Annotated in this window: 195 protein-coding genes and 9 pseudogenes (1 of these 204 running past the window's edge); 104 read left to right on the top strand and 100 right to left on the bottom strand. The window is 43.8% G+C overall.

Translation table 11 applies throughout. The features are described from left to right. The 3 genes from MAS10914_RS0119390 to MAS10914_RS0119380 all read left to right on the top strand — a co-directional run. Nucleotides 1-195: the 3' end of a DUF429 domain-containing protein gene (locus tag MAS10914_RS0119390; protein ID WP_017317612.1), read on the top strand. The gene continues 480 nt to the left of window position 1, outside the view; only the last 195 of its 675 coding nucleotides appear in the window; the start codon falls outside the window, past its left edge; the stop codon is at nucleotides 193-195. Nucleotides 196-354: 159 nt separating this feature from the next. Further along, complete coding sequence (locus MAS10914_RS0119385; protein ID WP_017313974.1) at nucleotides 355-2,007, top strand: IS1182 family transposase; 1,653 nt, start codon at nucleotides 355-357, stop codon at nucleotides 2,005-2,007. A gap of 96 nt (nucleotides 2,008-2,103) precedes the next feature. Further along, nucleotides 2,104-2,544, top strand: a complete 441-nt coding sequence (locus tag MAS10914_RS0119380) for a hypothetical protein (protein ID WP_017313973.1) — start codon at nucleotides 2,104-2,106, stop codon at nucleotides 2,542-2,544. A gap of 117 nt (nucleotides 2,545-2,661) precedes the next feature. On the opposite strand, the gene glgP is transcribed toward MAS10914_RS0119380, so the two are convergent. The 16 genes from glgP to MAS10914_RS30530 all read right to left on the bottom strand — a co-directional run bounded on the left by glgP (nucleotide 2,662) and on the right by MAS10914_RS30530 (nucleotide 25,416). Beyond that, nucleotides 2,662-5,316 (bottom strand): alpha-glucan family phosphorylase, encoded by a 2,655-nt coding sequence (glgP, locus tag MAS10914_RS0119375; protein WP_017317611.1) that lies wholly within the window; start codon nucleotides 5,314-5,316, stop codon nucleotides 2,662-2,664. A 492-nt stretch (nucleotides 5,317-5,808) separates the two neighbouring features. After that, nucleotides 5,809-6,876 (bottom strand): 3-deoxy-7-phosphoheptulonate synthase, encoded by a 1,068-nt coding sequence (aroF, locus tag MAS10914_RS0119365; RefSeq protein WP_017317609.1) that lies wholly within the window; start codon nucleotides 6,874-6,876, stop codon nucleotides 5,809-5,811. 109 nt (nucleotides 6,877-6,985) lie between these two features. Then, nucleotides 6,986-8,083 carry an anthranilate phosphoribosyltransferase gene (gene trpD / locus MAS10914_RS0119360; protein ID WP_017317608.1) on the bottom strand — a complete coding sequence of 366 codons (1,098 nt, stop codon included), beginning with the start codon at nucleotides 8,081-8,083 and terminating at the stop codon, nucleotides 6,986-6,988. A 104-nt stretch (nucleotides 8,084-8,187) separates the two neighbouring features. Beyond that, a complete protein-coding gene (gene trpB / locus MAS10914_RS0119355) occupies nucleotides 8,188-9,429 on the bottom strand; it encodes a tryptophan synthase subunit beta (RefSeq protein WP_017317607.1) in 1,242 nt (413 codons plus the stop codon). A gap of 440 nt (nucleotides 9,430-9,869) precedes the next feature. Next, nucleotides 9,870-10,694 (bottom strand): tryptophan synthase subunit alpha, encoded by an 825-nt coding sequence (gene trpA / locus MAS10914_RS0119350; protein ID WP_017317606.1) that lies wholly within the window; start codon nucleotides 10,692-10,694, stop codon nucleotides 9,870-9,872. Nucleotides 10,695-10,967: 273 nt separating this feature from the next. After that, complete coding sequence (gene trpC / locus MAS10914_RS0119345) at nucleotides 10,968-11,867, bottom strand: indole-3-glycerol phosphate synthase TrpC (RefSeq protein WP_269635091.1); 900 nt, start codon at nucleotides 11,865-11,867, stop codon at nucleotides 10,968-10,970. A 26-nt stretch (nucleotides 11,868-11,893) separates the two neighbouring features. Then, nucleotides 11,894-14,095 carry an anthranilate synthase gene (locus MAS10914_RS0119340; protein WP_017317604.1) on the bottom strand — a complete coding sequence of 734 codons (2,202 nt, stop codon included), beginning with the start codon at nucleotides 14,093-14,095 and terminating at the stop codon, nucleotides 11,894-11,896. 965 nt (nucleotides 14,096-15,060) lie between these two features. Next, on the bottom strand, nucleotides 15,061-16,431 hold the full coding sequence (locus MAS10914_RS0119335; protein ID WP_017317603.1) for an alkaline phosphatase family protein: 1,371 nt from the start codon (nucleotides 16,429-16,431) through the stop codon (nucleotides 15,061-15,063). A 76-nt stretch (nucleotides 16,432-16,507) separates the two neighbouring features. Beyond that, the gene (eboE, locus tag MAS10914_RS0119330) at nucleotides 16,508-17,761 is read right to left on the bottom strand and encodes a metabolite traffic protein EboE (RefSeq protein WP_033366203.1); all 1,254 of its coding nucleotides are present in this window, start codon (nucleotides 17,759-17,761) and stop codon (nucleotides 16,508-16,510) included. Nucleotides 17,762-17,929: 168 nt separating this feature from the next. Beyond that, nucleotides 17,930-19,171: a 3-dehydroquinate synthase gene (locus tag MAS10914_RS0119325; RefSeq protein WP_017317601.1), complete on the bottom strand. Its 1,242-nt coding sequence runs from the start codon at nucleotides 19,169-19,171 to the stop codon at nucleotides 17,930-17,932. After that, on the bottom strand, nucleotides 19,165-19,809 hold the full coding sequence (locus tag MAS10914_RS0119320) for a DsbA family oxidoreductase (protein WP_026082674.1): 645 nt from the start codon (nucleotides 19,807-19,809) through the stop codon (nucleotides 19,165-19,167). The genes MAS10914_RS0119325 and MAS10914_RS0119320 overlap by 7 nt, the downstream gene beginning before the upstream one ends. Next, nucleotides 19,754-20,839, bottom strand: coding sequence for a bifunctional chorismate mutase/prephenate dehydrogenase (gene tyrA, locus MAS10914_RS30535; RefSeq protein WP_017317599.1), 1,086 nt, complete (start codon nucleotides 20,837-20,839; stop codon nucleotides 19,754-19,756). The genes MAS10914_RS0119320 and tyrA overlap by 56 nt, the downstream gene beginning before the upstream one ends. A 184-nt stretch (nucleotides 20,840-21,023) precedes the next feature. Continuing rightward, complete coding sequence (locus MAS10914_RS0119310) at nucleotides 21,024-22,319, bottom strand: glycosyltransferase family 4 protein (RefSeq protein WP_017317598.1); 1,296 nt, start codon at nucleotides 22,317-22,319, stop codon at nucleotides 21,024-21,026. Nucleotides 22,320-22,475: 156 nt separating this feature from the next. Next, nucleotides 22,476-23,384, bottom strand: a complete 909-nt coding sequence (gene eboC, locus MAS10914_RS0119305; protein ID WP_017317597.1) for a UbiA-like protein EboC — start codon at nucleotides 23,382-23,384, stop codon at nucleotides 22,476-22,478. Between the two features lie 165 nt (nucleotides 23,385-23,549). Then, entirely contained in the window at nucleotides 23,550-24,461 is a 912-nt protein-coding gene (locus MAS10914_RS0119300; RefSeq protein WP_156818193.1) for a TatD family hydrolase, read from the bottom strand. A gap of 58 nt (nucleotides 24,462-24,519) precedes the next feature. Further along, nucleotides 24,520-25,416, bottom strand: a complete 897-nt coding sequence (locus tag MAS10914_RS30530; RefSeq protein WP_017317595.1) for an EboA family metabolite traffic protein — start codon at nucleotides 25,414-25,416, stop codon at nucleotides 24,520-24,522. Between the two features lie 139 nt (nucleotides 25,417-25,555). On the opposite strand from MAS10914_RS30530, the gene MAS10914_RS0119290 reads away from it, so the two are divergent. Beyond that, on the top strand, nucleotides 25,556-25,852 hold the full coding sequence (locus MAS10914_RS0119290; RefSeq protein ID WP_017314682.1) for a transposase: 297 nt from the start codon (nucleotides 25,556-25,558) through the stop codon (nucleotides 25,850-25,852). Beyond that, entirely contained in the window at nucleotides 25,849-26,394 is a 546-nt protein-coding gene (locus tag MAS10914_RS0119285) for a transposase (protein WP_026082314.1), read from the top strand. The genes MAS10914_RS0119290 and MAS10914_RS0119285 overlap by 4 nt, the downstream gene beginning before the upstream one ends. 132 nt (nucleotides 26,395-26,526) lie before the next feature. On the opposite strand, the gene scyF is transcribed toward MAS10914_RS0119285, so the two are convergent. The 6 genes from scyF to scyA all read right to left on the bottom strand — a co-directional run bounded on the left by scyF (nucleotide 26,527) and on the right by scyA (nucleotide 34,557). Further along, nucleotides 26,527-27,690 carry a scytonemin biosynthesis PEP-CTERM protein ScyF gene (gene scyF / locus MAS10914_RS0119280; RefSeq protein WP_017317594.1) on the bottom strand — a complete coding sequence of 388 codons (1,164 nt, stop codon included), beginning with the start codon at nucleotides 27,688-27,690 and terminating at the stop codon, nucleotides 26,527-26,529. 172 nt (nucleotides 27,691-27,862) lie between these two features. Beyond that, nucleotides 27,863-29,164 (bottom strand): ScyD/ScyE family protein, encoded by a 1,302-nt coding sequence (locus MAS10914_RS0119275; RefSeq protein WP_026082673.1) that lies wholly within the window; start codon nucleotides 29,162-29,164, stop codon nucleotides 27,863-27,865. 210 nt (nucleotides 29,165-29,374) lie between these two features. Next, nucleotides 29,375-30,517: a ScyD/ScyE family protein gene (locus MAS10914_RS0119270; protein WP_017317591.1), complete on the bottom strand. Its 1,143-nt coding sequence runs from the start codon at nucleotides 30,515-30,517 to the stop codon at nucleotides 29,375-29,377. A gap of 47 nt (nucleotides 30,518-30,564) precedes the next feature. Then, nucleotides 30,565-31,521, bottom strand: coding sequence for a scytonemin biosynthesis cyclase/decarboxylase ScyC (gene scyC / locus MAS10914_RS0119265; protein ID WP_017317590.1), 957 nt, complete (start codon nucleotides 31,519-31,521; stop codon nucleotides 30,565-30,567). 11 nt (nucleotides 31,522-31,532) lie between these two features. After that, the gene (gene scyB, locus MAS10914_RS0119260; protein ID WP_017317589.1) at nucleotides 31,533-32,591 is read right to left on the bottom strand and encodes a tryptophan dehydrogenase ScyB; all 1,059 of its coding nucleotides are present in this window, start codon (nucleotides 32,589-32,591) and stop codon (nucleotides 31,533-31,535) included. A 61-nt stretch (nucleotides 32,592-32,652) separates the two neighbouring features. Then, nucleotides 32,653-34,557 (bottom strand): scytonemin biosynthesis protein ScyA, encoded by a 1,905-nt coding sequence (scyA, locus tag MAS10914_RS0119255; RefSeq protein WP_017317588.1) that lies wholly within the window; start codon nucleotides 34,555-34,557, stop codon nucleotides 32,653-32,655. A 1,249-nt stretch (nucleotides 34,558-35,806) separates the two neighbouring features. On the opposite strand from scyA, the gene MAS10914_RS0119240 reads away from it, so the two are divergent. Together MAS10914_RS0119240 and MAS10914_RS0119235 are read left to right on the top strand one after the other, a co-directional pair. After that, nucleotides 35,807-37,780, top strand: a complete 1,974-nt coding sequence (locus MAS10914_RS0119240) for a scytonemin biosynthesis sensor histidine kinase (protein WP_017317585.1) — start codon at nucleotides 35,807-35,809, stop codon at nucleotides 37,778-37,780. Between the two features lie 65 nt (nucleotides 37,781-37,845). Then, nucleotides 37,846-38,676, top strand: coding sequence for a response regulator transcription factor (locus MAS10914_RS0119235; protein ID WP_017317584.1), 831 nt, complete (start codon nucleotides 37,846-37,848; stop codon nucleotides 38,674-38,676). A 457-nt stretch (nucleotides 38,677-39,133) separates the two neighbouring features. Here MAS10914_RS0119235 and MAS10914_RS33580 read toward each other — a convergent pair. Further along, nucleotides 39,134-40,010, bottom strand: a protein-coding gene (locus MAS10914_RS33580; protein WP_198014941.1) for an IS630 family transposase whose coding sequence is annotated in 2 segments (ribosomal slippage) — nucleotides 39,134-39,679 and nucleotides 39,681-40,010 — 876 coding nt in all. Because the reading frame shifts where the segments join, the coding sequence is not laid out codon by codon here. 1,332 nt (nucleotides 40,011-41,342) lie between these two features. On the opposite strand from MAS10914_RS33580, the gene MAS10914_RS0119215 reads away from it, so the two are divergent. Next, the gene (locus MAS10914_RS0119215; protein ID WP_017317580.1) at nucleotides 41,343-42,038 is read left to right on the top strand and encodes an acyltransferase; all 696 of its coding nucleotides are present in this window, start codon (nucleotides 41,343-41,345) and stop codon (nucleotides 42,036-42,038) included. Nucleotides 42,039-42,136: 98 nt separating this feature from the next. Continuing rightward, a complete protein-coding gene (locus MAS10914_RS0119210) occupies nucleotides 42,137-42,829 on the top strand; it encodes an acyltransferase (protein ID WP_026082672.1) in 693 nt (230 codons plus the stop codon). 42 nt (nucleotides 42,830-42,871) lie between these two features. Here MAS10914_RS0119210 and MAS10914_RS32975 read toward each other — a convergent pair. After that, nucleotides 42,872-43,742, bottom strand: a pseudogene (locus MAS10914_RS32975) (IS5 family transposase). Then, nucleotides 43,739-44,065 carry a hypothetical protein gene (locus MAS10914_RS35715; RefSeq protein WP_017317575.1) on the bottom strand — a complete coding sequence of 109 codons (327 nt, stop codon included), beginning with the start codon at nucleotides 44,063-44,065 and terminating at the stop codon, nucleotides 43,739-43,741. The pseudogene MAS10914_RS32975 and the gene MAS10914_RS35715 overlap by 4 nt, the downstream one beginning before the upstream one ends. 270 nt (nucleotides 44,066-44,335) lie before the next feature. On the opposite strand from MAS10914_RS35715, the gene mtnA reads away from it, so the two are divergent. Beyond that, on the top strand, nucleotides 44,336-45,397 hold the full coding sequence (mtnA, locus tag MAS10914_RS0119190) for an S-methyl-5-thioribose-1-phosphate isomerase (protein WP_017317574.1): 1,062 nt from the start codon (nucleotides 44,336-44,338) through the stop codon (nucleotides 45,395-45,397). 139 nt (nucleotides 45,398-45,536) lie between these two features. Here mtnA and MAS10914_RS0119185 read toward each other — a convergent pair whose 3' ends face one another. Next, nucleotides 45,537-46,673 carry an ABC transporter ATP-binding protein gene (locus tag MAS10914_RS0119185; RefSeq protein ID WP_017317573.1) on the bottom strand — a complete coding sequence of 379 codons (1,137 nt, stop codon included), beginning with the start codon at nucleotides 46,671-46,673 and terminating at the stop codon, nucleotides 45,537-45,539. 55 nt (nucleotides 46,674-46,728) lie between these two features. Beyond that, nucleotides 46,729-47,448, bottom strand: coding sequence for a GUN4 domain-containing protein (locus MAS10914_RS0119180; RefSeq protein WP_017317572.1), 720 nt, complete (start codon nucleotides 47,446-47,448; stop codon nucleotides 46,729-46,731). 526 nt (nucleotides 47,449-47,974) lie between these two features. On the opposite strand from MAS10914_RS0119180, the gene MAS10914_RS0119175 reads away from it, so the two are divergent. Next, nucleotides 47,975-49,396, top strand: a complete 1,422-nt coding sequence (locus MAS10914_RS0119175) for an NADP-dependent isocitrate dehydrogenase (protein ID WP_017317571.1) — start codon at nucleotides 47,975-47,977, stop codon at nucleotides 49,394-49,396. 279 nt (nucleotides 49,397-49,675) lie between these two features. On the opposite strand, the gene MAS10914_RS0119170 is transcribed toward MAS10914_RS0119175, so the two are convergent. Beyond that, nucleotides 49,676-49,864 (bottom strand): hypothetical protein, encoded by a 189-nt coding sequence (locus MAS10914_RS0119170; RefSeq protein ID WP_017317570.1) that lies wholly within the window; start codon nucleotides 49,862-49,864, stop codon nucleotides 49,676-49,678. 463 nt (nucleotides 49,865-50,327) lie between these two features. Here MAS10914_RS0119170 and MAS10914_RS0119165 point away from each other — a divergent pair, with 463 nt between their 5' ends. Then, nucleotides 50,328-52,856 carry a mannose-1-phosphate guanyltransferase gene (locus tag MAS10914_RS0119165; protein ID WP_017317569.1) on the top strand — a complete coding sequence of 843 codons (2,529 nt, stop codon included), beginning with the start codon at nucleotides 50,328-50,330 and terminating at the stop codon, nucleotides 52,854-52,856. Nucleotides 52,857-52,991: 135 nt separating this feature from the next. Here the strand turns inward: MAS10914_RS0119165 and MAS10914_RS0119160 are convergent, their stop codons facing one another. Continuing rightward, nucleotides 52,992-53,681: a hypothetical protein gene (locus MAS10914_RS0119160; protein ID WP_017317568.1), complete on the bottom strand. Its 690-nt coding sequence runs from the start codon at nucleotides 53,679-53,681 to the stop codon at nucleotides 52,992-52,994. A 136-nt stretch (nucleotides 53,682-53,817) separates the two neighbouring features. After that, the gene (gene acsF, locus MAS10914_RS0119155; protein ID WP_017317567.1) at nucleotides 53,818-54,894 is read right to left on the bottom strand and encodes a magnesium-protoporphyrin IX monomethyl ester (oxidative) cyclase; all 1,077 of its coding nucleotides are present in this window, start codon (nucleotides 54,892-54,894) and stop codon (nucleotides 53,818-53,820) included. Nucleotides 54,895-55,507: 613 nt separating this feature from the next. Between acsF and MAS10914_RS0119150 the strand changes: the two genes are divergently transcribed. Then, nucleotides 55,508-56,014: a TM2 domain-containing protein gene (locus tag MAS10914_RS0119150; protein WP_017317566.1), complete on the top strand. Its 507-nt coding sequence runs from the start codon at nucleotides 55,508-55,510 to the stop codon at nucleotides 56,012-56,014. On the opposite strand, the gene MAS10914_RS0119145 is transcribed toward MAS10914_RS0119150, so the two are convergent. The 7 genes from MAS10914_RS0119145 to MAS10914_RS0119115 form a co-directional block, all read right to left on the bottom strand. After that, complete coding sequence (locus MAS10914_RS0119145; protein WP_017317565.1) at nucleotides 56,011-56,676, bottom strand: DUF2996 domain-containing protein; 666 nt, start codon at nucleotides 56,674-56,676, stop codon at nucleotides 56,011-56,013. The two genes, MAS10914_RS0119150 and MAS10914_RS0119145, sit on opposite strands and share 4 nt — an antisense overlap. 202 nt (nucleotides 56,677-56,878) lie before the next feature. Then, entirely contained in the window at nucleotides 56,879-57,154 is a 276-nt protein-coding gene (locus MAS10914_RS0119140) for a MoaD/ThiS family protein (protein WP_017317564.1), read from the bottom strand. Between the two features lie 68 nt (nucleotides 57,155-57,222). Beyond that, nucleotides 57,223-58,527, bottom strand: a complete 1,305-nt coding sequence (gene thrC, locus MAS10914_RS0119135; RefSeq protein WP_017317563.1) for a threonine synthase — start codon at nucleotides 58,525-58,527, stop codon at nucleotides 57,223-57,225. Nucleotides 58,528-58,669: 142 nt separating this feature from the next. Then, on the bottom strand, nucleotides 58,670-58,924 hold the full coding sequence (gene moaD / locus MAS10914_RS0119130) for a molybdopterin converting factor subunit 1 (RefSeq protein ID WP_017317562.1): 255 nt from the start codon (nucleotides 58,922-58,924) through the stop codon (nucleotides 58,670-58,672). A 172-nt stretch (nucleotides 58,925-59,096) separates the two neighbouring features. Then, the gene (locus tag MAS10914_RS0119125) at nucleotides 59,097-59,711 is read right to left on the bottom strand and encodes a J domain-containing protein (RefSeq protein WP_017317561.1); all 615 of its coding nucleotides are present in this window, start codon (nucleotides 59,709-59,711) and stop codon (nucleotides 59,097-59,099) included. 228 nt (nucleotides 59,712-59,939) lie between these two features. Then, complete coding sequence (locus MAS10914_RS0119120) at nucleotides 59,940-60,530, bottom strand: ATP-dependent Clp protease proteolytic subunit (RefSeq protein WP_017317560.1); 591 nt, start codon at nucleotides 60,528-60,530, stop codon at nucleotides 59,940-59,942. Nucleotides 60,531-60,563: 33 nt separating this feature from the next. Next, on the bottom strand, nucleotides 60,564-61,259 hold the full coding sequence (locus tag MAS10914_RS0119115) for an ATP-dependent Clp protease proteolytic subunit (RefSeq protein WP_017317559.1): 696 nt from the start codon (nucleotides 61,257-61,259) through the stop codon (nucleotides 60,564-60,566). Between the two features lie 273 nt (nucleotides 61,260-61,532). Between MAS10914_RS0119115 and MAS10914_RS0119110 the strand changes: the two genes are divergently transcribed. Both MAS10914_RS0119110 and gloA2 read left to right on the top strand, forming a co-directional pair. Further along, on the top strand, nucleotides 61,533-62,780 hold the full coding sequence (locus tag MAS10914_RS0119110) for a vWA domain-containing protein (protein WP_017317558.1): 1,248 nt from the start codon (nucleotides 61,533-61,535) through the stop codon (nucleotides 62,778-62,780). 75 nt (nucleotides 62,781-62,855) lie between these two features. Next, complete coding sequence (gene gloA2 / locus MAS10914_RS0119105; protein ID WP_017317557.1) at nucleotides 62,856-63,242, top strand: SMU1112c/YaeR family gloxylase I-like metalloprotein; 387 nt, start codon at nucleotides 62,856-62,858, stop codon at nucleotides 63,240-63,242. A 117-nt stretch (nucleotides 63,243-63,359) separates the two neighbouring features. Here the strand turns inward: gloA2 and MAS10914_RS0119100 are convergent, their stop codons facing one another. Continuing rightward, a complete protein-coding gene (locus MAS10914_RS0119100; protein WP_017317556.1) occupies nucleotides 63,360-64,436 on the bottom strand; it encodes a PIN/TRAM domain-containing protein in 1,077 nt (358 codons plus the stop codon). Between the two features lie 255 nt (nucleotides 64,437-64,691). On the opposite strand from MAS10914_RS0119100, the gene hemW reads away from it, so the two are divergent. Next, on the top strand, nucleotides 64,692-65,876 hold the full coding sequence (gene hemW / locus MAS10914_RS0119095) for a radical SAM family heme chaperone HemW (protein ID WP_017317555.1): 1,185 nt from the start codon (nucleotides 64,692-64,694) through the stop codon (nucleotides 65,874-65,876). Nucleotides 65,877-66,102: 226 nt separating this feature from the next. Here the strand turns inward: hemW and MAS10914_RS0119090 are convergent, their stop codons facing one another. Continuing rightward, nucleotides 66,103-66,270, bottom strand: a complete 168-nt coding sequence (locus MAS10914_RS0119090; protein WP_232224190.1) for a synaptotagmin — start codon at nucleotides 66,268-66,270, stop codon at nucleotides 66,103-66,105. Between the two features lie 245 nt (nucleotides 66,271-66,515). Here MAS10914_RS0119090 and MAS10914_RS0119085 point away from each other — a divergent pair, with 245 nt between their 5' ends. From MAS10914_RS0119085 to MAS10914_RS0119075, 3 genes are all read left to right on the top strand, one after another. Beyond that, entirely contained in the window at nucleotides 66,516-68,864 is a 2,349-nt protein-coding gene (locus MAS10914_RS0119085) for an NACHT domain-containing protein (protein WP_232224189.1), read from the top strand. A 94-nt stretch (nucleotides 68,865-68,958) separates the two neighbouring features. Continuing rightward, entirely contained in the window at nucleotides 68,959-69,219 is a 261-nt protein-coding gene (locus tag MAS10914_RS0119080) for a hypothetical protein (protein ID WP_017317552.1), read from the top strand. Beyond that, nucleotides 69,216-69,671, top strand: a complete 456-nt coding sequence (locus MAS10914_RS0119075) for a type II toxin-antitoxin system VapC family toxin (RefSeq protein WP_017317551.1) — start codon at nucleotides 69,216-69,218, stop codon at nucleotides 69,669-69,671. Before MAS10914_RS0119080 ends, MAS10914_RS0119075 begins: the two co-directional genes overlap by 4 nt. 78 nt (nucleotides 69,672-69,749) lie before the next feature. On the opposite strand, the gene MAS10914_RS0119070 is transcribed toward MAS10914_RS0119075, so the two are convergent. Next, nucleotides 69,750-70,157, bottom strand: coding sequence for a universal stress protein (locus MAS10914_RS0119070; protein ID WP_017317550.1), 408 nt, complete (start codon nucleotides 70,155-70,157; stop codon nucleotides 69,750-69,752). 89 nt (nucleotides 70,158-70,246) lie between these two features. Here MAS10914_RS0119070 and MAS10914_RS0119065 point away from each other — a divergent pair, with 89 nt between their 5' ends. Next, complete coding sequence (locus MAS10914_RS0119065; RefSeq protein ID WP_017317549.1) at nucleotides 70,247-71,449, top strand: phosphoglycerate kinase; 1,203 nt, start codon at nucleotides 70,247-70,249, stop codon at nucleotides 71,447-71,449. 67 nt (nucleotides 71,450-71,516) lie between these two features. After that, nucleotides 71,517-72,184, top strand: a pseudogene (locus MAS10914_RS31670) (NUDIX hydrolase). A 184-nt stretch (nucleotides 72,185-72,368) separates the two neighbouring features. On the opposite strand, the gene speB reads toward MAS10914_RS31670, so the two are convergent. The 5 genes from speB to MAS10914_RS0119035 all read right to left on the bottom strand — a co-directional run bounded on the left by speB (nucleotide 72,369) and on the right by MAS10914_RS0119035 (nucleotide 79,056). Next, nucleotides 72,369-73,280, bottom strand: a complete 912-nt coding sequence (gene speB, locus MAS10914_RS0119055) for an agmatinase (protein WP_017317548.1) — start codon at nucleotides 73,278-73,280, stop codon at nucleotides 72,369-72,371. 73 nt (nucleotides 73,281-73,353) lie between these two features. Next, nucleotides 73,354-74,298: a fused MFS/spermidine synthase gene (locus MAS10914_RS0119050; RefSeq protein WP_017317547.1), complete on the bottom strand. Its 945-nt coding sequence runs from the start codon at nucleotides 74,296-74,298 to the stop codon at nucleotides 73,354-73,356. A gap of 20 nt (nucleotides 74,299-74,318) precedes the next feature. Continuing rightward, nucleotides 74,319-74,753, bottom strand: a complete 435-nt coding sequence (gene speD / locus MAS10914_RS0119045; RefSeq protein ID WP_017317546.1) for an adenosylmethionine decarboxylase — start codon at nucleotides 74,751-74,753, stop codon at nucleotides 74,319-74,321. Nucleotides 74,754-75,075: 322 nt separating this feature from the next. Beyond that, the gene (locus MAS10914_RS0119040) at nucleotides 75,076-77,265 is read right to left on the bottom strand and encodes a serine/threonine-protein kinase (protein WP_017317545.1); all 2,190 of its coding nucleotides are present in this window, start codon (nucleotides 77,263-77,265) and stop codon (nucleotides 75,076-75,078) included. Between the two features lie 90 nt (nucleotides 77,266-77,355). Further along, nucleotides 77,356-79,056 carry a serine/threonine-protein kinase gene (locus MAS10914_RS0119035; protein ID WP_017317544.1) on the bottom strand — a complete coding sequence of 567 codons (1,701 nt, stop codon included), beginning with the start codon at nucleotides 79,054-79,056 and terminating at the stop codon, nucleotides 77,356-77,358. Nucleotides 79,057-79,280: 224 nt separating this feature from the next. Here MAS10914_RS0119035 and MAS10914_RS0119030 point away from each other — a divergent pair, with 224 nt between their 5' ends. The 3 genes from MAS10914_RS0119030 to MAS10914_RS0119020 all read left to right on the top strand — a co-directional run bounded on the left by MAS10914_RS0119030 (nucleotide 79,281) and on the right by MAS10914_RS0119020 (nucleotide 82,391). Further along, on the top strand, nucleotides 79,281-80,786 hold the full coding sequence (locus tag MAS10914_RS0119030; protein ID WP_017317543.1) for a phenylacetate--CoA ligase family protein: 1,506 nt from the start codon (nucleotides 79,281-79,283) through the stop codon (nucleotides 80,784-80,786). Between the two features lie 129 nt (nucleotides 80,787-80,915). After that, nucleotides 80,916-81,140 carry a hypothetical protein gene (locus tag MAS10914_RS0119025; protein ID WP_017317542.1) on the top strand — a complete coding sequence of 75 codons (225 nt, stop codon included), beginning with the start codon at nucleotides 80,916-80,918 and terminating at the stop codon, nucleotides 81,138-81,140. A 285-nt stretch (nucleotides 81,141-81,425) separates the two neighbouring features. After that, nucleotides 81,426-82,391, top strand: a complete 966-nt coding sequence (locus MAS10914_RS0119020) for a TolB family protein (protein ID WP_017317541.1) — start codon at nucleotides 81,426-81,428, stop codon at nucleotides 82,389-82,391. Nucleotides 82,392-82,591: 200 nt separating this feature from the next. On the opposite strand, the gene MAS10914_RS0119015 is transcribed toward MAS10914_RS0119020, so the two are convergent. Next, a complete protein-coding gene (locus tag MAS10914_RS0119015; RefSeq protein WP_017317540.1) occupies nucleotides 82,592-83,434 on the bottom strand; it encodes a fasciclin domain-containing protein in 843 nt (280 codons plus the stop codon). Nucleotides 83,435-83,924: 490 nt separating this feature from the next. Here MAS10914_RS0119015 and MAS10914_RS0119010 point away from each other — a divergent pair, with 490 nt between their 5' ends. From MAS10914_RS0119010 to mutL, 5 genes are all read left to right on the top strand, one after another. Further along, entirely contained in the window at nucleotides 83,925-84,722 is a 798-nt protein-coding gene (locus MAS10914_RS0119010; protein ID WP_017317539.1) for a glutathione S-transferase family protein, read from the top strand. Between the two features lie 139 nt (nucleotides 84,723-84,861). Further along, complete coding sequence (locus MAS10914_RS0119005) at nucleotides 84,862-86,592, top strand: helicase HerA domain-containing protein (protein ID WP_017317538.1); 1,731 nt, start codon at nucleotides 84,862-84,864, stop codon at nucleotides 86,590-86,592. Nucleotides 86,593-86,738: 146 nt separating this feature from the next. Continuing rightward, nucleotides 86,739-86,978: a hypothetical protein gene (locus tag MAS10914_RS0119000; RefSeq protein WP_017317537.1), complete on the top strand. Its 240-nt coding sequence runs from the start codon at nucleotides 86,739-86,741 to the stop codon at nucleotides 86,976-86,978. Between the two features lie 795 nt (nucleotides 86,979-87,773). Then, nucleotides 87,774-88,757 carry an RNA polymerase sigma factor, RpoD/SigA family gene (locus MAS10914_RS0118995; protein WP_017317536.1) on the top strand — a complete coding sequence of 328 codons (984 nt, stop codon included), beginning with the start codon at nucleotides 87,774-87,776 and terminating at the stop codon, nucleotides 88,755-88,757. A gap of 282 nt (nucleotides 88,758-89,039) precedes the next feature. Beyond that, on the top strand, nucleotides 89,040-90,788 hold the full coding sequence (mutL, locus tag MAS10914_RS0118990; RefSeq protein WP_026082668.1) for a DNA mismatch repair endonuclease MutL: 1,749 nt from the start codon (nucleotides 89,040-89,042) through the stop codon (nucleotides 90,786-90,788). 71 nt (nucleotides 90,789-90,859) lie between these two features. On the opposite strand, the gene MAS10914_RS0118985 is transcribed toward mutL, so the two are convergent. After that, the gene (locus tag MAS10914_RS0118985) at nucleotides 90,860-91,459 is read right to left on the bottom strand and encodes an arsinothricin resistance N-acetyltransferase ArsN1 family B (protein WP_017317534.1); all 600 of its coding nucleotides are present in this window, start codon (nucleotides 91,457-91,459) and stop codon (nucleotides 90,860-90,862) included. Nucleotides 91,460-91,748: 289 nt separating this feature from the next. Between MAS10914_RS0118985 and MAS10914_RS0118980 the strand changes: the two genes are divergently transcribed. The 7 genes and pseudogenes from MAS10914_RS0118980 to MAS10914_RS0118950 all read left to right on the top strand — a co-directional run bounded on the left by MAS10914_RS0118980 (nucleotide 91,749) and on the right by MAS10914_RS0118950 (nucleotide 101,174). Then, nucleotides 91,749-95,660, top strand: coding sequence for a hypothetical protein (locus MAS10914_RS0118980; RefSeq protein ID WP_017317533.1), 3,912 nt, complete (start codon nucleotides 91,749-91,751; stop codon nucleotides 95,658-95,660). A 214-nt stretch (nucleotides 95,661-95,874) separates the two neighbouring features. Beyond that, the gene (locus MAS10914_RS0118975) at nucleotides 95,875-96,570 is read left to right on the top strand and encodes a nucleotide exchange factor GrpE (protein ID WP_017317532.1); all 696 of its coding nucleotides are present in this window, start codon (nucleotides 95,875-95,877) and stop codon (nucleotides 96,568-96,570) included. A 147-nt stretch (nucleotides 96,571-96,717) separates the two neighbouring features. After that, entirely contained in the window at nucleotides 96,718-98,469 is a 1,752-nt protein-coding gene (locus tag MAS10914_RS0118970) for an Hsp70 family protein (protein WP_017317531.1), read from the top strand. A gap of 3 nt (nucleotides 98,470-98,472) precedes the next feature. After that, nucleotides 98,473-99,696 (top strand): J domain-containing protein, encoded by a 1,224-nt coding sequence (locus MAS10914_RS32970; protein ID WP_017317530.1) that lies wholly within the window; start codon nucleotides 98,473-98,475, stop codon nucleotides 99,694-99,696. A 395-nt stretch (nucleotides 99,697-100,091) separates the two neighbouring features. Further along, complete coding sequence (locus MAS10914_RS0118960; RefSeq protein WP_017317529.1) at nucleotides 100,092-100,400, top strand: RNA recognition motif domain-containing protein; 309 nt, start codon at nucleotides 100,092-100,094, stop codon at nucleotides 100,398-100,400. 133 nt (nucleotides 100,401-100,533) lie between these two features. Further along, nucleotides 100,534-100,632: pseudogene (gene rpsU, locus MAS10914_RS30510) on the top strand (30S ribosomal protein S21); the annotation flags it as partial. Nucleotides 100,633-100,688: 56 nt separating this feature from the next. After that, entirely contained in the window at nucleotides 100,689-101,174 is a 486-nt protein-coding gene (locus MAS10914_RS0118950; protein ID WP_017317527.1) for a hypothetical protein, read from the top strand. Between the two features lie 38 nt (nucleotides 101,175-101,212). On the opposite strand, the gene MAS10914_RS0118945 is transcribed toward MAS10914_RS0118950, so the two are convergent. Further along, complete coding sequence (locus tag MAS10914_RS0118945) at nucleotides 101,213-104,956, bottom strand: tetratricopeptide repeat protein (protein WP_017317526.1); 3,744 nt, start codon at nucleotides 104,954-104,956, stop codon at nucleotides 101,213-101,215. A 343-nt stretch (nucleotides 104,957-105,299) separates the two neighbouring features. After that, nucleotides 105,300-105,983, bottom strand: a complete 684-nt coding sequence (locus MAS10914_RS0118940) for a hypothetical protein (protein WP_017317525.1) — start codon at nucleotides 105,981-105,983, stop codon at nucleotides 105,300-105,302. 328 nt (nucleotides 105,984-106,311) lie between these two features. Between MAS10914_RS0118940 and MAS10914_RS0118935 the strand changes: the two genes are divergently transcribed. Next, complete coding sequence (locus MAS10914_RS0118935) at nucleotides 106,312-108,267, top strand: DNA polymerase III subunit gamma/tau (protein ID WP_017317524.1); 1,956 nt, start codon at nucleotides 106,312-106,314, stop codon at nucleotides 108,265-108,267. Between the two features lie 44 nt (nucleotides 108,268-108,311). Here MAS10914_RS0118935 and MAS10914_RS0118930 read toward each other — a convergent pair whose 3' ends face one another. Both MAS10914_RS0118930 and MAS10914_RS0118925 read right to left on the bottom strand, forming a co-directional pair. After that, nucleotides 108,312-109,721 carry a glycosyltransferase gene (locus tag MAS10914_RS0118930; protein ID WP_026082665.1) on the bottom strand — a complete coding sequence of 470 codons (1,410 nt, stop codon included), beginning with the start codon at nucleotides 109,719-109,721 and terminating at the stop codon, nucleotides 108,312-108,314. Then, nucleotides 109,675-110,649, bottom strand: a complete 975-nt coding sequence (locus MAS10914_RS0118925; RefSeq protein ID WP_017317522.1) for a radical SAM protein — start codon at nucleotides 110,647-110,649, stop codon at nucleotides 109,675-109,677. The genes MAS10914_RS0118930 and MAS10914_RS0118925 overlap by 47 nt, the downstream gene beginning before the upstream one ends. A gap of 199 nt (nucleotides 110,650-110,848) precedes the next feature. Between MAS10914_RS0118925 and ebsA the strand changes: the two genes are divergently transcribed. Both ebsA and MAS10914_RS0118915 read left to right on the top strand, forming a co-directional pair. Then, nucleotides 110,849-111,223, top strand: coding sequence for a type IV pilus biogenesis protein EbsA (ebsA, locus tag MAS10914_RS0118920; RefSeq protein WP_017317521.1), 375 nt, complete (start codon nucleotides 110,849-110,851; stop codon nucleotides 111,221-111,223). Between the two features lie 301 nt (nucleotides 111,224-111,524). Beyond that, complete coding sequence (locus MAS10914_RS0118915; protein ID WP_017317520.1) at nucleotides 111,525-112,619, top strand: phosphotransacetylase family protein; 1,095 nt, start codon at nucleotides 111,525-111,527, stop codon at nucleotides 112,617-112,619. Nucleotides 112,620-112,845: 226 nt separating this feature from the next. Here the strand turns inward: MAS10914_RS0118915 and MAS10914_RS0118910 are convergent, their stop codons facing one another. Together MAS10914_RS0118910 and MAS10914_RS0118905 are read right to left on the bottom strand one after the other, a co-directional pair. Further along, nucleotides 112,846-114,033 carry a homospermidine biosynthesis protein gene (locus tag MAS10914_RS0118910; RefSeq protein ID WP_017317519.1) on the bottom strand — a complete coding sequence of 396 codons (1,188 nt, stop codon included), beginning with the start codon at nucleotides 114,031-114,033 and terminating at the stop codon, nucleotides 112,846-112,848. A 95-nt stretch (nucleotides 114,034-114,128) separates the two neighbouring features. Further along, nucleotides 114,129-114,650, bottom strand: a complete 522-nt coding sequence (locus MAS10914_RS0118905) for an O-acetyl-ADP-ribose deacetylase (protein ID WP_017317518.1) — start codon at nucleotides 114,648-114,650, stop codon at nucleotides 114,129-114,131. Between the two features lie 77 nt (nucleotides 114,651-114,727). On the opposite strand from MAS10914_RS0118905, the gene cobO reads away from it, so the two are divergent. Beyond that, complete coding sequence (cobO, locus tag MAS10914_RS0118900) at nucleotides 114,728-115,390, top strand: cob(I)yrinic acid a,c-diamide adenosyltransferase (protein ID WP_026082664.1); 663 nt, start codon at nucleotides 114,728-114,730, stop codon at nucleotides 115,388-115,390. Nucleotides 115,391-115,435: 45 nt separating this feature from the next. Here the strand turns inward: cobO and MAS10914_RS0118895 are convergent, their stop codons facing one another. Then, on the bottom strand, nucleotides 115,436-116,188 hold the full coding sequence (locus MAS10914_RS0118895; RefSeq protein ID WP_017317516.1) for a hypothetical protein: 753 nt from the start codon (nucleotides 116,186-116,188) through the stop codon (nucleotides 115,436-115,438). Nucleotides 116,189-116,813: 625 nt separating this feature from the next. Then, on the bottom strand, nucleotides 116,814-117,857 hold the full coding sequence (locus MAS10914_RS0118890) for an adenosine deaminase (RefSeq protein WP_017317515.1): 1,044 nt from the start codon (nucleotides 117,855-117,857) through the stop codon (nucleotides 116,814-116,816). Between the two features lie 470 nt (nucleotides 117,858-118,327). On the opposite strand from MAS10914_RS0118890, the gene MAS10914_RS0118885 reads away from it, so the two are divergent. The 9 genes and pseudogenes from MAS10914_RS0118885 (at nucleotide 118,328) to MAS10914_RS0118850 (ending at nucleotide 127,041) form a co-directional block, all read left to right on the top strand. Beyond that, nucleotides 118,328-119,671 carry an adenylosuccinate synthase gene (locus MAS10914_RS0118885; protein ID WP_017317514.1) on the top strand — a complete coding sequence of 448 codons (1,344 nt, stop codon included), beginning with the start codon at nucleotides 118,328-118,330 and terminating at the stop codon, nucleotides 119,669-119,671. A 77-nt stretch (nucleotides 119,672-119,748) separates the two neighbouring features. Then, entirely contained in the window at nucleotides 119,749-120,339 is a 591-nt protein-coding gene (locus tag MAS10914_RS0118880) for a 50S ribosomal protein L25/general stress protein Ctc (protein WP_017317513.1), read from the top strand. Between the two features lie 89 nt (nucleotides 120,340-120,428). Beyond that, nucleotides 120,429-121,973: a bifunctional aminoglycoside phosphotransferase/ATP-binding protein gene (locus tag MAS10914_RS0118875; protein ID WP_017317512.1), complete on the top strand. Its 1,545-nt coding sequence runs from the start codon at nucleotides 120,429-120,431 to the stop codon at nucleotides 121,971-121,973. 10 nt (nucleotides 121,974-121,983) lie between these two features. Continuing rightward, on the top strand, nucleotides 121,984-122,475 hold the full coding sequence (locus tag MAS10914_RS0118870) for a hypothetical protein (protein ID WP_017317511.1): 492 nt from the start codon (nucleotides 121,984-121,986) through the stop codon (nucleotides 122,473-122,475). Between the two features lie 125 nt (nucleotides 122,476-122,600). Further along, nucleotides 122,601-123,392 carry a YdcF family protein gene (locus tag MAS10914_RS0118865; protein WP_026082663.1) on the top strand — a complete coding sequence of 264 codons (792 nt, stop codon included), beginning with the start codon at nucleotides 122,601-122,603 and terminating at the stop codon, nucleotides 123,390-123,392. Between the two features lie 103 nt (nucleotides 123,393-123,495). Next, the gene (locus tag MAS10914_RS0118860; protein WP_017317509.1) at nucleotides 123,496-123,717 is read left to right on the top strand and encodes a hypothetical protein; all 222 of its coding nucleotides are present in this window, start codon (nucleotides 123,496-123,498) and stop codon (nucleotides 123,715-123,717) included. Between the two features lie 125 nt (nucleotides 123,718-123,842). Beyond that, nucleotides 123,843-125,819 (top strand): PatA/PatG family cyanobactin maturation protease, encoded by a 1,977-nt coding sequence (locus MAS10914_RS0118855; protein WP_017317508.1) that lies wholly within the window; start codon nucleotides 123,843-123,845, stop codon nucleotides 125,817-125,819. Nucleotides 125,820-126,155: 336 nt separating this feature from the next. Next, a pseudogene (locus MAS10914_RS36670) lies at nucleotides 126,156-126,281 on the top strand (cyanobactin maturation protease PatG family protein); the annotation flags it as partial. A 448-nt stretch (nucleotides 126,282-126,729) separates the two neighbouring features. Continuing rightward, entirely contained in the window at nucleotides 126,730-127,041 is a 312-nt protein-coding gene (locus MAS10914_RS0118850) for a carbon dioxide-concentrating mechanism protein CcmK (RefSeq protein ID WP_017317507.1), read from the top strand. A 54-nt stretch (nucleotides 127,042-127,095) separates the two neighbouring features. On the opposite strand, the gene MAS10914_RS35710 is transcribed toward MAS10914_RS0118850, so the two are convergent. Next, nucleotides 127,096-127,281 (bottom strand): hypothetical protein, encoded by a 186-nt coding sequence (locus tag MAS10914_RS35710; protein WP_017317506.1) that lies wholly within the window; start codon nucleotides 127,279-127,281, stop codon nucleotides 127,096-127,098. 36 nt (nucleotides 127,282-127,317) lie between these two features. On the opposite strand from MAS10914_RS35710, the gene MAS10914_RS0118840 reads away from it, so the two are divergent. The 6 genes from MAS10914_RS0118840 (at nucleotide 127,318) to rd (ending at nucleotide 134,394) form a co-directional block, all read left to right on the top strand. After that, nucleotides 127,318-127,656, top strand: coding sequence for a carbon dioxide-concentrating mechanism protein CcmK (locus MAS10914_RS0118840; protein ID WP_017317505.1), 339 nt, complete (start codon nucleotides 127,318-127,320; stop codon nucleotides 127,654-127,656). An 86-nt stretch (nucleotides 127,657-127,742) separates the two neighbouring features. Continuing rightward, complete coding sequence (locus tag MAS10914_RS0118835; RefSeq protein ID WP_017317504.1) at nucleotides 127,743-128,474, top strand: TIGR04283 family arsenosugar biosynthesis glycosyltransferase; 732 nt, start codon at nucleotides 127,743-127,745, stop codon at nucleotides 128,472-128,474. A gap of 869 nt (nucleotides 128,475-129,343) precedes the next feature. Then, nucleotides 129,344-130,519, top strand: a complete 1,176-nt coding sequence (locus MAS10914_RS0118830; protein WP_017317503.1) for a HetZ-related protein 2 — start codon at nucleotides 129,344-129,346, stop codon at nucleotides 130,517-130,519. Nucleotides 130,520-130,761: 242 nt separating this feature from the next. Next, nucleotides 130,762-132,003, top strand: a complete 1,242-nt coding sequence (locus MAS10914_RS0118825) for a hypothetical protein (RefSeq protein WP_017317502.1) — start codon at nucleotides 130,762-130,764, stop codon at nucleotides 132,001-132,003. A gap of 324 nt (nucleotides 132,004-132,327) precedes the next feature. Beyond that, entirely contained in the window at nucleotides 132,328-134,112 is a 1,785-nt protein-coding gene (locus MAS10914_RS0118820) for a M61 family metallopeptidase (RefSeq protein WP_017317501.1), read from the top strand. Nucleotides 134,113-134,232: 120 nt separating this feature from the next. After that, nucleotides 134,233-134,394, top strand: a complete 162-nt coding sequence (gene rd / locus MAS10914_RS0118815; RefSeq protein ID WP_017317500.1) for a rubredoxin — start codon at nucleotides 134,233-134,235, stop codon at nucleotides 134,392-134,394. A gap of 1 nt (nucleotide 134,395) precedes the next feature. Here rd and MAS10914_RS0118810 read toward each other — a convergent pair whose 3' ends face one another. From MAS10914_RS0118810 to MAS10914_RS0118785, 6 genes are all read right to left on the bottom strand, one after another. After that, nucleotides 134,396-134,686, bottom strand: coding sequence for an antibiotic biosynthesis monooxygenase family protein (locus tag MAS10914_RS0118810; RefSeq protein ID WP_017317499.1), 291 nt, complete (start codon nucleotides 134,684-134,686; stop codon nucleotides 134,396-134,398). Between the two features lie 30 nt (nucleotides 134,687-134,716). Further along, nucleotides 134,717-135,760, bottom strand: coding sequence for a S66 peptidase family protein (locus MAS10914_RS0118805; protein ID WP_017317498.1), 1,044 nt, complete (start codon nucleotides 135,758-135,760; stop codon nucleotides 134,717-134,719). A gap of 160 nt (nucleotides 135,761-135,920) precedes the next feature. Then, nucleotides 135,921-138,254, bottom strand: coding sequence for a peptidoglycan DD-metalloendopeptidase family protein (locus MAS10914_RS0118800; protein WP_026082661.1), 2,334 nt, complete (start codon nucleotides 138,252-138,254; stop codon nucleotides 135,921-135,923). Nucleotides 138,255-139,119: 865 nt separating this feature from the next. Then, nucleotides 139,120-139,575: a tRNA (cytidine(34)-2'-O)-methyltransferase gene (locus MAS10914_RS0118795; protein WP_017317496.1), complete on the bottom strand. Its 456-nt coding sequence runs from the start codon at nucleotides 139,573-139,575 to the stop codon at nucleotides 139,120-139,122. Between the two features lie 266 nt (nucleotides 139,576-139,841). Beyond that, nucleotides 139,842-140,978 (bottom strand): glutamate--cysteine ligase, encoded by a 1,137-nt coding sequence (gshA, locus tag MAS10914_RS0118790; protein ID WP_017317495.1) that lies wholly within the window; start codon nucleotides 140,976-140,978, stop codon nucleotides 139,842-139,844. A 154-nt stretch (nucleotides 140,979-141,132) separates the two neighbouring features. Next, the gene (locus MAS10914_RS0118785) at nucleotides 141,133-142,050 is read right to left on the bottom strand and encodes a histone deacetylase family protein (RefSeq protein WP_017317494.1); all 918 of its coding nucleotides are present in this window, start codon (nucleotides 142,048-142,050) and stop codon (nucleotides 141,133-141,135) included. Nucleotides 142,051-142,401: 351 nt separating this feature from the next. Here MAS10914_RS0118785 and MAS10914_RS0118780 point away from each other — a divergent pair, with 351 nt between their 5' ends. Continuing rightward, the gene (locus MAS10914_RS0118780) at nucleotides 142,402-143,463 is read left to right on the top strand and encodes a mechanosensitive ion channel family protein (protein WP_017317493.1); all 1,062 of its coding nucleotides are present in this window, start codon (nucleotides 142,402-142,404) and stop codon (nucleotides 143,461-143,463) included. 275 nt (nucleotides 143,464-143,738) lie between these two features. On the opposite strand, the gene MAS10914_RS0118770 is transcribed toward MAS10914_RS0118780, so the two are convergent. Further along, on the bottom strand, nucleotides 143,739-145,331 hold the full coding sequence (locus MAS10914_RS0118770; protein WP_017317491.1) for a B12-binding domain-containing radical SAM protein: 1,593 nt from the start codon (nucleotides 145,329-145,331) through the stop codon (nucleotides 143,739-143,741). A 415-nt stretch (nucleotides 145,332-145,746) separates the two neighbouring features. On the opposite strand from MAS10914_RS0118770, the gene modA reads away from it, so the two are divergent. From modA to modB, 3 genes are all read left to right on the top strand, one after another. Then, nucleotides 145,747-146,568: a molybdate ABC transporter substrate-binding protein gene (gene modA / locus MAS10914_RS0118765; RefSeq protein WP_017317490.1), complete on the top strand. Its 822-nt coding sequence runs from the start codon at nucleotides 145,747-145,749 to the stop codon at nucleotides 146,566-146,568. 142 nt (nucleotides 146,569-146,710) lie between these two features. Continuing rightward, nucleotides 146,711-146,854: a substrate-binding domain-containing protein gene (locus tag MAS10914_RS34375; RefSeq protein ID WP_198014986.1), complete on the top strand. Its 144-nt coding sequence runs from the start codon at nucleotides 146,711-146,713 to the stop codon at nucleotides 146,852-146,854. A gap of 249 nt (nucleotides 146,855-147,103) precedes the next feature. Continuing rightward, nucleotides 147,104-148,960 carry a molybdate ABC transporter permease subunit gene (gene modB / locus MAS10914_RS0118760; RefSeq protein WP_017317489.1) on the top strand — a complete coding sequence of 619 codons (1,857 nt, stop codon included), beginning with the start codon at nucleotides 147,104-147,106 and terminating at the stop codon, nucleotides 148,958-148,960. Between the two features lie 300 nt (nucleotides 148,961-149,260). On the opposite strand, the gene MAS10914_RS0118755 is transcribed toward modB, so the two are convergent. Then, nucleotides 149,261-149,611 carry a hypothetical protein gene (locus MAS10914_RS0118755; protein WP_017317488.1) on the bottom strand — a complete coding sequence of 117 codons (351 nt, stop codon included), beginning with the start codon at nucleotides 149,609-149,611 and terminating at the stop codon, nucleotides 149,261-149,263. Between the two features lie 307 nt (nucleotides 149,612-149,918). On the opposite strand from MAS10914_RS0118755, the gene MAS10914_RS0118750 reads away from it, so the two are divergent. Together MAS10914_RS0118750 and MAS10914_RS30505 are read left to right on the top strand one after the other, a co-directional pair. Continuing rightward, complete coding sequence (locus tag MAS10914_RS0118750; RefSeq protein ID WP_017317487.1) at nucleotides 149,919-150,854, top strand: DMT family transporter; 936 nt, start codon at nucleotides 149,919-149,921, stop codon at nucleotides 150,852-150,854. A gap of 34 nt (nucleotides 150,855-150,888) precedes the next feature. Further along, a pseudogene (locus MAS10914_RS30505) lies at nucleotides 150,889-151,329 on the top strand (GNAT family N-acetyltransferase); the annotation flags it as partial. Between the two features lie 56 nt (nucleotides 151,330-151,385). On the opposite strand, the gene MAS10914_RS0118740 reads toward MAS10914_RS30505, so the two are convergent. Further along, nucleotides 151,386-152,276: a hypothetical protein gene (locus tag MAS10914_RS0118740; protein WP_017317485.1), complete on the bottom strand. Its 891-nt coding sequence runs from the start codon at nucleotides 152,274-152,276 to the stop codon at nucleotides 151,386-151,388. 426 nt (nucleotides 152,277-152,702) lie between these two features. Here MAS10914_RS0118740 and MAS10914_RS0118735 point away from each other — a divergent pair, with 426 nt between their 5' ends. Both MAS10914_RS0118735 and MAS10914_RS30500 read left to right on the top strand, forming a co-directional pair. Then, nucleotides 152,703-153,110: a hypothetical protein gene (locus tag MAS10914_RS0118735; RefSeq protein ID WP_017317484.1), complete on the top strand. Its 408-nt coding sequence runs from the start codon at nucleotides 152,703-152,705 to the stop codon at nucleotides 153,108-153,110. A 190-nt stretch (nucleotides 153,111-153,300) separates the two neighbouring features. Beyond that, nucleotides 153,301-153,612, top strand: a pseudogene (locus MAS10914_RS30500) (hypothetical protein); the annotation flags it as partial. Here MAS10914_RS30500 and MAS10914_RS30495 read toward each other — a convergent pair. Together MAS10914_RS30495 and MAS10914_RS0118725 are read right to left on the bottom strand one after the other, a co-directional pair. Then, the gene (locus MAS10914_RS30495) at nucleotides 153,608-154,132 is read right to left on the bottom strand and encodes an IS630 family transposase (protein WP_033364704.1); all 525 of its coding nucleotides are present in this window, start codon (nucleotides 154,130-154,132) and stop codon (nucleotides 153,608-153,610) included. The pseudogene MAS10914_RS30500 and the gene MAS10914_RS30495 sit on opposite strands and share 5 nt — an antisense overlap. 47 nt (nucleotides 154,133-154,179) lie before the next feature. Beyond that, complete coding sequence (locus tag MAS10914_RS0118725; protein WP_017314015.1) at nucleotides 154,180-154,680, bottom strand: helix-turn-helix domain-containing protein; 501 nt, start codon at nucleotides 154,678-154,680, stop codon at nucleotides 154,180-154,182. A 52-nt stretch (nucleotides 154,681-154,732) separates the two neighbouring features. Here MAS10914_RS0118725 and MAS10914_RS30490 point away from each other — a divergent pair. Together MAS10914_RS30490 and MAS10914_RS0118715 are read left to right on the top strand one after the other, a co-directional pair. After that, nucleotides 154,733-155,215, top strand: a pseudogene (locus tag MAS10914_RS30490) (hypothetical protein); the annotation flags it as partial. Between the two features lie 110 nt (nucleotides 155,216-155,325). Continuing rightward, nucleotides 155,326-156,180 carry an HIT family protein gene (locus tag MAS10914_RS0118715; protein ID WP_017317481.1) on the top strand — a complete coding sequence of 285 codons (855 nt, stop codon included), beginning with the start codon at nucleotides 155,326-155,328 and terminating at the stop codon, nucleotides 156,178-156,180. A gap of 235 nt (nucleotides 156,181-156,415) precedes the next feature. On the opposite strand, the gene tftA is transcribed toward MAS10914_RS0118715, so the two are convergent. Continuing rightward, entirely contained in the window at nucleotides 156,416-157,768 is a 1,353-nt protein-coding gene (gene tftA / locus MAS10914_RS0118710) for a hormogonium tapered terminus morphoprotein TftA (protein ID WP_017317480.1), read from the bottom strand. Nucleotides 157,769-157,800: 32 nt separating this feature from the next. Beyond that, nucleotides 157,801-157,950 carry a hypothetical protein gene (locus MAS10914_RS35705; protein WP_232224188.1) on the bottom strand — a complete coding sequence of 50 codons (150 nt, stop codon included), beginning with the start codon at nucleotides 157,948-157,950 and terminating at the stop codon, nucleotides 157,801-157,803. Between the two features lie 57 nt (nucleotides 157,951-158,007). On the opposite strand from MAS10914_RS35705, the gene dnaG reads away from it, so the two are divergent. The 3 genes from dnaG to MAS10914_RS0118695 all read left to right on the top strand — a co-directional run bounded on the left by dnaG (nucleotide 158,008) and on the right by MAS10914_RS0118695 (nucleotide 161,773). Next, nucleotides 158,008-159,921, top strand: coding sequence for a DNA primase (gene dnaG, locus MAS10914_RS0118705; protein WP_017317479.1), 1,914 nt, complete (start codon nucleotides 158,008-158,010; stop codon nucleotides 159,919-159,921). 156 nt (nucleotides 159,922-160,077) lie between these two features. Continuing rightward, complete coding sequence (locus MAS10914_RS0118700; protein ID WP_017317478.1) at nucleotides 160,078-161,007, top strand: ABC transporter ATP-binding protein; 930 nt, start codon at nucleotides 160,078-160,080, stop codon at nucleotides 161,005-161,007. Continuing rightward, nucleotides 161,000-161,773, top strand: a complete 774-nt coding sequence (locus MAS10914_RS0118695) for an ABC transporter permease (protein WP_017317477.1) — start codon at nucleotides 161,000-161,002, stop codon at nucleotides 161,771-161,773. Before MAS10914_RS0118700 ends, MAS10914_RS0118695 begins: the two co-directional genes overlap by 8 nt. Before the next feature lie 290 nt (nucleotides 161,774-162,063). On the opposite strand, the gene MAS10914_RS0118690 is transcribed toward MAS10914_RS0118695, so the two are convergent. Then, nucleotides 162,064-162,498: a hypothetical protein gene (locus tag MAS10914_RS0118690; protein WP_017317476.1), complete on the bottom strand. Its 435-nt coding sequence runs from the start codon at nucleotides 162,496-162,498 to the stop codon at nucleotides 162,064-162,066. Between the two features lie 250 nt (nucleotides 162,499-162,748). Between MAS10914_RS0118690 and MAS10914_RS0118685 the strand changes: the two genes are divergently transcribed. Beyond that, entirely contained in the window at nucleotides 162,749-163,270 is a 522-nt protein-coding gene (locus MAS10914_RS0118685) for a hypothetical protein (RefSeq protein WP_156818190.1), read from the top strand. Nucleotides 163,271-163,375: 105 nt separating this feature from the next. Here MAS10914_RS0118685 and MAS10914_RS0118680 read toward each other — a convergent pair whose 3' ends face one another. Next, nucleotides 163,376-164,158 (bottom strand): glucosamine-6-phosphate deaminase, encoded by a 783-nt coding sequence (locus tag MAS10914_RS0118680; RefSeq protein WP_017317474.1) that lies wholly within the window; start codon nucleotides 164,156-164,158, stop codon nucleotides 163,376-163,378. Between the two features lie 210 nt (nucleotides 164,159-164,368). Here MAS10914_RS0118680 and MAS10914_RS0118675 point away from each other — a divergent pair, with 210 nt between their 5' ends. Then, on the top strand, nucleotides 164,369-165,049 hold the full coding sequence (locus tag MAS10914_RS0118675) for an HAD family hydrolase (RefSeq protein WP_017317473.1): 681 nt from the start codon (nucleotides 164,369-164,371) through the stop codon (nucleotides 165,047-165,049). Nucleotides 165,050-165,577: 528 nt separating this feature from the next. Here MAS10914_RS0118675 and MAS10914_RS0118670 read toward each other — a convergent pair. From MAS10914_RS0118670 to MAS10914_RS0118640, 7 genes are all read right to left on the bottom strand, one after another. Further along, the gene (locus MAS10914_RS0118670) at nucleotides 165,578-167,788 is read right to left on the bottom strand and encodes a tetratricopeptide repeat protein (protein WP_026082658.1); all 2,211 of its coding nucleotides are present in this window, start codon (nucleotides 167,786-167,788) and stop codon (nucleotides 165,578-165,580) included. A 201-nt stretch (nucleotides 167,789-167,989) separates the two neighbouring features. After that, a complete protein-coding gene (locus tag MAS10914_RS0118665; RefSeq protein WP_051151127.1) occupies nucleotides 167,990-168,883 on the bottom strand; it encodes a toll/interleukin-1 receptor domain-containing protein in 894 nt (297 codons plus the stop codon). A 45-nt stretch (nucleotides 168,884-168,928) separates the two neighbouring features. After that, entirely contained in the window at nucleotides 168,929-169,165 is a 237-nt protein-coding gene (locus tag MAS10914_RS0118660; RefSeq protein ID WP_017317470.1) for a hypothetical protein, read from the bottom strand. A gap of 126 nt (nucleotides 169,166-169,291) precedes the next feature. After that, the gene (locus tag MAS10914_RS0118655) at nucleotides 169,292-170,788 is read right to left on the bottom strand and encodes an ABC transporter substrate-binding protein (protein WP_017317469.1); all 1,497 of its coding nucleotides are present in this window, start codon (nucleotides 170,786-170,788) and stop codon (nucleotides 169,292-169,294) included. Between the two features lie 40 nt (nucleotides 170,789-170,828). Next, on the bottom strand, nucleotides 170,829-172,187 hold the full coding sequence (locus MAS10914_RS36450) for a protein kinase domain-containing protein (protein ID WP_017317468.1): 1,359 nt from the start codon (nucleotides 172,185-172,187) through the stop codon (nucleotides 170,829-170,831). 383 nt (nucleotides 172,188-172,570) lie between these two features. Next, complete coding sequence (locus tag MAS10914_RS0118645) at nucleotides 172,571-173,653, bottom strand: helix-turn-helix domain-containing protein (RefSeq protein WP_017317467.1); 1,083 nt, start codon at nucleotides 173,651-173,653, stop codon at nucleotides 172,571-172,573. A 422-nt stretch (nucleotides 173,654-174,075) separates the two neighbouring features. Next, nucleotides 174,076-174,957, bottom strand: coding sequence for an alpha/beta hydrolase (locus MAS10914_RS0118640; RefSeq protein WP_017317466.1), 882 nt, complete (start codon nucleotides 174,955-174,957; stop codon nucleotides 174,076-174,078). Between the two features lie 182 nt (nucleotides 174,958-175,139). Here MAS10914_RS0118640 and MAS10914_RS0118635 point away from each other — a divergent pair, with 182 nt between their 5' ends. Continuing rightward, nucleotides 175,140-176,012, top strand: a complete 873-nt coding sequence (locus tag MAS10914_RS0118635) for a RodZ domain-containing protein (protein ID WP_017317465.1) — start codon at nucleotides 175,140-175,142, stop codon at nucleotides 176,010-176,012. Nucleotides 176,013-176,102: 90 nt separating this feature from the next. Here MAS10914_RS0118635 and gatA read toward each other — a convergent pair whose 3' ends face one another. Continuing rightward, on the bottom strand, nucleotides 176,103-177,557 hold the full coding sequence (gene gatA / locus MAS10914_RS0118630) for an Asp-tRNA(Asn)/Glu-tRNA(Gln) amidotransferase subunit GatA (protein WP_017317464.1): 1,455 nt from the start codon (nucleotides 177,555-177,557) through the stop codon (nucleotides 176,103-176,105). 378 nt (nucleotides 177,558-177,935) lie between these two features. Here gatA and MAS10914_RS0118625 point away from each other — a divergent pair, with 378 nt between their 5' ends. The 3 genes from MAS10914_RS0118625 to MAS10914_RS32960 all read left to right on the top strand — a co-directional run bounded on the left by MAS10914_RS0118625 (nucleotide 177,936) and on the right by MAS10914_RS32960 (nucleotide 180,979). Then, nucleotides 177,936-179,285: a trans-splicing intein-formed DNA polymerase III subunit alpha C-terminal partner DnaE-C gene (locus MAS10914_RS0118625; protein WP_017317463.1), complete on the top strand. Its 1,350-nt coding sequence runs from the start codon at nucleotides 177,936-177,938 to the stop codon at nucleotides 179,283-179,285. 245 nt (nucleotides 179,286-179,530) lie between these two features. Next, nucleotides 179,531-180,079 carry a hypothetical protein gene (locus MAS10914_RS0118620; protein WP_017317462.1) on the top strand — a complete coding sequence of 183 codons (549 nt, stop codon included), beginning with the start codon at nucleotides 179,531-179,533 and terminating at the stop codon, nucleotides 180,077-180,079. Between the two features lie 558 nt (nucleotides 180,080-180,637). Beyond that, nucleotides 180,638-180,979 (top strand): DUF6464 family protein, encoded by a 342-nt coding sequence (locus tag MAS10914_RS32960; RefSeq protein ID WP_269635062.1) that lies wholly within the window; start codon nucleotides 180,638-180,640, stop codon nucleotides 180,977-180,979. Between the two features lie 53 nt (nucleotides 180,980-181,032). Here MAS10914_RS32960 and MAS10914_RS0118615 read toward each other — a convergent pair whose 3' ends face one another. The 4 genes from MAS10914_RS0118615 to MAS10914_RS0118600 form a co-directional block, all read right to left on the bottom strand. Then, entirely contained in the window at nucleotides 181,033-181,695 is a 663-nt protein-coding gene (locus tag MAS10914_RS0118615; RefSeq protein WP_017317461.1) for a class I SAM-dependent methyltransferase, read from the bottom strand. A 360-nt stretch (nucleotides 181,696-182,055) separates the two neighbouring features. Then, nucleotides 182,056-182,736 carry a phosphoribosyltransferase gene (locus MAS10914_RS0118610; protein ID WP_017317460.1) on the bottom strand — a complete coding sequence of 227 codons (681 nt, stop codon included), beginning with the start codon at nucleotides 182,734-182,736 and terminating at the stop codon, nucleotides 182,056-182,058. A 92-nt stretch (nucleotides 182,737-182,828) separates the two neighbouring features. Then, nucleotides 182,829-183,518 carry a response regulator transcription factor gene (locus MAS10914_RS0118605; protein ID WP_017317459.1) on the bottom strand — a complete coding sequence of 230 codons (690 nt, stop codon included), beginning with the start codon at nucleotides 183,516-183,518 and terminating at the stop codon, nucleotides 182,829-182,831. 93 nt (nucleotides 183,519-183,611) lie between these two features. Next, entirely contained in the window at nucleotides 183,612-184,712 is a 1,101-nt protein-coding gene (locus MAS10914_RS0118600) for a sensor histidine kinase (protein ID WP_017317458.1), read from the bottom strand. Between the two features lie 613 nt (nucleotides 184,713-185,325). Here MAS10914_RS0118600 and kdpA point away from each other — a divergent pair. From kdpA to glgB, 8 genes are all read left to right on the top strand, one after another. After that, a complete protein-coding gene (kdpA, locus tag MAS10914_RS0118595) occupies nucleotides 185,326-187,035 on the top strand; it encodes a potassium-transporting ATPase subunit KdpA (protein ID WP_017317457.1) in 1,710 nt (569 codons plus the stop codon). 112 nt (nucleotides 187,036-187,147) lie between these two features. Continuing rightward, nucleotides 187,148-189,238, top strand: a complete 2,091-nt coding sequence (gene kdpB / locus MAS10914_RS0118590) for a potassium-transporting ATPase subunit KdpB (RefSeq protein WP_017317456.1) — start codon at nucleotides 187,148-187,150, stop codon at nucleotides 189,236-189,238. Between the two features lie 221 nt (nucleotides 189,239-189,459). After that, a complete protein-coding gene (kdpF, locus tag MAS10914_RS0118585) occupies nucleotides 189,460-189,729 on the top strand; it encodes a K(+)-transporting ATPase subunit F (protein WP_033366176.1) in 270 nt (89 codons plus the stop codon). A 234-nt stretch (nucleotides 189,730-189,963) separates the two neighbouring features. Continuing rightward, on the top strand, nucleotides 189,964-190,569 hold the full coding sequence (gene kdpC, locus MAS10914_RS0118580; protein WP_017317454.1) for a K(+)-transporting ATPase subunit C: 606 nt from the start codon (nucleotides 189,964-189,966) through the stop codon (nucleotides 190,567-190,569). A 66-nt stretch (nucleotides 190,570-190,635) separates the two neighbouring features. After that, the gene (locus MAS10914_RS0118575; protein WP_017317453.1) at nucleotides 190,636-191,814 is read left to right on the top strand and encodes a universal stress protein; all 1,179 of its coding nucleotides are present in this window, start codon (nucleotides 190,636-190,638) and stop codon (nucleotides 191,812-191,814) included. Nucleotides 191,815-191,916: 102 nt separating this feature from the next. Further along, entirely contained in the window at nucleotides 191,917-193,089 is a 1,173-nt protein-coding gene (locus MAS10914_RS0118570; RefSeq protein WP_017317452.1) for an anhydro-N-acetylmuramic acid kinase, read from the top strand. Nucleotides 193,090-193,145: 56 nt separating this feature from the next. Next, a complete protein-coding gene (locus tag MAS10914_RS0118565) occupies nucleotides 193,146-193,463 on the top strand; it encodes a hypothetical protein (protein WP_026082655.1) in 318 nt (105 codons plus the stop codon). 163 nt (nucleotides 193,464-193,626) lie between these two features. Beyond that, on the top strand, nucleotides 193,627-195,915 hold the full coding sequence (glgB, locus tag MAS10914_RS0118560; RefSeq protein ID WP_017317450.1) for a 1,4-alpha-glucan branching enzyme: 2,289 nt from the start codon (nucleotides 193,627-193,629) through the stop codon (nucleotides 195,913-195,915). A gap of 73 nt (nucleotides 195,916-195,988) precedes the next feature. Here glgB and MAS10914_RS33575 read toward each other — a convergent pair whose 3' ends face one another. Beyond that, nucleotides 195,989-197,527, bottom strand: coding sequence for a type 2 periplasmic-binding domain-containing protein (locus MAS10914_RS33575; RefSeq protein WP_017317449.1), 1,539 nt, complete (start codon nucleotides 197,525-197,527; stop codon nucleotides 195,989-195,991). Nucleotides 197,528-198,150: 623 nt separating this feature from the next. Between MAS10914_RS33575 and MAS10914_RS0118550 the strand changes: the two genes are divergently transcribed. Then, nucleotides 198,151-199,038 carry a class I SAM-dependent methyltransferase gene (locus MAS10914_RS0118550; protein WP_017317448.1) on the top strand — a complete coding sequence of 296 codons (888 nt, stop codon included), beginning with the start codon at nucleotides 198,151-198,153 and terminating at the stop codon, nucleotides 199,036-199,038. A 3-nt stretch (nucleotides 199,039-199,041) separates the two neighbouring features. Here MAS10914_RS0118550 and sfsA read toward each other — a convergent pair whose 3' ends face one another. Continuing rightward, nucleotides 199,042-199,824, bottom strand: a complete 783-nt coding sequence (gene sfsA, locus MAS10914_RS0118545) for a DNA/RNA nuclease SfsA (protein WP_017317447.1) — start codon at nucleotides 199,822-199,824, stop codon at nucleotides 199,042-199,044. Nucleotides 199,825-199,927: 103 nt separating this feature from the next. Here sfsA and MAS10914_RS0118540 point away from each other — a divergent pair, with 103 nt between their 5' ends. The 6 genes from MAS10914_RS0118540 (at nucleotide 199,928) to MAS10914_RS32945 (ending at nucleotide 207,310) form a co-directional block, all read left to right on the top strand. Beyond that, nucleotides 199,928-201,196, top strand: coding sequence for a tetratricopeptide repeat protein (locus MAS10914_RS0118540; protein ID WP_017317446.1), 1,269 nt, complete (start codon nucleotides 199,928-199,930; stop codon nucleotides 201,194-201,196). 80 nt (nucleotides 201,197-201,276) lie between these two features. Then, on the top strand, nucleotides 201,277-202,197 hold the full coding sequence (locus MAS10914_RS32205; protein WP_017317445.1) for a TIR domain-containing protein: 921 nt from the start codon (nucleotides 201,277-201,279) through the stop codon (nucleotides 202,195-202,197). Nucleotides 202,198-202,261: 64 nt separating this feature from the next. Continuing rightward, on the top strand, nucleotides 202,262-203,254 hold the full coding sequence (locus MAS10914_RS0118530) for a hypothetical protein (RefSeq protein WP_017317444.1): 993 nt from the start codon (nucleotides 202,262-202,264) through the stop codon (nucleotides 203,252-203,254). Continuing rightward, a complete protein-coding gene (locus tag MAS10914_RS0118525) occupies nucleotides 203,248-204,225 on the top strand; it encodes an AAA family ATPase (protein WP_017317443.1) in 978 nt (325 codons plus the stop codon). The genes MAS10914_RS0118530 and MAS10914_RS0118525 overlap by 7 nt, the downstream gene beginning before the upstream one ends. Next, nucleotides 204,222-205,313 (top strand): VWA containing CoxE family protein, encoded by a 1,092-nt coding sequence (locus MAS10914_RS0118520; RefSeq protein WP_017317442.1) that lies wholly within the window; start codon nucleotides 204,222-204,224, stop codon nucleotides 205,311-205,313. Before MAS10914_RS0118525 ends, MAS10914_RS0118520 begins: the two co-directional genes overlap by 4 nt. Continuing rightward, nucleotides 205,310-207,310: a formylglycine-generating enzyme family protein gene (locus MAS10914_RS32945; protein WP_017317441.1), complete on the top strand. Its 2,001-nt coding sequence runs from the start codon at nucleotides 205,310-205,312 to the stop codon at nucleotides 207,308-207,310. Before MAS10914_RS0118520 ends, MAS10914_RS32945 begins: the two co-directional genes overlap by 4 nt. Before the next feature lie 79 nt (nucleotides 207,311-207,389). On the opposite strand, the gene mutS is transcribed toward MAS10914_RS32945, so the two are convergent. Next, nucleotides 207,390-210,002: a DNA mismatch repair protein MutS gene (gene mutS / locus MAS10914_RS0118510; protein WP_017317440.1), complete on the bottom strand. Its 2,613-nt coding sequence runs from the start codon at nucleotides 210,000-210,002 to the stop codon at nucleotides 207,390-207,392. A gap of 254 nt (nucleotides 210,003-210,256) precedes the next feature. Between mutS and MAS10914_RS0118505 the strand changes: the two genes are divergently transcribed. Continuing rightward, nucleotides 210,257-210,781, top strand: coding sequence for a hypothetical protein (locus MAS10914_RS0118505; protein WP_017317439.1), 525 nt, complete (start codon nucleotides 210,257-210,259; stop codon nucleotides 210,779-210,781). A gap of 99 nt (nucleotides 210,782-210,880) precedes the next feature. Further along, a complete protein-coding gene (locus tag MAS10914_RS30480) occupies nucleotides 210,881-211,087 on the top strand; it encodes a hypothetical protein (protein WP_033365339.1) in 207 nt (68 codons plus the stop codon). Nucleotides 211,088-211,089: 2 nt separating this feature from the next. On the opposite strand, the gene MAS10914_RS0118500 is transcribed toward MAS10914_RS30480, so the two are convergent. The 4 genes from MAS10914_RS0118500 to MAS10914_RS0118485 form a co-directional block, all read right to left on the bottom strand. Continuing rightward, nucleotides 211,090-212,190 carry an AI-2E family transporter gene (locus MAS10914_RS0118500; protein WP_026082653.1) on the bottom strand — a complete coding sequence of 367 codons (1,101 nt, stop codon included), beginning with the start codon at nucleotides 212,188-212,190 and terminating at the stop codon, nucleotides 211,090-211,092. A gap of 61 nt (nucleotides 212,191-212,251) precedes the next feature. Further along, nucleotides 212,252-212,683 carry an NUDIX hydrolase gene (locus MAS10914_RS0118495; protein ID WP_017317437.1) on the bottom strand — a complete coding sequence of 144 codons (432 nt, stop codon included), beginning with the start codon at nucleotides 212,681-212,683 and terminating at the stop codon, nucleotides 212,252-212,254. Nucleotides 212,684-212,705: 22 nt separating this feature from the next. Then, nucleotides 212,706-212,873 (bottom strand): hypothetical protein, encoded by a 168-nt coding sequence (locus tag MAS10914_RS34365; RefSeq protein WP_156818188.1) that lies wholly within the window; start codon nucleotides 212,871-212,873, stop codon nucleotides 212,706-212,708. A 55-nt stretch (nucleotides 212,874-212,928) separates the two neighbouring features. Continuing rightward, entirely contained in the window at nucleotides 212,929-213,336 is a 408-nt protein-coding gene (locus MAS10914_RS0118485) for a hypothetical protein (RefSeq protein ID WP_017317435.1), read from the bottom strand. 446 nt (nucleotides 213,337-213,782) lie between these two features. On the opposite strand from MAS10914_RS0118485, the gene folD reads away from it, so the two are divergent. The 3 genes from folD to MAS10914_RS0118470 all read left to right on the top strand — a co-directional run bounded on the left by folD (nucleotide 213,783) and on the right by MAS10914_RS0118470 (nucleotide 216,291). Next, nucleotides 213,783-214,661, top strand: coding sequence for a bifunctional methylenetetrahydrofolate dehydrogenase/methenyltetrahydrofolate cyclohydrolase FolD (gene folD, locus MAS10914_RS0118480; protein ID WP_017317434.1), 879 nt, complete (start codon nucleotides 213,783-213,785; stop codon nucleotides 214,659-214,661). A 105-nt stretch (nucleotides 214,662-214,766) separates the two neighbouring features. Further along, nucleotides 214,767-215,693 (top strand): geranylgeranyl diphosphate synthase CrtE, encoded by a 927-nt coding sequence (crtE, locus tag MAS10914_RS0118475; protein ID WP_017317433.1) that lies wholly within the window; start codon nucleotides 214,767-214,769, stop codon nucleotides 215,691-215,693. Nucleotides 215,694-215,817: 124 nt separating this feature from the next. Continuing rightward, on the top strand, nucleotides 215,818-216,291 hold the full coding sequence (locus MAS10914_RS0118470; RefSeq protein WP_017317432.1) for a divergent PAP2 family protein: 474 nt from the start codon (nucleotides 215,818-215,820) through the stop codon (nucleotides 216,289-216,291). A gap of 35 nt (nucleotides 216,292-216,326) precedes the next feature. Here MAS10914_RS0118470 and MAS10914_RS0118465 read toward each other — a convergent pair whose 3' ends face one another. The 4 genes from MAS10914_RS0118465 to MAS10914_RS0118450 form a co-directional block, all read right to left on the bottom strand. Beyond that, nucleotides 216,327-216,986 (bottom strand): hypothetical protein, encoded by a 660-nt coding sequence (locus MAS10914_RS0118465; protein ID WP_017317431.1) that lies wholly within the window; start codon nucleotides 216,984-216,986, stop codon nucleotides 216,327-216,329. A gap of 97 nt (nucleotides 216,987-217,083) precedes the next feature. Further along, nucleotides 217,084-217,413 carry an MgPME-cyclase complex family protein gene (locus MAS10914_RS0118460; RefSeq protein WP_026082652.1) on the bottom strand — a complete coding sequence of 110 codons (330 nt, stop codon included), beginning with the start codon at nucleotides 217,411-217,413 and terminating at the stop codon, nucleotides 217,084-217,086. Between the two features lie 85 nt (nucleotides 217,414-217,498). Next, the gene (locus tag MAS10914_RS0118455) at nucleotides 217,499-218,194 is read right to left on the bottom strand and encodes a nuclear transport factor 2 family protein (protein ID WP_017317429.1); all 696 of its coding nucleotides are present in this window, start codon (nucleotides 218,192-218,194) and stop codon (nucleotides 217,499-217,501) included. 103 nt (nucleotides 218,195-218,297) lie between these two features. After that, nucleotides 218,298-219,020: a pyridoxine 5'-phosphate synthase gene (locus MAS10914_RS0118450; protein WP_017317428.1), complete on the bottom strand. Its 723-nt coding sequence runs from the start codon at nucleotides 219,018-219,020 to the stop codon at nucleotides 218,298-218,300. 152 nt (nucleotides 219,021-219,172) lie between these two features. On the opposite strand from MAS10914_RS0118450, the gene MAS10914_RS0118445 reads away from it, so the two are divergent. Continuing rightward, on the top strand, nucleotides 219,173-219,433 hold the full coding sequence (locus tag MAS10914_RS0118445) for a DUF433 domain-containing protein (RefSeq protein WP_017317427.1): 261 nt from the start codon (nucleotides 219,173-219,175) through the stop codon (nucleotides 219,431-219,433). Beyond that, on the top strand, nucleotides 219,430-219,813 hold the full coding sequence (locus MAS10914_RS0118440) for a DUF5615 family PIN-like protein (RefSeq protein ID WP_017317426.1): 384 nt from the start codon (nucleotides 219,430-219,432) through the stop codon (nucleotides 219,811-219,813). Before MAS10914_RS0118445 ends, MAS10914_RS0118440 begins: the two co-directional genes overlap by 4 nt. 153 nt (nucleotides 219,814-219,966) lie before the next feature. Here MAS10914_RS0118440 and MAS10914_RS36445 read toward each other — a convergent pair. Together MAS10914_RS36445 and MAS10914_RS0118430 are read right to left on the bottom strand one after the other, a co-directional pair. After that, nucleotides 219,967-220,446 (bottom strand): annotated as a pseudogene (locus MAS10914_RS36445) (caspase family protein). 347 nt (nucleotides 220,447-220,793) lie between these two features. After that, entirely contained in the window at nucleotides 220,794-221,624 is an 831-nt protein-coding gene (locus MAS10914_RS0118430) for a metallophosphoesterase family protein (RefSeq protein ID WP_017317423.1), read from the bottom strand. 375 nt (nucleotides 221,625-221,999) lie between these two features. Between MAS10914_RS0118430 and MAS10914_RS0118425 the strand changes: the two genes are divergently transcribed. From MAS10914_RS0118425 to MAS10914_RS0118415, 3 genes are all read left to right on the top strand, one after another. Then, entirely contained in the window at nucleotides 222,000-222,365 is a 366-nt protein-coding gene (locus MAS10914_RS0118425; RefSeq protein ID WP_017317422.1) for a Lin0512 family protein, read from the top strand. 124 nt (nucleotides 222,366-222,489) lie between these two features. After that, the gene (locus tag MAS10914_RS0118420; protein WP_026082650.1) at nucleotides 222,490-222,828 is read left to right on the top strand and encodes a hypothetical protein; all 339 of its coding nucleotides are present in this window, start codon (nucleotides 222,490-222,492) and stop codon (nucleotides 222,826-222,828) included. Nucleotides 222,829-222,913: 85 nt separating this feature from the next. After that, nucleotides 222,914-223,225, top strand: coding sequence for a hypothetical protein (locus MAS10914_RS0118415; RefSeq protein ID WP_017317420.1), 312 nt, complete (start codon nucleotides 222,914-222,916; stop codon nucleotides 223,223-223,225). Nucleotides 223,226-223,325: 100 nt separating this feature from the next. On the opposite strand, the gene MAS10914_RS0118410 is transcribed toward MAS10914_RS0118415, so the two are convergent. From MAS10914_RS0118410 to MAS10914_RS0118400, 3 genes are all read right to left on the bottom strand, one after another. Continuing rightward, on the bottom strand, nucleotides 223,326-223,664 hold the full coding sequence (locus tag MAS10914_RS0118410) for a DUF760 domain-containing protein (protein WP_017317419.1): 339 nt from the start codon (nucleotides 223,662-223,664) through the stop codon (nucleotides 223,326-223,328). Between the two features lie 204 nt (nucleotides 223,665-223,868). Then, on the bottom strand, nucleotides 223,869-224,045 hold the full coding sequence (locus MAS10914_RS35685; RefSeq protein ID WP_017317418.1) for a hypothetical protein: 177 nt from the start codon (nucleotides 224,043-224,045) through the stop codon (nucleotides 223,869-223,871). Nucleotides 224,046-224,498: 453 nt separating this feature from the next. Further along, the gene (locus MAS10914_RS0118400) at nucleotides 224,499-224,768 is read right to left on the bottom strand and encodes a GlsB/YeaQ/YmgE family stress response membrane protein (RefSeq protein ID WP_017317417.1); all 270 of its coding nucleotides are present in this window, start codon (nucleotides 224,766-224,768) and stop codon (nucleotides 224,499-224,501) included. A 276-nt stretch (nucleotides 224,769-225,044) separates the two neighbouring features. Between MAS10914_RS0118400 and MAS10914_RS0118395 the strand changes: the two genes are divergently transcribed. The 4 genes from MAS10914_RS0118395 to MAS10914_RS0118380 all read left to right on the top strand — a co-directional run bounded on the left by MAS10914_RS0118395 (nucleotide 225,045) and on the right by MAS10914_RS0118380 (nucleotide 229,693). Beyond that, entirely contained in the window at nucleotides 225,045-225,518 is a 474-nt protein-coding gene (locus MAS10914_RS0118395; protein WP_017317416.1) for a hemerythrin domain-containing protein, read from the top strand. A gap of 81 nt (nucleotides 225,519-225,599) precedes the next feature. Further along, complete coding sequence (locus MAS10914_RS0118390) at nucleotides 225,600-228,047, top strand: S9 family peptidase (protein WP_017317415.1); 2,448 nt, start codon at nucleotides 225,600-225,602, stop codon at nucleotides 228,045-228,047. Beyond that, the gene (locus MAS10914_RS0118385) at nucleotides 228,044-228,829 is read left to right on the top strand and encodes a nucleoside phosphorylase (RefSeq protein WP_017317414.1); all 786 of its coding nucleotides are present in this window, start codon (nucleotides 228,044-228,046) and stop codon (nucleotides 228,827-228,829) included. The genes MAS10914_RS0118390 and MAS10914_RS0118385 overlap by 4 nt, the downstream gene beginning before the upstream one ends. A 150-nt stretch (nucleotides 228,830-228,979) precedes the next feature. Beyond that, nucleotides 228,980-229,693, top strand: a complete 714-nt coding sequence (locus tag MAS10914_RS0118380) for a polysaccharide deacetylase family protein (protein ID WP_017317413.1) — start codon at nucleotides 228,980-228,982, stop codon at nucleotides 229,691-229,693. 14 nt (nucleotides 229,694-229,707) lie between these two features. On the opposite strand, the gene MAS10914_RS0118375 is transcribed toward MAS10914_RS0118380, so the two are convergent. Then, nucleotides 229,708-230,046 (bottom strand): helix-turn-helix transcriptional regulator, encoded by a 339-nt coding sequence (locus MAS10914_RS0118375; RefSeq protein WP_026082648.1) that lies wholly within the window; start codon nucleotides 230,044-230,046, stop codon nucleotides 229,708-229,710. 407 nt (nucleotides 230,047-230,453) lie between these two features. On the opposite strand from MAS10914_RS0118375, the pseudogene MAS10914_RS35020 reads away from it, so the two are divergent. Continuing rightward, nucleotides 230,454-230,686: pseudogene (locus MAS10914_RS35020) on the top strand (hypothetical protein); the annotation flags it as partial.

Below are 230,686 nucleotides of genomic sequence, written 5' to 3'. Positions count from 1 at the left end.
GAACTCATCAAACTCTACAATTATATTACAGATATCTTACCATCTCTCCAACCTCCTGTGCGCTTGAGCGCTTCATTTCTTAACGAAATTCCCACCACAGGCGCAGCCCTCAAACAAGTCGAAGACAAACTAGATAGCCTCATCTGTGCTTATGTCGCAGCATACTGGTGGTATTGGGGTGAGCAACGTAACTGATACCGTTGGCGAAATATTACTTAACATAAAAACGGAGAGTTTACGGTGTATTACATGATAAAGAGAGCTACACTCCACCATGTAATACACGGTAACAAAAAATGAACTTAGCTGCCTCAATTATCAATAAACTAGAAGAAATACCTTTGGAGGCAGTATATGTGCTTACATCCGGAAAAAATTCCTCCTGTTCCCAATGAAACGGTACGTGTAGCCAAAGCCGCGTTTCCCAAAGGTAATTTATATATGCGATTGCGTGATGAACTTGGGGTATTTTATCAGGATGAAGATTTCGCATCGCTTTATCCACAACGCGGTCAACCTGCACTTGCACCTTGGCGTTTGGCAATGGTACTGGTGATGCAATATTTAGAAAATCTTTCAGACAGGCAAGCAGCCCAAGCAGTGCAAGGACGGATTGATTGGAAATATGCTTTGTCGTTGGAGTTAACAGATCCAGGTTTTGACTTTAGTATTTTAAGCGAATTCCGTGATCGATTGATCTCAGGTGGTATTGAGCAGCAAATACTAGACAAGATGCTGTTGAGATTTCAGGAACTCAAACTGCTGTCAGCAAGAGGAAAACAGCGCACTGACTCAACTCATATACTAGCGGTGGTCAGAGAGTTAACAAGACTGGAACATCTGGGAGAAACCCTGCGGTATACTTTAAATGCTGTGGCAGAAATAGCACCCACCTGGCTGAAGTCATTGGCTCCCCCCGAATGGTATGACCGCTATAGCAAACGCTTTGAAGATTCCCGACTACCCAGAACGGCTCCAGAACGAGAAGCTTTGGCTGTGACAATTGGGGCTGATGGCTTTGATTTACTTGATGCTATCTATTCTCAAACAGCACCCGTTGAATTGCGACAACTGCCAGCCGTAGAAGTTTTGCGTCAGGTCTGGTTACAGCAATACTATGCACCAACAGAGAAAATTCAGTTACGCAATGAAAAAGATGGCCCGCCTTCGGCACTACGAATTCGCTCACCCTACGACTTAGAAGCGCGTAATAGTACTAAGCGCACTACCAACTGGACAGGGTACAAAGTGCATCTAACAGAAAGTTGTGATGAAAATTTACCTCATATCATTACTCATGTAGAATCTACTCCTGCTACAAGTCAAGACCAAACGGTTGTTCCCTCAATTCATCAAGCTCTGGAGCAGAAAGACCTTTTACCTCAACAGCATTTGGTTGATCAAGGGTATACTTCTTCCCAATTGCTTTCTAGCTCACAGCGAGACTATAACATTGATTTGTTCGGGCCAGTAGCCCTCAACGTTGGATGGCAAGCAAAAGCAGGTCTTGGATTTGATTTATCTCATTTTAAAATAGATTGGGAGCATAAAGCCGTATATTGTCCTCAAGGTAAGCGTAGTTACCTTTGGAAAAAGAATAAAGACGTTTATGGAAAACCCGTAATTTACGTCGAGTTTCGGCAGCGTGATTGTTTAGCGTGTCCGGTTCGGTCTCAATGCACTCGTGCAAAAACAAACCCTCGTGGGTTAACCATACAGGTGCAATCCGATTACGAAGCTCTTCAAAAAGCCAGGGAACGACAAAAAACTGAACAGTTTCAAAAACAGTATGGGCTGCGCTCAGGTATTGAAGGAACTATCTCTCAAGGAATCCGAGCATTTGAAATGCGCGACTGCCGTTATATTGGGCTAGCTAAAACTCACTTACAGCATATCCTGACGGCAGCCGCTATCAATCTAGGTCGAGTTTTCGCTTGGTTGGAGGAGATACCACGGGCTAAAACTCGCTCCTCACACTTTGCGCTTCTGGCAGAACCAAACATTTAAATCCTACGAAATAATCTGTTGCTTTTTCCGTGTATTACTCGGTGAGAGACCTGGTTTTCAGGTTAAACTAAGACGGTGTCATACACGGAAGTTGGGATGCTAAAACGAGATATTCAGGGGAAATTTGCTCTCAAGAATGAAGATTATCGTCTAGTTCGTTCATTGAGATTAACTGATGAAACCTGGAAGGCTATTGGTATTGCTTCTGAATGCTTAGGCTTAACCAGGGCTGATTATTTAGAACACATTACTAGGCATAAGAATCTACCGAGTATTACACGGTTAGACTCAGAAAATTTCACTCAGACTCGACCAGAAAACGAACCTCCTCCGTGTAATACACGACAAGAGGATTTTCATCAAACATCTAATCCCGTTATTACAGAACAGTCTATTGCTCTGCCAATGGTTGCAGAACTTGAAATTTTACGTGACCGTGTTTTGTCTGAACTGAAGTTAGGTAAACAAGCACCTGGGTATAAAACTGCTCAAAAAGCTCTCAATCGTTTCATTGTTGAACTGACCCGTTCAGTTTAGATGTTTTGGGAATTCGCCAACGGTATCCGTAACTTGGTACTTGGCGATCGCACCACTGGCTACATTGTCATCCCCAAATCAATCTTGTAGAGACGCGCCATGGCGCGTCTCTCAGCACTACTGCGCCCAAACAATCAGCCTTGGCTCATAAGGACTGGCAAGATGCCTATGTTTTGGCAAGACTCGCAAAGACAAGCCTTGCAAACCAGATATATTATACACGATTTCAGCCGTGTAAATACTTACTCCGTCCTGATCTTCTCCTTGGTAATCCATAACCACAGGGACACCGTGGACAATTTCGCCATTAGCATCAATGGCACCTTGGTAAAGTTCCACCTGCACATCATTGTTAGTCAAAGTTGCCAAGTCAACTTTGGCTGTGACCTTAACGGTTTGGTTGACCTTAATATCTGCTTCTGAGGATACGTGAACATCTTTAATTTTGATGTCGTACCAGTGTGTGGTGAGCTTTTCTTTCCAAGTAGCTAATTCTTTAGCTGGGGCATAGTTCTCGGTAGTGAGAGTGTGGTAGCGATCGCTTGCTGGGAAATAAGCGCGCTCTGCATATTCTCGCACCATCCGCGCCGTGTTAAAGAACGGACAATTTAACTGAATTGCATCCTTCATTTTATCAATCCAGCGGCGAGGCAAACCATCTACATCCCGGTCGTAGAACAAAGGTATAACTTCCTTTTCCAACAAATCGTAGAGAGCATTTGCCTCTATCTCATCTTGGTAAGTAGGATCGTCATACATTTCCCCATGTCCTATCGCCCAACCAGTACGAACAAAATCAGCTTCATCCCACCAGCCATCTAGTACGCTTAGATTTGGCAAACCATTCATAGCTGCCTTCATCCCACTAGTACCAGAGGCTTCCCGTGGACGGCGCGGTGTGTTTAACCACACATCGCAACCAGAAACCATTAATCGGGCTATGTGAATGTCATAATTAGGAACAAATACAATCTGCTTTTCCAGGTTTTGTTCCTCAATGAAGTGATTGATATCGCGAATGAGTTCTTTACCAGGAATATCCTTAGGGTGTGCTTTCCCGGCGATGACAAATTGTAACTTACGGTCTTTGTTGCTCAACAAAATCCGCTTAATCCGCTCAACATCCCGCATCCATAGGGTGGCGCGTTTGTAGGTCGCAAAGCGACGGGCAAAGCCGATAGTTAGAACTTTTGGGTCGAGAACTTCTTGTGCTTGAGCAATTTCTGAGGGAGAAGCACCACGGTCTCGCAAATGCTTCACCAGACGCTCCCGCACGTACATAGTCATATCCAAGCGGCAGCGTTCGTGATTGCGCCACAACTCTTCATCGGGGATAGCGTCCATCCGTTCCCACAGGGGGTTATCAGGCGGTGCGGATGACCAACTTGGTCCCAGGTAGCGGTCATACAACTCCTGTGTTGATTTTGCAACACAAGAGCGAGCATGGACGCCGTTAGTAATTGCTTTAATCGGCACTTCCTCTGTTGGCACATTCTGCCACAAACCCTTAAACATCTGCCGTGACACCACGCCATGCAGCTGTGCTACACCGTTAGAGAATGTGGCCATTTTGAGCGCCAGCACCGCCATACTAAAAGGCTCAGACAAATCACCAGTATTTTCGCGCCCCAAGGCTAAAAATTGGTCTTTATTCAAACCAAAGACATCAGCATAGTGTCCCAGGTAGTGCAACATTTTGTCTGGAGAGAACAAATCAATTCCCGCAGGCACGGGTGTGTGGGTGGTAAAGATATTACTAGAAGCCACCACTTGTTTGGCTTCGGTATAACTTAGCCCCTCTTCCTGAATAAGAATGCGGATACGTTCTAGGGCAGAGAATGCCGCATGACCTTCATTCATATGATAGGCAGTGACATCATACCCTAAAGCTTTTAGCATTCGGACACCACCGATCCCCAGCATAATTTCTTGGTGGATACGCATATCGATGTCGCCACCATAAAGCTGGTCTGTGATGTCGTGGTCGTAAGGATTATTGGGTTCAATGTTGGTGTCCATCATATACAATGGCACCGTTCCTACCTGTACACGCCAAACTCTGGCGTACACAGTGCGTCCTGGATAATCTACCGCAATCCGCAGTTCTGAACCATCAGGATTGCGTTCCAGGTGCAACGGCATATTGTAAAAGTCGTTGAGTGGATAGCGTTCCTGCTGCCAGCCATCGGCATTCAGATACTGAGCAAAGTAGCCTTGCTGGTAGAGTAAGCCCACACCGACTAAGGGTAGTCCCAAGTCGCTAGCAGATTTGAGGTGATCCCCTGCAAGAACACCCAAACCTCCAGAATAAACGGGCAAACAATCTACAAGACCAAACTCAGCCGAGAAATAGGCATAGCATTCTTGTCTTTTGTCCTTTGTGAGTCCAGTCCTGTTGGGCGTTAGCGCAGCGTCTTTGGAGGAGATACCCGTCAGAGTCCTTTGTCCTGTGTCATCTGACCCATGACCAGTTCGCTGTTTTTGATACCAGGTGCGCTCTTGTAAATAATCCTCTAACTGACGGGCAGCTCGATCCATTTGCGCCAGGAAGCCTTCATCTTCCACAACTTCCAACAGACGTGCTTGGCTAATGGTACCGAGCATCAAAACCGGGTTGTGACGGCTAGATTCCCACAGATCGGGATCTAAGCGGCGAAATAAATCTTTAGTCTCAACGTTCCAATCCCAGTGCAGGTTGTATGCCAACTTCCGCAACGGTTCTAGTCGCGGCGGTAGTGAAGGGGAGACATTAAAAGTGCGAATTGGCTGCATAGGTTAGCGAAACTCTAGCTTTAGCTATGGTTATTGTTTACTGTATTTCCTTAATGCTGCCAATTCTTTATACTATGTTTGTAAATTTACCATGATATTGTTAAGTTTTGAAACTTTCTCTCATTTTTAGCTGGAAAGCTTATACAGAGGCTCTTTCACATTTTATGCTTTAAGCTTTGCCCTATCCTCAATATTGAAAATGTTAACCATTCAGCGGGATTTTCTACGCAAATCAATTAAAGCTTAATGTTTATTTAACATAAGTTAACATTTTTCCTGTTAGGTGCTGGGGCAGTTTACGCCACACTATTACGTCACACTATGTTGACGTGCATTTGATTATCCATCCTCTTTTTGCAAGAGGTCTATTAAATTTTTAATAAACAGCAGAAGAATGATGCAAGATTTAAGCAATTTCAAATCTTGCACCATTCTTATTATTTATGAGGAAATGAATTTCCTAAGTGGTATTGCGAAAACGCAAAATGTATTCTAAACAGAAGCTACTAAGGTACGTTCCTGAGACCAGCGACCAACAGCATTGCCCATAACTGACATCTCTTGAACTAAGCGGTCAAACTTTTCAGGAGTTAGGGATTGTGGTCCATCAGAGAGAGCTTTGGCAGGGTTGGGGTGAACTTCAATCATCAATGAATCTGCACCTGCTGCGATCGCTGCCATTGCCATAGGAGCAACATACTCAGATTTACCAGTACCATGACTTGGGTCAATCATGATGGGTAGATGTGTCAGGTTTCTCAACACAGGAATCACAGACAAATCTAAAGTGTTGCGAACATATTTGGAATCAAAAGTTCTAATACCTCGTTCGCAAAGAATCACATTTGGATTTCCTGCTGCCAGAATATATTCTGCCGCCATCAACCACTCATCAATTGTGGCAGACATCCCACGCTTAATTAGGACAGGCTTATCTTGAGCGCCTACCTTCTTGAGCAAGGAGAAGTTTTGCATATTTCTGGCTCCTATCTGGATGACGTCAGCCACTCTAGCCAGTGCTGGTAAATCAGCAGCATCCATCAGCTCTGTGATGATACCCAAACCCGTAGCTTCACGGGCTGCTGCTAACAAATCAAGAGCGCTCTCACCATGTCCTTGAAACGCGTAAGGTGAGGAGCGAGGTTTGTAAGCTCCACCACGCAGAAACTTGGCTCCAGCTGCCTTAACGCGCTTCGCCGTCTCCACAATCATTTCTTCATTTTCAACGGAGCAAGGTCCAGCAACCAGCACAACAGGATGTTGTTCACCGATGTAAACAGGACCGTTTGGTGTGGAGATAACAACCTCGCTGGGTTCTCCATGACGGAATTCTCGGCTAACCCGCTTGAAAGGTCGTTCAATTCGCAACACTTGCTCAATCCAAGGGCTGTTATTCTGTATCTGCATTGGGTCTAAAGTGGCAGTATCGCCAATTAAGCCCAAAACGATTTTGTTTTGTCCGATACTTTTTTCTACAGTGACACCCCAAGCGTCACGCATTTCTTGGCTGATGCGAGTAATTTCATCAACAGGTGTACCATTCTTAACGATGATAATCATGTGTTTTAACCCTTCGTGTTGTTAAGCTAGCAATTCGCTATGCCGAGTCACTATTTACTTGTGATTAGTCATTAGTCATTCGTCAGCATGCTAATGACTACAAAGCTAATTACCGTAAAAATTCAGCCAGTTGTTCCAGCTTCTTCCAAGCTTCTCCGCTTTGCAGAACTTCTTTGGCAAGAGCAATACCTTTGATACAAGCTTCTGCAATATCAGTTGCTCCATCAATTGCTTCACCAACATAAAGTGCTAGTGCTGCATTCAAAGCGACGACATCTTGTTGCGCCTGCGTCCCTTTGCCTTGTAGAACTGCTTTTAAAATTTCAGCGTTTTCTGGGACATCTCCACCTTGCAATGCCGTAGTTGGTGCAAGAGTTAGACCTAAGTCCTTGGGATTGATGACGCCTGGGTGTACTTGTTGGTCTTTAAGGACAGCCAAGTCACTTAAATCTGCCAATCCAGCTTCATCTAACCTTTCTCGTCCAAACACCACGATCGCACGCCGAGTTCCCAGTTGTGACAATGCTTTAGCAATTGTTTCCACCAACAGTGGGTCACACACACCAATAATTTGTCCTGTTGGTCGCATTGGATTGACCAGAGGACCCAGCAGGTTAAAAACAGTACGCACTTTCAAAGTTTTTCGTAAACTGGCAACCGCCTTCAGTGCTGGATGCCATCCTGGAGCAAACAAAAAGGTGATCCCGACTTCATCGACTGCGGATCTGACCTTTTGGGGATCGGCGCTCAGATTGATCCCCAAAGCTTCTAACACATCAGCGGAACCAGTCTTGCTGGACGCTGAACGATTGCCATGCTTTGCCACTTTTACCCCTGCGGCTGCGGCAACAAAGGCAACAGCAGTGGAAATATTAAACGTGGAAGCTCCATCTCCACCTGTTCCACAAGTGTCAATGAGGGGAGATGTGGAGGGTGAAGAAAATTTTCCTTCTACGGACTGGGATTGTAAAACACCAGCCATACCCACTAATTCTTCTGCGGATACTCCTTTGGCTTGAATTGCTATCAAAATTGCTCCTGATAGCACTGGAGGAATCGTATCTGTGAGCCAACCCTGCATAAGATCTGCAGCTTGGGCAACAGAGAGCGATCGCCGATCTAGCAGTTGTTTCAACAAACTAGACCAATCGTAAGATTCAGGAGTGCCGGTGATGTTGTCAACCAAAGCTTGAGTTACAGCTGTCATTGTCTCAACTGTTAATGATGAGTCGTCAATAGTTATTTAGTCAATAGTCAAGAGTCAATAGTCAAGAGTTGTTGTTCTTGTGACTATTGACTTTTGACCATGGACTAGGGATTCAGGACTTTAGCAACCGTTTGCACATCTTTGTCGCCTCTGCCAGAGCAGTTTATGACAATCCGGGGACTACCATTTAACTGAGGACACAGCTTTTCGAGATAGGCGATCGCATGAGCGGTTTCCAATGCTGGAATAATCCCTTCTAGTTGAGACAGACGCTGTAACGCTTCCAAAGCCTCAGCGTCTGTTACACTGTAGTACTCAGCGCGACCAAGTTCCTTGAGATAGCTATGCTCAGGACCGACGCCAGGATAGTCCAAACCTGCACTTATTGAATGTGCTTCGATGACTTGACCATCATCGTCTTGTAATACGAAGCTCATAGCCCCGTGCAATACACCAATTCGTCCCAATGTCAAGGTTGCTGCGTGTTTTTGGGTATCAACACCTTCACCTGCGGCTTCAACTCCAATCAGGCGCACAGATTGCTCATCCACAAATTCATGGAACAGTCCAATCGCATTGGAACCACCGCCAACACAAGCTAAGAGAATATCAGGTATTCCTCCCCATTTCTCTTGAGCCTGAGCGCGAGTTTCTTTGCCAATGACAGCGTGGAAGTCACGTACAATCATCGGGTAGGGATGAGGACCTGCAACAGAACCAAGGATGTAGTGAGTCGTTTCTACGTTTGTCACCCAGTCCCGAATCGCCTCGGAAGTTGCATCTTTGAGTGTTCCAGTACCGGCTTCTACGGGACGCACTTCTGCTCCCATCAACTTCATCCGAAACACGTTCAGGGCTTGGCGTTGCATATCGTGGATGCCCATGTAAATCACGCACTGCAAACCAAAACGAGCGCATACGGTCGCAGTTGCTACCCCATGCTGACCTGCTCCGGTTTCTGCAATAATGCGCTGCTTGCCCATGCGCTTTGCCAGCAAGACTTGACCTAAAGCGTTATTGATTTTATGAGCACCTGTATGGTTTAAATCTTCGCGCTTTAAGTAAATTTGCGATCCTGTGCCATCTGGTCTAGCATAGTGTGCTGTGAGACGTTCGGCGAAATATAAGGGAGTGGCGCGTCCTACATAGTCCTTCAGTAAATTTTGTAACTCTTCTTGGAAACTTGGCTCGTTGCGGTATTGCTCATATGCTGTTTCTAATTCACTTAATGCAGGCATTAAGGTTTCGGGAACATACTTACCGCCGAACTTGCCAAATCTCCCCAAGGAGTCTGGTCTTGCAGTAGTAGATGCAACTTTAGCATTGATATCTGGGATGCTGACCACTGGTGAAAACCTCTTATCTTCTAAATAAATGTTCAGGAATTTACTCTGGTTTTATAAGCTCTCGTTTCTGGGCTAATGTCTCCAATTGGAGTTGTGACGAGAGACAGCAGCCCTCTTTAAGCGTTCTTTGGTAAAGCTAGGGAACGAGATAACTTTGTATTTTTGACCTTTGATAGAATCAGTGGGCGCTGTTGATGCTTTTGCAAAGATCTAGCAGCCGACATCGCAACTAAACGACCTAGAGCGAATATGCAATCAAACTTAAAGAACCGATTTTGGTGATGATTTTTGCAGGGTATCGTAGGTGAACCCCATCTTTATTCTGCCTTCGGTATCAGGTAGTCAGTGGCAGGACTCGCTTGTAAAAAGCATACCACTGATATACTTAGTGATTGTTCTGTCTCTGGGTTGATGTTTAATTGTGGGTTTCAAACTTAGAACTAAACTGAACCTACCGTTTGAAGCGATGGTCGGGCGATCGCTGCTTTCAATTCTTGACAAAGTTGTTCAATAGCTTGGAGTCCTTCACTTGGACTACCATTTGCTAACCTTTGAACAAAGGCACTGCCAACAATGACGCCATCGGCACCCCAATCCATTGCTTGACGTGCCTGTTCTGCGCCAGAGATGCCAAAGCCAAGACCAATTGGTTTATCAGTGATGCTTCGCATCTGGGTTAGCAAAGTCTTGACGCGGTCTTGCAGTTGGGAGCGAACACCTGTCACACCAGTGACACTGACAAGGTAGATAAATCCCTGAGAATACTTAGCGATCGCCTCAATCCGCTCTTTGGAACTGGTAGGCGCGACAAGCAAAATGACTTCTATTCCAAATTCGGCAGCAGTGTTGATTAACTCTTCTGCCTCTTCTAAGGGCAAGTCTGGTACAACTAAGCCCCGCACCCCGACATTTGCTAATTGCGCCAAAAACTGCTTAACTCCCCGATTGAGAATTGGGTTGTAGTAAGTAAATAAAATGATGGGCGCTTGTAAGTTTGGACTCACATCTGCAACCATCTCTAACACATGCTCTAACTTAGTTCCCTTGTGCAAAGCACGAGTGGCTGCTGCTTGGATCACAGGACCATCTGCTAGTGGATCGGAGTAAGGAACACCCAGTTCAATTAAGTCAGCGCCATTACGGTCTAAGATGTGTAAAGCTTCTCTTGTCGTTTGTAAGTCAGGATCACCAGCGGTCACAAAGGGAATTAGAGCGCACTGGTTGCTATTTCTTAAAGATTGAAAGCGTTGAGAAATGGAAGTCATCAGAATAATGCACCTATGTAATTGGTATTGGGTTAGTGGTTTGTTGTTAGTAGAACAAGTATCAACCATCAACTAACTACTATTAACTGTAATTGGTATTGGGTTAGTGGTTCGTTGTTAGTAGAACAACTATCAACTATCGACTAACTACTATAGGAATCCGGTTTGATTTGTGAAATTACTCGTCGAGACAGGGAACGCTTAACAGAGAACAGAAAGTGTACTGAGTTTTTTGCAAAATTCAAATAGGACTGCTATATCTACTATCTGCTATTAGGAGTTGAGCAAACTACGCACAGCCTGCTCTAAATCGGCTTGTTTCACTAATGATTCTCCTACCAGAACAGCACGGACTCCCGCTTGAGCAACAAGTGATAAATCCGCAGGGGTATACAAACCAGATTCACTCACGGTGGTTATGCCAAAGCTTTGCAACTTCAAGCGTCGCTGTTCTAAAAGTTGCTGGGTGGTTGCGAGATCGACTGTAAAATCTTCTAGATTGCGATTGTTGATTCCCACTAAGTGCAGGTCATCAAGTTTTAGCACCCGATCCAGTTCAGCTAAGGTATGAACTTCTACCAAAGCTTTCATTCCTAAAGTGTGAATGACTCGCAAAAAGTCTTGGAGTTCTTCGTCTGAAAGGATGGCAGCAATCAGCAGGACAGCATCTGCGCCTGCTAAACGTGCATAATAAATTTGGTAGATGTCGATAACAAACTCTTTACACAGGAGTGGGAGTGCGACTTGCTGCCTAATAAGACGTAGGTTGTCAAAACTGCCTTGAAAGAACTTAGAGTCAGTCAGAACAGATAGACAAGCTGCGCCACCTTGCTCGTATGCTTGGGCGATCGCCACGGGGTCGAAGTCAGCCCGAATGATTCCACGACTCGGGGATGCTTTCTTGACCTCTGCAATTAAACTTGGTTGATGAGCGTTTTGTTTTAAAGCTGTCAGGAAATCTCGTACCGCCGGGGCTGCTGGGATCTGCTGTTGTAAAGTCGCTAGTGGTAGTTCCTGCCGCATTTGTGCGACTTCTTGCTTCTTGTACCACACAATCTCTTCGAGAATGTGGCTTGGACGAACATTATTAGTAGCAACTGAGTTTTTCATGTGCTGCTTAGGAAATGAGGGAGATGAGGAGTGGAGGCTGTGGAGTACTAGGGGAAGAGAAATAATAACTCTTGACCCCTGACCCTTGACTATTGACTCTTGAGCAATGACTCTTGAGTTTGGGTGTATGCACCTACTACGTTTTTAATGATTGCCAGACCAAGTTCTCCCGCTAGAGTCATGATAGATTCTGGATGAAACTGCACAGCGGCTATAGGAAGTGTTTGATGCTCAATTGCCATAATGACATCGTCATCTGAAATTGCTGCTACCTTCAGTTGTGCTGGCAATTTTTGCGGTAAGGCAAACAAGGAATGGTATCTACCTACAGAAAATGATTCTGGTAAACCTTTGAAGAGAACAGAGTTTGAATCTGTCACACAAATCGCTGAAGATTTACCGTGTTGAGGATAGTTGAGAACTCCTAGTTCTCCGCCAAACGCTTCAACAATGCTTTGAAGTCCCAGACAAACTCCAAAAAGCGGAATTTGCCGATGCACACAAGCCCGCACGGTTTCTGGAACGCGGAAATCACTGGGCTTACCAGGACCAGGAGATAGAACAACTAGGTCTGGACGTTCTGCGTCAAACAGCGATTCCGAGAAACCATGACGTAGTGTTGTGACTGTAGCGCCAGTTTGGCGGATGTAATTTGCGAGTGTGTGAACAAATGAGTCTTCGTAGTCAATCAGTAAGACGCGCTTACCAGGTTGGACACTTGGAATGGAGGCGCTCAATTTTGTTGGGCTGGAGTTTTCAGGTTTTATCTTGTGCTTCGCGCGGCGAATTGTCTCAAATAAAGCCGCTGCTTTAGTCATTGTTTCTTGTTCTTCCGCTGAGGGCAAGGAGTCATAGAGAATGGTAGCGCCAACTCTTACCTCGGCGATTGAGTCCTGTAGCCGAATTGTCCGTAAAATCAATCCGGTGTTAAAATCACCATTGAAGCTTAAGTAACCAACGGCTCCACCATACCAGCGTCGGGCGCTACGTTCGTAGTTTTCGATAAATTGCATTGCTGACCGTTTAGGTGCGCCCGTCACTGTGACTGCCCAAGTATGGCTCAGAAACGCATCCAAAGCATCAAACTCGGGTCGCAGTAATCCCTCGACATGATCCACTGTATGGATCAAGTGGCTGTACAATTCTATTTGGCGACGACCAATCACTTGTACTGATCCAGGTTCGCAGATCCGCGATTTGTCATTGCGATCCACGTCAGTACACATGGTCAGCTCTGCTTCTTCTTTACCAGAGTTGAGCAGTTGACGAATCTGCTCGGCGTCATCTAGAGCATCTTGTCCTCGGCTAATCGTCCCACTGATTGGGCATGTCTCTACGCGCCTACCTTCAACTCGCACAAACATTTCTGGAGATGCGCCAATGAGATACTCTCCACCTAGATTAAATATAAACCCATAAGGACTAGGATTAATTTGTTGTAATGTTTGGAATAATTTGCTGGGTGGCTCTTCGCAGGATTCAAAGAAGCTTTGAGAAGGAACGACTTCAAATAAGTCACCCCGACGGAAGTAATCTAGTGCGACTTCTACTTGGTTTGCATACTCCCCTGGCTCATGGTCAGAAGCTTGAGTCGGAATATGGCGCTCTCCCTGATAATTAACTGACTCACCTGTTCGTGGAAGATTTTTGGTGCTGCCATGCGCTGTTTCAAAATCATACTGTAGACGATAGGCGCGTTGCAAGTAGTAGTCAACAACTATCAGTTCATCAGGTAGGTACAGTACCAAATCCCGCTGATCTGTCGGACGTTCCAGACGCCTAGGAATTGGCTCAAACTGGAATACGAGGTCATATCCAAATGCTCCATACAGTCCTAAATGCTCATCTTCATGGCTGGAGAAAGCATGGAGAATATCGCGGATTACTGTAAACGCTGAAGGTTGTTTACTTCGCTCCTCTTCTGCAAACAGTTGCACCTCTGGCTTGACAAAACCAAGGATACAATCTTTATCTAACTTAACTTCTTGAAGTTGAGAATGCTCAGACAATCGCTTAAAAAGTACTGATAGAAGCACTTTGCCTCTGTTGTTGAGCGCTTTTAGCGTAAAAGCTTTCTCGCGTGTTGTTAGTTCCAGTGGTGGATTTACAAATCCTATAGCCCATCTTTTGTATCTTCCTGGATATTCATAGCTACTCTTAAGCAAACCTCCGCGCTGAGAGTCCAGGTAAAACAAAATCTCATCCAGGGCTGTGTCCATCTGTACTTCGCTAGTGGAGCGAGATACACCTATGCCGCCAACAGTTGTGTATGAGTGAGAATCAACAATCATGGGCAATTTCTCTGAAGTGGTCATTAGTCATCAAGCTTTAATTATTAGTCAAAGTTTTGGCTAATAATTAATGAGTTTTGTGTATCTATCAATGTCAATAACAAATTCTACTACAACAATAATACTGCAAAGAGTTGAGAGCAAAAAGTAGCATATTGTTGTAGTTATCTATCTTGAATAAGAACCTTATTGTTGGTACGAAACGAGATGGGAAAGCTGTTTTGATACCATTTTGCATTCAAACTGGTAACAAAGTTTAGACTGTCAACTTTTGAATGGTAACAGTCTATTGTCAACAGTCAAAACTTTAAGCAAGATTTTATGTTTGAATGCTTATGGGTATGAGTTTAGCCTACTAAATGTTAAGGATTGATACATGAACAATTTTTTGATAGATGTGTCATTTTTTTTGCTTTTACTTTTCTAACTAAGTACGATTCCAGGTAAGCTCTGAGGAGAGTTTACTGCTTCTACCGTGGGTTAGAAAATTCTTTCTCTCTTCAGTAGTAAATCTGTTAACCGTTTCTTTTTAAGAATTTTTACTTAAAAAGAAGTACTAAATAAGACATTCATAGGAATTACGCATTGACAAAAGTTCCATTATATAAATCGATTTATGCCTGTTTGCTGAACGGAAGTTAAGCTTGGAGAGCTAACCTTCGTGTCTTCTTTATAGGTGTCAGCAAAATCAATTTATGCACTTAGGGGATAGAAATAGGAAAAAATAGCAGCAGATCGCTTATAGATTCGAGGTCTGGGGCTTATACACACAACAGCCTATTTGTAAAGTGCGTAAGTCCTGATTTACTTTCGATAAGTTCAACAGCCTGGGAATAAATTAAGCCTCTCATAGCGCAAGTCTTCTCTGGAGGACTACAAACTATTAGTAACGCACCGCTTAAAAATGGTGCGTCACCCTACGTTAACGCACCTTAAGCATTAAGCCTTCTGTTTGTCCATCATCTTTAATGAAGATGTCGGAGGATTAAGTGGCAAACATCTGTCGCTGCAATTGACTCAGACTCAAGCAAGTGAGTTTGGCGAGTCATAAACAATGGTCTATAGGCAGGAGGAGCAGTGACGCAACCGTGAGAACCACGCACTAAGGTAGCATCCAAGGGAATGACATCCATTAAGTAACGAAACCCTAGCTGTTTTTTCAGCAGTTTTAAACCAATTTTGAACTTAGGAAGTTTAATATGGGGACCAACAAATAATTCTACAGGATCATAACCAGGCTTGCGATGAATATCAACTGTTCTAGCAAAATCAGGAGCACGATTATCATCAAGCCAGTAGTAGTATGTAAACCAAGCATCTGGATTGGCGATCGCCACTAACTCCCCTGACCTTGAGTGATCCAAACCGTAAGTTGGCTTTTCATCTTCGCCTAAAACTTGAGCAACGCCCTTGGTGTCTTCTAAGAGCGATCGCATTTTGGGTATATAAAACGGATCATTGACATAAACATGAGCAATTTGATGGTCAGCGACAGCAAATGCTTTACTGGCTCCAGGGTCAAGTAGTTCTCGTCCCAGTTCTTCGCGCACAGCTAGCAAGCCATTTTCCCGCAGCACCCGATTGAGGTGGATGGGTTGGGAGACAGGTGTGATACCGTATTCTGACAAAACAATGACTTGAGCGCCCCGATTTTCGTAGTACTGAATCAAATCGCCACAAACGGCATCAATTTCTTGTAAATCCTTCGTCACGCGGTTATCGTTAGGACTAAACTTTTGCAAGCAGTAGTCCAAATGCGGTAGATAAATGAGTGTTAGCGTTGGGTTGCAGCGTTCTTCTATCCATTTGGCTGAGGAGGCGATCCATTGGGTAGAAGCAATGGATGTGTTGGGACCCCAGAAATTGAAGAGGGGAAACTGACCTAGTTCAGCTTGGAGTGGGGTTCGCCATTCTTGTGGCTGTGTGTAAATATCAGGAATTTTTCTCCCATCAGCGGGATACATTGGTCGGGGAGTCACTGCATAGTCCACCGACGAGTACATGTTGTACCACCAGAACAAATTGGCGCAGGTAAAGGATGGGTCTAGCGAACGTGCCATGTCCCACACTTTGGGAGCCTGAACGAGTTTGTTAGACTGTCGCCAAAATTTCACTTCGCACTCGTCGCGAAAGTACCAACCATTGGCGACAATGCCATGTTCATTGGGCAACTTCCCTGTAAGATAAGTTGCTTGAGCTGTGCAGGTAACAGCAGGTAACACGGGTGCAATTGGGACGGCTTTCCCAGTAGCCGCCCAACGTGACAGCAACGGTGTATGCTCCCCCAAGAGGCTGGGTGACAATCCTACAACGTTGAGAACAACGGTTTTATTCATAGTTTGATGTGAATAAATTTATTTGGAATCGCAGATGTAGGCGTAAGCCTACATCTGTGATTTCATGACTAATGACCTAACAGCTTATCAACTGCACAGGGCGGCTATTCGCTAACATTTTTGATAACACCCACTCATACTCACGTTGGATTGACGCTAGTAAATCTAGTTTCATCTCTTGAGGTAGCACTTCCCAGGTATAAGTTTCAATTTCCAGGTGGTTGCAGCCAGGGTTTTTTTGTAGCAAGTCTAACACAGAAGAAATGCCGTCTTGGGTAGACTCAAACAGCTGGTAATCGCGGATAAAAATCGGGACGTGGAAGTGAATCCGCCATTGAGACGCTTTGGTATGCTCCAAATCTGGTAGAGCTTGTTCCAAATCTGTATAATGATGCAGCCGTCCGTTGCTATCTCGTGCTATAACTTGGTGTAAATACGTAGATTCAGCAAAAGGAAGCAACCGCTGTTTCACTTGGCGACGCTGTTCAATATCCGTGGGTATGTTGACCTGCAACGCTGCACTGATTTGAATCTTCCCAACTTGAATTCCTGCCGCTTGAAATTGCTTGAAAACCGAGACAGGGTTTTCATATTCCACAGCAAAATGGCAAGTATCGTAACAAACGCGTACGTGCTCTAGTAAAAGAGCCTCAGCTGCTTCTTGAGAAATCCCCAGATGCTTTGCTAGATATTCTCCACCAATAGGGAGTAGATGGGTCTGGAAATAATCAACGACTTCAGCAGCATTTTCTATTAATCCATCTGGTTCTGGTTCCAAATCTATGTGCAGTACTTTTCCTGTTTCGGCTTTAATGCGTGCCATTTGGGCTACGACCTGCGCTATGTTGAGGCTGGCGCTGGTTGTTAAGGATGCTAGGAAAAGTTGATTGCCCTTGAACCAGGGCTTATATGACAACGGCAGTGTGGAAATGCTGCCCTCCATGTCAGATGGCAAGAGTTGTGCCAGGATGTTGACTAATCGTAGAGTATAGTCCAACCGCTCCTGCTTTGACCAATCTGGGGTGTAAACTTGGTCTTTCACGACCTGCCAATGAAATCCACCAAAAGGAAAACCATTTAAGGTAAACACGTATAGGTCTTGTTCGCTCAACCATGACTGAAACTCAGCCAAGGCATTTCCTTGCAGCAATTCCCTGGTTGCGACATCTGCCAAACGCAGTCCAATACCAAAAGATTTCTCTGAGGCTAGCCGTGCTTTAAGTGCAGGAATGTATTGCTTTAAGTTGGCAAAGACTTTGCTCCACTCTTCACCAGGATGAATATTCGTACAATAGGTAAGGTGAAAGTTGTGATTTGTTCCTATTTTCATGAGTTCCGCCTTGTTGCCTTTCACTCTTGTTGTTAGAAAAACCTGCTAAGAGGTTTGGAACCACAGATGAAGACAGATGACACAGATAATTTATCGGTGTGCATCTGTGTAGCCTACGGCACGGCTTACGCCTACATCTGTGGTTAAATTAAAAAAATCTCAGCCGCCTCACATGACACATTCCCAACCTGTGGCTGGTAACGAAGAATCGTAAAACTCGCTCAATAACCAAATAGCTTGCCGCAATAAAGACATATCTACCTCGTGAACCTCGACACCTTTTCCTATGCGTTGCAATAGCGTTAGGGTCAATTCTCCACCTAGGTGTTCTCGAAACTCACTCAGTCCTCGGAACAAGCAGCGGGGATGTTCCAGTTGTGTCATTTGTTCAGACAGTTCTGGTACATACAACACAAAGCCTAGTGACAACAGTGTATTTAAGATGCGCCGCCACTCTAAACGAGAAAGCAGTCCTACCAAATAGGAATAGGTTGTATCCAAAGCAATGCCGATCGCCACTGCTTCTCCATGACGTAATCTATAGTTTGTCAGCTGTTCTAGTTTATGCGCTGCCCAATGACCAAAATCCAATGGACGAGATGAACCTTTTTCAAAGGGGTCGCCTTTTGTTGCAATGTGTTCCATGTGCAACTGGGCACAACGGTAGACAACATTTTGCATGGAGTTCAAGTCTCGACAGACAAGTGCATGGGCGTAAGTACGGATATACTCAAAGAATTCAGCATCCTTGATGAGTGCCACTTTAACTGCTTCTGCAATTCCAGAACGCCAGTCACGGTCATCTAGGGAACTCAAGAAGGTAAAGTCATTCAAAACTGCATAAGGCGGGGCGAAGGTTCCAAGAAAATTCTTTTTGCCAAAGGCATTAATTCCATTCTTGACCCCGACACCAGAATCATTTTGTGCTAACACTGTGGTTGGAATGCGAATCAGACGAATTCCCCGATGCGCTGTTGCTGCTGCATATCCAACTAAGTCCAACATAGCACCACCACCAATTCCTAATATGTAGGAGTGGCGGCAAATGCCCACTTCATCGATGATTTGATGAATTTTCGAGAGTTCATTTGGATCGTTTTTGGCGGCTTCTCCTCCCGCCACGATGATTGGATCACAAGCAAGTTTGAGAGTGTCTGCATAGCGATCGCAATAAGCAGTTATTTGCTTGAGCAGCGTACGTCGAGACTCTAATAAACCTGAATCTACGACTGCTAAGACTTTTTTTGGTCCAGCTTCCCCATCGGCGGCGATCACTTGTGACAGCAGGGGATTTTTTAGATCAAACACACCCGTGGTAAAATGTACCCCGTAGTGGAAGGTAACGGAGAAACTTTGCTGGATAGGTTGCAGATGATTAAATGTAGCCTTTTGCCTGATGTCTACTACCATATTTTTGCGGAGATTTCTATAAGCGAGGCACGATTTAGAGCTTGAAGGAACATCTCTGTTGAGTGAGAACCGTCAACCCTAACTTTGTTGTTGAGAATGTAGAAAGGCACGCTCGTGATGCCATTAAATCGAGCAAATGTTGATTCAGCTAGAACCGCATCAAGTGCAGCATTGCCGCTCAATTGCAGTCTTAATTCAGTAGAATCCATACCAGCCTCTGTGCCTAGAGCAACAATAACGTCGAGGTCACCGAGGTTCAAACCGTCTTCAAAGTAAGCTTTGTAAACTGCATGCACAACATCGTTTTTGATGTTGTCTGGTGCTAGGGCAATCAAGCGGTGGGAAAGGGTACTATTGACAGCCAAACGAACTTTGTCGAAATTTAATTTGACTCCAGAGGCGTGAGCGACACCTTGCACGTAGTCAAATAGCTGCAAGAGTGCTTGCGGTTCTATGCCTTTTCTCTGCTGCATATATGAGCGAAATTCGTAACCAGCAGGAGGAATAGAGTTGTCTAGGAGAAATGGATGCCACCGAATTTTGACTGTCTCTTGAGATTGTGCCAAGGCATCAAAAAGATGCTTATGACCGATTCGGCACCACGGGCATACAGTATCGTGAAAGATGTCGATCAGCATGATTTTCGTGACTCAGCTTGGAAGAACTGGTGCTTTCCTCGCCAAAAAAGCTTTGAGCAGTTTCAAATTCCTGGATTAATGCAGCTCGCTCACCCCGTGCTACTAACTTTGCCAAGCGGTTGTAAGTGTCGGCTAATGTAGCAATGGCATGGCATCTGTCTTGTGTAGCCAGCATGATGTCCACACATAATTGTGGGCTTTGAGCAAATAAACGCTTAATGATGTCTATTTCTTGGCGGTAGCTTGGGCTTGACATGGACAAACTGCGCTCTATGTCAATTCCTTCTTGCGCTAAGAAAACACCGACGCTAAATCTGGAGAAGTGCCTCGTTGCCTGAATAATCACCATCATGTAGTCGTGTTCTTCAGGTGTAGAGACAATGACTTCCCCACCGTTAGTTTTGATAAAATCTAATAGCCACTCAAATGAATCGTCGTTCCGACCTGGACAAGCCACCACTTTGTATCCGGCAAAGGAATTGACATTCGGACCAAACATAGGATGCAATCCCATGACCGGACCTGGATGGTATTCGAGCATTGCCTGAACTGGCTCTGTTTTGATACTTGTGATGTCACAAACTGCTGTTGTTGGTGCAAGGTATTGAGCCGCACGCTTGATAACATCTACCGTCCACTTAATTGGAACACAGACCATCACGAGTTCTGCTGAACTTAGCAGCTGATCTGCATATTCCCAATCTTCGTTTTCGAGTATACTCACGTTGTGACCAGCCGCTGTCAATTGCTGGGTGAAAAATCTACCCATTCTGCCACGTCCACCTATGATGGTAATATTTCGAGGTGTGACTTTTTTTGTGGGTGAAGATGAAGCAACAGTGGAAAGAGCAGCATGACAACTGCTGACTAGATTTGCCCAAATTGATTCAGGAACACCAGCAGAGGCAAGTAGGGGCGCTACATAGGTAAGTTGTTCGTCTATAGTTGGAAGTTCTGATGAAAGGGACAGGCGATCGCGCAGCAGCTCGATCAGGCTTTGGTCTGTTTGCTTGAGCTTTTCTGGGATCATAGATTTTTCTATGGAAATGAGGAGATGAAGAGAATAACAAAGACGCGCAGATGCGGAGAATGACTGATAACTAATAATTTAGTACAGCTTTGCATGAATTCGTGGCGTTTTCATTTGTAGTAAGTGCTGACTACGAACGATATGCATCATCTTCATTTCGTTACCAACTTTTGCAATCCTGTACTTAAATATCAATAATTGATTCGCTAGATGTTAATTTTGGTAGCATCCTTAAAGAAGGTGATTCGGATCTTGTTGCAATAACTTCAGCGAATAGGGCTTCATACTCTGCTAAGGCTTGCTTGAACGAATAGCGCTCAATAGCAAATTTTCTTCCTTCTTGACCTAGCTTGGCAACTTGTGCTGGGTTAGCATATAAATCTTTGATGGCAGTGACGAGCGCTTGGGGTGATTCTGGTGCAACAACGATGCCTCCTCCACTCTTTCGCACAGCCCGCGCCGCTGTACCAGAGGCAGGAACTGAGGCGACAATGGGACGACCACTAGCTAACAGCAGTGGGATTTTGGAAGGCATATTGAAGGAAATGACATTGCTTTTTTGCACCACCAAACCCACATCTGCCGCTGCCAGCATTTCGGGTAGTTTTTCTCGTGATACCAAAGGGAGAAGCAACACGTTAGAAGCCCCGCATTTTTGGCAATATTCCTGTAATCTTTGCAGTGCTTTTTCTTCCCCGGCAATGACAAAGACAATTTGTGGGATATGGCACAGGCTTGCTGCGGCTTCAATGACGGTTTCTAGTCCTTGCGTCAAGGCAATATTGCCAGAGTAAAGGACAACGAATTTGCTTTCTAGTTGATGGGCAATGCGAAATGGGTTACTCTCTTTTGGCAGGGGGCGGATAAAATTAACGTTTACCCAATTGGGGATGCAAACAATTTTTTGCGTTGGAACTCCCTTATTAATTAAATTTTCAACAAAGCCATCGGCAATAACGCTAATTGTGTGTGTACTTCGGTATGCAAATTGCTCAATTGCTTCCAAAGCGCGGATCATCCATTTGTTTCTGATTAGCCCAACGCGCACACCTGCTTCTGGCAATATATCTTGTACATTCAGTACCACTGGACAGTTATATAGCCAACCTAGTAATGTTGCTGGTAGGGTGACTAGTAGTGGTGGTACTGTGAGGAGAATCACATCAGGTCGCCAACCGTTGAGTGCTTGTGGCAAGCTTGTGAAGACAAAGCTTAACTCCAATAAAAGCCTATCTATAAGATTAGGTTTGGATTTAATTCGCAGGTAACTACGCTGGATGGTAACGCCATTTTTTTGTTCTGTAACGTACCACTTGCCCCGATACTCTTCGTAAATCTCCCGCTGGGGGTAGTTGGGCATTCCCGTAATCACTCGCACTTGGTGACCTTGCTTTACCAGTCCTTCTGCCAGTTCAGTCATTAAAGGAGCAATGCCAATTGGCTCTGGATGATAGTTGTAGGAATAAATAAGAATCCGCATTATCCGTTTCTTTGTTACGTGAAGTCTGGTCGAAAGTGGTAGCTCTGTCGTTTTCGCACAAGATGCACGGTGACTCGCGGCGGGAGGCAAAGCAGAGTAGCTTATATCCAGCGTACTCGCTATTGTTAAGTATCGGTTATAATTTTACCGTGTGCTTCAAGTAACAGCAAAAATTTGTGACAATGCCATTGAAATTGGTAACAGGCTTAAAACCAGTAATCCGTATGGCAAGCTAGCAAAACCAGCAGCAATGGTCGCATCTAAAACAATGAGTGACAGGACTCCTGCGCGCACAGCTATGCGGATTTTTTCTGGAGTTGGTTCGCCTAGAGCTTTGAGAAAAGGCAGTAACACCCGCGCAGCTAGCAACACAACGAAGGGCAATGCCAAAAACAGGTGATAACTTTTCAACAAACCTAACCCTAGTAGTCCAGCAAGAACTATGCCAATCAGCAGTAGCGCAGTAATACCAGTGCTACCATGACCTCCATGGACTTCACCTCGGCTGAGAGTTGTAATAGCAGCAATGTAAACAATGGGAATCAGAGCTAAAAACCAATAATTTGATACCATTGGTGATATTGCGCTGACGCCGAGCAATAAGTTGCCGCCGCGACAAACGCCCATATTGAGCGGACCAAAAATAGGGTGATGTTTGCTGTAAGCATCGTAGAGGATGGCAGCAGCAGCAATACCACAAGCGAGAGTGGCACTCAACCAGGTAACTTGAGAGGCTGCCAGTATACCAGTACTCAAAAGCAAACTTCCCAGAATAGATGCTCCCATACGGGAAGCACGACCACTGGGAATAGGTCGCTCCGGTCTTTCTACAGCATCTAATTCTGCATCAAATACATCATTAAAAATGATACCACCGCCGTATAAACCCGTGCTTGCAATAAGTAACCATGCAAGCGGTATCAGATTAGAAGTAGATGGAGAGACAGCACACCCTGAAGCAGCGAACCCAGCTAGAACATCTGCCCACGCAGTGACGATGTTAGCAGGTCGTATTAACTGGAGATATGCCCAAAGGGGACGGGAACTTAGAGTTGCGGTGTTCATGGCGAGGAGTGGTCGGTAGTTAGTGGTGAACCAGTACTGCGGGAGGGTTTCCCTCCCGCAGTACTGGTGTAAGCGCAAAGCGTGCCGCAGGCATACCCATAGGGTTAGTAGTTAGTGGTGAGTGGTCAGTAAAACAACTAACTACTACCAACTAACAATTAACACTTACTCAATGAGTGCGTATTCGCGGGTGGGAGACTCTACGACGGGTTGTTGTCCCCGAAGTACGGAGTTACCGTTAAATAGCTGTCGCTGGTCAATGGGGGTTGGGTTGAGCCAGTCTGACTCTTGCATTTGACCGCTCTGACTGTAAGCAGCAAGTGCATTCTCATAACAGACGGCTCGGATATGAGCTTCGGGAATTCCCCGTTCTAGCATCAGTTGTGCCGTTTTAGGGACAGCCAGTGGATCGCTCACTCCCCAGTCAGCACTGCTGTCTACGATGATGCGATCGCATCCATAATGGCGGACAACTTCAACCATGCGAGCATTGCCCATTTTGGTATTGGGGTAAATTGTAAATGCTGCCCAAAAGCCTCGATCCAAAACTTCCTGCACAGTCTCCTCGTTGTTGTGATCCATAATGACTTTTGATGGATCTAACCCATGCTCAATACAAACATCCATGCTGCGACTAGTGCCTGCTTTTTTGTTGCGATGGGGTGTGTGAATTAACACCAGCATATCTAGTTCTTTTGCAAGTTCTAACTGTAGATGGAAGTATTTGTCTTCTGCCTCTGTCATGTCGTCGTAGCCAATTTCACCAATAGCAACGACGCCTTCTTTGCAAGCATACAAAGGCAAAAGTTCCATAACTTGCTCTGCTAATGGTTCGTTATTGGCTTCTTTTGAGTTCAAGCCAATTGTGCAATAATGGCGGATACCAAACTGAGCGGCTCGAAACCGTTCCCATCCCACTAAGCTGCTAAAGTAATCTTGGAATGAGCCTATATTAGTGCGGGGTTGTCCTAACCAGAAGGCAGGCTCAATCACAGCCACGATACCAGACTTCTGCATCATCTGATAATCGTCGGTTGTGCGAGAACTCATGTGAATGTGAGGATCTATGTACATCATGCGACTGGTATTATTACTTATAGAATTGGTAATGTAGTTGTAGTAAGCGCTGAAGCGCTTATGACGAAATAGTTAAGCTGTTCCAAGTGAGATGCCCTGCTTCAATTTGGGCTTGTAAATTTGGATAACGGGCAAGGAGTTGTTGAGCATCTGGTAAAGGACACTCAGCAGTGGCGATCGCCGCTGCTGCTTGTTGGACTGGATCGGGGTCTTGTATTGCTTGCTCCAAATCCGCTAACATCGCATTGTTGGCAAATCGCCCCACCAGTCGCCAAAGTTCGGGAGAGACTGTACGTTTGGCTGCCCAACGTTCGTGAGCATAGTCAACCAGCATTTTGGCTAACTCTGGGTTAGCACGCTCCTCAAGCCCCTGAATGAGGTATAAAGGGCTGCCCACAAAGAGGGCTTTCAATACTATCTGGTTCCAAGCAAGCTCGCTCAGATACTCTGCTGGGTAGGCATTTCGCAAAGCCACAGCGTTAAAGACTGCTGTCATATTGCTGCGAACTCCCTCAGCCGCACGGGTACGGAATTTTTCTGGGTAAGGCAGAAGCGGCAAAGCTTGGTAGAGCGCTATTAATTCTCCGACATCAGCGGCTGTAAAAACTCGCTCTAGCGTCCGGACGTATTTCTCTTGATTGTCCTGAGGTAGAACCAGTACCAGTAAGGTGCGAGCCGCTTGATCTACGCTCCAATGACTGGGAACCCAACCAATCCTGACTTCTGAAGCTGCTTTTAGCTCTTCTTTTGTCAGTTGTAAATCTTCTTTGCCTGTATAACGAGGCACAGCGCTAAAAGCACTGAATAACACTTGCGTATTGACACCGCTTTTGATCTGCTCTATCTTCTCATCTAGCCAGGTAAGACGTTCGCTAGAAATGCGTTGTGTCAGCCAATGATGCAGTAAGTCAACAGCGCTAACTGTTGTTTTTTCCAAATAATTAATAGAAACCATTACCTGTAAGATTATTAATTCTCGTTTTTTCTATCAGAAATTGCCTGCTTTAGGCTTTATATAGAACCCATTTGAGATCTTTGAGGTGAAGAAGTAAAATCGGCACAAACAGTAGAATAGAATCAGGTCAGGGCGAAAAATGGGATATTCAAGCGACGTGACAGACTTGGAATGGGAAATTATCGAGCCGTTATTGCCGACCAAGAAGAAAACAAGACCTCCTGTGTGGACAAAGAGGCAAATATTGAACGGGATATTTTATCAACTTAAGAATGGTTGCAACTGGGCAGACTTACCCAGAGATTTGCCGCCCTATTCTACTGTGTTCTGGCATTACAAGCAGTGGTGTGAAGATGGCATCCTGGACTCAATTATGGCTAATTTACATCAGGGAGTGCGTGAACAAGTAAAAAAAAACCACACTGGACAACCCTGATCCTGATTGATTCACAAGCGGTCAAAAATACTTGTAATGCCAGTGTTGAGTCGAAAGGGTTTTGTTTTTACAAAGCAACCAACGGGATTAAAAGACATCTAGCAGTGGATATATTGGGTTTCCCTTTCTTCACTCACTGCACCACCGCCAACGTATCTGATGACCAGGGGTTGATTGAAATGCTCTCACAAAATATCGATTATTTCCAATCTAAACCACTGGAATTGCCCAAAACAACTATCTTGGTAGATCATGGCTATCATCCTGAAAAAATTATCCCGGCCTTAGAGCAAATTTATCCCCAGATCATGACCAAAATCCAATTTGAACTCTCTGCCAAGCCATCAAAAGCTGAAAAGCAAGCCAAAGGACAATCCGGATTTGTTCCGGTGGCTGCTAGATGGGTGATAGAGAGATCCAATGCTTGGGTAGAGCGATGTAAAAGTTTAGTCAAAAACTTTGACCGCACACTCGCTCGTGCCAATGCCAAGCTCAAACTTTGTTTTATCCGATTGATGCTCAAACGATTAGCTGCTAGCTAGCAAAAAGATCTCAAATGGGTTCTATAAAGTGGAAGTTCTAGGAATACGTTTCCAGACCGTAGCCTGGAAACGAGGCTGAACAAGGTTGAGGAAGTGCAAAATTATGAGTGTCTAAACAGTTGCTTTTTTCAGCTAACCCTTTAAACTGATGGCTGACTTTTGCTGTCGGGTTTTCCGCAATTGAGTGGCAACAACTCCAAATCCCAGTAACCCTAAACCAAACACTGGTGCTGGTTCAGGCACTTTGGTTGCGCCATCCCTGACGACGTTTAACACTTGAACACGACCTTGGAAGAAATCGCCCACATAGAGCTTGTCATCGTCGTAGTGTAGACCAGCGGTCCAGTTGAACGTGCCTGGTGTGAGGTCGAGGGGGTCGCCATAGGGAGACGTTCCATCTGAGGCGGGAGGTGCTGCATTGGCAGCTGTGCCATATTCAGTGATGAAGTTACCGTTTTTATCGAATACCTGAACGCGGCTGTTTTGAGAATCAGCTACGTAGATGTTCTCATATTCGTCCACTTCTAAACCGATTGGCTCTCTAAACTGCCCAGCTTCCGAGCCACGAGTCCCAAAGGAATATAGAGCGTTACCTTGAGGATCGAAAACTTGAACGCGGTAGTTGTACTGATCTGCCACATAGATATTCCCAGTATTTGGGGATACAGTTATGCCAGCAGGTCCTTGTAACTGTCCGAGTTCGGAGCCAGAGCTACCAATGGTTCTCACTAGCTCACCGTTCTTGCCATCATAAACTTTGATGACGTCAGAGCTAAAATCAGTTGCATACACATTGCCATCCTTACCGAATGACAAACCCCCAGGTCCAAAGAATGACCTACCCTCTACAGGACCACCAAATGAACCATAGGATCTGATATAGTTGCCCTGGGAATCGTAGACATCGATTTCGCTGTTGTAAACATCACCGACGTGCAGCTCACCAGTTACGGGGTCGAACTTGAGGTCTGCTGGCTCGTCGAATCCCTGTCCCGGTTCGCTGTTAGTGCCGCCAATTCCTCCAAGATATTCGCCTTGGGGACTGTATATCTCAACGCGGTCAATACCACGACCGTTACTGACATAGATATTCCCCGTTGAGTCCTGTACCCCAATACCTTGAGGAACAGCAAGTGTTCCATTCGTACCTGGAAACTCGCCTTCGGCTAGGTTAGCTGGTCTACCAATATCGCCCTCGTATTCTAGGGTGAGAGATGCCTTGGCTTGAGCCGCTACTGCCAGAACTACAAATCCGGCAGTCACTAAGGCAGTTGAGAAATTTTTTACTAATCCCATAGTGAATATTCGGTGTTATGAGTTATACTCTTACCTAGGTTTATGTCATTTCCAGACCCAGTCTGGGAACCTCGAAATTCAACTGCTGCCTTTTTGAAAAACAAGTTTTTATCTAAGGCAGCAGCCTATTTCTTAGGCTTTGCTGGGCATAACCTAAGAAATAAACAAGGAATTAGAGAGTTTCTACCTTAGCTAGCAACTGTTGTTGGCGCTTGCGCTTCATGGCTTTTGCCCCTACAGCACTAGCCATTATTAAGCCAATAACAGAAGCGGGTTCAGGAACTTTTGTTGCGCCACCAGACTCGAGATCAAGCTTGAGGATTTGTCCTTCTCCTGCAAGTCTGGATCGGTTGGAAATATATAAATTACCATCAGGACCGAAAGTCAATTCAGAAGCTGCCTCTAGTCCATCACCACTCCAGATAGTTTCGCGAGTTCCATCTGTGGCTATTTTGATGACAGAACCGCTGATATCACCGATGATATTACCGCCCTGTTCAATACCCTTCCACTCTGACTGATTCATGTGTTGTAAGACATACAAATTGCCCTCAGAGTCGTATGCCGCGCCAGTCAGTTGTGTAAAGCCATCAGCGACGACTTCCATTTCCAATGTATCCGGATCAACACTAAAAATACGTGCTGTACCTTCTTCATAAGGAAAAGCAGTGTATTCGACTACTGTTAAACTACCATCAGGAGCAACTGTGATATCTGTGGGGACTGATTGCACTGTTGGAGCAAAACCAGTAGATCCTTCTACTCCTGGTGGATATTCGGCATCTGAGGATAAGGTTCCCTGCGGGAATGCGGCTACATTCTGAATACCGCTGCCATCAAGTCCCACAGTATATATCGAATTTCCACCGCCATCAATGACGTAAGCAGTATCACCTACAATCGTCATTGTGTAGGGGTTGTTAATCACATCAGATCCATCGGGGTTGTTTTGGGCTTCGTAGGCTGCAAAATCGGCAATACTTGTCAGTGAGCCAGTATTTAAGTCTACTTTGTATAATTGTCCGAGATCTGGAGTTCCTAAAACGGTATCGCGGTTATTCGGATCGCCAGCAAGACCAGTCAAAAGATAAGCATTGCCACTAGAATCAAATTTGATGTCCGCAGGACCGGCAGCTTGTTCCCCAGAGGGCGTTAATGCTAAAGATGTGAGATCCGTGATGACACTTTCTTGCGTACCGTCCGTAGTAATTTTAGTAACAGCACCAGTACTACCAGAGCATAAAGGTATATATTGTGCGCTGGGTGATGGTATGCAGTTTACTCCGCCGTTTCCGTCGCCACCTTTGCCGCTTTCTGCCACATAAATAGTGCCGTCAGAATCAAAGGCAATACCCCGTGGATTATCAAGACCGTCAGCAACTACCGACATGGTTGCAGCTTTTGCAGCTTCCGTTCCACAAGTAGCGGTAACACAAAGGGTGAAAAGTGTAAGAGCAAATGACTTGAATTTCATAGTTAATTTAGATCGAGTGTTGGTAGTTTGTGGAATGTTGTATGTACGGTATTGGAGATAACGAGTCCCAGAGACTGGGATGTGGAAATCAAGCATGCACCGCGATAGTCCCTCCTAGTTGAGAGGAACTGGCATTGCTCGCGCTTGAAACTTGTTACCCAAGTGGCAGGAGTCTTGCTCTTGTGTTGGGCAGAAGCTTTTATCTGTTGGTCATGACTCCATAGCAGGTTCAGACACAGACCTTGGATTCTCAATTCTGATGACTTGCCCTTTTCCTGGCATACCGCTTTGGTTGATCACATAGAAAGCGCCATCAGGACCAATAGTTATGGCAGTAGGTGCTTCTAGTCCACGACCACTGAGGATAGTTGTGTGAGTCCCATCAGGAGCTATTTCGATCAGGCTGCCATCTAGTTTCCCTTTCCAGCCTGACTGATTAGCGTACTGCAAAGCGTACAAATTGCCCTGAGTATCGAAAGTTAAGTCAATCAGTTGCGTAAAGCCGTCAGCGTAGACTGTTAGTTGACCATCAGCATCAACTCGGTAGATTTTTGCTCCACCTTCGGGAAACGGAAAACCAGTAAATTGGCTGACATAATAAGCACCATCCAGACCTTTAGCGATGCCTGTAGGTACTGATTGAATAACCAATTGCGATGGTGTCGCATCACGATAGGCACTGGGAGGTGGTACGTGTCCCCGGTCAAAATTTTGCGAGTTAGAACCTGGAAAGATTGGATGCGTCAATGTCTGACTAGGAAGGACAGCGATCGCCTTCAAATGACTTCCATCATTGCCCACACTCAGCAGGTCGTTCGCACCTGAATCAACGATGATAATCTTGCCTTCATCTATCAAGAAAGCCAAGGGATTACTAACGACATCGCCTTCATCGGGATTATGAGCAAGTTCATACTTAGCTATATCGGCAACACTACTCCACGAATTTGTATTGAAATCGGGAGTAATAATTTTTCCAAGGTCAGTGTTACCTAATGTAGTATCCCTTAAGGCTGGATTAGCTGCATATCCAATTAAAACATAAGGTTTGCCTGTAGTATCAAATTTTAGATCATGAGGACCGGCAGCTCCAGTACCATCTGGAAATGCTAAGGAAGGGAGTCCTGTCAGTATACGTTTGACCGTACCATTCTCTATCTTTGTTATGGCACCAGTTGTGCCGTAACGTAAGGAACCTTGACCACTAGGTGATGGAACACAAGCCCCACTTCCCCCCGTTCCTGCCTCTGTAATATAGAGACTACCGTCAGGACCAAAGCTCAAACCTTTCGGATTATCCAGACCGTCGGCAAGTACCACAAACGATGTAATAGTAAGTTGCTTCAGTTTCATGCTTTGTCCTTTGGTCTTAGTCATTAGTCATTGGTAAGACCAAATGACTAATGACTATTTGGCATATAACTCAGACCTTGAGCCAACGTATCAAAGTTGCCTGCTTTGGCTTCCAAGAGACGTTTGATGTTCAAGCTTTCAGAGCCAAAGTCTTCAATTTGGAGTTTGCCATGAGGCAAATGCTCTCCTACTTTCCAGAATGTAATTCGGTGCTGGATAAAACCAGGAGCTTCCGGGTCTCCGAAAGCATGGGAGGCTGGGATGAGTAGCACCGGAGAGCGTTGATAAAATCCGTAGTCTGGGTAGAAAAATTCGTGCTCCAGCAAGTACCATTTGCTAACAGGTTGCACCCGCTGAGTCACTTTTACCTTTTGGTCATATTCATCGCGAAACTCGCCCGAGGAGGGAGTTATCTCGCCATCTGCTCTCAGCAAGTGTGCCCAATCATCCATGTTCCGGAGATCAGACAAAAACTCAACTCCCATCTCTATTGGAGCATTCACATAGATGGTATCGGCTTCGATAAAGTAGCGTCCTTTTGCCGCAGCACTCAGACCAGCCTTGCGTTCCAAATTCCCTTTGAGAGAACGACACTCAGAAGTGTGTACCGTGTGTATTCCCTCCATAATCAAGGGACTTCGCCGCTTCGGATCGACAAAGCTGATCCAGTGTAAGTACACCCCCTTTTCATCCGTTCCTGGCTCAATGTAGTCCGCAGGAAACAGTAGAACAGGGTAAACCTGATAATATTTCTGATACTCTAACCCGCAATGCCACTCAATGCCATAAAAATGCGGGTGATCCAGTCTTTTCACATGATAGTAAAGTTTCCGTTGATAGCCAGACGCAGTTCCGAGCCAGGTATCTTCGTCAACTTGCTCTTCCATCCGGCTATAGAGCGTCCACTCACCTAGGTTTTTTAGACTGCAAAGGTATTCATAGGCGCTCTGGGGGGAAGTGGCAATATATGCCGATGTTGCAAATGTATTTCTTTCGGTTACCATTTATCACTCCTTTACGCCACAGCCATAGTTTTGAGGTGTCGAGCTTTGAGGATTCTGTCTTCTGCCAACTGCTTAGAAGCATCGTTGGTAGTGATTTCCTGCTTTTGCGCTCTGTCAAAAATTTCCAGTAGCGTGTCGTAAATGTTATTTACTTGCTGGAAGGCTCTTTGTTCGTTGTAGCCAATCATTTCGTTGTAAACGTTGATTAGCCCACCAGCATTAATGACATAATCTGGACAATAAAGAATTTCTTTTGCTGTCAGCATTTGACTGTGGAGTGCCTCAACTCCTAGCTGATTATTGGCAGCACCAGCAATAATCGCAGCTTTAATGCAAGGAATTGTCTCACTATTAAGAATTCCGCCTAAAGCACAAGGAGAAAGCACATCTACATCCAGAGAGTAAATTTCGTCTGGCTCGACAACAGTTGCACCAAAAAGACGTTTTACTTGCTCTGTTTTCTCTTGAGAGATGTCGGTAACAAACAGTTTTGCCCCATGCTCGTACAGGTGGCGGCAAAGATTTTGACCGACATTTCCCAGACCTTGAACTGCCACTTTCAGTCCCTTGAGGTCTTGGGTGTGCAAACGGAACTCAACAGCAGCTTTAAGTCCTAGAAAAACTCCCCATGCTGTGACAGGAGCCGGTCCGCCTGACCTTTCTTCTACCCCCACAACATATTTAGTTTCTTGGCTAATTGTTCTGACATCGTCGGGAGTCAGATTCACATCTTGACCTGTAATAAATCGTCCTTTAAGACTTTCGACAAAACGTCCGTAAGCTCTAAACAGGTCTTCAGTCTTCTTTTCAGGATGAGCAATGATAACTGCTTTTCCTCCACCAACTGGAATGTTAGCGCAAGCAGCCTTGTAAGTCATACCACGGCTTAGACGAAGAGCATCTTTTAAAGCAGCCTCCTCTGTGGCATAGGGCAACAGTCGTGTTGCTCCCATTGCAGGTCCCATACTCGTGTCATGGATAGCAATAATTGCTTTGATATCTGGGTCTTTTCCATGACAGAAGAGAACCTGCTCGTGACCCATTTCTGTAACTGTTTTAAAAAGGTTCACCCTAGTCTCCTTGTTCACCTGTGAGTTTGTAGTAAGCGCTTAATCGCTTACTACAAACTAATTAGACATTTGGAAATGATACTTGTGGAAATGAGACGTGCAGTTCAGTCTTTTCAGCCGAAGTTGGCTTTGCTCCCTGTGATGCCAGACCTTGATTCCGTCCTTTGGATGGTGCGCGTCTGTCAGGGTTAATGATGACATCAATAACGATTGGACCTGTGGCTGCCATTGCTTGCTCTAATGCTGATAAGATATCAGTCTCTTTGTTGATGCGGATTCCTTCGGCTCCCATACCGCGAGCAATCATGGCAAAATCTGCCTCTGGAATTAATGCATCTGCACCTTTTAGTCCCAACATTGACATGCCTTGATGGCTCATGTTGTAGCGGGCATCGTTGAGTACAATCCAAACAGCAGGTATCTGGTATTTCACAGCCGTGCTAATTTCGTTATTCATCAGCATTGCGCCGTCGCCAACAATCGCTACGGCTTTGCCATGACGTACAGCTGCTGCTCCGACGACTCCCGCAATGGCTTGACCCATTGCTCCGACTCCTGTACTGATACGGTAACGATTTGCTTGAGTAAATCGCAGGAGATGCGTTGACCAAAGGAACGAGTTACCACACTCCGCCAAGACTATAGCGTCGCTATCCTCGACAATGACCTTTTGAATTGCCCCCATTAAGACCTCTGGTCTAACTGGAGATTCAGAACCTGGTGCCATTTCCTCGCGTTCAGGACAAGGTAACCATAAAGATGTGACCGATGCACTTGCTAGAAGGTCATCGTGTTGCAAAAGTGCTTGTAAAAATGCTTTGATGTCAGACTGAATAGCGAAGGTTTCCGCTTTTGGATATGCGACTCCTGGCACGGTTGGGTCAATGTCCACATGCACAAAGCCTCCTGGAGGAACCAGCAATGGGTTCCAGAAGGAAGTCGGTTCGCCAAGGCGTGTTCCCAGTACGAGGGTGCGTAGAGGAGGTTGCTGTTGCATATAGGTCATGACAGAACCATGACCTCCCAAACCTGTGACCCCTACAAATTGGGGATGGTCTTCGGGAAAGATGCCTTTGCCTCGGGGTGAACACATGACTGCTGCCCCGGTTCTCTCGGCGAGTTGGAGGATTTCTTCTGCTGCGTCACGGGCACCAAAGCCCACCCAAATGGCAAACGGTCCCTCAGATAGTAACTGTGCAGTTCTAATGATTGTTTCTTGAGTGGATGTGACCAGAGAACAATGAACGCCAGGGAAAGACGCCAATGTCTCATCAATTGCACTTGTCTGTACGGCAGTGGGAATGCTCAAATGAGCAACGAAACCTCCCGGTTGCGCCAGACCGAGAGCAAGTTTGCGAAAAATCTGTGGGAGTTGTGCTGCACTTTCCACAGTGGTAGCATAGTTAAACAGCACTCCTGGGGTAAAAATTCCCCCAGTTGGCAGAGTGTCGGTGCTGGTTTCCTGTATAGCCCACCGTCCGCGCTGTGGAGAGGAGGTGCAAGCTGAGAGCAAAATCACTTTTGCACCTTCCCCTCTAGCAGCAAATAATCCGGTAAGAGCGTTAGTCATGCCTGGTCCTGCTGTGGTGAAGACTACAGTAGGACGACCAGAGGCAAAGTAGGCTTCAGTCGCTGCAAAGGCAGCTCCTGCTTCATGACGAAAATTCAGCACTCGTATGAGGCTATTCGATAGCGAACCCCAAATTCCTGCCATCGCACCGCCATTGACGCCAAAGGCGCAGCACACTCCCAAATCTTCCATCATTTTGGCGATCGCATCTGCAACCGTTAGCGAAGGCTGTGCTGGCTGTTGGACAACAGGGGTAGTCTTTGAGTTACCATTGAGCTTGTCTTTTGAATCTTGTGTGCAACCAACTGTCTCTGACTGTACACAGCCATTTGGTTGGTACACATCGTATGGCTGAGTGCCGATTTGAGAGGTTATCTGAGTGTAGTTTTGACTCATTGCGTCTACAAACTCCCTGATTATTGGAGAGGGTGCGAGTTAGCTTGACTCGAGCTGCGCTTGCACTCAAAGCCTTGAGTATGTGTCATGCCAAAGTCTGTGTTTCTTTGAAATGCGATTTTCGACCCAGCTTAATGAAAGCTGAGAGTAGAGAGATACCGCTTTTTCATTAGGAGAAAAACTTGTACGGCAGGAGGAAAACAATCTAGGTTGTGGTGCTTATGGAAACAAGACTACAGAAGCTATATACCTTGCCGCAATGAAGAATCTTTTGATTGGGTTGTCAATTTTTTTGCTGTTGTTTTTACTCAATGTGATGCCTATTTAGCCCGGTTGAACAAGTTTTTTCTACCTTTTGGTAGTTTACCGTCTATCTTTGGCTTTTATTCTTCAGTTTGAGTTTTAATTTATACACACAAAATCGACTGACCTGAGAAAAACTAAGGACAACAAGTGGATGATGCAACCACAAAATAGTGATTATCCTCATTCTTAATAAAAATTTAATATTTTAGCTGATTCTGCTTAATAAAGTGACAGATGTTGTCATGAAGTTGCCATAAAACCTCTGTCAATTCAACGCTATGTTGTTATTGATACTCATTAATTTTATAAAAAATATGCCTTTAGATAGATCAAAAAAAGTTAATCTTTTGTACCAAAGGGTTAGGGTATCTCTTTTGACAGATGACTTTGTAAATAATTTTGTAGTTGAATCATTAAAGAATAAATCAAAAAACATTAAGCTCATGAAGAAAAATTTGCCCATGATAATCTAACAATTTGTCTAAGATTCTGCTGACATTAAGCCATTTAACCGCGGTACAGTTTCATCAATCACTTAATCCGTGAATAGCAAACTGTAACAGTTAGCAATTTGACTAAGAGAAAACTGAGGCAAGCCCTCAAACTTATAGAGGGAGAAGAGTATAAGACGTTCAAGACTAAGTAGAATAAACCTACTCGTATGTAAAAACTGATAACTGAATGCCTGTTTTCAGAATTTAAGTTTTCTACTGTCTCTTATAAACTGTTTGAAACAGCAAGGGAGGCAGAGTATTGTTTTTTACTTCTGTACAAAATCGTGAGTTAATTTTAAACTTTCTGTAAACTTATATTAAGCTCCTTAAAAATTTGATATTTTAATTCTTGGGCAAGAGAAAAGCCTAACTGCAAATTTAGGAAATTTTGATAACAAGCCCGTTGAGCGCTATAGTGCCAAATTATACAAGTAGAGCGGGAGAGGGCTATGACTTTTGGTGACTATATGTTATCCAACACCAATTCTCAATCGGCGCTACAGCCGGAAGAGGAGTTAAAACTGGCAAAGTTTATTATTAACCAGGTTGCAGATGCTGTCTTCTATGTGGAATCAAACGCACAAATTCTCTATGTCAATGACGCTTTCTGCCAAATGACAGAGTACTTCCGTGAGGAATTACTCTCAATGACGCTGAAAGATATGGACGTAGACTTTTTGCCACAAGATTGGTTAGAAATATGGTCAGCGCTCAAGCAACAGGGTTCCCTCACCTTCAAATCCCGATATCGAACAAAAGCAAATCAGGTATTTCTGTTAGAAATCACTATCACTTATATAGAACATCAAGCTAGAGAATTTGGCTGTGCCTTTGCTCGTGATCACAGTAATGAGTTAGTAGACATGAGCGTGCAACGGTATATCAATAAAAGCCCCGATCCCAAGGAAGAGTTACAGCAAGAAGTTATTGAATATCAAAGGACAGAAACTGAACTAGAAACATCTCTTTCTCTACTTCATTCTACGCTGGAATCCACTGCTAATGCCATAGTTGCAGTGAATTTTGAAGGAGAATTTCTTTGCTACAACCAGAAATTTATGGAGATGTGGCAATTCCCAGACTCTGTTACCTTGTCCAGGAAATGTAACCGAGCCAAAGCCTTTTTTGAGAGCAAAGTTAAAGACCCAGAGATTTTTCGTCGGGCTGTTTGGGAAATGTCCAGCCAATCAGATAAAGAGAGCTATGAGTTGGTAGAATTGAAAGATGGGAGAGTCTTTGCACATTACTCTGAGCCACAGCGGTTAGAAAACAAAATTATCGGTAGAGTGTGGAGTATCTGGGACGTTACTGAATCCAGAAAAACAGAAGAAGCACTTAGGCTCAATGAAGCCCGATTTCGTACTTTGGCAGAAACGACAGAAGCTAGTATTTTCCTGATTCATGACAAACACATTTGCTATGTTAATCCTGCCGCAGAAGATTTGAGTGGATATACAAAAAAGGAATTGCTGAATAATTTTAATATTGACCGACTCATTAAAGGCAAAAAGCTTAGGCAGGTTCAAAAGCAAGATGGAGCAGGTTGTTGTGAATATCAGGAGATGCAGATTCTGACAAAAAACGGTGTCAAGCGCTGGCTAGCTTGTACAGTAGGAGTACTTGATGGGGTGATGGATTTTGCAAGTAAGCAGGTTGAATTAGTCACAGCCATCGATATCACAGATTATAAGCAGGCAGAGTCAGAGGTTCGTCAAGCTCTTGAGCAAGCAAAACGACTGAGCGAACTCAGAGAACGCTTTGTCTCTATGCTCTGTCATCAATTCCGCACCCCGTTGAATATTGTCTCATTCTCTGCTGATTTACTCAGACGTCATATTCACCAATGGACTGAAGAGAAAAACCGTTCGTATTTAGATTTAATTCAAGTTGCTGTTCAACAAATTAGTGAGTTACTAGATGAAATTTTATTATACGGTCAGGCAGAAGCGGCGAGGTTGGAGTGTGAGCCTAGACAGCTTAATTTAGATAGGTTTTGCCGCGACATTTTAGCACAGGTGCAGATAGCAAGTGGTGATCAGAAATTAATCAATTTTGTCACCCAAGGTAACTGCTCTACTGCTTATTTAGATCCAAAACTATTACAGCATATTCTAACTAACCTACTCTCAAATGCTATCAAGTATTCACCTAATGGCAGCGCGGTAACTTTTAGACTTTGCTGTCAAAGTAAAGAAGCGATTTTTCAAATTAAAGACTCAGGTATTGGTATTCCGGTAGTAGATCAACAACAAATGTTCGAGCCGTTTTATCGTGGCAGCAATGTTGACAGTATACCAGGTACTGGATTAGGTCTATCAATTGTTAAAACCCTAGTAGATTTACATGGCGGTGAAATCGCTGTGGAAAGTGTAGTGGGGGTTGGCACGACTTTTACTGTCAAACTGCCATCAACTCACTCTTAATTATTACCCATCACTCGGCACAGAGTTCAGCAACCCTAAGCTCCTTCAAATTTAAGTGATTGAACATGATGCACGAATCAGCAAAAAAAATTCTTATTATTGAAGATGACACAATGAGTCGCAATATTTTCTTAGACGGTCTTGCGGCTGAAGGTTTTGACACAATTGGTGCTGAAAATGGTACTGTTGGTATCCAAAAAGCACAAGAGCATCTACCCGATTTGGTTATTTGCGATATTCTGATGCCAGATACGGATGGTTTTGGCGTTCTGACGATGCTGCGCCAAGATCCGGTGACTGCAATTGTACCTTTTATTTTTCTAACGGGCAGCGATAGCAAGGTATCTCTTCGCAAAGGTATGGAGTTGGGAGCAGATGACTATCTTACCAAGCCTTGCACATTAAAGCAGTTACTCAGAGCGATCACAGTTAGATTAGAAAAGCAATCAAAACTTATGCATTACTGGTATGCTGCTTGCTGCCAGAAATTATCAGTACCAGTAGTAGCAGGCACAACTTCATCAATAATTTCAGAATCTATCTTTCCATCTGTACCGCAACTCAAAGAAGTTTTCGAGTACATAGAAGCCAATTATGACCAAGGTATCACTCTGTGCGACGTAGCTGAGGCAGTTGGTTACTCTTCTGCTTACTTGACTAACAGAGTGGCAAAAATCACAGGAGAAACAGTAAACGGCTGGATTGTTAAGCGCCGGATGTCAGCAGCACGTCGCTTACTCCAAGAGACTGATCAAACAATCGAGCAAATTGCGACAGCACTCGGCTATCAAAACGCCTGTCATTTCTCCCGCCAGTTTCGTCAACACCACGAGATACCTCCCCAAACTTGGAGAAAAGAGCATCAACTCATTCGGCGTTGCAAAGTCGAAGTTTGAAATAGGAAGACAACCTGCCTAATCTCATTTCCGTGCTTTTACTAAACAAGACTATGATGCTCTATGATGCAGCACAATAGTAACTAAAGCTATAGATTGATGAGGTTTGGTGCTGAATTAGTTTTTCTCATATCTTGCACCTATCCGTATAAGCCTAGGCTTAGTCAAAAGCAGCGCAATTCAGTAGAATAAGGGCTTCAGGATTCATAGTGAGTTTGAAAATTACATCAAGCTTTCTTGGTGCAAGATGTCAGTTTTTGGTATCTGTGAAGAAATGGAAACGGAAGTAGTCACCATCTTGTCTGTGAGGAATTGGATTTCTCGCTCAAGAAAGAGCAACTCACAGAACGTGGTAAGCAATTGCTCGAATGCTTTGAGGATGTGCATACAGCCGATGTTAGGAGCTACTAGAAAGTATTTTGAGCAACAGAGGTATTTATAGCCGTAGCCATATTAGTTAGGACGCTGCTTGCTTGAGAACGGTTTCTATTGCATCACGTAAATTATCCGATTTGGGTAACAGCTTGCGAACCCTACTTTTTAACCATGCCCAACACTTTTCAATCCGATTAAGATCTGGCGAATAGGGCGGCAGATAGACTAGCTGACACCCTGCAGCTTGAATTAATTGGGCAATCCGACCACCATGATGAAACGTTGCATTATCTACAATCACCCACTCACCCGGACGCAACACCGGAATCAAACACGTTTCTAGCCAGGTCTCAAACACGGTTCGGTTACACGCCCCCTCGACAGTAAATGGCGCAATCAATTGCCCCTCTCGATACCCAGCAATCATATTAATGCGACCTTGCCGTCGACCCGATTTGAGGTCGTAGAAGCGTTCCCCAACAAGGGAGTATCCGTAGCCGTAGTTGTCGCGTTCATCCATACCAGACTCATCAACATATACCAGATGAGACGCTTTCGGGTTATCCAGTTGCGCTAACAACGCTGCCCGTTTAGCTTCATCTCGTTGACTATACCCGTATGTTTTTTTTACGTGTATGTCCTATCTTTCGTAATGCCCTTGAAATCGTGCGTTGGCTAATTTCCCCATCCCATAGCTGTGCCATTTCGCTCTGGGTTTTATCCCCATGCTCTTTGACAAAAGTGCGAAACTTCTCCCAATCGCTGATTTTGCCGCTCTGCTGCGATGCTTTCCTCGGTTTGGGTTTGACATCACCCGTTTGGGCTTTGCGCTGCAACCACAAGTTAATCGTATTACGACTGATATTGAACACTTGGCTGGCTTCAGACTTCTTGAGACCGTCCAACTCAATCGCTTGCATAACTTTTTGCCGGAAATCATCACTATAAGCTTTAGCCATTGAAATGGGGTAGACGCTCTGGGAACTCTTTTAGTTTACGTCCTAATCTTGTTGGCTATAGCTATACCTCATGAAGGTCAATCCTGCATACACTAGCCTCATTGGACTGGTTAAGCATGCGCCTCAGTATGCATTAGGTAGCGATGAAGCAGATGAGGCTAACTGAAAATATTCCAGGCTCCATAAGCGCCTATCTTGACGTGAAGTCAGGAAAGGACGTTTGGAGTCTGTGGAATTAACTCAATAGCAAGTTAAAACACTCTGCTGGAGTTCCTGCACAAGCAAACGGAGGACACGAGTTCTCTTAGTCGCAAGCATCAACAGTAGGAATGATTCTTTGGAAGATACACTGTGGGGTTCCCTGTGCCGATATTTCTAGACTAGTGCCTAGATGTGCGTAGATTTTTAGAAGCGGTTGAAATAAACAAGTAGAGGGATAAACCTATCTATCTCTCTAGACTGATGGCAGATAGTCTGTCCTATAATTTATATAGGATTATGATTAAACCCAATCGGTGTCATTATCAGCGTGATTTGGTTAGTTTGTAAATCCTCTGCGTGCAACATGACAACAGCAGCAAAGTCGAGCAACTGGCTGCAGCAAATTCGTCATAGCGCTCGGGGAAGCGTTTACTTGTTTGCACCGATGGTAAATTTTAACGTAATGGCAGAAGTTGGGGACAGTCCCCCCTGATTTAGTTGTAATTGAATAGAAATGCCAAGAGAAATTCAACAAAAATTACTTTTTTCCTTGCAATAGGTGGAAAAAATGTAGTTCTGTTGAAGAAGCAGTCGGTTTAACTGCATCTTTTGGGAAAAGACTATAGATCCTCAGCAGAAAGTCCCCTCAAAGAGAATAATTGTATCGGTAGTTGCATAAAAATCTGTTTTAACATTCTCTGGATAAGGAAAAACAAGCCAATTTAGATAGTTTGATGGTTGATGCTTCCATAAACTTAATATTAGGCTTTTAAACTCCCCAGAGAAAAGACTAGTTGTGTATCTGCCTATTATGTGAATACCGTTACAAGTTTTTCTTGCAAGTAAACACAATTAATGTGCAGAGCAAGAAGATAAATATACATACATTTATTCATCTAACCAGAGGGATTGACAGTAACTGCAATAGAGAGTTTCCCAATGACTCGAATTAGTATGAGTTCTTCAAACATTACGAGACCATTGGAACTTTTCTATATGACTCCAAATCCACTTTATGGAGTAAGAGATACCAGCATAAGTGGAAATGCAAAGTAATGAAACACAGGTTGGGAGTAAAACCCTACAAATCTTAATTCTTGTCAATAACCCTTACGTGAGGATTATGCAGTTATGAATAGAGAGCCATCTTTGTCAAAGTTGCAGCGCTTGCAAGAGCTTTTAGTTATTAGTTTACTAGGAGGTTTGCCAACAATTGTATTGGGACCAAAGCTCCGAAATCTAGTGTATCGTACCATTTTTGCCAGTATAGGTAAGCAGGTTTATATTCAGGAAGGTGTTGAATTTCTCAGTGCTTCTTATGTTGAAATAGGGAATGGGGTGTTTATTTTTAAAGGTGCTCGTCTAGATGCACGAGGACATCAAAACAATAGAATCTATTTGGGCAATGGAGTAGCCATTGAACGTAACGTTAACATCGGACGTTTGGAGGACTCGTACATAGAGATTGGTCAAGAAACTTTTGTTGGCCCTGGCGTTTGTATTGCTGGACCTGGAGATATCAGAATAGGTAAGCGGTGTCTTATTGCAGCAAACTCTGGAATATATGCAAACAATCATAATTTTGCAGATCCCATAGAGCCAATTAAATACCAAGGTATTTCTCGTAAGGGAATTGTGATAGAGGATGACTGCTGGCTAGGACATGGCGTAGCAGTCTTAGACGGAGTGACTATTGGTGAGGGTAGTGTTATTGGTGCAGGAGCTGTTGTTACCAAAGATATTCCCCCGTACTCAGTCGCTGTGGGAGTACCTGCAAAAGTTATCAAAAGCCGAACTAGCAAGCAACTGGTGAACACAAGAGACTAAGAAATAGGAGCAACTTTTAGGCTTGGCATAAACGCCAAGCCTGTTAGCCTGAAATCTATTTCATTTTCATCAAGACATATATGAAGTTTAATTTCACAATGAATAGCAGAATATTTTTTTTAAACTGGAAGCGTTTACAAGAAAGTTTATTGACCAACTTGTTAAGGAATATCCCCACAAAAGCGGTGGGCAGTAACATACGAAATCTGCTATATCGTACTATTTTTGCCCATATTGGTAGTTCAGTTTATATTGAAGACGGCGTTAAATTTATAAACACTTCGTGTATAGAAGTTGGAAATGGGGTGTACATTCTACAAGGTGTTAGTATAAATGCGACAGGAGACCCAAACAATAGAGTTTATCTTGGAAATAAAGTAACCCTGGAGCATGGCGTTGATATTAGGGCATTGAAAGATACCTGCATCTACATTGATGAAGGTACATTTATTGGTCCTTACGTTTGTTTAGCAGGTCCAGGGAACATCAAAATTGGCAAGCGGTGTCTCATTGCAGCGCATATAGGAATATTTGCCAACAATCACATTTTTGACGACCCTACACAGGATATCGAAGACCAAGGTGTGACACGCCAGGGAATTAAGATTGAAGATAACTGTTGGCTAGGGCATGGGGTGACTGTATTAGATGGTGTGACTATTGGTAAAGGTAGTGTCATTGGCGCAGGAGCTGTTGTGACCAAAGATATTCCCCCGTTTTCTGTGGCTGTGGGAGTACCTGCAAAAGTCATTAAAAGTCGGCAGGAAAAAGAAGTGCTTAATTTAAATTAACAAGCTAACAGCTACTAGCAATAGACCTCTTGCAAAAGTCGGTCAAACAGAGTCACTTTTAGCTAGGCGAAGCTCATAGTTATATAGACCAGCGATGAGGTTAAACCGCAAACCAAATCGTTTTCGACGATTTCTATAGCGATCAGACAAAATTTTAAATATTTTGAGCTTCCGATGTACGTGTTCACCCACAACTCGAACTTTGGCTAACTCCTTATTGCTCTGTTTGTCTTCACGATTTAAGGAACCTTTTGAAGGCTTCTTTTTTGGAATCCGACTTTTGGTATGAAGTTTTTGAATTCCTTGATAACCTTTATCACCCAAGCATTCGATATCTTCTCTTAACCGAATTTTACTATTTTTAAATATACGAAAATCGTGTTCTTTTCCCTTACCGTGAGCCGTACAGATTATTTTCCCGGTCGCTTGCTCTACCACTACTTGTGACTTAAGCGTGTGTCTTTTCTTTTTCCCACTATAAAACTGTTTTTGTTTTTTTTAGGACGTTCTATTGGTGTTTCTGTGACATCTACCACCACTACTTCTATTTGGTAATCAGACCTTTGTAGTTTCTTTTTACCAGGAAGGCTAAAGGTTCTTGCGGTCATGAGAATGTCTTCAATTTTCCGAATTATACGATATGCTGTTGATTCGTTTACACCCCAAGATTGACCTATGTGAAAGTACGTGCGGTACTCTCTCCAATATTCCAAGGTCATTAACACTTGGTCTTCCACGCTCAGTTTTCCTGGTCGTCCTGTTTTCTTTTTTGATGGCGATACGCCTTCGGCGTCTGCGCTCCGCGCAATCGCTCTCGCACTACCTCCACCATCTGAGTAAAAGTCTCCGGACGCACTCCACACAACCGTTTGAATTCTTCAATTTTGAGGTGTTTTACCTGTTGATAGGTCATATATGTTGCTCACTCTCACCTACTTGTCCCATGTAACGGATGACTTTTGCAAGAGGTCTAATATACAGCGAGAATCTGTCAAGCTCTTTTAGAAGGTGGTTTGGCAGATTTTTGTTTTGCCTAATATTCAACCCTGGTAACATCGGGAAATGACCAAGTCGTGGTGGTATGTGAGCTACGGGGAACGCAGCCATCATGTCTACTTTTTTGCCATCAACATAGACATCACAAAGCCAGAAGATAGCACGGCAAGAATTGCAATTACCAAGAGAATTTTGCGGGATATGAGTTTGGTTAAAGGCATTGTTATCAATTGATGACATAAATGTTAAATTATCAAACAAAACCTATACATTTATTCATAAAAATTAATTTATTATGAAAATAACACCCTAGTTCTAATAGCGTAGACGCACAAGATGGCTGATTCTAGCCTTTAGACCGCCGTTCTCTGAAAAATTTATCTCTTAGGTATATACGCATTTACAAAAGTTCTACCCGATAACAGTAAAAAGTTACAGATACAGAAAAAATGCTATAACCTGTAGAATTTCTAACGTTACAATTTGAAAAAATTAATTACGTTAAATTCCATGAACTCTCCCACAAACCAGGTTTACCCTGTTATTTGGCACAACGAATCGGTTTCACTGATTGACCAAACCCGCTTGCCCAGAGAGTATGGGTTTGTTGAAATTCACCGTTGCGAAGATATGGCACGGGCAATTAAAACCATGATTGTACGAGGTGCGCCTGCAATTGGCGTGGCTGCAGCATACGGAATGTATCTTGGGGCAAGGGAAATTGAAACCAACAACCGCGATGAGTTTTTGAATCACTTGGAGAAAGTGGCACAACTGTTGCGTTCCACTCGTCCAACAGCGGTGAATTTGTTTTGGGCAATTTCACGGATGCTGAAAATCGCCTATGAATCTCTTGGAACAGTAGAAGAAATCAAACAAAACCTCCTAAACACTGCCCAAACCATCAATGCGGAAGATTTACAAACCTGTTATGCAATTGGCGACTACGGTTTAGCAGCCTTGCCCAAGACTCCAGAAAAACTAACAATACTCACCCATTGCAACGCAGGAGCATTAGCAACCGCAGGTTATGGCACCGCTTTGGGTGTCGTGCGTTCTGCTTTTCGAGAAGGGCGTTTAGAGCGTGTGTTTGCCGACGAAACGCGCCCTCGCTTGCAAGGTGCAAAACTGACGACATGGGAATGTGTCCAAGAAGGCATTCCAGTCACGTTAATTACTGACAGCATGGCGGCTCATTGCATGAAGCAGGGTTTGATTGATGTCGTAGTTGTCGGTGCTGACAGAATCGCTGCTAACGGAGACACAGCCAACAAAATTGGTACATATAGTTTAGCAATCATAGCTAAAGCACATAATATTCCTTTCTATGTTGCTGCACCCCTTTCCACGGTTGATTTTTCTTTACACGACGGCAGGAAAATTCCAATTGAAGAACGCACTCCAGAGGAGATATATAAAGTCGGCAGCACCATCCTCACACCAAATGGCGTAGAATTTTACAATCCAGCTTTTGATGTCACACCAGCTGAACTCATTGCAGCAATCATCACAGAGAATGGCGTCTTCGCTCCAGGAGAGTTAGCAAACTCTCAGGTCAAGCAAGTTGCTTAACTGCAAATTTTTATGCTACTTGAAGTCAAACAAAGCCTGCGCTAACAACAAACAGTAGACAAAGTTTGGGCGCAGGTACCCCTATTCCTTAATAAAATCAGGAAGTTTGGTTATAAAACCTTTATCTACACAATAATCATCAGGGATAAAATCTATTTCCAGTTGCAGAATCAAACACAAATAACTTATCTAAATCTAATTCCAAACAAAGGCGATCGCCTCTGTGAGGCGGGCGCAAAGCCCCATCGCCGGGATGGAGACGCACATTTGCACCCGTCTGAATATTTAGCATCACTCCCGAACCTGGTAAGCCCACACGAATCAAAGTTTCCCTCCCCAGAGGCTCAACCACCTTCACTTCTACCTCTAATCCAAACTTCTCCTCTGTGCGCTCTGTACGCCTCTGTGGTTCATTTAAATGGATATTCTCCGGACGAATGCCCAAATCAAACCCTTGCCCTGCCGTAGGGCGCAATCTCTCCCGCACAGAATTAGGGCAAGGTAACATCTGACCACCCACATCAAAACTATGACCCGTGAACTTGGCTGGCAGAATATTCATTGGGGGATTTCCCAAAAAAGTTGCCACCATGCGGTTAGCTGGTTGGGAATAAATATATTGTGGCTCACCGATTTGTTGAATTTGTCCCCGGTTTAGCACCACAATCTTATCAGCCAAAGTCATCGCTTCAACTTGGTCATGGGTAACGTAGATAGTGGTAATTCCCAATTGTTGATGGAGCTGTTTTAACTCTGCTCGCGTATCATCTCGTAACTGAGCATCTAAATTAGACAAAGGCTCATCCAGCAAAAAGACTTGTGGTTGACGGGCTATTGCCCTTCCTAACGCTACCCGCTGCTGCTGTCCGCCAGAAAGTTGTTTGGGTTTGCGCTCTAACAAGTGTTCTAGAGAAAGCGATCGCGCTACCGTCATCACTCTTTCTTGAATGACTTTAGCGTCAATTTTCCGCATCTGCAACCCAAAAGCAATATTTTGCGCCACTGTCATGTGAGGATACAGAGCATAGTTTTGAAAAACCATCGCCACATCCCTTTGTCGGGCTGGGATATTGTTAACCTGCTTGTCCCCAATGTAGAGTTTGCCAGAGGTGACAGTTTCCAAACCAGCTATACTTCGCAAAATGGTAGACTTACCGCACCCAGAGGGTCCCACAAATACCCAAAACTCTCCATCGGGAATTTCAAAAGTAATGTCCTCAATAGCGGTGACGTTATTAAATCTACGCTTGACGCTTTCTAGACGAACGCTTGCCATTTTTAAATTTTGTCCTTTGTCCTTTGTCGCTTAACTAATGACTAAGAAGCAATGACTAACTATTAACCCAAGCAGGGTGAGATAGCAAAGATGCAATAACTCGCACTCCACGCAGTTGATTAGACAGAGGTAGATGACCTCGGGGAGCGCTCAGATTCCAGGTAAACTCGTTAGGATAACGCGTCCAGTTATTGCCATTTTTCCAACCAATTTTCGTCCAAAGATTGTCCCAGTTTTTCCCCAATCCTAACCAAATTTCTCGCTGTACAGAAAAGCCAAATTTGCCATCTGAGTGAACTAACCACAGAGTGTTAATCGTCCTTAGATCAGTGACAGGGAAATTTTCTGCTTCTGTAAAATATAACCATTTTCTTTGTACTGCCGCAGGTCCCGCGACTTCACACATTTTTTGCAGAGTCATGCGATCAGCTGCTTGGAAGTCACAAGCGGCAAGTAGCTGTTGCAAGGGACTATAATCGATGCCACAGTCTGATGTCAAAGGTACAATCCCAGAAGGGAAATAAGTTTGCAAAAATTCTTTTGCCTTAAGTGAATCAGAGTTATAAAGAACCTGATATGCTTTACCGTCAACCGAAGTTGCAGGATTTTCTCTACGTTCATATAAAAATTCCATCAGGACATCCAAGCCCACATCTCCTAAATTAGCTAACTGTGGGATAACCTGCTGTTGAACTTGAAGAGACCCAGCGACTAACGGTTGGCGGAGGGAGTCGATGTCACTAGCAGTGCCTGGTACAATCAATGGGTCTGTCATGCCATTACTCGTGGAATGCAATTGGTGAACAAGCTATTGGCTATCAAGTGTTGTGGACGGTGAACACTGATAGCGAAGAGTAGTTTACAGGAAATCGCAAAGAATGCCCACTCATTCTTTTTTACAGTTGCAATGCCTTACGCTCCTAACCCCTTACACCTCATCCATTTATTCATACCCAGTCAGTACAGTGACTTATTGACAGTGGGATTTTAACATTGCGAACTCTTGCTTGCTCACCCTGATGATGATCTCTTTTAGCTACGTCATTGATAATACTTTGCTATCTATTCAAAGAGTACACTAAGTAAAGCCTGCTAGCTCTAAGATCACAATGGTTTAGCAGCAATTTTATGCGCCCTGTGCCTACGATACAAACAGGGAAAAAACTCTGCGCCTCATCAGCCTGATAAATTTATCAAAACAAGACACAGCAAAATCTGCTAGCCTTCCAAACATAAGTCTTTCACCTTTGGGATATAAACCTAAAGGGTATTCTGTTGCAGCCTAGCCTCAGGAGTGTTTAATGTACGACAAAATTAGCCCGCCCACAACAGGAGCAAAAATCACCTTCAAAAATGGGGAGCCGATTGTTCCAGATAACCCGATTATCCCCTTTATTACGGGAGACGGCACGGGGATAGATATTTGGCCCGCTACCCAAAAAGTGCTTGATGCTGCGATAGAAACGGCATACAAGGGCAAGCGGAAGATGAGTTGGTTTAAGGTTTATGCCGGAGATGAAGCTTGTGAATTATACGGTACATATCAGTATTTACCGCAAGACACGCTGACGGCGATTAAAGAATATGGTGTTGCCATCAAAGGACCTCTGACAACCCCTATCGGCGGTGGCATACGTTCCCTGAATGTGGCATTGCGGCAAATTTTTGACCTTTACGCCTGCGTGCGTCCTTGCCGCTACTATACAGGGACACCATCACCCCATAAAAACCCAGAAAAACTAGATGTCATTGTCTACCGCGAAAATACGGAAGATATTTATTTAGGAATTGAGTGGCGACAAGGTGACGAAATTGGCGATCGCCTGATTTACATCCTTAATAATGAACTGATCCCCGCCACACCGGAACACGGCAACAAGAGAATTCCTTTAGACTCAGGCATTGGTATTAAACCTATCAGCAAAACCGGTTCCCAGCGTTTGGTACGGCGTGCCATCAAACACGCCTTGCAACTCCCCAAAAATAAGCAAATGGTGACTTTAGTGCATAAAGGCAACATCATGAAGTACACCGAAGGCGCTTTCCGCGATTGGGGTTATGAACTGGCAACCACCGAGTTTCGTAATGAGTGCATTACCGAAAGGGAATCTTGGATTTTGAGTAACAAGGAGAACAACTGCGATATCTCCTTGGAAGAAAACGCCCGAATGATTGACCCTGGGTTTAACGCCTTGACTGAAGAAAAGCAAGCCCAAATTGTCAAGGAGGTTGAAACAGTTCTTAACACAATTTGGGAAACTCACGGTAGTGGCAAGTGGAAAGACAAGATAATGGTCAATGACCGCATTGCTGACAGTATTTTTCAACAAATCCAAACCAGACCCGATGAGTATTCCATTCTGGCGACGATGAACTTGAACGGCGATTACTTGTCTGATGCAGCAGCGGCTATTGTTGGCGGACTAGGGATGGGACCAGGGGCAAATATTGGCGATGAATGTGCTATTTTTGAAGCCACCCACGGTACTGCACCCAAACACGCGGGTTTAGATAGGGTGAATCCCGGTTCGGTGATTTTATCTGGTGTGATGATGCTGGAGTATTTGGGTTGGCAAGAAGCGGCGGATTTGATTAAGAAGGGTTTGGGCGATGCTATTGCCAACAGTCAAGTCACATATGACTTAGCTCGGTTGCTGGAACCGCCAGTGGAACCCTTAAAGTGTTCTGAATTTGCCGAGGCGATCATTAAGCATTTTAGTTAGTCCATTGCTAAAATCCTGCTTTTTTGCCCTCTCCCCGTTACCCGTTAACGAGGAGGGGGTTTTGATAGGAGGCTGCATGAACGCTCTTTGTAAGACACCTTTTTCAAACAAATTTTCCTAACGCATCCTACTAGGATGACTCGCCATCATCAGTATTAACAGAAACAGTGCAAGGAATCTGGAAATGAGTAATAAAAATCGTCAGTCAGGCATTTTCCAAAAGTTCTGCCAATCAGCTAGATACATCTGAGGGCCAACTCTGTTGAAAAACCGTAAACTCTAACCCTTAAGAGCCTTTCTAAAGTTTTGACGATAGGATTTACTTGTAATAATCAAAGCAGGCCACAATAAGGCTAAACTAAGCCGATTGGGCAAAGTGCGCTGGAAGTTAGTCCGGTTAAATCCATTGAAGAACTTCCAAACACCACCTGCATAAACCACCACTAATCCAAAGACGATTAATTCCATTCAGCACAACTCCACAAGCAATTCACAGAATTTAAGTTAAGGTTTACTGACACCATATTGGCACTTCATAACGATATCGAAAAGCAATTAGTCAGCCCCAAATGAGCAGAAACTGCTGCTGAACACTTTGGCTGTCGCTGTCATCGGCATCATAGTTAATTAATACATTCTTATATCAAGTTTAGAGTAGCTCTGTGCATTATAGCCATCCACCCATAAGTCCTTAAGGAAAAAATAAAATAAAAAAACTCTTTTGACTTTTGTCTTTTGACTTTCTACCCATTGCCCTTCTTGATTTTGTACAGACAAACAGGCTAGTGTGGCGAGTAGATATTCTTAATCCCGACCAGATGCATCTTGCGAAAGTTCCCTAAAGTAAAAGATCCATAGGAAACTAAAGAAAACACAACTTACTTTTACGGGTATTAACGCAGCAAGTGGTGCAAACAGCTAAGGAGGATTTATGCGTGCAGTACTGATGGCAGGTGGTTCAGGAACGCGGCTTCGTCCGCTCACTTGTGACCTGCCCAAACCAATGGTGCCCATCCTGAATCGACCAATTGCCGAACATATTATCAATCTCCTCAAACGGCATCAAATTACAGAAGTGGTTGCCACACTGCATTATTTACCTGATGTCTTGCGAGATTACTTCCAAGATGGCAGCGACTTTGGCGTTCAGATGACTTATGCCGTAGAAGAAGACCAGCCTTTAGGAACCGCCGGCTGTGTAAAAAACATTGCCGAACTCTTAGATGAGACCTTCTTAGTAATTAGCGGTGATAGCATAACCGATTTCGACTTAACTGCGGCAATTGAATTTCATAAACAAAAAAAGTCAAAAGCAACTTTGATTTTGACTCGTGTGCCCAACCCAATTGAATTTGGGGTAGTCATTACTGATGAAGAAAGTCGGATTCGTCGATTTTTAGAAAAACCTTCTACGAGTGAAATTTTTTCCGACACTGTTAACACTGGCACTTACATTTTAGAACCAGAAGTATTGGAATACCTGCCAGCAAACCAAGAATCTGACTTTTCTAAAGAGTTGTTCCCCTTACTACTATCAAAGAATGAGCCAATGTATGGTTACATTGCTCAAGGTTATTGGTGCGATGTGGGTCACTTAGATGCCTATCGCGAGGCTCAGTACGATGGATTACACAATAAAGTAAAACTTGACTTTGCCTATAAAGAAGTTTCGCCCGGTTTGTGGGTTGGTCAAAACACTTATATCGACCCTACCGCTGAGATTCAAACCCCAGCAGTCATTGGGGACAATTGCCGCATTGGGGCAAGAGTTGAGATTGAAGCCGGAACAGTCATTGGGGATAATGTCACCATTGGCGCTGACGCCGATCTCAAGCGTCCGATTGTTTGGAATGGAGCGATTATCGGGGACGAAGCACATCTGAGTGCTTGTGTGATTTGCCGTGGTGCGCGTGTAGACCGGCGCGCTCATGTGTTAGAAGGTGCTGTGGTTGGTTCGCTTTCGACTGTGGGAGAAGAAGCCCAAATTAGTCCTTTTGTGCGCGTTTGGCCTAGTAAAAAGATTGAGTCTGGGGCAATTCTGAATATTAACTTGATTTGGGGGAACACGGCTCAACGCAATCTGTTTGGGCAAAGAGGTGTCCAAGGATCAGCCAATATCGACATTACCCCAGAATTTGCTGTGAAGTTGGGAGCCGCATACGGTTCAACTTTAAAACCAGGTTCTCGGATAACGGTTTCCCGCGACCAGCGTAATGTTTCGCGTATGGTCACTCGCTCATTAATTGCTGGTTTGATGTCAGTGGGTATCGATATTCAAAACCTAGATGCCACAGCTATCCCAATAGCCCGCACAGTTATACCCACAATGTCGGTAGCTGGTGGAATTCATGTGCGGGTGCATCCAGACCGCCCCGATTACATCCTAATTGAATTCATGGATGCCAAGGGAATTAATATCACCAAATCCTTGGAAAAGAAAATCGAAGGGGCTTACTTCAAGGAAGATATGCGGCGATCGCAAATTCATGAAATTGGCAACGTGGCATACCCCAGCCAAGTGATGGATCGATACTGCACCGCTTTCGAGAAGCTTTTGCACATTGATACAATTCGCAACAGTCGGGCAAAAGTCGTCATTGACTACGTTTATTCGGTATCTGGGGCAGTGTTGCCGCAAATGTTAGATAACTTTGGTGCTGATGCGGTAGTGCTGAATGCCAGCCTCAATAAAACCGCCGTATCAGCAACTGACCGCGAACCACTTCTGACACAGCTGGGTCATGTGGTAGAGGCGTTGAAGGCTAATTTTGGCGTCCAGGTTTCGGCGAATGGAGAACAGCTGATTTTAGTTGATGAATCTGGCATTCCTATTCGTGGGGAAATGTTAACAGCACTGATGGTAGATATGATGTTAACTGCTCACCCCAGAGGGACAGTTGTGGTACCAGTTCATGCTTCCAGCGCTGTGGAACAAATTGCCCGTCGCCATGATGGTAAGGTCATTCGCACGAAAGCAAATCCTACAGCATTGATGGAAGCTTGTCAGAAAAATTCCAATGTGGTGTTAGGAGGCAGTGGCGACACTGGCTTTATTGTTCCACAATTGCATCCAGGGTTTGATGCCATGTTCTGCGCCGCCAAGCTCATTGAGATGCTAACGATACAGGAGCGCTCTCTAGCCACTGTACGGTCAGAATTACCCCGCGTGATTCATAAAGCATATACAGTACGTTGTCCTTGGACTGTCAAGGGAGCACTGATGCGCTACTTGGTGGAAACTCATCCGGCTCAGAACCTCGAATTAATTGATGGGGTGAAAATTTGTCAACCCTATGATGACAGTTGGGTATTAGTGTTACCAGATGCTAGCGAACCAATTGTACATTTGTACGCTAACAGTAACGATCGCGACTGGGTGGATGATTCATTAAGACAATACCGCGCTCGCGTGCAGGCGTTTGTCGAAAAGGAACAGGAACAAGTCGTGGCTGAAGTGTAAAAGAAGAGGGGATAGGGGATAGGGAATAAATCAACCTCAACTCTCAAACCTAAAACCTATCCCAACACGGTGGTTCCCATCAGCCCTCATAGCAAACGATACGAAACACTAAAGACACTAACCGGAATGTGGGCTTCAAGGTATCCACTCCAAAACCACACCTAAGCGAGTGTCTTTATCCTGTCTAGCATTTTGTTGCTGAATATCTGTAGATATGCGGAGATTGCGAGTGATGGCATAGCCTACTGATAACGTTGTTAAACCCACTTCTTCGCCAGTACCTGGAGCAACCCAACTCTGTGTCAAAGAAATATCTGCCGCACCACCGCGAGACAACACAAACAACAATTTCGCACCTAAATTGACTCCATCTGTTGAGTAGCTGTTCGTTTCCAAGTGCCGATAGCCTACCACCGCTGCAATATTGATGTAGCTACCCAAAGGACGCAGATAATAATGCAAGTCTGCACCATAAGCCTCGCGTTGACCATTAAACGTTGCCTGATACTCACCACTCACCGTCAAGCCAGTACGACCAATAAACACATCCTCCACACCTACATTCACCCCAAATGCTTGCTCAGAAGGAACGTAAGAATAACCCAGCCGCACCTTGGTAGGAAAACTGGGGTCATTTTTAATGTCTTCCAACACATTAGGTACTTGACGCCGCCAACGTTGCAAAACTGGACTATCCTTAATAATTTCTGGGCTTAAATCCAAATCCTGGGCACTTTTTGAAGGCGTATCACACAAACCAGGAGCAGCTATCAAACCCCAACTCAGACCAACTCCAAAGCATATAGCTGATAACTGCCATCTCATTCCTTTGTGCCTCCCTCCGGGTTCACCAGTCGCCTGGGTCGGGAAACCCTACCAAGAGCGCTGGTTCACTACAGTGCATAAAAAAAGCGGCTCTGCATCATGCAGAACCACTTAAGTTTTAGCAAAAGCTAATCACTTAGCGAGCAGCGCCTTGGGTAGCAGCAGCGTCAAGTGGTTTGATGAAGTACAACCGCAATAACTGCCAAGCATTGGAGACGTAATAGGGCAGTTTTTGGAAGAATTGCAGGAATTTTGGAGTATTTGAGTTAGCTATTGCTGTCAGCTTCTCGTTATTCTTAACACAAACTTCCAACCGTTGATAGAACTCCGGATGCTCAACATCCAGTGTCACGGGGAACACTCGCCCTGCGGTTTCATTGGTCTTTTGAATCACGTAAATATCATATTCCCGTGCATCTAAACCAAGTGATGCATAGAAATCTTTGCGCTGGACGTCGTTGAGGTACATCGTCGCAAACACGGACAGCAGGAAGAACCGACTCCATAACCGCGCCTTCCAATCATTTAACATTTGCGGCTGGGATCTCATGATGGCATCAAAGAAATCCCCGTGACGGTTTTCATCCTGACACCAGTTCTCAAACCAGCGGAAAATTGGATAAACCTGGTCTTCTGGATGTGCTTGTAAGTGGCGATAAATTGTGATATAACGCCAATAACCTATCTTTTCCGAAAGATAAGTCGCGTAAAAGATGAATTTTGGCTTAAAGAAGGTATAATTACGGCTCTTGGTCAAAAACCCTAAATCCAACGCCAAATTGAAGTCCGACAGCGCTTTGTTCAAGAAGCCAGCATGACGCGCTTCATCTCGGGACATCAAGGTGAAGCATTCTGCCAAAACAGGACTCTTGTCCTTCAAGCGGCGTCCAAGTTCTTTGTACAGCAAAAAGCCAGAAAACTCTGCTGTACAGGAACGCTCTAGAAATTCAACGAACAACCGACGAGTTTCCCCATCAATATGATCCCAGGATTGTTCAAACTCGGCATCCCGAACAAAGTGATGGCGGTTGTAGTCTGCACGAAATTCTTCCAGAATGGCTTTTAACTCGTCTTCGTTTGGCGAGATGTCCATCCGTGCCATCTCATCGAAGTCGGTCGTGTAGAATCGGGGTGTCAGTAGGGTTTCTTTGGCTGGGACTTTAATCCCGGACCGCATTTCTTCAAAGCCTGGTTTTTTGAGGGAATCTACCATGTCTTGATTGCCATAAGTGTCTTATTATTTTGAGTGCCTGCGAAAGTCTAAAGTAATACCCTCACCCTTACGGGTATGCCTTCGGCACACCTTCGGTGAACGCCAGTTCCCAGGGCGCGGGAAACCCTCCTCCAGGACTGGACTCACAAGGCACAACAGACGACAGTATTTTATTCGTATAGTTCAGTCTACCAAGGTGCAGGGCGAGAACAGACCCAGAAAACGTTAAGAGTTGCAACAACACTTCAATTTTTTTGGAAATCGGGAATTGAGGATGTGTAGCCTGTAGTAAAAGCTCATCCCAATTAAAATCACCTAGTCGGGTGAATCCATTGGGTGAAGAAGAATAACCACAAGCCAATCATACTGTAAACATATACCAGCATGATTATATATGTAATTAATGTAACATTAAAGTCAGTAAAATTTCTATAAGGTAGTTATCTTAGAGATAAGAACTATGCCATTGTAATCGTCCCTTGAGGCTCGGCGCTTTGCGCCATTGCAGTGATATGGGAATTTTGAAAACTCTGGCTGCCTATCCTGATACGAAAAAAACAGAGTAGGAAAACTGTATTTAGAAAACAAGAGTGAATGAGGGGAAGGAAACAAGATGAATGCTGGAAATAAGAATAATAAAGACCATCAAGACCGTCTTCTTGTCTCCTACATCTTGAGTGCAGCCTGGTTTGTTGGTTTGGGAGGACTGCACCGTTTATACAACGGCAAGATAGGAACAGGTTTGTTATGGCTGTTGACTGGTGGTGTGCTTGGTATAGGGCAGTTTGTAGACTTGTTCATTATCCCTAATATGGTTGAGGAACAGGAAATGAAACTCAGACTCAAAGCAGGTTTATCACCTTTGGGTGTCCCTTTAAACCAACCTGCTGTTGCTGCCCAAGTATACCGCTCTGCTCAAGAAAAACTGATGATGCGATTGCTCAAAGCTGCGGACAACAGGGGTGGTAAACTCACAGTCACTCAAGCAGTTATGGAAACGGGTGCTAGCTTTTCTGAGGTGGAAGCTGTTTTCAAGGAGATGCTCAAAACAGGATATGTGAAGATAGATAACGACCCCGATACCGGAGCCGTCACTTACCACTTCCACGAACTGAACTAATTTCTCCCCAGCCACTTTTGCCCGTTTAGGCGCTGCACCAATCCATATACCAGTAAGTCAAGAGTAACTTTGCGCTCGTCGATTAAGAATGACTCAAGAGTGCTAGGCTTTTTGCCTTCATGACAGGAAAAAGCCTTTTTCCCTTGAATATCTTCTTCAGGAAAATACAGGTTAAACTGACGCAGACCATTCTGCCAACTGCCCGTAATTTGCCAGCATTCCTCACCTGTTTCAAAACCAGTGATGGAAATTTTCTGCTTGGCAAAATTTAGCTGTAAATTTTGCACCCCAACAGATGCGATCGCCTTTTGCACAGCTGGTAAGTAATCTTGCTGGATAAACTCTGCAAATGGCTTATCTTCAACAGCTGGTGCTTTCTCTTTTTTTGCTGTTGCTTTAGCGGCTGGTTTATCCCCTGCTGCGGCTGCTTTGGCTGCCCCTGCTGGCTTTTCTCCCTTGGGTGCAGCAGTCGTTGTTTTTGCTGCATTGGGGTTAGTTTCTGGGTTCGCCGCTTTGGGGTCTGGCGCGTTGGCTGTAGGGATGTCTGTCGCTTCGGGTGAGTCTGTGCTGGGAGCGTGTTCTTCAGCGACACTGGGAGCCTGCTTGTCTACAGTGCTGGGAGCTACTTCCCCAGCTTCATTATGATTTGTTGGTTCTGCCATTGCTCAGGTCTATCCTTTGTCTTGCGATTAGAGCTCACCAGGAGCTATTTGTCATCTTCATTTTGACACAGCGACGCCTCCCGATAGCGACCACTTTTTCAAGCTACCAAAGCCTTGCTCTTATAGGACAAACCAATTCAAATTCAAAATTATTTATTCAAAACGGTTGTTTTGGACTCTAAATTTTGAATTTTGAATTTTACTAGCCCCCAGCTACAGCCGGTACAATACTTACTTCATCGCCATCTTTTAATGGTGTATCCGTTCCATCCAAAAAGCGGATATCTTCACTATTGACGTACAAATTCAAAAACCGCCGTGGTTGTCCAGCTTCATCGCACAAACGCGACTTAATACCAGGACAGCTTTCTTCTAAGGAATTGAAGAGTTCGGCGATCGTGCTGCCTTTACATTCTAAAGCGGCTTGGTTGTTGGTGAATTTTTGCAGAGCAGTAGGAACTAAAACTTTTACAGCCATAGATTTGGAGAGTAGGGAATAAGAATTTATAAGTCATGAGTCATGTGCTCATGACTCATGGCTCATGACTAAACCAGGACTTGCTGCCATTCTAGGCGCTCCAGTGTCTGGGAACGCTCTAGCGCTCGTTCAAAGCTATCAAGTTTTGCCTCAATCGTCAGAGGTTCGCCAATATAACCTTGTACGGCTTCTTGGGTTTTCAAGCCGTTTCCGGTAATGTATACCACGGTTGTTTCATCTGGGTCAATTTTACCAGCTTCTACCAACTTCTTCAGCACGGCAACTGTTGTCCCACCAGCGGTTTCTGTAAAGATGCCTTCTGTTTCTGCCAGCAGTTTAATGGCTTCTATAATTTCGCTATCGGTGACTGACTCAACACTACCACCTGTTTTCCTCGCTATGTCTAAAGCGTAAACAGCATCTGCTGGGTTCCCAATTGCAATTGATTTTGCAATGGTATTGGGTTTTACGGGCTTGATAAAGTCGCGTTCTTCCTTATAGGCTTGGGCAATAGGTGAGCATCCCTCAGCTTGCGCGCCGCTGAACTTGACTTTCTTGCCTTCCACCAGACCCACTTCTACGAATTCTTGGAAGCCTTTGTAAATTTTTGTGTACAGCGAACCGGATGCCAACGGTGCGACGATGTGGTCGGGTAGTTCCCAGCCTAGTTGTTCTGCAACTTCAAAGCCTAGTGTCTTAGAACCTTCGGAGTAGTAGGGACGCAGGTTGATATTGACAAAACCCCAACCGTGTGTATTCGCAACTTCACAACAGAGGCGGTTGACTTGGTCGTAGTTACCCTTAACAGCCATGAGGGTTGGACTGTAAACCAGGCTTCCCAAAATTTTTCCAGCTTCCAAATCAGCAGGGATGAACACGCAACAGTCTAAACCTGCGTGTGCCGCAATAGCAGCGGTAGAATTTGCTAAGTTACCCGTGCTAGCGCAAGAAACCGTAGTGAAACCTAACTCCCGTGCGCGGGTAAGAGCAACTGAGACCACCCTATCTTTGAAGCTGAGGGTGGGCATATTGACGGCATCATTCTTGATATACAGCTTATTTAAACCCAGGCGACGTGCCAAGCGGTGCGATCGCACCAACGGAGTCATACCAGTTCCCACATCAATGGGGTTGTCGCTGGCTACAGGTAAAAACTTACGATAGCGCCAGATAGAATTTGGTCCCGCTTGAATTGTTTCACGAGTAACTGTGGAGCGTAGGGCGCTATAGTCGTAGGTTACTTCCAATGGACCAAAGCAGAACTCGCACACATGAAGAGGCTTGAGTTCATATTCCGCGCCACATTCCTTACACTTTAAGGACTTAAAAGTGGCGGTGGTGGCTTGGGTGTTGTTGGTTGTCGCCTGTGTCATAAATCAGCTTTCCCTGGGTGTCCGTCAACTGTTCGATTGATAGTACCACGAGCAAAAATACTCGTCAAACATACCCGACAAAATTTGTCGGGTATTTAGTAATTATAAAAATGTACTAACAGAACCAAAATCCGCTATAATATCACCCGCCACTGACTGGCGGAATTAACACCACCTCATCTCCGTCTTGCAGGATGGTATCTGGTTCCACAAATTGTAGATTCACCCCAAAACGGGTAATATTACGCAACTGAGCGAGTTCGGGGTGTTCGGTCATCAAGCGATCGCGGACTGCGGCAACTGGTGTATTCTGAGGCAATTCCAGTACCAGTTCTGGCACTTTATAAGCTTCTTGGTAAGCAGCAAATAATTTAACGGTAACGATAATTGCAGACATGGCGATAAAATGGACACAGATGTTCTGTCCTTAACAGTAACGCGAGTACCTGCGCTAGGAGCGAACGACCATTCGCCTTATTGATTTATAAAAAATAGTAATAATAGGGTATTAAAAACTAAAAAGAAAGAACCCCTTAGCATAAAATTTATATGCATTATAATATGCAACCTCAAAACATATGTTCTAAGATCTGAAAATCGCGCTGTACCTCATGCCACAAAGACTTATTGTGAGGGTCAGTTTTGAGGGCTTTTTTCAGATAAATTTTAGCTTTGAAAGGCTGTTTTTCTGCAATCAGCGCTCGTCCCCAAACTTGATAGACAATAGCCTGCCATTGACGCACTTCTGCATCTTCTGGTAAACGTTGTGCTAATGCTTCTGCTAAGGCGATCGCTTGTGGGAAGCGTCTTTCTTTGAGAAACTGCTGTAACTGCTCGTAAGTCTTCCATTTCAACCGCTGTTCTATCTCGGAAAAACTCGGCGGCTTTGGTTTTGGTTTTTCTTTTGGCTTTTCCTTCGTTGCCTCTGGACACTTTGCTTTTATTGGCTGATGTTGAGCTGTTGGCGACTGACCCGAAGACAGCGCTGTCTCTTCTGGTGGGAGTCCGTGCAACAGCAGTTTGTATGCCTCAGTCACGGCAATAAATTTTTCTTTTGCTTTGTTATCACCTGGATTGATATCAGGATGATATTGCTGTGCCAGTCGGCGGTAAGACGCTTTGATATCGGCGAAAGAGGCTCCTGACCTCAAACCCAGCAAACGGTAGCAATCTCCAAGATCCATCTTGAGTTATGAGCGATCGCGAGTATCGGCTATCAGCTATTAGCTTAAAGCCTGAAGGCTAAATCATAAAGACTTCGATTCTAATTTAAAGTTCATACTTCACAGTTTGGTCAGTAGAGGAGCACAAGAGGAAACGGGGAGGGGGAGAGTGAGAGTGGGGGGGGAAGAAAAAAGGGTCGGTACTCCTCCACTCCTCCACTCTCCTGACTTCACCATCTCCCTTCACTGCTAACGTTCTTCAATGACACGGTCAATCAAACCGTATTCTTTTGCCTCTTGAGCAGACATCCAGAAATCACGGTCTGTGTCTTTTTGAATTTTTTCTATAGGTTGACCTGTGCAAGCAGCTAGCATTCCATTAAGTTGCTGCCGCATCCGAAGAATCTCCCTAGCTTCAATCTCAATATCAGTAGCTTGACCTTGAGCGCCACCAAGAGGTTGGTGAATGAGAATTCGGGTATTGGGCAATGCCAGACGTTTGCCTTTGGTGCCAGCTGCCAGCAGGAACGAACCCATTGAGGCTGCCATACCTACACAGATTGTGACCACATTGGCTTTAATGTGCCGCATTGTGTCATAAATGGCAAGACCTGCTGTCACCGAACCACCTGGGGAGTTGATGTAGATACTGATATCCTTGCTTGGGTCTTCAGAATCCATGTACAGCAGTCTGGCAATGATAGCATTAGCCATGCCGTCGGTCACTTCTCCACTCAGGAAAATAATGCGTTCTAAAGCAAGGCGTTCGTAAATATTAATCCACTGGGTGTAAGGGTCTCCAGGGAAACGAAAAGGGACTCTAGGAATACCAATCGGCATAAGATTGTTTTGTTTTTAGAAAAAAATTAAGATTTAACGAGGAACAGCAGCTAATGCTTGAGGAAGGTCTTTGGTACTTTCTAAAACACGGTCAATCAAGCCGTATTCTTTGGCTTGTTCGGGTGTCATGTAGAACTTCCGATCTAAATCTTTGGTGATTCTCTCCACGGGCTGTCCTGTATTCCGGGAGAGAATATTCAGGATCATTTGCTTGTTTGTCAGCACCTCTTGTGCCTGAATTTGAATGTCTGTCGCTTGAGCGTAACCAGTTCCACGTTTTGCCTGATGCAGAACAATCGACGCATTCGGTAAACTGGCTCGGCATCCCTTGGTTCCAGAAGAGAGAATCATTGCCGCTGTACCCATAGCGTAACCAAGACAGATAGTATGGACTGGCGGCTTGATGTAATTAAGCGTGTCACAGATGGCAAAAGCTTCTGTTTCAGAGCCTATGGCATCTCCAGTATACCAAGATGTGCCTGTGGAGTTGATGTAGATAGAAATGGGCTTGTCTGGGTCTTCGTATTGCAGGTACAGAAGTTGAGCAATAATCAGTTCTGTTACGTCTACTCCCAGTTGCTGTTTATACTCATCTGGTGAAACTAAGGGCAGTCCCAGGTATATAATACGTTCTTTTAACAATAGAGAAGGTAAATCTGGAGGCGGTGTTCGGTAGAAGTTGTCGCCGTAGTAAGGCGCTTGCACAGCCTTGATGATGGAATTTTCCATAGCAACTGTTGCCTAAATTTATGCCGTTAACTCTAGTACATCCTAGCGCGATGCTCACTCGCAAGGGAGGTGTGGATTTCTCGCTAGGGTGTAGGGATGTATGGGTACAAGGGAAACTATAAAAAGTATTCTCCATTCCCCATTGCTATACACCCTTTATTGTATTGTGAACATTATTTAAACTTCTTGTCAGATAAGTTTTCCGAAGTAGAGATGATGTCCTTTGAAGTTATTTATAAATATGTATAGCCAGTGTAGGAACCTTGGGGGGTTATGAAGGTAAGCTTGCAGCCTGCTCTTAATGATGGCAACTTAGATGCCAATCAATTTAACAGTCAACGTCAGTTGGCAATTTCTATTTCTGCGCTTGCAGAAATTATGGATCGCAACATCCCACTGAATTTATGCCTCATTCTCGACCATAGTGGTTCAATGAGTGGGCGACCTTTAGAAACTGTCAAAAAAGCGGCGAACCGTCTTGTTGATAGACTCAACCCTGGGGATCGCCTGAGTATTGTTGTTTTTGACCACCGCGCCAAGGTTTTAGTCCCTAATCAAATTATTGAAAATCCTGAGCGAATTAAACAGCAAATTAACCGCCTTTCTGCTGATGGTGGAACGGCTATTGATGAAGGTTTGCGCTTAGGTATTGAGGAACTGGCGAAGGGAAAAAAAGAAACAATTTCTCAAGTTTTTCTCTTAACTGATGGTGAAAATGAACACGGTGACAATAACCGCTGTTTGAAATTTGCCCAATTGGCTACTGGCTATAATTTGACTTTAAACACTTTGGGATTTGGTGACAATTGGAACCAAGATGTTCTGGAAAAAATCGCTGATGCTGGTGGTGGTACTTTGTCTTACATTCAGCAACCAGAACAAGCAGTGGATGAGTTTAGTCGCCTTTTCAACCGTATTCAAACAGTAGGATTGACGAATGCTTATCTGCTATTTTCCCTCATGCCCAATGTGCGGCTGGCAGAACTAAAACCCATTGCCCAAGTTGCCCCAGATACAATTGAATTGCCAGTGCAACCAGAAGCTGATGGACGTTTCGCTGTACGCTTGGGCGACTTGATGAAGGATGTGGAACGGGTGATTTTGGCAAATCTCTACCTGGGACAGTTGCCAGAAGGTAGACAGACTATCGCTAGGTTGCAAGTCCGCTACGACGATCCAGCACAAAATAAGACAGGGTTACTTTCAGAAACTATCCCAGTTGAGGCAAATGTCATCCGGATCTACCAACCTTCTGTTGATAACCAAGTACAGCAGCATATTTTGGCATTAGCCAAATATCGGCAAACTCAGCTAGCAGAGGCAAAATTGCAACAGGGCGATCGCGCTGGTGCGGCAACAATGCTGCAAACTGCTGCCAAAACTGCCCTGCAAATGGGAGATAAAAGTGCAGCAACGGTATTGCAAACTTCTGCAACCCGCCTCCAAGCTGGTGAAGAGTTATCCGAAAGCGATCGCAAGAAAACCAGAATTGTGTCTAAGACTGTTTTGCAGGATTCTTAGTTTGTGGGGCAGGCATCTTGCCTGCCCTTATGATCAATAAACCGCTAAGGCGCAGAGGAAAGAGACAATAAGAGAATGAAAACGACTGGAATTCATCATGTCGCTATTATTTGTTCTGATTACGAACGCTCGAAAAAGTTTTATGTAGAGGTTTTGGGTTTTTCTATTATTAATGAGTCGTACCGTGCTCAGAGAAATTCTTATAAGTTGGACTTACGTGTGGGAGATAATCATCAAATTGAGTTATTTTCTTTTTCTAGTCCTCCTGAAAGAGTCAGCAATCCTGAGGCTTGTGGTTTAAGGCATTTAGCTTTTGAAGTTGATGATATTGAGCAAACGGTTAATTATTTACAATCAAAAGGGGTAGAGGTGGAAAATATTAGGATTGATGAAATGACTGGTAAACGATTTACTTTTTTTAAAGACCCAGATAATTTACCATTAGAAATTTATGAGATTTAGTGGTTAGTGGTTGGTTGTTCTACTAACAACTAATAACTAACAACTAACAACATAAAATCGGTGCAGATTGACTGCACCGACCGCAAAGTTTAACTCGAATTGAACGTGCCATCGCCCTCATGCAAAAGCTGAAGCTTGAGGTTTGGCAAAAATCATCCTTCCTGCGGAAGTTTGCAAAGCACTAGTGACGACCACCCGGAGTTCACCTCCCACATAATGGCTGCCTTCCTCAACGACGACCATTGTGCCATCATCTAGATAGCCAATACCTTGACTAGGTTCTTTGCCTTCTTTTAGAATTTTTAGGTCAATGTTATCACCAGGTAGATAGGTGGGGCGAACTGCGTTCACCAAATCATTGACATTCAATACAGGCACTTTCTGAACGCTAGCAACTTTCGATAAGTTGTAGTCATTGGTTAGCAATGTAGCGTTGATTTCTTGAGCGAAACGCACTAATTTAGCATCAACTGTGGGAATATCCTCATAATCAACTGGGTTGATCAGGATGCGATCAGGGTAAGCTACTTTGATCCGGTTGAGAATCTCCAGTCCACGCCTTCCGCGTACCCGCTTTTGGTCTTTGCTAGCATCGGCTACTTGTTGCAATTCTTGCAAGACAAACTGTGGCACGATAAGCTGCCCTTCCAGAAACCCAGTTTCTAGCAGTGTTTCAATACGACCATCGATAATGCAACTGGTGTCTAAAACTTTGGTACTGGCGGGTTTGAGAGTCCCTTCCACAACCATTGTTTCCACGGTGTTGGGATTAATCAGCCGCAATAATCCACGTCCGTGGGCATCTGCTAAATTCATACCTGTGTATGACAGAATAATACTACCCACAACTGCTACCAATGGTTTAATAAAGCTAAAATCTGCTGGAATTGGTAGCAAGAATAACGGGGCAAGCATTAAGTTGGCTATTAATAGTCCAATGACTAATCCAATAGCTCGAGTTAAAATAACTTCGAGTGGCAGTTCGCGAACTTGAGCTTCCAAACGACGGTATCCTGTTTGGAAACTCAATCCAACTGCACCTCCAAATATGGCGGCAAAAGCAGCGACAATCATGCGTAAAGCTTCCAGATTAGAAACTCTAGCTAGTGCCCCACTAGGTAACAGATCGGTGCTGTAGTAACCTGTTCCCGCTGCTGCCAAGACGAATGAGAAAATAATAATGGCATCTAGCATTGTTTTATGGTTTTCCTGTAACTGTGTTACCCGAGCAAGTAAAGTATTTTTTATTTCCTCGGTAAAATAGATTTAGGAAACATTTATCGTCATACTAAGAGGCTCAGTCTGACAACATCTGCAATCATTATAACCAAAGAGTTTTATGCTTTATATTTTTCATCTTTTTGTTGTAAAACGATAAAAAAATCTAAATAACACAGGAATTTTCATGATTTTGTAATTCTGTAAATGATAATTTAAATCTTTATCAACATGATTCAAAAAGTTTCTACTTCCGGCATTCCAAGTTCTGCTTATATTCATATTCCCTTTTGTAGAAGGCGATGTTTTTACTGTGACTTTCCTGTATCTGTTGTGGGGGAACGCTTGCGGGGTGAAACATCTGGCACTATCTCCCAATATGTTGATGTGTTATGTCAAGAAATTGCCATCACACCAACCCTCGGACAACCCTTGCTCACTATTTTCTTTGGCGGCGGTACTCCTTCGCTTCTCTCTACAGAACAGTTACAGCGGATATTAAAAGCGCTTGACAAACGGTTTGGTGTATCACCTGGGGTGGAAATTTCAATGGAAATAGACCCAGGAACGTTTGATTTGGTACATCTACAAGGTTACCGCAGTGCAGGTGTCAATCGGATAAGTTTAGGTGTACAAGCGTTTCAAGAAGACTTATTGCAACTTTGTGGGCGATCGCACTCAGTCTCTGATATCTTCGCAGCTGTAGACTTGATTCGGCAGGTGAGGATTCCCGACTCCAGCATAGACTTAATTTCAGGATTACCGCATCAAACTTTGGATAGGTGGCAGGAGTCTTTGGAAAAAGCGGTTGCTATAGCACCCACGCACATATCGATTTACGACCTCACTATTGAGCCTGGAACTGCTTTTGGTCGTTACTATAAACCTGGGGATCAACCATTACCCACAGATGAAACCACAGTCAAAATGTATCGGATGGCACAGCAAATTTTGACGAGTGCAGGTTACGAGCATTATGAAATTTCCAATTATGCACAGCCGGGACATCAATGTCGCCATAATCGGGTTTATTGGGAAAATCGCCCGTATTATGGCTTGGGTATGGGCGCAGCGAGTTATGTAGAGGGGAAGCGGTTCAACCGTCCGCGTAAAACGAAGGAGTACTATCAGTGGGTGCAAGATGGTGGTGTGATTGATTGCGAAGTGACATCACCAGATGAAGTTTTGTTAGAAACCTTAATGTTGGGGCTGCGTTTGGCAGAAGGTGTGAGTTTGGCGATGTTGGCGGAACAATTTGGCGAGGAAAAGGTAGAGGAGATTCACAAGTGTTTGCAACCGTACTATGAGAAAGGCTGGGTGGAAGTTGTGGGAGGAAGGTTGCGGTTAACTGATCCCGATGGTTTTTTGTTTTCTAATGTGGTGTTGGCGGGGTTGTTTAAGGAGTTGGGGGAATGAAACAGTGACCAGTGAACAGTGACCAGGTTTCACTTGGAGATTTAGACCCCAAGTGAAACGTACCATTTTTGATGGGGGTCTCCTTCCTCCCGCTAAAAATGGTAACTGGTAACTGGTAACTGCTCGCTGCAAAAGATAAACCGCAGAGGACGCAGAGGGCGCAGAGCGAGGAGAGAATGGGAGATAGCGCCTGGAGGGAAAATTCCAGGCGGATGACGGTGGGTGTTTAGTTGTTTTCGTCTTGATTGGGAGGGTTGGGGTTGCGATCGCCGCGCTTGCGTTTTGCCCACAACTCACGCAGCCAGTACGAGCTAGCATTAGCAGAAGTTTCGACTGACCAAGTAATTACCGCACTAATGAAAGCACTAAGAATAATCATCGAGATGGGCTCCATAAAAATCTCTCTGAATCAGAACGCTTTCATCATGGCTAATCAATGGCTACAACCGAGACCATATCAGGGTTAGAGACTGTACAGCTTCTGTCAACTTAATGTACAACTTTTGACCAAGTAGATAGACTAGAAAAAAGCTGTAACTCTGTGAAATGGCGGAACGTAAAGCGCGATCGCTCAATTTATCTCTACAAGGACTCAAGTTAGCTGAACAAGCGCTGCTAAATTTTGAGTCTAAAGTAGCTTTGGCAGCGGAGTTACAAATTTCTCGCACAATTGTTCAGAACTTTTTTGCGGGTAAACCAGTTAGCCGTGGATATTTTCACAAGATTTGCAAGAAATTGAAATTGGATTGGCGAGAGATTGCTGATTTACCCAAAGATGAGAAATCTGAATTAGAGGAGAAGAAGCAGGGCACTCACAAAATTGATGCACTGGTGCAGGAAGTGCGCCAAAAGCGCCACGAAAAAATCCAATACCAGTGCGGTACCATGCGGATGCTGGACATTTCCCAACCTGTTGCACTGGCGGATATTTATACTGATGTCAACATTTTGGAACAGATAACAAGCAAGTCATCGCCAAAGATTTCTGACTTGGTGCAAGGCTTTAACCCAGAATCTGATGACTTTGATAGATTAGACAGAGTTGTTCAGGAACGAGTACCAGGGTTACTTGCTGTGTCGCGGTACTGTAAGCTGATGGTACTTGGTAAACCAGGAGCAGGTAAAACCACGTTTTTGCAGTGGGTAGCGATTAAGTGCGACTTGGGCGATTTTCAAAGCGATAGAGTACCGATATTCATTCGGCTGAAATACTTTGCTGAAGACACTAGAAGAGATGACAGTGAGTTCAAATTATTGAACTACATTAGCCAAGAATTTAGCGATTGTGGTATTGCTGATAAATCGCTTATTGAAATGATACTTACCAAGGGCAAAGCCTTAATTTTGCTAGATGGCTTGGATGAAGTATCAGAAGAAGATGATGAAATAGTCAAACATATCCGCCAATTTGTTAATAAATATTTCAAAAATCAGTTTATTATCACCTGTCGCATTGCTGCCCAAAAATACATATTTTCGGTAGAAAATTTTACTGATGTTGAGGTTGCAGATTTTAACCATGAGCAAGTCGCAGCCTTTGCTACAAAGTGGTTTATAGCAGTTGCCAGGAATGATGCGGAAGGGGGGAAAGCTACAGCCAAGCTGTTTATTAAGAAGCTGAATCTACCAGAAAACAAGCCAATCCGAAAACTCGCAGTAACACCAATATTGCTGAATCTAACTTGCTTTGTTTTCCAAGCAAAAGGCGAATTTCCGTCAAAACGCTCTAAGCTTTATGAGCAAGGACTGGACATTCTGCTCGTCACATGGGATGAATCGAGGGGTATTCAACGGGATGATTTTTATCACAATTTGTCTTTAGAACACAAGATAGAGCTTTTAAGTCAGGTTGCAGCGATTACTTTTGAAAAAACCCGTTACTTCTTTGAACAAGACGAAGTTGAGCGATATATTGCCGACTATCTCCGTACTTTACCTAATACCCAAAATGACCGAGCAAGCTTACAACAGAATAGTAAGGCGTTGCTAAAATCTATTGAAGCGGAACATGGGTTACTGGTGGAGAGAGCGAGGGGAATTTACTCTTTCTCCCATTTAACGTTTCAAGAGTATTTTACAGCAAAATGGTTTGTTGAGCGTACTGATTGGCAAGGTTTGATGAGCCACATGAGTGAGAAAGGCTGGCGGGAAGTATTTTTACTCTCATTTGAAATGATGAAGCCTGCCGATAGCCTACTATTGTTAATGAAGCGAAAAATTGACTTAATGCTAGCCTCAGATAATTATTTGCAGAATTTATTCTCAGAGATATATCAAAAGTCTAAATTATTGTATGAATTATTTGACATTCCTTATAGATTTGAATCTTTTCTTGCTTATTATCATGATTTTTTATTGCGATATGCTTATTACAACCTTAAGTTAGCTAGTTGCCTTATCGATTATGATTTTGAAATTGATTATAATTCTGCTTTTAAAATTATGAAAAACCTTGTAGAAATACAAGTAAATTATGGCTTTTCATCCGCTGCTTTACATATATCAGTAAAGCTTGATAGTCAGATTGGTAATTATCCTATGAATCTTATTGATATTTTTTTAAGTGAACATACTGACAATAGTCGTAGTCAAAATATAGATAAATTACTGGCTATTCACAGAATAAAAGCATTATTAAGACCTATAAATATAGTTAGGAATTCAAGTGAATTAGAAGAATATTTGAAAGACCATTTTAAAGAGATAAATGACAGAATTTATCAGCTAATTGAAATTTGGAAATCAAGCCACAAATTATTGGTATCGAGTTTTAAATCGTTAATCTTTAATAATTCTAATATTGGTAATGATTGGCAGTTCAGCGAACAGCAGCAAAAAATACTACATCAGTACTACAATGCTAATCCATTACTGCTAGATTGCCTTAATAGTGGTTGTGAAGTGTCTCCCGCAGTACGACAGGAAATTGAAGAAACGTTGTTATTACCCATTGCCGAAATTGAGCAGCGTCAGCAACAGATTTCGTAGCCGATATAATCAATGATTTATCTGTAAAATTCAAAGTGATGTTTCATCTCTTAGTAACTATTGATAAGCTTGAATAAAGGGAGGAACAGCCAAAATGTCTAAAGAATTATTTGAAGTGATGAAACAAGCAGACGCACTCACACCCGATGAACAATTGCGTCTCATTGCCCACCTAACACAAAAATTACGAAATTGCGAAATTAAACGCAAGCCACGTCGCAAAGTAAGTGAATTTGCTGGAATAGCACCCAATCTACTTGGAGGGATGGATGCTCAAGAATACGTCACACGCATGAGGCGTGGAGAGTTCCCTGATTTAGAAATTGCAGAAAAGCAATTAAGGAAAGAGGAGTGAACGTTACAGAAAGCTTACAGGGTGTGACGCGCCTGTTTTTGGACACCGCACCAGTTATTTACTACGTCGAACGAAACCCACAATATTTTGCATCTGCTAGCGTGGTATTTGATCATATTTTAAATGGTGTGTTAATGGGAGTTATTTCACCCGTTACTTTTGCTGAATGTTTAGTTCAGCCTTACCGTTTAGGACAAACGGAATTACAGCAAGAGTTCATTCAGTTGATGACTGACACTGAAAACATAGAGTTTTTGCCAATTGATGACGAAACTTTAGCAATAGATGCTGCTCAAATCAGAGCCAAATACAACTTACAATTACCTGATGCCTTTCAGATTGCCGTAGCTTTAGCAGCAGGCTGTGACGCGTTTTTAACTAATGATGTCACTTTTAGGCGCGTTACAGAATTACGTATTTTGGTGCTAGATGAATTGGAAGTTGCTAAATAAGCAAGAATTTTCAAATTAGTTTAAAGTGGTGCGTTAACGCGGTGTAACGCACCCCACAACTAAATAACTCGTAACTATTTACGGCACAACTAACACTGGACAAGGAGAAAGATTAATCACGCGGGTGGTGACGCTATCATTTGCCCCCTCGTCAGTCAATCCTAGTCCCCGACAACCCATGATGATTAAATCTGCCTCTATTTCATCTGCCACATCACAGATGGTAAAAGCAGGTTTGCCTTGCCGTTCAAGTGTTTCGGCAGAAATGCCTTGCCCAGCAAACAGAGATTTGGCTGTTTCTAGCAATTGGGCAACTGTCTCTGGTGAGGACATCGCATCCCCGTTAGGCGAGTCTGCGGCGGGTTCCTCAACCACACTCAGCAGTACCAAGCGACTGCCGTACTTTTGCACGATATGGACAACCATGTCAGCTGCTTCCCGTGCTTCTCGGCTTTGATCAACTGGAAATAGAACTGTTTTGAACATTCGGATTCACCTCCGCCCCCATGACTCGGTAAAATCTGGATGGATCTACTAAAAAAACATAACAAAAAGGCAATCAGGAGGTTTGTGCCGTGTCAAAGAAGACTTTAGCAAATTTGTCTGCAACAGACTTGTCTGGTAAACGCGCCCTGGTGCGAGTTGACTTTAACGTGCCTCTGGATGATGCCGGTAACATTACAGATGATACTCGCATTCGTGCTGCTCTGCCTACCATACAGGATTTGACGCAGAAGGGAGCTAAGGTGATTCTAGTAAGCCATTTCGGGCGTCCTAAGGGTGTAGATGACAAACTGCGGTTAACTCCGGTTGCCAAGCGTCTGTCTGAGTTATTGGGGCAAGAAGTTGTTAAAACCGACGACTCTATCGGCGATGAAGTTGCTGCTAAAGTGGGTGCTCTACAAAACGGACAAGTGCTGTTACTCGAAAACGTTCGTTTCTATAAAGAAGAGGAGAAAAACGACCCAGAATTCGCTAAAAAACTGGCAGCAAATGCGGATTTGTACGTTAATGATGCTTTTGGCACCGCACACCGCGCCCATGCTTCTACTGAAGGAGTGACTAAATACCTGAGTCCCTCCGTTGGCGGATATTTGATTGAAAAAGAGTTGCAGTACCTGCAAAGCGCTATCGAAAATCCCCAACGTCCTCTGGCAGCGATTATCGGCGGTTCCAAAGTTTCCAGTAAAATTGGCGTGATTGAAGCCCTTCTGGAAAAGTGCGACAAACTAATCATCGGCGGTGGAATGATTTTCACCTTCTTTAAAGCCCGTGGTTTGAATGTTGGTAAGTCTTTGGTGGAAGACGACAAGCTAGAACTGGCAAAGTCTTTGGAAGCAAAGGCTAAAGAAAAGGGCGTGACTTTCCTGCTTCCTACAGATGTAGTCGTAGCAGATAAATTTGACGCTCATGCCAATTCTCAAACCGTCAGCGTGGAAAATATCCCTGAAGGTTGGATGGGCTTGGATATCGGTCCTGATTCCGTGAAACTGTTCCAAGAAGCCCTTGCTGACTGCAAGAGTGTGATTTGGAACGGTCCAATGGGCGTGTTTGAGTTTGATAAGTTTGCCGTAGGTACCGAAGCAGTAGCCCACACTCTCGCCGACATCAGCAAAACAGGTGCGACCACTATCATCGGTGGTGGTGACTCTGTGGCGGCTGTGGAAAAAGTTGGTTTAGCCGACCAAATGAGCCATATCTCCACTGGTGGTGGCGCTAGCTTGGAGTTACTTGAAGGTAAGGAGTTACCTGGTATTGCTGCTTTAGATGAAGCATAAAAGCTCATAGGTAAAACCAATGTAGAGACGTTACGTGTAACGTCTCTACACTCATAGGGAGAAAATTGTGGAACCTAAATGGCTGGAATGGACGCAAAAATTACAAGCGATGCTCCAGCAGGGAGCCGCTTCGCGATCGCCCAAAATGGGTTAACGTTTTCGGAAAATCCTTTTGATATAGAACGTTACAAATCGCTACAGGCGATGGCGCAGAGCGCCCGCGAAGCGATCGCAGCTGAAATCATGGCAACCTACTCAAATGTCGAACACAGCTATATCCTCGATTTATTCTCCCAGGAAGTAGGATACGCAACACCCAAAGTTGACGTGCGTGGAGTAGTGTTTCGCGACAATACCATATTGTTAGTGAAGGAAAGAGAGGACGGCTGCTGGACTTTACCAGGTGGATGGGCTGATATTGGCGACTCACCCAGCGAGGTAGCCGTTAAAGAAGTCTATGAAGAATCAGGTTATCACACCCGTGCTATCAAATTGCTGGCTGTCTATGATAGAAACAGGCAAAGACACCCACCACATCCGCATTATATCTACAAGCTCTTTTTTAAGTGCGAACTTGTGAGTGGTTCGCCATCGCCAAGTATAGAGACGGAGGAAGTGGAATTCTTTGCTGAAGATGCGATTCCAGAACTTTCCCTTGGGCGTGTGACCCCAGCTCAAATTACCCGACTCTTCCAGCATGACCGCCAACCAGATTTGCCAACAGACTTCGATTAGGTGACTAAGGGTTATTTGTGACAGTTCCTATGCGTAGACCTCTTGCATCTCTTTGATTCCATCTGTGTCCATCTGTGTCCATCTGTGGTTAATTATTCTTTTTTTTGGAATGAATGCAAGAAGTCTCGTGTAGAGACGTTGCACTGCAAAGTCTCTACATAGGCAATCGCACTTACAAACAATCTTATCTGAACCGTATTGCCTGATAGCCAACTAACTTATAAACAAGTTTGGCAGCGGTAAATTGAGACACAACCGAATCAACAATCGGTGCGAGTTCCATGACATCGCAGCCAATAACTTGATGGTTTTGAAACACTTGCCATAAAAAAGTGGTGAGGGAGTACCAACTTAATCCACCAGGTTCTGGCGTCCCTACGCCTGGAATTAGGGTTGGTTCAATACCGTCTAAATCAATTGTCAGGAAGACTCGCTGTGTTTTAATACTGGCTAATGCCCTTTCCATCCAGTCTGGTTGGTTAGCAATTTCCCGTGCCTTAAATACAGTGAGATGTTTCTCTTTAATTAATTCTGCTTCTTCTTTACAAATAGCGCGGATACCAATTTGCACTGTTGGCAAGCCCATATCCACAATTCGCCGCATCACACAGGCATGATTGTGAATTGAGCCTTCGTACTCATAGCGTAAATCGCCGTGGGCGTCTATTTGAATCACTGTGAATGGTTCATCTGGGTATGCTTTGCGGTATGCTTCGACAACACCAGTAGTAATGCTGTGTTCCCCACCAAGCGCGATGACAAATTTCCCATCCTGTATCAGTTGATAGACTGTCTCTTGCGTCACTTGCAGCATTTTTTCGGCTGGTACGATCGCACCATTCCGTGTATCTGCTATTGGTTCATAAGTATAAATTCCCACTTCCTGAGCAACTTCCCTATCTAGCTCTTCGTCATAACATTCCAATTGTTGAGACGCTTCCAAAAGAGCAGAAGGACCGTTTTCGCAGCCTTTGCGGTAGGTGGTTGTTGCCTCATAGGGAATTGGTAAAATAACAACCTTTGAGTCACCGTAAGACCACTGAACTTCAGAACCCAGAAATGGTAATACAGAGGTAAAAGTTTGCACCTGAGTCATAATGAAAATTTTTTAAACCTAATTAATATTGAAAATCCAGAAGTAAAGACGCGCCATGGCGCGTCTCTACAACTTATTGTTTCACCGCTCCTTGCCCGAAAAATTTCGGAGGTTCGGCGAGGGTGTAAACTTGGGTTTCTGCGGCGATCGCCTGACGCAAATGCAATGGCAGATGCAGCATACCCAAAAGGGTAACACCATCTAACATCCGAAACCCACCGCTGGTTTTTTCCTGCAACAGCTGATTGATCCTTTCTGGATCGGGTCGGGTATCAATTTTTGCCTCTGAAGCTAAAGCAAATCCCCACGGTCTGCCATAGGTAGAGGTGTAGCTGCTGTAGGACTGAACGTTGGGAAAAACCGCATTCAAGGTTTGTACCAAGCGGGCGTGCAGGGTTAATTCCCCTGGGGACACAGGACCTGCTTGAATCACTACGAATCCTTGTGGTGACAGCACCCGACGGATTTTCTCAAAGTATTCCTTAGTAAACAGCGCAAAGGATGGACCTGACTCGATAGGGTCGGAAAGGTCGGAAATGACGACATCCCACTGCTCGTTAGTCGTATCTAAAAAGTCGAGTGCGTCTGCAATCACGACTTCCAGACGTGAGTCATCAAAAGCATTTTGATGCATTTCGCTCAGGTGTAGCCGACATGCGTCCACCACCTCGCCATCAATGTCAATCATCACCACTTTTTCCACTGTTTGCCAACGCAGCACTTCTCGTGCTGTGGCTCCCTCACCACCACCAAGAATCAACACCTTACGGGGTGTTCCATGAAAAATTAGGGCAGGGTGAACCAGTGGCTCGTGGTATAAAAATTCATCGCCTGTGCATGACTGCCACTTGCCATCTAGAACTAGTGCTTTGCCGTAAGTACCAGTTTCTACAATGTACATTTCTTGGTAAGCGGTTTTTTTGTGGGCAAGTACCCCCGTGACTCCATGAGAGTAAATATCCCAAGGAGTGATGTATTCGCTCATCCAAAAATCTGCACCGACATTGCTACCTGACATACAATAACCCCCTCTATTTGTCAACGTTCGCTAGTTGCCAGAGATAGGCTTTCTTCCAGTTTCTTTTGAACTTGTGGTGGAAGCTTGCCTCTAGGAAGTTTCATCAGTACGTGTTTGCTAGCTTGAAAAGTTTGCACGAGGTACTTACAAGCGTTTTCCGGTTCTGCGTGTTCACCGCAGGTAAAAATATCCACTGCTATGTAGCCATATTCTGGCCACGTATGTATTGAAATATGAGATTCGGCTAACAGCGCAAGAGCTGTTACCCCGTAAGGCTCAAAATGGTGAGATACCTCGTTTAACAGAGTAGACTTCGCTACCTTAGCCGCTTCCTGTAAAGCCTGTCTAATGAAAACAGGATTGTTCAGGAGATGTGTTGGACAGTCATAAAGTTCGAGAATACAGTGACTGCCAACTGGAACCAAAGGTGTGTCCCCCACCGGGTAAGATTGCATTTCCAATTTTTCCACCCTAAAAACACAGAAGACTACAAAAAAATAACCTCTGGGATTAATGCACGCTTCGCTACTTCTTGACTTTCAAGTTAGCCATTGTACTTAAGAGGTTGCTATGCAGTGATGCACAGAAGTGCAATTGTCGCACACTGGAAGTAATTTTGTGTATAGTATTTTCTTATGTTTTTTCTTTATCAAAAGTTTTCTGCTTATAGTTATATCAAAGTTACTATTAACACACTTGGTTTGTTAACTTACGGAGAATAGCAGTGGGTGAAAAAGTTCCCCCAGTCCTGGCTTAAAAGTTAGCTTTAATCATGCTTTACGATGCTGTGGGTGTGGGAGAGAATGTCGATGTAGGCGTGGGCGTAGATGTGGATGTTGGTGTCGGTGTGATGGTTTCTGTAGGCGTAGGTGTCGGTGTAATGATTTCTGTAGGAGTTGGTGTTGGTGCCGGTGTAATGATTTCTGTAGGAGTTGGTGTTGGTGTCGGCGTAATGGTTTCTGTAGGCGTGGGTGTTGGTGTTGGCGTAGGCGACGGAGCTGGAGCCGGATTTTCTACTGTAATTGTAAGTGTATAATTTGATGTGGTTGATGCCGTAGAAACAATGACATATTCATAAAATCCGGTTTCTGAAAGTTTAACGGAAAAGGTACGTTGTGTTGAATCTTCCAAAAATTGTGATTTACCAGTAGGGGAATACACGGAAAGCAGAATTTTAGAATTCCCACCAAGCTTGATTTTCATCAATTGTTCATTGTTAAGTTCGGCGATAAAAACTTTACCTTCCCCTGGTTTGAGAGTACCACTGACTCTGGTACTCGTCGCCCCTGTGTCAAAGACTATTTTCCTAAAAGCGCTGCCAGCAAGGATGGCATTGAGTTTGTCGCTGACAAACCCGTGCCAAACTTGTCCAATGGGCTGATCGATAAAATTCTTGCCACGCTGTTCTGGAAATTGCTGGAAAAATGCTGCATCCCCTAAATCATACAAAGAACGACTACCGACGTTGATTTGGTTAACTTGCACCTTCCAGCGATCGCGTTCTGCTTGTGTGAAACTACCTAATTGTCTCCGTGCATCTGAACTCAGTACCGCCAGCTTTTCCAGCAATTCGCCTGCTGTACTATCCCATTCTGCCCTGAGTTGTGCATCTTCCGGCTTGTCAGTTAGGGTGCGATTTCGCAAACTTGCATTTTTATCCCAAAAGGCTTCATTTACTAAGCCAATGAAAAATTTTTGGTCAATACTCAACTGTTGACGGCGCTCATCTAATCTTTCCTTGCGCTGCCGTTCTTCTGGGGAAAGTTGTGGAGCATCAGATGAGATGATTGGTGAAGAGGAATCAAGTAATTGAGTTACTCCCCACATACTCAGACCAATGCTAGTAGCAATCACTACCGCCATCAGGATTTTACCAGGTGTCCACCACTTTTTGGAGGGACTAGGGGGACTAGGGGAAGTAGGGGGACTAGGGGATAAGGCTAGGGTTTCTTCTGTTTGCGGTGGTGGCGGTGTTGGAGCGGGAAGAGGCTGCTGTGGTGGGAGATAGACGGGCTGCGGACTAAGCGTTTGGAGAACTTGATGAGCGCTTTGGTAGCGTTGTGCTGGTGTTGGCGATAGCATTTTATCCAACACCATTCCGAAAGTTGGACTCAAGTTAATTTCTCGTCGCCATTGCCAGGTGAGGGTATGATCATCTATAAGTTCTTGAGGCTGTTTGCCTGTCAGTAAAACGAGTACCGTTGCTGCTAAGGCATATAAGTCACTATGAGGCTCTACCAACCCCGTCTGCATTTGTTCTGGGGGAGAGTATCCGACTTTACCCAATAATGTTGGCAGTAGGGGAGATGTCACTTCACCGGGTTGATAATATTGCGACACGACTGTTGCAGCAACTTGTTTGACACCGCCAAAATCAATTAACACTGGCAGTTGGTCAATGCTGCGTAAAATTAAGTTTTCAGGAGAGATATCGCGGTGAATGACTCCTATTGAGTGGATATAGTTTAAAACAGGCAGAATTTGCTGCATTAGCAGACGTACTTCCGCTTCTGTAAACTGCAAACCTTGTTGTTTCCTTGTATCTAACAACGAGCGGTAAGTTTGCCCTTCTACGTAATCTTGTACCAGAAATAGGTACTCTTTATCAGCTAGGTTAATGGGGAACAATTCCCGAAAGCGAGGAATTTGGGGGTGTTGCAGCTTGTAGAGAACGCTGGCTTCTCGCTGAAACAGTTCTTGAGCTTTTTGTAAAACGTATGGCGTTTGAACTTGAGGCGAGAATTCCTTTAAAACACAAAGTTCACGGAAGCGGTTAATATCCTCAGCTAAATATGTACGTCCGAACCCTCCCTGCCCCAACTGATGAACTATAATATAGCGATCGCCCAAAGTTTGCCCGCTTTGAATACCTTGACTCACCGGGTTATCCATCTTTTCGCCGCAATGTAAACAAAACAGACTACCAGTTGGATTTTCATGTCCTTTGGAGCAATAAACAGGATTCATAGTCATTTAGTCATTAGTCATTTGTCAATAATTGTAGAGACGCAACGCCAGTCGCCTACGGCGCGTCTCTACATTAGTCCCCATCTCGTCCTAGTTCGCATCTAGTTTGTTGACTTGTTCAGCAGCAAGGGCATACCAGATTTGACCAAATGTTTGTTTATCCAGTTTCTCATCCCTGCGTCGCTGCCCCGGAAACAATCTATCAAATTTTTTATTTGTGTCTCTGTTGAGTTGCTCGATTGTATAGTCACCCCATTGTCCTGCTTGGGATTGACGTCTCCAATTGTCGTAGTCTCGCGCACTGTAGTTTCCTAGTTGGCGACGCGCTGAGGTGCTAAGATTAGCTCGTTCTAGTTTATTTAACAAATTTTCAGCGATCGCATACCATTCATTTCGTAAAGCAGTATCTTCTGAATTACCCGTAAGAGTACGTCCCTTGGCTTCAGGATTTTTAGTATAAAAAATTTTATCTACCATTTGTGTAAAAAAGACTTCTGAAATGTCAAGCTGCTGACGGCGACGGATAATTTGGTTAGCGCGACTTGCTTGTTTGCTATCCGTTGGTTTTTCAGGAGAATCTGACCCTCCTGGAATTTTAGGTAATGATACTGTTGGTATAGAAATAGATGTTACAGCCTGAATAACAGCATTTACTATCGCCCAAGTTCCTACTAAAGTTAAAGCAATGACAGTTGTGCTTATAAGACTGAAAGCAAAAGGACGAAGCCAAACAGGCAAAGGTAGCGCTTGAGCAGCCAGCTGAGTTTTGTTATGAAGCTTGCTCATAAGAGTCTTGATACGTTTTCGCCCAGGAGCAACCACCATCGTCCTCAGCTTGGTCATCTGAGTATTTACAGGTTTGGCAGCAGGAGTGTAAGATGGTAAGTCTTTGAGAACATCATCGGCTTTCTGGTAGCGATCGCTTGGTTTATAAGCCACCATCTTTTTTAAGACAGCTTCCAATTTGGGGCTAACTTTGATTTCCGTTCCCCACCGCCAACTTCCCTGATAGCTGTCGTAGAGTTTTTGTGGTTCCTTACTAGTTAACAACACCAGTGCCGTTACTGCTAAAGAGTACAAATCGGTACTCGAAAATGCTTTACCCTGCCGTAGTTGTTCCTCTGGAGCATATCCTTTTTTACCTAAAATGGTGCGAATTCCACCGAGTTGGGTAAACCAAAAACCTTTAGAAGCTGGCAATTGCTTCACAGCACCAAAGTCAATGAGCACGGGCAAATTATCAGTCCTTCGCAAAATGATATTATCTGGAGAAATATCACGGTGAACGACATTGAGAGAGTGGATGTAAGACAAAATGGGCAACATCTGTTGCAGCAGTTTGACAACCTCCTCCTCACTAAACGTTTGCCCCTGTGTTATGCGGTTTTCCAATAAATCCCAGTAGTTATCACCCTCCACATAGTCTTGCACCAAAAAGAAAAAATCCTTATTGCCTAACATCACTTGTAGGGAGGCGTGGAAACGTGGAATCTGCGGATGCTCAAGTTTTTTCAGCACATTTGCTTCTCTCTCAAACAATTCTTTAGCTTTTTCTAAATCCTGCTGTTCTTCAACTTGGGGTGCAAATTCCTTCAGCACGCACTGTAGCTGAGATTGATTTAAGTCCTCCGCTAAATAAGTGCGTCCAAAGCCTCCCTGCCCTAAATGACGTATAATCCGATAGCGATTCTCGATAACTTGCCCCACACCAATAGGTAACAGTTCCCCACACTGAGTGCAAAAGCGGTTCCTCTCATTATTTGCGTGTTGTTTGGTGCAATAAACTTGCATGGCGAAGGAAGAATAAAAGATTTTTATAAGTTGCTACAACGCGGAAAGCCATAATTACGCATATCCCGCCCTTTATCCTTATTATTTTGCCCTCCTTTTTCTACGAGCGTGAGAAAGATACAACAAAGGTTAAAATACTGACAACAAGTAACGGTGGTCTGGGTTCCACTTCAGAAGTTAGTCATAAAAATTTTTATAGCAACAAATTTATAGCAACAAACGTCATGAACTCAGAAGAACAAAGGCAGCGGGCAATTACAGCATTCTCAAATTTTTTACACACTCCTCTAGAAACGCTACTCCAAGAGCATCTAAACACTGATAATTCGGCAGCAGTGGCGCTATTTCACGATATGGCTGCTACTGTACCTGCTTACAAAGATTTCTTGGCACATCAAGGGGTAAATCCCCATGAATATCAAAACCTTGAGGATTTTCAAAGACTACCGCAACTTACAAAAGAAAATTATCTGTTACGTTATCCATTAGCTGATTTGTGTCGTCACGGACAGTTACAAACGTGCGACATGATAGCTGTTTCCTCAGGTTCCACGGGAAAACCCACATTTTGGCCCCGTTTCTTTGCAGATGAAATGCAAATTGCCAGCCGTTTTGAGCAGGTCTTTCATGACAGTTTTTATGCAGATACTAGACGTACCCTAGCTGTGATTTGTTTCACTTTGGGAACCTGGGTAGGGGGAATGTACACAACCAATTGCTGTCGTTATCTTGCCAGCAAAGGTTATCCTATCACCGTGGTGACTCCTGGTAACAATAAAGAAGAAATCTTTCGAGTTGTCCAAGAACTCGGTTCCGCTTTTGAACAGGTTGTGCTATTAGGATATCCACCATTCCTCAAAGATATTATTGACACTGGAATTGCCCGTGGGATTGAATGGCAGCGATATCAGATAAAGTTGGTCATGGCGGGAGAGGTCTTCAGCGAAGAATGGCGTAGTTTGGTTGGTGAAAGGGTTGGTTCCCAAAATCCCTGCTACGACTCAGTATCACTCTACGGCACCGCAGATTCAGGTGTATTGGGCAATGAAACACCTTTGAGTATCTGCATTCGCCGTTTCTTATCAGAAAATCCACAGGCAGCGCGTGCCTTGTTTGGGGAATCTCGTTTACCCTCACTGGTACAGTATGACCCTGTAAGCCGCTTTTTTGAAGTTATAGATGGCACATTGTTATTTTCTGGAGACAACGGCATCCCCTTGGTACGATATAACATCTTAGATACTGGGGGGATCATTAGTTACGATGCCATGCTCCAGTTTTTAGCAAAATGGAGCTTCAATCCTGTGGCGGAACTACAGGAAATGGGTGGAAGAGGCATTCGTGGGCTACCGTTTGTGTATATCTTTGGACGTTCTAACTTTACAGTTTCCTACTTTGGGGCAAATATTTACCCAGAAAACGTGACGGTGGGATTAGAGCAACCAGTTATTAGAGAATGGGTGACAGGTAAGTTTGTGTTGCAGGTGCAGGAAGATGCAGACAAGAATCGATTTTTATCTGTGGTTGTGGAGTTAGCACCAGGAGTTGAGGAAAGTGAAGACAAAAAACAAGCCATAACATCCTCAATTCTCACCCAACTCAAGCGCCTCAACAGCGAATTTGCTAACTACGTTCCCTCAGAATACCAAATACCACAAGTTGCATTAGCGCCAACAGGTGATGCAGAATATTTCCCTGCTGGGGTGAAGCATCGCTACACGCGTAAGTAGTGGGGAATTGCAGCAAGTTTGCAATATTAGGCTATGTGAGATTGGTTTTGACGTTTCCAGAGTTTTGCCCCAACATACGGAGTCGTTCTTCTTGGGTTAGCAGTTGGTGGTTTCGGACTTGGACTGTTGATGCCAAACCTGAATGTTTGTTTAACCTCCGTCATTCCTGCTGTCTCGCGGGGTCGGGTGTTGGGAGGATTGACAACCTGTTTTTTCCTCGGTCAGTTTGCTTCACCAATGATCACTCAACCCTTAAGTCAGTGGGTTGGCTTGGGTAGTGTCTATGGGTTGGCTGGAGGATTCATGCTAGTTTTGGCTGTCATCACCTTTGGGGTGATGACGCGGTGGAAGTGACTACTCCTTAGTCCTATTTGTCACGAATTTGTCACTATCAGCAGGCTATCCTTGCAGAGAAGAAGGACAAAAATAAAACCTGTACAGCCTGGGTGGATATTATCCTAGGCAGACTAAAATTCTTGTAGATTAGGCATCTTACCTGACCACGAACAAGCGAAACGGCTATCCCACATCATTTTCATAACTGAATTTAGCATTGCCATAGTAAGTAGTAAGTGCGTTTACTGTCGTAGCTGAGTTCGCCCAACTGCGAGTTACTTCATCAACACCTTCAATAGAACTATGCAAATGAAATTGACCAAACGCCTTCCTCGATTGACAAGCAGCATATTATTGGGCTTGTTCCTGACTACTGGCTTAACTGCGATGTATACGCACAAGCTTGTACAAGCAGCTTTTCCAGGACAGAATGGCAAGCTTGTGTTTCTTAGCAATCTAACAAACAATCAGACTGGTGAGATTTACACCATGAACCCTGACGGCACGGGTGAGACCCCACTCACTACAGGAGGCGGGAAGTCTTACCCTGCTTGGTCGCCCGACGGTAAAATGATCGCCTTTACTAGCGGAAGCCGAGTCTGGGTGATGAATGCCGATGGCAGCGGACAGCGCCAGATCACCAACCCGGATGTCGTGCAGTACGACATGAGGCTCTCGTGGACATCAGATGGCAAGATATTGTTCATGCGCTATGGCGGCTATGAGAGCGTTATCATTCAATACTTTACTGTCAATCCAGATGGCACAGGAGAAACCCGTATTACCCAACTTGATAACGCGCAAGAAGCTGTCTGGTCACCTGACGGTACTAAAATTGCGTTTACAATAAGCAGCGGTGATGAGGTGACCTCTTACACAAATCTCTGGGTGATGAATGTCAATGGATCGGGAAAACGGCAACTCATCAGCGGGAACCGAAAAGATAGTTCTCCTCGGTGGTCGCCTGACAGCACAAAGATTGTTTTTGAGGCAAACAATTCAAACGAAGTCCAAGTGATCAACTCTGATGGTACTGGACTCAAACAACTAGCAGACTCAGCTGCAGAACCTGACTTCTCGCCGGATGGCAGCAAGATTGTGTTCTCGCGCAATCAGCAACTCTGGACGATGAATTCCGACGGGAGCGATCAACAGGAGATTAGAAATTCGGTTACAACTACCGAAGTCGCACCAAACTGGCAACCGCTTCCAAGCGGCACGTCAACGCCAACTCCAACTCCAACCAATGGCAGGGGCAAAAAAAAATAGTGTCTATGACCAGCCCTTTCTTGATTCAGTAATGCCAAAATCCGAGCGTTAGGTGAGAGGGGGAAGAGGGGGAGAGGGGGAGAGGGGGAGAGGGGAAGATGGGGGGATAGGGAGATGGTGACAAGAGTAACTCAAGAGTTGCCTCCTCCACTCCTCCACTCCTCCACTCCTCCGCCTTCCCACACCGTACTGCCAACAAATTACAAGTCAGGAGGCAAAATCACATTATCAATCACATGGATAACGCCGTTGCTGGCTTTGATATCAGGCTGAACAACTTTAGCATCATTCACTGTCACACCAGCGCTCGGATCAACCTTAACGTTAATTGAACCACCTTCAACGCTTTTGACTTCTCCAGATTTCAAGTCGCTGGATGTTACCGAACCTGGCACCACATGATATTGCAAAATCTTCACCAGGACTTCTTTATTTTCTGGCTTCAACAAATCTTGTACAGCGTCTTGTGGCAGTTTAGCAAATGCTGCATCAGTGGGTGCGAAGACGGTGAAAGGACCTTTACCTTGCAAAGTTTCTACAAGTCCCGCTGCTTTCAAAGCCTTGGTGAGAAACGTAAAGGAGCCGTTGGACTCTGCAACTGCTACCACGTTCTTGCTGCCTGTGCCTGCTGCTGGATCTGCTCCCGGTGCAGGAGGTGTGGTGGGTACTTCTGTTCCAGGAGGGGTAGGTGTGCTTTCAGGGGCTGATGTGGGGGGTGTAGAAGTGCCACCTCCAGGACAAGCAGCGCGGTTATAGGGACACTCCTGCAAAATGCTGGGGTTGGGGTTTACTCCTCCCCGTCCTTGTGCCACTGTTGTGCTTTTAGTTGGAGTTTTTGTGGATTTTGGCGCAGATTCACCAGGCTTGTACTGAGTGCTTACTAAAATGCGTTGACTAACGCTATAAGGTGCTTCCTTGAAAATTCCAGGGTTAGGATTTAATACCTCGTTTGCTCGAGTAGGTAGACCAATAAAGAGACTGATGCCCGTTACTCCTAGAATGCTAGCCAACTTGGTCAGCAAATTGCTGTATTCAACCTTCATAAATTTTGTTTGGCTTTAATTTCCACACATTACCATACAGATTTATATCATCTTGCTACACAGAAAATCTAACTAAAGAAGTAAGATTCTTTATCACAAATAAGTCATCTCTCAGTAGAGAAAATTTGATTTTTTTGCGGATGTATGAGTATAATTTACCCTCAGCATCAAGATAGTTTCATTCAACAAAACATATCCTGACGACTGAATTACCTATTATGTTCCCTAAAAATGAAAAATTATTAATTATTCTGTTATTCCAGCTAAGATAATGCCAAAAAACATACAACATTTTTAGGGAGATTTCAGTTAGGAGGCATCTTTGTGTCCTTCACTAGACTTTTTGCAAAAAAAAGAGGTGATTTCACCAAATTTAGTATCGGTATTCATTTAGTAGGCAATAAATAAATTCTGTAGATTTTGAATCTAAATTATTTTACTTACACGAAATTGTAAAATTTATAAGGTAACCACGTACAGGAACTGAAGAATGCTAGAATTATACCAGTTTGAACTCTCTCAATACTCAGAAAAAGTGCGTCTTATCCTCGATTATAAGGGGCTAGAATACCGCAAAATTGAGGTAACACCAGGAATTGGACAGGTAGAACTATTCCGGTTGACAGGTCAGCGGCAAGTACCGGTGTTGAAGGACGGTAATAGATATATAGTGGATTCAACCGAGATAGCTAAGTATTTAGACTTAAACTATCCAGACCGCCCATTAATACCAACCGATCCAAAGCAACGAGGTTTGTGTTTAATGATGGAAGAATGGGCGGATGAGTCGATTGGCATCAAAGGTCGTAAAGCACTATTTTCTGCCATTAGTCAAGACCAATTTTTTCGCAAGTCCTTACTCCCAACCAGTACACCAGATGTACTCAAAACTTTGGTCGAAGGAGTCCCCAATGATGTCCTAAAAGTTCTAGGTCTTGGGGTAGGTTACAATCCAGATACGATACGCAATGCGATCGCCGACTTAAAGCAAGACTTAGAAGCGCTGACATTGTTGTTGGCAGAGAGTCCTTATTTAGTAGGAGATGAACCTACCTTAGCTGACTTTGCTGTGGCGGGTTTATCGATATTGTTGAAGTTTCCTGATGGTGCTTATTTAGATTTACCACAAACTATCAGAGGCAAAGGAGTACCCGGATTAGCAGATAATCCAGTTTACGCACCCTTCTTTGCATGGCGCGATCGCCTCTATGCTCAATTTCGCAGACCACTTATAAGTTCTACCACGACAGGAAGTCCAAGTGCGCCGACTTCAATTCAAATTGAGTAATGAGTCATTAGTGATTGGTTATTGCTTCTTAAGAAATGACAAATGACAAATGACAAATGACAAAAATTACATCGCAAACTTTGTCTTCTACAATTACAATGCAACATAAGAGAAGGCACATCACTTTGTCATTAATGAAATGAATTTGGGACAGCCATTAGGTTCGGTTATACAAGGCTCTCTCACAGGGGGATTAGAAGTCAGATTGCACCCCGATGTTTCGGTAGAAGATATGCGGGTGGGGAAGTTTTTAGTTGTGCAAGGGGTGCGATCGCGTTTTTTCTGTATGCTAACAGACGTAGCATTGGGAATTGCCAACCAAAGAATAATTGCTAATCCTCCGAGTTGGGAAGACACTTTTTTGCGAGAAGTTTTAGCGGGAGGAGGGACGTATGGTACCATCAACCTCGCGCCCATGTTGATGTTTACCCCCGAATCTCACGAATCTTTTTCTCCAACAAACGGCAAATCTGCAAATCCCTTTGTTCCATCGGCGACAGGTTTGGCATCATTTCAGCCGCAAACGAGCACGACAATGGAACTGCTACCAGTGAAAACGATTCCCAGCCACTTTAGCCAAGTTTATGAAGCTTCAGAAGAAGATTTTCGTCGGGTATTCGGTTGGGAAGACGATCCTCAAAGGAAAAATTTTTCCATTGGAAAACCACTGGATATGGAGGTACCAGTTTGCCTCGATTTAAATCGCTTTGTAGAAAGAAGCAACGGCGTTTTTGGGAAATCAGGGACTGGCAAATCCTTTTTGACGCGGTTACTTTTAGCTGGAACAATCCGCAAAAATGCTGCGGTGAATTTGATTTTTGATATGCACTCAGAGTATGGCTGGGAAGCCGTCTCCGAAGGCAAACAATTTAGCACTGTTAAAGGTTTAAAGCAGCTATTTCCTAGTCTTGTTGAAGTTTACACTCTTGACCCAGAATCAACAAAGCGTCGAGGCGTTCCTCATGCCCAAGAACTCTACTTAAGTTACGACCAAATTGAAGTAGAAGATATTAAATTATGTAGTCGAGATTTAGGACTTTCAGAAGCGAGTTTAGATAACGCCAACATTTTGTACGCTGAGTTTGGCAAGTCTTGGATTCTCCAATTGATAAATATGACCAACGAGGAAATCAAGCTCTTTTGTGAGGAGAAAAGAGGACACCAAGGTTCGATTACCGCCTTGCAGCGCAAACTTCTGCGATTGGAAAATTTAAAGTATATGCGTGCGGCTTGTCCCCAAAATTACGTCAATCAAATGTTGCGTTCCTTAGAAGCCGGAAAGAATATTGTAGTGGAGTTTGGCTCTCAGTCCAATATGCTCTCTTATATGTTGGTGACTAATATGATTACCCGGCGGATTCACCAACATTATGTCAGCAAATCGGAAAAGTTTTTACAAACAAAAAATCCCAACGATAAACCAACGCAACTGATGATTACGATTGAGGAGGCGCACCGTTTCCTCGACCCAGCGACGGTACAAAGTACAATCTTTGGTACTATCGCCCGCGAGATGCGGAAATATTTTGTAACGCTCTTGGTGGTTGATCAACGTCCATCAGGCATAGATAATGAAGTAATGTCCCAGATTGGCACCCGCATCACCGCCTTGCTCAACGATGAAAAAGACATTGAAGCGATTTTTACTGGGGTGTCTGGTGGAGGTGCCTTGCGGTCTGTGTTGGCAAAGTTGGACTCTAAGCAACAAGCCTTGATTTTAGGTCACGCCGTCCCTATGCCAGTAGTCGTGCGTACCCGTCCTTATGACACGACATTTTATACAGAAATTGGTGAAACTGCTTGGGACGAAAAGCCAGATGAAGAACTATTCGCTGCTGCTGAACTCGCCAAAGCGGATCTGGGCTTTTAGGGATTTCGAGATAATTAGGAATTTTTCTGAATAAACTGCTTGATTTGGGGTACTCCACGAGTATCCGTGGAGCACAGAACGGGTAATCGTAATCGGGTTGCGCGTTTAGGACGAGGTTTTTTCCACGGGGGAAACCCGTCTTTTGCGTGCTGGCTCCCCAACGCAGTTTCGATATGCGCTTTCCTAAAGATAGCTACCTGGATATTTTCATCTATAACGAGAAAGATGTTATTATGATAAATAGTTCCTTCCTGTACATCCAAAGGGGCATAGTGTTGGGAGAGTGGGAAGGTTTTAGACAGAGGCTACTCAAGCAAGTAGGCGATCTGTTTGCCAGTGATCCTGCGACGCTATCGCTAGCGGAAATTCAATTGAGGCGCAGTTAGTCATGTAAGACTTTAAAGCGCATCTCCACAGGAGACATTGAGGCTGATTACCGTCGCGTCTGGCTGTTGTTTACCGTACTTGAAGTTTACTTTGCCTTGTGCCAAAAGTGGTATTTAGGTTCAAAGGTAAAGTTGGCACTGGTTCCAAAGTCATCACCTAGATACTTACATGGCTTTTGAGATAGCTCTCAAGTCCAGAGTGACATATTTGGCTATTGAGTCTTTGGTGGACTTTATGGCTGTGAACCCAGGTTAACGGAGAAAACATATAAACTACCAATTCCCAATTGCCCATTCCCGATTTCTAGATTTCGTGACATCCCTCCATGATGATAACCATTTCAGTTCGGTTATCCCGCTATAGGCGGAGGACTGATTACGGGATTATGGCGTCACTATAGATATAGTAGTTTCTGAAAAAAGATATCAGGTTTGTTGTGCAAAAAGATAGATTTGCATTATAATAAAAAGATTTAACTAAACTACTTTACTCGCGGCAGAATTTGTCGTACTATTAGGATAAGTAGAACTCATATCGACTTCGTATTATGACTGTCGCCGCTAGCGACGAAAGAATTAAAAGAATTCTGGAAAACAAGCCAGCATGGTTATAAACGATTTCAAAATTTAGGGAAAGTCGGGGAACCTATCGAAGGGAGTGACAGTCTTGACAGCCTCTGTAGAAATTGATTTTCTGTGAAACTTCCCCTTTGCGTATTACGTGTACTAACTTTCCCAATCCGCCCTAGTGATTGAGTATTAATTTTTGTTTACGGAGTAGAGGAAAACGCACCAATGGCTACTGTTAACACCCAAACCGAAAACCTTAACGCCAAGTTCACGGCTGATATGGTGCGAACCTATCTGCGCGAGATTGGTCGTGTACCGCTGCTAACCCGTGAGCAAGAGATTGTCTATGGGAAGCAGGTACAACAAATGATGACGCTCCTGGACGCCAAGGACGCTTTGGCGAAGAAAATGCGCCAGGAACCAACGTTACAAGAGTGGGCTACTCATGTTCGCAAATCTGAGACTGAGGTCAAACAGATAGTACACCAAGGCAAACGGGCAAAGCAGAAGATGATTGAAGCAAATTTGCGCTTGGTTGTCGCCATTGCCAAGAAGTATCAGAAGCGAAACATGGAGTTTCTGGATCTTATTCAGGAGGGAACTCTAGGATTAGAGCGGGGTGTGGAGAAATTCGACCCTATGCGGGGTTATAAGTTCTCTACCTACGCTTACTGGTGGATTCGTCAAGCAATTACAAGGGCGATCGCTCAACAAGGTCGTACCATTCGCTTACCTATCCACATTACTGAGAAGCTGAACAAAATCAAAAAAGTGCAGCGTGAACTGGCTCAACAGTTGGGAAGGTCCCCCTCTCCCGCTGAAATTGCCAAAGAACTTGAGTTAGAACCAGCACAGATCCGCGAATACCTGAACATGGCTCGTCAGCCAGTCTCCTTGGACGTAAAAGTTGGGGATAACCAAGATACCGAACTGCAAGAAATGCTCGAAGATGAAGGACCATCACCAGAGTATTACATGACGCAGGAATTCTTGCGCCAAGACTTGAACAATATGTTGGCAGAACTCACCCCTCAACAGAGAGAAGTTTTAGCCCTACGCTTTGGTTTAATGGATGGTAACGAAATGTCTTTGGCAAAAGTTGGCGAACGCTTGAACCTGAGCCGCGAACGTGTCCGTCAGTTAGAGCATCAGGCTCTTGCTCATCTGCGTCGTCGTCGTGCCAACGTGAAAGAGTACGTTGCTAGCTAACCTATTGCTTAACCTAACAGACGCGCTATAGCGCGTCTCTACACACAGGTGATGCGCCTCCTGAATTCAGGGGCGTTTTTTTCTTGAGTGGCAAAGTTTGTAGTGAGGACTTTAGTCCTCTTGGCGAAAACAAGGACTGAAGTCGTTACTACACAAAAGTTTTATTATGGGTAATTTGGCGGACTTGATACAATTTATGGGATTGGGATTTTAATTTTGAATTTATAATGCGTGAATTTTGAATTCCCCCGCAGAGGGTGGCTCTCCTCTACACTGTAGTTTATGATGTCAACTATTCAAGCTTTACCAGCAGAAGTCGTACATCTGATTACAGCCGGAGAGGTCATTGACTGTTTAGCCTCTGTGGTGCGGGAATTGGTAGAAAATTCCCTAGATGCAGGTGCGACACGGATTGTCGTTTCCTTATGGCCCCAACAATGGCGTGTACGCGTGGCAGATAATGGCTGTGGAATGACCCAAGATGATATGCACAAAGCAGCAACGGCACACAGTACCAGTAAAATTCGCCATTGTGCAGATTTATGGAAAATTACCAGTTTGGGGTTTCGTGGAGAGGCGTTGCATAGTTTGACGACTCTAGCAGATTTAGAAATATTGAGTCGTCCACGAGGTGGAGATTGTGGTTGGCGAGTTGTTTATGGCTACGCTGGGGAAGCAGCGTACGTAGAAGCAGCTGCGATCGCTCCTGGTACAGTGGTGACAGTCTCGAATCTGTTTGGAAATTGTTCAGGTCGTCGGGAGGCGTTGCCAACATTAGCACAGCAAATGAAAGCAGTGCAAGCAACGATTCAAAAAACGGCGTTATGTCATCCCCATGTTACCTGGCAAGTTTGGCAAAATGACCGGGAATGGTTTACCCTCAGTCCTGCCGCCTCCATAGGACAACTGCTACCCCAGATTCTACATCAGGTCAAAGAAGCTGACTTACAAGAGTTGAAATTAGAAATACCTAATCCTCAGAACTCAGGACTCAGGACTCAGGACTCAGAACTCAGAATTCAGGACTCAGGACTCAGAACTCAGGACTCAGGACTACATTTGGTGATAGGATTACCTGACCGTTGTCATCGCCATCGTCCAGACTGGCTGCGGGTTGCTGTAAACGGACGGATGGTAAAATCGTCGGAATTAGAGCAAACTATCCTGTCAGCATTTCATCGGACATTACCGCGCGATCGCTATCCAGTGTGTTTTCTACATCTATTCATTTCCCCTGAGCATATAAACTGGAACCGCAACCCAGCAAAAACAGAAATTTATCTTAACCAACTCAGTTACTGGCAAGAAAAAATTACCCAGGCAATTGAGCAAGCACTCCGCATCAATTCTACGTCTATCAAAGACTCAGTCCATACAACACGAGTCAGTAAATTACTCAAAGCCGCAGAAGAAAAAAGCGGATACAATGTCAATCGTTCCATTCCCAGTGAAGAACAGAAAACGCATACAGAGACCTTGTCTGCAACATCTCTACAACTAAAAGCAGTCGCTCAAGTCAATAACACTTACATTGTGGTAGAACATCCAGGCGGACTGTGGCTAGTGGAACAGCACATTGCCCATGAGCGAGTTTTATACGAGCAATTGTGCGACAATTGGAAGATTCTCCCAATCGAACCTCCAGTCATTCTGTATCAACTATCTTCAGTGCAAGTATCGCAACTGCAACACATTGGTTTGGATATAGAACCTTTTGGCGAACAACTTTGGGCAGTTCGCAGCGTACCCGCACTTCTACAACAGCGAGACGACTGTGCAGATGCCATTTTAGAACTCAGTTGGGGAGGAGACTTGCAAGTAGCGCAAGTAGCCGTTGCCTGTCGTAGTGCCATTCGCAATGGTACACCCTTAAGCTTGCAAGAAATGCAAACACTCCTAGAGCAATGGCAACGCACGCGCAACCCCCGCACCTGTCCCCACGGACGCCCAATTTATCTATCTTTGGAAGAGTCTGCTTTAGCCCGTTTTTTCAAGCGTCATTGGGTCATTGGGAAAAGTCACGGTATCTAAATGTTAGAGTAGCGAAGTTGCAACGCCACTTTTCAGGCTTTCGCCAAACTGCCAAATGCATCTGTTTCGATCTAAGTAAGCTTTAGGAAGTGTATACCGCTTGTCAAGGCGTATTGTAATTCCAAGCTATCGCGCAAGGCGTTGATGTCAATGGGAGGCTTGGGATTGAGTACTCGTGGTTGCAGGGATAGCTCAAACCACCCTACATCATGCCACGCACCACACTTATATCCGACATCTCGATAGATGCCAATCAGCTGAAATCCCATCACTTCATGAAGCCTCTGACTACCTAGGTTTGGCAGAGTCACACCTGCGTAGGCGCTGTAATAACCCTGAAGCACTAAAACTTCAAACAGCGATGTGTATAATGCTCGTCCTATGCCTGAACAACGCACTGCTTCATGGATGTAAACAGAGACATCAACACCCCACTGGTAGGCAGCTCGCTCTCTGTGAGGCGCAGCATAAACATATCCTACAACTTTACCATAACGCTCGCATACCAGCCAAGGCAACTTTTGTAGAACTTTTGCGATGCGCTGCTGCATTTCATCTAGGGTTGGTGGCTGAACCTCAAAAGACACAGGTGAATCGCCGCAGAAGGGGGCGTAAATTTCCAAAACTTGCTCGGTATCCTGTTCAGTGGCAAGCCTGATGATGGATGACATAGGAAGCACACTCCCTTGACAGCAAGATCACAGAAATTGAAGGTGGAAGTCCACAGGCTTTTAGCCGTGGGAGGAAACCGCAGGCACTTTCAAGTGCCGTCGAGTCTATCATTGGGCAAACACTTAATATAGTCTCGAAAGTACAACTCAATTAAAAATTAAAAAATTTTTGTCTTTTGCATTTTAAATTAGAACAAAGCAACGGTCAGACGATTAAGTGACACAGATCATGCGAAACTAACCTCCATCTGAATGATGATTTAAATATCGCGCTCTGTGCGTGCTACTTATGTCATCGAACTTTGACCCTCCGCTCAAAATTGAACTTAGGCTTCCATCTACCCATCCTGAGTTATTGCATGGACTCGATGTATGGTTGCGCTTGGGTTTAATATCTGATGCCCAAGTTAGGCAGATATGTCGAGAGTTTCTGGTTTGTCATGTAGTGTTACAACCTCAGGCGATACCTGAACCACAAGTAGAGACATTGCCTGCAACGTCTCTACAGAGAAATAATGCAACGCCAATACCCAAGGAACCCAATATCCTTGCTAGGATGTTGCAGTCGCTGGGGGAAGAATTGAGCGTCCGCTGGCTGCTGTTTTTAGGCATATTCTTAGTGGTGGTATCCTCTGGGGTTCTTGCCGCCAGCCAGTGGGAAAAGTTCCCGCCTTCTGGACAATATGGAGTTTTGCTTGCTTACACCTTAAGTTTCTGGGGAGTAAGTTTTTGGGCTGGCAGACAGTCTAATTTAAGCTTGACAACTCGGGCACTACTTATTGTCACACTGTTGTTAGTGCCAGTCAACTTTTGGGCAATGGATAGCTTTAAATTGTGGCAAAATCCTTTGAATTGGATTGTGGTTGCGATCGCCTCTATTGCTCTTACAGGTATTACTGCTTTACTGTGCAACAATCAGCTGTTTTCTACCAATAAGCCAGCAAGGAAATTGCCTTTAGTCAATATTCTAGGACTGTCGTATTTACACTGGGGTTGGCAATTACCAGGATTTCCCTTGGTTGCTGTGTATTTGGCAACGGTAGGAACAACCATCGCTACTATTTATCACACTCGTTACCAGCACAGGCAATTGGTTGCCACAGCACAACAGAGGCAAACTGGATTGGGTATCAGTCTGCCTTCGGTTGTCATTATTTATGCTTTACTGGCGCTGCTGGTACGAGCAATTTTTGTTGTCGGCGTAGATATCCAAGAATTGGGGTTAGCTATTGGCATTTGCGGGGCTCTAGTGGCTTGGTTGGCGCAGGGGGAAAAGGGGAGTTGGGGAGTTGGGGAGGTTGGGGAAGTTGGGGGAGGAGAAAATACTCCCCCCACTCCCCCCACTCCCCACACTCTTCCTTGGGAACTCCTTGGCGGTCTCTTATTGTTCCTTGGTTGGTTGGTGTCAGTTGGCGCACCCTCTCCTTGGCAAGCAACAGCTGTTAGTGGCTTGAGTTTGTGGTTTTTCAGCCGTCGCTTGCAGTTGCGTGGTACACCAATGGATGTGGGGGCAATTTTCGCTATAGGACTGGAGACGATTTGGTTGGTTTGGAGATTACTGCCTTCTCAATTACAGCAATGGGCGATCGCCACTGGTACTCAACTGACTTATTCTCAGAATAGACCTTGGGTATTATTGGGTGTGGCGTTATTTCCCTATGTCGTTTTCATGGTGGCGTTAAGCGATAGGCTTTACCATGCTGATAAGGTACAATTGGCTAGTTTTGGGGAAAAGTTAACGCTGGTGTTTGCAAGTTCGCTGACTGTGGTGAGTTTGGTAAATCCCACCTTGCGCTCCTTGAATTTACTCTTATCCACAATCACTTTATGGAGTGTCAGCCAGCGGCGGTTTCCTGTGAGAATGAGTCTAGTGTACATGACTCAGATTACTGGAGTGCTGACGCTTTGCTCAATCATTGACCGCTTACTTCCTAATCTAGGTGAAGAAGTCTGGGCAAGCATTTTGTTAGCAGTCGCTGTTGCAGAGTGGTTATTTAGTTGTTTAGGCAACAGAGTCTGGCAACGCAGTGCTTGGCACCTGGGTTTGGGACTTGCGGCATCTAGCTACGCTCTATTATGGATGAATGCTCAATTAGCCTGGTCTGGCTTTGATAATGGTAGTGAGAATTGGGGTCTAATTTGGCTAATTACCCCTGTTACTCTCACAGGGATTGCTATTCTGGGGTTTAAAAACTCAGCTCGTGCGGTAGTACGTCCCTCTCTCAACGGTTGGTTGAGTGTCGCCGCCTTGGGAATTTCTCAGTCACTGACTTTACCACTATCTGGAGGTAGATTAATCGGTTTGGCTGTCGCTAGCGCTTTGATGTTCGTCAATACTTACTACATAAGACACAAAATATCTGCGCTAATTACTGTGGGTTTTGGACTAGGTTTCATCGCTGCCTTGTTATGGGAAGGTGTGCCTGGTTTGCCGCGATTGTCTTTAGATGACTGGTTTTTAGTAGGAGCAGTATGCACTATTGGCTTATGGTTAATTCATAAATTGTTAAGGAGGAGAGAGAGCGAATTAGTAGCTATTTATGCAGAAGCAACCGATAAGTGGGCGATCGCATTATGCAGTGTTGAGTTGTTGCTGCTGAGTCTTCATTCGCTGCTTGTTTACCAAAGGCTTGCTCAACCTGGATTTTTGTACTTAATTTCCTCTGCAATAATTTTAGGAGGAATTGTTTATCGCAGTTGGCAGCAACCTACCAATTGGGGTTTTTATGGTATCGGATGGTGTTTGGAATTGATAATTGCCGAAGTCGTGGGTTTTGGCGAGGCTTCCATTATCAAAATTACAATTGCAAACATCGCCTTAGGTTTGATAACTCAGCTTTTAGGGGAGTGGTGGCAAAGACAACACCGAGTTGAACAACTTCCCAACCGCTGGCACATTCTGCCCCTAGTGTATGGTGTATTTGGTGTCGCGTTGCGCGGGCACACCTTTGCCAATTGGACAGGCTTATCAACCCTTGCTGTAGCTTTAATTGCTCTTGGAGTCGGGCGACGCCGCCAAGAATTAAAACCGTTGGTGTATTTGGGACTCGTCGGGGTATCAATCTCGGCATATGAACTTTTACTCTACCAGCTCTTACAAATCTCAGGAGGAGCATTCGGTGATGGCTTAATTGCCATGTCTGTTCTTGGCACTGGCATTATGTATGCATATCGCATTCTCTCGCCTTGGCTTATAGACTACTTACGCCTAACCACTGAAGAACTGAAAGTCGTTGCTCATGTTCACTGGGCTGTGAGTAGCTGCTTGTTACTTTCTGCCACCTTCACTCCCATTGCAATCAACCGCCTTGTGGGCTTGGGAACAGGGGTGTTTTTGATTCGCTATGCCATCTTTCAAGGACGCCACCATCCGCAGTTCAGGATGGCAGAAATCTGGGTTTACCTCGGCTTGTTAGAGATAGCTGCGCTCAGAGTTTACTGGATTTATACAGCAGTGGGACAATGGTTTGCTGGACCATTACTTCCTTGGAGAGCGCCTATTGCCTCTGTTGTTGCCTACTTTCTCTACATCCTACCTTGGGAGCGTTGGGGTTGGTCTAAAAGACCTTGGCAAAACGCCGCATATATCTTGCCATTAATATATCTGTGGGAAAGTCGAGGGGAAATTTACCCTGTTGGCTTGCTGATTACAGCTGGCTTCTATGCGTTTGTTGCCAAAATTTCGGAGAAATTCCGTTTTACCTATGTCAGTGTAGCGCTGATTGATTGGGCGCTGTGGAGTTGGTTTTCAGGCTTACATCTGACTGGTGATTTGTGGTATGTTACACCCATTGGCTTATCGCTGCTGTATGTTGCCCAATTCGACCCTCGCCTAAAACTACCGCAAATGAAAACAAGTCGCCATTGGTTGCGGATACTAGGCTGCGGTTTGATTTGTGGATGGGCAATTATCTTTGATCAAGATGCAGCATTTGTACCAGGAATTTTTAGTCTTGTCGCTATTTTTGCAGGATTAGCTTTGCGCGTGCGAGCTTTTCTCTATGTTGGTACAGCCACCTTTTTCATCACAAGTTTCTATCAGCTAGTCATTTTCAGCTTGCGTTACCCATTTTTCAAATGGGTTGTTGGCTTGCTCGTCGGTATTCTATTGATATCGATTGCTGCTAACTTTGAAACCCGTCGTGAACAGCTAAATTCCTTACTTCGCAATACAACTGAGCAATTGCAGGAATGGGAGTAAATATGCAATTTAAATTAGGCTGCTACTAGTGAAAAAGTTAGGACAAAGCTGTATATAAATAAACCCTATTGCGGAAGTTTGCAAATGGCTATCGGCTAATCGCTCATCGCCTTGTTATCAGTGGTAGCAATTCGCTATTATTAGCAGTGATGTCTACCTCATTATTATGTTGCCTATTTTACACAAAAATACTAGCTTTTATTGGATAATTTAAATGAATTCAAAAAAGAACAACAACAAAAATTTTCAAAATTTAGATGAACCTTTACGTCAGTCTATCAATGAGGCTTTACATAAATTTCTAGATGAAAACTTAAAGAAGCATATAGAAAATTCTCTTGAGGAAACTATGAATAAATATATAGAGGAGCAAAAAAAATTACAACGTGCCTATTACACAAACACTAACGCCATTTTAGACAACAGCAGTGCTATTAAAGAATTATACGATAAACTTGAACAAACGTTGGGAGAACTGGACGATTTTAGAAACTCTGTGGAAAAAATGCTCATGGAGCAACGGCAGAAAAATGGCGAACTGCAACGAAAAATTCACCATTGGGAACAGGCTACAACAGAGTTTTTTCGTTTACTAGAGAGAGCAGTTGATTACGAAACAGATGAAAATAGACGGTTAATAAATAGAATATTAGATGGATTCGCTCACACTGTCATGGATTTAGGAATGGAGCGGATAATTCCACAAGCAGATGAATCACTTAATGAAAGTTTTCATGAAGCAGTTGATGAAGAAGAATCAGATATCATACCAGGAAATATCGTTAGATGCGTTAGTTGGGGTTACAGAATTGGTGACAAACTGCTTGAGAAAGCGAAGGTCGTTGTGGCAAAATCCCCAGCACAGGCAACTAAAGTTGATGCAAACTTAACTTTACCAGCAAACGAGTAAAAACTGATACTCATAAGGAGTATAACCGTGCTCAGAATTGATATCATAATGGGCATTGCCCACCATAGTGATGTTTATTAATCATCTTACACTGGGGAAGGAGTCACACTAATAACGAAAAAAATAGTAAGGGAGTTAAGTAAGGGAATGCTTAAAAACTATGCTATCGGAATTGATTTAGGTACATCCACATCGGAAATTTGTGTATACCGAAATAATGAATCATTTCCAATTCCTGACCCAGCTACAAAACTAGCTATTATTCCATCAATTGTTGCTATTAATAAAAAGGGTGAGCTTTTAGTAGGAGAAAATGCCCGGAGTTGGGTTGATGTGTCAGAGCGCGGAGTTCGCGAAGTCAAGCGGAAAATGGGAACAGGAGAAACTGTAAGGTTGCAAGATAAAGAGTATCGACCTGAAGAAATTTCCGCTTTAATTCTTCATAAACTTAAGGAAAATGCTGAAGAAGCACTAGGAATCACGATTCGAGAAGTTGTCCTTTCTGTGCCGGCAAACTTTCCAGATGCTGCTCGACAAGCAACACTTAATGCAGGTGAATTGGCAGGATTAAAAATTGTTCGCCTGATTAATGAACCAACAGCAGCAGCTTTAGCATTTGGCATTAAAAATATTGATCTTGAAGAACAGCTTGTTGTCTTTGATTTTGGCGGTGGCACATTAGATATTACCGTGCTAGAGATGGTTGCAGGTGTTCTTGATGTCAAGTGTAGTTTTGGTAATCCTAAATTGGGAGGTAAAGATTTCGATGAGGCAATGATGGCATTGCTGAAAAGGAAATTTCAGGCAGAAAATCCTGGGGCAGAAATTTCTCAAAAGGCTCATGGTGCACTCAAAGAAGCAGCAGAAAAAGCTAAAAAAGTGCTTTCTACACAGCGATCGCATGATGTACGAATTCCGTATTTTGCAGCGAGAAATGGTGAATTTCTTGACTTAGAATTGGAAGTGACGCAGCAAGAATTTGAGCAGGCGATCGCACATCTATTGGAAAAGGCGCGGGACTGCATCCGTCAAGCACTAAATGCTAAAAAGCTGCGCCCCAGTGCTATCAACCGTGTGTTACTAGTAGGCGGTACGACTTACATTCCTGCTGTTCGCCAATTAGTGGTAGAGATGTTTGGCAAAGAAGGGAAAGCACCCGATGTTGGTGCTGACTTGGCTGTGGGGGTAGGCGCATCTATTCATGCTGCTCTTGCTCAAGGTTTCATTCCTGAGGCTTCAGGTCTGATTCTCACCGATGTTGCTCCATTTGGATTGGGTATTGAAGTAGTTAGTTACGTTGGCGGACAGTATATGCTGACCTATGAAGCTTTGATCCAGCCTAATACAACAATTCCTTATTCTACTCAGAAAACTTACACCCTTTTAAGACCAGATCAAAAGCGACTTGAAATTCGTTTATATCAAGACAATACAGGAAGGGCAAAGCTACCTCATCAAGCGCTTGACACAGGAATAGCCGCAGACATTACAGATATTCCTCCGGCTTCTAATGGCAATCCTTATCCTGTGGAAGTGGAATTTTCTTATGATATCAATGGCATAGCTAAACTCAAAGCAACCATTCCTAAAATTAACAAAAGTGTAGAACTATCCTATGGTTATTCAGTCAAGCGCATGGGTAGTAAAGACATAGCTGATGCTGCTTCTCGCCTCAAAGAATTATGGAAGCAAAATGCCAAGGCAAAGCAATACGAAGGGCTAATTAATAAGGCAGAACGTTATATGGCTGGAATCCCACCTCAAGAAAGGTCGCCACTGTCTGATATTGTTATGGAACTTAAAAAAGGTTTGATGAATGACAGCATTGAAGAAATTCAAAAAGCAGGCGATCACCTTGTGGACTTCTTGTTTGACTTAGAAAACAACATGGAAGACTAACAAATGGCATATGAACTGTATCAGGTACTGGAAGTCCCATTCCAGGCATCTACTGATGAAATTAAACAAGCTTACTTTCGGTTAGTTCGCAAATTTTCTCCGGAAAAAGATCCAGAACGATTTCAGCAAATTCGGGTAGCTTATAACACGCTTTCTGACTTAAAAGCGCGAGAAAATTATGACGCTATGCAGAAATACGGCGACCAAATTAAAGACCTGATTGAGCAAGCTGAAAAGAAAATGCAAGTAGAAGAATGGTCAAGCGCTATTCCCATACTGAAGCAAGTTCTTATATTAGCACCAAAAATTGATGTAGCTCGCAATCTACTTGGTCTTTGTTATATTCATACTGAAAATTGGGATTTCGCTGTAAAAATATACATCGCATTAACTAAAACTAACCCAGATGTAGCAGTCTATTGGAGTCACTTGGGTTGTGCTTACAAACTGCAAGCTGAGTGTTTGAATGATGGAAATTTTCGCAGAGTTGAACTGTATGACAATGCCCGTGAATGCTTTCAGCAAGCAGTTGAACTAGAATCATTTAATTCTGCACCTTATCTAGATATAGCGGAAACTTATCTTGATGAGAGGAATTATTCTGAAGCAATGGCTTGGGCAGAACGCGCTATTGGTGCTGACGGTAAAGCTGACTATAATGACTTTGAAGCACTTTTTTTTATCTGTCGTGTTCACTTTTGTAGTGGTGAATCACAAAAAATAGAAGTTATAGCCAAGAGAATAATATCATTACTACCTGAAAACACAGAGATACGACAATATGCCGCTAGTCGATTTGGCAATATAGGAATTGAAGTTGCAAAAATTGCCGCAAAATCGGCTAATTTTGATATGTGGAGAGCAGCTTTTCAATTCCTGAAAGCTGCTAAGAATATAAATCCCCATAACTCAGGCATCAAAGAAATTTGTGCAAAAGTTGAGCAAATAGTTGCAGCTATTGACCAGTATGAAAGTCTAAGTCAGGACTACGTGATTATCCAAGGATTTCAAAGACTAGCAGCATTCTGTTTAGCTGATTATTTTGATTTTTATGATACGCCGCAAGAGCGAAAAAGTTTTCTCAATGACATACTTACAGAAATTTTAGCTTCTCCCACCTGCACAATTTTTTCATCACTTAAGAGAATTAAATGTTATTATCCTGCTGTCTATGGACTGAATATAGAACTGTTTCATCGCATTGAGCAAGTGGCTTGTGTCCCTTGAAGCGATCGCACGATTAAGAGTAGTTGGATGTTAGCAGTATTAATGTGAACCTATTAGCAAATAATATGAATCAAAAATCGCCCTATTTACACGTTGGAGTGTTGACATTTGCACATTGTTACAGATAAAGACGCTCTGTTGTGCTTAACTCGCTCGCGCTTGAAGCGGGGCTAGTCCTGGCAACTTTGCCACCCTAGTTTTTCTGGTGACAAAGGTCTATTGTTGATGAATTTAAACAATTTCTAGAATTTCCTCAAAGGTTAGGAACATAACTTGTAGATTTATGCTATCCTCATCTGTAGGATTTATATTCGGTTGTGCAGTTTGTGTTTTATGTATTTACAAGCCTCTCTCCGAATCTAACTCTCTACGCCATCTGATTCTGGAGATGTTTTATGTCTATTTATGTCGGCAACCTATCATATCAGGTCGAGCAAGATGACCTTAGAAGAGTCTTTGCAGAATATGGAACTGTTAAGAGTGTTCAATTGCCTATAGACCGGGAAACGGGTCGTGTACGAGGATTTGCCTTTGTAGAAATGGGAACAGAAGCAGAAGAAGCTGCGGCGATTGAAGCCCTTGATACTGCTGAGTGGATGGGCCGCAACCTGAAGGTTAATAAGGCTAAGCCTAAATCAGACGGAGGTTCATCTGGTGGTAGATGGGGCGGTAACAACAGCGGAGGATACTCTCGACGCTACTAATAAGCTTTGAGATAAAGAATTTAACTTTAATATCTCAAGGGCAGACTCCTTGTCTGCTCTTTTTTGTATTCCGGCTTACTGAATTGCCTACCACTATCTAGCCACTAGTTCAACCAATTTAGGAGGGGATAGGATGGCTCTAATTATTCTTAACGAAAATGAAGAAACTGAGTCAGCCCTCCGGAGATTTAAGCGAGAAGTTTCTAAGGCAGGAATTTTTCCAGATATAAAGACTTAACGAATGTTTTCTTAACAGGTATAGTAGCCGTGACCCCAGAAACTAAACATATGGTTAACGAACTAAGGCGTGAGTTTTACTCTCTTTTCGCCGCTACTATGAATGTCCCAGTGAACATAACTGGTGCATCCTATAGTAGTAATTCCCCTATCGCGTTTTGGGTCGATGGTAGGCAACGACTGAACTATGTGAATGTCTACGCTTACACAGCACCTGACGAACTTATCCCATTACGCCCGTTCATTCTGCGATTAGCTATTAACAAGAGTGCTGGTAGAGTCACGATAGTAAAAAAGGGGCAAGAATGTCGAGGGCTTAATCGGGTATGGGACTTCGAGTTAACCTTATTGCCAGGGGAAATCTTAGACTTTCTCCCCTGGATAGTGAGCTTAGTCAAGGTTTATGACAAAGGTTCACTCTCATTACTACAGTCGCCACCCCATCCATTTGAATTTATTGTGCCAACAGTTGGGTTATTTAATGAAGCATGGACTGAGAAAGCTTGGCTCCTTGCAAACTCAACAACGTTCATTTAGGTCACTGCATCGCTTGCTTGGCTATGATGTGTGTTGCTTTAAAAATAAAACTTACCTGAAATCTTAAATGCTGCCCAGTAATAAGGGTGATTGTAAAGCTTTGTTTCTGCTGGCATTTTCCTAGTTCTATATAATTCCGTGGCTAAAATTGCCCTAATTCTTACTCCCCCTTGAGGTAATTTGCTTAGTAATTCTTCATACCATTTTTTAAGTTCACCAGCAGTCAAATCCTTGAGCCATTCCGTTGCTTGCGCTAGGGCATTTGCTGCGGAGTTATCTTGCTGGAGTCGTCGATAAAACTCTATCATCACCAAAGCAATAGCAGCTGATTCTACAGTCCATAAAGTACTCAATACATGAGCGACTCCCCGATTGAGAAAAGCACTAGCTAAACCAACATATTCGGTAGTGATATGTTGGTTACTAATCATGGCTGTTTCACAAGTTGAGAGAGTCATAAGTTTGTAACTTGCAATTGGCTTTTTGCAGATTTCTTCTATAGTTAATTTATCTTCACCAGCTAACAGGAATTCTGATTTTTGCGGTTGACTAAAATTGTCAGTTACATATCCCGTAAAGTGAAATATATTGTAATCATTGGATAAGGCATTTTCTACCTGCATTTTAGAAGCTTGTGAGCAAAGTATGCGTTGGTGATGACTGAACATCTGGCTAATAGCTTCAGATTCGAGTTTGGCAGATTGTGGTGTGGGATAATTTGTACTTTCGGGATGTTCCACAATCAATAATGGTAGATTTTGCACATGAGCGAGAGGTTGGGATTTCAAAGACAATCCAACTTGGGCATTAGGCAGATAGGTAAATGTGAAACTATGCTGCTCCAATAACTCTTGTTCCCAAGGAGAGGAGATATTGAAAAGGGCGTGGAGAGGAAATCTGTGTAAGTCGCGGTGAGGAATTAAAATCAAATGGGTGATGTTGTCGAGTTCATTGACAATTGCGGAAATATTGAGGATATTTTTCAGATTCAATAGCCTCTGTTGCATGTCCACTTGCCAGGAATGGACACTTTTGTTTGATGTGTCATTGATTTGGAGTCGCCGATATTCGCTGTATTGTTGATTCCAATCTTCTAGCCAATCTTCAAATTCAACCAATCGTTGCACCGCTTCGGGTACAGGTATTTCATCAGATATCGCTACATTAAGTACAGGTGTAAAAATGGGGATGGGTTCTGGGGACTTGTATTTAATGATGAAGGTGCGTAGGGTGCAAGGGCTGATATGCCAGTAGATAATTGCAGTTGTGGGATTGAGAAGTTGGTGAATTGATGGATAGTTGGGTGAAGTAATTTTATCTCTCCAACCAAAAAGAAGCCTGGTTAAACAAGCATTTTTGCCGTATTCAGCAATTTCTAAAGCTTGTGCTATCTCACCAGATTGCACGGCTATATCAACTGCCAACTGCTCAAAACCCGCATACTTGAGCGCCAACTGTTTCTTACTTTCGTGAGAGTGGGTAATTTCACTGAGTAAGTGTTGTAATAAATCTGTGGCATCTTGATGGAATTCTTGTGCTTGGGAAGTTTGCCCCAAACCTACAAGCGCTTTAATCAGGTTTTGCAAAACCTCCAGATGCAATTGGGGAAAAGCTTCTGGGGTGAGGGTTCGGAGCGCTTGATGATACTCAGCTATGGCTTGCTGCCAATAATAGCAGGGTGTAGAATGTCTTTTTCCTTTTTCGTAATGTACATTACCAAGCGCCAGATGCAACCTGCCCCAACCTTCTGGTTGTGCATCTTGACTAACATATTTCAGCCCTTGCTCGTAACTTGCCAATTTCCCTTCATAGCCGCGTTCGTACAAGGCTGCATTTGTTGAGGCTATGGGACTGGAAAAAGTGAGATGCGAGTCCCTATAAACTGCATTGCCTGCCGCATTCCCTCGACCAATCCAAGCTTCCCAAGAGTCAGGTTTGATTTGCAAAGCGTTGTCATATGAGGCGATCGCTTCTTCAAATCTCTCCAAGTGAAATAGCACCACTGCTCTATTGTACCACGCTGAGTCAAACTGAGGATTAATTTTTATGGCTTTGTCGTAGGAAGCAATTGCCTGTTCACGGCGTCCTAAATTTTCCAAAGCAACAGCGCAGTTGAACCAGGCTAAGTAGTAGTCTGGTTTGATTAAGAGCGCTTTCTCCCAGGATGAGATGGCATCATACCAGCGTCCCAAATTAGCTTGTACTACACCCGTGTCAATCCACACTTCATGGGAGTTTGGGCTGATTTGAGCCGCTTGTTCGTAAGATGAGATCGCCTCTTCATGTCGCCCTATTTTATCGAGCGCACTTGCCAAAGCGTACCAAGCTTGGTAGTAGTCGCTTTGAATTTTAGTTGCTTGCTCGTAGCTGGCAATGGCGTCTTCAAATCGTCCTAAATGAGAAAGTTCTAGACCTCGGTTATACCAAGCTTGGTAGTAGTCGCTTTGGATTTCTAAGGCTTTGTCAAATGATGCGATTGCATCATTTATTTGCCCACAGAGCGCTAAGGCGACACCTCGGTAATACCAATTGTCTTGGTCTTGTGGTTCCAGCAGGAGTGCTTTATCATAACTGGCAACTGCTTCTAATGGACGTCCTAACTTCTGGAGCGCCACACCCCGGCTTGACCAAGCTTCGGGGTCATCAAACTTTATTTCTATAGCTTTATCAAAGCAGAAGATGGCTTCTTCAAAGTGCCCCATTTCACCGAGTGCCCCACCTCGGTTGTACCAACATTTATAGAAGTCTGGTTTGAGCGCAATGGCTTTGTCATAAGATGCAATTGCCTCGGAAAAATGTCCTAAGTAAAAGAGTGTTAAGCCCCTATTAAACCAATATTCATGAGAGTTGGGGTGAATTTCTAGAGCTTTGTCGTAAGATGCAATTGCTCCAGATAAATCACCACTTTTGGCTTGGTTCAAACCTTGATAAAACCATGCTTGTGCCCGTTCTAGAGTCGTCTGCGGTTGATTTGTCAGTGAATTCGTGTTGACTGGTACTTCGCTTTGAACTCCCAGCCCAGAAGCCAGATCTTGGACTAAACTCGTACTCTGCTCCAACCTCACTAACAATTCATCTAGTGTGACAGTCACGAGTGGCTGTAAATCTGTAGATTCATGCTCTGTGTGAACCTCAGATGCTGCTGCTTCGAGGCTTTGTTTTACCCAAGATTCTTCCTCTTGTTCCTCAAACGGAGTTAGTAGAGGATCTGGTGCTGTGGTTTGGGCATCTGGTCCATCATATTCCCATATCAATTCGTCTAAATGACTGGTATACTCTTGGTGCGGAGAGTTTGAAGCGGATGCAGGTTTTGTCGTTTCAGTTTGTTGCCTGCGGTTATCATTTGAATGCTGTTTGCCTTTGTTAAGAGTTAACTTTTCTTCTAATAAGGTCGGGAGCGTTGCGGGGGTTAAAGTTTCTGTATCTTGTTTGTCTTCAGTTTCCCAATACGGTTTGCCCAAGTTTTTCGTCAACAAGCGTATTCCAATATCGTAAGATAGCTCTCCAATTGTCCCAATACCCAGTTCGCCTAGTTGCACCATCCGTTCTGCTAATTGATCATTTGGTGCAGGTGAGGTGAGCAATCTTTCACCAAAGTCCAACAGCCAATCTATCCAACGCTCCTGAGAAATACGATTTTCCATTCTTTGTAGATACTTGAGCGCCCACTGTTGCCCTCTTGCCTGATGTACACCTTCCAGCAGCTGGGTAAACAAAAATTCCAAATCTGCATTTGTCAATTCGGGTGGTGATACTACCTTCTGTTCCCCCATAGGATACATAGAACGAGTCTGCTTTTTCCTAAAGAGGAATCTGAAAAACTTGTTAAGCCACTTGACTAGCCACTTGAGCATTTCGGGAACTCTTGGAATTGTTCATCATAAGATTTTAGCGATCACAGTGTTAAAAAAGTTATGAGTTACGTAAAGACTCATGAGAATTACATAGGCGAGTCCTGGTTGTTTTGGAAACAAATTGCATATGAGTAGGTCAATGATGAAAGTTGTCTATGATTGACAGCAGATTTCGTTCTAACAAGCAACGAGAGAGCATTCTTCTTACGAAGACCCCTGTAGTTTCCAGCACCATTATATATGTGAGTTTCGTCAGAGGTCAGGTATTTACTTATGCTTCTGCTTGATTTGTGCTTGATTGATGATCTGTATGGAATTGATTAAGCAATGCTTGGATGATTATTTGTGGATCGTCTGTCTCAATTCCCAGTTGCTGGGAAATCTGGTTGCGTAAGTTCTCATCTTGCTGCAAAAGCTCAAACAACTGCTCTAAGGTAACGGTTTGGTATTCTCCTTCTGGGAGGTTTTCTACTTCCACGACTTCCACTTGCTCGTCGAAAGTTTGTGCGGTTGCAGGGGTTTGTTTGACAGTATCTGGTCCCTCATACTCCCATATTGGTTCGCCGCTTGTGCGCGTTAACAACTGCATCCCAATATCATAGGCGACGTTTCCAACTTCTCCAATGTCCAATTCACCTAGTTGTACCATTCGGGAGGCCAATTCATTATTGAGTGTAGGTGATGCTAGCAATCTTTCGCCAAACCGCTGCAACCACTCTACCCAACGTTCTGTTGAGACGCGATGTTCAATATTATCCAGCCACTTTTGCGCCCATGCTTGCCCTCGTGCCTGATACACGCCTTCTAATAGTTCTGTAAACAAAACTTCCAGATCTGTATCGCTCAGGGGTGGAGGCGGTTGTTTTTGAACATGTGCCCTGGTTGCTTGAGTCTGATTTGAGCCAAACAAGCGTTGAAAAAACCTTCGGAGCCATTGAATTATCCGCTTGAGCATCTCCCGCACCCGTAAGTGTTGGTGTTCACCATAAGATTGTAGCCATGTCTAACGAAAAGCTGCTACGCGTCTACTTACTGCACTCCCAAGCGCCACTAAGAATTAAAGAAAATCTACAGACGCGCAATTTTCCCTCACCTGTAGAACATACAATTTTTCTACATTAGCGAAATATCTATAAATCATACTCTATTGTCAATGGTATATTTGTACTAAGAAAAGTGAATTTCTAGATGTTTGAAGTTACCTTATACGTTTAGAATTGTCTAATCCCAAATTGCTCTGGGTGCTAGTTATTAACCCTCAAAGGCATTGACATTTGCCCTCTATGTCTTACGAACCCCTGCACCACAAGTATCGCCCAAAGAGTTTTGCTGAACTCGTGGGGCAAGAGGCGATCGCTACCACCCTCACCAATGCTATCCGGGCTGCCAAAATCGCCCCTGCCTACTTGTTCACAGGTCCTAGGGGTACGGGCAAAACCTCCAGCGCTCGCATTTTGGCAAAATCGCTTAATTGTCTTAAAAATGACAAACCCACACCTCAACCCTGCGGCGTGTGTGATGTTTGTCAGGGAATCACTAAGGGCTATTCTTTAGATGTTATTGAAATTGACGCGGCAAGTAACACTGGTGTCGATAATATCCGTGAGCTTATAGAAAGGGCGCAATTTGCTCCCGTACAGTGTCGGTATAAGGTTTACGTGGTTGATGAGTGCCATATGCTCAGTACAGCAGCGTTTAATGCGCTACTAAAGACCCTCGAAGAACCACCGAAACACGTTGTCTTTGTACTAGCGACAACCGACCCGCAACGAGTCTTGCCAACTATCATTTCTCGATGTCAACGCTTCGACTTCCGCAGAATAGATTTAGAGGCGATGGTAAAGCATTTGAGTCATATCGCCTACAAAGAAAATATTAATATTACCCTCGAAGCCATAACCATGGTAGCCCAACTCGCTCAGGGAGGATTGCGGGATGCAGAAAGTCTGCTTGACCAGTTAAGTTTATTGTCAGCAGAAGTCACACCAGACAGAGTTTGGGATTTAGTTGGTTCGGTCAGCGAACGCGATTTGCTCTTACTGTTGAATGCGATCGCCTCTAACAACCCTGAAAATGTTCTAGACTATACCCGTAAAATCCTAGATCGCGGTCGGGAACCTCTGATTATTCTCCAGAATCTCGCTGGCTTCTACCGGGATTTACTCATTGCTAAAACTGCACCCAGCCGCAACGATTTGGTTGCTTGCACTCCCCAAACTTGGGAAGCGCTGATTGATTTTGCCCAAGAGTTTGACATGAGTACAATTTTGGCGGGACAGCAACACTTACGAACCGCCGAAGTGCAACTGAAAAACACCACACAACCGCGTCTGTGGTTAGAAGTCACATTGCTAGGATTGTTACCCTCAGCCAGTATTTCTGTTCAGCAAAATGGCAAAGGCGCAATTCCACCAAAGATTTCACCATCTGTAAGAACTGAACAAAGGACAGCGACAAGCCGCGAAACACCACCATCAGAAAATAATCTAAAACCTGTCAAAGAAGTCACAAGCCAACAAACACCTACAGTATCCCCCACTCCCCCTACCTCCACTCCCCCAGAACCACCTCCTAAAGTAGAAGCAGCATCCTCAGTATCCCAAACAGAGGAAATGACTGAGGTCACACAATATGAATTAACCCAGGTTTGGCAGCAAGTGCTTGCCAATCTCCAGCCAATCTCAAGACGAGAGCTACTGCGCCAAATGTGTCATCTTATAGAATTTGATGGCGTTGTCGCTCGTGTTGCTATTAAACAAGCATGGTATAAACAAGTACAATCAGACCAGTCTAAAATAGTAGCAGCGTTTAAAGAAACTTTCAAATGTGATATTAAGATAAACCTGGAATTAGCAACCTCATCAACTTCTATCCCACCTCAAACTTCTCCGCACAAGAAGCCCACGACTCCTTCTACTACTCCTTCTAGTTACGAACCGCCTCCTGCGCCTTCTCCTGAAATTCCCACACCCAAAACACCGACCACAAAAACTTCAAATACAACGAATGGTGCTGTGGTCTCAACTTCAGACACGGCAAATCGCAGTACTACACCATCCACACCTCAACCTCCAGCTAGTAACGCTCATTGGGCAGTTGATGAAGTTGAAGCCGCAGCGCAACGTTTGGCACAATTCTTTGATGGAGAAATCATCCGATTTACAGACGATGCAGAAAGACTTGACTCTACAACCACATCGGAGTGGGTAGAAGATTCAGAAGCTGATGATGAATTTTAAACAAGAATGAAGATAGAAGAGAGAAAAATCTTCATCTTCATTCTTCATTCTTTACCTTGATGTACTGTTTTCACCCATTTCAACCGCTTTGGTCGTATTGACATCCGAGCGGTGGTGCTACTCATGACCACCATCCAGTGGAGCATATATAAATTGCCACGCAAGGTCTGGAGCAGCAGCAGAAGATAGGTAGACAGTTGGAATTCCTGTTTTTGACGTATCCGACGCAGACCACTAAACATCCCCGCCATTGACATTGTCACCGTTAAGCCAGAAACTGGACTTAAAATTGGTGGACGATGTCGTGCGATCGCCATCACTAAATCTGGCACCGCCGCTGTGGGTAGGATGTACATGATCAGGGTAAACAGGAATAAATCCCAGGTTTTGCGCGTACCCATGCGGTTTTTGAGAATCAGATCCCAGTAATCTAAATACCTCTGATATCCGCCTTCTGCCCAACGGTTACGCTGATGCCAGAGGGCAATGGCATTTGTCACGCCTTCTTCTTCGACCGCTGGGTTAAATACGCACTCAATATCCCAGTTATCTAAATGCAGGCGAAACGTCAGATCCAAATCATCGGTAATGGTTTCTTCATTCCAGCCATCGCAACGCAAAAGCGCTTGTCGCCGGACAAATTGACCATTACCCCGCAACTCGCCAATACCACCAATGACAGTCCGTCGATGCTGCATAAATGTATCAAATGCCATTTCTGCCGCTTGACCTTTTGTCCAGAAATTTTCTTTGGCGTTGGCGATCGCCTTTCGCACCTGCACCGCGCCCACGTTTTCCCGTTGAAACAACGGTATGACACGTAGTAGCAAGTCTGGTGGCACCTGGGCATCAGCATCAAACACCGCTAAAATTTCCCCTTTTGTCAGCGGTAGCACCTGATTCAACGCTCCGGATTTTCCTCCGCCAGCGTCTGGCTTTCGCCGCAGTACCTTCAGATTCTCGTATTCCTGCGCCAGTTCTGCCAGCAACTGGGGCGTCCTGTCGGTGCTGTTATCATCAATCACCCAAACTTCGTACTGTTCATCTGGGTATTCCAAACTACAAAGGCTCTTGACTAATCTGCCAATGACCGCCTCTTCATTTTTAGCTGCCACCAACACGGATACAGATGGCAAATCTCCCTGTACTTGTTCCGGGTAACGTTTTGGTCGGGCAAACACCAACACTAAGGCGTGAAATCCTAGGATGGTCGTCAGTCCCAGTACAAACAATGTACCCCACGAAACTAAATGCAGGGCGATCGTACCACTCCAGACCATTGTCAAAACGAGAGCGGCTTTGCGTCTACGACCTTGAAACCGGGATGGAAGAGTCATTGAGTGGGGTGTCTCCTCCTCTAACTCCTCTTCTGACGTGGATAGGTCACAAAAGAGGGAGTTGAGCGGATCAAGCTCGTTGTAAGAATCGTTTTCGGGCCAGGAATTCGCTGGCATAGGTTACGTAATTCAACCACCAGTATTTGTCTACACCCATAAAGAAGCTGGGTAACAAGTAACACCAAACAGTACAACCTTCACATACTTTGAGCTTACCTTGAGATTGGCGGTATTGTTCTACCTCCTCAGACTCGCGATATAGCTCGTAAAGTCGCCCATTAATGGGAATTCCCGTTTGGGCGAAGTGGTAGCAAGGTAGCAGCAGTTCGTCATTAGGAGAAATAGCAATGACAGCATCCACCGCTTTACAACGGGGATTTTTAGTATCATTGCCCCCAGCCTCAATAAAAGCCAGTGCAGCCCTATTGTACCCGACATTGTTATATTTCTTCCCAGTTGCTTCGATTGCCGCTACCATTTCCGGGGTGGGATTCTTATTCGAGTTGTAGTGTTCGTGTGCTGTAAAGGCGGGATTCAACCAAACCCGAACACCAAGTTTTTTACCTAATTCTCCAACTTCTTCAAGGCGATGATAATTCTGAGCGGTAACGGTGTGGTTGAGTACGGGGTATTCTCCTAAAGACTTTGCAATTTCAACCGACTCCACCAAAGTGTCAAAAATTTTGACTCCTCGAGACTGATCATGAGTTTCTGCATCCCCACCATCCAGGGAGAAATTCAAATAGTCTACTAATCCCTGAATTTCCCTAGCTTTCTTCGGATACAAAATTGTGTTCGTTGTGATACTGGTTTGAAAACCCTGACGTTTCGCCTCTGTATAAATCTGATTGACATCAGGACGTAGAAGTGGTTCACCACCTGTGAAGTCCACATACTTGACTCCCAAGCGGCGTAAATCCTTCAAATTATTTTTGATTGTTTCAAAATCAGCTTCCTTTCCCGGTTCTAATGTCCAGATGTTACAAAAATGACATCTGGCATTACAGCGGTAGGTCAAGTAATAGTTTGCAACCAGTGGAGCCATAGCCTAAAACCACTCAAATGTTCCTTAGGACATCTTTAAACGGAGTTAACAAAGAGTCAACCAGTTAAGAGTTAAGAGTCACAAATGAGTCTTTGCATCTGCCTTTGACCAATGTGTAAACAGACATTTTTTTGGGAATACTATTGACAACACCCCTAAAGGTGTCCGGTTGTCAACTTACTTGAGGAAGATTTAAAGTATGTCTTTCGAGCAACTCCAACCCGCCACTCAACAACAAGCAAGCGTCTACTTGCCTTACATTCAAGGTAGTAAGCGCAATTTCTTACCCTATGCGATTAGTCTCTATCAAAAGGGCGTTTTGGAGGGACACCGCAAGATAGAAAGCAGTGATAATATTCCCTTTGTTGCAACTTGGAATGTTGCAACTCTACCCTCAGACTTAACTCGTTGCCGAATGCAGTTTGATGGCAACGCGGAATTGAGCTATGAACTGATGATGGCAAGCTTCGAGTTTATTATTTATTTAATTGAACTTATAGAAAATTATAAGCGTTCCCGCGTCACCGATTTTTCCCAAACGTTTTACCGCAAGATGCTGCGTATCGAGGATTAAATTAGACACTGTGGCAACATAACTCCATAATTGTCGTTTTGCCTGTGCTACCAATAAAAAAAGGCTTTTTTTTGAACAGTCAACACTTGTTGTAAGTTGAGCAATTATTTCTATAGTCAACTTGGTTTACAACTTCAATGGCAAAGTTCGACCTAAAATTAATAAAACCTAGCCCAGTTGTAAAAAGCGGTCAGCAATTAGCTATCAGCTGACCCTGTAAGAAACCTCCTTACAGGGGTCTACAACTAAAATCAAGCTAGCTGCTCAAAGCTAACTGAATTTTGAAATTAGGAGTGCAGGTGTGCCAAAATTTGCTAAATATTTGTTAATTGGATCTACGGAAGCTTACTGCGGTAAATCTGCAACAGTCCTGGGTTTGTCTTATCAACTACAGCACAAAGGACTGGATATTGCCTATGGCAAACCGCTAGGTACATCTTTGAGTGAATCTAGTGGATGCGTGGTTGAGGAAGATGTCCAATTCATTGCTCATAGCCTCAACCTACCAAAAAACCATGTTGTACCCACTATGGTGACTTTAAATGAAGCCACTGTGCAAAAACGTTTGCAAGGGCTAGACAAGACCGATTATCAAAAGTCCCTAGCGCAGCAATATTCGCAAATGCTCTTTGGCGACCTGGTGTTGCTTGAGGGTCCTGGTAATTTGGATGAAGGCAGCTTATTTAATTTATCTTTACTGCAAGTCGCTGAGGTGGTGGATGCTGCTGTGCTTTTGGTAGCCCGTTACAAGTCACTCCTTTCAGTTGAAGCGCTATTATCTGCCAAGCAGCGTATGGGCGATCGCTTGGTTGGTATTGTTATCAACGATATTCCTCTAGAAAAACGACAAGCTGTTAACACCACTATCCGTCCGTTTCTAGAACAGCAAAGCATTCCGGTGCTAGGGATGTTGCCAAAAAGTGATTTATTACGTAGTGTTAGCGTTCGCGAATTGGCACACCAGTTAAACGCAGAAGTTCTCTGCTGCAACGATCGCCTGGATTTAATGGTGGAAAGTTTGGCAATTGGCGCGATGAATGTCAACGCAGCGGTGAAGTACTTTGGTATGCGCCGGAATATGGCAGTGGTGACAGGGGGCGATCGCGTAGAAATTCAGCAAGCTGCTTTGGAAACTTCTACCCAATGCTTAATTCTCACCGGACAATTGCCTCCCGCCCCTTTCATTCTCAGTCGTGCTGAAGAACTAGAAATCCCCATGTTATCAGTTGACTTGGATACCCTAACGACTGTGGAAATTATTGACCGCACTTTTGGTACAGTTCGTGTCCACGAACCTATTAAAGTTGAGTGTATTCGTCATCTCATGGCTAAACATTTTGATATTGACCGCTTGCTCGCTTTACTTGATTTAAGTCCGGCTGCGGCACTGTCTTAAAAAGCCTTAATACCAACTTTGATTCAGTTATGAAGATGGAGAGTAAGGGCACAGCGCCACAATCGTGTGCCCTTACAAAGTCATCTATCACACATTTCATTTGAGTAAAGCACAGCTTAACCATTTTGAATTTTGAATTGCTTAGGCTGTCGGTAACTTTTTTTACCGAGGACAAGGGGACAACGGAAAAAGAGCTTCTCCTGACCGTCCCGTCTCCCCATCTGGCTTACTCTCCGCCTCCCGTATTAGGAATCAGCCTACCTACAGGATAAGTTGCGACTTCTTGAGGAGGAGTGCTTTGAGCCACAGCATCTGGTATTTTATCGACTGGTTGGGTTTTAGCTGCTAAATAGTCTGTCCGCAGCTTGTCTAGCATCTGTTCTCGCTTATCATACAACCGCTTTAGAGCACGAGGCTGACACTGGTTTAAGACATAAGCTGTCACTAACGGCAGTGCAATTGTGCTATCGGTATAACAAACGATTGTACTAGGTAACTCATCTGGGTCAATCTTACCCCAACTAACGGCTTCCGAGGGTGTTGCTCCAGATAAACCCCCAGTATCTGGACGGGCATCGGTGAACTGGATAAAGTAATCGTGTCCTCTTTCTTCTAGTCCTAGGACTTCATGAATTTGCGGTTGTGTTTGGAGCAAAAAGTTTTTGGGACTGCCGCCACCAATAATGACAGCTGCACTCTTGCCTCCTATTTCTCGCGCACCGTACGCAATGGCTGCCGTCTCATTAACATCAATTGCAGGATCTAACATCAACTTGGAACCTTCCAATGACAATGCAGCGACATTCATCCCAATAGAACTATCGCCAGGTGATGATGTATAAATTGGAACCCCACACTCATAAGCTGTAGCTAGCAGGCAGGAATGCTTAACCCCCAGTTGCTTTTCTACCTCGCGGACATACTTGCCGAGTAGATAATGAAATTCCGCAGTTCCCATCCGTTTTTGGAATGGTTCTGCTTGCAAAATTTTACGGATGAAAGCATCTGTTTCCAACAGCACATCGTAGCCAAAGATGATGTCATAAATGCGGATAGTGCCTTGCTGGCGCAGCTTCACATCATCCAAAAACGGATTGCCAGCGAAGAGTTCAAAACCTAGTCCATAGTGCATATCGTGGTAAAGATTAGCGCCAGTGCTAATCATCCAGTCAATAAATCCGTTGCGGATCAGCGGTGCCAGCGCAGAAACCCCGAATCCTGCTGGTGTCATCGCACCAGAAAGACTGACTCCTACCGTTACGCCTTCGGTGAGGACATCTCGGCTGAGGAGATGACATATCTCTCGCAACCGTGCTGAATTGTAAGCGGTGAAGTAATGGTCAATCAAATCCACGACCCCGATATCAGTTGACATCGGTGCAGGTGCGATTTTTTTACCCAGCTGTTTTGACATTTTTGGTAGTCCCCAAAGGAATAACTCATAAGTTTACATCTTGTACCAGATGTCCACAGCCTAGTAAGTAGGCTTGAGATAGGATACAATCCTAGCTAGCTTTGAGTCATTTCTCGCATCACCTGCAAGTAGCAATCGTAGGCTTTTTGCCCAAAACAAACGAAAATGACTTGTTCTAAATAATTCTTGCTGTGTAAAAACTTATTAACTTCACTGACAGCAATTTTAGTGGCACGTTCCAAAGGAAAACGATATACGCCTGTGCTAATGGCTGGAAAAGCAATAGTTTTAACCCCGTTTTCGACTGCTAAGGCTAAACTGTTGCCATAACACTGTGCCAACAACTCATCTTCTCCAGAATTCCCACCTTCCCACACCGGACCAACGGCGTGAATGACGAACTTGGCTGGAAGGTTATAACCTTTGGTTATCTTTGCTTGCCCAGTATCGCATCCATCCAACTTGCGACACTCTTCCAAAAGTTCTGGACCTGCCACACGGTGTATCGCACCATCTACACCGCCTCCTCCCAAAAGGGTGTTATTAGCAGCATTCACAATAACATCCACCTGTAGCTGGGTAATATCGCCTTGGATAACAGAAATTTTGTTTTCCATGATTAAGCGCCGTTGCTCAATATTGAGGATTTTGGTTCATCCTAGTATTAATGACACTCTCTGTGAATGCCAGCGCCATGCAAACTGATGAAACTCGGGCAACCACTAGTGATGTAGCTGTTGGAGAGAATTCCTCCCTCACATCAGAACAGTACCGCAAAAAGATGGAGCGACGCAAAGAAGTACAACAGATGCGAGTCACTAACGCATCGACCGAAAAAGGGTTAATTATCGTTAATACTGGGAATGGCAAGGGGAAAACCACTGCGGCGCTAGGGATGGTGCTGCGTGCGCTTGGTCATGGGTATAAGGTCGCTATCGTTCAATTTATCAAAGGAGCTTGGGAACCTGCCGAAAAAAGAGTTTTCAGTATTTGGCAAGACGATTTATTAGAATTTCACGCTATGGGCGAAGGCTTCACTTGGGAAACCCAAGACCGCGATCGCGATATCGAAAAAGCTGTCGCCGCTTGGCAAAAAGGATTAGAATATATCCGCAATCCAGACTTCAAGCTGGTGCTGTTGGATGAAATTAATATTGCTCTTAAACTTGGTTACTTAGAAGTTGAGGAAGTTTTAGCCGGGTTGGCTCAAAAGCAACCTTACAATCATGTTATTTTGACAGGCAGAGGCGCTCCCACGGCATTGATTGAACGCGCTGACTTAGTGACCGAAATGTCCCTGATTAAACATCCTTTCCGCGACCAAGGCATTAAGGCGCAACCAGGAATTGAGTATTGATAGCAAAATGTAAATTATGAATTATTTTCAGAATCCATAATTTCATTAGTTAGTTTTACACATTTGTAACATCCGGCGGTCGTTAGCACCGATGGCATTTAGCTGATAAAAATCTTGCAGCGTTACAGAGTGGGCATAAGTGCTTGACTCATCATCCATGACCCGAGGCAATGTATTGTTTGTCGCTACCTGAGTCGGGCTTTTGTCACCGGGATAACCAGTTACCGTCATTGCTAACTCTCCTGAGGAGTGGAGAGTGCCATTAAAACAACTGAACTCAGATCTGGGCATATATAATGCACCCATTACTTTGTCCTGCCGTTTCTCAAAAATGATATAGCCTTGTCCGAGTTGATCGGATTTTGGCGACTGACCATAGAGGTAAACGCCATCTTGTTTAGGAAACTTAGCTCCTATAGGCGCAACTCTAGCGTTTTTGACAGATGTTTGAGGTTCTACATCCTTTACTCTGGTTGTAGATACTATTTCTAAATTATTTTGTTCTAAATTATTTTGTTGAGTGACATGAGTTGGAACAGTAACCGACGTTGTAAGTGCTCTGCGTAGACGAGCTTCCTTTGTGTTTGTGAATTCTGAAGTAGGGGAAGGATCTCTTTGCAGCCAATTGTAAACAGGTAACTGAGAATTTGCAGACGACACAGTGAATGAATCAACATATGCAGTCTGGTTACTCAGTACTGGTAGAGGACGATTGGCGACACCAAGTATGAGAAGTACACCAACAGCAGGGATTCCTAATAAACTTGAGGAAACAAACTTTTTAATATTGTTAGACACCCTATTTCTCCTGTCAAAAAATTATCTTGGGTTTTCCGCAACTGACTTACAACGTACCGAAGTATTTATGTACAAAGGCTCCGTCAATGGTTGGATTTATATTGTCTGGAAAAAACTTTGCCAACCAATAAATTTTTTTTATTTGGGGCGATGATCTTAACCTAACATTGTTCAGGTCATTCGTGCTTCGTCCCTTAGATTCATCCGATTGGATGATTATCTTGAAAAATTAAAAATTCAAAATGAAAATCTAATTTTGAGCATTTTTTCTTTTTCATTATTTAATTTCAAAAACAATTGACACCTTCTTGGTATAAGACCGCTTCTAATATAGGAACAAGCAAAACTACACAAGCAATTCTCTTTATTCCGGATTTCCTCCAGAAATTTTGGCATAAATTATGTGAATATAGGGAAATAAGGGAGCTAGTGCGTTGCGGTGATACCGTTTCTCTATTGAAAAGGAATTTAAACTCAAGCAAAAAAGCAGTCAGCATTCAGTGCAAGAAAGTTCTAAGCAATGAGTGCTGAGTGGACTAACTTGTTATCCCACTCATGACTGGGTCCTCAGTACTTATAACTGTTTTGGCTGATAGCTGACTGCTAGTCAAACCCCGGTCATAGTTCATGACTCCATGATGGCTAGGGCTTTAGGTTGTGGGTTTAGCAACCCGTTCAGTAAGGACACTGGACGCTGGCTGTAGGGCCAAGCAAAAGCATGACGGAATGCTGCGTCCTGGCAAGCTTGTAGCTGTTCAAAGTTAATAATGTCGTAAGTTAAGAGATTCTCATACTCAAACGGCAAACGCACATTGTGCAACCCAGCGTTATCAGTACAAATAGCGATGTCTACCCCTGCATCAAAACAACGGTCAAACACTAACTTGAGTTCACGTATATCCTGCAAAGTACCAGTTTTCTGGTAAGTTGTGGGACAAACTTCCAAACACTGATTACGCCTAGCCAAATCTTTAAGTAAATCTGGATACAGCAAGGGGATTTGGATGCCGTGACCAATCCGCATTAGATAAGGTAAAAGTTGGGGATAACACCCAGCAGTCGTTTCATAAAGGTGTCCTGTGGTGTTGATTCCAAGCGATCGCGCATAATCATACAGGCTGATCCATTCATTCATCCGTTCTGCATAGTAGCTGTCTCCCCCTGCCACGTCTACACCACAAACATACTGCCTGCTTTGCGCTGCCAAATCAATAATCGCTTTATTCACCTCAAAGGGTAGGCGCGAGTGCATACAGAGAATTTGGCTAGTGACAATCGGATATTCCGATATTTGGCTTGCTTTGCCCACAACTTCCACAATTTCCGCCATTTTGTCAATTCTTTCCGATTGACTTAGATGGTCTGGTGTTCGCAAATAAGGGGTATAGCGCAGTTCGAGATATGCCAAATTTTCAAAAATATAAGCACCCCTCAGCAAACGGTAGATGAAGTAAGGCAAAGTCTCCACAGTTTGCACGCTTTCCACCAAGGTGTGCAACTCCAGATACTCATTAAGGGTGTTGCGCGGGCGCGTGTAAAAATCTTCAAACTCTAAATAGTCAGTAAAGCGGGAAATCATCTCAGACGAGTGCCGCTCGAAGTAGCGCCACAAAATACGAGGGACAACGGAACCGCCGAGATGCCTATGTAATTCTGCGTATAAAGCCATAGTGGTTGTTTAAGTAAGCTAAAAATTTTAATTATTATTAACACTAACAAATAAAAAAACAAGCTATGGGAGAAGGAAGAAAATATAAGCGTTTTTTATATCATCCGGATAGCGGAGTTCCTGACTGCTCTAGTAATATGCTGGGACATAAAAATTGCTTCAATGTGGTAATGCATACACAATAGACTTCATTTGCAATCTTATGCCCATGAACTGGGTGAGCGCAGAGCGTGCCGCAGGCATAGGCGCAGCGTCTGGGCAGGAGATAGACAACGCAGGATGAAAGTAGACTTTCAAGACAGTTCTAGTGATGAGTGCGTTAGCACAACCGCAGACAGAAGATTTTGGCGCTTCTCAATAGTTGTGTCAGTTGCATCCCTTAGGCAAGATACCCGAAGTTAACCTTGACATTAGACAGCAAATCTGATAAATATAATAATTTGTGGAAACTTTAGCTCTTTAATAAACGCTTGGCTAACGTCATTGTTATAGGCGCCCAGTGGGGCGATGAAGGAAAAGGTAAAATAACTGACTTACTCAGTCGCTCCGCAGATGTTGTTGTACGTTATCAAGGGGGCGTCAATGCCGGACACACAATTGTAGTCAAGGGTCAGACCTTTAAGCTGCACTTGATTCCCTCTGGTATTTTGTATCCAGATACTGAGTGCATAATCGGCTGTGGGACAGTCATAGATCCACAGGTTTTGATAGCAGAACTCGACCAACTAGAAAAAGTAGGTGTTTCCACTCGCAATCTGCTTATTTCTGAAACAGCCCATATCACGATGCCTTATCATCGGATGATTGACCAGGCATCGGAGGAGCGAAGGGGAAGCCATAAAATTGGCACGACTGGTCGAGGGATTGGTCCTACTTATGCTGACAAATCGGAGCGGACTGGTATCAGGGTTTTAGACTTGATGGACTCTGAGGGGCTGGGCGAACAGCTGGAGTGGACGATTCATTACAAAAACGTCATTCTGGAAAAGCTTTACAACCTACCGCCGTTAGATCCCAAGCAGGTGATTGACGAGTACCTGGGATATGCAGAACGCTTGCGATCGCATATCGTCGATACGTCCTTAAAAATATACGACGCGGTTCAAAGGCGGCGCAATATTTTGTTTGAAGGAGCACAGGGTACGCTCCTCGACTTGGATCACGGGACATACCCCTATGTCACCTCTTCTAACCCAGTGGCTGGAGGAGCTTGTGTTGGTACAGGGCTAGGACCAACAATGATTGACCGAGTGATTGGGGTCGCGAAGGCTTACACCACTCGGGTCGGTGAGGGACCTTTCCCCACAGAAATAGATGGGGAATTGGGAGAATTGCTATGCTCACGCGGTGCTGAATTTGGTACGACCACTGGACGTAAGAGACGTTGCGGTTGGTTTGATGCGGTTATCGGTCGCTATGCCGTTCGCATTAACGGTATGGACTGTCTGGCAATTACCAAACTGGATGTCCTCGACGAACTGGAGGAAATCAAAGTTTGTCTGGCTTATGAGATAGATGGGGAACGCTGCGAGCACTTTCCTAGCAGCGCCCGTAAATTTGCACGATGTCAGCCTATCTATAAAACCATGCCAGGATGGCGCACCTCAACTAGTCACTGTCGCTCCCTAAAAGAATTGCCAAGGCAAGCGCTGGACTACTTAAAATTTTTGGCAGAATTGATAGAAGTCCCGATCGCAATTGTTTCCTTGGGCGCTAGCCGCGACCAGACTATCATTGTAGAAGACCCCATACACGGTCCGAAACGTGCTTTGTTGCACCCTGACGGCACGCCCGCTTCATTGCTGAGTGCGTAGAGGTGTAAGGCAATGCAACCGTGCTGAGTGATAATATCAAAATCTAAAATCCAAAATCTAAAATCTAGAATCCGAAAATGGAGCTAACAGTAGATTGTCAACAGCGACCAGAAGGCACTAAGCCCAATGCTTTGCGTCGTTCTGGAAAAATCCCCGCGAATTTGTACGGTCATAAAGGTACCGAGTCAATTGCTCTTGTTATTGACGCTAAGATTGTTGAGCGCCTGCTCATAAAAGGTTCGGTTAACAACACTTTGATTGATCTGAATGTGACTGATATTCCTTGGCGTGGGAAAACCTTACTACGGGAGGTTCAGTCTCATCCAGCAAAACGTACGCCTTACCACCTTAGCTTTTTTGCTGTTGCAGGTCATGGCGATGCTGATGTGGAAGTGCCAGTGCATTTTGTGGGAGAACCAGTTGGTGTGAAGCAAGAAGGTGGTGTATTAGATACACACATTACAGTCTTGTCACTACGTTGTCCACCGGAAAATATTCCTGAAGCGATTGAAATTGATGTCTCTAACCTACAGATAGGAGATAGTTTGACCGTTGAACAACTCACCCTACCTGCTGGTGCTAGATATATGGGTGAGCCAGGACAATCTGTTCTTATTGTTTTACCCCCACAAGGAAGTTCTGATACAGAAACAGAATCTACGACCTGAGATACCTAAAGTTTGTTATAGTTACCGATGAAACCAGGGGGTATACCTCTGGTTTTTTTGTATTTGAACCGCCAAGACGCCAAGAAAAGATGACAGAAGTTTCTATTCCCCCTTTGATTGAGCAGATGTTGCAGCCTGGGTTTTATCCACACCCGGTGAAGGAACCAATTGAATTGGTTCAGACGCATATTTCTTATGTGCTATTGACTGGGAATTATGCTTATAAAGTCAAAAAGCCTATGAATTTTGGCTTTTTGGATTACTCGACTTTAGAGAAACGGCGACATTTTTGTCACGAAGAGTTGCGTTTAAATCAGCGAGGTGCTGCGGAACTTTACTTGGAGGTTTTCCCTTGTACCCTTGTGGGGGAGCAGTACCAACTAGGGGGAACGGGAGAAGCCGTGGAATATGTGCTGAAAATGCTCCAGTTTCCCACAGATGCACTGTTTAGTAAAATGTTTGAGCAGGGTAAGTTAGATGAAGCACTCCTGGAGGAGTTGGGACGAGTGGTGGCTCAATACCATGCTAAAACTGTGACGAACGATGAGATTCGCTCTTTTGGTGAGGTAGAGCAAATTCGGGCGGCATTTGACGAGAATTATGAGCAAACTGAAAAGTATATCGGTGGTCCCCAGACACGGGAGCAGTTTGAGGAGACAAAGCGGTATACAGATCAGTTTTTTGCCCAACGTCGCGAACTTTTTAACAGCAGAATTCAAAATAGCTATATTCGCGAGTGTCACGGGGATTTGCACCTGGGAAATATTTGTTTGTGGCGCGATAAAATTTGGCTGTTTGACTGCATCGAGTTTAATAAGCCGTTTCGCTTTGTCGATGTGATGTTTGACATTGCTTATGCTGTGATGGATTTGGAAGGTCAGCAGCGTCCAGATTTAAGTAATGCTTATTTGAATACTTACGTCGAACAAACTGGCGATTGGGAGGGGTTGCAGGTATTGCCCATCTATTTAAGCCGTCAATCGTATGTTAGGGCAAAGGTGACTTCATTCTTGTTGGATGATCCAAGTGTGCCTTCTTCTGTCAAGGAGGAGGTGGCAAAAAAAGCAGCTAATTATTACAAGTTGGCTTGGGAATACACAAAACCCCGCCAAGGACGGCTGATTTTGATGTCGGGTGTGTCAGGTTCTGGTAAAAGTACAACGGCGCGGTATTTAGCTCGTCAATTGGGAGCAATTCACATTCGTTCGGATGCCGTGCGAAAACATCTGGCGGGAATTGGGTTGTTGGAACGTGGTGGTGATGATTTGTACACAGCCGCGATGACACAGAAAACTTATGCACGACTGTTGGAATTAGGAATTTTGTTAGCAAGTGAAGGCTATGTGGTGATTTTAGATGCTAAGTATGATCGTCAGCAGTTGCGCGACGAGGCGATCGCTCAGGCTCAAGAGCATCAACTTTCTCTTCAAATTATCTCCTGCATAGCACCATCAGAAGTTTTGCAACAGCGATTGAATGACCGTACTGGTGATATTGCCGATGCTCAAGCTGATTTATTAGCGTCTCAGCTTGAGCAAGCGGAACCCTTGACTGAAAAAGAAAAACCACTCGCTAAAATTTTGGATACGACTCAATCAATAGAGGCACAATTAAAGGATGTGATTCGGCAATAGGCTACGTCTTATGGCACCACCAAAGCTAAACTTCTCAGGAAACTTCGTCACTCAAATCCTATTAGGATTATTTTTTACCCTCGTATTTCTAGCTACGGGATACGACCCAGCCCTTAGTATTTTTCTGGGTGTATTGGGTGGTTTAGCCTTAGGCTGGGTGACAGCATCAACCAAAACTGGTCCCCAGCCATCTACAGTAGCTACCTCTGAGGGCGTTGATGCGGGCTTGAAGTATTGGTTATTTTTCTTACTAGGCTTTGTGTTCGTGGGGTATCAACCACCCATGAGTATCTTTCTAGGCGCGATCGCTGGTATAGGCGGAGGCTGGATTATTGCTTGGTGGCAAAGCAAGGAAGAATCAAGAACTCAACTACAACAAGACCAGTCAGAAGATACCGAAGTTGAAATTCCCAGTAACAGACCTAGACGGCAAATCAGGAAAACCACTCGCCGTTACCGTCGCCGTCCTGGAACTATTAATTTCCGCTTTTGGGAACGGTAGCCATTGAGTGATTGGTGATTGTTAGTGGTGAGTGGTGAGTTGTTGGTTGTTAAAAAGTGCCACTAACCTCGACCCATGACCCACTACCCACTACCTACTACCTACTACCCAACCTACTAACTCTCATGTTTTTATATCTCTCTAAGTTGCTACCGTTGTTTTTCTATCCCCTGGGACTGGCTTGTCTATGTATGCTGGTAGCACTTTTTATGTTATGGAAACGACCACGCACTGCGGCGCTAGCAATTGCGCTGGCGCTGACTCTATTGTTATCTAGCAGTAATGGTTGGGTTTCTCGTTTGCTTGTGAAGTCTTTGGAATGGCAAAATCTGCCATTGGCTGAAATACCAACTACAGAAGCTATCGTGGTTTTGGGTGGTGCTACTAAATCTGCTTTGCCGCCACGACCAACTGTAGATTTAAGTGAAGCAGGCGATCGCGTTATTTACGCTGCTCAACTCTACCGCCAAAAAAAAGCTCCTATCATTATCCTGAGTGGTGGTCGCATCGATTGGCGGGGGAGTGGTCTATCTGAGTCGGCAGATATGGCTACTATCCTGACCTCTGTTGGTATACCAAAAGAAGCAATTGTACAGGAACCTGATTCCCTCAACACCTATCAAAATGCGCTAAATGTCAAGAAAATTCTAGAGTCTCGCGGGATTCGTCGCATTTTGCTGGTAACTTCCGCAATTCATATGCCGCGATCGCTTCTCATTTTCCGTCATCAAGGTATTGATGCTATTGCGACACCTACAGACTTTCTCATTAGTGAGGGTGAATTGCAAGAACTGACTAGCACCCCAAAGGCGGCGTTATTGAATGTGTTACCTGATGTCGAAAACCTCCGCCTATTTACTACTGCTTTGAAAGAGTACGTTGGTATTCTTGCTTATCGCTTACGCGGATGGCTATGAAAGGGAGTTATAAGTTAGTAGGGAGTGAGTAAGTAATAATGAAGAAAGATTTGTAGAATAATTTCCCACTTTTAACTCTTAACTTCTAAACTTCATTAAGATTATGTCTCAAGAATTACGGCACATCATACCTTCTCCTCAACCAGAAGTTGAGGACACATTCGCGACGTACCAAACAACTTACCAGTTTTACAAAGAAGTTGAGGTACGGTCAGAGTTTCAAAAATACTGTGAATGGTATTATACTACAGCAGAACGCCATCGTCAAGAGCTAGAAAAAATGCGCGGCGAACTCAATATAATGCAGTGGTTTCGTAAAAGATAGACCCTTATGGGTATTGTTAAGTTCTAAAGCAAGCATATTCTTTTGTCAAGTGACCGAATTATAATGGCGAGTAACAGAAACCGAATGCTCTGATTGCCCTGATCCAGGTGTTGAGGTCATTCTTTATGCCCGTCGTGATCCATGCTACGACTACTCCAATTGCTGGACTGCAAGATATCTGGGCAGAAACATTCGGGGAGCCTCAAATTTGTATTGCTGTTTTAGATGGTTTGGTGGATCAAGCCCACTCTAGTCTTGTGGGTGCCAAACTAACTCAACTAGAACCTCTTATTCCAAACATTTCCAATCAAGGTTCGGCAGCCCAACACGGTACACACCTTACAAGCATTATCTTTGGGCAGCATCATGAATCAATCAAAGGCATCGCTCCACAATGCCGGGGTTTATTGATTCCCATCTTTATGGATGGCAAGGGAGATGTAATCGCCGGAGGCGGGGCTTTGCCCATCGCCCCTTGTTCTCAACTCGATCTTGCCAGAGCCATCCTTTTAGCGGCAAATCACGGTGCCCATATCATCAACATCAGCGGCGGACAACTGACCCCGAGTGGAGAGGCAGATCCGCTCCTGGTCAACGCCGTTCGCCATTGCACAAACCAGAACATCCTGATTGTTGCGGCGGCTGGCAATGATGGCTGTAACTGTTTGCATATTCCTGGTGCGTTGCCATCTGTTCTCGCGGTGGGTGCGATGAATACAGAAGGATTGCCGCTGGATTTTAGCAATTGGGGCGAACTATATCGCACACAAGGGATTTTGGCACTGGGTGAAAACATACCTGGAGCAGTTCCCGGAGGGGGTATCACAAGCAGCAGTGGAACGAGTTACGCTACGGCTGTTGTCTCTGGCATTGCAGCTCTGTTGCTGAGTCTTCAACTTAAGCGAGGTCAAGTTCCAAATCCTCAAGTGGTTCGAGATGCCATTTTGAGAAGTGCGATCGCCTGTGAGGACCAGCCTGCTCCTGATTGTCGTCGTCTTCTAGCGGGTCGTCTCAATGTCAAAGGAGCAATGTCGCTCATTCTTGAACAAGGAGAAACCATGAATGAAAACATAGAATTAATGACGGTGAAATCAACACCTATTGAGAGGACAAATCCGTCACCTCCGCAAAGACAAAACCCGGCTGTTCAAGCAGCAACCTACAGTGCGCCTGCTTCTGAAGTGGCTTCCCAAACGATGCAAGCCCTACGGTCATCACCTCAAGCGAAAGAACAGGTAAATTCTGGTGGAATACAACCTGCGGCTTGTAGTTGTGGAGGTGGCAACAGCGTACCTGCACAGTTGGTCTACGCATTAGGACAGTTAGGGTACGACTTCGGTACAGAAGCCCGTCGAGATTCTATCCAGCAGCACATGGGCGAAGGGGCAAATCCTCAAGACCCTCGACAACTGTTAGCCTATCTCGATGAAAACCCTTGGGATACAGCAGCGATTATCTGGACGTTGAACCTGGATGCAACACCTATTTATGCAATCCAGCCTCAAGGAGCTTATGCCGAACAGGGGTATGGACGATTGCGCCAGTTCCTCCTAGAGCAGTTAACAGAAGGCGTTGAGCGCATTTCGGTTGCCGGTGTGATCATTGGGCAAGTCATGCTGATGTCTGGTCAAGTTGTGCCTGTGATTCTTCCCACGCTTCGCTGTATGTATAGCTGGACAACAGCGGCATTAATCGAAGCCGTCTGTGGAAATCCTCCGGCTGAGTCTGCATCAGAGCAAGAACGAGGTGCGTATGGGCAGCGATCGCACTCTGTTATCAATTTCCTGGAACGAGTTTACTACGAGCTTCGCAATCTCGGCATCACACCGCAAGAGCGAGCCATCAACTACGCCGCAACCAACGCTTTCAACGTCGAACGAATCTTCGAGTCCGCCATTCAAGAAGAAATGGATCTCGACAGGATAGAGGTAGAACGCAGCCCGTTATGTCGTCCAGATTCTGATTGCTGGGATGTCAAGCTGACGTTTTTCAATCCCAGACGAGTGTTTGAACAAGCTCGAAAAGTGTATCGATTCACCGTCGATGTGAGTGATGTGTGTCCGGTGAGTGTGGGGAGAGTGCGATCGTGGTTTGTGAGGTAACAAGCCCATATCTTTCTGTCATGCCTTTTAGTGCCTTCACGTTCTAGTTTTTGTTTAGGAGGATGGAAAAATGAGAATTCCCAACCAATCCGCAAGTCAGATGAGAACTATATCAAATATGATTTGGGATGACTCCATTGGTATCAACCCTTTGCAGGTTCTCTCAACTTTGCTACCCATTGAAGGACCTAATTTTGATACATGTTACCGAACCTGTAGGTTTTATGGAGGTGGGCGCGTTGGATGCTTCTTATCCTGTTTGTCTTGGATAGGCACGTTCGCTGATTGAGATAATCCAGTAGCTAAATTAATTGATGTTAGGAGAATAAAAAATCTGAACAAGCTCGAAAAGTGTATCGATTCACCATGGATGTGAGTGATGTGTACCCGGTGAGTGTGGGGAGAGTGCGATCACACAAACCGCGATGGCAATGCGGCTATATTCGATACGTCTGTAAATAAAGAAATTCAATTATTTGGAGGAAACATAATGAAACTCCCTAATCTGTCACAAAGCATTCAGCGCTCCAGGCTAACGTCAACTGTTTACCAATCCTCACAAATGCTTCCATCACAACTGTCAATCACGAATGAGTTTGAGGAAGAAAATGTGCGGCGAACAATCGTCGGTTACGTTAGAAATATCGTTAGTCAGGGATGTTTTCCTTGTTGTTTCTGTTGTAATCAAGGTAACTGTTGTGCTGAGTGCAGGGAAAAGAATCTTGCCGCAAATCTCTAGATCAATGTCATGCATCACCTTATGGCAGGACGAGACCCAAACCTGCTAGAGAGATTGAGTTGTCAACGGATAATAGCGATCACATCGTATGGCAAATAGCCCACATTCCGGTTAGTGTCTTTGTTCGGTTCCTTGTACAATTAATATCACCCATTCTTGGAGTGTAAAGCCATGCCAATGGCGGTTGGAGTCATTGAAACCTTAGGTTTTCCGGCTGTGCTAGCAGCAGCGGACGCAATGGTCAAAGCTGGTGCAGTTACCGTTGTTTATTATGGGCTAGCGGAAAGCGGTCGGATGTTGGTCGCGGTTCGGGGGCACACTGCTGAGGTACAAAGAGCAGTAGAGGCGGGTATTGAAGCAGGTAAACAAGTTCATGGTGGTAAGGTGATTACTCACTACATCGTTCCTAATCCCCCAGAAAATATAGAAACTATTCTGCCAATCCATTTCACTCAAAAATCAGAACCATTCCGAATAATGTAAGTGCCAACCTTTGACTTTTTTACACGCTTCGTAGCCCCGGTGATTGACAAGCAACTATGAAGCAACTTGTTGATCTACTTGTACTGCCATCAAAAAAAATATACGCTTACGATAGGTGCAAACACCTTCAATAAAGCTACTTCCTTGGGAAGCAGACTGACTTGCTTGAGTCGAGTGCAGGAAAGTTGTACCTTCAAATTTATCTGGGCAAGGGAGGAGCGATGCCCCTGTCTTACCCAACGTACTTACTTAATTATTAATTTTAGGAGGTTGCCAATGTCACTACAGGCAGTTGGATCGATAGAAACAAAGGGCTTTCCTGCCGTGCTAGCAGCAGCAGACGCAATGGTCAAAGCAGGTCGAGTCACCCTCGTAGGATACATAAGAGTGGGTAGCGCTCGCTTTACAGTTAATATTCGTGGGGATGTATCTGAGGTAAAAACCGCCATACAAGCTGGTATTGAGGCAATAGAACAAGTTCATGGCGGTACTCTAGAATCTTGGGTTATCATTCCTCGTCCCCATGAAAATGTCGAAGCCGTTCTGCCTATCGGTTACACAGAACAAGTGGAACAGTACAGACAAGCCGTGGAGAACCCTGTAGTACGCAGATAATTGGTAGTTAGTCAATACTCGGTAGTTGATATGTCACTAAGTATATGATGAGCAACTTTTTTTTAATGTTTACTAATGACTAATCCATGTCTAGTGTCTCGATTATTATCCCCACCTTAAATGAACAGAAGTGTCTGGAACGCACTTTACGCCATCTTAGTATACTCGTACCCCCAGCTAGGGAGGTGCTGGTTGTAGATGGTGGTAGTTCTGACGAAACCGTTGCCATAGCCCAACAAGCAGGAGCTTCTGTCCTTGTTGCTAAACAACGTGGACGTGCTGCACAAATGAACCAAGGCGCAGAGGTAGCAACGGGAGAGATCCTCTGCTTTTTGCACGCAGACACCTTGGTTCCAGATGACTTGGTGGCAATAATTGAGCAAACACTAGCAGACAAAACGGTTGCTGCTGGAGGTTTTATTTCTTTAATGACAGGTGATAAAACCACACGCTGGGGAGTGTCACTACACAACTTTGTAAAAAGTTACTACGCGCCATTGCTTTTTCGCCCACACCTGTTTTTTCAAGGACTACGTTTGTTATTTGGGGATCAAGTGATGTTCGTGCGTCGTGCTAATTTCTGTGAATGTGGAGGTTTTGACAGCAACCTCCCAATTATGGAAGAGGCTGACTTATGCCTGAAGCAGGTGCAGCGGGGGCGAATTCGTCTGGTGAATCGTATTGTCCAAAGTAGCGATCGCCGCGTAGCACACTGGGGTTTCCTCAAAGCTACGGTCATATATCTTTGTGTTGGCTTTCTTTGGGGTTTGGGCGTCTCGCCACAATACCTGAAGCAGTTCTATGAGGATGTTCGGTGAAAATCTAGCGGCTCAATTAGCAATAGAATTATAAGAGTACCCTCATGGGTACTTCTAAATTTTTCGTAGCTTTTTCACAAAACTATAGTATATTAATCTCTCTAATCTTAAGGAGGCTGATCTATCTTACAGTCAGATAAATTCTCTAAATAAATGATAAAATCTATTGATTTCTCTTATTTTTCACCGATACCATTTTGTTTTACATCAGCTAAAGGATTAAACGATGGTGTATTTGTGAAACTTCTACAAGTGGTTTACCAAACTCATTGTGACAACAAGTCCTGACCTGTCAATTTTTACGTTGCGAATTAGTGTTAAGTCTTTCAACAGCCAAGTATTCTAAACGTGGATACACCCTCGCGTTGGAAAATCCAAAATCGTATACCTTCTGAGCCATCAGAAAAACACGGGACTGGTGAAGTAGGAGTATAAAAAATGGCAATACTGTATACGACCCGATAGGGAACTCTAGAGGGTGAAACATATATTAGCAAAGCAACGTCTAGAGAGGTGAATTAAATTCGCCAGATCAATCAGGTGCAAAATGTTAGTTATTCCTAACCCCTGATAAGAATACTTTGCATTCTCCAACATTCTAGATAGTTAGCTTTTGTTGAGTTAATACAACATATGGTACTACTTTACAAAAATTTACCTTTAGGGAAAGAGACGAGAAGAACTTACAAAGCCTAATTTTCCCACCTTTGAGGTTGTGAGGATGCACCAAAACTGAGAACTTTCTGCATAAGTCTAGTGAGTCAAAACGTAATAAAAGTAGAAACAACACATCAGATGTCATCATGGACATCATCAAATTAGGTGCAATGGTTGTGTGAAAAAGTAAAAAGGGAGAAAAGGGGGTTGTGATGCAAACTTTAAAACAGGGTTTCGAGGAGCGCAATCTCACTATGGTTTTGGAGGCGGAAAAACTGGCGCAATATTGGCGAAAGCGTCTGGAGATGGAATGTCCAGAACAAAGTGTTGCCAATAGGGAAAGTATAGTCAAATGGCTGTTAGGAAATGACTTACATCGGTTTGAGACACTCAACCTTAAGGAACTAGATATCGCTAAACAAGCGATGGAGTACCGTTACAAGATTTTGCGTCAGCGCTATTTGGGAATTGCCAGAGAACGTGCTTACCGCAACCTGATCACTCGGTTGGGGAGTTTGGTCACACTGCGCCATAAGATTCAGACTTGGGTCGCCCTGAGTCGCGATCGCCAACGGACGGTGCTGGATGTGCTGCAAGAAGTTATCCAAGAATTACTCCAAAGTGATAACTACATACAACAGCAAATGGCTTGTATTACAGAATATACAAATGATGAGCGGTTAAAGAACGGTCTGCTGTTTGCCAGTGTAGAAGAGTATTGTTTGCGACCAGTACGCAATCAACCGCTTCTAGCGTATCGTTTTGTGAACTATCTGAGGAGAACTCAACGTGGTGGTTTAACCCAAGTGCCAAGCAATGACTTAGTCAGGCTTGTCTCTGAGGAAATTCTCACAGATGACAGTGACAATCGAGTGAATTTGGTTGATACTCAGGCAGTAGCTGAATATCAAGAAGCACAACAAGCAGAAGAACAGCTTGCACTGCGTCAAACAGTCAAACAGGAATTTGAGGATTATTTACAAGAAAATCTTGGGCAAGAAGCTGTAGAGTGGCTGCGACTCTACCTGCAAGGGAAATCTCAAGATGAGATTGCCAAAAAATTAAATAAGTCCAGCAAGGAAGTCTACCGACTGCGAGAAAAAATTAGCTACCACGCTGTGCGCGTGTTTGCCCTTAAAGGTAAACCAGAACTGGTCGAGAGCTGGTTGTCGATTTCCTTGAAAGAACACAACTTGGGGCTAACACCAAACCAGTGGGAACAATTGTATGAACAATTGACTCCCATGCAGCGCCAGGTTCTGGAGTTGCGTAAAGCAGGTCATTCCCTAGAAGACACAGCTTCCCGGTTAGAACTCAAAACCCATCAAGCAATGGGTGAATGGACTAAGGTCTACCAGGTAGCCCAAGCTTTGAGAAGTCAAAACTGAGGTCGTCCTGAAAAGGAGATTGGTAATAGGTCTAAAATTTCAAGTCCATAGTCTAGTAACTTTTAGCTACTAAACTATAGACTGTTGACTATTGACTCAAGATTACCCATTACCAATACCTACACAATCTCTTGAGTCTTTGTATTTATTTTTACTTTTTTATCTAAGGATAATGAGGTATTTTCTACCAACTGACTTAAAGACAGAATAGGATATAACAAAAGAGCAATCAATAAGAGCGTATGTTGTCTTCAGAAGGCAAACCAACTGATAACGCAGCAATTGGTAAGCAGGTGCCATCAACTACACAAATTCAATGGGAGCAAGAACTGGATCGCGAGCAAGTCTTCCAGCTGATTGAGAATATCTTGTCCTTTGAAGCCTGCTTTTACCACCAACTCTTGCCCTTGAGAAAAGAAGACAACAACCTCTTGCTAGGAATGGTAAATTCCCAAGACAGTGCGGCGTTAGATTACGTAAACCGCATCATCTCTTACATGAATTGCACAATGATGACGCAGCCGATAAGCGGTGAAACTCATCGTAAGATACTTTCAGCATATCTTAACTACAAAAATACATCTCTACCTACTGTCAAACCAGTACACAAGTCCTCGACAGACCTTACGCAACAAAAGAAAGCAGAGACCCTTGATAACCAGACGATGACCTCTGCAAATGCCACATCAAGATGGGAGTTGACGCAGGTACAAACCTCTGAAAATGCCATCCCACAAGCACATTCCCCACACATCAGCACACCACTTACCCCTTCTATAATTCCACCTGAGACAGAAGACTTAAAGGGGGATAAGGAAACACACGAGACTAGCCCGACAGAGCATCCTAACAGTTTACACATCTTGCACCTACCAGATATAAAGGCATTCACTGCTATTGAGGAACTAGCAGTATTACCACCCAAAAAATTACTGGAACAATTACTAGGGCGAGTTCTATCGGCAGGCGGAATTGGTCGCCTGTATCTGGAAAGACAACCATATCAAGGTAGGATACTCTGGAGTGACAATGGAGTCTTGCAATCTGTATTAGAAAAACTACCTCTGTCTGTTTTCCAAGGGATACTCAATGAATTGAAGCGATTTGCTTCCCTCTCTGTTACCACAATTGTAGAACCAAAACAGGTGGAGAAGGAATGCCTGTATCAACAAAACCGTTTGTTATTACGCTTACGAGTTATGCCGGGGATGCACGGCGAAGAAGCGACTCTACAAGTGTTGCGAGGAGCAGCATTAAAGTTTTATCAACAACAGCAGTTGGCGCGTTTAAGCCGCGACACACTAGGAGTATCCCACCAACTCAGCTATAAACTGCATGAATTGAAAAAGCGGCTTGTTTTAACTCACAAGCTAAACTCTGGACAATTAGAGGTTTTTAATGCCCTAAACCAATTGTTGGAGAATTTAGACTATCAGGTAAGAATATTAACAGAGATTTCCGAGCCACCGAAAAGTAACAAATAACAGTACTAAGTACTTAGAACTTACTACTGAGTGCTGATTATAAATGACTCAGCACTCATCGATCTAAACTCAAACTACCTTGGTGAACCCGCTGATTTCGATTCTAGACCTATTATACTGTCATGGTATCCTAAACCGATTTGTCTAAGTGGTGGCTTTCAAGCATTGCAATATTTGATACTAAAAATTCAGAAAAATAGTGTTAAATACAGAGGAAAGAGTCGATGAGTAAGTTTTTTGACTTGCAACTATTGACTATTAACTATTAACTATTAACTATTAACTAATAATTCATAAGTCGGGATTCTTACCTCACAACCACAGATGACTGAAGCAACTGCACCTCGCACTAATACTTACACAAAGCAAACTGCACCGATGATTCACTATCAGGTGGCAATGCCTAAGCCAGAAACGCACTTATTTGAAGTGACTTTGCGTCTGCTAGGCTACACATCACCGATTTTGGATTTGAAATTGCCCGTGTGGACACCAGGGTCATATTTAGTGCGGGAATATGCTAAACACTTACAAGATTTTGCGGCTTTTGCCAATGACAAGCCCTTGTCTTGGCAGAAAATAAGTAAAAATCACTGGCAGGTAGAAACAGTTGACGTATCAGAAATAACTGTATGTTACCGCATTTTTGCCAATGAGCTATCAGTGCGAACAAATCACCTAGACTCTACCCACGGTTATTTCAATGGTGCAGCACTGTTTTTTAGAATACCCGGTTGGGAGAAGCAACCAATTCAGGTGACTGTCGTACCGCCACACCCAGAATGGCTGATCACCACAGCATTATCACCAGTTCCCAACAAGGCAAACACTTTCCGTTCTTCAGATTTTGACACCCTTGTAGATAGTCCCTTTGAGATTGGTCTCCACCAGTTATATCACTTCGAGGTATTGGGAAAACCCCACGAACTGGCAATTTGGGGAAAAGGCAATTTCCAAGTACAGCAGATGATTGCTGATATTAAGAAAATTATCGAAGCAGAAGCACGAATGTTTGGTGGGTTACCATATCAACGATACGTGTTTCTGCTGCATTTATTTGCTCAAGCTTATGGTGGTTTGGAGCATAAAAACTGCTGCTCGCTCATTTATCAGCGGTTTGGTTTGCGCGATCGCGACAAGTACGAACGCTTCTTGCAATTGGTAGCACACGAATTCTTTCACTTGTGGAATGTCAAACGCATTCGCCCCAAAGTATTGGAAGTTTTTGATTACGACCAAGAAAACTATACACCGTCGCTTTGGTTTTGTGAGGGGACAACAAGTTACTACGATTTAGTGATTCCTTTACGGGCGGGAATTTATGATGCTAAGTCATTCCTGAATAATTTGAGTAAGGAAATAAATCGCTATGAAACGACTCCAGGACGAAAGGTACAAGCCCTTTCGGAGTCGAGTTTTGATGCCTGGATTAAACTGTATCGTCAGGATGCCAATAGCGGCAATAGCCAAATTTCCTACTATTTAAAAGGGGAAATGGTATCGTTGTTGCTAGATTTGCTCATTCGTTCGCGACATGGAAATCAGCAATCACTTGATGATGTCATGGTTAGGATGTGGCATCAATTTGGTAAAGATGAAATTGGTTACACTCCTCAACAGTTGCAGGAAGTCATTGAGTTGGTTGCTGGTCTGGATTTGACTGATTTTTGCCAACGCTACATAGATGGAACTGAAGATTTGCCTTTCAACGAATACCTGGAACCTTTTGGCTTGCAACTGGTAGCGGAAAAGGAGGAAGAACCTTACTTCGGTGTCAAGGTTAATAGTGAGCATGGACGCGAGATAATTAAGTTTGTTGAAGCCGGTTCACCCGCACAATTTGCAGGAATTGACCCAGGAGATGAGTTGCTGGCTATTGATGGTTTGCGCTTAAGCGCCAATGCGTTAGGCGATCGCCTCAAAGATTACCAACCCAAGGACACTATTCAAGTCACAATTTTCCATCTAGACGAACTCCGCACCCTACCTGTCACTCTGGGTTCCCCACGTACCAGCCAGTATCAAATAAAATCAGTAGAAAAACCTTCTCCTGCACAAAAAGAAAACTTTGCTGGATGGTTAGGTGTGCCTTTAACAACCCTTGGCTAATTATTCGTAATTGATAATTCGTAATTCGTAATGACCAATTAAATTACGAATTACGAATTAAAGCCATATACAGGTAATATATTGAGGCAAGGCAGACTATTTCATCAACGGAGAGACAAGATGGAAAAGTATATATGCAGCGTCTGCGGCTACGAATATGACCCAGAAGTAGGAGATCCAGATGGGGGAGTAGAACCAGGAACATCCTTTGAAAACATACCAGACGATTGGGTGTGTCCTGTGTGTGCGGCGTCAAAAGATCAATTTCAGCCGGAAGAATGAGTCATAACACTCGTTCAAAATGCTCAACCATTGGAAATGGGTCGTAGAAATGGTGAAGCAACCGTTTCCATTCTTGATATTCAGGTGACAAACGAAACCCAACAGTGTGGTCTTCCAAGGTTTGCCATCGCACAAGAAGCAAATAGCGGTTTGACAGTTCCATACAGCGATGGAGTTCATGGGATATGTATCCCTTCATGGAAGCAATGATAGGTGATGCTTTGGCGAAAGCAGCTTCAAACTCGCTCTCCATACCGCTGCGAACATTGAGCATGGCAACTTCTAGAATCATCTTCTCGCCTCAAGGGTGGGATATCCTACATCATGCCACAGCAGGTTCAAGCATCCGAATTGTCCCTGCATCAGCATCAATTTCCACCTCTAAACCGATAGGGAGTGTCAGCACATTTTCTATGTGACCAATCATTGCACCAGACCAAGCAGGGATACCTAATGGTTTGATGTGATCCCAAAGAACTTCTTCTAAGGTGAGAGAACCATAGTCAGCGTCCGGTGAACAATCAGAACATTGTCCAAAAACAAAGCCAGCAAGTGTGTCAAATAAACCTGCAATTTTTAAGTGAGTCATCATGCGGTCAATGCGGTAAATGTTTTCGCGAGTATCTTCCAAAAATAGAATTGCACCGTTTAAATTGGGTACGTATGGAGAGCCGACAATAGCTGATAAAACTGAGAGATTTCCGCCAATCAGTCTGCCTTTTGCTTTACCTGGAGTAATAGTTTGTTTGCGATACTTCACTTGCATCAAACGCTCAGAATCATCACCATCTTTCTGGTTTTGAAAGGTAACAGTTTCGCCGCTAAACAAAACACGGCGAAAATAATCTGTCTGAGTCGTTCTCCAAGAACTCAATCCGTTGGGACCGTGAAATGTGATAAGGTTTGCTTGGGCATTCAATCCGAGAATTAAAGCTGTAACATCACTGAAACCAACCAGAATTTTAGGATTTTTGCGAATGCGCTGGTAATCTAAGTAAGGCAACATCCGGCTACATCCCCATCCACCACGAATTGGCAAAATGGCGGCTATGGACGAATCGCCAAAAAACTGGTTAATATCAGCAGCACGGTCTTTATCTTTGCCAGCTAAATAACCATACCGTTCAAGTAGATGAGGTGCGAGTCGGGGGACAAGTCCCAATCCCTTGACTGCATCTATGACAATATTAAGTTCTTCGCGGACAAATGTAGCACCAGCAGGACTGACAATTCCCACAACAGATCCTGGCTGCAAACGCTTGGGTTTTAATAGTGGTTTACGTGCTGCTCTTGCCAATTTTAATGGAGAGGCGAATACTGAAGAGGTAGCAGCTAAATTAATGAGAAAGTTACGGCGGTTAATCATGAGATTTTTGCACATGGAGCACGATGTTATTAAACCACCATGCAACAGCAGCCGTAAAATTCTTGCTAATAGAAATCACTCAGTGCTATAAAAAAAGCAAAAGAGGGAGTTCCACCCCCTCTCCAGAATAAGCAATCATGAAGTTACAGATAGCTACTCACTACACACGTCCTGGCAGGAGGGCTATTGGGTTGACTGCGCCTTTACCGGATGGATGGATTTCAAAGTGGCTGTGCGGACCAGTGCTAAAGCCAGTACTACCCATGAAAGCAATTGTTTGACCTTGGTGTACCTGTTGACCGGGTTGCACCAAAATCTTGCTATTGTGACCATAGCGACTCATGCTGCCATCGGCATGGCGGATATCCACAAGATTACCATAGCCACCTCTGTTCCAGCCTGCCTTTTCAACTACACCGTCAGCCGCAGCGTAAATTGGTGTACCAGTGGAGTTAGCAATGTCAATTCCCTTGTGCATTCTTCCCCAGCGCCTACCATAACCAGAGGTGAGGGTGCCCTTTGCAGGCCAAATATAAGCTGTGGTAGAGGTGGATGGGGGGGGTGTATTTTCGTCAATCGGTTTAGGCAGGTATCTATCTACTGCTGCTAAAGGTGGTAACTGTGGATAAACGGTTGTTCCCCGCAGAGAGCCAAGGGATTGAGAGGCATCACCACCCATGGAAGGCGTTGCTATCGCTTGATTTGGTAGCAGTTCTGGATTAATTGGTTCGTTTGCAGGTCTTTGATTAGCACGGTATGTAGGTCTACCCGGTTTGACACTATAGTTGGGTGTCATCGGTCTGGGAACGGGTATCGGTATCACAGCAGTATTCGGTTCGGTGACGGGAATTTGCACTGCTGTATCGTTTGGTTGGGGAACAGAAATTGGCACCGCACTATCGTTTTGACTGGAAACTGGAACCACCATTGGGGCATCATTGGTTTGCGAGCCATTCGGCACGACTGCGTTACCAAACTGTTGGGAGCGGTACTTCGCCCGTAATTTCTCGATTTCCTCGTGTAAGCTGCGGAGGCCTTGACTATTTTTTACCTGTTTTGCTGTCGTAGCAGTTGGTCTTTGTGCCAATTGAATTTCTGTAAAAACTTTTGGCACTGGGGCGTCACCACCAACACCATTCATACCATAAGCTGTGACAGTACTAGAGGTTGTTTGGGAACTTGTCGTAGTATTTTCTGTTGAGTTGGCAGTCGTTGATTGAATGTAGGTCTGAAACTGGTTTTCGGCGACTACTGGTGTTGGGACAGTAACACTGGTGTTGTTGGCAATGACGGGGCTTGCACTTGTTTGGCTAACCTTGGTAGTACCACTAGAGACAACAGCACTTGATTTCATTGCGATTGTCGTAGTACTGGGGTTTTCAGCTACGGGAATGGCCAGTTTTTGACTGATTTGCAGCTGATTAGGGTTGCTGAGACTATTTGCCTTGACTAGTTCTAAGACTGAAGTCCCGTAATTAAGAGCGATTGCTGCGAGTGTATCTCCAGGCTTGACTTCGTATTTTGTTGCAGTTGTCGTTTGTCCGACCACTGTTGGTGCAACAACTGCACCTGAGGTTTGCGTGGGTGTTGCCACTACTGGTGCTGACGACTCCTGTGCCTCCAACCTTTGCTTTAAGCTCGACACAAGCCTTGATCTGCTGATATCACTGGTGGTATCCGAGTGCTCAGTAGCAGTGATTGTGCTTATCGGCAGATTCTCAGCCACAGTCATTGGCTGTGGGAACCTCGTGAGTGTTTGTTGTGATAAATCTCCGGTATCTTGCGACCGCCAATCAGCCAGACTTTTTCTTAACCGGTTCGATTTTTCTTGTAATCTGTTGAGTGCAAACTCTTGCTGCGCTTTGAGTTGAGCATTGACTTCCGGCTCCACTGTGTTCTCTGCTCCTGCTATTTGTGGTTGAGCAGAGAGTGACGACACGGTTCGCACGCCAGCAATGCCATCAGCATTAGAGAGTGTTTGTACTCCCAGCCTTTTGGACTGTTGTACATTTGTTGTTTCCGACGCGATGTTCCGTTGCTCTGTCCCTTTGGGCGAACTGGGAACCACCACTGGTGCAGACGCTTGCACAGACATATTATTTGCCGCTACTTCCCATTTAGCTCCAAGCCTGGGTATCTGTGAAATTACTGTTGGTTCCACTATGGCAGGACTTTCAGGCACGCTCACTGATAAGACGGCTGGCGAGTCCAGTTTCTTTGTGGGAGCAAATTTCACTTCGGTATCAGAAGCAGGAATTGTTGAGGCTGTATTTTGGTTACCTAACGGTTCCGCTGCTACGGCTTGCTCGCTTTGTCGAGTCACCAGAAGGCTGGTTGCTCCCATTGATATTGCCAAGCCAATCATCGCGGCTGTTTTTGGCATCCGGGATTGGTTAACTCTTGGATTAACTGCGTCTATCTGTTCCACCGGGGCATCATCGCTTGGGGTATTTTCCAACTCAGCTTGCACTCTCTTCTTCAATGCTCGTTTCAAAGACGACCTCCTATGATCACTAGCGCTTAACTGATCTCGATTTTTCCGTCGGAATACTAGTCAATGATTTAGATCACTACAAACAATAGATCAAGATCACACTCACCAGAGATACTTAGGCAAGATTAACCTGGTTCTCTGATTTAGACAAGTTCATACCATTTATTAAAAATTAAATTTATGAGTTGACTTGTCCTGTTCACACTTCACACCTTAAGGCTTACACCATATAAGTTTTTTTCTTTACAGCTCTCGCCTTTATTGCTTTCCCAGCCCCGACTGACAACCACTATATTTGCCAAGTCTTCTGGAGCTTTGAGCAATTAGGTGCTGCGACTTCACCGAATAGCATTGCACCCTGCTGTAGATATCTTCAAAGTTTTTCTACCGCATCCGTTTTCTCCAACCGAGACTTTACGTTGATTATTCCCCAAAAAACAACCGTATTAACTCGCACTTTCCTCTATCTAGAGATAAAAAAGACACCTGAATAAAAACACCTTAAACGTATGATATGACTGGTTTACAACATTTTTGTTCCTTGGTTAAGAGAAACTTCAAATTCATAAAAATCTATCATTCAATTTTAGATTTCACTCAAACGTACTATACAAATTCCTTATATAATCCTGACCACTGTTTTAAGTAATTTTCCCTATGCCTACCTACAAATGTCATAAATGGTGTATATTTTGTCTCGCTATTCATGATCAAGCTACAAAAATTTTTCTGAATTACCGCAATTATCAAGGTTACCATTTTTAATTGACATTTAAGTAGATGCACAAACAAGGTTACTCGGTGTAGGAAAGAATGAAATATCCCAATACCCTACCCTCTGTAACCTACACCCCTTTAATAACTCTCAATACCCCAACTGACGACGAGCTTCAAACAGGCTCACTGCCACACTTACAGAAAGATTTAAGCTACGAACATTCGGTTCGCTCATGGGAATGTAGAGAGTCGCATCACAAGCTGATATGACTTCACGTGGCAAGCCAGTGGTTTCACAACCAAACAATAACCAGTCATCGGGTTGAAACTGAAAATCTACGTACTTGCAACTGCCTTTGACACTAAAACCTAACCATCTTCCGCCACGCGCTTGATGTACGGACTTAAAAGCTTCCAAGGATTCGTGATAGTGCAGCTTGACATAAGGCCAGTAATCTAAGCCGGCTCTTTTGAGGTAGCGATCGCTAATGTCAAACCCCAAAGGTCCTACTAAATGTAATTCAGTGCCTGTAGCAGCACAAGTGCGAGCAATATTACCTGTATTAGGGGGAATAAGCGGGTTAACTAAAACGACCTGCGGCATTTGCGGAGGAATAAATATATTGAAAAAAGCAATCTAGCAAATTTTTCCAATCTATCTTACGATAGAGGGCATATATAGTTTTTCTTAATATACATTCCCAATATCCATTGATTAAAAATTTAAAACAGATATGAGATATATCTCAAAATATCTGAAAAATACTCTGATATATATCACAATTTTTGAAAAAATCTATAGGTGTAGCACTAAACACTTTTGCAAGGCACAAGATTTGCTAATGCTGAGTAATGATAGATGAACTCAGCTCAAGCAACTAGAAGCGAACACAATTTGTCTTCTAGTTCTATTTCGCTTTCTCTTGTTGCACCAACAGCCTGAGTAATAACGTGCCTTGTACTCAAACCAAGTGCGTGTAGTTGCAGCCATTGTTGAGCTTCATTGCCTTCGCGCAGAATTTTTTGCAATGGTGAAAGGAAACAGGCAAAACCATGCTGCTTCGCGATCGCCCAGACTTCTTGATATATTTCGGCAATCCAATCTCTGGCTAAAATGCTTCTGCCATCTTGCCAATGCCTGAGTTGAGCGTCGAGACTGGAAGTAGCAGCCGCCGCTTCGTTTGCATAGGTTAAGGAGACAAGTTCGTCTGGGGAGAAGGTACTTTGGGTTAACGGATCGATATCGGGATGATCGATAAGTTGTTGAATCCGCGCCTCTAGTAAGGCTGTTATCGCCAACAAAGCTATCGGGTCTGTGACTAAATCGCAAATTCGCAGTTCTAGGCGATTTAAATCATAAGGACGGCGATCGCCATTTGGTCGCACTGATACCCAAAGATGACGAACATTTTGCATAGTTCCAGCTGCCAGTTGGTTTTCCACCCACTGAATGTGGTGAGCATGGCTTTCAAATAAAGGCACTTGAGAAGGTGTTTGTGGAAAAACACTCCAGCGTGTGGAATGATTGCCAGTCGCTTTGCCATCTAGGAAGGGGGACGAGGCACTTAGGGCAAGCAATAAAGGTGCTTCTACCCTTATAACCCGACACGCCCGCATTAATAGCTCCGGGTCGCTGATACCTACGTTGATATGAACGCTAGCAGTGACTACCTTTGTGCCGTATGTTTGCTCAATGTAGGCATGGTAAGGATTTGTTGGGTCAGAGCGAAAAAAGCGATCACCTCCACCTAACGATAGAGTACTCCCTGGAATTAGGGTATAATCGCCGAATTGCTTGATGAAGTTTCGCAATTTGAGCCTAGGACGTAGCAAGGCACACAAAAGCTGGTCATAATTCCGCTCTGGTGCAGTCGTGTATTCTACGTTTCGGCTATCTGGCTCCCGGACAAATCCATCCAAAGACCCAACAATCTTGTCGGAGAGTCCGACGATATCACCACCAGGCGTGCCAGTGTACATCTCTATTTCAAAGCCTTTCAATAGCACTCGTCTGTTCTCCTCGGCTCTCCTTACTTCTAGATTGTATCGAAGGCGACGAAATTCTGCATATGACCTTTGGGTTAATTAACAGTTAGCAATGGGAGATGAGGAAGATGGGGAAGATGGGGAAGTGAAATAATTAATAACTAATGACTCTTTACTACAGTCGATACTGTCGATAAACCGTACTCGCAGCGCGGTGCAGCAGGGAGTGACGATACACAAGTGATTTGAGGTCATCAGCATAACCACCGCCAATAACGCAGGCGACAGGATAGCCAACAGCAACACAAGTACTTAAAACTTGCATTTCCCTGCGAAAGATGCCAGTGTCGGTTAGAGCTAATTTTCCCAACCTGTCCCCTACATGAGGGTCAACGCCAGCGTCGTATAAAACTAAATCTGGCTTGACATCAGATAACAAATCTGGTAAATATTGCCCCAATGTTTGCAGATATGCATCATCTTCCATCCCCACTGGCAGAGGGACATCCAAATTGCTTTTTTGCTTTGTGCCAGGGAAATTGACTTCGCAGTGCATTGAGAAGGTGAAAACACTATCGTCCTCTTGAAAGATAAAAGCAGTGCCGTCTCCTTGATGCACGTCCAAGTCAACGATGAGTATTTTCTGGACGAGTCCGGATTTTTGTAAGACGCGAGATGCGATCGCCAAATCGTTGAAAATACAAAAACCAGACCCATAACTGGGAAAGGCGTGATGAGTACCGCCAGCAGTATTACAAGCCAAACCGTGCTTAAGTGCTAGTTGCGCTGTGAGAATAGTACCACCCACCGCCATACAGGTACGCTTGACAAGCCCTGGACTCCACGGTAAACCAATGCGTCGCTGGGCTTTGGCATCAAGGCTTCCCTCACAGTAAGCTTGAACGTAGTCTGGGGTGTGAACTAACTCTATCAACTCTTGTGGTGGGCATGAGGGTGTGTGAAATTGTTCGGTTTGCGCCACGCCATCAGCTAGTAGCAGTTCGTAGAGTTGCCGAAACTTTGGCATCGGGAAGCGATGACCTTCAGGTAGTGGGACAACGTAGTCGGGGTTGTAAACAATTGGCAAGTCCATGTTATGAATTTTGACCTGCTAAGACGAGGACAGTCGCGTGGTGAGTCAGCGTTCTTGGGAGAGTTTACCGACTTGAGCGAACCTTTCCGTGCCAAGTAGAACAAAAGATTTTTTTTATACGAAAACTGGGAACGAGTGAGCGGTTTTTTCCGTCCGTTGACTGGTTTAAGCCACAGAAAATCCACCCAAGTTTTGTTAAAACTGGCATAAAACAGGGGAAAATAACAAACAAGCAAACAAGCCAAGAACACTCAATCTAAAATCCAACATCTAGAATTCCAAAATTTAAATGATAAACACTCTCTGACTGCATACAGAGGTAATTATTTGCGTTTATCCACTACATTTGCTATGAACATCTTATATACAAATATGATACATTGGATTTTGCCCCTTGTATTGATTTTGGCTGGCTTACTTGGTGGAATCGTAAGCGAAAAAGTCATCTTCAAAAAACTGAAAAGATTTATTTCTAGCAGACAAATTCCAGGAAATGAAATTATATTTCGCTCATTGAACCGCATGCCCTTCTTTTGGTGTGTGCTTGCTGGGTTTTATGGTGCAGTTATTAGTTATCATCCTGAGCCAGATGTTGCAGAATTACTCAGAAAAATCATTGTTGGTGCTTTCTTATATACAGTTACAGTCGTCTTTGCCAGACTAACTGCTGGGTTTGTCAATTTATTTCTTCGCAGAACTGATGGTCTTTCAGCATCACTCCTTTCCAATGCTGCCAAAACAATCGTTTTAGTTCTGGGTACATTAATCCTATTGCAAACGCTAGGAGTTGAAATTACACCAATACTGACAACGTTGGGTATTGGTGGTATAGCAGTTGGTTTAGCACTTCAAGATACCCTAGCAAATTTGTTTTCTGGTTTTTATTTACTGATTTCTAAGCAAGTCAGAACAGGAGATTATGTTAAACTTAATGATGGTAACCATGAGGGTTACGTTACAGATATAACATGGCGAAATACCACTATAAAAGAGCTTTCCAATAACGTTATAATAGTACCAAATTCTAAGCTAGCTTCTGCTATTTTCACTAACTATCATCTGCCAGTTAAGGAAATCACATTAACGATAAGTGTAGGAGTTGGCTACGATAGCGATCTAGAACAAGTCGAAAAAGTGACTGTAGAGGTTGCTAAGGAAGTTATGCAGGAAATTGCACCTGAATTAATAGCAAATAAACCTTATATAAGATTCAACGAATTTGCTGATTTTAGCATAAATTTTACACTTTATATGCGGGTTAATGAATTTTTTGACCAACGTATAGCTAGACATTTATTTATAAAAAAATTGCACAAACGCTATCAGGAAGAAGGAATCAAAATCCCCTTCCCAATCAGAGAGATTTATGTGCAAGGTGATGGAAGTAAAAATGGAGCGATGACGCTGAAATAATCGCTGGATCCCACTTTGGCAGAAACACATGGCGAATGGAATATGGGCTAAGGTACGCGCTACGCGCTCCGCGTAGCGCGTTAACTCCTCCGCAGGAGGCACGCGGGATAGCCTGCGGAGTGGACAAACCTCTTAGCATGACTGCTAAGACCACGATGAACCAGGAAGTAAACGCCATAGCTCCAAATGCCCAGCCTTGTCTAGACCTTGGTAGCTATGGGTCGGTATTACAGAACGGATAGCCTATGGATAGATTTAGCACAGCTTCTTAAAAATTAATGTACAGCAGCTTCTATTACCTCAGGAGTTTGAGGAGTAAAATCTGGTTCTTGAACGACAATTTCAGCTAGTTGGGCGGCGATTTCGTCACACACAATTTGGCGATAATCGATGAAGTGTTCCAGGTGAGCGCAGTTGATGATGTAGTGTTCAAACACTCCCGGATTGTGCCGGATGATTAAGAATATCTGATGCCAGAACTGGAAGCGTGTCTTACGCTTGAGTCCTTGTCGCCAACAAATAATTAGCAAGGCGCGAATATCCTTTAACCCAGGTCGCCGGAACTTTTTCTTATTAGGGCTTGGTCTCATGTGGGCGAAGTGGCGATAGACTCGCGCTAGATAGCGATCCGGCTCATACAGTTCCCAAAAGCATTTTGTGTACTCGCGGGCTAACTCTTCGACAGGACGGGTCGGGATAAAGTTGATCAACGTTGTTTGGTTGATGTTAGCGTCTTTGTGTTGTCCATCCAGCAAACGTCCCTCTTTCTCCAGTCGTTGCCACAGTGCTGTACTAGGCAAAGCTTGAAGCATACTGAACATGGCTTGAGGAATTGCAGTAGCTTCCACAAATTCGATAATGCGATCGCCAGCCCCTGGCTTTTCCCCATCAAAGCCAATAATGAAACCAGCCATCACCCGCAACCCTGAGCGATTAATTCTCTGCACGGCTTCTATTAAAGAGTTGCGCGTATTCTGAAATTTTTGTGTCAAGGCTAAGCTATCTGTATCCGGTGTCTCGATGCCCAAAAATACAGCATTGAAGTTGGCAGCAATCATCAAATCTAGTAATTCCTGATCCTGTGCCAGATCCACCGAGGCTTCAGTTGAGAAGCGGAAGGGGTAGCCGTGGGCTGCCATCCAAGGACCTAGTTCCCGCAGCAACAGCTTCACATTACGCTTGTTGCCAATGAAGTTGTCATCCACCATAAAAATCGAGCGCCGCCAGCCCAGATCATAGAGAGTCTGCAACTCAGCTAGCAGTTGGGCTGGGGTTTTAGTGCGTGGCTTGCGCCCATACAGCACAATAATGTCGCAGAATTCACATTGGAAGGGGCAGCCTCGCGAAAACTGTACCGACATATCACTGTAAGCTTCCATCTCCAGCAGATCAAATCTGGGAATAGGTGTATGGGTGACATCTGGCTTTTCCCCATTAGCACGTAATATCCCAGAAGTTTCACCCCTTTCCAGTGCCTCTACCAATAGAGGTAGGGTCAGCTCGCCCTCATCTAAAACTAGAAAATCTACCCCTGCTGACTGCGCTGCCTCAGGCACAGATGTAACGTAGGGACCGCCCGCCGCCACCAGTTTGCCGCGTTGCTTCGCTTCACGGATCAGGTGCAGCATATCTGGTTTCTGGACAATCATGCCAGAGATAATCACTAAATCTGCCCATTCCCAGTCTGCTTCAGTTTCAGCGCGCACATTGCGGTCTACCAAGCGGAACTCCCAAGTCTGAGGGAGGATAGCCGCAACTGTGATTATCCCCAAAGGGGGAATTGTCACCTGACGACCAATCAGTTCTAGGGCTTTATCAAAAGACCAGAATGATTTAGGAAAAAGGGGATATAGGAGTAAAACTCGCATTCAATGTCATCCTCACACTAAATAAATTAGTGAGGCTTAAATAAACTGAAAATACCTTCCCATCCACACAGCATTCTAGGGTTAGCTATTTTTGTTTAATTCGCCTCTGTCAATAGCAAAAATTAACTCTTACTGTTTCACCAAACTTGATCTTAGAACAAGTTGAATATTAACCCGGGATTTCTCACAAATGAGAAATCCGGGTTAAGCCTTGTTCACAATGCTACTCGCACGTGTAGTTAGTGCTCAATGCCGAGGCGCTTCCTAAAACCGGATACAGCGAAAGCGTGCGCCCTGATACGCACTGATTTCATTGCCACTATACCAATAAGATTGGTAATTTAGGGGTTATTCTGGTACGATCCTACCAACTATAAATTCCTTGAAAGAGAATCTATCTCAGTCCAGTTCTCCTATGAAAAGAAGACAACTTTTTGCTACCCTCAGCATAGCAGTTGCTAGCTTGCTGTTAACAGCTGGCTTGCGATTGTTTGACCCATCTCCTGTGATAGCACAGTCAAAGGCCAATCTACTCGTCTCGGCTGCCGCCAGTCTCAAAGATGCGATGGCAGAAATCAAGACGGTTTACCAACAAAGTAAACCAAATGTCAATATTAGTTATAACTTCGGTGCTTCTGGTGCCTTACAGCAACAGATAGAGCAAGGCGCACCGGCGGATGTCTTTATCTCTGCTGCAAAAAAGCAAATGGATGCTTTGGAGCAAAAGGGGCTGTTGCTGGCCGGAAGCCGTGCTAACTTAGCAAACAATAGTCTAGTCTTGGTTGTGCCTAGTAATTCGACAACCGTCACCAACTTCAACACCCTCACAGATGCCAAGGTGAAGAAAATTGCCATAGGCGAACCCAGGAGCGTTCCTGCTGGTCAATATGGCGAACAAGTACTCCAAAACTTGAACATTTTGCAGCAAGTCAAGCCCAAACTTGTCTATGCCAACAACGTACGTCAAGTGCTGGCGTCCGTAGAAAGTGGAAACGCTGACGCTGGTCTGGTTTATGCAACAGATGCCAAAATCTCGAACAAGGTGAAAGTTGCAGTTGTCGCTAGTGAAAAGTCTCACTCTCCGATTGTCTACCCGATGGCAGTGCTCAAAAGCAGTAAAAATCCTGATGCAGCCAAGGAGTTTGTTAAGTTCTTATCTAGCTCGCCAGCTCAGGCTGTACTGAAGAAATATGGGTTTATAGTTCAAGCATCAAAAGTCCCAGCAACAACCCGTTAAGCTGTTATAGGTTTAACTTTGTCTTCAGCTAATTAGTGGTCAGTGAGGAGTGGTGATGGGAATACTACCCATTCCCTACTCCCTAATATATAAAATCTGTTTGATTTAGCTACCGTCTGCAAAATATATAACTCTTCAAATAATGTTTTCATTTATACGTGTTAAAAGACCGTTGCATATACCACTTGAGAAATCCCATTCACCAGTGGTGTATCCAGTCGCAGTTGTGAAAAACAGCAAAAATGCCACGGCAGCTAAAGCATTTGTCCAGTTTCTCAAAGAGTGAATCAGCAAGAACCTTGTTTGAAAAGTACGGATACAGAATGGCTAAATAAAATACTACTCAACCTTATCTACCTTTTGGATGTCTCTAAAAACTGTTTTACTGTGTACATTAGGTGATTACCAACTTTTTTATAATTTAGTTGGGATTGAGTGAATTTCTATAAAACTGAGATTCTGCCATTCTGCCAAGGAGCAAAACACGAATCCTGACTTTTCTGGACGGTGTTACTTTTGAAATTTTGAATGTCTTATGCCCCTTGATTTTTCTCCTCTGTGGATATCCCTCAAAACCTCTTTACTTGCAACATTTATTACCTTCTTCTTTGGTATTGCTGCTGCTTATTGGATGCTGGAATATCGAGGAAAAGGAAAATCTTTGATTGAGGCAATCTTTGTTGCTCCTTTGATTTTGCCTCCCACGGTTGTCGGCTTTTTATTGCTACTGCTGTTTGGTAAAAATGGTCCCGTGGGGAAACTTATGGAGCCTTTGGGTTGGAGCGTCGTTTTCACCTGGTACGGTGCAGCGATCGCTGCCACTGTGGTAGCCTTCCCATTAATGTATAAAACTGCCTTAGGTGCTTTTGAGCAAATAGATACCAACATAAAGCGAGTCGCGAGAACCCTTGGTGCAAAAGAATCAACAATATTTTGGCGAATTAGTTTACCACTGGCAGTGCCAGGGATTTTAGCAGCAACCACCTTGGCTTTTGCCCGTGCGTTGGGTGAATTCGGTGCCACGCTGATGTTAGCAGGAAATATTCCAGGGCAAACTCAGACGATTCCAATGGCAATTTATTTTGCTGTGGAAGGCGGAGCAATGGACGAAGCTTGGTTTTGGGCTGTTGCCATCATGGCTATTTCTCTATCTGGCATTATTGCTGTTAACTATTGGCAGGAAACTCAGGGGAAGAGGAGGGGGAGAGGGGGAGATACGGAGAGAGGGAGACGCCCAGACGCCCAGAGAGAAAATGTCACCGCGTCACCGCGTCCCCTTCTCCCCTTGTCGTCTTCTGGGCTTTGGGTTGACATTGAAAAACAGCTGCCTGGGTTCAGCTTGCAAGTGTCTTTCAGCGCTGATAAGCAACCCTTGGGATTATTAGGAGGGTCTGGGGCTGGAAAGAGCATGATTCTGCGCTGCATTGCTGGGATAGAAACACCGACAAGAGGTCGGATTGTCCTGAATGGGCGGGTGTTGTTTGATTCGCAACAAGGGATTAATTTGCCACCGCGCGATCGCCGTATTGGTTTTCTGGTACAAAACTACGCTCTCTTCCCGCATATGACTGTAGGGCAAAACATTGCATTTGGTTTGTCCAAAGGACTTTCTGCCACAGCGATTCGACAACAAGTCGAAACTCAACTTATAGCAGTACAGTTGGAAGGATATTCTGAGCGCTATCCACATCAACTCTCTGGCGGTCAACAGCAAAGAGTGGCATTGGCAAGAGCCTTAGCAAGTCAACCAGAAGCACTGCTATTAGATGAGCCATTTTCTGCACTAGATACCCACCTGCGAAGCCAACTAGAGCAGCAAATGGTAGGAACATTAGCGAATTACGAAGGTGTGACTCTATTTGTGACCCATAATATGGAGGAGGCTTATCGAGTTTGTCCTAATTTGCTCGTTCTGGAGAAAGGAAAAGTCATTCATTCTGGCACTAAATACGACATTTTTGAACACCCAGCCACTGTAAGTGTTGCCCAATTAACAGGATGTAAAAACTTCTCGAGTGCTGTTGCGGTGACATCAACTCAAGTGAAAGCAGTTGATTGGGATTGTACCCTGAAGCTCATCGAACCTATCCCTGATGCTTTATCTTATTTAGGAATTCGTGCCCATCAAATTATTCTTACCAATAACTCCAATCAAGAAAATACCTTTCCTTGCTGGCTAGCGAGAACGAGTGAAACGCCACACCGAATGACGCTGTTTCTCAAGCTGCATCAACCATCTACTCACAACAATGATTACCACTTGCAAGCGGAGGTTTTTAAGGAGAAATGGGCAACTCTCAAAGACGAACCAATGCCTTGGTATGTGCGTTTAGATCCTTTACGATTAATTTTAATGGAGAGAATGTTTGGTGTTCAATATTGCGTTCAATGACCTATTTTCCACATTTGAGAATTAGTTCTTTGAACGCAACTTAGTATCACCCCTCAATCAGCAATGGCATTTTTTATTTTGCATTTTTCATGCTTCACCGCCGGGAGCGTCTGCGAAGTCGGTCAATTGTCACCGCCACAATAATCACCAGACCCTTGACGACTAATTGCCAGAAATATAGCAGTTCTCAATTGGGTTAAACACACTAGGAGCACAGAATGCCCTGTCCCTACCGTATAGTGCATGAAATTGAGAACTGCTATACTTTGGTGATGTCATCCAAATTATGTTGCTAAGAAATCACCACTGCTCACCAAGTAATGATTCAAATTCTCCTGTTAAAGCCTTAATATCCGCAACCCTTGCCACTAGTAAATTATTGCTACCTGCATCCACTAAACGCGATTTCCAATAGCAAATACTTTCTGAATTATTCATCCAGAACTCAATAACAGTACTTACCACTTCATCCATATCCCAGCCCCATTTTTTTGGCAATGGTTCTACAGATTTGATAAAGGCATCAAGTGTACACTTATGATTTCCCACGTATTCCACTCCTTGATGCTGGCATATTTGCAAATTTTGCTGTTGATGACTAAAAAAATCCAAAACTGGAGATACGCCTACGATGTCGAAAGTGTATTTCATTCCAATGCTCCAAATTATTATAGGAGTTTTATTCAAACAGAATTCTCCAAAGATGTTATTTCTTAAAAACCACTGAATGACATATAAAAAATCATATTAAACCACATCTGATAGATACTAAACTTCATACAAATATTGACATTTGAACATTGAGAGTGCTAAAAATCGTTCCCAGAAAGATTTAGCAATAAGGTACATTGATTGCTAAAGTTTGTTTTGCAAAAATTAGCAGTAAACTCCATAGAGTGCTAAAGTTTATAGAGGTATTTATCTTAAAATATTAAAGAATTTCGTCGTAATAAAAGAGATGTATCTTATTTTTAATAATTATTTAAAATTCTCTTCGACAAGTTTCAAAGGAGAAATAGCAGCTTTGGCTGCTGCCTGTTTGTGGGCTGTGGCATCGCTCATATATGGTCGCTTAGGGGAGCGTATCCCGCCATTGCAACTCAACTTAATAAAAGGAATAGTTGCGATCGCCTTCCTGTTGCTCACCATCCTCATCAGTGGCGAATTGGTTCCCAACATTGCACCACTTTCTCTGTGTCTACTCCTCCTCAGTGGCGTTGTGGGCATTGGCTTGGGCGATACAGCTTTTTTGGCAGCTATAAATTCCCTTGGGGCACGTCGTGTCTTGCTCATTGGAACTCTTGCGCCACCCATCACAGCAGTACTCGCGCTGATTTTTCTCCAAGAACGGCTAAACGTTAGTGCTTGGTGCGGAATTTTGCTCACCATACTGGGAGTTGCTTGGGTGGTGACAGAACGCACTCCCAATACAAGCGATAGTTCCGCAACGCACCTATGGCAGGGAATAGGCTTTAGTTTGTTAGCAGCAATGGCAAATGCAGCAGGGGGTGTCCTCTCCCGTGCTGCATTGGCAAATACAAGAGTTAGCCCGTTGTGGGCAGCCTTGTTGCGCTTGATTGCAGCCGTGTTGATTCTCTTGGTGTGGATACCCTTTGCCAGGAGACAGGGCAGTTTTCAGTTAAAAACATTACAATCTACCCAAGTAGTTTTAGCAGCAATCTTTGCTGCCTTCTGTGGCACTTTCTTAGGAATCTGGTTGCAACAGACAGCGATTAAATTCACTGCTGCGGGAATTGCCTTAACCCTGTTGCAGACTAGCCCAGTATTTATTATACCGCTTGCTATTTGGATGGGTGAGAAAGTTAGTATCAGAGCAATTGCTGGTGTTGTGATTGCTTTAGCTGGGGTTGGACTCCTGTTTTACCTAAGCTAAGTCTAATCATTCAAACCAGGCAACGGATGCTTTTGGTCAAACAAAAGAAGCAGAACTCGTAGATAAAATCCGCAACTCCCCAAATTTTATACCTGAATTATCCCTTGTAGCGATAGAAAATGGGGATGTGCTGGGATACATTCTTTTCAGCCGCATTGTCATTGAAGCACCAAAGCATATTCCAGTACTGGCATTAGGACCGCTAGCTGTGACACCTCCGTACCAGCGCCAAGGTATTGGCAGTCAGTTAGTGCAGGTAGGTTTATCAAGGTGTCGTGAATTAGATCATTCTATTGTTGTTGTTGGTGATCCGCACTATTACAGGCGCTTTGGTTTTCAAAAGGCGAGTCAATTCGGCTTGCGCTCATCATTACCAATTCCAGATGAGGCATTTATGATACTAGAACTCCAACCGAGTGCGTTGATAAATATCAATGGGAACGTCTGCTATCCAGCTTACTTTCGTGAGGTTTGAAACATAATTTTTCCAGTCGCGATTCCTACTTCTGTTTCTCACCCACAATACTCTTGCTAAAATTGTGGTCGCCAAAAAACACACTGCTTTTGACTTTCAGAAAACATTGGTGAAAGTAAATGTAAATCCTCCGTTGGCAGGGAAGATTTACAATAAAAAGGAAATTTCGGTTGTCGAGAAGTGTAATCATAAAATACTGCAAATCTGTCTGAAGCTACAGGTATTTTTCCTCGGTGAAAGACACTACCAGTGCCTGCAATAACTACCGTGCCAGATAGTCCTGTACAAGATTTATAATTTGATGAGGACATCACCTGTTGCATAGTTTGATCACTGATGTAACCATATTTGTATTTCAAAGAATCAGCGACTTTTGCAGTGAGATACTGTGGAAGATATTCAAACGGACCACCATCGTCATTGACATCCTTTAAATAAACAATAACTTTAAACAATTTTCGGTCTTCTGAGTCCATATGCCACAACCTTGATTTTCTCTCAACTTGGTTGGCAATATCTCTCCGAAAATAGGCTCCGTGATACGCTACTGGTAGACCAAGATAATTCTCAGCAATTTTTAGTAACCGTTGTTCTAATCCCCAAAGAAAAATCTCTGGATACTCCATCATCTGCTGGGAGGTTGCATGAACAACAAATTCATTTTCATCGCCCAAAATAACTCCTGAGATTTTTGGCATTAATTTTTCTGCAGCTTGGAGCAATTGTGGAGTAGAAGGAATCGAAAGTTCTTCTAATGAAGTGACAACAACTCCTTCAGTTTTAAGAGTCTCCACTATAGTCCAGTCAGTACTCGAAAGAACAGGTAGATGACTCCTATGTTTTTCTAATGCTACGTGATAAGCAAACTCAGCAGGATTTCGTACAAATGAAACCTCATAAAGGTTTTTTAGGATTTTGTTACGCACCTGTGTCGCAATAGTCTTCATCTTATTGGTAATCTCTTTAACAAATACGTTGACCAATATTTTAAGTATAATTACGGTTAAGTGTCCAATGATTTGTCTTCACATGGGCAAACTTTATATTTGCTTTACAAAAAATGGCTACAAGATGACCGTGCTTTACTATTTTTGAATATTCAACCTAAAAACCAGCTTTCCGGATATTTTTTTTGATAAAAATATTAATTGAACTCAATAAAATTACTGAATGACAGATACAGACAACGTCATCGGCAATGAGTAGAAGCCGCAGTCTTACTTATTTGTTGTAGTGTAAACTTTGATTAAGCCTGAACTTGCAAAGCAGCTTAGCTTCAGAATGTTTCTAAATTGACAAGGGATATTTGCACCAGCTACAGCCTATACCTATCAATTTGGAATACTAGACACGAGTATAAAGGAGTCACAGTCATGGTGCGATTAATAATCAGCTTAATTTTGTTGGGACTATTAACTGCGTGTACCACAAGTGTTCTTGCACCAACGAGCCAAGTCGTGGAAAAAGCAATTGCACTCGAATTAGAGAAAACTCAGCAGCAATTCAACCAACAGCTAGATTTGAATTTTCAGGGATTTGAAATTCATCGGCTATTAATTACTCAGGAACAACCCCTGACGATTCAAAATTTACCTACTTACCGCGTTCGCGGAGTTTACAACCTCACATTTAAGCTCCCAAAACGACGGCTAACACAACCTCAAAAACCTTTTGAAGTTTACCTGCAACTCCAAAGAGAAGGTAAAACTTGGCGGTTGCTGCTTCCTGAGAATGGTGGCAAAAATACTCAATCAGTTTGGCGCAGTTACCTCATCCAATAAATTGCTTACATTGACTAGCACACACTATCGGAATCACTCAATTGTTCAGTGTGGGGAATCGAATGTCTTTACCCCTATTAGCCATTAGCTAATCTCTGTGTGTAACTCAAAAAACCATCACAAGCATTTCTGCCTCACATCCAACCCGTAGCCAAGATGAAAGTGATACCTTTACGGGAGATAGGACAAGATGTCTTTTAACTTTTTGATCAGTTCCAGTATTGGAATTGTGATTTTGGTACTACTAGCTTTTAGTGTGCTGCAATGGTTTCATATACCTGCTGGCAACTTCCTTGACTGGGTGATTGGCGGCGCAAGCTTTTGGTGGCTTTTGGTGATTGTGACTGTACCGTGGAATGTCCATTTTCAGGCAAAAGAAGTTTTGGCAGAAGGGGCACAATCAACTGAAAAAGGAATTCCAGTGGATGAGAAACAACTGGAGTACGTCAAGGTTTTGGCACGGCGATCGCTTCTGGTTGCTCTTGCCTTATACCATTTCACGAAAAGCCTGATACAAATAAAGCATCAAGAATAAAATCCCAACCTGTAATAGAAGCAACGATTGATGTGTTTAATTGTTCCAATCGCTTCCAAATAAATTCTCTTAATTCATCTAAAGTTGAGAAGCTTTCCCAAGTTAAATGCCTTTTAACCTCCTCCCACAATCTTTCAATTGGATTAACTTGAGGTGTATGCGGAGGCTGAAATAACAAAACTATATTTTCTGGTAGTTTGAGATGCTGACTAAAATGAAACGCTCCATTATCTAACTGAAGAATATGTATATCTTGAGAATAAGTCTCTGAGAATTTTTCTAAAAAAATATTGAAACAAGCTGTATTTAAATGAGAGAATTCCCAAATAAAATGCTCTCCAGTTAATGGTTCTACTAATCCATATAAATAAAAATTATCCCGCTTCCATTGCATAATGCCGATGGGCTTGACTCCTTTTGTCGTAATTAATCTCCCAGGTTCAGTCTTCAACCCCACACGGCTTTCGTTTCCACACCAATATCTAATTTTTTTTTGTTTATCGACTGGTGCTATGATGTGTTTTTTAATTACTTCTAGGTATTGTGGCAGTTTTTTTTAAATTCCAATTCTGCTTCACTATCGTATTTGACACCTACGGCTCGCGGTACTTTTAGCTTCGCTTTCATTTGATAGCGCACTGTGTCGTGTACTACTTTATATGATGCTTCTATCCCTTCCACTGCTTTTAACCAAGTTCGTATTTCTTCATAACTTTTAAATCCCTGTGGCTGTTGAAGTTCTCTGTCTAGCTGCTCTCTTGCTTGTAAGTTAATCATTGGCGGTCTTCCTGGACTCTTTTTCGTTGACAATAAACCTTTTATTCCTGATTCGGTATAGTCCTTCAACCATCTTTGTACCGTTACCCTTGCTCTCCCTAGCACCACCGCTACATCCTGTATTGTTTTTACATGACCTATTTTCAGCAAATACAACGCTTGAATCCGTTCACGACTTGATACTATTTTTTGTTTTCTCAGCAGTTCCTGTAATTCTTCTGCTGACTCATATATTTCTACTTTGGTGACTCCAGCCATCTTTGCTCGTTGATATTTATTCCTTCTTTATCTGTATCATAGTTTTAGTGAATTGGTATTACACTTATTTTCAGCTGTTGGTCTTTACACCCTCGCTGCCACTGGTATTAGTGCAGTCGGCTATGTCAGTTCTGGTGCTGCTTTGTTATTAACAGCACTACGTCCAGCCATCAGTGCCTATGAGTACTTATATGCGCGGTTAACAATGATTCGTCAAGAATGGAAGTACCCGCGTGAAGATATTGTAGAACTCCGTTCCCGTTTCGACACTATAGAAGCAACCGTTAAGCGCTTAGAAGAACAACTTAACCCAGAACAGCCTTACTCCTTAGCAGCGAATCAACAAACTTATTTAGAAGAAACTCGCAAAGAATTAGCCCGTATTGCCGTTAGTGTGGAAGAATTACGTGCCACAAATCAGACTGAACATGAACGTCTGGCAAAAGAAGCACGACAGGCTATAGCCCAACTTTCTACTGATGGGCAATTTCTGGATCATGTCCGCGAAATTATCAGGTTTTTTAAGACAGCATAGTTCAGAATCCAGAATTGCTGCAATTCCTCAGACAAAATTATAGCGGGTTTGGTGTTGCGTGGAATACAGTAGAGACGTTATATGTAACGTCTCTACATACTATTGTGTATATGAAAAAGCAAGAAAATAAATTTAGCCACCTGACGGCAATAGAAAGAATTTACCTATCAGTACCTGCACAGTTTTTGTTAGATAAGAATATGCTTCAAGGTAAAGTCCTAGACTTTGGTTGTGGCTTTGGCAATGATGTTAAATTATTGCGACAAAAAGGATTTGACATTACAGGTTATGACCCTTATTATTTCCCGCAATACCCTAATGAGAAATTTGACACAATAATTTGCTTTTATGTTTTAAATGTTTTATTCCTTGAAGAACAAGCGGATGTTCTCATGGGAGTATCGAATCTATTGAAGCCGGGAGGTAAAGCGTATTATGCAGTAAGAAGGGATATAAGAAGAGAAGGATTTCGAGAACATTATATTCACAAAAAAACTACATACCAGTGTATTGTCAAACTTCCATTTAAATCAATTCATTTAGATGATTATTGCGAGATATACGAGTATACACATTATAATTTACAAAGAAATTCATCTAATAATTGCATATTTTGCAACCCTCATAAAAACCTAACTATCCTAACCGAGTCAGCAACTGCCTATGCTATGTTTGATGGTTATCCCGTAAGTAAAGGTCATATTTTGGTTATTCCAAAACGTCACGTTAGTAATTATTTTGAGCTACCGTTTAAAGAACAATCTGCTTGTTGGTTTATGGTTAACAAAGTGCAAAAAATTCTTAGTAAAGAATTTGAACCTGATGGTTTTAATGTGGGAATGAACATCAATCGAGATGCAGGTCAAAATATGATGCATGCCAGTATTCATATTATCCCTCGTTACAAAAATGATAGTGTTGGTGCTAAAGGTGGAATAAGATATGTGATTCCTAAAAGGAAATAGTTTGTAGTTTGTCGGTTGGGCAGAACCGTAAGAATGTTATCAATACAAAGGGGAGCATCCCAATGCATGCAAAAATACTGGGCGATGAGAAATTGCGGCTACACAAACGCTCGTCCGCCTACGCGGACTAATTTTTAGCCTGCGGAGGCTCCAGAGAAGTCCTGCAGGCGGTGAGACCAGTACCGCAGTTTCTTACGGCAGGGTTACCCTCCAAGAGAACTCCTTCTTTTGCCTTCTATATTAATCCCGCCGACTCATAAAGCCTTTTAAGCATTGCCAGAATTTTGTTACCGTACTCCAAATCTGCTGCCCAACGTCCTGAGAGTTGATTGATTGATGGAGCAATACCGCGAGTCACAAAGCGAAATCTTGGATCTACGACTTCCTGCACCAATGGTTCCAAACTAGCGTAAGCTTTCAAGTGTTGGATTTGCGCCCGAACACCAATTCTGGCACTTTCAAAGGACGCCGCTTCTACACCACCACCAATAGCACCCAAACCGGCAAAGTTATTCTGCTCTGATCTGATATCACCGCCAAAGCGTAGAAATCCAGTTTCTACACACATTTGGCAGAAGGCAATGTCATGGTTCACCCCCTCTATAGTCGCTTCTTCCCGGTAGAGTTTTGGCAAGTCAGGAAATTGCACGATCGCGCTTTCATTGTTGTTTCTCAGAAATAGCTGCAATTGCACTTCTGATGTGTAACCGTTAGACATAATCTTGTCAATTTGACCAGAGTTAATTTGCAGAATCGAGCGCAAATTCAGAGTGCGACTCGCGCTATCCCAAGAGATGGAAACATTAAAGTCCCGCAGTTCAACAGCTTTGACGTAAACAACGCTGGCTAAAGTCACGCGGCGAACATTGGGCGCTTTCGACAAATCAATCCGCAAGCGATCCACCAAGTCAATGGGGATATAAGAATTACCATTAATCAGTATTCCTTGCTCTGGATACTTTTGCCCATTAATGTTGATGTTGATTGGCGGATATGTTGGTTCTGCTCCCCCCTCTGAACCGGGATCAACAACACGACTCCAAGATGTAACTCCGTCGGCAATTCCCAGCGCAAAGTCACGGCGGCGAGTTTGCAGTAAAGCGCGATCGTCTGGGCTAGTAAGAAAGCCAACTTGCATTAACAAAGAAGCAGTTGCTGTCTGACGACAGAATGCCAAACGCCCCAAACCCGACGCTGTGTCTGGCTTGACTCCTCGGTTTGGCAACTGAGGGACGCGGCGTATCAGCCCCACCAGCAGCAGTTCGGCATGACTTCTGCGCTCATTATTGTTAGCAATGTAGAAAATACTAGCCCCACGTACAGAAGGACTGCTCGCAGCATCAGCATGAATTTCTAGGGCAACATCTTTTTGACGCGCGCGAGAATTGATCCAAGTAATAGTTTGTTGGGCACTTAGGTCATCTGGAACCGCCAAAACTTCAAAATTACGCGCTCTGAGTTCGGTTACAATTAAATCTCGCAGCAGAATCATTTCCTTTGCTTCGCTTGTACTACCGGCGATTGAGCCTGGATCTATTCCTCCTGCTTCTTTGCCTCCGTGAGCTGCTGAAATAAAAATACGTCCCATTTTTCAGTATTTCCTTTTATACAATTATGTGATTAACGATTCTGGAGCGTCATTCGTGCCTTGGCATCAAGAATATAATATCTATCAGTTGTCCTTTGTGAGCCAGCGCTGCAAGAAGGTTTCCAACTGTCACGGCGACTACGTTCGCCCTTGGCGTGCCGCAGGCATACCCGAAGGGTCATTTGTCTTTTGTCCTTTGTTCAAAGTTAATGACCAATGACTAATAACTAATCACCAATATGCACATTCCCCGCTTGCATCCAGATACGATTGATGAAGTTAAACAACGGGCTGACATTGTTGATGTTGTCTCGGAACACGTTGTCTTACGCAAGCGTGGAAAAGATTTTGTGGGTTTGTGTCCCTTCCACTCAGAAAAAACTCCCAGTTTCACGGTTAGCCAAACTAAGCAAATGTACTATTGCTTTGGCTGTCAAGCTGGGGGCAATGCTATTAAGTTCATGATGGACTTGGAGAAGCGCTCTTTTGCTGAAGTGGTGCTGGATTTAGCGCGGCGTTATCAAGTTTCAGTCAGAACTCTAGAACCTGAACAAAGGCAAGAGTTGCAGCGTCAGCTATCTTTGCGCGAACAACTGTATGAAGTTCTTGCGGTGGCGGCACAGTTTTATCAACACGCCCTGAGATATGGTGGAGAGAAGGCATTGCAATATCTGCAATCGAATCGCCAATTGACGGAAGAAACAATTGGGCAGTTCGCTCTCGGATATGCGCCCGCAGGTTGGGAAACACTCTACCGCTATCTGGTTGAAGATAAACGCTACCCAGTACAACTGGTAGAAAAAGCGGGATTGATTAAACCACGCAAAGAATCGAGCGGTTATTATGACGTGTTCCGCGATCGCGTGATGATTCCCATTCACGATGTCCTTGGGCGCGTCATTGCCTTTGGTGGCAGAAGTTTAGGCGATGAACAACCCAAGTATTTGAATTCACCTGAAACAGAAGTTTTTATCAAAGGGAAAACTTTATTTGCCCTCGACAAGGCAAAAGCAGGGATTTCCCAAATGGATCAAGCTGTGGTGGTGGAGGGATATTTTGATGCGATCGCCCTCCACGCTGCTGGTATCAATAATGTTGTCGCCTCTCTTGGTACTGCTCTTAGCATAGAACAAGTACGGCAAGTTTTACGATACACCGACTCTAAACAGTTGGTACTTAACTTTGATGCTGATAAAGCTGGGACAAATGCAGCCCAAAGAGCAATTGGAGAAATTGCCGAACTAGCATATAAAGGTGAAGTCCAGCTCAAGATTCTCAACTTGCCTGATGGTAAAGATGCTGATGAATACTTGCAAGGACGCAATCCAGAAGATTATAGAGAATTATTAGCAAATGCTCCACTTTGGCTAGATTGGCAAATTCAGCAAATCACAAAAGACCGCGACTTGAAACAGGCTGCTGACTTCCAGCAAGTATCTCAACAGATGGTGAATTTATTGAGAAAAATTACTAATAGTGATACGCGGAACTATTATATTTCCCACTGTGCCGAGATACTTAGCTTAGGAGATACCAGACTTATACAGCTACGGGTAGAGAATCTTCTTACTCAAATTGCTCCTGCTAGCACACCCCGTAACCCAACACCACTCATCAAGCAACAACCTGTAGCAGCACAGCAAAGTGTTTCATCTCAAGAAGGCAGTCTTTTAAAAGTGGCAGAGGCTTTATTACTGCAGATTTACTTGCACTATCCAGAATATCGTCAAATTATAGTTGATGTTTTAGAAGCTCGGGATTTGCAATTTAGCCTTTCCCATCACCGATTTTTATGGCGACAAATTTTAGAGATTTCCTCTGGAATAGAGGATGATTTATTAACAACTGTGCAAGATAGATGCCTAGAGTTTCCTGAGGAGATAAAATTGGTGACTCATCTATTTCATCTAAATGAGAAAACCCAAAAAGATATTATTTCACATCACGACAAGTTGATCCAAGCAGCGACTGCTTGCATGGAAAGGGTGCTGTGTGAAAAGCGCTGTCGTCACTTCTGGGAACTGTTTGATCAAACCGATCCAGAAGCTGAACCGGAAAAATGGCAATCGTATTATCAGGCTTTCTATGCGGAAAAACAACGGCTTCAGGAATTAGAGCGACAGCGGCAATTTTCCCTCTCAGAATTGATGTAAGCTAATGAGCATTCAAGTTGCACAAAATGAGATCTGAAACCCTTACCGCAACAAGCTTGCTTTAGAAAAATGAATGACGATTAACTTAACACAAGTGCAAATGACAAGGCAAGTCTTTGAACAATTTCATACTGATTTTATTGCTGTATTTTCCTCATGAAAGCACTCGAAGCCTACAACCTCAAGAAAACATACCGCCAAAGCAACCAAATTGTGGAAGCAGTCAAAAACGTTTCCTTAACAATTCTCCCTGGTGAGGTTTTGGCGTTTCTTGGTCCGAATGGAGCAGGCAAGACGACGAGTATTAAAATGATGGCAGGACTGATTCAGCCGGATGCAGGTTGGGTGAGAATTGCTGAAAGTGATCCCCACCGCAACCCAGCAGCACTGCAAAAGATGGGTGCAGTGCTGGAAGGAAATCGCAATGTCTACTGGCGGCTGACTCCAGAGGAAAATTTAGAATACTTTGGGGTATTAAAAGGACTTTCCCACCGCGAAGCGCGTAAGTCGGGAATCGCACTTTTAGAAAGATTTGGTTTGCTACACAAACGCCGTACACCAGTGCAGCAACTTTCACGGGGGATGCAGCAGAAACTAGCATTTGCAGTTGCTTTAGTTCATCAACCCTTGCTTTTATTATTAGATGAACCGACTTTAGGCTTAGATGTAGAAGCAACGCAAGAAGTGCAAATTTTAGTGCAAGAAATTGCAGCTTCTGGTTGCGCTATCTTGTTGACAACTCATCAACTGGCAATAGCTGAAAAACTTTCTGATAAAATTGCCATAATCCAAAAGGGTGAAATATTAGCAGAAGCACCAACACAAGAACTTATCCGACAGTTTTCTGGGACAGCTTACAAAATTGAAATGGAAGTTACCCTAGATAAGGCAATAATTGCAGAATTAGAAGAAATGGGTGCTGATGTTGAAGATGGAAAAATTATTTATGTTAGCAAGCCAGAATTACTCTATCAAGTCTTCAGTATTCTCAAACCTCTACCTCTAAACTATGTGGAAAAAGAGCAATCTGACCTCACAGAAATCTTTTTACAAATAGTTAGAGAAGGAAGAATTAGCAATGTTTGAATTATTTCTTGGTGAATTCCGCCGCAACTGGATTCAGTTTCGCCGTTACCCTGTTGAGGCAATTGCTGGTATTTTTGTCTATGCCTCTGTTTTTTATGGACTTTTCTTAAGCGCTCGTTACATTGCTGGTTCTGCTTTTCAATTAGGCGATCGCCTCGACTCAATCATTATCGGCTACGTACTTTGGACTTTGATGACATTCACTCTGCATAACCTTGCCGGCGAGTTGCAACAAGAGGCGCAAACTGGCACTTTAGAACAAGTGTTCCTTTCACGATATGGTGCTATCAAGGTTTTCTTAATGCGGACATTGGCTAATTTGACGTTGCAGATGATTGAAATTCTCGGTATTCTCTTTATCATCATGATGCTGACTGGGAGTCGTCTTAACTTTCCCCCAACGTTGCTTTTACCCTTTGTCGCAGTGGTTTTAGGAGCCAATGGCTTTGCTTTTGCAATGGGGTCTTTAGCCTTATTATTTAAGCGTATTCAGCAACTGATAGCCCTCTCTCAGTTTCCATTCTTATTTTTGCTAACAACTCCTACAGAAACTTGGACAGGACCAGCAAAAATTTTGGCAGCAATATTGCCCATGACTCCTGGCGCGGGATTATTGCGCGATTTGATGGCAAGAGGTGAGAGTTTAAATTTTCCGAAATTGAGTATAGCCTTTATCAATGGGGCTGTCTATTTTGCTGTAGGGTTACTACTTTTTCATTTTGCTGAACGTCAGGCGAAGCAGCGAGGAATGTTGAGTGGATATTAAACACAGTTCTGAGTTCTGATTGCTAAGTTCTGAGAAAAAAGATAGACTCACTTGACAATTCTTGTGGGGTGGACATCTTGTCCGCCCTGAATTACAGCAGTTTTACCACAATCGAACGTAGGGGCGAGCCGTTCGCCCTTACAGTGTGGTCTATTTACCTAAAAATAACCTGAGTTCGGGTTAAGCAGATTGGGGTAAAAGCCACTCCATCTGAAGGCTGGGTTTGTTTGGTTGATGGCAATAAACGATTAATCCACACAGAACGTTTTTTAGCTCCTAGAATATCGCACTCAGGTCTCATACCACATCAAATAGACGATGAGGTCTGGGGTGGCACTCTCGTCGATCATCATTGTCAGGTATCGTCCACTTGGCAACTGCTGCTGACCCACTCGATATTTAGTCGGAGGAGTAGCAACAAACATCTTAAACAGGTTGAAAACAGACGTGTCGTTAGTGGAAAGTTCAATGCCACGGAAAGGAGAACTTTCCAGGAAGCGTGGCAAATCTTTTGTCGGTATTCTCACTTGCAACCACATCGCGTCGTCTATACCATTCTCCTCGTGCCAGCCAATTGCATGGGCAGAAGCAGGTAGTGTAATGCTTGCGTTACGCGAGAATTCAGCAAGCTGGAGGGCAGTCGGTTGCTTGATCGGGGGTGTATTGGTCTGATTACAGCCAATCAGAGCGATCATAACAATCAAAATAGCAAGTAGCACGCGCATTGTAGGTTGGTAATTTAGAGGAATCGCTGTTTAGACCATATAGCTAGGACATGTTTGCAAATTGTTAAACTAGGAAAGTGAGAGACTTAACAAATTAACATCGCTTTGACATACTGAGGAAATGAGGATGTTAAATATTATTTTTTGTTGTTTGGGAACACAATACTGTATTCTGCCCTGTTTTTTCCGTCGCTTAATCTAACTTTCAACACTTCTGCTATACTACATGATTGCTTATTTAGCACTACCTATGTCTCGTTCAAGTTTTCTAGTTAAAGACACACCACAGATTCAGCAGGGCATCCTCGACTTCTACCTGAAAAAGGCTGATAGGTTTCGGGTGTACTTTCCAGGAGGGGAGGAGTTAAGTGGCAGCAGACCAGATTTTTTAGCGCTTGAGGGAGTGTCTGTACAACCTTGGTCAGGAATGGTGGGCTGTATAGTTGTTGAAGGCACTTTAACGCCAGCAGCAAGAGCGCTCATCCGAGAACGCGGAGAACTTGAAGATGGCGGCTGTAATTCTTTGCAACTATGGAGCTATGAGTTAGTCAATGAGACTGAGGTGTTACTGCGGATCACGGACTTTTCGGTTTGGATGGTCTTCGCTACGCTAGATGAGCTACAGAGTTTGGAGAAACAAAAGATTCCCATCAGTGAATGGCAAGAAATTTCCTTTGAACCTGAGGAAGGAGTGACGCCACTGCCGATGGATGAAAGCGACCTAGAGCAAATCACCCAGGCAATTAAGGAAGCGTTTTTTCCCTCAGGTTAAAAATAGCTGTAAGGACGACTCATATCGCCCATCCCACAAAAAATCAGATTGTCATCTATGCAATTGGAAACCGCTATATTCCATTCTCTCGTCGCCCTTGTTTGTTCACTCTTCACTCTTTAATAAAGCCGCAGAATCTACATCCAAAAACAACGTCGCCTGCGGTTGTGTACGGAGAATAGAAGCGGGACAATCTGTGGTGATATCGCCCTCCAATATCTGTTTGACTATCTTCGCCTTGCGCTTTGCTGATGCAAGACAAATGATTTTTTTGGCAGAACAAATCATTGGAATGGTGACAGTAAAAGCGTATTGCGGCACACTTTCCAAATTTGGAAAAGACCCTGTGTTGACTTGTTGCTGGCGGTTTACAGTATCCAGCTTCACCAGTTTCAGTGTCAAGGGATCATTAAAATCCGCTACTGCTGGGTCGTTAAAAGCTAGGTGTCCGTTTTCACCAACACCAAGACAACACAAATCAATAGGTTGTGCTTGCAGGAGTTTGGTGTAGCGCGAGCATTGGGCTAAAGGTTGGAGCGCATCACCTTCTATATAGTGGAATTCCTTGGGACGAACCCGCTTTTCAACATATTCCCGTAAATAGTAACGGAAACTAGCAGAATGGTCAGCGGAAATACCCAAGTATTCATCGAGATGGAAACAGGTAATTCGCGACCAATCTACATCACCCAATGCTATCAAAGCATCAAGAAATTGAATTTGGGAGTTGCCTGTCGCCAGCAATAAAGCCGCAGCATCTTTTTGCTCAAGCGTGTGCTGTAAATGTTTTTGTGCAATTTCCGCTACATCCTGCGCCAGTTCGACTTCAGAGTTATAAACCTGTACTTGTAGAGCATCGACGCGAAAAGAATTTTTGGCGGTTGACATTGGAATCTACAGAAAATTTTCTCACAAACACAAAGGAAACGAGTAGGGGCATGACTTGTCTGTCCTTACTCGTGCTAGCTACCATAGGTTGTCATTTGGATGCCTAATTATAGTTTCTTCTTCCTAAGAGTGCAGACAGAATTACAAAGTCAGACAAAACAATGTAAACTATGTAATGAAACTTTACAAGAGTTTACACCCTATAAAACCATGCTAGCTGCAATTCTGTTTGACCTAGATGGAACGATCGCCAACACTGACCCTATACACTACCAAGCTTGGCGGGAAATGCTGTTAGGCTACGGCATGGACATTGATGAAGCATTTTACAAATCTCGAATTAGCGGGCGGACGAATCCACAAATCATAGAAGACTTACTGCCACAATTATCACCAGAAGAAGGCGCAAAGTTTGCAGACGAAAAAGAAGCGCTTTTCCGCCAACAAGCCAAAAATCTTCTTAAACCACTGGATGGATTTTCTGAACTCCTAGCATGGACAGACACGCACCAACTCAAACGTGCTTTAGTCACCAACGCTCCTAGATTAAATGTCCAATTCATGCTAGAAGTCTTGGGAATAAAAGAAGCATTTGATACAGTTGTCATAGCAGAGGATGAGATAGCAGGTAAACCAGATCCTGCACCTTATCAAGTTGCTCTGAGTAGGTTAGGCATCACGGCAGAACAAGCAATAGCACTAGAAGATTCTCCCTCTGGAGTTCGTTCTGCTGTTGGTGCTGGTATTCGTACTATTGGCGTCACATCCACTCAGGACTCAAAAGTTCTTGCAGCAATAGGGGCATTTCTGACAATTTCAGATTTTACTGATTTGCAGTTGTGGACACTGCTCAACTCGTCGGTACAGGAAGATGTGGCTTGTTTGGGTTAACGTGAGTTCATACGTGTCAACTTAAGCTAAAACCCTTATAAATAGGCTAGATCATGCTCTCCTGAATGCCCACAATCTCGCTCCACCCCACCCCGGTTTTGTCTGATGCCAAAACCTCCCCTCCCCTTGGTAAGGGATTAGAGTGTTCCAAAAAATAAATGATCCAAAATTTGTCATTGCGAGCGAAACGGAGTGTAGCGTTCGCGTAGCGTGTCCGAAGGACTCAGCAATCTCAAACTCTTTGCGATTGCTTCATTCCGCTTCGCTCCATTCGCAATGACAATTGGGCATTTTTTTACTTGGAGTACTCTTAAGGGGTGGGGTAAAACCAACATGGAATCAATGGTTAAACGTTAACTTAACACCAATGCGGACACGCTACACTCCGTTTCGCTTGCAATGACAAGTTTTGGATTATACCATTTCACGAAATGCCTGATACAAATGATTGGTCTCTAATTCTTTCCCTCTGCTCCCCGCTCCCTGCCCCCTGCTCTATATTTGTATCAACCTTAAAGTGAAACCGTATTAGATCTTACCCCGCAACCGCTCAACCAACCCGCGCGAAAACTCCAAGTTCTGATCGCGCAGGCGCTCCCGGATTTCCAAAGCAGCCTGTGCGAAGGGTAGCGCCTCTGCGTAGCGCCCCTCCTCCTCTAGAACCCGCGCCAGCCCCTCTTGAGCATGAGCCACCAACTCTTGCCGCCCCACCTCCTGCGCCAGATCTAACTCACGCTCGTACCAGAGGCGGGCTTCTGTAGGGCGGTTGCGGTTAAGGGCTAGAAGTCCCAAGTTGCCAGAAATATAAGCTTCCTCTTGTTTCAAACCCAACTTTTCAGCGATCGCCAATGCTTGCTTGTAGTAGGACTCTGCCCGATCATAGTGTCCCTGCAATTGCGCGACTCCTCCCAGATCATTGAGGGCGATCGCCTCATCTTTTTCCTCCCCCAACTCCCGGTAAATTGCTAATGCATCTTGATATAGCCGCTCCGCCTCTGCATAGTCCTGACGTTGCTTTGCAATAAGTCCTTGCAACTGAATTGTAGTAGCCTTATTCCGAAGGTTGCCACCTCGTTCCATCACCTCCGCCATCCGGGCTGCCCAACTTGCTGCTTGTTCTGTCTCTGCCCGAGAGTTGTAAATCCAAGCAACATTATAAGCACCCCAACCAGCATCGCTCCATTGACTTAGCGCTAGCCCTGCCTGATATCGCCACTCACCCAAGCGCACCCGCTCATCCCAGTAACCTCGAAACCAGAGGAACTGATACAAAGCGTTTTCCAAATCGATCAGCATCTGGGCAGCTTGTCGGTCTTTCAGCGCGCTGGGGATGCCTGCCATTTCCCGTAGGGTTGTTGCTACCCCCTCCAAATTCTGCCACTCGGCTTCTAACTTGTCATAGGTTTGATAGGCATCTTTATCGTCGCCCCCATACTTCTGGGCATAGTCCACCCAGTAGCGCAGGACTTTGCGTTGGGCAGCAGAGTCAAACCGGATACCACTCGCTAGGGGCTGCACTCCAACAGTGTCTGTTCCGTCCAAAGCTGCCCGGACATAGGTGCGGGTAAGGGGGTGCAGTCCAAATCGTTCTCCATCCAAGTCATTCACCAAAGATAGAGTGACCAACCGTTCTACAGAAACTTGGATCTCGTTGACAACTAAATTCGTCGCATCTGCCAGGGCGGCTGTTGTTGCAGGTGTCCGGAATACAGCCAGGGCAGACAACACTGTGCGATCATTCTTGGAGAGATCACGGGCAGCATCAGCAAATAAAAACCCGTAGAGATCCGCAGAGTTGGCAGCATTCCGCAACCGCTCTAGGGCAACGCTTATGGAACAGCCTTTGTGCGCTACCTGTCCCAGCGTCCAATCCAGCGCCAGGGGGTTGCCACCAGCAGCATTATACAAAGCACTCAATATTTCTGGCTTGGTTGCCTTTAGTTCCTGGGCAAGGCGGGGGTATAGCCGTCCCTTTGCCCACATTAACTCCACAGCCTCTACTTCCGAAAGACGATCTAAACGGATCGTGAGGGCGCTTTCCCCAGTGCGGCGGCGACTAGTGATGATGGCTTTGTTGGGGGTGGGCAGTTTCCGCAGAAACTCAGCAATCATCTCGCGTTCTTCTGTGTTCAGCGTTTCCAGGTTATCCCAAATGAGCAAAGCGCGTCGTCCCCGCAAGGCATCAAGCAAAGCGCGGCGGCGCGCTGTGGCATCATTCATATTCACAATCTCTGCCAGCCCTAACCCTTTGGCAAATTCCCGGCAAAAGCTATCGAGAGAAGACAGGGTGAGGGTTTCTTGCCGCACTCCCTCAGCTGAGAGCCAAGTTGTTTTGGCAGAAGCAAACAGGTAGGCATCAAATAAGGCTTGCTCACGGGCACGGTGCGCCACCTCCAGCGCCAACGCCGTCTTGCCCATACCACCAATACCGTCAATTGCCACACCCCAACCGCGATCATCCGGTGACAGTGCTTCTAAACAACGGGCAATTTCTTGTTTTCTTCCCACAAATACATCGGTATAGCGGGGCAAATTATCAGGCAAAGTTGCCGGATGCACTCCCTGTAACTGGCTCAACCGCGCCTCCAGGCTAGTCACCTCCTGGCGCTTCTTTTCTAATTCCACCTTCAGGTGAGCCGGAATAGTCAAGTTGGTATAGCCTGCAGCCTGCTGTCCCAGTACCCCAAGCACCATCCGGGCGGTAGAAAGCATTTGTTCTAGGGTTGCGCGGTCTTCCATATTGGTGTAGAAATAATGGGTTTGTAGTGGCGCTGAAGCGCTCAATGAAACTAACCTCATCCCGTCCTATCGGACACCCCTCTTCGATCGCGCGAGTCCTGCCAGAACGTTGAGGGCGATCGCCTCTTTTTTGTCATGCCCCAACTCTCGATAAATGGCTAATGCCTTCTATTAAAGCCACTCCGTGCGATCACTTTCAGCTTACTCATCTAAACTGTCTTCAATCGCTTTGAGCAGTGCCTCGAATTCTGATTGTATATGAATATCTTGCGTCAAAGTATTCATATCTTTCAACAGGTTTGTGAGTCTAGCAAACATATTGCGAATTTCGGTATATAGATCAATTTCTTCTCGAAATCCGTGCAAATTAGCCCCAGAAACTTCTTTCATGGCTTGATCTAACTCTTTAATTTTTTCTTCCCAATACTTAATATATTTAATTCTTTCAATAGGCTTATAAATTTGGGCATCTGCTAAGACTATGGGAAAAATTCGATTATAGAGTTTTCCATTCTTGGCAATCTCAACAAGTTCATACATGCAATTTTCGGACTTCAAATATTGGTCGCTGATTACTACAATCACGGATTTGCCACAACTCAATCGCTGCATAAATTCTTGGAATCGTTCTTTGTAGCCGATTGCATTTTTATCTCGAATGATTTTGATGCCTTTCGCCTGAAATGCTTTCTCCAGTTGCTCGACAAATAATTTGCTGTGCTCATCTCGGTGGGTGTAGGAGATAAAAACTTCCTTTTGCTTGCTTTCTGGTAGCCGATGTGTTGTTGGTTCATTTCTTTTTCGCTCCAGTTCCGGTTGCAATTGCGTAACTTGGCGATTGAATTCCCGATTTGCTTTCTGGGGTTGCAAATTAACATCATACCGAGGTAAATTATCAGGCAAAGTTGCCGGACGTCCCTGTAACTGGCTCAACCGCGCCTCCAGGCTAGTGACTTCCTGGCGCTTCTCTTCTAATTCCACCTTCAGGTGAGCCGGAATAGTCAAGTTGGTATAGCCTGCAGCTTGCTGTTCCAGTATCCCAAGCACCATACGAGCAGTAGAAAGTATTTGTTCTAGAGTTGCGCGGTCTTCCATATTAATGTAGAAATAATGGGTTTGTAGTAGCGCTAAAGCGCTCAATTAAACTAACTCAATGAACCACCTTAGTCCAGCCAAAATTGCGCTACGCGTCGTCTGCTCATTCTGCAATAAGCAAATATGTTCTGCATCATCTAAATAAGCACACAAATTTGGGTCAATTAACACTGCCTTCAGCGCTTGCACATCTTTGACTGTAACAGGCAATGAATATCTGGATTCGACAGTTCTACCAACTCCAATTAGTAACGCATAACCGTGAGCAAAGTGGTTCGACATAATTGCACAGGCTAGAGAACAAGGGTATGGTTTTTTCTTTAAATATACGTGAGCTTCCAACGAATTGCGTTCGTTGGAAGCTCACCTTGGGTTAATAACCAATAAGTTGAAGTACTCTTGTGGTCACTACTGCACAAGTTTAAAACGGTAGCCAGTGCTAGAATTGCAAGCCTGTTTTGAATCGCAAGGCGCAATTTTGACTAGAAAAACTCCACTCTTGCGATCATCCCTTGGGGGGCTCCCTTTGGGAGCATCGCCTACGGCGGGGCTTTGCCCATCGCGCAAAGCGCGCGCCTCAACGAGGCGCGCGCCTGTTCTAGGAAACTGAATCGTTCCCGTTGCTCCTAAAGCTGAAAAATCGGGATTAGACAGTGCCTTTTGCAACTCCTCGCGGGTGTCACCCTGTCTCAAGCCAGTGATAATTGTTTGAAGTGCATCATAAGCTGTAGCAGTTCGCGGACTCACGTCTCCGCCCCAAAGCTGAATGGCTTTTTGAGCAAAGGATTTGCTTGCAACAGCATCATGGTGCCAAGATACAGCCAGCATCATTCCTTTGACATCCGCTTGCCCATACTTTAACGTTCTTTCAGTGTACATCGCTTGGAAACCGAACAGGGGTAATCTGCCTTTATTTTCTCGTGCCACCTCAATAGCTGAATTGAGTTTGTCTGGTCTGGGAAGGAGTAGCAAACCTTCTGCTCCATCGCTGATGGTTCGACTCAGAAAACTGCTAGGCTGAAATGTTGCTCCGCCCAAATCACAAACTGTACTGGTGACTCTGCCTCCATATTTACGTATTGATTCCGTATAAACTTCTACAATTTCATTCCTGATAGTGAATGTTGAGTCACTACAAATAGCGATGTTCGTGAGGCGAGCTTTTTGAACAATATAGCTAGCAAGAGCATCACCGAAAACATCGGAACTTGGAGTAGCGTAAAATATGTATTTTGTCGGTTTAGATAGCTTTTTTGAATTGACTAGTGAAACCATCACTAAACCGCGCTTGTTATAAATCGATGTATCTTGGCTAAACCCTACAACCGCCAATATGCTAGGGTCATTAACTAATTCGGTATCTAGCTGTTTGAGAATTTCAAAGTTATTAATACTAACAATTTGGAGTTGCAACGGTAGCCCATTAATTCCTCCATTGCTATTCACCTCATCCTGAGCTTGAGCCACCCCGCGTAAAATCTCTTCCGCTTCATTTAGGGAAATACCAATCGGCACAACGACAGCAACTTTTAGGGCTTTCGATTTACCAATTTTGGCATTGTTCAAATAGATTAATGTCTCGGGGTCATTACGTTTATTTTGCAGAGATACTTGGAATTTACTAACAGCAGTGGCAAAATCCCCAGCTTCAAATGCTTTCCTTCCAGCTTCCTTGTCGGGAGGTCTTCCTTCTGTGATAAAAATTTTCTCACCCAAACTCATCCGGTGGTTCAAAGGTGAATTTATATAGGATGGAGTAAGTGAGACATTATTTTGTTGAAATTCCCCAGAATACTCTCTCTCAGGACGAATCACTTTACCTAATAACCATAAAATAGCTCCTATCAGTAAGCCAGCTAGACTCAAAGAAATAACTACCTGGATATTTTCTTTGTTATTTTTCATAAAAACTGACCTTGCTCAAACAAAATTTATCTATAATAAATTAGAAATATTTAGAGATAAATCTGTTCAATAGCTGAGACAGATTCAAGAGAGTAAATGTCAGTAATCCAGCAAGAATGACTAGCAAGACTAAAACTAAAAATCCATCTATACCAGCTTTGAGAGGATTCGCAATGAACAAATTATTGTAGATAAAGATAATAAATAATGTCGTAATTACGGCAACAATAAACAAATAAGTCTTTTCAAAAATTGAGCGAGGCTGGGCAAAGATTAATCCAACTAAAATAATCAACCATAAACCAGAGCTAATCCAAATAGTTGCGACAGAACAGAGAAGGACGAGGGCCAGAAACGAACTCCCTGACCCTGCCAAGAGTGCCCAAGGCAATAATTTCTCTATGGAGAACTGCGCTAGATATTCAGGTGGTTGCTGTTGAATTTGTGGCGTTAGTGTTCTTGGTTGAAGAGGCGAGAGTACTGTAAACACTGGGGTAGACTCTGGTGGTAGCTCAGAATTCAAGCTTTGTAAGACGGCCTCTGCTGAGAGATAACGCTGTTTATAGTTCTCTTGCAGTAACTTATCGATAATCAGCCCTAATTCCTGACTTATCGGTTGTATTAAATACTGCCGCCAGGTAGAAATCCAGCTATAGCCCTGTTTCATCCATATAGTCCAGGGGGAAACACCAGTCAATAGATGAAACGTTGTTGCTCCTAAGCAATAAAGGTCACTAGCAGGATAAGCTTCACCTGAATACATTTGCTCTAATGGAGCGTACCCAAACGAACCAATGTATGTTCCTGGTTTAGGGTTTACCGTTTCCGTCTTTTGCTTTGACACCCCAAAATCAATGAGTACTAACTTACCATCACTTTCACGGCGAAGGATATTTTCTGGCTTAATATCTCGGTGAATCACCTGCTGCTGATGTACTGTTGCCAAGACAGGTAATAAATCTTTTAAAAACTCTCGAATCTTTGCTTCATCAAACAAACCCTGTTGTTTTAACTCCTGCAATAAATCCTGCCCTTCAATAAACTGCTGCACCAAATACAGGTAGTTATCTTCCTTAAAGTAGGCATACAGGGTGGGAATTTGGGGATGTTCCCCTAAATGTTGTAGACGTTTTGCCTCTTGCTGAAATAACTCAGACGCCTTTTGACGTGACCAGCTCCCTTGAAGTTGTGGTGCCAGTTGCTTGACCACGCATTTTTCATCAAGCTTGTCTGCATCCTCTGCAAGGTAGGTGCGAGCAAACCCCCCACCTCCCAATGGTTTGATGATGCGGTAATGACCCCTGAGTAACGAAATCAGCTCTGCCCCGCAATTCCCACAGAAGTTTGTTCCTTCCGAATTTAAGGGATTAGAGCATTCGGGATTTAGGCAGCAAATCATAATAACTATTGCTGTCTTTTATCAATAATTAATCACTATACATCAAGTCTTCTGGCTTTTCTGAATGTAGGGTATGAGAATGTAATAAATCTCAAATCTTGCACTTTGTCACTTTCAAAAGAGTATCAAAAGAGTACATGAAACTTACAGTTTCATAAGTAGTTGGGCAAAATGAAATCCATTTGTGGAGACTCTTAACAGGGAACTCTTAACAGGGAACGGGAAAACAATGTGTGTAATTAATTCGGTCTAAGTACTTAAAATGCAAGATTTACACTATCTAGCCAAAGGAGTTAAGAGCTATGAATTATGAATGAAACAAAGTTTTGTAATCCGTAATTTATATTCATAAGTTGACGCTCATAACTCATCACTCATCACTCTTAAAGAGCTTCTGGTGGAGCAATATCAGGTCCAACGGTGACATTAGCACTACTAGATAGCCCCGGTTTAGAAGTTGGTTTTGTTTCCTGCAAGGACTCAGTGAATGATGAAGAAGCTGGAGTTGCTGCATCTGTATTCATCAGTCTGTCTGCATTTGCTTGCTGAGACGACATGATTGACAATCCCCCCACTGACCCAGCAACGAGGGCTGCATAACCCACATACAAATGCACGGGACGCAGTCCTATTCCAAATCCAAAACGACTTTTATACTGATAGCAGGAAGGTAAAATTGCTGTGACTGGCTCTGGAGCAGGCAAGGAAGCAGCTATATTTGTACCATTTAATCCCAGAGCATTAGCCATGACACGGATAAAGCCACGAACATAGACATCCTCTGGCAATAATTCCCAATTACCGTTCTCCACTGCCTCCATGTGACGAAGTGGTACGTGAGTGTAAACGTGAAGTTGGCTAAGAGAAAGACCTTGGGACTCACGAACTTGCCGTAGTTGTTGACCGATTTGCCGCAGAGTTTCTACGCGCTGTTCGGCTGCGATTTGCTTGGCTAGTTCAACTTGTCTGCGTTTTCTACTAGGATTTCGCCACCCAATTGATGTTTTTGTTTTGGGACTGTCTTCTTTAACTTTGATGGAATCATTGGCTGTATGACTTTCTACCTGAGATTCTGATGGTAAATTGGCTTGACTATCAGTCTCGATAGTTGTTTTTTGGTCCTCTTTAACACTTGTTAAGGACTGTGATACATCATGCGATAAATCGTCGGGTGGTGTTTTACTCGCGCTGTCTTCCTGTAGCTGGTTCTGCTCAGTTTTCTGATACTGTTGCACAAATTGTCGAAATGCCAAACCAATAGCTTCTCTACCTACTGCTTTAAACAAAATGTTAGCTTGCTCGGAAGAGCCTAGCAAATTTTGCAACATCGCCATAGCACGACGATAAACTTTACTTCGATGTAGTTCAGCTTCTATTTCACCTAAAAGCGTCCGCAATTCATCTTGAGAAATTTCAATGGTTGAATTTTCGAGAATTTTTAACAAAAACAACGATGTAGTAGCCATTGTAAGGAGCCTCTTGCGGCAATTAAAAATGAAGTTATACCTATGTAATCTCTTCTACTATGTTAGTCACTTTTCCGGATTGTTACGTAGTGATTTTTTTTATTTAAGAAAAATAGTAAAAATTTTGGCTAGCTAAATGATATCGTTCTGCTCTATCAGTTTGAAGCAAAGAGGAAAAGGAATTTTCTCCACTCATTTTTCAAATGACAAAGTAACCTCCTCTTTGAAAAGGGAGATATTATGCTAATTTTTTACGAATACTTATTGAAAATATTCGTATTAGAAACTAATTCAATTTTTATGAGATTTGCTAACCCTAATTGTTGACTTATAAGGGTTGTTATTACATGAGGAAGACAGTCCTAAGTTCTGAGCAATAAGTTTAAGTGCAAGGAAACACTAACGATTTTTCGTAAACCTTTTTACTCAGTACTGATAACAAAAGACTGTATCGCTTGCAGATATCTAGAAGGAGCGACTTCTGCCACATTGTTATGTCCTGCATCAGGAACAAGAACCAACTTTTTTGGTTCGGGAGCAGCAGCATACAAGTCTTGGCTCATAAAAGCCGGTACTATGACATCAGCAGTACCGTGAATAAATAAAACTGGCATTTTTAAATTTGGCACTTTCATAATCGAATCAAAGCGCTGTGTCAAGATCAAATCGACTGGAAACATCCAAAAATTGTTCCTGTAAGCAATGACTTTCCGAATTGAGGTAAAAGAGGACTCCACAATTAATCCTGCGGCGTTGGGGTGTTTGAGAGCCAAATCAATAGCCACTGCACCCCCCAGGGAATGTCCGTAAAGAAAAATTTGGTTTGGTGGAATCTGTCGCCGGTAGACCAAGTAATCCCAAGCTGTCGCTGCATCTTGATAAACCCTTGATTCATTGGGAAAACCGCCTTCACTGCGACCATAACCCCGGTAATCAATTAGTAATACCGAAAATCCCAGTTGATGAAATCGATGCGCGTGGACGAGATTTGCACCAATGTTGATACCATTGCCGTGCAAGTACAGCAAAACTTTGGCATTCGGCTGGCTTGCTTTCATCCACCAACCATGAATGCGTTCCACCTTGCCTGATTTAGCGCTCACAGGCAACCAAACCTCTTCGTAACCTAAATGAAAAAACTCTGGTGTCGTTTCAATAATAGGAGAGGGAAAAAAGAGGAACCGAGGTTGCTGAAAAAACAGAAATATACATACAACCAAATAGGCTGTCGCTGCAACGACTCCTACCCAAACTAATAATGTGAACAGTAATTCTACTGGATCTTGCAGCTTCTTCGTCCTCATGTAAGTATTTATAAAGACAGTATTATTAGCCTAACAAAGCAACTTTAATATTAAGAAAATTATGAATCTATTATCAAAAAATGATTTAAAATAAAATAAGTAAAAACGTAAAATTTTGTACATCACTTTAAGTAGTTTCTTTTTGAATGATTAAACATTAGTTAAGATAAGAGGAGAAGACGGTGAAGCTGTTAAACAAGGCTCAAGAAGAGCAACTGATGGAAATAGTTGCACATCTACGGCAAGTCCGAGAAGAAAAATCAGTACGTCTAGAAGAAATAGCAGCTTATACACGTATTCGATTAGCTTTCTTACACGCTCTAGAAGAAGGCCGATTTGAAGAATTGCCAGAGCCTGTTTATGTTCAAGGGTTCATCCGCCATTATGGAGATGCTATCGGACTGGATGGTACTGCTTTAGCACAAACGGTTGCCAATATTTGTTCTACTCATCAAGAATCAGCTTTAGATAAAGATAAGCAGGATTTAGATAAAAAACCAACTATACACGTACCTCTTGTTGTCCCCTACCTCGTGTTACTAGCTGGCGCTTCCCTCGGACTATTTTATCTTCTCAATCCACAACGTTCAGTTGAGTCTTCTGATCAAAAAAAATCATCACCACTTGCTTTGGAGCAACAAACAGCACCTGCACCTAAGGTTTCATCCTCAGTAGCATCCCCAACTCCAACGACATCGCCCTCAGTAGAATCTACTAGTTTACCTGCCACAGTACCTACACCTGAAGTTACGCCAGCAGCAACCTCTCCAACCCCAACCGCATCTCCTACAACAGAGACCGTACCCTTTGAACTCACTCTTGAGCTTCAAGATCAATCCTGGCTGCGCGTGAAGGTGGATGGTAAAACGGAATTTGAGGGAATTTTAAACAAGGGAGAGAAAAAAAGCTGGACAGCACAAAAAGAGTTGACTATCCGTTCTGGGAACGCTGGTGCGGTATTGGTTTCTACTAACAACAAGGAACCCACACCATTAGGAGATCTGGGTCGTGTAAAGGAAGTTACATTTACCCCAGAAACACTCAACAGTCAATAAACAGTGAAGAGGAGCCAGTGCGTTGGGGAAGTCCCTTCCGTTGTAGCGACTGGCGTTGAGGAGTTAAGAATAAAACTCGTGACTCATAACTTATAATTGCGGCGATCGCTGATGCCAAGTTGTTGCTTGCTCATAAGCATAAGCTACCTGAAACAGTTGGTCTTCTTGCAGCACATTCCCTATAAGTTGTAAACCAATTGGCAATCCGTTGTTATCAAAACCACATGGTACGCTTAAACCGGGTAAACCAGCGAGATTTGCGGGAATAGTCATCAAATCAAGTAAGTACATACTTAAAGGATCATCTGTTTTTTCCCCTGCTTTAAATGCAGTGGTGGGAACCGTAGGACAGACTAAAACATCAACTTTTGCAAACGCTTTTTCAAAGTCTTCTTTAATCAAAGTGCGAACTTTTTGCGCCTTTAGATAATAAGCATCGTAATAACCAGCCGAAAGTGTGTAAGTTCCAATCATAATCCGGCGTTTGACTTCTGCACCGAAACCAGCCGCACGGGTGCGACTATACATCGATATCAAATTATCCGTATCAGGAGCGCGGTAGCCATACTTAACACCATCGTAACGAGCTAGGTTTGCTGATGCTTCAGATGGGGCTATGATGTAATAGCTTGGTAAACCAGAACGGAACCGAGGACAGGAGATTTCTTGAATTTCCGCCCCCAACTCTTTTAATTGTTCAATCGCTTTGTGAACAGCTTCTTCAACTTGTGAGTCTAAACCTTCACCAAAGGTTTCTTTGATGACACCAATTTTTAGCTTTCCTTTAGGAAGATCTGGTTTTAAGTTAGCGGTGTAGTCGGGAATTTCAACTTTAAGGCTGGTGGAATCTTTGGGATCGTAACCTGCGATCGCATTCAATAAGATCGCTGCATCTTCTACTGTGCGTGCAAATGGTCCAATTTGATCCAAAGATGAAGCAAAAGCCACCAAACCATAGCGAGAAACGAGTCCATATGTTGGTTTCATCCCCACAACACCGCAGAAAGAGGCGGGTTGTCTAATCGAACCGCCAGTATCGGAACCTAGCGATACAACACATTCTCCTGCTGCAACAGCTGCTGCTGAACCACCAGAAGAACCTCCTGGAACCCGCGACAAATCCCAAGGATTGGCGGTGAGTTTGAAGGCAGAGTTTTCTGTAGAACCCCCCATTGCAAACTCATCCAAATTGGTTTTACCTACCATCACCGCACTAGCGTCCGCCAGTTTTTGGGTGACAGTTGATTCATAAGGCGGGACAAAATTTTCCAGAATTCGAGAGGCGCAGGTGGTGGGAATTCCCTTAGTACACATATTATCTTTGATCCCAATAGGAATCCCTGCTAGTACGCCGATTTCTTCCCCAGCGGCGATTTTAGCATCCACGTTCCGTGCCTGCTCTAATGCCTGTTCAGCAGTCACGCATAAGAAACTATGCAATTTCGGCTCTAATGCTTGAATGCGATCTATTGCTTCAGTAGTAATTTCAACAGCAGAACGTTCTTTCTTAATTAGCTGTGTGTGCAACTTGCGGATGGACGCCATGATTGCTCCCTTTACGACTCAAATCCTTGATTTTAGTACACTTTGACGATTTCTGCCCAGTTAGTTAAGCCGCGCAGGTATTCTACTCAAAAGCGGCTGGGACTTAATTAAGCTGTGACGCATTAAAATTGCATAATGACTCGTGAGGATTGTCAAAAGTCAAAAGCAAATCTGGACTCTAGACTTTTGAACCAGAAGCGGAACGTTTCCGGCTTCGCTCTTGAGAGCCTTAACGAAAAAAGAGTTGCGAGGTTTCCTCGCAAGCTATTTTTCCAGACAGTGCAATGTGTACGCTTATCAGCTTAATAATTATTCCAGTTAGCTGGGTGTCAATTTTATAAATTAATTGATTTTACAGATCTGAGGAACTTGGAAAAAATGGCTAAAATTATTACACGAAAATCATTAGGTACGCAAAATGTCTATGACATTGGGGTAGAGCGCGACCATAATTTTGTGACCAGAGATGGCTTCATAGCTTCCAATTGTTTCAATAAATCCCATTCAACGGCATATGGTTATGTCACATACCAAACTGCGTACTTGAAAGCGAACTATCCCCTGGAATACATGGCGGCGCTGTTGACGGCTAACAGTGACGACACAGACAAGGTGCAGAAATATATTTCCACCTGTATGAGTATGAATATTCAGATAGAGCCGCCAGATATCAATCGCTCTGAGGTGGATTTTACACCGTCGAGTGAAAAGATTTTGTTTGGATTGTCAGCTGTTCGGAATGTGGGACAAAACGCAATAGCCTGTATTTTGCAAGCAAGAGAGGAGGGAGGAGAGTTTAAATCCTTGGGTGATTTTTGCGATCGCGTGGATTTGGGTACTGTTAACCGTCGCACTTTGGAGTCGCTTATTTACTGTGGAGCATTTGACAAATTCGACTCCAACCGCAACCAACTTCTCCAAGATTTAGGTTTAGTGTACGATTGGGCACAATCTCGTGCCAGAGATAGAGCCACTGGACAGGGAAATCTGTTTGATTTGTTAGGTGGCGGATTTTCGACTCATAAAAATAAAGTTCAAAATAGCTTTGAATCTGCTCCCAAAGCTCAAACGGTTCCTGATTTTCCTCCACAGGACAAGTTGCGGAGGGAAAAAGAACTTTTGGGATTTTATGTATCAGATCATCCCCTGAAAGTTATACGCAAAACAGCGCGTGTTCTAGCTCCAATTAACCTTTCGCAACTTGGTGAACAGAAAGAAGAAAGTACCATTTGTGCGGTTGTCATGCTAAATGGCGTTAAAAAAGTGATGACCAAGAAAGGCGACCCAATGGCGATTTTGCAAATAGAAGATTTAACTGCACAATCGGAAGCGGTGGTATTTCCTAAAATTTATGAGCAGATCAATTCACTGCTCCAAGTTGATTCTCGGTTAATTATTTGGGCTAAAGTAGATCGCCGCGAAGAGCAAACTCAATTGATTGTTGAAGATGCAGAACCAGTGGAAACAGTCAAGATGGTGATAGTGGAACTCAATACCCAACAAGCAGGTACGATTGAGGAACAGCATCGCCTCAGAACAATTTTGCAAGAACAATCAGGAGAGAGAGAAAAAGCAAAAGTGCCAGTCATAGGAATTGTACAAGCCGGAAATTCCCGTCAACTTGTCCGTTTTGGACGGCAATTTTGGGTACAAGACTCCAGAATAACTGTTCAGGCTCTTCAAAACGCCAGATTTTCTGCTCATGTACAATCGCTGACTAGTGTTTGATGAAAGAAAGTGCTATTAGTCACCTCTTCTTTGGTTGATAGCAACCTGTTCTGTGGTTTCCTAAATATAAAGTAGGAAATAGTTGAATAGCTAATTTGCCTTTTTGTCTTCCGTAAATTTACGTATCTATATCATGATTGAATCGTTTTTTTAGTTACTTTTTCGGATGAGATCTTCCTTGTGTACGTGGTATTTTTTGATGCCATGTAGGCGTATGGTAACAAGGGGGAAGGAGCAAAAACTGCATGACCGCAGGTGACGTTAATAACTTTGTTGCATATTGCAAAAAAATTCAACCCCAATCTCAGGAAGACATTAAAAGATTTTTTGAGGGGGTTGTCAGTTTTCCTTATGACAAAGAACTTCTATTGCAAGCTTATTTATTTTTGAATATCAAAGAGATATTCCCTTCATGCTCTGAATTGCTATTATTTGAAAAGTCGCCGATTGGCGATTATACAGATTTGGGAAAGTGTGATTTTGTTTATCTGACTTCATTAGGTAAAGTATTTATCATTGAAACTAAATTTATTGATACAGAAGCGACAGGGGCGACAGAAAGAAAAAGAAGAAATAAGCACAGAAATAAAGTATTTGAGCAGGTCATAACTTTAAAAAGCAGATTTAGTGAGTATTGGAATATCAAGCGCGAGCAATTACAATGCGCTGTTTTTACGACAGATATAGAACTTGCATGGCGAGGAAATAGCGTTAATATTGTCACTAAATCAGTCCCTATAGATAAGCTCGAATATTGGAGAATAAATTATAAAGAAAAAGTTAAAACCATTTAGGACTGCAAATGACAACTCATTTATCAAGCAACCATCAGGGAATAATTTAAGCGTCTCATAGCAGCTTATACGGCAACCCTCAGCAAGGCTTGTAAACATTGTTTGTGGTGCAGCCTTCAAGGAAAGCGCGGACTGGAAGCCTGCACTATGAACTAATATTGCTGTAGCAGTTCCCAATTGTATTAATTCAAAGCGTATGCAAGTATTTTGCTGCTAGTTAGCGCACCCTAGGTCAAATAAAATGCTAACGACTCATTTATCCTCAGGATGCAAAAAATTGATTTATTCCAGCAGAAAGGGAAGCCGCAGTGTTAGCGCAAACACTCTGTCAGTTTCCATCTCGCACGAGTACTTATAAACAAATCTTAAGGTAGCAACCTTCGGCTAAAACCCACGGTTTGGGTTGCAACGGTTATGCTGATAAAAGTGATAGTTGACACTTCTTTTAGTGTCGGCTTTCTTCCACGCGGAAATTCCTATAGGTTGCAATCTCCTTAAATGTGAGGATGCAATACCAGGGACAATAAGCGTACAAAAGAGTTAAAAGAAGGTGTTGAAGTGAAGACACTTTTGGTTATTACCATTGGTTTCTTACCGTCCCTATTCTCCATGTGGTTGATGCGTAAAACCCAGGCTAGAACACGTTCGCAGTTTAGGCGAGCGGCAGATCTGAATTCTCCTATAGGGCGAATACGGCAGAACACCATGCCCGATCCGAGCGATCGCTATTATCTGGAAGGAGTCGGCTACCTTGTCGGCGATATCAGCTGCCGATTTAATGCCCGTTGTGGCTACCTGCGCTGTGCTGTTAATCCTAGTGGACCATGCGAAGGTTGTCGCTATTATGAACCAAGGGAAACCATTTGTAGTGAAAATAACCCGTCAGACTGGATGAGTTAGTTGTAAATAGGGTCATGTTAACTTATCTTCTCACACAGAAGAATTGTTAACTGTTAATCATTCCAAGCCCGTTCCGCAGTCCAATGACGGTCACTGGATTGATAGACCTTTACTCGTTTCAAACCCACTTGTGAAATCAACTGATTCACTTCATCCAGTGTAAGTGCAGCCTGGAGAGAATCGCGAAATAACTTTTTCTGATGAGCATCGTATTCCGCCCCGATAGTGTTAACTAAAGCATTCATTGTTGTTTCATCAGCAGGTCGAAATAAGTCACGGATGAAAATACCACCATTGGGTTTTAAGACACGCTTAAGTTCTCTAAAGAAAGGTAACGGATCCGGTAAATGGTGAACAAGGCTATTCGACACAACCAGATCAAACTGCTCATCTTGATAAGGCAAGTTTTTAGTGTCTACTAATTCCAAGCGAATTTGCTGTAGTAAACCAGCCTGCTGAATGTGTTGCGAGGCTATTTCTAACATACTCTGAGCCAAATCAATGGCGATAACTTGCCATTGGGGACGCATTTGACACAGTAAAACTGGAATACGACCAGGACCAGTACCAGCATCTAACACTAGACCCATCTCCTGTGGTCCAAACGTGATCGCCTCTTGAGCAAAAGTCGTATTTACCTCAATGAAGTCCATTGCATCATACTCAATGGCTTCTTCTAAACTATCCATGACTTCCGGTTCTAGCACTCTTTCCATAGTCAATAGTCAAATGAATAATGAATTATGAAATGTATTTTTTTATTCATAATTTACAAAAACTAGGGGGGTAAGGGTGTAAGGGTGTGAGGAACAGTGAACAGTGAACAGTGAAGAACTGATAACTGATAACTGATAACTGGTAACTGGTAACTGATGTGTGAGGGTGTAGGGTAAAGAATTCTTTTTTAACTCCTGCATTCAAAACACATTCTACCCCTTCTCCCTTAAACCCCTTCTTCTACCCCTACACCCCTACACCCCTACACCCCTACACCCCTACACCCCTACACCCCTACACCCCTACACCCCTACACCCCTACACCCCTATTCCCCTATTCCCCTTTGAAAATTAGTCATTCATCTTTCTTCATTTTGTTGTAAGAGACATTCAAGAGCTTCGCTTGTCTCTACCTGTGGGAACTCTGAGTAAAAGTAACTAACACTACAAAAATCTTCTGGTGTTGCGAGGACAACCACGCGATCGCCCCATTGATGCAACCAAGGTAGTAACTTTAGAGGTGCTACAGGAGCACATAACCAAACTTCTGCTGGAGAAAGTGCCTTGAGAGATATTGCCGCTACTGCCATTGTCATACCTGTGGCAATACCATCATCAACTAAGATGAGCGTAGCACCTTCTGTGTTCACCTGCGGACAGGCAGAACTGAATTGAGCCTTAAGAGACTTAGCTTGAGTAGTAGCTGCATTTAATGCCGATTTCCGCAACCCTGAATTGAGTATATGGCGAGACCGCTGGTGCTGATCCCAAAGAACATTTCCAGAGGCACTGACCGCGCCAATAGCTAATTCAGGATTTTCTGGATGGCTAATTTTTTTCGCCACTTCTATCGTCAACGGACAGTTGAGGAGACGCGCCACTGGTGCTGCTACTGGCAGTCCTCCTCTTGGCAAAGCATAGACAATTGTTTCAGGCTTTGCTACTGAGTTGGCTGTTTGCTGGGTCAAAATAGCGTCAATCGCTTGCGCCAGTTGCTCACCAGCTTGAGTGCGATCAGCAAAAAGCGGGGTGTTTAGCATGGTTCCCCCAGCATATAACAACGCCTATGCTTCTATCATGACCGATTTTAACTCAAGTTAACCGATAATAACAGATGGTCATATTTTAACTGTTACGAACTTCGCAGCAGTTCTGGTGATACCAATCCTTTCTGAATAGCCAAGACTGCGGCTTGAGTGCGATCTCTTACTTCTAACTTTTGTAAAATCGCGTGGACATGAACCCGTACTGTACCAGAAGCAATGTAGAGAATGGACGCAATTTCTTGATTGCTTTTACCAGTAGCTACGAGTGCCAGAATTTCTTGTTCGCGCTTGGTCAACGGATTTTCTAGGGGTAGCGAATCTTGTGTGAATGATGCTGTGTTATTTCCCTCAAAAGCGGCTCGAATTGCTGTGGTTGCTGTCTGATCCCACCAAGAAGCACCTGCTGCTACCGAACGCAATGCCAATATCAAAGACTCAGAAGGGATTCCTTTAAGACAGTAACCGACAGCCCCTGCTTCAATTAAGCGCGCAATTAGGGGTTTTTCCGAACGAGACGTTAAAACCAGTACAGGTAAATTGGGGTGTTGCTGCTTAATTTGACGACAAGCTTCAATTCCACCAATCCCTGGTAAACCAATATCAAGCAAAACCAAATCTAGCCCATAGCGATTAGCTAGTTCTACAGCTTGCTCGCCATCTTCCGCCTCGGCTACGATTTCTATACTTGCCTCCTGTTGCAACCGCATTCGCAGACCTAGGCGAAACAGTTCATCATCCTCAACGAGTAATATTCTCAGCGTTGCTCCTGGTTTCATCTTAAAAGTCAAAAGTCAAAAGCCAAAAAAATCTTTTACCTATTACTTCTTTTTGTCTGCCCACCTCCTCATCCCCCTCATCTCCCCATCTCTTCAACTAAGTGGCGCACAGGCTGGCAGTCGAAAGCCAAACATTGCCCCCCATGGTGAACGATTCTCTGCCCAAATTATACCGCCGTGTGCTTCAATAATCTGGCGAGATAAATACAACCCCAGCCCTGATCCCTTAGCATGGCGATCGCTGTGTCCTTGATAAAATCTCTCAAATAGGTGGGGTAGTTCTTCTTCTGTGATGCCACAACCACTGTCAAGAATCTTCACAATTTGAGAACTAGAAGAACCCCCCAGCACTACTTCCACTTTTCCGCCACGGCGAGTATGGTTAACGCCATTCATCAGAAGATTGGAGAAGACTCGCCCAAGTTGCAAATAATCTCCATTTACCCATAACGAGCGACGAAAATCCGATTCTCCATAATTAAGAGAGATACATATCTGACGCGCTCTTGCTACCTCAGTGAGCGTGGCGATCACCTCCTCTGCTACTGTCACTAAGTTAACTGGTGAACACTGAAGTTCTAGTCCTTCAGCATCAATGCGGTATACATCTAACACAGTTTCTACCAGTTGCAACGTAGTGCGGTGAGAGCGAGTCATAGTTTCTATGACTTTTTCTTGCATTGGCGTAACTGCACCAAATTGACCTTTTTGAAAGGATTTCAGCGTTTGAATTGCTCCTAGTAGCGGTGTTTTCAGGTCATGAGTCAGGGTGGAAACAAAATCTTGCCGCATCCGCGCTAGTTGTTCTTGGGAGCGTAACTGTGCTTGTGTCCAGGCAACGGCTTCTTCGTTGCGGCGGTTGCGCTCACTTAAGTAAGCCGTTACTAGCAACGCAATCACAGCAATTAACCGATTCCCTACCGTTGGCGGATTAATCGCTTCCACTCCAGGGATCAACAAATTCAACAGCGTTAATCCAGCAGCCGCTAGCGTCACATTAAATACTGCCTTGCGATTTAATCGGGATGCCAACAAAATTGATCCAATGTAAAGGTAGCCGAACACATACTCAGGCGGTGTCAAGTATTCCAGCGCCATTACTATGGCAAATCCAGTAGTTATCACCCAGTAAATCAGCCCTCTTTCATTCCTTGTCAAGACATTTTCTTTAATTTTCAATAACCAAGACCACATAGTAAGCTTCTTATAAAGAATGATATGAATGACAATTTGGCTAAAGATATAATTTAGTGGCAATTCTTATTTAAATATTATTTATATTTTATATCCTTTAAAAGGACGCTGTTTTAAGCCCTTGTAATAATCCTTTTAATAACTTTTAACTTAGTACTTTATACTTTAACTATCATCTGACCTATATCAACCGATATATAGATATTTATAACAAACAGGTAATTGCTTGCCCTGGTAAAAATGTGATACTTCTTAAAAAAGAGTGAACAAGCAATATCATTCTGTTGCTAAATTTTACCCAAAAGGTGGTAATGTAATTTGCTTGTAAGTAGATCGCAATATTACCTAAAAGTCAAAAATCTGTAATTTTTTTTAAAAAAATTTCAATTATAGTAAAAAATATGTAACTAAAGATAGATTAAACAGGAAGCACTTGGCAAAGAACGCAGAGATAGGAGTCTTAAAAAAGGAGAGAAAGAGAATTATATTAGGTGATAAAGTCGATAAAGATTAGAAATTCAATTGATAAGTAAAGCCCGAAGCAATCAAGAAATAGCTCACTAGATTTTGCTTCTTAGAATTTCCATATCCATCTCTAATTTTGGCTAGATAAATGGGACAAGGATTTTTTCAAATTGGAGTGACGCTGTGTATTGTGATAGCAATCACACCGCTATTGGGTAGATATATAGCGCGTGTTTTCTTGGAAGAAAAAACGCTGCTTGACCCCGTTATAAAACCTGTAGACCGAATCATCTATACATTAGCAGGTACACGCAGAAAAGATAATATGACAGGTTGGCAGTATGCCAGAGCAGTCCTTTACAGCAACATTATCATGGGCGTTGTGGTGTTTGGGCTGATATATCTTCAGAAATTCTTGCCGTGGAATCCTACTGGGTTAGCTGCTCCCTCATGGGACATAACGCTACACACCACCATTTCATTTTTAACGAATACCGACCAGCAACACTACTCAGGGGAGACAACCTTAAGTTATTTTAGCCAAACAGCGGCTTTAGCCTTTTTGATGTTCACCTCAGCCGCCACCGGATTAGCAGTGGGAATTGCTTTTATCCGAGGTTTGACAGGTAGACCACTGGGAAATTTTTACGTGGATCTCACCCGTTCAATTACGCGCATATTACTCCCCATCTCAATTGTGGGTGCGATCGCATTACTGGCATTAGGCGTACCGCAAACATTAGATGGACCTCTACAGGTGACAACATTGGAGGGATCAACCCAGTATATAGCCAGAGGTCCAGTAGCTTCCTTTGAGATGATCAAACAGTTGGGCGAAAACGGCGGCGGCTTTTTTGGTATTAACTCGGCACACCCATTTGAAAATCCCAATCGCGCTTCTAACTTAATAGAAACCATCGCCATGATTTGTATTCCAGCGGCGTTGATTTACACCTACGGTTTGTTTGCCAATAATACCAAACAAGCTTGGCTGCTTTTTTGGATGGTTTTTGCCATCTTTGGGGTTTTGGTTGGCATCACAGCGGTTGGCGAGTATCAAGGCAACCCCGTTGTTAATGACGTAGTGGGGTTGGTACAGCCAAATTTAGAAGGCAAGGAAGTCAGGTTTGGTTGGGCGCAAACGGCTTTATGGGCAATTATAACCACCGGGACAATGTGTGGTGCTGTTAACGGGATGCATGATTCCCTCATGCCACAAGGAGGTTTTTCCACCCTATTAAATATGTTTTTACAGATTGTTTGGGGTGGGCAAGGAACTGGAACCGCTTATTTATTCATCTATTTAATTCTCACTGTATTCTTGACAGGACTGATGGTGGGACGCACCCCAGAGTTTTTGGGGCGCAAAATTGAAAAGCGGGAAATCGTTCTTGCTAGTGTCGTGTTGCTGATTCACCCAATTGCAGTTTTGATTCCCAGTGCGATCGCCTTAGCATTTCCCAATACATTAGCATTTCAAATTCCGCCGCCTGGATATACTGGTTCCCCCGAATTTCATAACATCTCGCGAGTGGTTTATGAATACGCCTCAGCCAGCGCCAACAATGGTTCTGGCTTGGAGGGATTGGGTGATAGCACTTTGTGGTGGAACTTAAGTACCTGTTTTAGCCTTTTGATGGGACGATATATACCGATGATTGCCATCCTGCTTTTAGCAGACGGCATGGCACGCAAACAAACAGTACCCGAAACCCCGGGCACTCTGAGAACAGATTCTACCCTATTTACTGTGATTACAGCCGGAGTCATTTTAATTTTGGGTGTGCTGACATTCTTCCCTGTTTTGGCTTTAGGACCAATAGCCGAAGGTTTTAACCTTGCCAGTGGCATTAAGTAATCGTGGTTAGTAGTTAGTGGGTAGTAGTTAGTAGTTAATGGGGAGCGCTTAATTAAACAACTTATAACTAACAACTATCAACTATCAACCAACAACTATCAATCCAAATATTATGGAATCCGCAAATTCTTCCAAATCTTCTCGTAAAAGCGATCGCCGCCAAGCACGCAAAAAGTCGCGGGTAAACACTCAAGGACTCTACGGCAGAGCTATTAAAGATGCTTTTGTCAAGCTTCATCCCAAAGACGCAGTTAGAAACCCGGTGATGTTTTTAGTTTGGGTTGGTACCATTATCACCTTAGTTGTTACCATCGATCCTGACTTGTTTGGTTCAGTTCCGGGCAATAACCTACGACTTTTTAACGGATTAATTACAGGGATTTTGTTCTTGACCGTTTTATTTGCCAATTTTGCCGAAGCAGTCGCAGAAGGACGGGGTAAAGCACAAGCGGATGCTTTAAGGTCAACCAAGTCAGAAACAATTGCCAAAAAACTTGCCGCTGATGGTTCAATGACTGAAGTCCCTTCCACAAGCTTGCGAACAGGCGATACCGTTTACGTCGTTGCGGGTGACATTATCCCCGCTGACGGGGAAGTGACTATGGGTGTTGCCAGTGTGGATGAATCTGCAATTACCGGGGAATCTGCGCCAGTGCTGAAAGAAACAGGTTCAGACATAGCCAGTTCTGTCACCGGCGGTACGCGGATTATCTCTGATGAACTCATCATCCGCATCACAGCAGATCCAGGCAAAGGGTTTATTGACCGAATGATTGCCTTAGTGGAAGGCGCGGAACGTACGAAAACACCGAATGAAATTGCCCTGACGGTGTTACTTGCGGTTCTGACCTTAGTGTTTCTATTTGTCGTGGTGACACTAAGCGCGATCGCCAGCTATGTTAAAAGTCCAATCAGTGTCGCAATCTTGGTTGCTCTGTTAGTTGCATTAATTCCCACCACAATTGGGGGATTACTAAGTGCGATCGGTATTGCTGGTATGGATCGAGTCGCCCAGTTTAACGTTATAGCCACCTCAGGACGAGCAGTAGAAGCCTGCGGTGATGTCAATACCTTAGTCCTTGACAAAACAGGTACAATTACCCTGGGTAATCGCTTGGCAGAAGAGTTCATCCCGATTAACGGACACTCAATGGAGGAAATTGCCAATGTAGCGCTGATAGCGAGTGTGTTTGATGATACACCAGAAGGAAAATCGATTATCCGACTAGCAGAAAGGTTAGGCGCAAGGATTGATTTTGACCGCGACAGAGCCGAAGGAATAGAGTTTTCGGCAAAAACCCGCATGAGTGGCACAAATTTGCCCAATGGAAGCCAAGTGCGTAAAGGCGCGGTGTCAGCCATTAAGGGATTTGTACGTTCTCGTGACGGACGAGATTCGCCGGAATTGGATGCAGCATACGAAAGAGTTTCCCAATTGGGTGGGACACCGTTAGCAGTCGCCCTTGATGGTGAGATTTATGGCGTCATCTATCTCAAAGACATTATTAAACCAGGTATCCGCGAACGTTTTGACCAATTGCGCCGGATGGGAGTGCGTACCATCATGCTGACTGGAGACAACCGAATTACTGCTTCTGTCATTGCCAAAGAAGCTGGAGTCGATGACTTTATTGCCGAAGCCACCCCAGAAGACAAAATCTCTGTAATTCAACGGGAACAAGGGGAAGGCAAACTGGTGGCGATGACGGGAGATGGTACCAACGATGCGCCAGCACTCGCCCAGGCAAATGTCGGGGTCGCAATGAATACTGGGACTCAAGCGGCAAAAGAAGCAGCCAACATGGTGGATTTAGACTCTGATCCCACAAAGCTGATTGATATCGTTGCTATTGGTAAACAATTACTGATTACTCGTGGTGCTTTGACGACTTTTTCTATTGCTAATGATATCGCTAAATACTTTGCGATTATTCCAGTGTTATTTACCTCGGCTAATTTGCAAAGTCTCAATATTATGAAGTTGACTAGCACGAATACTGCTGTGCTGTCAGCGTTGATTTACAATGCTTTGATTATTCCTGCTTTGATTCCCTTGGCGTTGACGGGTGTCAAGTTTAGACCCTTGACGGCTAATCAACTGCTGCAAAGAAATATCTTTATTTATGGCTTGGGAGGTGTGATTGCACCGTTTATCGCGATTAAGTTGATTGATTTGTTGATTACAGCTGTAGGTTTGACTTAGGAAATGTAGACGCGTAGCGGTGAAGCAGTGCTCTTGGTAGGGTTTCCCGACCCAGGCGACTACGTTGGCGCAGCCTCTCCGTTCGCCTAGCGGCGCCGCAGGCATAGGAGATACCCGTGTGGCGTCAGCCATAGGGCGTGCCCCAGGCTACCGCACCAAGTGCAGTCTCCCCCGTAGAGGAAAGTGTTTGTGACGCAGAAGAAGGAGAAAAGGAGAGAAATATGAGAAAAAAATTTGATGTGTTAAATAAGTTTTTACCGATGGATGGAGTGGAGACGATTTTATTTATCTGGTCGAAATGGCGCTCTCAAAAGTTGCCACTTGCGATTTTTATGGCGCTTTGCCTGAATTTGCTGATTGCGCCTATAGTTTCTGCTGCTGATGGGACTTTGGAACGCCGTTCTGCTTGGGCAATTGGCGTTTTGGGGTTGGTGACTCTGGCACTTATCGTTTACTTGTTTGTTGTTGTTTTTCAGCCAGAGCGTTTTTAATGAGATATAGCAGAAGTCAGAACTCAGAACTCAGAATTCAGAATTCAGAACTCAGAATATGCCCTCTGGGCACGCTGCGCGTTAACGCAGTTCCGACCTAGGAGGCACAGAAGTAACAAGTGCTTTCTGTCTGACTTTTAGACAAAGCGCGTTGTACTTCATTTACTTGGAATGTGGTGTCACTCTATTTTGTTGAGTATTTAAAGTAAATTCAAGAGGGTGTTCAAAAATTTTATGTCTATTCTTAGAGAAGTTGCTAAAGCAATTCGCATCACTCTAGTTTTATGGTTGTTAACAGCAATTATCTATCCTTTATTAATACTTTTTGTCGGTCAATTCCCCTTCCTTAAAGACAAAGCTCAAGGCAGTATAGTGCAGAATATTAAGGGAGAAGAAATTGGTTCAGCTTTAATTGGTCAGCAGTTTAGATCTGATCAGTATTTTCATGGTCGTCCCAGTGCGGTGAGATATAGTCAAGGAAAACAAGCCAAGCCCACAGGTATTTCTGGGGCTAGCAATTTTGCTCCCAGCAATCCAAACTTGCTCAAGCGAATTGAAGCTGAAGCAAATCAGCTCCAAGATGAGAATATTCAACCTTTAGCAGATCTCATTTACACCTCTGGCTCTGGCTTAGATCCACACATTTCAGTCAAAGCAGCACGAGAGCAATTGGATAGAGTTGCTCGTGCTCGTGGTCTTAGACCAGATGAAATATTTCCTTTAATTAATAAGTATACTGAGGGCAAATTTTTAGGCATTTTCGGTGAGCCTGGTGTTAATGTTCTAAAGTTAAATTACGCCCTTGATCTAGATGAGTTTAACCGTCAGCAAAATAGATAATTTACTGTAGAGACGTGCTATGACACGTCTCTACAAATTTTTACTCTCATGATTCATAAAAGAGAGATGTTTGATAATACGAAATCACCAAAAACAGGCACGACGCCTGTACCTTCTGTACCTTATAACCTTAATTCAGCACGTCGGGGCAAACATAAAATCTTTATTGGCATGGCTCCTGGAGTAGGCAAAACCTACAGGATGCTGGAAGAAGCCCATTCACTGAAACAGGAAGGTATTGATGTCGTGATTGGGCTTTTGGAAACCCACGGACGTAAGGAGACGGCGCAAAAGGCACAGGGGTTGGAGGTCATACCCTGCAAGCAAATTCCTCGGGGTGGGTTAATTTTGCCAGAAATGGATACAGATGGGATTTTAGCCAGAGTACCCCAGTTGGTGTTAGTCGATGAACTAGCACATACCAATGTCCCTGGTTCGCTACGAGAGAAACGCTACCAAGATGTAGAAATCATTTTGGCAGCAGGTATTGATGTCTACTCCACAATGAATATTCAGCATCTGGAGAGTCTCAATGACCTAGTAGCACGAATTACTGGTGTGGTTGTGCGAGAGCGCGTTCCTGACCGCATTCTAGACGAAGCTGATGAAGTTGTAGTAATAGATGTTACGCCTGAGACGCTGCAAGAACGGTTGTTAGAAGGCAAAATCTATGCAACACAAAAAATTCAACAAGCGCTCGATAACTTTTTCCAACGCCGCAACCTGATTGCTTTACGGGAGTTGGCACTGCGGGAGGTGGCGGACAACGTTGAGGAAGATGCGATCGCCTCCACCCCAAAAGGTCAATCCTGCAATATTCACGAGCGGGTTTTGGTGTGCGTATCCACCAATCCCAACTCGGTGCAGCTGTTGCGTCGGGGAGCGAGGCTTGCTAACTACATGAATGCCCCTTTTTTTGTTATATATGTTGCCGCTCCAGAGCGCTTCCTCACTAAGGAGGAAAGCCTCTATATCGAAACTTATGACAAGCTTTGCACAGAATTTGACGGTACATTCATTCGTGTTACGAGCACTGATATAGCCCAAGCAATTGCAGAAGTCGCTGAAAAATACCGCATTACCCAAATTGTGATTGGCGCAAGTCAGCACTCGCGTTGGCAAATACTCCTCAAAGGGTCTTTAACCCATAAATTGCTGCGATTGTTGAAAAATGTTGATTTACATATTATTTCTGCTGATAAAAATCAAACCAATGGGTTTAATCGTTTGGCGATGGACGAATGACTCCAAAGGATAAAGGAGGAAAAATTTTTAGATTTTATACTTCTATAAGTTGCTGGAAGAATTTGTGGAGTATACTTCATACTTTACACTTTAATACTTCAGATGACTCGTGTAATCGGTTTAATAAGTGGCACATCTGTAGATGGCATAGACGCTGCCTTAGTAGACATTTCCGGCACAAATTTGGATATCAAAATTGAGTTGGTAGCTGGCGCAACATATCCCTATCCAGCAGACCTGAGAGAACGCATTTTATCAGTTTGTGCTGGTGTTGCAATCTCAATGGCAGAGTTGGCTCAATTAGATGATGCGATCGCCCAAGCTTTTGCCCAAGCTGCACAAGACATTCAAATTGGTCACGAAAAAGCAACTTTAATAGGTTCTCACGGTCAGACTGTTTTTCATAGACCACCTATAAGAGGAGGGGGAGAAAACACTTCCTCATCTCCCAACACCCTTGGCTACACCTTACAACTGGGTCGCGGTGAGGTCATTGCCCATGTGACGGGAATGAAAACTGTGAGCAACTTCCGTGTAGCAGATATTGCTGCGGGTGGTCATGGTGCGCCTCTTGTGCCTCGTGTCGATGCGGCTTTGCTGAGTCATCCGCAAGAATCGCGGTGTATCCAAAATATTGGTGGCATTGGTAATGTTGCTTACATTCCATCTCGTCACGACAATTGGTTAGAAAAAATTCGTGCCTGGGATACAGGACCAGGAAATAGTCTTTTGGATTTGGCTGTGCAGCATTTAACCGATGGTGCGAAAACCTATGATGAAAATGGCTCTTGGGCAGCAAGTGGCACTCCCTGCTATCCGTTGGTAGAACATTGGCTCAACCAAGACTACTTTCATCTGCCACCGCCCAAATCCACAGGTCGAGAACTATTCGGCGTGACCTATTTCCATGAGTGTTTAAAAGACGCCGAAGCGTACCAACTCAGTCCATCTGACTTACTAGCAACTCTCACAGAATTAACAGCGGCTTCGATTGTTCACAGTTACCAGACTTTTTTGCCGCAATTGCCACAACGAGTGATATTGTGTGGGGGTGGTAGTCGCAATCTGTATCTGAAACATCGGTTAGAGATCCTATTGACATCAGTGCCAGTCCTGACTACAGATGAAGTCGGTTTGAGTGCTGATTTTAAAGAAGCGATCGCCTTTGCAGTTTTAGCTTACTGGCGACAGTCGCTTACCCCAGGCAACCTACCAAGCGCCACAGGGGCAAGTCAAGAAGTGCTTTTAGGAGAAGTTCACGAAGTTAGTCATTAGTTTCCTTCGCCCGTGGAGTAGGGGGAAAATAACGAATGACTAAGGGGAGAGGGAAAATGAGAAGGGTGATCATATTTCTAGTTTTAACTGTCTGTACTAGCATATTGGTGGGGTTAAGCAGTCATGGGGGGGCATCGGTAATGGCATTACCGCCACAAGAAGATATACCAGAAGAAATATTACGAACCCAGATTATTACAACAGCGCGATCGCCTGTTGATGGTAAGCCCTTGAGTGCTGGCGAATATGCACAATTACAAGCCCAGTTACAAAAAAGCCCACCCCCAAAACTTGCTCCCCGAATTCGGGAGCAAGTTTTTCTGCTGCGGATACGTAAGGCATTGCTTCAACTTTTCCCCTTTTTGGATATTTAGGCATTAGTTTTTCCCCCACTCCTGTTGCCTCCTCCAAAAGGACTCCCTCCAAAGTACGATGACGATCACGACAAATTTGCAAATAAATGTAAAGAATATATATAGAGGTTTTACAAAGCAAATTTACTTAGGCACTTTATTCAACGTTGGTAGCTCCATGTCTATGACCACGATAGCCCCCGAACAGGTTAACCGCATCGTTTGGAATCAACATCAAGATCCGTTTGAAATACTGGGTGCCCACCCCATAGAACAGAATGGCAAAAGCGTCTGGGCTGTGCGAGCTTACCTACCAAATGCTAGTGCAGCGTGGGTTATCCTTCCTGAAGAACGGAAGGAATACCCAATGGAAACGGTGCATCATCCCCACTTTTTTGAATGCACAATAGAAACACATGAACTGGCAAACTACCAGTTACGGATAAAAGAAGGGGAACACGAGCGAGTCATGTATGACCCTTATGCTTTTCCTTCTCCCCGCTTGACTGAATTTGATTTGCACCTATTTAGCGAAGGGAACCATCACAGAATTTACGAAAAATTGGGAGCGCACCCCACCGAAGTAAATGGTGTTAAAGGTGTTTATTTTGCCGTTTGGGCACCCAATGCCCGTAATGTTTCAGTTCTAGGAAATTTCAACTTCTGGGATGGACGCAAACACCAGATGCGAAAGGGACGCACTGGAATTTGGGAATTGTTCATTCCAGAACTTGGTGTAGGAGAGCATTACAAATACGAAATCAAAAACTTTGAAGGACACATTTACGAAAAATCTGACCCTTACGGTTTCCAGCAAGAACCTCGCCCTAAAACCGCATCCATTGTCACCGATTTGGATGCCTACACTTGGGGTGACGAAGACTGGCTGGAAAAACGGCGTCATACCGACCCCCTGACTCAACCCATTTCAGTTTACGAACTACATTTAGGCTCTTGGTTACACGCTTCTAGTGCAGAACCACCCAAACTGCCCAACGGTGAACCGCAGCCTGTCGTGACTGTTTCAGAACTCAATCCAGGCGCACGCTTCCTCACCTACCGGGAACTGGCAGAACGGCTTGTTCCCTACGTCAAAGACTTAGGATACACTCACATTGAAATTCTGCCCGTTGCCGAGCATCCCTTTGATGGCTCTTGGGGTTATCAAGTGACTGGTTACTATGCTCCCACTTCGCGATATGGTACTCCAGAAGACTTCATGTATTTCGTTGACCAGTGCCACAAAAACGGGATTGGGGTGATTGTAGATTGGGTTCCCGGTCACTTCCCCAAAGATGGTCATGGTTTAGCATTCTTCGATGGCTCTCACCTTTACGAACACGCTGATCCCCGTAAAGGTGAACACAAAGAATGGGGTACTCTCGTATTCAACTACTCCCGCCACGAAGTCCGGAATTTCTTGGTGGCAAATGCCCTGTTCTGGTTTGACAAATTCCACATTGATGGCATTCGTGTTGATGCTGTCGCCTCCATGCTCTATCTCGACTATTGCCGCGAAAATGGAGAATGGGTCGCCAACGAGTACGGCGGTAGAGAAAACCTAGAAGCAGCAGAGTTTCTGCGTCAGGTAAATCACACGATTTTCAGCTATTTCCCTGGCGTTGTCTCCATTGCAGAAGAATCCACCGCATGGCCGATGGTCTCTTGGCCCACATATACAGGGGGGCTGGGCTTTAACTTAAAGTGGAACATGGGCTGGATGCACGATATGCTGGACTACTTCAGCATGGACCCTTGGTTCCGCCAGTTCCATCAGAACAACATCACCTTTAGTATGTGGTATCACCACAGTGAGAACTACATGCTGGCACTGTCCCACGATGAAGTGGTGCATGGTAAGAGCAACATCATCGGCAAAATGCCTGGGGATAGATGGCAGAAGTTCGCTAACGTGCGTTGTTTGTTTGCCTTTATGTTCACTCATCCAGGCAAGAAAACCATGTTCATGAGCATGGAGTTTGGGCAGTGGAGTGAGTGGAATGTCTGGAGTGATTTGGAGTGGCACCTATTCCAGCATGAACCGCACGTACAGCTAAAAGAGTTTTTCAAAGAACTAAACCATCTTTACCGTTCTGAACCAGCTTTGTACACCCAAGATTTTGCACGCGAAGGGTTTGAGTGGATTGACTGTAGCGACAACCGCCACAGCGTAGTTTCTTTTATCCGTCGCGATAAGGATTCTGATAATTTCATTGTGGCGGTTTGCAACTTCACACCCCAACCTCATTCCCACTATCGCATTGGTGTACCTGAACAAGGGTTCTACACCGAGTTGTTCAACAGCGATGCTCGTCAGTATGGCGGTAGCAACATGGGCAACTTAGGCGGTAAGTGGACGGATAATTGGTCATTGCACAATCATCCCTATTCGCTCGATTTGTGTCTGCCACCCTTGGGAGTACTGGTTCTCAAGTTGGATAAGGAGAAGACGGCAGAGGTGATGGAATCTTAAAGGGAGGGTGGGCAGTTTGCCCACCCTAAATTTTATCGGTAGTGATAATAGAGTTGTCGGAATTGGGATGCAATCACTCTTGTCCTTTTTGCCATTCCTTAACAATCGCCATTGTTACATCCACATAAGGGTTGTTGAGGAACTTTTCCAGCGCTTTCTCCCCTCCGGCTTGTAAAGCCCTCACAACCCGACTTTTCTCCTCTTGAGGAATTGCAAGATTGATGAAAGCTTGTTTATCCTCCTGGGTTGCAGTGGGATTAGTTTTCTCTAGTTGTTTTAAAAGTTCTTGTATCCTTGCTGCGGCTTGAGCTAAATCTTGCTCAGGTGCATAGTTGTGTATATTAGCAGCTACCTGATTTGCTTCGACTTGTTCAGAATAGCCAACGCCGAATGAAGAATTATTTTGGTTGATTTGAGTTTTACGGTCTGACATATTATCTCCTTGAGTATTATCGTTTTTGGAATGAAGGTTATTGTGATTGTTTACAATAATGTGGGGTGTAGTTGGGGAATCTTCAGATTTTAATGGAGCTACACGGCTTTCTTCGTTATTTCTAATATCAGAATTGTTATTTCTTTGAGTGCGTGTCTGTGAAATACCTCTGCTTCTTTTAGTACGATTAATCTGAGTATTAATTAATAGAAATAAAATAATTACAAAAATAATTGCAAGCACATATAAAATTTTTACTCTAAAATAAGAAAGACTATCTAGCCAGTTGTCTTCATGTAAATTTTCATTTTCAAGAAAATCCTTAAATTCTGGAGAATTTAATATTTTAAGCTGTGTATTACCAAATGTCTTAACTTCTGCTTCTCTCAACAAAGAATTTATAGCATTGAGTAGCTGAATATTTTTCTCTTGACTTGTATGGTAAATAATTATTCCATATTGTTCATGGCTAAGAAGTTCAGGGGAAATATAATAGTTGATTCCATGCTTTTGAAATTGCGGTATTAATGTGCTCTTCAAAATAAGTTCATCGTTAAAATATACATCAATTCTTTCATTCTTTATTTTATTTATTCCATCGTTATGCTCAGTTACATACTTGATATTATTATTAATAACTGATAAAGGATACATTGTTTTAACTAATTGCTCTGTAGTAGTTCCCCTAATAACCCCAAGTTTTAGTTCTTGAACTTGGCGTTCATTCTGAAACTTGAGTTTATTTTTATCTAGTAGTAAAGCTTTTACGCCTGTCCAAGCAAAAGGTTCAGAAAATTTACCCTCTCGACCATTTTCTTTTAGTTGTTTATTTGTACGTCCTAAAGTAATAGTATTAGGACCGCACTCAGCATCCAGTTTTTTTCCTTCATTTCCTTCACTAGTGAAACGTTTTTCCCTTGTAAGAAATACTGGCTCTATATTCAGATTTTTTTGTGCCTTCAAAGTTTCTATGAAGGCATAGCAGTAACCTTGCGGATTTCCAATTCCATCTGTATAGCTGATAGGTTCTGCATTTGTCCGAACCCCAAAGTAGTATATTATTGGCTCATTTACTTTTTTCTGATTACTACTGTCTTTTGGCTGTTGTGTGAAACCAGGAGAACTTAAAAACAAGGTTGCTACCATTACAACTTTGCCCAGCGAATCTTTCAGCTTCATAGTGCTTTGGCAACTGTATAAAATTTACAATTCTATTTTTAATAGTCTCTAGATTTGCTTTAGTGCTAGCAGCAGGAAAATAGTCGTCAGTTAAGTAATTTTGCTTATATGAAATCCCTGCTGTCTTTACTCAGATGGCAATATTTCTAAGCTTTTCCGCAAAATAAATATCGTATATATTATGTAATTTTATCTGTAAATTCACTTGACAAAAGAGGTTCTCCGGATAAAGTTTAGATAAAATTTACTAGATTTTCCGGATGCCATTGTATTTAGGCGCACCTCCTCATCCACCTACATACATCGACTGCAAAGGGCGATTGACCGAAGGTCAGTGCCCTCCGCGCGATCGCCCACACGGCGGGGCGTCATCGGCGCACCCCCTTATGACATTTTTTTTGCAATTTCTATTTCTTCAAGCTTTCTTTTAGATTTCTAAGTGAATTTACTGGTTTTAGTTATTCAAAGAGAATCTAGACTGTAATTGAATGCTTCATGGCTAGATTTTAGCTATATATGTGCTGCATGTATTTAGTATTAAAAAATACTAAATAATTAAGTAGATACAGGGCTTGCATTACCACAAATAGACTCAAAAATGCATTTGTGCCAAGGAACAAAATATGCAAACATCCCTGGTTTCTGTTCTTGAGCAATATATTGCTAAGGATGCAAGTGTTGATTGGCAAACAGGACATATTCCCACCTGCCAGATTACAAATTTCACGCCAGCAATGGAAGCCAATCGTTATTACTATGACAATCCTCAATGGGCAAAAGGCTATTTTGAAGCCTGTCACCGGGACGAAGCATTCAAAGGATGCTGGCGTGCTGCAATGGGTAGTTGGGATGACAAAATTGTCGTTGATATAGGTTGCGGTCCTGGCAATTTGTATGCGTCGCTGGGTGGTTCACCAAAACTGCTGATTGGTGTAGATATTTCTCGCAAATCTCTTGAAATGGCACGAGAAATTGGTTACACACCAATTCTTACAGACGCTCATAACTTACCATTTGTTGATGGGTTTGCAGATATTGTTGCACTCAATGCAACTCTTCACCATTGCGACAATATGACTCAGGTTTTGGCAGAAGCAGCACGTCTGGTTCGTCCTGGTGGACTGTTGATTACCGATCATGACCCACAGCATACTGCTTGGAACTGGAAAAGTTTTGGTATGCTTTTGTATAAGGTACGAGTACCCATATATCGGTTAATGAGCGGTGGTCAATTTATGTCGCAAGAAGAACATGATGCTATGATTGCGAGCGAAACCCATCACAAACCCGGTAGTGGTGTCACGCCAGAACTTTATTACCAAACTCTGGAGCCTCTTGGCTTTAATGTGAAAGTATATCCTCACAACCATACAGTTGGGGCAGAAGTTTTACAGGGCAACTATGGTCGATCGCAGATAAAGTATCGTCTCAGCCAATCGCTATCTGGGATCAATCCTAATTCACCAGAAGCAGCATTATCTCTAATGTGTGTTGCCAGACGCAATGGTTAACTCTCAAAATTTGCATTCTGCTAAACCTAAATAACGCACACCTTCTGGGTTAACTTCAAAACGGCAGGGTAAAACTTCTAAACCAAGAGCAATGCCAGACCTTAATAATTTACCATATGTGGGGTCAGCACTATCACCAGGGGCAAACTCTGTGCAATCACCCCGATTTATAAAGTAAAGCATGACCGCTCGATTTTGGGGCAGAAGTGCTGTCAGTTCTCGTAAATGCTTTTGTCCTCGTGTTGTTTCCGTGTCTGGAAATAGTGCCAACTTGCCCTGTGTCCAAGTTGTATTTTTCACTTCCAGATATATATGACGGCTAGGTTCACTTAATTGCAATTCCCCATTTTTTAGAAACAAATCGCTAGATGCGATGTTGATGTCTTGTGAAAATAAGAAGAAGTCCACCCGACTTGATTTATTTTGTCCATAGGAAACCTCAGTCCGAATTTGGCCATATCCCAATTCAGGAAAAAGATATTTTTCTAAAGCTAATTTAATGATCCGATTGGGCAAATTAGTATTTATACCCACCCAAGTTGGCTCGTTATCATGCACCTGGATCATTTCCCAGGTATAAGCAAGTTTGCGTTTAGGACTATCACTATAAGACAACTGCACTGCACTACCAGGAGTACAAAGTCCTGTCATTGGTCCTGTATTGGGACAGTGCGCTGTTACTACCTCTCCGGAAGCGAGTTCAACATCGGCAAAAAATCGCTTGTAGCGTTTTAGGAGAACACCAGGATACAAGCTTGGGTAACGGTAAAGGTAGTCATTAGTCATTTTTATTAACAATTTGAAATAAGTCAACTGAACGCTGAAGTATAAAGTATGAAGTATTTTCCACTTCAGCCTTCTACCTGACTTCATCCTTTAAACAAATACCATGAATGACGAATTTTACACTAAGGGATTAGACAAAGCCAAGCAAAAAGACTATTTTGGAGCCATTGAGGAATTCACCCGTGCTTTGCAGCTAGAACCGTACTGTTCTGAAGCTTACTATCAACGGGGTTTAGCATACTATGATTTAGGAGAAATACTCAATGCTGTTTCCGACTTTACAGAAGCACTGAAGCTTAATCCTCAAAGTGTGGAGGCTCATTACTGTCGCGCCTTAGCACGAGTGGCGCTGAAAAATCTGCCGGGGGCGCTTGCAGATGTGGAACAGGTGATTCGTCTCAATGCTCATTATGCCGCTGCTTATCATTTGCGGGGGACAGTGCGCCGCAAACAGGGGTTTATTCAAGATGCGATCGCCAATTTTAAAAAAGCGGCAGAATTATATTTAGATCAAAAGGATACAGAGAACTGTCGCCAGTGTCTGGAAAAGATTAAACAGCTACAACCCAAAGAAAAACCTGCTGCTTTAGTACAACCAAGTCCCACAATTGCCCCTATCAAATCCGAAAAAGAATATTTCGCGCAGTTACTGGAAAAGGCAGAAAAGGGAGATACTCGTGAGGCGATGGAGGATTTAAACTGGGCATTACAGGTTGATCCACAAGATGCCCAAGCATATTGCTGTCGAGGGGTTGTTCGTTGTAAATTGGAGAATTATCGGGACGCTATTTCAGACTTTAACCAAGCGCTGCGACTCAACTTTGTTGATGCAATTGTCTACCGTAACCGAGGAAAGGCGCGTTCTCATCTAGGGGATCATACTGGGGCGATCGCTGATTTTAATCAAGCACTCCAGATGCAACCTCAAGATGCAATGCTCTATATTGCTCGAGGGAATGCCTATCGGGTTATGGGGAATTATCTTGGTGCAATTAACGACTACACCCAAGCACTGCAAATGAATGCTGATGATGCAACAGCTTACTACAATCGTGGCATTGCCTACACTTGCCTAGAAGAAATGGAACGTGCTGTTGAAGATTATCAGCGTGCAGCGAGTATCTTTTGTGAAAAAGAAGACTGGGGAAATTACCAACAAGTCTTAGATAGCCTCCAAAAAATCAACTCCCCTAGCTCTAACTCAGGAAAAGCAAAGTATAACGTGCTACGACAGCGCCTGTTAAGACTGGTTGGAGGATATTGGGAGATAGCCCAAAGATTGATTGACCAGGCACAGTACGACTATCCTGGAATGTCAGAGGAATGGTATTTGCAAAAAGTGATTAGTGATTGGGAACGCGATCGCGGTTAAGTCAAGCTACTGTTAGTAGCAACATAGTTGAGAAAAAGATGAGAAAATAAATTAAGTGCCCTAGAGGCAAGTTTTGCTAAATGGTTCAAGTTGGGTGTCATCGACTTGAGCCGCGAAGCAGTAACTTGATATCCTGGCTTAACTTTGTTCCAGCTACTTATCTTCGTCCTGATGTAGAGAGTGCAATGGGGATGGAAGGAAATCAGTGGTATCGTCCTGTGCTGTATCTGCGTTGGGAGGATAATAAGGGAGGACAACTCTTGGCTCAGGTTATGCGAGCGATGAACGAGGAATTTGTAAATCCATTGGTACAGAAGGAACAAAATCTGATCTGGAAAGATAGTAATATGACAGCGACATATGAATATGATGTATTTATTAGTCATGCAACTGAAGATAAAGACTTTGTCAGACCTCTAGCTGAAGAGCTACAAAAAAGAGGTTATCGTGTCTGGTATGATGAATTTTTTGTGAGATGGGGAGACAGCATAAGTAGTTCAATTGATAAAGCTATTTCACAATCAAAGTTTGCAATTATTGTACTCAGTCGTAATTTCTTTCAAAAAACATGGACAAAGCGTGAGTTAGAGGGATTTGTTTCCAAGGAAGTAACTTATGGAAAAGTCATACTTCCTATTTGGCATAAGGTATCAAAAGAGGAAGTTTTAGTTTTTTCTCCAACTCTTGCTGATAAAGTGGCAGTCGAGTCTTCCCGAGGAATTGATTATATTATTAGTAAATTAGTTGATATCATGACCCAGAACTCAGCAATTCCGGTTACTCCTCCTGTAAAACTGCCAAAAAATACTGGAGAAATGCCACGAAAAGCGCCTTCAAATGCAAGAAGCGAGTTTTACAAAAAACGTATAGCAGCAAAGAAAGAGGAGCTTGCTGCGATTGACTCTCAGTTAGCTGGAACGCTTAGTGCTGTTGATGAATTGAAGCTGAATAAGCAGGCTGAGGGGATTATGAAAGAAATAGAAGAACTAGAAGCGAAATGAAATAACTTATAAGTTTTATTCTTTCATTTTATCAATATATTAGTGAGAAATATAGAAACTAATTGTGACAGCAAGGACAGGTACAGCCCGGAGAGATTTTTTTAGCAAGATTTTAGCTCAAAAGTATCAAGAGTTAGCTACAATTGAATCTCAATTAGCTGGAACGCTCAGTGGTGTTGATGGATTGAAGCTGAATAATCAAGCTGACAATGTTCTGGTAGAGATAGAAAAACTAGAAAAACAGCTTTTAGAACTAGATGCAAAAGATGAAAATTCTAATGTACGTCATTTAAAGTTAGAAGAAAGTTTTCAAAAAATTGATTTCTCCGAAGCCAAGAAAATTGCTCAATCACTCAATACTAAATTTGGTGATGATAGTGGAGCAATTCTTTTATTTTTACAAAAAAGTACACAACATAAGGGAAACTATTGTATTAATGAAGTTGTAGATTTGATTGTCAGCGATCGCAAAGTAGGAGACGATATTATTGGAGATTTCCGACCCTATGCAATAGATTTAGGTTCACCTATTTCTGAATTCAATGAGGGTGAGTTCTCTAAAAGGTTAGCTAGTCATTTAAGTGATAATTCAGAACTTCTTCTACGCAATAGCATAAAAACACTTTGCTCATCGCTTCGAGGTGGTAGCATTGTGTTCATTAGAATTGAAAACTGGGATAGTATCATTGAGCAAAAAACCTTTTTAGATTGGTTTATGAAAGAATTCTGGGAAGTTTTAATATGCGAAATTGACCCTATTTTTCGAGAGTATAGCAAGATTAGATTTCTTGTTGCTCTCATTGCCAAAAGTCCAGTTTTTACAAAACGTTCTTCTTATCCAGTTTTTTTTTGTAAAAAGAATAAATTTGACCATCGCAAGATTATTGAACTTCCTCTGCCAAAGTGGAGTGTTGAAGACATAAAAAAATGGTTAATTATTTCTCAAAAATTATCTAATGCAGAAAGTTTACAATTAGCAGAGCAAATTTATAGAGAAAGTGGAGGGAAACCAGACACTATCTGTTTCATTTTGGAGCAAAAATTTAAGGTATGTTAGCAAATCAACGATTAGAATTTACAGGAAATCCCGCGCGCCGTCCTGAAAACCCACCTAAAGACTCACCAACGCACCCAGAGCCATATGTCGTTTCTCCCGAATTAAAAAAAGCCGTCAATTTAGCAATCTATCTCAGACGACCATTATTATTAGAAGGAGATGCCGGGTGTGGTAAGACTCGCCTTGCTTCGGCTGTTGCCTATGAATTAGGACTTCCTCTTTATCGTTGGGATATCCGTTCCACTACAAAAGCTCAAGACGGACTCTATGAATATGATGCGATTCTGCGACTGCATGATGTGCAAACGCAGAAAGTAGAGCAAATACAGCCAGTAGATGAAGCAGAAACCGACGAGGAGGAAGATAAGGAAAGTGTAAATCGCAATCCTGCTAACCCTAAACACTATCGTAAATTTGGAGCTTTAGGAAAGGCATTTCAGCTAAAGAATCACCCAGCAGTTGTGCTGATTGATGAAATTGACAAAGCAGATTTGGATTTCCCGAATGATTTGTTAACAGTTTTAGATGAACCGTGGGAATTCAAAATTAAGGAGACTGGAGAAACAATTACAGCTACACACAAACCAATTGTCATCATTACCAGTAATAAAGAAAAAGGTAACTTACCTGCGCCATTTTTACGTCGTTGCCTGTATTATTATGTAGACTTCCCAAACGATGCGAAACGGTTGCAGGATATCGTCGAGAAGCATTACCAGATTCGTGAGGAAGAATCACCGCCTTCTAATTTAGTAAACACAGCAATTGACCGCTTTCTAGCTGTGTGGAATGAAGGCGGACTTTTCAAGAAACCAGGAACCAGCGAATTTCTGGATTGGCTTAAGGCACTCCATACATTTGAGGCAGAACCTTACAAAGCGGCGCAACTGAAAAAAGACAAGTTGCTTCCTTACCGAGAGTTATTATTTAAGCTGCAACAGGACTGGAAGAAGTATGCCAAAGCCTCATGAGTTCCTTTAACTCAGAAGATTTGATGACTCGTGCGTTCATTCGTTTGCGCCAAAGTGGCTTTCAGCTTGGCGTGGGAGAACTTTTGGCAGCACGGCAAGCCGTTGAGGGGGGATTTGGGGAAAATGAAGAAGCACTGGCAGAGACATTAAAGATTTTATGGTGTCACTCCCCATCCGAACAAAGCCAGTTTGACCCCATTTGGGAGTCTTTGCTGATGAGTTCGACTCCCAAACAGTCCAAAAAACCTCCTCCAACAGAACCAAAGCTTGAGCCTGATCAAGAACGGGTGGAGGAACTGCAGAAACCATCGTCACCGCCTCCCCAAGAGACTGTAACTGAGATCAAGTCTAAACCAGAACTGGCATCGCTCCCGATTCGGGCACCTTTTACACCAGTGGAAAACGAGGATACATCTACATTACAGACGTACTATCCCATTTCCCGTCGTTCCATGGTTTATAGTTGGCGATATCTACGCCGACCTGTTGCTGATGGTCCATTAGATGTGCTAGATGTGGATGCGACCATTGAGCAACCAACTCGCCAGGGATTCTACTTAACTCCAGTCTACCGCAGACGAGAACAAAACAATGCCCATCTGTTGCTGCTGCTTGACCAAAATGGCTCGATGACGCCGTTTCATCGTTTTACCCGCGATTTAGTGGAAACAGCACTCTATGAAAGTTGTCTGCAACCGGAAAAAGTAAGTGTATTCTATTTCCATAACGTGCCTGCTGCGAGTGTTTACAAAGACCTTTACCTGACAGAACCAATTGCCTTACACACAGTATTAGAAACCTGCGATAATCAAACTAGCATATTGATTGTCAGCGATGGTGGGGCAGCACGAGGGTATCGGAAGTTAGAGCGAATTCGGGCGACTACGAGTTTTTTATTTCAATTGAAGCGGTACACTTCTTTGATTGCTTGGTTAAACCCGATGCCGGAAGAACGTTGGATTGGCAGTTCGGCAGAAATTATTGCCAATTTGGTGCCAATGTACCAGATGGATAATAATGGCTTAAGTAATGCTATTGATATTGTGCGCGGGCAACCCCTACAACACTTACATTCACCTTTTTCATGACAACTGTAGCTGATCCAGAACAATGGCGAGAACAGGCAAAGCAAGCAGTAGAGCGGTTTGTTGGGCGTTTTGATGAGTCTTATCGGCTGCTTTTGTATCATGCTGCATTACCTTTGGTCCTAACTCCAGAATTAGTGAACTACTTACGCAATGAGTTCTTGCGGAGTGAGCAAGTTCCTTGGGTGGCGGAGGTTGACTTGTTGCTATCTGACTTATGCAGTCAAGTGGGATACGAACTTTACGCAATGGATACCCATGTGCGAGCATATCTGCTGGAGGAAATGGAGAAACATCCACGCTGTGGCGAACAGCGAATGCAGAAAGTCGCGCAAGTTTTAATCAGCTATGTTAGCTACCTAAGTCGGCTCAATCCGGGAAGACGGCAACAAGAAATAGAAGCGCAACGATGGGCGGCAATGGTATATTTGGGGGGTGAACAGTGCAAAGAAGCAGCACGAGAGATTGCCAAGCGGCTCTTAGAAACTAGTAGAGGAACGGGTTCCGAAAACCTTACCGAGTCAGGAATTCGGGCAGAATTGGCGCGATTGGCACGAATTACCGAAGAACTATCAGCTCAGTTACAGCAGGAACCAGCCTTGCTGGAGTACGCAAGGTTGATGCAGCGAATCTTAAGAACGCCAGAGACAGTCAGTCAGGCAGAGCTGAATCGTTCCTATCGGATAGGTGATGAGGAACTCACAATCCCGGATAGATTGCTACCAGAAGGTTTGCGCTTAAGGGCGATGTCATCTTCTAGGCAAACAGTTGCTGGGCTTGAAGGGTTACCGCCAGTACAGACTTTTGAATTTGAAGTCGCAACCATCACTATCTCTGATGGAGCAGAAACTTCTCTAAGTATCAATCTGCAACCTTTTGAATTTGAAGTCGCACTGATAGAGGTTAATGAATCTGCTCAAATCAATACAAGTAGTTTTCCCGAAATCGTAGATGAGATGATTTTTACGAAAACAGGACAACATCTCAATAAATTTGAACAGTTAATTCTACAGGGAACATTAGCCAATCAAACCTATGAGAAAATTTCAGAATCAACAAAATACTCTGCGCGTCATCTGAGGAATGTTGCTCTCAAGCTATGGGAAGTTTTATCACAAGTGCTTGGGGAAAAAGTTGACAAAAGAAATCTGCAAAATGTTCTCAAGCGATGGGCTGCTCGTCGTCATTTAACTATTCATCGTCATCGTCAGCAAGCTCAGGAGTTTATCGAAGATTTAGGGAATGGAGTGCAGTTAGAGATGGTAGCCATTCCTTCTGGAAGCTTTGTGATGGGGTCGCCAGAAGATGAACCTAGGCGCAATGAATCGGAAAGCCCTCAGCATACAGTAACGATTCAATCTTTCTTCCTAGGCAAATATCCAGTTACGCAGGCACAGTGGCAAGCAGTCGCCTCTCTTCCACAAGTTAACCACGAACTCGACGCTAATCCATCTAGATTTAAAGGAGAAAATCGCCCTGTTGAACGAGTTTCGTGGTATGATGGTATGGAGTTTTGCGGTCGCCTGTCACAATACACTGGTAAACCCTACCGTTTACCAAGTGAAGCCGAATGGGAATATGCTTGTCGTGCGGGTACGACGACTCCATTTCACTTTGGTGAGACAATTACATCTGAGTTGGCAAACTATAACGCTGATTACACTTACGGTGCTGGTGTCAAAGGGGTTTACCGCAAGGAGACAACTCCTGTAGGTAGCTTTGGTGTAGCGAATGCCTTTGGGCTATACGATATGCACGGGAATGTGTGGGAATGGTGTGCTGACCATTCCCATAGTGACTATGAAGGAGCGCCCACAGACGGAAGCGCGTGGCTAGATGCTACTGATAATGATTATCGCGTTCTGCAGGGCGGTTCCTGGGGCTTCAATCCTGGAAGCTGCCGTTCCGCGTCTCGCGACTTCTACGTTAGGGCGGAGCGCGGCAACATCCGCAACAATGTTGGTTTTCGTGTTGTCTGCGCGTTCGGGAGGACTCAGTAGCCCTTTATACTTTTGTTCTTTTGCCCTTTACCCTTTTTTCTTTATTCTTGCAAGGGGAGCGAGCTGAAAAAATTTTTTGTTATTTATCTTCCTCTTGAAGTCCTTCACGCAAACCAACTGCAATCTTGCTGTGCTTTTCAATTTGCCCCATCACCTGTTTTGCCCTTTGAATCACAACCTTGGGTAAACCAGCTAACCTTCCGGCTTCAATTCCGTAGGATTTATCAGCGCCTCCTGGTTGGACTTGGTGCAAAAAGATAATTTGGTCGGGTAACTCCTTCACCGTCACTTGGTAATTGGCAATATTTGGCAACAGCGACGCCAATTCATTTAACTCGTGGTAGTGGGTGGCAAAAATCGTCCGCGCCCGAATCTCCGTTGCAAGGTACTCCGCCACCGCCCAAGCAATAGAAAGACCATCAAATGTTGCTGTCCCTCTGCCAATTTCATCCAACAATACCAGCGATCGCGACGTTGCATGGTTGAGAATATTTGCCGTCTCATTCATCTCCACCATAAAAGTAGATTGACCCGTCGCCAAGTCATCCACTGCACCCACACGAGTGAAAATGCGATCGCACACCCCCAACCTAGCAGACCGCGCAGGGACAAAACTACCAATTTGCGCCATCAGCTGAATTAACCCCACCTGACGCAGATAACAACTCTTTCCACTTGCGTTTGGACCAGTGAGGATGATGAGGTCAGGATGGGAAGATGGGGGGGAGTTGTTTGTGTCCCCCTTGTCCTCTTCCCTTCCCAAGTGTGTAGAATTGGGTACAAAGAAACCCGCCGGCAAAGACTGTTCCACCACAGGATGACGTCCATCCACAATCGTAATTTCTCGTCCTTCCACCATTTCTGGACAACAGTAACCCTGATAAACAGCTAACTCTGCCAAACCACACAACACATCCGCGGCTGCTACCGCACGGGAAATATTGCGAATGACCTCTGCTTGTGCGCCCACTTCTTCCCGCAACGCCACAAAAATCTCATATTCCAACTGATTCAAATCATCTCGTGCCGTGAGAATCCGCGCTTCCCGTTCCTTCAACTCCGGCGTGATGTAGCGTTCTTCATTGACCAGCGTTTGCTTGCGTATATAATTCGACGGCACTTGGTCGGCTTTTGCACGGGAAATACTGATATAATAACCAAAGGTTTTGTTAAATCCGACCTTCAAATTTGGAATTCCCGTCCTTGCTCGCTCATCAACTTCCAAATTAGCAATCCATTTCTGGTCATCTTCGACAGTGACACGTCTCTCGTCCAACTGAACATGAACCCCAGGACGTATCAACCCGCCTTCCTTGATATGTATAGGCGGCGACTCCACGAGATGATCGCGAATTTGCTGTGCCAACTCCTCCAACACAGGAGGTGCTTTCTGCAATGCTTTCAGGAAGGGTGAACGAGCACCAGCCACCAGGCGAGATAATTCCGGCAACCGAGAAAGTGAGTCTGCTAAAGCAAGTAAATCCCTTGCATGAGCAGTACCAGAACCAGCGCGTCCCGTAAGCCGATCCAAATCATAAATTTGACGTAACAACTGCCGCAGTTCTTGACGCAGACTCGTATTTTCTACCAATTCTTGAATAGTGTCTTGTCGGGAGCGAATACCTTTAATATCAAGTAGCGGTTGCAATAACCATCGTCGCAAAGCACGGCTACCCATTGCCGTACTAGTTCTATCTAATGCCCAAAGTAGGGAACCGTGAAAAGTCCCATCACGAACCGTTTGCGTAATTTCCAGGTTGCGGCGAGTTTGATGGTCAACAATTAAAAAGTCAGTGAGGGTATAGGTGCGTAGCGGCTGTAGGGGGATAGCGTTTTCTTTTTGCGTATCTTCTAAATATTCCAGCAAACCACCTGCGGCGCGGACGGCGAGAGGAAGATGATCACAGCCTAAACCTTCTAGGGAACGCACTTTAAACTTTTGCAACAATCTTGCCCTCGCTTCTCCTTGAGAGAAGGGAATTTGCGATCGCAAGGAATAACAAAAAGATGGTGGCAAACATTGCGGAAGATGTTCCGATTTTTCTCCCGGACGCAGTAAACTGCCCAAGTCGGGTGCGTTGGTAGGAATGAGCACCTCCGCAGGCTGCAAGCGCATCAGTTCCTGTGTCAAATGCTCTAAATTGCTACCTTGCGTGGTAAGGAATTCACCCGTGGAAATATCTGCATACGCCAAACCCCAATGCTCCCCAGCAATGACCGCAGCCGCCAGGTAATTATTGCGACTAGACTTGAGCATTCCCTCCTCTAGCAAAGTCCCAGGAGTCAGGATGCGCGTGATTTCCCGCCGCACCAACCTCCCAGCAGCTTCCGCAGCATCTTCCACTTGGTCGCAAATGACAACAGCATATCCTTTTTCTACCAGCTGCGTTGCGTGGCGTTCCCAGGCATGATGTGGTACACCACTCATCGCTACCCGTCCTACTTCTCCTACTAGCTTGCTGGTGAGGGAGAGTTCTAATTCCTGCGCCAAAGTCACAGCATCTTCAAAGTAACATTCAAAGAAATCTCCCACTCGATACAGTAGCATCGCATGAGGATACTTCTCCTTCGTCTCGACATAGTGCTGAAACATTTGAGTCAGCTTACTGCGATCCACCAGTCGGTGGTCAGCGTGAGGTGCAGTTGGGTTACTGGGTTCCGGTGTTTGGGATGCAGAGTAAGAAGCAGTCATGGATGTCTAGCTATACACATTGCAACCTGCCAATATCCGATGATAGCGTGATGCCAGGGATACTATCATTTTGTTCAAGGTTTGTTAACTCTTCGACGACTTCGCCTAGAAATCCGGATAGGAAAGTTGGTTAATAACTGGAGTTTAGGGATCTTTTTGAGAGTAGACTAAAGCTACCGAAAGTGCTGGTAGTAGCAGGACAAAAAAATGAAGGGATGTCTATAATCACAATCATAAATTATTTGTAAATGATTATGAAGTCATCAATCAATACGTCATTGACCTGGAAAACAACGTTTTCATTTGTAACCCTTGCCACCCTACTCATTTTGCTGATTGGCTGGCTCATCAAGAATCATGTATTGCCAGTCAAAACAGTTATAGATTACGGCGCCTGGGCAACCAACTTTATACGACTTTGGATCTGGGTGGCTATTGTAGTTGGACTACTATTCCCTGGCATTGCTTTCTTTGTTTGGCTGCGTCATCCCGAACCTCGAAAAATTTTGGGCTTCTATTTATTGGTTTTACTCGTTCAGATAATAACTGAGCAAGTTTTAAGTAGCACTTTGTTTCCCAGCTTGGTAGTAATTATTGGAACTATCTACACGGTTTATCGGCTTTGGCAATTATGGCAGGGTCAACAGGTTGTAAATACAAATACTCAATTCAATACATTTAGCCAAAGAGTTCTTAAGAGTTTATTGCAGATCTTACTATTTTTTTGGTCAATCAATTTAGCAGTTCTCTTAATTTTGTGTTTTCCTGCCATTTTATAGATTGAGTTGAGTTAGACAGGTTGAAAGGCATAAAACGCCTTAATTTACGTTAGGACTCTGTGTGATTTTCCCTGATTTTTCATTAACAGGACTAAATTGATGTCACAGACTCTGCCAGTCCATGAGGGCTTCATTCCCTTTCAAGGACATCAAACTTGGTATCGCATTGTCGGCAGACCTTGCTTCCTTGCCTGCTGGTTTATTTCCGATACTGGCACTCCACGAAAGGGGCCAATACCCCACGACCGCCTTGAACCACTTGAGGCACTAGCTCAAGCTGGCCGTCCGGTCATCTTCTGTGCTTAATTTTAACTGTATGTTCCTGCTGTATCACTCACCACCATTGTTGGTTTGGACTCGATAACCTCTTCTTTCTTAAATCCCCCTACACGCCAGCTATCTGCCACATCTTTGATAAAACTGGCTAAGGGTATAGCAACCAACAAACCCAGCAGTCCTCCCAATTTGGTGCCCAACAGTAAGGAAATGACTACCCAAACAGGATTTAAGCCAGTCAAATTACCCAAAAGGCGAGGAGCAACAAAATTAGTATTCACTTGGTCAATCATTACCGCAACAGCGAGGACTTCAACCCCTAACCAAAAATTCTGCAATCCTACTAACAGACTGACGATAGCGATACCTATACCCGTCCCAAAAGGGAAAAGAGAGAAAAATCCAATTCCGATGCCAAAAAGTAAAGCCAAGGGAACTCGCAGGGCTAAAAATACAAGTATCAGAGCAACCGCTAGCAAAGCACCCAATGTTGCTTGACCAATAAAATAATTTTGAAAATCTTCGCGCAGCAATTGCCGTACTTGTAAACCAATATGAGGCGAGAACCACAGAAAAATTCCATCCCAAAGACGTTCTCCGTTCAATACTAAGTAGATAGTCAGTACGACCGTCAGCAGTACGTTGACCACACTACCAATGGTATCCACCGCAAAACTAAGGATTTGACCGGTTAAAGACTGAAGTTGATTGGATAATCTGTCTAACAGTTGAGTCAATAAGCCACTTAAATTCACGGGAAGCTGTTGGGTCTCAGCCCAGATTTGGAAAGCTTGAAGTTGTTGCGTTCCAGAATCAATCCAACTTGGCAAAAAATTAGCCAGTTCGTTAAGCTGTTGCAGAATCAGGGGAACCAAGGTGAGAGCCAAAGCCACTACAATCACTACAGCTAACAACAAAACACTTCCAATAGCTAAGTTGCGTTTAACCCCTCGTTGTTGAAAAAACCGAATTGGATAGTCGAGAACAAAAGCCAGCAAACTGGCGGCGACAAAGATGTTGACCAAGGGTTGAAAATATTGCAAAACCTGAAGCAATACCCAACCGTTGAGTACCGCAAGGGGAAATGCTAGGCTCAAACTTAACCATCGTGGTAGTTTGTTTGCTGATTGCATCATTGGGGAATAAGGAATTAGTAATTGGGAATAGGGAATTGATATTTAGTATTATTGTGTCTTACCGATTCCCCATTCCTTTATCTATAAAATCTAACAAAATCCGCTGAGGCACAGATCCAAAGGGTCGCATATCTCCTGACATAGATGAATAACAGCTACCCTGGCGAATGTCTTCTGGTGTCACTAAGCCCATGTCCCAACCTTCGTTAAGAACCAGTTGATTTAATTCCACTGTAAGTGGTGCATGGAAGACGTGACGAACCGCTCTTTCATCGCGATAACAGCCAAACTTAGAGAATGTTGGTGGTATGTAGTCGATTTCTTCTAAAATTTCCCGTTGTACCGCAACCTCTGAGGTTTCACCAGGTTCGATGTGTCCGCCAAAAAGCCCCCAGCAACCTGGGTAGACAATATTGGGCTTGTTATCCCGCAACTGCATGAGAAATTTGTCTTTTTGATAGAGAATGGCGATCGCCACATGGGTAGCCATATTTACCACTGATTATTATGTATCAATAATCAACAACAATAACATTTGTCGGGGCTTGGCGGTATTTTATACAAAAACCATCTATGGCTAATCGAATCAACCCTTCATTCGCCGCAAAGGTTGGGCAATTTTGTCCAGGTTCGATGAAGGGGCTTTCTGCTGCCGACACTGTAAGAGTTCTCTTCTTCATCCCGGTAGCTTCTTTGATCCAAGTTCTATCACTCGCCAGGGTAACGTTCCAATTATCACTTCTCCTCTAGATAAAATTCCCCATATTCTTTACCAGCTAAAGGAATACTTTGGTAGCGAACTTTACCTTTAATCACCACTTGCTCTCCCTCACGCAGACTTGATTGATTGGTAACAACCCAGATTTTCCCTGTAGAATCATTAATTTGATATGCGTATCGCTTCAAAAGCGGAACTCGCTTTTCTACCTTACCTTGTATATAGACTGTAGTATTGCCGTCTTGTTGTGATTTCAAATCCTGGATCAGGGTGATGTTGCCCCCTATGGCATTCATGCCAAACTGTCCCACCTTACCACAACTTAGCAATCCTAATAGAAGGCAAAGGGTCAATCCCAGGCGTATGGGTACAGCAGCGCCGTAGTTGTCTAAAAACGCGAGTTTCAAATTTTTCACTTGTTGCATAAGAAATACCTCCACTCGCAAATTTTGGCATCAGTGCTTAGGTTGTGACAATTTTAATTGAGCCAGTGATGATCAATACTTTGTCTTTGAGTATCAAAAACACTCAACAAAGAACTTAGGAGCAAAGCCACGCCTCCGCTCCGCCTCAGGCTAGAATTTAGCAGTGTACGACCACGGCAAGGCAATACTTCTCGCTTAAGCGTAGCCGTAACCCTAAAGCTTGGGACTATACAAACCGAGCTTTAGTTTGTGGATTTATCTCATTATTTTCCTTTAATAAATAAAATTCAAGTAAAATTCTTGGCTTTCTTGACAAGATTCAGTAATTCTGGGTTCTCAAGTCTTCTTAGACAACCAATCTGAGAAGATAAAGAATGTGCTCTTAGTGTTTACGCTACAGCATTAGACAGCAACGCCTAGGCGTAGTGTACTTCTGTTGAACTCTCATGGAAACAAAAACAGCCAAACTTCTTGATGGTAAAGCCTTAGCTGAAAAAATTCAGCAAGAACTTTCTGCTGCCATTAAAGAATTACAACCCCAAATAAAACGCCCGCCTGGTTTAGCAGTGCTGATGGTGGGAGACAACGCAGCATCAGCGGCTTACGTACGCGGTAAAGAAAGAGCTTGTCAGAAAGTGGGGATTACCTCTTTTGGCAAGCATTTTCCCACACAAACCACCCAAGCAGAACTCGAAGAAGTGATTGCTGCACTCAACGATGATCAAAGGGTGGATGGTATTCTTGTGCAATTACCCCTACCTAACCATCTGGATGCTGTGGCGCTTTTGCATCAAATAGCGCCAGATAAAGACGCCGATGGACTGCACCCAGTTAACTTAGGGCGACTGGTACGGGGAGAGGAGGGTTTACGCAGTTGTACTCCCGCAGGGATCATGCGACTGTTGCAGGAATATGCAATTCAGGTGCAGGGAAAACAGGCGGTGGTCGTAGGACGCAGTATTTTGGTGGGCAAACCACTGGCTTTGATGCTATTGGAAGCAGATGCTACGGTGACTGTAGCTCATTCGCGATCGCTTAGTTTGCCATCCATCACCAAAAATGCGGATATTCTCATTGCAGCAGTCGGTCGTCCAGAACTCATTACTGGCGAGATGGTGAAACCGGGCGCTGTTGTGATAGATGTGGGGATAAATCGTGTTACAGACTCAAATGGCAACAGTCGCATGGTTGGCGATGTTCACTTTGAGTCAACTGCTGGTGTTGCTGAATTTCTCACACCAGTCCCTGGTGGTGTTGGTCCAATGACGGTAGCAATGTTACTGCAAAATACGGTGAATAGCTACAGCCAACGCTCCAAAAGTTAGGAAGAGTCATTTGTCCTTAAGTAAAAACATCATAAATGACTCATGACTAATGACTCTTTCTCGTAAAATTGTTACGTAGATAACAGGAGACTAAGGAATTCAAGGATGGTAGCAGCAGATAACCTTCAAAAAACTCCAGAATCATCTCAATTTGACCTACGAGCTTATCTCAAAGAGCGACAAAAGCTTTGTGAAGATGCTTTGGATAAAGCGATTCCCATACGTTATCCAGAAAAAATTTACGAAGCAATGCGCTACTCGCTCTTAGCTGGAGGTAAGCGTTTGCGCCCGATTCTTTGCCTTGCTAGCTGTGAGATGATGGGCGGTACAATCGAAATAGCACTTGCGACTGCTTGTGCTTTGGAAATGCTCCACACAATGTCGTTAATTCACGACGACTTACCGGCAATGGATAATGACGATTACCGTCGCGGTAAGCTGACCAATCACAAAGTTTATGGTGAAGATATCGCCATTTTGGCAGGGGATGGCTTGTTGGCTTATGCTTTTGAGTATGTTGTCACTCACACCCAGAATGTACCATTAGAGCGAGTCTTGCAGGTGATTGCTCGTTTGGGTCGTGCCACAGGAGCTACTGGCTTGGTCGGCGGTCAAGTGCTAGATTTAGAGTCGGAAGGAAAAACAGATATCTCCCTAGAAACGTTGAATTTCATTCATAACCACAAAACAGCTGCTCTGTTAGAAGCTTGCGTTGTTTGTGGCGGTATTTTAGCAGGAGCATCATCTGAAGATGTCCAAAGACTGTCTCGCTATTCCCAAAATATTGGGCTTGCCTTCCAAATTATCGATGACATTCTAGATATTACTGCAACGGGTGAGCAATTGGGCAAAACTGCTGGTAAAGACCAAAAGGCTCAAAAAGTCACTTATCCCAGCCTTTGGGGACTCCAAGAATCAAAACAAAAAGCTCAACACCTGATTTCGGATGCTTGTGCAGAATTAGAACCTTTTGGAGAAAAAGCTCTACCCCTAAAGGAATTAGCCCACTTTATCACCAATCGCAAGCATTAAATAATGAATAATGAATGATAAAGGCTGAGCAACTTTACAATTCATAATTTATCATTCATAATTCATGTTTCTTTTGATAATTCATCATTGATAATTCATAACTTCCCATAATCAGCAAAATAGCATGCAGGACATAGGCGACATATTAGACAACCGAGTGTTGTGGGTTGCTCTAGTAGCTTGTTTGATGGCTCAAGCATTGAAGCTTATCATTGAGCTACTCAAGAATCGGAAACTGAATATAAGTGTTTTAGTAGCAACTGGCGGTATGCCGAGTGCCCATTCAGCACTGGTCACAGCCCTATCAACTGGAGTGGGGCAAACTCTTGGTTGGGCTTCTCCTGAATTTGCGCTATCCATGGTTTTTGCCATTATAGTCATGTATGACGCCGCTGGAGTTCGCCAAGCTGCTGGAAAGCAGGCTCGTATCCTCAATCAAATGATTGATGAATTATTTCACGAACACCCAGAATTTAATGGCGATCGCCTTAAAGAATTGCTGGGACACACACCGGTTCAAGTCATAGCTGGGTCGGCGTTGGGTATCACCGTCTCATGGTTGGCAAGATCAGCCGGTATGTTGGTTGTCAGTCCATAGTTAACCAAAAAAGCCGACTCCTAAAAAGCTAACCGCTACTGCAAACGCACACTTGAGCGCAGTAGCATCACTTTACGACTATCGACAAGTAGGGCAAAAAAACCTTCTTCGCTCAGCTTCTCCAATGTGCTATACGCTTGTTGTTGGTTAGTCGTGTAAATAGCTAGCAAATAAGGGCGTTGTCCGTAGGAAACAAAACCCACATCTCCTCGCACCACATCTCGCACTTGATTGGCAACTTCCGGGCGGTTGTAGTAATCTACCAATACAGCGAAACCCTCTCCCAAGCGTTCGGGTTTATAGCTCACTGTCTGAGTCGGTGCCTGTGCTACCTCTGACGGTCGAGTCGTGATAATAGCAGACAAACCAACAATATTGTTGATATACCTCGCCCAACTATTCGCATCGTCTATCTTCCTAAACCCACCTATCCGCGTCACTGTGTCTTTGATATATCTACAGGTGGTTGTCTTAATATCAGACGGTAAAGCTTGACGCAACTGCTTCTGATTATTTTGAGTGGGACTAACGACCAATAAAAGATACTCACCAGCATTGGGAGCTTGACAGATAGGAAGGTCTTGTTGTTGAGCAAATGCAGAATTTATGCCACTTGTTAACCCCACAATGGCTAACACTAAACCACTAACTAAAGCATTTGGTAAATGAAATTTCTGGACAATAGTCGGAAACATAAAATTTTATTCAATTTTTTTCTCAACCAATTATATTTAGTTATTAGTCAATAGTCCATAGTCGAATAACTCATGACTAATGACTAATGACTATACATCAAGAAACGGCGCTCAAGGATGCCAATGCATCAGGAATTTCAGGTGAAGGAGCCAGAAATTCGCCTCTGATCACGTACTCCAATCGAAGTTTCAACCAGGTAATAAATTGGGGATTAGTGGAAATAATCGCCACTGCTGGTTGGGGGCACTTCGCTTTAACTTCTGCCATTTGGGGCGCTTCTAAAAAAGCTGGCTGCCTAACTACCCAAAAATCAATTTCTTTTTCTTGTTCGTGGTAATGACGAGTGCGTTCCCTCAAAACTTCGTCCATCGGTTCTTCTTCGAGAAGAAAGCGTTGACTTGCCAAAAGGTAATAGTAAGTTTGCATTTTCATCCTTTGTTAAGGGTTCATGAAAGGACACGGTGACAACACTGTGTCCTTGTCGCTTTAACTAAAAATAAAACACCTAAATTCAGGAGTGGAAAGGACAACCACCTTCCTGCTGTTCGGCTGTTGTTTGTTTTTCAGCACCTGTCAGCTTTTTGAGGAAGAGGCTGTTGTCGAAATAGTGTTCTATAGAAAGAACTTTCAAATCATCAGTCACACGCGCCACACTCATACCGATGACCTCCACCGTCTCTCCTGTGGGAGCATACTCTTTGTATGAACCGCTAAAAGTTCCCCAATGCCGCCATTTGAACGTAACGTTTGGGGGACCAGAGAAAACCTCCAGCACTTCCCACAGAAATCCTTTCGGAAATGCTGTATGGAAGAGATTGGCTGATGATTCAAAAGTTTCCTCAGAAGCCTTATAGTCTTCAGTATCGCCGATAAATAAGTTGTAAGTGCCTGCCTCTACCACATCTGCAGCGGTATATACTGGACCACCATTACTACTCATACGAAACTGTTCGTTCACAACTGACAACCACTGCTGAGGGTTGGTTTTGAACGATGCTTCCATTTCAAAGGTTCTCACCAAGTTTTGGACAATCGCTTCTAGTGAACCTTCAACGTGGTTATGTGTACTTTCTTTGGCGAGATTTTCTTTTGAGCGGGAATAATCCGGAGGGGTTTGATAGCGCCATTGGGCATCGCCACCCTGTGCAATGACTGTATCTCTATCCTGTATCCAAAGGGGAGTATTGTTCGACTTTGTTGTGCTCATAGAAGTCTTGGTTGAAAAACGAACCTCGTATTGAAGATACCAAACACTTTCTAAATTTACGCAGTCAAACCCCAAACTTGTATAGTGCTGATGTTGATAGTTGCTACAGTTGACCTCGCATCGCTAATTTCATTTCACGGACTGCTCTTTCCATACCAACTAATACAGCCCGACTCACAATGGTATGCCCAATGTTGAGTTCTTCCATGCCTGGTAAACAAGCCACGGGGTAGACATTCCAGTAGGTGAGTCCATGACCGGCGTTAACTCGCAACCCCGCTTGTATTGCTTGCTCACACCCAGACGCTAGCAAGGCTAATTCCTGAGCACGACTTGTTTCATCTTTAGCCTCAGCATATCGCCCTGTGTGCAGTTCAATAAACTTTGCCTGAACCTTGACAGAAGCTTCAATTTGTGCTTCTTCAGCATCGATAAACAGACTTACTGGAATACCAAAGCTTTGCAATTTATCAACGACCTCTCCCATTCTACCAATTTGACCGACGATATCCAGCCCGCCCTCTGTGGTGACTTCTTCGCGCTTTTCAGGGACTAAAGTCACATAGTCGGGTTTGATGTCGAGAGCGATCGCCACCATTTCATCTGTCGCCGCCATTTCTAAATTGAGGTGCGATCGCACCGTTTGCCGCAACAAGCGCACATCTCGATCTTGAATATGTCGCCTATCTTCCCGCAAATGCACAGTAATACCATCTGCACCTCCTAATTCTGCCAGTACCGCCGCCGCTACGGGATCTGGTTCCACCGTCCGCCGCGCTTGCCGAATGGTGGCGATGTGGTCAATGTTTACACCAAGTGTAGGCAACCCTAGTATCTCCTTATCCACACTCTCAGGTCTTGATTTTACAGGAAATACGAGCTGGGAGGTGAGAGATGCGTCAAAGTGGATGCAAGGGTAAGTGGAAAAATGGCAGAGTGGAAGAATTAGTCACAGTATAGGAGTGGAAATTGATATATATGAGTAAAGAAAGTTTACTATCTCGCATATCTATTGATGCCAATATCTGCTTTGGCAAGCCATGTATTCGGGAACATCGCATCTGGGTTTCCCTGATTTTGGACTTTCTAGCTAGTGGGATGACAATTGAGCATCTGCTTGAGGAGTATCCGGGTATAGAGCGAGAAGATATTCTTGCTTGTATTGCCTATGGTGCTGAAATGGCAAGGGATTATTATGTCGAAATTCCCCTCGGAACCCAGAAGGAAGTATCAAAGTGAGGCTCAAACTTGATGAAAACCTTGGCAGTGTTCGTGTTGTTACACTGTTACGTTTGGTTGGACATGATGTCGCAACAGTGCGCGAACAAAATCTGACTGGAACAGCAGATGTGCAGTTAATTGATATCTGCCGCAGCGAAGGAAGATGTTTGGTGACTTTGGATAGGGGTTTTGGGAATCGCATCCGGTTTAACCCCTGTGATTATCCTGGTATTGTAATCATCCGTCTGCCATCTCAACCCACACCGGAAGATTTGGGCTTTGCAGTAGAGACGTTAATTCGTGGGTTAGATGAGGCAAAAGTTGATGGGAAGCTGTGGATTATCCAGCAGGGAAGAATTTTGGAGTATCAAGCACTAGATGATGATGAAAAAACTTAAACTTTTGGATACCGTTGCTCTACCCAAGTCGGTTTCAATTGAGCGATTAACCTTGGTAGAATCGGATTACACTTCTATCGACTGGTGCTATATCTTTTTCTCTGAGTCCCAAAATTTCCTGATAGCGTTGCAACTCATGGCGTGTGCTATCATTCAGAGGATACTCGCGCTCGACTGCTTCATAGAAGCATCATCTTTGGCTAACCAACCCTCTGCAAACGCCCCGCTAAAGCAACAGTCAAGAATGATAACCTGACGTTTTGAGCGGCTGTTACTCATAATGTCATGCACGAAACTGGCTGGAACGGCTGTTGCTTTGACGAGTTCTCCTTGTTGGTTTTTGCGAGTCATACGAGTTGCTAGGTAAAGCCTACCGCTCTCATCCTTAATCCCGTGACCGGAGAAAAAGAACAGTACTAAGTCTTCTTTAGCCCGACCTTGAAACAAAGTTTAAATGGCTTCTTGCATTACTTGCGGATCTACGTTCAGCAGTGGTCTGACTTCATCAAAGTTACCCATTTCTGGATTCTGCAAAACTCGCTGTATCGCCTCTACATCTTTTGCAGCCCCAAGGAGTGGGCTTAAACCTTCTCCGTATTCACTCGCCCCAATCAACAGTGCTACCTTAACCATCTTAGTACCCTATGAGTTTTTCAGAAATTCTGTGCTTTCTGCATGGCGAATTCAAACTCTTCCTGACTGCTAGCTTCCAGCTTTTTGGATGCCTATCAGTTTTATTTCCGTACTTTACCTGTTGACATCAAGATTAAAATATCTATTTCCCGATAATTCTCACACTTTATTTATATTTCTTTATTATGATTAAGGCAAAAAATGGATAATCTCGAAGAGAAGAAAAATCTGAACTTTTAAATTTAAGTGGGGCTTTGTTTGGTGTCTACACTACGTATGCTTAGTCTCTTTTCACTCTAAATTTCTGGGACTAAATCAATAAATATTTATTAAGCATTATAAAGTGATTAATATCTGTGCATGACAACAACACGACTATCAACATTCAGCACTTGTACTCCTTTGGGCATAGCTGTCATTGGCACTCTCCAATGTGAATGACCGCAGATAACCAACAAATTACTCCCTTGAGTGAGTTCGCTACGAATGGACTCATTCCCCATCAATCTGGCTTGGACATCGTTGGGTCCTTCATGCAGAATTAAAATGTCTGGTAACTCGTTGAGTAGTTCCCGTACAAGTTTTCTAAAATCTTCTTCAGCACGACGGAAAGGCTTAGTTTTCTTGCCAATAATTCCTGAAATTCCAGCGATGCGAATTCCATCAACACAAGTGAGATCGCCATCTAAATAATGTATACCTTGCCCATTTTGAAATGCTTGGATTTCCTGTGGTGTTCTTCCAAAACTGTCGTGGTTTCCTCCTACCCCAGCAACCCACCGAAAACGGCGACTAAAAGCTTGCCAAACTTCACGCACATCTCCCACACCACCACGCTTATCTATCTGTGCGTAAAGGTCTCCTGCTAAGATTACGCCTGTTGTTTGTAGCGGTGGAATTTTTCCCGACTCTGCTAAGTTTTCTAGTTCTTCACTAACACGATGACCCAGAAGGCGGTGATTTTTTGGGTCAATCCCTTGTAGGTCGCTAGTAGCGATGATAGCTTCCAACCCTTCTGGTAGTGAGTCAACTTTTGCTAACAAAATGGGCAGAACCCTGTTAACTATACCAGCACTATTGGGTGAATGGGTAAGATATGGTATTTGATGAATAGGTCGGTTGGAAATAGAGGTTATGGCAGTTTTGGTTCGGATATGGTACAAAGAATCATGGGACATGGTATGATTTGCGTAATGCCTATCCGGGTTTGACTGATTGGGTAGGATAATTCATTATAAATCTTTATCAGCAATTGAAATAAAAACGGTTTATGCCGGGAGTTGCAATTAAGACATTGCCTACAGATAAAGTTAGTCTTTCGGCTAAAAATTCCAGCAGTTATTAGCTGGTTTCTCATTTGGTTTGAGTTGTAAACGTCCTCGCCTATTTCTGCCACCAACAAGGCTACGTGTAATACATAGAAATTTTACTCAAGTCCACAGGATTGCAGAGACTTAGCATACTGCGTGTCTACATGAATTTTCCTGCAAGACACAAATCCAAAAATCTTGTAGGCTGAGTTGAAGAACAAAACTTTACAATGAGAGGTCACTGTGGCACGCAAACGCCTAATTATTGAAATGGGGATGGGAGTGGATCAGCATGGACAGGAACCAACGGTTGCAGCTGCAAGAGCTGTGAGAAATGCGATCGCACACAATGCTTTGCCTGGTGTTTGGGAAGTCGCTGGCTTGAGTGACCCAAATGACATGATAGTTGAGGTCAAGGTTGCAGTCCCTTACCCAGAACAAGTAAGAAAAGAGGAGGTTTTGGCTGTGTTGCCTTTTGGTCGCAAAACTCTCACTGTTGAGTCTGGGGGGATGATCGTTCAGGGTAAAGCAATTGCGGCGCTCAATGATAAAAATGATGATATGTTGATTGCTGTCGCTGCGGTTACAGTTCTGGTGGAAAATGAGTAACCAACCAAATCAGTTATCAGTTAACAGTAACTGAGCCAATATTCTGCGCTAAACTAGAGGCATCGAGGTGAATATCTCTGGCGGTAAGTCCATTAAACAACTTATCCTCACCACTCCAGTAACGATGTCTCAAAAGGATAACGAATCACTCCAGATTCAAGAGATAAATAACCTCAAGCCAGTACACTTTGCCGACTTAATTAGAGCTGCACAATTGATTTGCGACCCTGCTAAGGGAGTATCAGGAATACACAGAGCAGTTCAGTGGGAAGAGTTCGGCATTCCTGATGATGTGGCGGAAAATTTGCAAGCACTTGGTCAAGAGTATCGGTATGCATCTCCCCACGTACCCATTGAAGAAATTTGGAGTAAATTAACTCCCCAAACCCGTATTTGGTTCATTAAAAATAAAAGTGAGTTGTGGCGGTTTGAGGAAGCTTTCCCAGCGCTTGACGAAGACTAAAAAGCTGCTTACCCTGACAAAAATAGCTGCACATCTTTAGTTTGATAAGTCACAATAAAGATGTGCAGCTACGGGAGGCGCTACCATGTCTCGTTTAACACAAATTATTCAGAATTCTTTTATCCGTCTTGAAGCTTTTTTCTCTGTTGTTTTCAGAAATATCTTGAATTTCCTCGGAAATATCTTTGGTTTTTTCGCTAAGCTCTTTGGGTTTTCCAATAATTCTGGATATTTCCTAGAATCTGATGCAGCACAGACAATAAAACGAGAGACAACACAAGAAAAAATTGAAGCTGAGCCAACAAAAGCTCCTGAAACCTCTACCACTTATCGTCGTCGTCCTAATCCTCAAATGGACTACTACCGGAAAATGGCTCAGGAGGTGAAAAAGAGCTAAGGCAAAGCTCTTGACAAGGGTTAATTAGAACTGAGGGGGCGATTACTTAATCCCCCCTATCAATTCTATAAGTTTTAAGCGCAGTAAAATTCTTTGATTTTTAATCCTCTGATTGAGCATCTGCTGCTTGCAAAGACTTTTCAAACACCATCCGCTGTTCGGCGTTATGCAAAAAGTAACCATTCAGCATGGCAGAAGCCAGTAGCCTTCCAAGATTATCGCGGCTGGTAGTAATCAATACGTTGAAATCTTCTGATGGTAAGCTTCCCAACATCGTTACAATAGTACGCTCCATTGCCTGAAGCACGTCAGGAGAAGACGGTTTATAAAGTTCGGCAACTGTTTCAGGACTCATAGATTGAACGTACTGCCATAGTAAGTTGTTGCCTGAAGCCTTGCTACCAAAAGATTCTGAGTTGAGATTTGACAGATTATTCACGCTAGTAACCTGCAATTTGCATTCACTATACTTCTAAAAACTAATTTAGCAAGCTCGTTGTTATTGGTGAGTGAGCGTAACCGAACTCAAGAATGACGGTTTTGTGAACTAAGACTAAGAATATTTGACTATTAAAATTGGAGCAGCCATAGTCAATTTTCTATAGCTACTCCACATTTTTTTGCATATGCTCAAGCCGTAGTCTTAGAACCGGATGATTCCGAAATAAGCACTTGCAGCAACAAGGATAATTGTTAAAACGCCGATTGTAACACTGATTACAAATTGTACAGAGGTTTTTTGGTTGAGTTCCTGTTTGCTCTCACGCTGCTCAGAGGTAGACACAGCGTTGTTGGAATTGGTTGATTTATTAGTTGTCATGATTTTTGAAGATGGTAGATTTTATGTTTGTTCACTTTCTAGTTTGCTTCAACTACCAGAAACAGCATCTAGCTTTTGGAGTATCACAAATTGTAGAAAAATACCGAATAAACAATAAGTGTTTTTGGAATTAAGTAAGTAGGCGAGAAAAAATCCAACTCTGTAAAGAAAAGTAAAGATTGGAAACTAGCTCGTAGTAAGCGTTTACTACATACCTTTAATTATTTACATCGACCTACTTAGAATTTATTTTTTAGCTCTTTTAGAACTTGTCTTGTCTATAGAATTTTTCTTACTTACTTCACCCCTAAATTCACCCGTATAGGAGGACAGTATCTGAAATACTAATAAATAATAAGATGCTGAGGAAAACAGATGTTTATAAATTTACGCATTAGAACTCGTAATTATTCATTTAATTACGAGTTACGAACTATGAAGTGCTAATTGTAATTAAACAGTTCTGCGAGCAAACGAATGCCAAATAAAGATAGCAATCAGTGCGCCAATAACAGCTAAAGCCAAACCAGGGAGGCTAAAAGTAGGAGCAGCCAAGGCTAATCTTCCAGTAGTCAAAAGCACTCCTAAAGTTCCGCCGACGAAAGCACCGACAATTCCCAATAAGATAGTTGCAAGAATCCCACCGCCTTGATAACCAGGATAGATAGCTTTAGCAATTGCACCAGCTAAAAGCCCTAAAACTACCCATGCAATAATGTTCATTTTTCAACCCCTTTCTCTTCTCTTCCTGTTAGCAACATTATTAATTTAACTGATGCAATATTTTTATTCATCTTTCACAAGAGATAACTTGACAAACCTTAAGGAATACGACATGGGTAAGGGAGGAGAGAACTTGCTGGATTCTTGATGGCTATAAAAAGGTATTTAATTTATTACTGAAGTTATAAGTTTGCTATAAATTGTTGAGGCATGATGATTCTAACTTTGTAGTAATGAGTATCGAAATCTTACCTACAGTCTAAGGAGTAAACCAATATGGCTACAGCTAAAACAAAAGATATCCTGGCATTAATCGAGGCAGAGCATCGCCAAATTGAGCAACTGTTAGCAGAAGCAGAAAATGCTAAAAATACCCAGTTGTATAATTACTTTAATCAAATCTATAAAGCCTTGAATTTACACACCGGAGCTGAAGAGCTTGTCTTCTACCCAGCAATGCAGGAGTACGAAGAGACTAAAAAATATATCCTAGAAGCTGAAGAAGAACACGAAGAAACCAAAGCGCTTTTAGAAGAACTTAAGGTGCTAAAGCCAAATGACTCTGAGTTCAAAACAAAAATGAGTGACTTGAAAAAAGCGGTTCAGCACCATGTAAAAGAAGAAGAAAGCGAAATTTTTAGCGCTGTCCAAAAGTGTATGAATCAAGAACAACTGATTCAACTAGGTCAGGAGTTTCAAGAAGCTAAAGCCAAGCTCGAAGAAGATGTTGAAGTAGCAATGACAACTTAATAGGGTGTGGGGGTATAAAGGGAGAAGGGTGTAAGGAAAATTCAAAATATCCCTACACCCTAAAAAAGTGACCATTTCAGGATGCGTTGTGAGTCAGGTGTTGGTACTTTGGAAGATGCGAGCACTTCTACCGTCAAAATGGACAATTTCCCGATAAATCCCCCCATCATTGAACAATTGTGGCAATCCCCCCCAGAACCGATTAACCAAATTCTCAATGCTCCACCGCCACCAATAATTTTGCTCTCTCCAAATTCGCAATGGATGGTGGAGTTAGAAAAGCCCTTGTTACTTCCTATTGCCTTACTGACACAACCAGAAGTTCCGCTGGCTGGATTAATCATCAATCCCAAAACGAACGCACCTGCTCGCCACAACGCTTTCCGGAGTATGAAAATAACGGCGATCGCGGAGGGTACCCTAGCCTCGGTTGAAATGAGCAAAACGGTAGCGCTTCCTGACAATGCCCAGATTGGCTTCTTAAAGTGGTCACCTGATAGTCAAAAACTGGCATTTACCCTGACTCAACCAACGGGACTGGAACTGTGGGTTATGGATGTTGCAGATTTCACTCCCCGGCGCTTAACTGAGCCAGTACTTAACGCTGCCTATGGAGAACCGTACCGTTGGCTGTCGGATGAGACACTTATCTGCAAGTTCATTCCACCATCACGCGGTAAGCCTCCCTCTGAACCAGCCGTTCCTCCAGGACCCTTGATTCAAGAAAACTTGGACGGTAAAAGCCCTACTCGGACTTACACAAATCTACTGCAAAATCCTTATGATGAGGCGCTATTTGAATACTACTTGACCTCAACCTTGGAGAAAGTGACGCTAGATGGTGAACGCACTTTGTTGGTCTCTAGCAGTCTCATTCATGAAGCCATACCCTCTCCTGATGGCAAATTCATTCTCCTCACCACGCGACACCGACCGTTTTCTTACCAAGTTCCAGTCTCATATTTTCCTAAAAAAATTCAGGTTATTGATGATATTGGGAAATTAGTTTATGAAGTTGCCGATGTGCCACTTTTTGTACGTCGCACAACCAAATTTGACGAAGTGCGGACAGGACGGAGGGGAGTTTCCTGGCGTAGCGATGCAAAAGCGACATTGTCTTGGATAGAAGCTTTAGACGAGGGTAACCCGACCCGTGACGTTCCTAAACGGGATGCTTTGTTTGAATTGGATGTCCCCTTTAGTGATACACCAAAGCAACTGTGGCAATCAGAGTATCGCTTCCATCATCTTGCTTGGGGTAAGGAAGATGTCGCCCTGGTTTGGGAACGATGGTACGATACCCGCAAAGAGCGAATCTGGCGCATACATCCCAAAGCGCCTGAAATACCGCCGCAACTGCTGTTTGACCGTAGTTATGAAGATAAATATAGTGACCCTGGGTCAACTCTGATGACTTTAGGACCTTACAGGTACAGAGTTTTGCGCTTTGCACCCCAAGGCAACGTCATTTATCTCAACGGGCGAGGAGCATCACCCAATGGCGTCTATCCGTTTTTAGATAGCCTAGATTTGGAAACAGGGGAGACGCATCGCTTATGGCAGTGCCAAGACCCTTACTTTGAGGAAATCTGTTATGTGCTGGATGATGAAGCACAAACTGTGATGACTCGTCGCCAATCTCAAACTGAGCCACCCAATTATTTTCTTTTTAACCGTCGCGATAACCAGATTCCCATCGCGCTGACTCATTATCAAGACCCTGCTCCTCAGTTGGCTGGAGTTCATGGTGAGTTGGTGAAATATCAGCGGGCTGATGGCGTGCAACTGTCGGCTAAACTGTATCTACCTCCTGGTTATGATGCCAAGCGCGATGGTTCTCTGCCAATGTTATTTTGGGTTTATCCAGAGGAATTTAAAGATAGGGAATTTGCAGGACAGATTACTAAATCTGAAAACACTTTCAGCCGTCCCAGCCGTGCTTCTGTTTTATTTCTGTTGACGCAAGGCTATGCGGTTCTTTCTGGTCCCACGTTGCCAATCATCGGTGAAGGTGATGGAGAGCCAAATGATACTTACGTAGAGCAATTGATTGCTGGAGCTCAAGCAGCAGTTGACTATGTGGTAGGACGTGGCATTGCCGATCCTAATCGTATAGGTATATCAGGACACTCTTACGGTGCGTTTACTACCGTGAATTTACTGGGACATACTGATTTATTCCGCATAGGCATTGCTAGGAGTGGCGCTTATAACCGTACCCTGACTCCTTTTGGCTTTCAAGGAGAGCAGCGCAATTTTTGGGAGGCTCAACAAACTTACATTCATATGTCTCCTTTTACTCATGCAGCTAAAGTCAAAGCGCCACTTTTATTGATTCACGGGGAAAAAGATAGTAATGCTGGCACTTATCCACTACAAACAGAACGGCTGTATGAAGCGCTGAAGGGACTGGGAGTAACTGTTCGCTGGGTGGTCTTACCTTTAGAAGACCACGGCTATCGCTCTAGTGAAGGGGTAGCTCATGTACTTTGGGAAATGGTGAACTGGTGCGATAAGTATCTCAAATGACTCATGGGAAGCTGTATCATATCGGGTTTGGAAGAGATGACCTTGGGGAGCTACCACCAACCATTGCCTTATTATCCGGCGACCCTGAACGGGCACGGCTGATTGCTCAGTCTTATTTGCACTCTGTGCGTCTTTTGTCCGAAAATCGGGGTTTGAACAGTTATATGGGCATTCTGCCCAACGGGAAGGCGCTCCTATCTGCAACGAGTGGTATGGGAGCGCCCTCCACAAGCATTGTCGTCAACGAGTTGATACAAGTTGGTATTCGGCTGATCATTCGCGTTGGCACTTGCGGTTCTATTCAAGAACACGTATCTGTTGGTAGCATCGTGATTACCAGTGCTGCCTTGTGTCGGCAAGGAGCAGCCAATGACATTGCACCTGTTGAGTATCCCGCAGCAGCAGATCCGTTTGTCACGGTAGCCTTGGCTAAGGCTGCACGGGAACTGAAGGTGAAATATCATTTGGGCATTACTGCGTCAGTTGATACTTTCTACGAGGGACAAGAGCGAACCCAGTCTGTAAATCGAAATTTGTTGCGCTCACTGCGGGGTGTGACAGAAGAATATCGCTCTTTGAATGTGCTGAACTACGAAATGGAATGTGGGACTTTGTTAAAAATGGCAGGGGTGTATGGTTTTAGATCTGCCTGTGTATGTGGTGTAGTTGCCCAACGCACAGTTGGTGAAGAGGTGATTTTGGCACAGAAAGACGTTGCCATTGACAATGCTATCAAGGTGGCGGTACAGGTAGCAGAGCAATGGCAAGAACCTGAAGCATGAAATATTTACAGTATGTTTATTCCATCTTTTGGTAGATGGTAAATATTTCTCAAGTAAGTTTGATGGGAAAATTGCAAAAATCGGGAACAGATGGTTAAGTTTTGGTTCCAGTACAAGTACATAAGACTAAAAACAGCAAGTAGGTTCTAGATGCAACTCGCTCCCCTATTTCCGATTTTCTACCGTATCCTCAAACCAACGTTTCCTAACTGCCTTTGGTGTGGTGATGCAAATTCCAAAACTATTGCATTGACGTTTGATGATGGTCCCCATCCCCAATACACGCCACAACTGTTGAACGTTTTAGACAGTTACAACATCACAGCTAGTTTCTTCTGGTTAGGTGCTTGCGTCAACCGTTCACCAGGTCTAGCCAAAGAGGTATGCGATCGCGGACACTGGATTGGGTTGCATGGCTATGACCATCAAAATTTTCCCATGTTGTCCCCGATGGAACTTAAGCACAGCTTAGAAAAAACCCAAGCTGCTATCTACAATGCTTGTCATCTCACACCTGAAAAGGTACGTGATGTCCGTCCCCCCAATGGTTTGTTTACTCCTACAACACTAAAATTATTGAGTCAATGGAATTACCGACCCGTTATGTGGAGCGTTGTACCGGAGGATTGGGTAAGACCAGGAGTCGCCACAGTGGTGCAGCGAGTTCTCCAGCAGGTATGTAATGGCTCACTGATTGTCTTGCATGACGGTTCTTGCGGCGGACAGGATATTGCCGCAACAACACAAATTCTGATTCCTCAACTCATAGACCAGGGTTATCAATTTCTGAGTGTGGACACTCTATGGGAGCAAGCTAGGGGGAGGTTGGGAGATAGGGAGATGGGGAGACAAGAAGTTTTTTGACTGTTGAGTCAAGACTAATGACTAACTTTCCGCTTTTGAGTAGCTTCAGAGTTAGGACTAGAAGTTGAGTAAGGTTCGTCAGTCCCCAACAGATGATGTATCTCGCTCAGGGAGCTAGGTTTTGCAGCAGGTTCCTCAAGTGAATCGCTTACGTACTCGAGCAAATCTTCTACTTGGCAATTCAGAGCTTTACAAAACCTGATGATTCTCTCAATGTGTTCTGTTCCAGTCCTTCCGCTTTCCCAGTTCTGAATGGTACTTTCGGTCACGCCTACCAGACGTGAAAGTTCGAGCTGGGTTAGCCCTGCCTTTTCACGTAGAAAAGCTATCCGTGGTTTTGCCTTCTGTTTCAGAGCCATAGCGTATTTATCTAACCTTTAGCCGTAGATCCTAGCACCAAAAAAAACTTGTGCCCAAAAAATTTTACCCAAAAAATTTAGCTGAACTCTTGACGCACCCAAAATCTTTGGTTAAAACTATTAAGTATAAGGTTTACCTCTATCTCTAGTCATCTCTGGGAGGGGGGGGGAAAGGTGAACCAGAGGGCAGAAGAAGCGCAATCACGAATTTTTCAAAAATCTCTTAGAGAAATCCGAAATGATGTGATTCGATGATGTAGCTCTCAGTAAGAAAACAAACAGAGAAACACCCGAAGGAACCCAGTGAGGTTGAGATACATCTAAATACCTAGGTACGGAACCAAAGGTGTTCACTCTCAAAAAAACAACACACACACACAACCAACAAGGTCACATTCAAGATGTTTAACAAGTCTATTGCTTTCGGTTTGGTAGCTGCTGGTTTGATGATTGTTCCCAATGTGGCATTTGCAGGTGAGCAAGACCAGCGCAGCGTGCAAGAAACTGTGCAAGAAGGTGCTGCTTATGATGGTAGCTCAGTGATTCAAACTTCCAGAACCAGAAACAACCAGAACCAAAATCACAACCAAGGTGGTCGGAAAATTCGTTACGGCGGTTACTGCGGTGGTGGTAC

It is taken from the genome of Mastigocladopsis repens PCC 10914 (genome assembly GCF_000315565.1).
GTDB classification, from domain to species: Bacteria; Cyanobacteriota; Cyanobacteriia; order Cyanobacteriales; family Nostocaceae; genus Mastigocladopsis; species Mastigocladopsis repens.
Note: the sequence above shows the minus strand (reverse complement) of the source record. Positions and strands in the feature narration are given on the sequence as shown.

Bases quoted from the DNA above. Each gene is read 5' to 3' on its own strand.
- scyF (WP_017317594.1), bottom strand. From the start codon at position 27,690: ATGGGATTAGTAAAAAATTTCTCAACTGCCTTAGTGACTGCCGGATTT.
- MAS10914_RS0119005 (WP_017317538.1), top strand. From the start codon at position 84,862: ATGAATTTGGGACAGCCATTAGGTTCGGTTATACAAGGCTCTCTCACA.
- MAS10914_RS0118850 (WP_017317507.1), top strand. From the start codon at position 126,730: ATGCCAATGGCGGTTGGAGTCATTGAAACCTTAGGTTTTCCGGCTGTG.
- sfsA (WP_017317447.1), bottom strand. From the start codon at position 199,824: ATGACTAATGACTACCTTTACCGTTACCCAAGCTTGTATCCTGGTGTT.
- MAS10914_RS0119030 (WP_017317543.1), top strand. From the start codon at position 79,281: ATGAACTCAGAAGAACAAAGGCAGCGGGCAATTACAGCATTCTCAAAT.
- rd (WP_017317500.1), top strand. From the start codon at position 134,233: ATGGAAAAGTATATATGCAGCGTCTGCGGCTACGAATATGACCCAGAA.
- ebsA (WP_017317521.1), top strand. From the start codon at position 110,849: ATGTCTTTCGAGCAACTCCAACCCGCCACTCAACAACAAGCAAGCGTC.
- MAS10914_RS0118715 (WP_017317481.1), top strand. From the start codon at position 155,326: ATGAAAAAGCAAGAAAATAAATTTAGCCACCTGACGGCAATAGAAAGA.
- MAS10914_RS0118415 (WP_017317420.1), top strand. From the start codon at position 222,914: ATGTCTCGTTTAACACAAATTATTCAGAATTCTTTTATCCGTCTTGAA.
- mutS (WP_017317440.1), bottom strand. From the start codon at position 210,002: ATGACTGCTTCTTACTCTGCATCCCAAACACCGGAACCCAGTAACCCA.
- MAS10914_RS0118930 (WP_026082665.1), bottom strand. From the start codon at position 109,721: ATGCCAGCGAATTCCTGGCCCGAAAACGATTCTTACAACGAGCTTGAT.
- thrC (WP_017317563.1), bottom strand. From the start codon at position 58,527: ATGACACAGGCGACAACCAACAACACCCAAGCCACCACCGCCACTTTT.
- MAS10914_RS0118680 (WP_017317474.1), bottom strand. From the start codon at position 164,158: ATGTCAACCGCCAAAAATTCTTTTCGCGTCGATGCTCTACAAGTACAG.
- MAS10914_RS0118995 (WP_017317536.1), top strand. From the start codon at position 87,774: ATGGCTACTGTTAACACCCAAACCGAAAACCTTAACGCCAAGTTCACG.
- MAS10914_RS0118740 (WP_017317485.1), bottom strand. From the start codon at position 152,276: ATGAAGACTATTGCGACACAGGTGCGTAACAAAATCCTAAAAAACCTT.
- MAS10914_RS0118820 (WP_017317501.1), top strand. From the start codon at position 132,328: ATGACTGAAGCAACTGCACCTCGCACTAATACTTACACAAAGCAAACT.
- MAS10914_RS0118460 (WP_026082652.1), bottom strand. From the start codon at position 217,413: ATGCAAACTTACTATTACCTTTTGGCAAGTCAACGCTTTCTTCTCGAA.
- MAS10914_RS0118805 (WP_017317498.1), bottom strand. From the start codon at position 135,760: ATGATTAACCGCCGTAACTTTCTCATTAATTTAGCTGCTACCTCTTCA.
- MAS10914_RS0119015 (WP_017317540.1), bottom strand. From the start codon at position 83,434: ATGAAGGTTGAATACAGCAATTTGCTGACCAAGTTGGCTAGCATTCTA.
- trpA (WP_017317606.1), bottom strand. From the start codon at position 10,694: ATGACTTCCATTTCTCAACGCTTTCAATCTTTAAGAAATAGCAACCAG.
- MAS10914_RS0118810 (WP_017317499.1), bottom strand. From the start codon at position 134,686: ATGATTCTAGAAGTTGCCATGCTCAATGTTCGCAGCGGTATGGAGAGC.
- eboE (WP_033366203.1), bottom strand. From the start codon at position 17,761: ATGAAAATAGGAACAAATCACAACTTTCACCTTACCTATTGTACGAAT.
- MAS10914_RS0118835 (WP_017317504.1), top strand. From the start codon at position 127,743: ATGTCTAGTGTCTCGATTATTATCCCCACCTTAAATGAACAGAAGTGT.
- MAS10914_RS0119090 (WP_232224190.1), bottom strand. From the start codon at position 66,270: ATGGAGCCCATCTCGATGATTATTCTTAGTGCTTTCATTAGTGCGGTA.
- MAS10914_RS30530 (WP_017317595.1), bottom strand. From the start codon at position 25,416: ATGGTTTCTATTAATTATTTGGAAAAAACAACAGTTAGCGCTGTTGAC.
- MAS10914_RS0119385 (WP_017313974.1), top strand. From the start codon at position 355: ATGTGCTTACATCCGGAAAAAATTCCTCCTGTTCCCAATGAAACGGTA.
- MAS10914_RS0118520 (WP_017317442.1), top strand. From the start codon at position 204,222: ATGAGTTCCTTTAACTCAGAAGATTTGATGACTCGTGCGTTCATTCGT.
- MAS10914_RS0119380 (WP_017313973.1), top strand. From the start codon at position 2,104: ATGCTAAAACGAGATATTCAGGGGAAATTTGCTCTCAAGAATGAAGAT.
- MAS10914_RS0118445 (WP_017317427.1), top strand. From the start codon at position 219,173: ATGAGTAAAGAAAGTTTACTATCTCGCATATCTATTGATGCCAATATC.
- MAS10914_RS0119050 (WP_017317547.1), bottom strand. From the start codon at position 74,298: ATGTCAGGTAGCAATGTCGGTGCAGATTTTTGGATGAGCGAATACATC.
- MAS10914_RS0118455 (WP_017317429.1), bottom strand. From the start codon at position 218,194: ATGAGCACAACAAAGTCGAACAATACTCCCCTTTGGATACAGGATAGA.
- MAS10914_RS0118945 (WP_017317526.1), bottom strand. From the start codon at position 104,956: ATGTATCCTATGGGGGAACAGAAGGTAGTATCACCACCCGAATTGACA.
- MAS10914_RS0119310 (WP_017317598.1), bottom strand. From the start codon at position 22,319: ATGCGGATTCTTATTTATTCCTACAACTATCATCCAGAGCCAATTGGC.
- MAS10914_RS0118860 (WP_017317509.1), top strand. From the start codon at position 123,496: ATGTCTCAAGAATTACGGCACATCATACCTTCTCCTCAACCAGAAGTT.
- glgP (WP_017317611.1), bottom strand. From the start codon at position 5,316: ATGCAGCCAATTCGCACTTTTAATGTCTCCCCTTCACTACCGCCGCGA.
- MAS10914_RS30480 (WP_033365339.1), top strand. From the start codon at position 210,881: ATGTCACAGACTCTGCCAGTCCATGAGGGCTTCATTCCCTTTCAAGGA.
- trpD (WP_017317608.1), bottom strand. From the start codon at position 8,083: ATGACAGCTGTAACTCAAGCTTTGGTTGACAACATCACCGGCACTCCT.
- MAS10914_RS0118735 (WP_017317484.1), top strand. From the start codon at position 152,703: ATGGTGCGATTAATAATCAGCTTAATTTTGTTGGGACTATTAACTGCG.
- MAS10914_RS0118905 (WP_017317518.1), bottom strand. From the start codon at position 114,650: ATGGAAAACAAAATTTCTGTTATCCAAGGCGATATTACCCAGCTACAG.
- MAS10914_RS0119120 (WP_017317560.1), bottom strand. From the start codon at position 60,530: ATGCCGATTGGTATTCCTAGAGTCCCTTTTCGTTTCCCTGGAGACCCT.
- MAS10914_RS0119320 (WP_026082674.1), bottom strand. From the start codon at position 19,809: ATGCTGATCGACATCTTTCACGATACTGTATGCCCGTGGTGCCGAATC.
- MAS10914_RS0119150 (WP_017317566.1), top strand. From the start codon at position 55,508: ATGAATGCTGGAAATAAGAATAATAAAGACCATCAAGACCGTCTTCTT.
- MAS10914_RS0119145 (WP_017317565.1), bottom strand. From the start codon at position 56,676: ATGGCAGAACCAACAAATCATAATGAAGCTGGGGAAGTAGCTCCCAGC.
- MAS10914_RS0118695 (WP_017317477.1), top strand. From the start codon at position 161,000: ATGTTTGAATTATTTCTTGGTGAATTCCGCCGCAACTGGATTCAGTTT.
- MAS10914_RS0118670 (WP_026082658.1), bottom strand. From the start codon at position 167,788: ATGGAAGACCGCGCAACCCTAGAACAAATGCTTTCTACCGCCCGGATG.
- MAS10914_RS0118690 (WP_017317476.1), bottom strand. From the start codon at position 162,498: ATGCGCGTGCTACTTGCTATTTTGATTGTTATGATCGCTCTGATTGGC.
- scyC (WP_017317590.1), bottom strand. From the start codon at position 31,521: ATGGTAACCGAAAGAAATACATTTGCAACATCGGCATATATTGCCACT.
- MAS10914_RS0119125 (WP_017317561.1), bottom strand. From the start codon at position 59,711: ATGGATCTTGGAGATTGCTACCGTTTGCTGGGTTTGAGGTCAGGAGCC.
- MAS10914_RS0119210 (WP_026082672.1), top strand. From the start codon at position 42,137: ATGAATAGCAGAATATTTTTTTTAAACTGGAAGCGTTTACAAGAAAGT.
- MAS10914_RS0118780 (WP_017317493.1), top strand. From the start codon at position 142,402: ATGAACATCTTATATACAAATATGATACATTGGATTTTGCCCCTTGTA.
- MAS10914_RS0118640 (WP_017317466.1), bottom strand. From the start codon at position 174,957: ATGAGGACGAAGAAGCTGCAAGATCCAGTAGAATTACTGTTCACATTA.
- modA (WP_017317490.1), top strand. From the start codon at position 145,747: ATGAAAAGAAGACAACTTTTTGCTACCCTCAGCATAGCAGTTGCTAGC.
- MAS10914_RS0119040 (WP_017317545.1), bottom strand. From the start codon at position 77,265: ATGAATCCTGTTTATTGCTCCAAAGGACATGAAAATCCAACTGGTAGT.
- MAS10914_RS0119070 (WP_017317550.1), bottom strand. From the start codon at position 70,157: ATGTTCAAAACAGTTCTATTTCCAGTTGATCAAAGCCGAGAAGCACGG.
- MAS10914_RS36450 (WP_017317468.1), bottom strand. From the start codon at position 172,187: ATGATTTGCTGCCTAAATCCCGAATGCTCTAATCCCTTAAATTCGGAA.
- hemW (WP_017317555.1), top strand. From the start codon at position 64,692: ATGATTCAAAAAGTTTCTACTTCCGGCATTCCAAGTTCTGCTTATATT.
- MAS10914_RS0118620 (WP_017317462.1), top strand. From the start codon at position 179,531: ATGACCGCAGGTGACGTTAATAACTTTGTTGCATATTGCAAAAAAATT.
- MAS10914_RS0118725 (WP_017314015.1), bottom strand. From the start codon at position 154,680: ATGGCTGGAGTCACCAAAGTAGAAATATATGAGTCAGCAGAAGAATTA.
- MAS10914_RS0119270 (WP_017317591.1), bottom strand. From the start codon at position 30,517: ATGAAACTGAAGCAACTTACTATTACATCGTTTGTGGTACTTGCCGAC.
- MAS10914_RS0119215 (WP_017317580.1), top strand. From the start codon at position 41,343: ATGAATAGAGAGCCATCTTTGTCAAAGTTGCAGCGCTTGCAAGAGCTT.
- MAS10914_RS0118600 (WP_017317458.1), bottom strand. From the start codon at position 184,712: ATGTGGTCTTGGTTATTGAAAATTAAAGAAAATGTCTTGACAAGGAAT.
- MAS10914_RS0118485 (WP_017317435.1), bottom strand. From the start codon at position 213,336: ATGCAACAAGTGAAAAATTTGAAACTCGCGTTTTTAGACAACTACGGC.
- MAS10914_RS0118785 (WP_017317494.1), bottom strand. From the start codon at position 142,050: ATGGACTTGCCAATTGTTTACAACCCCGACTACGTTGTCCCACTACCT.
- MAS10914_RS0118565 (WP_026082655.1), top strand. From the start codon at position 193,146: ATGAGAAGGGTGATCATATTTCTAGTTTTAACTGTCTGTACTAGCATA.
- MAS10914_RS0118755 (WP_017317488.1), bottom strand. From the start codon at position 149,611: ATGAAATACACTTTCGACATCGTAGGCGTATCTCCAGTTTTGGATTTT.
- MAS10914_RS0118960 (WP_017317529.1), top strand. From the start codon at position 100,092: ATGTCTATTTATGTCGGCAACCTATCATATCAGGTCGAGCAAGATGAC.
- MAS10914_RS0118750 (WP_017317487.1), top strand. From the start codon at position 149,919: ATGTATCTTATTTTTAATAATTATTTAAAATTCTCTTCGACAAGTTTC.
- MAS10914_RS0118675 (WP_017317473.1), top strand. From the start codon at position 164,369: ATGCTAGCTGCAATTCTGTTTGACCTAGATGGAACGATCGCCAACACT.
- MAS10914_RS0118380 (WP_017317413.1), top strand. From the start codon at position 228,980: ATGCAACTCGCTCCCCTATTTCCGATTTTCTACCGTATCCTCAAACCA.
- eboC (WP_017317597.1), bottom strand. From the start codon at position 23,384: ATGAACACCGCAACTCTAAGTTCCCGTCCCCTTTGGGCATATCTCCAG.
- MAS10914_RS0118940 (WP_017317525.1), bottom strand. From the start codon at position 105,983: ATGCTCAAGCGGATAATTCAATGGCTCCGAAGGTTTTTTCAACGCTTG.
- MAS10914_RS0118665 (WP_051151127.1), bottom strand. From the start codon at position 168,883: ATGGAAGACCGCGCAACTCTAGAACAAATACTTTCTACTGCTCGTATG.
- aroF (WP_017317609.1), bottom strand. From the start codon at position 6,876: ATGATTATCATCGTTAAGAATGGTACACCTGTTGATGAAATTACTCGC.
- crtE (WP_017317433.1), top strand. From the start codon at position 214,767: ATGGTAGCAGCAGATAACCTTCAAAAAACTCCAGAATCATCTCAATTT.
- glgB (WP_017317450.1), top strand. From the start codon at position 193,627: ATGACCACGATAGCCCCCGAACAGGTTAACCGCATCGTTTGGAATCAA.
- kdpA (WP_017317457.1), top strand. From the start codon at position 185,326: ATGGGACAAGGATTTTTTCAAATTGGAGTGACGCTGTGTATTGTGATA.
- MAS10914_RS32970 (WP_017317530.1), top strand. From the start codon at position 98,473: ATGGCATATGAACTGTATCAGGTACTGGAAGTCCCATTCCAGGCATCT.
- MAS10914_RS0118840 (WP_017317505.1), top strand. From the start codon at position 127,318: ATGTCACTACAGGCAGTTGGATCGATAGAAACAAAGGGCTTTCCTGCC.
- MAS10914_RS0118390 (WP_017317415.1), top strand. From the start codon at position 225,600: ATGCGTTGTGAGTCAGGTGTTGGTACTTTGGAAGATGCGAGCACTTCT.
- MAS10914_RS0118395 (WP_017317416.1), top strand. From the start codon at position 225,045: ATGGCTACAGCTAAAACAAAAGATATCCTGGCATTAATCGAGGCAGAG.
- MAS10914_RS32205 (WP_017317445.1), top strand. From the start codon at position 201,277: ATGGTTCAAGTTGGGTGTCATCGACTTGAGCCGCGAAGCAGTAACTTG.
- MAS10914_RS0118505 (WP_017317439.1), top strand. From the start codon at position 210,257: ATGAAGTCATCAATCAATACGTCATTGACCTGGAAAACAACGTTTTCA.
- tftA (WP_017317480.1), bottom strand. From the start codon at position 157,768: ATGGGACGTATTTTTATTTCAGCAGCTCACGGAGGCAAAGAAGCAGGA.
- moaD (WP_017317562.1), bottom strand. From the start codon at position 58,924: ATGTCTGCAATTATCGTTACCGTTAAATTATTTGCTGCTTACCAAGAA.
- MAS10914_RS0119035 (WP_017317544.1), bottom strand. From the start codon at position 79,056: ATGCAAGTTTATTGCACCAAACAACACGCAAATAATGAGAGGAACCGC.
- MAS10914_RS0118645 (WP_017317467.1), bottom strand. From the start codon at position 173,653: ATGGCTACTACATCGTTGTTTTTGTTAAAAATTCTCGAAAATTCAACC.
- MAS10914_RS34365 (WP_156818188.1), bottom strand. From the start codon at position 212,873: ATGAAGAAGAGAACTCTTACAGTGTCGGCAGCAGAAAGCCCCTTCATC.
- kdpB (WP_017317456.1), top strand. From the start codon at position 187,148: ATGGAATCCGCAAATTCTTCCAAATCTTCTCGTAAAAGCGATCGCCGC.
- MAS10914_RS0119325 (WP_017317601.1), bottom strand. From the start codon at position 19,171: ATGGTAGTAGACATCAGGCAAAAGGCTACATTTAATCATCTGCAACCT.
- MAS10914_RS0119165 (WP_017317569.1), top strand. From the start codon at position 50,328: ATGCGTGCAGTACTGATGGCAGGTGGTTCAGGAACGCGGCTTCGTCCG.
- MAS10914_RS0119020 (WP_017317541.1), top strand. From the start codon at position 81,426: ATGCAAATGAAATTGACCAAACGCCTTCCTCGATTGACAAGCAGCATA.
- folD (WP_017317434.1), top strand. From the start codon at position 213,783: ATGGAAACAAAAACAGCCAAACTTCTTGATGGTAAAGCCTTAGCTGAA.
- MAS10914_RS0118875 (WP_017317512.1), top strand. From the start codon at position 120,429: ATGACAGAAGTTTCTATTCCCCCTTTGATTGAGCAGATGTTGCAGCCT.
- MAS10914_RS0118400 (WP_017317417.1), bottom strand. From the start codon at position 224,768: ATGAACATTATTGCATGGGTAGTTTTAGGGCTTTTAGCTGGTGCAATT.
- MAS10914_RS0118470 (WP_017317432.1), top strand. From the start codon at position 215,818: ATGCAGGACATAGGCGACATATTAGACAACCGAGTGTTGTGGGTTGCT.
- MAS10914_RS0119335 (WP_017317603.1), bottom strand. From the start codon at position 16,431: ATGAATAAAACCGTTGTTCTCAACGTTGTAGGATTGTCACCCAGCCTC.
- MAS10914_RS0119175 (WP_017317571.1), top strand. From the start codon at position 47,975: ATGTACGACAAAATTAGCCCGCCCACAACAGGAGCAAAAATCACCTTC.
- acsF (WP_017317567.1), bottom strand. From the start codon at position 54,894: ATGGTAGATTCCCTCAAAAAACCAGGCTTTGAAGAAATGCGGTCCGGG.
- MAS10914_RS33575 (WP_017317449.1), bottom strand. From the start codon at position 197,527: ATGAAGCTGAAAGATTCGCTGGGCAAAGTTGTAATGGTAGCAACCTTG.
- MAS10914_RS32945 (WP_017317441.1), top strand. From the start codon at position 205,310: ATGACAACTGTAGCTGATCCAGAACAATGGCGAGAACAGGCAAAGCAA.
- MAS10914_RS0118935 (WP_017317524.1), top strand. From the start codon at position 106,312: ATGTCTTACGAACCCCTGCACCACAAGTATCGCCCAAAGAGTTTTGCT.
- MAS10914_RS0118615 (WP_017317461.1), bottom strand. From the start codon at position 181,695: ATGGAAAGAGTGCTAGAACCGGAAGTCATGGATAGTTTAGAAGAAGCC.
- MAS10914_RS0118950 (WP_017317527.1), top strand. From the start codon at position 100,689: ATGGTTAACGAACTAAGGCGTGAGTTTTACTCTCTTTTCGCCGCTACT.
- mtnA (WP_017317574.1), top strand. From the start codon at position 44,336: ATGAACTCTCCCACAAACCAGGTTTACCCTGTTATTTGGCACAACGAA.
- tyrA (WP_017317599.1), bottom strand. From the start codon at position 20,839: ATGATCCCAGAAAAGCTCAAGCAAACAGACCAAAGCCTGATCGAGCTG.
- MAS10914_RS0118825 (WP_017317502.1), top strand. From the start codon at position 130,762: ATGTTGTCTTCAGAAGGCAAACCAACTGATAACGCAGCAATTGGTAAG.
- speD (WP_017317546.1), bottom strand. From the start codon at position 74,753: ATGCAATCTTACCCGGTGGGGGACACACCTTTGGTTCCAGTTGGCAGT.
- gatA (WP_017317464.1), bottom strand. From the start codon at position 177,557: ATGGCGTCCATCCGCAAGTTGCACACACAGCTAATTAAGAAAGAACGT.
- MAS10914_RS0118870 (WP_017317511.1), top strand. From the start codon at position 121,984: ATGGCACCACCAAAGCTAAACTTCTCAGGAAACTTCGTCACTCAAATC.
- MAS10914_RS0118985 (WP_017317534.1), bottom strand. From the start codon at position 91,459: ATGTCATCCATCATCAGGCTTGCCACTGAACAGGATACCGAGCAAGTT.
- MAS10914_RS0118700 (WP_017317478.1), top strand. From the start codon at position 160,078: ATGAAAGCACTCGAAGCCTACAACCTCAAGAAAACATACCGCCAAAGC.
- MAS10914_RS0118575 (WP_017317453.1), top strand. From the start codon at position 190,636: ATGTTTGATAATACGAAATCACCAAAAACAGGCACGACGCCTGTACCT.
- MAS10914_RS0119180 (WP_017317572.1), bottom strand. From the start codon at position 47,448: ATGACAGACCCATTGATTGTACCAGGCACTGCTAGTGACATCGACTCC.
- MAS10914_RS0119185 (WP_017317573.1), bottom strand. From the start codon at position 46,673: ATGGCAAGCGTTCGTCTAGAAAGCGTCAAGCGTAGATTTAATAACGTC.
- MAS10914_RS0118660 (WP_017317470.1), bottom strand. From the start codon at position 169,165: ATGTCGAACCACTTTGCTCACGGTTATGCGTTACTAATTGGAGTTGGT.
- kdpC (WP_017317454.1), top strand. From the start codon at position 189,964: ATGTCTATTCTTAGAGAAGTTGCTAAAGCAATTCGCATCACTCTAGTT.
- MAS10914_RS0118910 (WP_017317519.1), bottom strand. From the start codon at position 114,033: ATGTCAAAACAGCTGGGTAAAAAAATCGCACCTGCACCGATGTCAACT.
- MAS10914_RS0119340 (WP_017317604.1), bottom strand. From the start codon at position 14,095: ATGATTGTTGATTCTCACTCATACACAACTGTTGGCGGCATAGGTGTA.
- MAS10914_RS0119080 (WP_017317552.1), top strand. From the start codon at position 68,959: ATGTCTAAAGAATTATTTGAAGTGATGAAACAAGCAGACGCACTCACA.
- scyA (WP_017317588.1), bottom strand. From the start codon at position 34,557: ATGAGTCAAAACTACACTCAGATAACCTCTCAAATCGGCACTCAGCCA.
- MAS10914_RS0119170 (WP_017317570.1), bottom strand. From the start codon at position 49,864: ATGGAATTAATCGTCTTTGGATTAGTGGTGGTTTATGCAGGTGGTGTT.
- MAS10914_RS0118685 (WP_156818190.1), top strand. From the start codon at position 162,749: ATGTCTCGTTCAAGTTTTCTAGTTAAAGACACACCACAGATTCAGCAG.
- MAS10914_RS35715 (WP_017317575.1), bottom strand. From the start codon at position 44,065: ATGTCATCAATTGATAACAATGCCTTTAACCAAACTCATATCCCGCAA.
- MAS10914_RS0118610 (WP_017317460.1), bottom strand. From the start codon at position 182,736: ATGCTAAACACCCCGCTTTTTGCTGATCGCACTCAAGCTGGTGAGCAA.
- MAS10914_RS0118980 (WP_017317533.1), top strand. From the start codon at position 91,749: ATGTCATCGAACTTTGACCCTCCGCTCAAAATTGAACTTAGGCTTCCA.
- MAS10914_RS0119240 (WP_017317585.1), top strand. From the start codon at position 35,807: ATGACTTTTGGTGACTATATGTTATCCAACACCAATTCTCAATCGGCG.
- MAS10914_RS0118880 (WP_017317513.1), top strand. From the start codon at position 119,749: ATGGAGCTAACAGTAGATTGTCAACAGCGACCAGAAGGCACTAAGCCC.
- MAS10914_RS0118865 (WP_026082663.1), top strand. From the start codon at position 122,601: ATGTTTTTATATCTCTCTAAGTTGCTACCGTTGTTTTTCTATCCCCTG.
- MAS10914_RS35685 (WP_017317418.1), bottom strand. From the start codon at position 224,045: ATGACAACTAATAAATCAACCAATTCCAACAACGCTGTGTCTACCTCT.
- MAS10914_RS0118925 (WP_017317522.1), bottom strand. From the start codon at position 110,649: ATGGCTCCACTGGTTGCAAACTATTACTTGACCTACCGCTGTAATGCC.
- MAS10914_RS0118975 (WP_017317532.1), top strand. From the start codon at position 95,875: ATGAATTCAAAAAAGAACAACAACAAAAATTTTCAAAATTTAGATGAA.
- MAS10914_RS35705 (WP_232224188.1), bottom strand. From the start codon at position 157,950: ATGACCCTTCGGGTATGCCTGCGGCACGCCAAGGGCGAACGTAGTCGC.
- MAS10914_RS0119140 (WP_017317564.1), bottom strand. From the start codon at position 57,154: ATGGCTGTAAAAGTTTTAGTTCCTACTGCTCTGCAAAAATTCACCAAC.
- dnaG (WP_017317479.1), top strand. From the start codon at position 158,008: ATGCACATTCCCCGCTTGCATCCAGATACGATTGATGAAGTTAAACAA.
- MAS10914_RS34375 (WP_198014986.1), top strand. From the start codon at position 146,711: ATGTTTTCATTTATACGTGTTAAAAGACCGTTGCATATACCACTTGAG.
- MAS10914_RS0118655 (WP_017317469.1), bottom strand. From the start codon at position 170,788: ATGAAAAATAACAAAGAAAATATCCAGGTAGTTATTTCTTTGAGTCTA.
- MAS10914_RS0118540 (WP_017317446.1), top strand. From the start codon at position 199,928: ATGAATGACGAATTTTACACTAAGGGATTAGACAAAGCCAAGCAAAAA.
- MAS10914_RS0118830 (WP_017317503.1), top strand. From the start codon at position 129,344: ATGCAAACTTTAAAACAGGGTTTCGAGGAGCGCAATCTCACTATGGTT.
- MAS10914_RS0118420 (WP_026082650.1), top strand. From the start codon at position 222,490: ATGTCTCAAAAGGATAACGAATCACTCCAGATTCAAGAGATAAATAAC.
- MAS10914_RS0119110 (WP_017317558.1), top strand. From the start codon at position 61,533: ATGAAGGTAAGCTTGCAGCCTGCTCTTAATGATGGCAACTTAGATGCC.
- MAS10914_RS0118465 (WP_017317431.1), bottom strand. From the start codon at position 216,986: ATGTTTCCGACTATTGTCCAGAAATTTCATTTACCAAATGCTTTAGTT.
- MAS10914_RS0118970 (WP_017317531.1), top strand. From the start codon at position 96,718: ATGCTTAAAAACTATGCTATCGGAATTGATTTAGGTACATCCACATCG.
- MAS10914_RS0118500 (WP_026082653.1), bottom strand. From the start codon at position 212,190: ATGCAATCAGCAAACAAACTACCACGATGGTTAAGTTTGAGCCTAGCA.
- MAS10914_RS0119235 (WP_017317584.1), top strand. From the start codon at position 37,846: ATGATGCACGAATCAGCAAAAAAAATTCTTATTATTGAAGATGACACA.
- MAS10914_RS0119275 (WP_026082673.1), bottom strand. From the start codon at position 29,164: ATGAAATTCAAGTCATTTGCTCTTACACTTTTCACCCTTTGTGTTACC.
- MAS10914_RS0118385 (WP_017317414.1), top strand. From the start codon at position 228,044: ATGACTCATGGGAAGCTGTATCATATCGGGTTTGGAAGAGATGACCTT.
- MAS10914_RS0118795 (WP_017317496.1), bottom strand. From the start codon at position 139,575: ATGCCGCAGGTCGTTTTAGTTAACCCGCTTATTCCCCCTAATACAGGT.
- MAS10914_RS0119300 (WP_156818193.1), bottom strand. From the start codon at position 24,461: ATGATGTACATAGATCCTCACATTCACATGAGTTCTCGCACAACCGAC.
- speB (WP_017317548.1), bottom strand. From the start codon at position 73,280: ATGACTCAGGTGCAAACTTTTACCTCTGTATTACCATTTCTGGGTTCT.
- MAS10914_RS0119010 (WP_017317539.1), top strand. From the start codon at position 83,925: ATGCTAGAATTATACCAGTTTGAACTCTCTCAATACTCAGAAAAAGTG.
- MAS10914_RS0118495 (WP_017317437.1), bottom strand. From the start codon at position 212,683: ATGGCTACCCATGTGGCGATCGCCATTCTCTATCAAAAAGACAAATTT.
- MAS10914_RS0118890 (WP_017317515.1), bottom strand. From the start codon at position 117,857: ATGGCTTTATACGCAGAATTACATAGGCATCTCGGCGGTTCCGTTGTC.
- MAS10914_RS0118570 (WP_017317452.1), top strand. From the start codon at position 191,917: ATGACTCGTGTAATCGGTTTAATAAGTGGCACATCTGTAGATGGCATA.
- mutL (WP_026082668.1), top strand. From the start codon at position 89,040: ATGATGTCAACTATTCAAGCTTTACCAGCAGAAGTCGTACATCTGATT.
- MAS10914_RS0118770 (WP_017317491.1), bottom strand. From the start codon at position 145,331: ATGCGAGTTTTACTCCTATATCCCCTTTTTCCTAAATCATTCTGGTCT.
- MAS10914_RS0119025 (WP_017317542.1), top strand. From the start codon at position 80,916: ATGCCAAACCTGAATGTTTGTTTAACCTCCGTCATTCCTGCTGTCTCG.
- MAS10914_RS0118550 (WP_017317448.1), top strand. From the start codon at position 198,151: ATGCAAACATCCCTGGTTTCTGTTCTTGAGCAATATATTGCTAAGGAT.
- MAS10914_RS0118625 (WP_017317463.1), top strand. From the start codon at position 177,936: ATGGCTAAAATTATTACACGAAAATCATTAGGTACGCAAAATGTCTAT.
- MAS10914_RS0118525 (WP_017317443.1), top strand. From the start codon at position 203,248: ATGTTAGCAAATCAACGATTAGAATTTACAGGAAATCCCGCGCGCCGT.
- MAS10914_RS0118430 (WP_017317423.1), bottom strand. From the start codon at position 221,624: ATGTCCCATGATTCTTTGTACCATATCCGAACCAAAACTGCCATAACC.
- modB (WP_017317489.1), top strand. From the start codon at position 147,104: ATGCCCCTTGATTTTTCTCCTCTGTGGATATCCCTCAAAACCTCTTTA.
- MAS10914_RS0118605 (WP_017317459.1), bottom strand. From the start codon at position 183,518: ATGAAACCAGGAGCAACGCTGAGAATATTACTCGTTGAGGATGATGAA.
- MAS10914_RS0118855 (WP_017317508.1), top strand. From the start codon at position 123,843: ATGCCCGTCGTGATCCATGCTACGACTACTCCAATTGCTGGACTGCAA.
- cobO (WP_026082664.1), top strand. From the start codon at position 114,728: ATGCAAACTGATGAAACTCGGGCAACCACTAGTGATGTAGCTGTTGGA.
- MAS10914_RS0119100 (WP_017317556.1), bottom strand. From the start codon at position 64,436: ATGCTAGATGCCATTATTATTTTCTCATTCGTCTTGGCAGCAGCGGGA.
- MAS10914_RS0119290 (WP_017314682.1), top strand. From the start codon at position 25,556: ATGGGATATTCAAGCGACGTGACAGACTTGGAATGGGAAATTATCGAG.
- MAS10914_RS0119160 (WP_017317568.1), bottom strand. From the start codon at position 53,681: ATGAGATGGCAGTTATCAGCTATATGCTTTGGAGTTGGTCTGAGTTGG.
- MAS10914_RS0119115 (WP_017317559.1), bottom strand. From the start codon at position 61,259: ATGGAAAATTCCATCATCAAGGCTGTGCAAGCGCCTTACTACGGCGAC.
- kdpF (WP_033366176.1), top strand. From the start codon at position 189,460: ATGAGAAAAAAATTTGATGTGTTAAATAAGTTTTTACCGATGGATGGA.
- gloA2 (WP_017317557.1), top strand. From the start codon at position 62,856: ATGAAAACGACTGGAATTCATCATGTCGCTATTATTTGTTCTGATTAC.